Annotated in this window: 222 protein-coding genes, 6 tRNA genes and 2 pseudogenes (2 of these 230 cut by a window edge); 122 read left to right on the plus strand and 108 right to left on the minus strand. The window is 58.6% G+C overall.

Annotated features, from left to right (window positions below):
- Window positions 1–941, plus strand: the 3' portion of a protein-coding gene (locus BMY55_RS10650; protein WP_245744716.1) for a LysM peptidoglycan-binding domain-containing protein. 235 nt of this gene lie to the left of the window's left edge; 941 of the gene's 1,176 nt are visible here — the last part of the coding sequence; its start codon lies beyond the left edge, outside the window; the stop codon is at window positions 939–941.
- A gap of 59 nt (window positions 942–1,000) precedes the next feature.
- Here BMY55_RS10650 and BMY55_RS10655 read toward each other — a convergent pair whose 3' ends face one another.
- From BMY55_RS10655 to BMY55_RS10670, 4 genes are all read right to left on the minus strand, one after another.
- A complete protein-coding gene (locus BMY55_RS10655; RefSeq protein WP_091430542.1) occupies window positions 1,001–2,959 on the minus strand; it encodes a bifunctional 2',3'-cyclic-nucleotide 2'-phosphodiesterase/3'-nucleotidase in 1,959 nt (652 codons plus the stop codon).
- A 162-nt stretch (window positions 2,960–3,121) separates the two neighbouring features.
- On the minus strand, window positions 3,122–4,579 hold the full coding sequence (gene der, locus BMY55_RS10660; protein ID WP_091430544.1) for a ribosome biogenesis GTPase Der: 1,458 nt from the start codon (window positions 4,577–4,579) through the stop codon (window positions 3,122–3,124).
- A gap of 47 nt (window positions 4,580–4,626) precedes the next feature.
- Window positions 4,627–5,940, minus strand: coding sequence for a PQQ-like beta-propeller repeat protein (locus BMY55_RS10665; RefSeq protein WP_091430546.1), 1,314 nt, complete (start codon window positions 5,938–5,940; stop codon window positions 4,627–4,629).
- A 97-nt stretch (window positions 5,941–6,037) separates the two neighbouring features.
- Entirely contained in the window at window positions 6,038–6,673 is a 636-nt protein-coding gene (locus BMY55_RS10670; protein WP_091430548.1) for a hypothetical protein, read from the minus strand.
- 227 nt (window positions 6,674–6,900) lie between these two features.
- On the opposite strand from BMY55_RS10670, the gene BMY55_RS10675 reads away from it, so the two are divergent.
- Window positions 6,901–8,139: an efflux RND transporter periplasmic adaptor subunit gene (locus BMY55_RS10675; protein ID WP_091430550.1), complete on the plus strand. Its 1,239-nt coding sequence runs from the start codon at window positions 6,901–6,903 to the stop codon at window positions 8,137–8,139.
- Window positions 8,136–11,939 (plus strand): efflux RND transporter permease subunit, encoded by a 3,804-nt coding sequence (locus tag BMY55_RS10680; RefSeq protein ID WP_091430552.1) that lies wholly within the window; start codon window positions 8,136–8,138, stop codon window positions 11,937–11,939. The genes BMY55_RS10675 and BMY55_RS10680 overlap by 4 nt, the downstream gene beginning before the upstream one ends.
- Window positions 11,940–11,977: 38 nt before the next feature.
- On the opposite strand, the gene BMY55_RS10685 is transcribed toward BMY55_RS10680, so the two are convergent.
- Window positions 11,978–13,840, minus strand: a complete 1,863-nt coding sequence (locus BMY55_RS10685; protein WP_091430554.1) for an ABCB family ABC transporter ATP-binding protein/permease — start codon at window positions 13,838–13,840, stop codon at window positions 11,978–11,980.
- A 127-nt stretch (window positions 13,841–13,967) separates the two neighbouring features.
- Here BMY55_RS10685 and BMY55_RS10690 point away from each other — a divergent pair, with 127 nt between their 5' ends.
- The gene (locus tag BMY55_RS10690; protein WP_322787725.1) at window positions 13,968–14,312 is read left to right on the plus strand and encodes an ArsR/SmtB family transcription factor; all 345 of its coding nucleotides are present in this window, start codon (window positions 13,968–13,970) and stop codon (window positions 14,310–14,312) included.
- On the opposite strand, the gene BMY55_RS10695 is transcribed toward BMY55_RS10690, so the two are convergent.
- Entirely contained in the window at window positions 14,282–15,460 is a 1,179-nt protein-coding gene (locus tag BMY55_RS10695; RefSeq protein ID WP_091430559.1) for a LysM peptidoglycan-binding domain-containing protein, read from the minus strand. The two genes, BMY55_RS10690 and BMY55_RS10695, sit on opposite strands and share 31 nt — an antisense overlap.
- A 109-nt stretch (window positions 15,461–15,569) precedes the next feature.
- On the opposite strand from BMY55_RS10695, the gene BMY55_RS10700 reads away from it, so the two are divergent.
- The gene (locus BMY55_RS10700) at window positions 15,570–16,127 is read left to right on the plus strand and encodes an LOG family protein (protein WP_091430562.1); all 558 of its coding nucleotides are present in this window, start codon (window positions 15,570–15,572) and stop codon (window positions 16,125–16,127) included.
- Here BMY55_RS10700 and rarD read toward each other — a convergent pair.
- From rarD to BMY55_RS10735, 7 genes are all read right to left on the minus strand, one after another.
- Window positions 16,091–17,005: an EamA family transporter RarD gene (gene rarD / locus BMY55_RS10705; protein ID WP_091430565.1), complete on the minus strand. Its 915-nt coding sequence runs from the start codon at window positions 17,003–17,005 to the stop codon at window positions 16,091–16,093. The two genes, BMY55_RS10700 and rarD, sit on opposite strands and share 37 nt — an antisense overlap.
- A gap of 123 nt (window positions 17,006–17,128) precedes the next feature.
- A complete protein-coding gene (locus tag BMY55_RS10710; RefSeq protein ID WP_091430567.1) occupies window positions 17,129–17,728 on the minus strand; it encodes a superoxide dismutase in 600 nt (199 codons plus the stop codon).
- Window positions 17,729–17,830: 102 nt separating this feature from the next.
- Complete coding sequence (locus tag BMY55_RS10715) at window positions 17,831–18,250, minus strand: hypothetical protein (RefSeq protein ID WP_143064329.1); 420 nt, start codon at window positions 18,248–18,250, stop codon at window positions 17,831–17,833.
- Window positions 18,251–18,406: 156 nt separating this feature from the next.
- Window positions 18,407–18,964 carry a sarcosine oxidase subunit gamma gene (locus tag BMY55_RS10720; protein WP_091430571.1) on the minus strand — a complete coding sequence of 186 codons (558 nt, stop codon included), beginning with the start codon at window positions 18,962–18,964 and terminating at the stop codon, window positions 18,407–18,409.
- The gene (locus BMY55_RS10725) at window positions 18,957–21,974 is read right to left on the minus strand and encodes a sarcosine oxidase subunit alpha family protein (protein WP_091432386.1); all 3,018 of its coding nucleotides are present in this window, start codon (window positions 21,972–21,974) and stop codon (window positions 18,957–18,959) included. The genes BMY55_RS10720 and BMY55_RS10725 overlap by 8 nt, the downstream gene beginning before the upstream one ends.
- The gene (locus tag BMY55_RS10730) at window positions 21,971–22,294 is read right to left on the minus strand and encodes a sarcosine oxidase subunit delta (protein ID WP_091430572.1); all 324 of its coding nucleotides are present in this window, start codon (window positions 22,292–22,294) and stop codon (window positions 21,971–21,973) included. The genes BMY55_RS10725 and BMY55_RS10730 overlap by 4 nt, the downstream gene beginning before the upstream one ends.
- A 412-nt stretch (window positions 22,295–22,706) precedes the next feature.
- Window positions 22,707–23,954, minus strand: coding sequence for a sarcosine oxidase subunit beta family protein (locus BMY55_RS10735; RefSeq protein ID WP_091430573.1), 1,248 nt, complete (start codon window positions 23,952–23,954; stop codon window positions 22,707–22,709).
- Between the two features lie 215 nt (window positions 23,955–24,169).
- Between BMY55_RS10735 and ccmI the strand changes: the two genes are divergently transcribed.
- From ccmI to BMY55_RS10755, 4 genes are all read left to right on the plus strand, one after another.
- Window positions 24,170–25,435: a c-type cytochrome biogenesis protein CcmI gene (gene ccmI, locus BMY55_RS10740; protein ID WP_091430574.1), complete on the plus strand. Its 1,266-nt coding sequence runs from the start codon at window positions 24,170–24,172 to the stop codon at window positions 25,433–25,435.
- A 41-nt stretch (window positions 25,436–25,476) separates the two neighbouring features.
- Window positions 25,477–25,896, plus strand: coding sequence for a Holliday junction resolvase RuvX (gene ruvX / locus BMY55_RS10745; RefSeq protein WP_407639078.1), 420 nt, complete (start codon window positions 25,477–25,479; stop codon window positions 25,894–25,896).
- Window positions 25,896–26,129, plus strand: coding sequence for a DUF1289 domain-containing protein (locus BMY55_RS10750; protein WP_091430576.1), 234 nt, complete (start codon window positions 25,896–25,898; stop codon window positions 26,127–26,129). The genes ruvX and BMY55_RS10750 overlap by 1 nt, the downstream gene beginning before the upstream one ends.
- Before the next feature lie 68 nt (window positions 26,130–26,197).
- Entirely contained in the window at window positions 26,198–26,575 is a 378-nt protein-coding gene (locus tag BMY55_RS10755; protein ID WP_091430577.1) for a hypothetical protein, read from the plus strand.
- A 245-nt stretch (window positions 26,576–26,820) separates the two neighbouring features.
- Here the strand turns inward: BMY55_RS10755 and ispG are convergent, their stop codons facing one another.
- From ispG to hemA, 4 genes and pseudogenes are all read right to left on the minus strand, one after another.
- The gene (gene ispG, locus BMY55_RS10760; RefSeq protein WP_091432389.1) at window positions 26,821–27,945 is read right to left on the minus strand and encodes a flavodoxin-dependent (E)-4-hydroxy-3-methylbut-2-enyl-diphosphate synthase; all 1,125 of its coding nucleotides are present in this window, start codon (window positions 27,943–27,945) and stop codon (window positions 26,821–26,823) included.
- A gap of 99 nt (window positions 27,946–28,044) precedes the next feature.
- Window positions 28,045–29,106, minus strand: coding sequence for a DUF4115 domain-containing protein (locus BMY55_RS10765; protein ID WP_407639079.1), 1,062 nt, complete (start codon window positions 29,104–29,106; stop codon window positions 28,045–28,047).
- A pseudogene (locus BMY55_RS17200) lies at window positions 29,107–29,358 on the minus strand (helix-turn-helix domain-containing protein); the annotation flags it as partial. It lies immediately after the preceding gene.
- Between the two features lie 113 nt (window positions 29,359–29,471).
- Window positions 29,472–30,695, minus strand: coding sequence for a 5-aminolevulinate synthase (gene hemA, locus BMY55_RS10770; RefSeq protein WP_091430579.1), 1,224 nt, complete (start codon window positions 30,693–30,695; stop codon window positions 29,472–29,474).
- A gap of 268 nt (window positions 30,696–30,963) precedes the next feature.
- Between hemA and BMY55_RS10775 the strand changes: the two genes are divergently transcribed.
- Window positions 30,964–32,340, plus strand: coding sequence for a M20/M25/M40 family metallo-hydrolase (locus BMY55_RS10775; protein WP_091430580.1), 1,377 nt, complete (start codon window positions 30,964–30,966; stop codon window positions 32,338–32,340).
- Between the two features lie 37 nt (window positions 32,341–32,377).
- Here the strand turns inward: BMY55_RS10775 and BMY55_RS10780 are convergent, their stop codons facing one another.
- The 5 genes from BMY55_RS10780 to BMY55_RS10800 all read right to left on the minus strand — a co-directional run bounded on the left by BMY55_RS10780 (window position 32,378) and on the right by BMY55_RS10800 (window position 33,817).
- Complete coding sequence (locus BMY55_RS10780; protein ID WP_091430581.1) at window positions 32,378–32,611, minus strand: RND transporter; 234 nt, start codon at window positions 32,609–32,611, stop codon at window positions 32,378–32,380.
- 87 nt (window positions 32,612–32,698) lie between these two features.
- Window positions 32,699–32,775, minus strand: a tRNA-Asp gene (locus tag BMY55_RS10785).
- 139 nt (window positions 32,776–32,914) lie between these two features.
- A tRNA-Asp gene (locus BMY55_RS10790) sits at window positions 32,915–32,991 on the minus strand.
- Between the two features lie 82 nt (window positions 32,992–33,073).
- The gene (locus tag BMY55_RS10795) at window positions 33,074–33,670 is read right to left on the minus strand and encodes a histidine phosphatase family protein (protein WP_091430582.1); all 597 of its coding nucleotides are present in this window, start codon (window positions 33,668–33,670) and stop codon (window positions 33,074–33,076) included.
- Window positions 33,671–33,741: 71 nt separating this feature from the next.
- Window positions 33,742–33,817: transfer RNA gene (locus BMY55_RS10800), tRNA-Val, on the minus strand.
- A 176-nt stretch (window positions 33,818–33,993) separates the two neighbouring features.
- Between BMY55_RS10800 and BMY55_RS10805 the strand changes: the two genes are divergently transcribed.
- The gene (locus BMY55_RS10805; RefSeq protein WP_091430583.1) at window positions 33,994–34,995 is read left to right on the plus strand and encodes a GlxA family transcriptional regulator; all 1,002 of its coding nucleotides are present in this window, start codon (window positions 33,994–33,996) and stop codon (window positions 34,993–34,995) included.
- Between the two features lie 59 nt (window positions 34,996–35,054).
- On the opposite strand, the gene BMY55_RS10810 is transcribed toward BMY55_RS10805, so the two are convergent.
- The 5 genes from BMY55_RS10810 to BMY55_RS10830 all read right to left on the minus strand — a co-directional run bounded on the left by BMY55_RS10810 (window position 35,055) and on the right by BMY55_RS10830 (window position 39,716).
- Window positions 35,055–35,129 (minus strand) — tRNA-Val (locus BMY55_RS10810).
- 19 nt (window positions 35,130–35,148) lie between these two features.
- Entirely contained in the window at window positions 35,149–35,550 is a 402-nt protein-coding gene (locus tag BMY55_RS10815; protein ID WP_091430584.1) for an HU family DNA-binding protein, read from the minus strand.
- Window positions 35,551–35,675: 125 nt separating this feature from the next.
- On the minus strand, window positions 35,676–38,081 hold the full coding sequence (lon, locus tag BMY55_RS10820) for an endopeptidase La (protein WP_091430585.1): 2,406 nt from the start codon (window positions 38,079–38,081) through the stop codon (window positions 35,676–35,678).
- Between the two features lie 190 nt (window positions 38,082–38,271).
- Window positions 38,272–39,414 carry a tRNA guanosine(34) transglycosylase Tgt gene (gene tgt, locus BMY55_RS10825; RefSeq protein WP_091430586.1) on the minus strand — a complete coding sequence of 381 codons (1,143 nt, stop codon included), beginning with the start codon at window positions 39,412–39,414 and terminating at the stop codon, window positions 38,272–38,274.
- Window positions 39,415–39,491: 77 nt separating this feature from the next.
- The gene (locus BMY55_RS10830) at window positions 39,492–39,716 is read right to left on the minus strand and encodes a hypothetical protein (RefSeq protein ID WP_091430587.1); all 225 of its coding nucleotides are present in this window, start codon (window positions 39,714–39,716) and stop codon (window positions 39,492–39,494) included.
- A 341-nt stretch (window positions 39,717–40,057) separates the two neighbouring features.
- Here BMY55_RS10830 and BMY55_RS10835 point away from each other — a divergent pair, with 341 nt between their 5' ends.
- From BMY55_RS10835 to BMY55_RS10845, 3 genes are all read left to right on the plus strand, one after another.
- Window positions 40,058–40,417: an SUF system Fe-S cluster assembly protein gene (locus BMY55_RS10835; RefSeq protein WP_091430588.1), complete on the plus strand. Its 360-nt coding sequence runs from the start codon at window positions 40,058–40,060 to the stop codon at window positions 40,415–40,417.
- A gap of 67 nt (window positions 40,418–40,484) precedes the next feature.
- A complete protein-coding gene (locus BMY55_RS10840) occupies window positions 40,485–40,859 on the plus strand; it encodes a HesB/IscA family protein (RefSeq protein WP_091430589.1) in 375 nt (124 codons plus the stop codon).
- Entirely contained in the window at window positions 40,859–41,170 is a 312-nt protein-coding gene (locus tag BMY55_RS10845) for a TfoX/Sxy family protein (protein ID WP_091430590.1), read from the plus strand. The genes BMY55_RS10840 and BMY55_RS10845 overlap by 1 nt, the downstream gene beginning before the upstream one ends.
- Before the next feature lie 27 nt (window positions 41,171–41,197).
- On the opposite strand, the gene BMY55_RS10850 is transcribed toward BMY55_RS10845, so the two are convergent.
- Window positions 41,198–42,115: an isopenicillin N synthase family dioxygenase gene (locus BMY55_RS10850; protein ID WP_091430591.1), complete on the minus strand. Its 918-nt coding sequence runs from the start codon at window positions 42,113–42,115 to the stop codon at window positions 41,198–41,200.
- Between the two features lie 132 nt (window positions 42,116–42,247).
- On the opposite strand from BMY55_RS10850, the gene tpiA reads away from it, so the two are divergent.
- The 4 genes from tpiA (at window position 42,248) to BMY55_RS10870 (ending at window position 47,012) form a co-directional block, all read left to right on the plus strand.
- Complete coding sequence (gene tpiA / locus BMY55_RS10855) at window positions 42,248–42,997, plus strand: triose-phosphate isomerase (protein ID WP_091430592.1); 750 nt, start codon at window positions 42,248–42,250, stop codon at window positions 42,995–42,997.
- Between the two features lie 76 nt (window positions 42,998–43,073).
- Window positions 43,074–44,471: a pyridoxal phosphate-dependent decarboxylase family protein gene (locus tag BMY55_RS10860; protein WP_091432392.1), complete on the plus strand. Its 1,398-nt coding sequence runs from the start codon at window positions 43,074–43,076 to the stop codon at window positions 44,469–44,471.
- Between the two features lie 144 nt (window positions 44,472–44,615).
- A complete protein-coding gene (gene trhA, locus BMY55_RS10865) occupies window positions 44,616–45,257 on the plus strand; it encodes a PAQR family membrane homeostasis protein TrhA (protein WP_091430593.1) in 642 nt (213 codons plus the stop codon).
- Window positions 45,258–45,473: 216 nt separating this feature from the next.
- Complete coding sequence (locus BMY55_RS10870; protein WP_091430594.1) at window positions 45,474–47,012, plus strand: trimethylamine methyltransferase family protein; 1,539 nt, start codon at window positions 45,474–45,476, stop codon at window positions 47,010–47,012.
- A 30-nt stretch (window positions 47,013–47,042) separates the two neighbouring features.
- On the opposite strand, the gene BMY55_RS10875 is transcribed toward BMY55_RS10870, so the two are convergent.
- The 3 genes from BMY55_RS10875 to BMY55_RS10885 form a co-directional block, all read right to left on the minus strand.
- Window positions 47,043–48,869: an ABC-F family ATP-binding cassette domain-containing protein gene (locus BMY55_RS10875; RefSeq protein WP_091430595.1), complete on the minus strand. Its 1,827-nt coding sequence runs from the start codon at window positions 48,867–48,869 to the stop codon at window positions 47,043–47,045.
- A 31-nt stretch (window positions 48,870–48,900) separates the two neighbouring features.
- Window positions 48,901–49,647, minus strand: a complete 747-nt coding sequence (locus BMY55_RS10880) for a GNAT family N-acetyltransferase (protein WP_091430596.1) — start codon at window positions 49,645–49,647, stop codon at window positions 48,901–48,903.
- A gap of 157 nt (window positions 49,648–49,804) precedes the next feature.
- Window positions 49,805–50,278, minus strand: a complete 474-nt coding sequence (locus tag BMY55_RS10885; RefSeq protein ID WP_091430597.1) for an outer membrane protein assembly factor BamE — start codon at window positions 50,276–50,278, stop codon at window positions 49,805–49,807.
- A gap of 148 nt (window positions 50,279–50,426) precedes the next feature.
- Here BMY55_RS10885 and BMY55_RS10890 point away from each other — a divergent pair, with 148 nt between their 5' ends.
- From BMY55_RS10890 to BMY55_RS10925, 8 genes are all read left to right on the plus strand, one after another.
- Window positions 50,427–50,999 (plus strand): YceD family protein, encoded by a 573-nt coding sequence (locus BMY55_RS10890; RefSeq protein ID WP_091432394.1) that lies wholly within the window; start codon window positions 50,427–50,429, stop codon window positions 50,997–50,999.
- Window positions 51,000–51,258: 259 nt separating this feature from the next.
- Window positions 51,259–51,468 carry a 50S ribosomal protein L32 gene (gene rpmF, locus BMY55_RS10895; protein WP_091432397.1) on the plus strand — a complete coding sequence of 70 codons (210 nt, stop codon included), beginning with the start codon at window positions 51,259–51,261 and terminating at the stop codon, window positions 51,466–51,468.
- A gap of 56 nt (window positions 51,469–51,524) precedes the next feature.
- Window positions 51,525–52,613, plus strand: coding sequence for a phosphate acyltransferase PlsX (gene plsX, locus BMY55_RS10900; protein WP_091430598.1), 1,089 nt, complete (start codon window positions 51,525–51,527; stop codon window positions 52,611–52,613).
- Complete coding sequence (locus BMY55_RS10905) at window positions 52,610–53,584, plus strand: beta-ketoacyl-ACP synthase III (protein WP_091430599.1); 975 nt, start codon at window positions 52,610–52,612, stop codon at window positions 53,582–53,584. The genes plsX and BMY55_RS10905 overlap by 4 nt, the downstream gene beginning before the upstream one ends.
- A 99-nt stretch (window positions 53,585–53,683) precedes the next feature.
- A complete protein-coding gene (gene ihfA, locus BMY55_RS10910; protein ID WP_091432399.1) occupies window positions 53,684–53,986 on the plus strand; it encodes an integration host factor subunit alpha in 303 nt (100 codons plus the stop codon).
- A 73-nt stretch (window positions 53,987–54,059) separates the two neighbouring features.
- Window positions 54,060–55,010: a MerR family transcriptional regulator gene (locus BMY55_RS17080; protein ID WP_245744717.1), complete on the plus strand. Its 951-nt coding sequence runs from the start codon at window positions 54,060–54,062 to the stop codon at window positions 55,008–55,010.
- A 103-nt stretch (window positions 55,011–55,113) separates the two neighbouring features.
- A tRNA-Pro gene (locus BMY55_RS10920) sits at window positions 55,114–55,190 on the plus strand.
- A gap of 73 nt (window positions 55,191–55,263) precedes the next feature.
- Complete coding sequence (locus tag BMY55_RS10925; RefSeq protein ID WP_091432401.1) at window positions 55,264–56,340, plus strand: 2'-deoxycytidine 5'-triphosphate deaminase; 1,077 nt, start codon at window positions 55,264–55,266, stop codon at window positions 56,338–56,340.
- A gap of 39 nt (window positions 56,341–56,379) precedes the next feature.
- On the opposite strand, the gene BMY55_RS10930 is transcribed toward BMY55_RS10925, so the two are convergent.
- Together BMY55_RS10930 and BMY55_RS10935 are read right to left on the minus strand one after the other, a co-directional pair.
- Window positions 56,380–56,952, minus strand: coding sequence for a hypothetical protein (locus BMY55_RS10930; RefSeq protein ID WP_091430600.1), 573 nt, complete (start codon window positions 56,950–56,952; stop codon window positions 56,380–56,382).
- Entirely contained in the window at window positions 56,949–58,901 is a 1,953-nt protein-coding gene (locus BMY55_RS10935) for a peptidoglycan-binding domain-containing protein (protein ID WP_143064330.1), read from the minus strand. The genes BMY55_RS10930 and BMY55_RS10935 overlap by 4 nt, the downstream gene beginning before the upstream one ends.
- Before the next feature lie 357 nt (window positions 58,902–59,258).
- On the opposite strand from BMY55_RS10935, the gene BMY55_RS10940 reads away from it, so the two are divergent.
- The 6 genes from BMY55_RS10940 to BMY55_RS10965 are packed head-to-tail and all read left to right on the plus strand — an operon-like array spanning window position 59,259 to window position 68,014.
- Complete coding sequence (locus BMY55_RS10940; protein WP_091430602.1) at window positions 59,259–61,670, plus strand: c-type cytochrome; 2,412 nt, start codon at window positions 59,259–59,261, stop codon at window positions 61,668–61,670.
- 11 nt (window positions 61,671–61,681) lie between these two features.
- Entirely contained in the window at window positions 61,682–63,565 is a 1,884-nt protein-coding gene (locus BMY55_RS10945) for a GMC family oxidoreductase (protein ID WP_218142241.1), read from the plus strand.
- Window positions 63,555–63,998: a hypothetical protein gene (locus BMY55_RS10950; protein WP_091430605.1), complete on the plus strand. Its 444-nt coding sequence runs from the start codon at window positions 63,555–63,557 to the stop codon at window positions 63,996–63,998. The genes BMY55_RS10945 and BMY55_RS10950 overlap by 11 nt, the downstream gene beginning before the upstream one ends.
- Before the next feature lie 6 nt (window positions 63,999–64,004).
- Complete coding sequence (locus BMY55_RS10955) at window positions 64,005–65,306, plus strand: hypothetical protein (RefSeq protein ID WP_091430607.1); 1,302 nt, start codon at window positions 64,005–64,007, stop codon at window positions 65,304–65,306.
- Window positions 65,303–66,817, plus strand: coding sequence for a Dyp-type peroxidase (locus BMY55_RS10960; protein WP_091430610.1), 1,515 nt, complete (start codon window positions 65,303–65,305; stop codon window positions 66,815–66,817). Before BMY55_RS10955 ends, BMY55_RS10960 begins: the two co-directional genes overlap by 4 nt.
- Entirely contained in the window at window positions 66,818–68,014 is a 1,197-nt protein-coding gene (locus tag BMY55_RS10965; RefSeq protein ID WP_091430612.1) for a catalase family protein, read from the plus strand.
- 64 nt (window positions 68,015–68,078) lie between these two features.
- On the opposite strand, the gene BMY55_RS10970 is transcribed toward BMY55_RS10965, so the two are convergent.
- Entirely contained in the window at window positions 68,079–68,735 is a 657-nt protein-coding gene (locus tag BMY55_RS10970) for a GntR family transcriptional regulator (RefSeq protein ID WP_091430614.1), read from the minus strand.
- 167 nt (window positions 68,736–68,902) lie between these two features.
- Here BMY55_RS10970 and BMY55_RS10975 point away from each other — a divergent pair, with 167 nt between their 5' ends.
- Window positions 68,903–70,345, plus strand: a complete 1,443-nt coding sequence (locus BMY55_RS10975; protein WP_091430616.1) for an NCS1 family nucleobase:cation symporter-1 — start codon at window positions 68,903–68,905, stop codon at window positions 70,343–70,345.
- 114 nt (window positions 70,346–70,459) lie between these two features.
- On the opposite strand, the gene BMY55_RS10980 is transcribed toward BMY55_RS10975, so the two are convergent.
- From BMY55_RS10980 to BMY55_RS11010, 7 genes are all read right to left on the minus strand, one after another.
- The gene (locus BMY55_RS10980; RefSeq protein ID WP_091430617.1) at window positions 70,460–70,681 is read right to left on the minus strand and encodes a hypothetical protein; all 222 of its coding nucleotides are present in this window, start codon (window positions 70,679–70,681) and stop codon (window positions 70,460–70,462) included.
- 84 nt (window positions 70,682–70,765) lie between these two features.
- Window positions 70,766–71,452, minus strand: coding sequence for an SMC-Scp complex subunit ScpB (scpB, locus tag BMY55_RS10985; protein ID WP_091430619.1), 687 nt, complete (start codon window positions 71,450–71,452; stop codon window positions 70,766–70,768).
- A complete protein-coding gene (locus BMY55_RS10990) occupies window positions 71,442–72,236 on the minus strand; it encodes a segregation and condensation protein A (RefSeq protein ID WP_091430621.1) in 795 nt (264 codons plus the stop codon). Before BMY55_RS10990 ends, scpB begins: the two co-directional genes overlap by 11 nt.
- The gene (locus BMY55_RS10995) at window positions 72,223–73,254 is read right to left on the minus strand and encodes a glycoside hydrolase family 3 N-terminal domain-containing protein (RefSeq protein WP_091430623.1); all 1,032 of its coding nucleotides are present in this window, start codon (window positions 73,252–73,254) and stop codon (window positions 72,223–72,225) included. The genes BMY55_RS10990 and BMY55_RS10995 overlap by 14 nt, the downstream gene beginning before the upstream one ends.
- 1 nt (window position 73,255) lies before the next feature.
- Window positions 73,256–74,227 (minus strand): SPOR domain-containing protein, encoded by a 972-nt coding sequence (locus BMY55_RS11000; RefSeq protein WP_245744718.1) that lies wholly within the window; start codon window positions 74,225–74,227, stop codon window positions 73,256–73,258.
- 343 nt (window positions 74,228–74,570) lie between these two features.
- On the minus strand, window positions 74,571–76,292 hold the full coding sequence (gene argS, locus BMY55_RS11005; RefSeq protein ID WP_091430625.1) for an arginine--tRNA ligase: 1,722 nt from the start codon (window positions 76,290–76,292) through the stop codon (window positions 74,571–74,573).
- A 161-nt stretch (window positions 76,293–76,453) separates the two neighbouring features.
- Window positions 76,454–77,596 (minus strand): deoxyguanosinetriphosphate triphosphohydrolase, encoded by a 1,143-nt coding sequence (locus BMY55_RS11010; protein ID WP_091430627.1) that lies wholly within the window; start codon window positions 77,594–77,596, stop codon window positions 76,454–76,456.
- Window positions 77,597–77,731: 135 nt separating this feature from the next.
- Here BMY55_RS11010 and BMY55_RS11015 point away from each other — a divergent pair, with 135 nt between their 5' ends.
- From BMY55_RS11015 to BMY55_RS11050, 8 genes are all read left to right on the plus strand, one after another.
- Complete coding sequence (locus tag BMY55_RS11015) at window positions 77,732–78,055, plus strand: HesB/IscA family protein (protein WP_091432406.1); 324 nt, start codon at window positions 77,732–77,734, stop codon at window positions 78,053–78,055.
- Window positions 78,056–78,096: 41 nt separating this feature from the next.
- The gene (locus tag BMY55_RS11020; RefSeq protein WP_091430629.1) at window positions 78,097–79,290 is read left to right on the plus strand and encodes a BaiN/RdsA family NAD(P)/FAD-dependent oxidoreductase; all 1,194 of its coding nucleotides are present in this window, start codon (window positions 78,097–78,099) and stop codon (window positions 79,288–79,290) included.
- Between the two features lie 64 nt (window positions 79,291–79,354).
- Window positions 79,355–80,134 carry an exodeoxyribonuclease III gene (gene xth / locus BMY55_RS11025; protein WP_091430631.1) on the plus strand — a complete coding sequence of 260 codons (780 nt, stop codon included), beginning with the start codon at window positions 79,355–79,357 and terminating at the stop codon, window positions 80,132–80,134.
- A 9-nt stretch (window positions 80,135–80,143) separates the two neighbouring features.
- Window positions 80,144–81,082: a nucleoside hydrolase gene (locus BMY55_RS11030; protein WP_091430633.1), complete on the plus strand. Its 939-nt coding sequence runs from the start codon at window positions 80,144–80,146 to the stop codon at window positions 81,080–81,082.
- The gene (locus BMY55_RS11035) at window positions 81,079–81,525 is read left to right on the plus strand and encodes a GNAT family N-acetyltransferase (RefSeq protein ID WP_091430635.1); all 447 of its coding nucleotides are present in this window, start codon (window positions 81,079–81,081) and stop codon (window positions 81,523–81,525) included. The genes BMY55_RS11030 and BMY55_RS11035 overlap by 4 nt, the downstream gene beginning before the upstream one ends.
- 30 nt (window positions 81,526–81,555) lie before the next feature.
- A complete protein-coding gene (locus BMY55_RS11040) occupies window positions 81,556–82,965 on the plus strand; it encodes a protein adenylyltransferase SelO (protein ID WP_091430637.1) in 1,410 nt (469 codons plus the stop codon).
- Window positions 82,966–83,014: 49 nt separating this feature from the next.
- Window positions 83,015–83,713, plus strand: a complete 699-nt coding sequence (locus BMY55_RS11045; protein WP_091430639.1) for an endonuclease/exonuclease/phosphatase family protein — start codon at window positions 83,015–83,017, stop codon at window positions 83,711–83,713.
- 93 nt (window positions 83,714–83,806) lie between these two features.
- Window positions 83,807–85,063 carry a cation:proton antiporter gene (locus tag BMY55_RS11050; protein WP_091432409.1) on the plus strand — a complete coding sequence of 419 codons (1,257 nt, stop codon included), beginning with the start codon at window positions 83,807–83,809 and terminating at the stop codon, window positions 85,061–85,063.
- Window positions 85,064–85,107: 44 nt separating this feature from the next.
- Here the strand turns inward: BMY55_RS11050 and BMY55_RS11055 are convergent, their stop codons facing one another.
- Window positions 85,108–85,755, minus strand: coding sequence for a TetR/AcrR family transcriptional regulator (locus BMY55_RS11055; protein ID WP_177179326.1), 648 nt, complete (start codon window positions 85,753–85,755; stop codon window positions 85,108–85,110).
- 351 nt (window positions 85,756–86,106) lie between these two features.
- Here BMY55_RS11055 and BMY55_RS11060 point away from each other — a divergent pair, with 351 nt between their 5' ends.
- Together BMY55_RS11060 and eno are read left to right on the plus strand one after the other, a co-directional pair.
- Entirely contained in the window at window positions 86,107–86,997 is an 891-nt protein-coding gene (locus tag BMY55_RS11060; RefSeq protein ID WP_091430644.1) for a DMT family transporter, read from the plus strand.
- 72 nt (window positions 86,998–87,069) lie between these two features.
- Window positions 87,070–88,344: a phosphopyruvate hydratase gene (gene eno / locus BMY55_RS11065; RefSeq protein WP_091430646.1), complete on the plus strand. Its 1,275-nt coding sequence runs from the start codon at window positions 87,070–87,072 to the stop codon at window positions 88,342–88,344.
- 73 nt (window positions 88,345–88,417) lie between these two features.
- Here the strand turns inward: eno and BMY55_RS11070 are convergent, their stop codons facing one another.
- Window positions 88,418–88,750, minus strand: a complete 333-nt coding sequence (locus BMY55_RS11070) for a GYD domain-containing protein (protein WP_177179327.1) — start codon at window positions 88,748–88,750, stop codon at window positions 88,418–88,420.
- A gap of 145 nt (window positions 88,751–88,895) precedes the next feature.
- On the opposite strand from BMY55_RS11070, the pseudogene BMY55_RS11075 reads away from it, so the two are divergent.
- Window positions 88,896–89,321 (plus strand): annotated as a pseudogene (locus BMY55_RS11075) (cupin domain-containing protein).
- A gap of 5 nt (window positions 89,322–89,326) precedes the next feature.
- On the opposite strand, the gene BMY55_RS11080 reads toward BMY55_RS11075, so the two are convergent.
- The gene (locus BMY55_RS11080) at window positions 89,327–90,658 is read right to left on the minus strand and encodes a divergent polysaccharide deacetylase family protein (RefSeq protein WP_177179328.1); all 1,332 of its coding nucleotides are present in this window, start codon (window positions 90,656–90,658) and stop codon (window positions 89,327–89,329) included.
- A 131-nt stretch (window positions 90,659–90,789) separates the two neighbouring features.
- Between BMY55_RS11080 and BMY55_RS11085 the strand changes: the two genes are divergently transcribed.
- The 6 genes from BMY55_RS11085 (at window position 90,790) to lexA (ending at window position 95,753) form a co-directional block, all read left to right on the plus strand.
- Window positions 90,790–91,371 (plus strand): anthranilate synthase component II, encoded by a 582-nt coding sequence (locus tag BMY55_RS11085; protein ID WP_091432415.1) that lies wholly within the window; start codon window positions 90,790–90,792, stop codon window positions 91,369–91,371.
- The gene (gene trpD, locus BMY55_RS11090) at window positions 91,368–92,384 is read left to right on the plus strand and encodes an anthranilate phosphoribosyltransferase (protein ID WP_091430649.1); all 1,017 of its coding nucleotides are present in this window, start codon (window positions 91,368–91,370) and stop codon (window positions 92,382–92,384) included. Before BMY55_RS11085 ends, trpD begins: the two co-directional genes overlap by 4 nt.
- Window positions 92,385–92,430: 46 nt before the next feature.
- Window positions 92,431–93,231, plus strand: a complete 801-nt coding sequence (gene trpC, locus BMY55_RS11095) for an indole-3-glycerol phosphate synthase TrpC (RefSeq protein WP_091430650.1) — start codon at window positions 92,431–92,433, stop codon at window positions 93,229–93,231.
- Window positions 93,228–93,725, plus strand: coding sequence for a cyclic pyranopterin monophosphate synthase MoaC (gene moaC / locus BMY55_RS11100; RefSeq protein ID WP_091430652.1), 498 nt, complete (start codon window positions 93,228–93,230; stop codon window positions 93,723–93,725). The genes trpC and moaC overlap by 4 nt, the downstream gene beginning before the upstream one ends.
- A complete protein-coding gene (locus tag BMY55_RS11105; protein WP_091430654.1) occupies window positions 93,725–94,897 on the plus strand; it encodes a molybdopterin molybdotransferase MoeA in 1,173 nt (390 codons plus the stop codon). Before moaC ends, BMY55_RS11105 begins: the two co-directional genes overlap by 1 nt.
- 157 nt (window positions 94,898–95,054) lie before the next feature.
- The gene (lexA, locus tag BMY55_RS11110) at window positions 95,055–95,753 is read left to right on the plus strand and encodes a transcriptional repressor LexA (protein WP_091430656.1); all 699 of its coding nucleotides are present in this window, start codon (window positions 95,055–95,057) and stop codon (window positions 95,751–95,753) included.
- 84 nt (window positions 95,754–95,837) lie between these two features.
- Here the strand turns inward: lexA and phaR are convergent, their stop codons facing one another.
- The 3 genes from phaR to BMY55_RS11125 all read right to left on the minus strand — a co-directional run bounded on the left by phaR (window position 95,838) and on the right by BMY55_RS11125 (window position 98,963).
- Window positions 95,838–96,407, minus strand: coding sequence for a polyhydroxyalkanoate synthesis repressor PhaR (gene phaR / locus BMY55_RS11115; RefSeq protein ID WP_091432418.1), 570 nt, complete (start codon window positions 96,405–96,407; stop codon window positions 95,838–95,840).
- Window positions 96,408–96,592: 185 nt separating this feature from the next.
- Entirely contained in the window at window positions 96,593–97,036 is a 444-nt protein-coding gene (locus BMY55_RS11120; RefSeq protein WP_091430657.1) for a Phasin, read from the minus strand.
- 133 nt (window positions 97,037–97,169) lie between these two features.
- Window positions 97,170–98,963, minus strand: a complete 1,794-nt coding sequence (locus BMY55_RS11125; protein ID WP_091430659.1) for a PHA/PHB synthase family protein — start codon at window positions 98,961–98,963, stop codon at window positions 97,170–97,172.
- A gap of 104 nt (window positions 98,964–99,067) precedes the next feature.
- Between BMY55_RS11125 and phaZ the strand changes: the two genes are divergently transcribed.
- Window positions 99,068–100,387, plus strand: a complete 1,320-nt coding sequence (phaZ, locus tag BMY55_RS11130) for a polyhydroxyalkanoate depolymerase (protein ID WP_091430661.1) — start codon at window positions 99,068–99,070, stop codon at window positions 100,385–100,387.
- 70 nt (window positions 100,388–100,457) lie between these two features.
- Here the strand turns inward: phaZ and BMY55_RS11135 are convergent, their stop codons facing one another.
- Together BMY55_RS11135 and BMY55_RS11140 are read right to left on the minus strand one after the other, a co-directional pair.
- Entirely contained in the window at window positions 100,458–101,168 is a 711-nt protein-coding gene (locus BMY55_RS11135) for an alpha/beta fold hydrolase (protein WP_245744719.1), read from the minus strand.
- Window positions 101,169–101,257: 89 nt separating this feature from the next.
- Window positions 101,258–102,007, minus strand: a complete 750-nt coding sequence (locus tag BMY55_RS11140) for an alpha/beta fold hydrolase (protein WP_091432424.1) — start codon at window positions 102,005–102,007, stop codon at window positions 101,258–101,260.
- A gap of 169 nt (window positions 102,008–102,176) precedes the next feature.
- On the opposite strand from BMY55_RS11140, the gene thrS reads away from it, so the two are divergent.
- The gene (thrS, locus tag BMY55_RS11145) at window positions 102,177–104,123 is read left to right on the plus strand and encodes a threonine--tRNA ligase (protein WP_091430663.1); all 1,947 of its coding nucleotides are present in this window, start codon (window positions 102,177–102,179) and stop codon (window positions 104,121–104,123) included.
- 65 nt (window positions 104,124–104,188) lie between these two features.
- On the opposite strand, the gene BMY55_RS16785 is transcribed toward thrS, so the two are convergent.
- Entirely contained in the window at window positions 104,189–104,410 is a 222-nt protein-coding gene (locus BMY55_RS16785) for a hypothetical protein (protein WP_143064331.1), read from the minus strand.
- 115 nt (window positions 104,411–104,525) lie between these two features.
- Here BMY55_RS16785 and BMY55_RS11150 point away from each other — a divergent pair, with 115 nt between their 5' ends.
- The 4 genes from BMY55_RS11150 (at window position 104,526) to BMY55_RS11165 (ending at window position 107,169) form a co-directional block, all read left to right on the plus strand.
- A complete protein-coding gene (locus tag BMY55_RS11150; RefSeq protein WP_091432427.1) occupies window positions 104,526–104,831 on the plus strand; it encodes a BufA1 family periplasmic bufferin-type metallophore in 306 nt (101 codons plus the stop codon).
- 114 nt (window positions 104,832–104,945) lie between these two features.
- Window positions 104,946–105,815 (plus strand): MNIO family bufferin maturase, encoded by an 870-nt coding sequence (gene bufB / locus BMY55_RS11155; RefSeq protein WP_091432429.1) that lies wholly within the window; start codon window positions 104,946–104,948, stop codon window positions 105,813–105,815.
- Entirely contained in the window at window positions 105,812–106,600 is a 789-nt protein-coding gene (locus BMY55_RS11160; RefSeq protein WP_245744720.1) for an HvfC/BufC N-terminal domain-containing protein, read from the plus strand. The genes bufB and BMY55_RS11160 overlap by 4 nt, the downstream gene beginning before the upstream one ends.
- Before the next feature lie 20 nt (window positions 106,601–106,620).
- The gene (locus tag BMY55_RS11165) at window positions 106,621–107,169 is read left to right on the plus strand and encodes a DoxX family protein (protein WP_091430664.1); all 549 of its coding nucleotides are present in this window, start codon (window positions 106,621–106,623) and stop codon (window positions 107,167–107,169) included.
- 7 nt (window positions 107,170–107,176) lie between these two features.
- Here BMY55_RS11165 and BMY55_RS11170 read toward each other — a convergent pair whose 3' ends face one another.
- Window positions 107,177–107,533: a hypothetical protein gene (locus BMY55_RS11170; protein WP_091430666.1), complete on the minus strand. Its 357-nt coding sequence runs from the start codon at window positions 107,531–107,533 to the stop codon at window positions 107,177–107,179.
- Window positions 107,534–107,567: 34 nt separating this feature from the next.
- Window positions 107,568–107,903 (minus strand): arsenate reductase family protein, encoded by a 336-nt coding sequence (locus BMY55_RS11175; RefSeq protein ID WP_091430668.1) that lies wholly within the window; start codon window positions 107,901–107,903, stop codon window positions 107,568–107,570.
- Between the two features lie 267 nt (window positions 107,904–108,170).
- Between BMY55_RS11175 and BMY55_RS11180 the strand changes: the two genes are divergently transcribed.
- Window positions 108,171–108,389 (plus strand): cold-shock protein, encoded by a 219-nt coding sequence (locus BMY55_RS11180; RefSeq protein WP_091430669.1) that lies wholly within the window; start codon window positions 108,171–108,173, stop codon window positions 108,387–108,389.
- A gap of 213 nt (window positions 108,390–108,602) precedes the next feature.
- Here BMY55_RS11180 and BMY55_RS11185 read toward each other — a convergent pair whose 3' ends face one another.
- The gene (locus BMY55_RS11185) at window positions 108,603–109,115 is read right to left on the minus strand and encodes a hypothetical protein (RefSeq protein WP_091430670.1); all 513 of its coding nucleotides are present in this window, start codon (window positions 109,113–109,115) and stop codon (window positions 108,603–108,605) included.
- A gap of 33 nt (window positions 109,116–109,148) precedes the next feature.
- On the minus strand, window positions 109,149–110,057 hold the full coding sequence (gene thyX, locus BMY55_RS11190) for an FAD-dependent thymidylate synthase (protein WP_091430672.1): 909 nt from the start codon (window positions 110,055–110,057) through the stop codon (window positions 109,149–109,151).
- A gap of 153 nt (window positions 110,058–110,210) precedes the next feature.
- Here thyX and BMY55_RS11195 point away from each other — a divergent pair, with 153 nt between their 5' ends.
- Both BMY55_RS11195 and BMY55_RS11200 read left to right on the plus strand, forming a co-directional pair.
- Window positions 110,211–110,639: a VOC family protein gene (locus BMY55_RS11195; RefSeq protein ID WP_091430674.1), complete on the plus strand. Its 429-nt coding sequence runs from the start codon at window positions 110,211–110,213 to the stop codon at window positions 110,637–110,639.
- Entirely contained in the window at window positions 110,606–111,424 is an 819-nt protein-coding gene (locus tag BMY55_RS11200) for a DUF1194 domain-containing protein (protein WP_245744721.1), read from the plus strand. The genes BMY55_RS11195 and BMY55_RS11200 overlap by 34 nt, the downstream gene beginning before the upstream one ends.
- Here BMY55_RS11200 and BMY55_RS11205 read toward each other — a convergent pair.
- The 3 genes from BMY55_RS11205 to BMY55_RS11215 all read right to left on the minus strand — a co-directional run bounded on the left by BMY55_RS11205 (window position 111,363) and on the right by BMY55_RS11215 (window position 112,665).
- Window positions 111,363–111,860: a MarR family winged helix-turn-helix transcriptional regulator gene (locus BMY55_RS11205; RefSeq protein ID WP_091430678.1), complete on the minus strand. Its 498-nt coding sequence runs from the start codon at window positions 111,858–111,860 to the stop codon at window positions 111,363–111,365. The genes BMY55_RS11200 and BMY55_RS11205 overlap by 62 nt on opposite strands.
- Window positions 111,861–111,964: 104 nt before the next feature.
- A complete protein-coding gene (locus tag BMY55_RS11210; protein ID WP_091430680.1) occupies window positions 111,965–112,273 on the minus strand; it encodes a succinate dehydrogenase assembly factor 2 in 309 nt (102 codons plus the stop codon).
- Window positions 112,270–112,665, minus strand: coding sequence for a helix-turn-helix domain-containing protein (locus tag BMY55_RS11215; protein WP_177179384.1), 396 nt, complete (start codon window positions 112,663–112,665; stop codon window positions 112,270–112,272). The genes BMY55_RS11210 and BMY55_RS11215 overlap by 4 nt, the downstream gene beginning before the upstream one ends.
- 117 nt (window positions 112,666–112,782) lie before the next feature.
- Between BMY55_RS11215 and BMY55_RS11220 the strand changes: the two genes are divergently transcribed.
- From BMY55_RS11220 to BMY55_RS11230, 3 genes are read left to right on the plus strand one after another with little or no spacing between them, the layout of a single operon-like run.
- Window positions 112,783–113,985: a pyridoxal phosphate-dependent aminotransferase gene (locus tag BMY55_RS11220; RefSeq protein ID WP_091430683.1), complete on the plus strand. Its 1,203-nt coding sequence runs from the start codon at window positions 112,783–112,785 to the stop codon at window positions 113,983–113,985.
- On the plus strand, window positions 113,985–114,368 hold the full coding sequence (locus BMY55_RS11225; protein ID WP_091430685.1) for a bleomycin resistance protein: 384 nt from the start codon (window positions 113,985–113,987) through the stop codon (window positions 114,366–114,368). The genes BMY55_RS11220 and BMY55_RS11225 overlap by 1 nt, the downstream gene beginning before the upstream one ends.
- Window positions 114,368–114,769, plus strand: coding sequence for a hypothetical protein (locus BMY55_RS11230; RefSeq protein ID WP_091430687.1), 402 nt, complete (start codon window positions 114,368–114,370; stop codon window positions 114,767–114,769). The genes BMY55_RS11225 and BMY55_RS11230 overlap by 1 nt, the downstream gene beginning before the upstream one ends.
- Here BMY55_RS11230 and BMY55_RS11235 read toward each other — a convergent pair.
- From BMY55_RS11235 to BMY55_RS11255, 5 genes are all read right to left on the minus strand, one after another.
- The gene (locus BMY55_RS11235; protein ID WP_245744722.1) at window positions 114,766–116,109 is read right to left on the minus strand and encodes an MATE family efflux transporter; all 1,344 of its coding nucleotides are present in this window, start codon (window positions 116,107–116,109) and stop codon (window positions 114,766–114,768) included. The genes BMY55_RS11230 and BMY55_RS11235 overlap by 4 nt on opposite strands.
- Before the next feature lie 101 nt (window positions 116,110–116,210).
- Window positions 116,211–117,359: a lytic murein transglycosylase gene (locus BMY55_RS11240; RefSeq protein WP_091432434.1), complete on the minus strand. Its 1,149-nt coding sequence runs from the start codon at window positions 117,357–117,359 to the stop codon at window positions 116,211–116,213.
- Between the two features lie 148 nt (window positions 117,360–117,507).
- Window positions 117,508–118,410: a polyphosphate kinase 2 gene (ppk2, locus tag BMY55_RS11245; RefSeq protein ID WP_245744723.1), complete on the minus strand. Its 903-nt coding sequence runs from the start codon at window positions 118,408–118,410 to the stop codon at window positions 117,508–117,510.
- Between the two features lie 224 nt (window positions 118,411–118,634).
- The gene (locus BMY55_RS11250; RefSeq protein WP_091430694.1) at window positions 118,635–120,926 is read right to left on the minus strand and encodes a glycosyl hydrolase family 28-related protein; all 2,292 of its coding nucleotides are present in this window, start codon (window positions 120,924–120,926) and stop codon (window positions 118,635–118,637) included.
- A gap of 215 nt (window positions 120,927–121,141) precedes the next feature.
- On the minus strand, window positions 121,142–122,788 hold the full coding sequence (locus BMY55_RS11255; protein WP_091430696.1) for a lysine--tRNA ligase: 1,647 nt from the start codon (window positions 122,786–122,788) through the stop codon (window positions 121,142–121,144).
- A gap of 142 nt (window positions 122,789–122,930) precedes the next feature.
- On the opposite strand from BMY55_RS11255, the gene BMY55_RS11260 reads away from it, so the two are divergent.
- Together BMY55_RS11260 and BMY55_RS11265 are read left to right on the plus strand one after the other, a co-directional pair.
- Window positions 122,931–123,332 carry a tellurite resistance TerB family protein gene (locus BMY55_RS11260; protein WP_245744724.1) on the plus strand — a complete coding sequence of 134 codons (402 nt, stop codon included), beginning with the start codon at window positions 122,931–122,933 and terminating at the stop codon, window positions 123,330–123,332.
- A gap of 81 nt (window positions 123,333–123,413) precedes the next feature.
- Entirely contained in the window at window positions 123,414–124,112 is a 699-nt protein-coding gene (locus tag BMY55_RS11265) for a glutathione binding-like protein (protein ID WP_091430698.1), read from the plus strand.
- Window positions 124,113–124,156: 44 nt separating this feature from the next.
- Here the strand turns inward: BMY55_RS11265 and dacB are convergent, their stop codons facing one another.
- From dacB to mgrA, 3 genes are all read right to left on the minus strand, one after another.
- Window positions 124,157–125,647, minus strand: coding sequence for a D-alanyl-D-alanine carboxypeptidase/D-alanyl-D-alanine endopeptidase (dacB, locus tag BMY55_RS11270; protein ID WP_091430699.1), 1,491 nt, complete (start codon window positions 125,645–125,647; stop codon window positions 124,157–124,159).
- 95 nt (window positions 125,648–125,742) lie between these two features.
- On the minus strand, window positions 125,743–126,339 hold the full coding sequence (locus BMY55_RS11275) for a nicotinate-nucleotide adenylyltransferase (protein WP_091430701.1): 597 nt from the start codon (window positions 126,337–126,339) through the stop codon (window positions 125,743–125,745).
- Between the two features lie 39 nt (window positions 126,340–126,378).
- On the minus strand, window positions 126,379–127,410 hold the full coding sequence (gene mgrA, locus BMY55_RS11280) for an L-glyceraldehyde 3-phosphate reductase (protein ID WP_091430703.1): 1,032 nt from the start codon (window positions 127,408–127,410) through the stop codon (window positions 126,379–126,381).
- A 75-nt stretch (window positions 127,411–127,485) separates the two neighbouring features.
- On the opposite strand from mgrA, the gene ettA reads away from it, so the two are divergent.
- Window positions 127,486–129,141, plus strand: coding sequence for an energy-dependent translational throttle protein EttA (gene ettA / locus BMY55_RS11285; protein WP_091430705.1), 1,656 nt, complete (start codon window positions 127,486–127,488; stop codon window positions 129,139–129,141).
- 924 nt (window positions 129,142–130,065) lie between these two features.
- A complete protein-coding gene (locus tag BMY55_RS11290; RefSeq protein ID WP_091430707.1) occupies window positions 130,066–130,557 on the plus strand; it encodes a histidine phosphatase family protein in 492 nt (163 codons plus the stop codon).
- Window position 130,558: 1 nt separating this feature from the next.
- On the opposite strand, the gene yciA is transcribed toward BMY55_RS11290, so the two are convergent.
- The 8 genes from yciA to BMY55_RS11330 all read right to left on the minus strand — a co-directional run bounded on the left by yciA (window position 130,559) and on the right by BMY55_RS11330 (window position 137,828).
- Window positions 130,559–130,948, minus strand: coding sequence for an acyl-CoA thioester hydrolase YciA (gene yciA, locus BMY55_RS11295; RefSeq protein WP_177179330.1), 390 nt, complete (start codon window positions 130,946–130,948; stop codon window positions 130,559–130,561).
- A gap of 72 nt (window positions 130,949–131,020) precedes the next feature.
- On the minus strand, window positions 131,021–131,446 hold the full coding sequence (gene hpaR, locus BMY55_RS11300) for a homoprotocatechuate degradation operon regulator HpaR (RefSeq protein WP_091430708.1): 426 nt from the start codon (window positions 131,444–131,446) through the stop codon (window positions 131,021–131,023).
- Window positions 131,443–131,841 carry a 5-carboxymethyl-2-hydroxymuconate Delta-isomerase gene (locus BMY55_RS11305; protein WP_091430710.1) on the minus strand — a complete coding sequence of 133 codons (399 nt, stop codon included), beginning with the start codon at window positions 131,839–131,841 and terminating at the stop codon, window positions 131,443–131,445. Before BMY55_RS11305 ends, hpaR (BMY55_RS11300) begins: the two co-directional genes overlap by 4 nt.
- Window positions 131,842–131,915: 74 nt before the next feature.
- On the minus strand, window positions 131,916–133,148 hold the full coding sequence (locus BMY55_RS11310) for a Tm-1-like ATP-binding domain-containing protein (protein ID WP_091430712.1): 1,233 nt from the start codon (window positions 133,146–133,148) through the stop codon (window positions 131,916–131,918).
- Window positions 133,145–134,611 carry an aldehyde dehydrogenase gene (locus BMY55_RS11315; RefSeq protein ID WP_143064352.1) on the minus strand — a complete coding sequence of 489 codons (1,467 nt, stop codon included), beginning with the start codon at window positions 134,609–134,611 and terminating at the stop codon, window positions 133,145–133,147. Before BMY55_RS11315 ends, BMY55_RS11310 begins: the two co-directional genes overlap by 4 nt.
- Complete coding sequence (locus BMY55_RS11320) at window positions 134,494–136,134, minus strand: tripartite tricarboxylate transporter permease (protein WP_091430714.1); 1,641 nt, start codon at window positions 136,132–136,134, stop codon at window positions 134,494–134,496. The genes BMY55_RS11315 and BMY55_RS11320 overlap by 118 nt, the downstream gene beginning before the upstream one ends.
- A 7-nt stretch (window positions 136,135–136,141) precedes the next feature.
- Complete coding sequence (locus BMY55_RS11325) at window positions 136,142–136,831, minus strand: tripartite tricarboxylate transporter TctB family protein (RefSeq protein ID WP_091430715.1); 690 nt, start codon at window positions 136,829–136,831, stop codon at window positions 136,142–136,144.
- A gap of 55 nt (window positions 136,832–136,886) precedes the next feature.
- Window positions 136,887–137,828 (minus strand): tripartite tricarboxylate transporter substrate-binding protein, encoded by a 942-nt coding sequence (locus BMY55_RS11330; RefSeq protein WP_091430717.1) that lies wholly within the window; start codon window positions 137,826–137,828, stop codon window positions 136,887–136,889.
- 158 nt (window positions 137,829–137,986) lie between these two features.
- Between BMY55_RS11330 and BMY55_RS11335 the strand changes: the two genes are divergently transcribed.
- Together BMY55_RS11335 and BMY55_RS11340 are read left to right on the plus strand one after the other, a co-directional pair.
- Complete coding sequence (locus BMY55_RS11335) at window positions 137,987–138,799, plus strand: IclR family transcriptional regulator (protein WP_245744725.1); 813 nt, start codon at window positions 137,987–137,989, stop codon at window positions 138,797–138,799.
- Window position 138,800: 1 nt separating this feature from the next.
- Window positions 138,801–140,153, plus strand: a complete 1,353-nt coding sequence (locus tag BMY55_RS11340) for an aspartate aminotransferase family protein (protein ID WP_091432447.1) — start codon at window positions 138,801–138,803, stop codon at window positions 140,151–140,153.
- A 51-nt stretch (window positions 140,154–140,204) separates the two neighbouring features.
- Here BMY55_RS11340 and BMY55_RS11345 read toward each other — a convergent pair whose 3' ends face one another.
- The 3 genes from BMY55_RS11345 to BMY55_RS11355 all read right to left on the minus strand — a co-directional run bounded on the left by BMY55_RS11345 (window position 140,205) and on the right by BMY55_RS11355 (window position 143,260).
- Window positions 140,205–140,573: a VOC family protein gene (locus tag BMY55_RS11345; protein WP_091430719.1), complete on the minus strand. Its 369-nt coding sequence runs from the start codon at window positions 140,571–140,573 to the stop codon at window positions 140,205–140,207.
- A gap of 90 nt (window positions 140,574–140,663) precedes the next feature.
- Entirely contained in the window at window positions 140,664–141,953 is a 1,290-nt protein-coding gene (locus BMY55_RS11350) for a type I glutamate--ammonia ligase (protein ID WP_091430721.1), read from the minus strand.
- Between the two features lie 47 nt (window positions 141,954–142,000).
- Complete coding sequence (locus BMY55_RS11355) at window positions 142,001–143,260, minus strand: cytochrome P450 (protein ID WP_091430723.1); 1,260 nt, start codon at window positions 143,258–143,260, stop codon at window positions 142,001–142,003.
- Between the two features lie 87 nt (window positions 143,261–143,347).
- Here BMY55_RS11355 and BMY55_RS11360 point away from each other — a divergent pair, with 87 nt between their 5' ends.
- Complete coding sequence (locus BMY55_RS11360; RefSeq protein ID WP_091430725.1) at window positions 143,348–144,055, plus strand: type 1 glutamine amidotransferase; 708 nt, start codon at window positions 143,348–143,350, stop codon at window positions 144,053–144,055.
- A 6-nt stretch (window positions 144,056–144,061) separates the two neighbouring features.
- Here BMY55_RS11360 and BMY55_RS11365 read toward each other — a convergent pair whose 3' ends face one another.
- Window positions 144,062–144,712: a GntR family transcriptional regulator gene (locus BMY55_RS11365; RefSeq protein ID WP_091430727.1), complete on the minus strand. Its 651-nt coding sequence runs from the start codon at window positions 144,710–144,712 to the stop codon at window positions 144,062–144,064.
- A 240-nt stretch (window positions 144,713–144,952) separates the two neighbouring features.
- Here BMY55_RS11365 and BMY55_RS11370 point away from each other — a divergent pair, with 240 nt between their 5' ends.
- From BMY55_RS11370 to pta, 6 genes are all read left to right on the plus strand, one after another.
- Entirely contained in the window at window positions 144,953–146,350 is a 1,398-nt protein-coding gene (locus tag BMY55_RS11370; protein WP_091430728.1) for an aminotransferase family protein, read from the plus strand.
- Window positions 146,351–146,450: 100 nt separating this feature from the next.
- Window positions 146,451–147,041, plus strand: a complete 591-nt coding sequence (locus BMY55_RS11375) for a GNAT family N-acetyltransferase (protein ID WP_091430730.1) — start codon at window positions 146,451–146,453, stop codon at window positions 147,039–147,041.
- A gap of 98 nt (window positions 147,042–147,139) precedes the next feature.
- Complete coding sequence (locus BMY55_RS11380) at window positions 147,140–147,442, plus strand: hypothetical protein (protein WP_091430732.1); 303 nt, start codon at window positions 147,140–147,142, stop codon at window positions 147,440–147,442.
- 54 nt (window positions 147,443–147,496) lie between these two features.
- A complete protein-coding gene (gene pdxR / locus BMY55_RS11385) occupies window positions 147,497–148,975 on the plus strand; it encodes a MocR-like pyridoxine biosynthesis transcription factor PdxR (RefSeq protein ID WP_091430734.1) in 1,479 nt (492 codons plus the stop codon).
- 118 nt (window positions 148,976–149,093) lie between these two features.
- A complete protein-coding gene (gene xsc, locus BMY55_RS11390) occupies window positions 149,094–150,866 on the plus strand; it encodes a sulfoacetaldehyde acetyltransferase (RefSeq protein ID WP_091430736.1) in 1,773 nt (590 codons plus the stop codon).
- Window positions 150,867–150,974: 108 nt separating this feature from the next.
- Entirely contained in the window at window positions 150,975–151,979 is a 1,005-nt protein-coding gene (gene pta / locus BMY55_RS11395) for a phosphate acetyltransferase (RefSeq protein ID WP_091430737.1), read from the plus strand.
- Here pta and BMY55_RS11400 read toward each other — a convergent pair.
- From BMY55_RS11400 to BMY55_RS11415, 4 genes are read right to left on the minus strand one after another with little or no spacing between them, the layout of a single operon-like run.
- On the minus strand, window positions 151,976–152,848 hold the full coding sequence (locus BMY55_RS11400; RefSeq protein ID WP_091430739.1) for a phosphate acyltransferase: 873 nt from the start codon (window positions 152,846–152,848) through the stop codon (window positions 151,976–151,978). The genes pta and BMY55_RS11400 overlap by 4 nt on opposite strands.
- 19 nt (window positions 152,849–152,867) lie before the next feature.
- Window positions 152,868–153,659, minus strand: a complete 792-nt coding sequence (locus BMY55_RS11405; RefSeq protein WP_091430740.1) for a metal ABC transporter permease — start codon at window positions 153,657–153,659, stop codon at window positions 152,868–152,870.
- Entirely contained in the window at window positions 153,649–154,404 is a 756-nt protein-coding gene (locus BMY55_RS11410; protein WP_091430742.1) for a metal ABC transporter ATP-binding protein, read from the minus strand. The genes BMY55_RS11405 and BMY55_RS11410 overlap by 11 nt, the downstream gene beginning before the upstream one ends.
- Window positions 154,401–154,895 carry a transcriptional repressor gene (locus tag BMY55_RS11415; RefSeq protein ID WP_091430743.1) on the minus strand — a complete coding sequence of 165 codons (495 nt, stop codon included), beginning with the start codon at window positions 154,893–154,895 and terminating at the stop codon, window positions 154,401–154,403. Before BMY55_RS11415 ends, BMY55_RS11410 begins: the two co-directional genes overlap by 4 nt.
- Window positions 154,896–154,974: 79 nt before the next feature.
- Between BMY55_RS11415 and BMY55_RS11420 the strand changes: the two genes are divergently transcribed.
- The gene (locus tag BMY55_RS11420) at window positions 154,975–155,835 is read left to right on the plus strand and encodes a zinc ABC transporter substrate-binding protein (RefSeq protein ID WP_091430745.1); all 861 of its coding nucleotides are present in this window, start codon (window positions 154,975–154,977) and stop codon (window positions 155,833–155,835) included.
- 51 nt (window positions 155,836–155,886) lie between these two features.
- Here BMY55_RS11420 and BMY55_RS11425 read toward each other — a convergent pair whose 3' ends face one another.
- Together BMY55_RS11425 and gabT are read right to left on the minus strand one after the other, a co-directional pair.
- The gene (locus tag BMY55_RS11425) at window positions 155,887–157,098 is read right to left on the minus strand and encodes an acyl-CoA dehydrogenase (protein ID WP_091430747.1); all 1,212 of its coding nucleotides are present in this window, start codon (window positions 157,096–157,098) and stop codon (window positions 155,887–155,889) included.
- A 3-nt stretch (window positions 157,099–157,101) separates the two neighbouring features.
- Window positions 157,102–158,397, minus strand: coding sequence for a 4-aminobutyrate--2-oxoglutarate transaminase (gene gabT, locus BMY55_RS11430; RefSeq protein WP_091432450.1), 1,296 nt, complete (start codon window positions 158,395–158,397; stop codon window positions 157,102–157,104).
- A 137-nt stretch (window positions 158,398–158,534) separates the two neighbouring features.
- Between gabT and BMY55_RS11435 the strand changes: the two genes are divergently transcribed.
- Window positions 158,535–159,116, plus strand: coding sequence for a cupin domain-containing protein (locus tag BMY55_RS11435; protein ID WP_091430748.1), 582 nt, complete (start codon window positions 158,535–158,537; stop codon window positions 159,114–159,116).
- An 8-nt stretch (window positions 159,117–159,124) separates the two neighbouring features.
- Complete coding sequence (locus BMY55_RS11440) at window positions 159,125–160,228, plus strand: CaiB/BaiF CoA transferase family protein (protein WP_091430749.1); 1,104 nt, start codon at window positions 159,125–159,127, stop codon at window positions 160,226–160,228.
- Between the two features lie 52 nt (window positions 160,229–160,280).
- Here the strand turns inward: BMY55_RS11440 and BMY55_RS11445 are convergent, their stop codons facing one another.
- Both BMY55_RS11445 and hpaR (BMY55_RS11450) read right to left on the minus strand, forming a co-directional pair.
- Window positions 160,281–161,486, minus strand: a complete 1,206-nt coding sequence (locus BMY55_RS11445) for an imelysin family protein (RefSeq protein ID WP_245744726.1) — start codon at window positions 161,484–161,486, stop codon at window positions 160,281–160,283.
- A gap of 188 nt (window positions 161,487–161,674) precedes the next feature.
- On the minus strand, window positions 161,675–162,127 hold the full coding sequence (gene hpaR / locus BMY55_RS11450) for a homoprotocatechuate degradation operon regulator HpaR (protein WP_091430752.1): 453 nt from the start codon (window positions 162,125–162,127) through the stop codon (window positions 161,675–161,677).
- A 419-nt stretch (window positions 162,128–162,546) separates the two neighbouring features.
- Between hpaR (BMY55_RS11450) and BMY55_RS11455 the strand changes: the two genes are divergently transcribed.
- Both BMY55_RS11455 and BMY55_RS11460 read left to right on the plus strand, forming a co-directional pair.
- Window positions 162,547–165,459 carry an acetoacetate decarboxylase family protein gene (locus tag BMY55_RS11455; protein ID WP_177179331.1) on the plus strand — a complete coding sequence of 971 codons (2,913 nt, stop codon included), beginning with the start codon at window positions 162,547–162,549 and terminating at the stop codon, window positions 165,457–165,459.
- A 91-nt stretch (window positions 165,460–165,550) separates the two neighbouring features.
- Window positions 165,551–168,352: an ATP-binding protein gene (locus tag BMY55_RS11460; RefSeq protein ID WP_177179332.1), complete on the plus strand. Its 2,802-nt coding sequence runs from the start codon at window positions 165,551–165,553 to the stop codon at window positions 168,350–168,352.
- 313 nt (window positions 168,353–168,665) lie between these two features.
- On the opposite strand, the gene BMY55_RS11465 is transcribed toward BMY55_RS11460, so the two are convergent.
- The 7 genes from BMY55_RS11465 to BMY55_RS11495 all read right to left on the minus strand — a co-directional run bounded on the left by BMY55_RS11465 (window position 168,666) and on the right by BMY55_RS11495 (window position 175,744).
- Window positions 168,666–169,319, minus strand: a complete 654-nt coding sequence (locus BMY55_RS11465; RefSeq protein WP_091430758.1) for a Crp/Fnr family transcriptional regulator — start codon at window positions 169,317–169,319, stop codon at window positions 168,666–168,668.
- Between the two features lie 141 nt (window positions 169,320–169,460).
- Window positions 169,461–170,201 carry an ABC transporter ATP-binding protein gene (locus BMY55_RS11470; RefSeq protein WP_091430759.1) on the minus strand — a complete coding sequence of 247 codons (741 nt, stop codon included), beginning with the start codon at window positions 170,199–170,201 and terminating at the stop codon, window positions 169,461–169,463.
- Entirely contained in the window at window positions 170,198–171,055 is an 858-nt protein-coding gene (locus tag BMY55_RS11475) for an ABC transporter ATP-binding protein (protein ID WP_091430761.1), read from the minus strand. Before BMY55_RS11475 ends, BMY55_RS11470 begins: the two co-directional genes overlap by 4 nt.
- Window positions 171,055–171,963 (minus strand): ABC transporter permease, encoded by a 909-nt coding sequence (locus BMY55_RS11480; protein WP_177179333.1) that lies wholly within the window; start codon window positions 171,961–171,963, stop codon window positions 171,055–171,057. Before BMY55_RS11480 ends, BMY55_RS11475 begins: the two co-directional genes overlap by 1 nt.
- Before the next feature lie 14 nt (window positions 171,964–171,977).
- Window positions 171,978–173,051: an ABC transporter permease gene (locus BMY55_RS11485; RefSeq protein WP_091430764.1), complete on the minus strand. Its 1,074-nt coding sequence runs from the start codon at window positions 173,049–173,051 to the stop codon at window positions 171,978–171,980.
- Window positions 173,052–174,647, minus strand: a complete 1,596-nt coding sequence (locus BMY55_RS11490) for an ABC transporter substrate-binding protein (protein WP_091430766.1) — start codon at window positions 174,645–174,647, stop codon at window positions 173,052–173,054.
- A 50-nt stretch (window positions 174,648–174,697) separates the two neighbouring features.
- Complete coding sequence (locus tag BMY55_RS11495) at window positions 174,698–175,744, minus strand: dipeptidase (protein WP_091430768.1); 1,047 nt, start codon at window positions 175,742–175,744, stop codon at window positions 174,698–174,700.
- 130 nt (window positions 175,745–175,874) lie between these two features.
- Here BMY55_RS11495 and BMY55_RS11500 point away from each other — a divergent pair, with 130 nt between their 5' ends.
- The 6 genes from BMY55_RS11500 to BMY55_RS11525 all read left to right on the plus strand — a co-directional run bounded on the left by BMY55_RS11500 (window position 175,875) and on the right by BMY55_RS11525 (window position 180,430).
- Complete coding sequence (locus BMY55_RS11500) at window positions 175,875–176,783, plus strand: LysR family transcriptional regulator (protein ID WP_091430770.1); 909 nt, start codon at window positions 175,875–175,877, stop codon at window positions 176,781–176,783.
- Between the two features lie 135 nt (window positions 176,784–176,918).
- Window positions 176,919–177,689, plus strand: coding sequence for a DUF1538 domain-containing protein (locus BMY55_RS11505; RefSeq protein ID WP_218142242.1), 771 nt, complete (start codon window positions 176,919–176,921; stop codon window positions 177,687–177,689).
- Window positions 177,686–178,468 (plus strand): DUF1538 domain-containing protein, encoded by a 783-nt coding sequence (locus BMY55_RS11510; RefSeq protein WP_091430772.1) that lies wholly within the window; start codon window positions 177,686–177,688, stop codon window positions 178,466–178,468. Before BMY55_RS11505 ends, BMY55_RS11510 begins: the two co-directional genes overlap by 4 nt.
- Window positions 178,465–178,818: a P-II family nitrogen regulator gene (locus BMY55_RS11515; protein WP_091430774.1), complete on the plus strand. Its 354-nt coding sequence runs from the start codon at window positions 178,465–178,467 to the stop codon at window positions 178,816–178,818. The genes BMY55_RS11510 and BMY55_RS11515 overlap by 4 nt, the downstream gene beginning before the upstream one ends.
- Entirely contained in the window at window positions 178,815–179,234 is a 420-nt protein-coding gene (locus BMY55_RS11520) for a CBS domain-containing protein (protein ID WP_091430775.1), read from the plus strand. Before BMY55_RS11515 ends, BMY55_RS11520 begins: the two co-directional genes overlap by 4 nt.
- A 185-nt stretch (window positions 179,235–179,419) precedes the next feature.
- Window positions 179,420–180,430, plus strand: a complete 1,011-nt coding sequence (locus BMY55_RS11525) for a PAS domain-containing protein (RefSeq protein WP_091430777.1) — start codon at window positions 179,420–179,422, stop codon at window positions 180,428–180,430.
- A gap of 55 nt (window positions 180,431–180,485) precedes the next feature.
- On the opposite strand, the gene BMY55_RS11530 is transcribed toward BMY55_RS11525, so the two are convergent.
- The 6 genes from BMY55_RS11530 to BMY55_RS11555 form a co-directional block, all read right to left on the minus strand.
- The gene (locus BMY55_RS11530; RefSeq protein ID WP_177179334.1) at window positions 180,486–181,091 is read right to left on the minus strand and encodes an exopolysaccharide biosynthesis protein; all 606 of its coding nucleotides are present in this window, start codon (window positions 181,089–181,091) and stop codon (window positions 180,486–180,488) included.
- Window positions 181,088–182,293 carry a hypothetical protein gene (locus BMY55_RS11535; protein ID WP_091430780.1) on the minus strand — a complete coding sequence of 402 codons (1,206 nt, stop codon included), beginning with the start codon at window positions 182,291–182,293 and terminating at the stop codon, window positions 181,088–181,090. Before BMY55_RS11535 ends, BMY55_RS11530 begins: the two co-directional genes overlap by 4 nt.
- Window positions 182,294–182,470: 177 nt before the next feature.
- Window positions 182,471–182,629, minus strand: coding sequence for a DUF1328 domain-containing protein (locus BMY55_RS11540; RefSeq protein ID WP_091430782.1), 159 nt, complete (start codon window positions 182,627–182,629; stop codon window positions 182,471–182,473).
- Between the two features lie 100 nt (window positions 182,630–182,729).
- On the minus strand, window positions 182,730–183,542 hold the full coding sequence (locus BMY55_RS11545; protein WP_091430783.1) for a mechanosensitive ion channel family protein: 813 nt from the start codon (window positions 183,540–183,542) through the stop codon (window positions 182,730–182,732).
- A gap of 9 nt (window positions 183,543–183,551) precedes the next feature.
- Complete coding sequence (locus tag BMY55_RS11550) at window positions 183,552–184,664, minus strand: hypothetical protein (RefSeq protein ID WP_091430785.1); 1,113 nt, start codon at window positions 184,662–184,664, stop codon at window positions 183,552–183,554.
- Between the two features lie 94 nt (window positions 184,665–184,758).
- Window positions 184,759–185,214 carry a CreA family protein gene (locus BMY55_RS11555; protein WP_091430787.1) on the minus strand — a complete coding sequence of 152 codons (456 nt, stop codon included), beginning with the start codon at window positions 185,212–185,214 and terminating at the stop codon, window positions 184,759–184,761.
- Window positions 185,215–185,387: 173 nt separating this feature from the next.
- Between BMY55_RS11555 and BMY55_RS11560 the strand changes: the two genes are divergently transcribed.
- From BMY55_RS11560 to nhaA, 4 genes are all read left to right on the plus strand, one after another.
- Entirely contained in the window at window positions 185,388–186,776 is a 1,389-nt protein-coding gene (locus BMY55_RS11560) for a mechanosensitive ion channel family protein (protein ID WP_245744727.1), read from the plus strand.
- A 3-nt stretch (window positions 186,777–186,779) separates the two neighbouring features.
- Complete coding sequence (locus BMY55_RS11565; RefSeq protein ID WP_091430792.1) at window positions 186,780–187,586, plus strand: formate/nitrite transporter family protein; 807 nt, start codon at window positions 186,780–186,782, stop codon at window positions 187,584–187,586.
- 95 nt (window positions 187,587–187,681) lie between these two features.
- Window positions 187,682–187,867: a PLDc N-terminal domain-containing protein gene (locus tag BMY55_RS11570; protein WP_407639032.1), complete on the plus strand. Its 186-nt coding sequence runs from the start codon at window positions 187,682–187,684 to the stop codon at window positions 187,865–187,867.
- Between the two features lie 63 nt (window positions 187,868–187,930).
- Window positions 187,931–189,766 (plus strand): Na+/H+ antiporter NhaA, encoded by a 1,836-nt coding sequence (gene nhaA / locus BMY55_RS11575; protein WP_091430794.1) that lies wholly within the window; start codon window positions 187,931–187,933, stop codon window positions 189,764–189,766.
- Between the two features lie 22 nt (window positions 189,767–189,788).
- Here the strand turns inward: nhaA and BMY55_RS11580 are convergent, their stop codons facing one another.
- Window positions 189,789–190,568 (minus strand): response regulator, encoded by a 780-nt coding sequence (locus BMY55_RS11580; RefSeq protein WP_091430796.1) that lies wholly within the window; start codon window positions 190,566–190,568, stop codon window positions 189,789–189,791.
- Between the two features lie 116 nt (window positions 190,569–190,684).
- Between BMY55_RS11580 and BMY55_RS16790 the strand changes: the two genes are divergently transcribed.
- The 6 genes from BMY55_RS16790 to BMY55_RS11605 all read left to right on the plus strand — a co-directional run bounded on the left by BMY55_RS16790 (window position 190,685) and on the right by BMY55_RS11605 (window position 194,135).
- Window positions 190,685–190,855 (plus strand): NepR family anti-sigma factor, encoded by a 171-nt coding sequence (locus tag BMY55_RS16790; RefSeq protein ID WP_143064332.1) that lies wholly within the window; start codon window positions 190,685–190,687, stop codon window positions 190,853–190,855.
- The gene (locus tag BMY55_RS11585) at window positions 190,852–191,403 is read left to right on the plus strand and encodes an RNA polymerase sigma factor (protein ID WP_091430799.1); all 552 of its coding nucleotides are present in this window, start codon (window positions 190,852–190,854) and stop codon (window positions 191,401–191,403) included. The genes BMY55_RS16790 and BMY55_RS11585 overlap by 4 nt, the downstream gene beginning before the upstream one ends.
- Window positions 191,400–192,971, plus strand: a complete 1,572-nt coding sequence (locus BMY55_RS11590; protein ID WP_091430801.1) for a histidine kinase dimerization/phosphoacceptor domain -containing protein — start codon at window positions 191,400–191,402, stop codon at window positions 192,969–192,971. Before BMY55_RS11585 ends, BMY55_RS11590 begins: the two co-directional genes overlap by 4 nt.
- A gap of 101 nt (window positions 192,972–193,072) precedes the next feature.
- Window positions 193,073–193,267 carry a CsbD family protein gene (locus BMY55_RS11595; protein WP_091430803.1) on the plus strand — a complete coding sequence of 65 codons (195 nt, stop codon included), beginning with the start codon at window positions 193,073–193,075 and terminating at the stop codon, window positions 193,265–193,267.
- 97 nt (window positions 193,268–193,364) lie between these two features.
- A complete protein-coding gene (locus tag BMY55_RS11600) occupies window positions 193,365–193,820 on the plus strand; it encodes an MgtC/SapB family protein (protein ID WP_091430804.1) in 456 nt (151 codons plus the stop codon).
- 99 nt (window positions 193,821–193,919) lie between these two features.
- Window positions 193,920–194,135, plus strand: coding sequence for a hypothetical protein (locus BMY55_RS11605; RefSeq protein WP_091430806.1), 216 nt, complete (start codon window positions 193,920–193,922; stop codon window positions 194,133–194,135).
- A gap of 89 nt (window positions 194,136–194,224) precedes the next feature.
- Here BMY55_RS11605 and BMY55_RS11610 read toward each other — a convergent pair whose 3' ends face one another.
- The 8 genes from BMY55_RS11610 to BMY55_RS11645 all read right to left on the minus strand — a co-directional run bounded on the left by BMY55_RS11610 (window position 194,225) and on the right by BMY55_RS11645 (window position 199,346).
- Window positions 194,225–195,313 carry an AI-2E family transporter gene (locus tag BMY55_RS11610; protein WP_177179335.1) on the minus strand — a complete coding sequence of 363 codons (1,089 nt, stop codon included), beginning with the start codon at window positions 195,311–195,313 and terminating at the stop codon, window positions 194,225–194,227.
- A gap of 1 nt (window position 195,314) precedes the next feature.
- Entirely contained in the window at window positions 195,315–196,268 is a 954-nt protein-coding gene (locus BMY55_RS11615; RefSeq protein ID WP_091430810.1) for a YihY/virulence factor BrkB family protein, read from the minus strand.
- 16 nt (window positions 196,269–196,284) lie between these two features.
- On the minus strand, window positions 196,285–197,118 hold the full coding sequence (locus BMY55_RS11620; RefSeq protein WP_091430812.1) for a DUF3618 domain-containing protein: 834 nt from the start codon (window positions 197,116–197,118) through the stop codon (window positions 196,285–196,287).
- Window positions 197,108–197,500, minus strand: coding sequence for a phage holin family protein (locus BMY55_RS11625; RefSeq protein ID WP_091430814.1), 393 nt, complete (start codon window positions 197,498–197,500; stop codon window positions 197,108–197,110). The genes BMY55_RS11620 and BMY55_RS11625 overlap by 11 nt, the downstream gene beginning before the upstream one ends.
- Window positions 197,497–197,943, minus strand: coding sequence for a hypothetical protein (locus BMY55_RS11630; protein WP_091430815.1), 447 nt, complete (start codon window positions 197,941–197,943; stop codon window positions 197,497–197,499). The genes BMY55_RS11625 and BMY55_RS11630 overlap by 4 nt, the downstream gene beginning before the upstream one ends.
- Window positions 197,944–198,054: 111 nt before the next feature.
- Window positions 198,055–198,234, minus strand: coding sequence for a PLDc N-terminal domain-containing protein (locus tag BMY55_RS11635; protein WP_091430816.1), 180 nt, complete (start codon window positions 198,232–198,234; stop codon window positions 198,055–198,057).
- 96 nt (window positions 198,235–198,330) lie between these two features.
- Window positions 198,331–198,789 (minus strand): host attachment family protein, encoded by a 459-nt coding sequence (locus tag BMY55_RS11640; RefSeq protein ID WP_091430817.1) that lies wholly within the window; start codon window positions 198,787–198,789, stop codon window positions 198,331–198,333.
- 86 nt (window positions 198,790–198,875) lie between these two features.
- Window positions 198,876–199,346: a hemerythrin domain-containing protein gene (locus tag BMY55_RS11645; protein WP_091430819.1), complete on the minus strand. Its 471-nt coding sequence runs from the start codon at window positions 199,344–199,346 to the stop codon at window positions 198,876–198,878.
- A 585-nt stretch (window positions 199,347–199,931) separates the two neighbouring features.
- Between BMY55_RS11645 and BMY55_RS11650 the strand changes: the two genes are divergently transcribed.
- The 9 genes from BMY55_RS11650 to BMY55_RS11690 all read left to right on the plus strand — a co-directional run bounded on the left by BMY55_RS11650 (window position 199,932) and on the right by BMY55_RS11690 (window position 211,305).
- Entirely contained in the window at window positions 199,932–201,458 is a 1,527-nt protein-coding gene (locus BMY55_RS11650; protein WP_091430820.1) for a phospholipase D-like domain-containing protein, read from the plus strand.
- A 170-nt stretch (window positions 201,459–201,628) separates the two neighbouring features.
- Window positions 201,629–203,245, plus strand: a complete 1,617-nt coding sequence (locus tag BMY55_RS11655; protein WP_091432459.1) for a GMC family oxidoreductase — start codon at window positions 201,629–201,631, stop codon at window positions 203,243–203,245.
- A gap of 498 nt (window positions 203,246–203,743) precedes the next feature.
- Window positions 203,744–204,775, plus strand: coding sequence for a LacI family DNA-binding transcriptional regulator (locus BMY55_RS11660; protein ID WP_091430822.1), 1,032 nt, complete (start codon window positions 203,744–203,746; stop codon window positions 204,773–204,775).
- A gap of 114 nt (window positions 204,776–204,889) precedes the next feature.
- Window positions 204,890–206,194 carry an ABC transporter substrate-binding protein gene (locus BMY55_RS11665; protein WP_091430823.1) on the plus strand — a complete coding sequence of 435 codons (1,305 nt, stop codon included), beginning with the start codon at window positions 204,890–204,892 and terminating at the stop codon, window positions 206,192–206,194.
- 124 nt (window positions 206,195–206,318) lie between these two features.
- Window positions 206,319–207,185 carry a carbohydrate ABC transporter permease gene (locus BMY55_RS11670; protein ID WP_091430825.1) on the plus strand — a complete coding sequence of 289 codons (867 nt, stop codon included), beginning with the start codon at window positions 206,319–206,321 and terminating at the stop codon, window positions 207,183–207,185.
- Window positions 207,186–207,195: 10 nt separating this feature from the next.
- A complete protein-coding gene (locus tag BMY55_RS11675) occupies window positions 207,196–208,026 on the plus strand; it encodes a carbohydrate ABC transporter permease (RefSeq protein WP_091430827.1) in 831 nt (276 codons plus the stop codon).
- Window positions 208,027–208,037: 11 nt separating this feature from the next.
- Window positions 208,038–209,054 (plus strand): ABC transporter ATP-binding protein, encoded by a 1,017-nt coding sequence (locus BMY55_RS11680; RefSeq protein ID WP_091430828.1) that lies wholly within the window; start codon window positions 208,038–208,040, stop codon window positions 209,052–209,054.
- Window positions 209,051–209,824: an L-iditol 2-dehydrogenase gene (locus BMY55_RS11685; RefSeq protein WP_091430830.1), complete on the plus strand. Its 774-nt coding sequence runs from the start codon at window positions 209,051–209,053 to the stop codon at window positions 209,822–209,824. Before BMY55_RS11680 ends, BMY55_RS11685 begins: the two co-directional genes overlap by 4 nt.
- A complete protein-coding gene (locus tag BMY55_RS11690; protein ID WP_091430832.1) occupies window positions 209,812–211,305 on the plus strand; it encodes a mannitol dehydrogenase family protein in 1,494 nt (497 codons plus the stop codon). Before BMY55_RS11685 ends, BMY55_RS11690 begins: the two co-directional genes overlap by 13 nt.
- Window positions 211,306–211,482: 177 nt before the next feature.
- Here the strand turns inward: BMY55_RS11690 and BMY55_RS11695 are convergent.
- A tRNA-Ser gene (locus BMY55_RS11695) sits at window positions 211,483–211,572 on the minus strand.
- A 199-nt stretch (window positions 211,573–211,771) separates the two neighbouring features.
- On the opposite strand from BMY55_RS11695, the gene BMY55_RS11700 reads away from it, so the two are divergent.
- The 17 genes from BMY55_RS11700 to BMY55_RS11780 all read left to right on the plus strand — a co-directional run.
- Window positions 211,772–212,629, plus strand: a complete 858-nt coding sequence (locus BMY55_RS11700) for an SPOR domain-containing protein (RefSeq protein ID WP_091430833.1) — start codon at window positions 211,772–211,774, stop codon at window positions 212,627–212,629.
- 39 nt (window positions 212,630–212,668) lie between these two features.
- Window positions 212,669–213,868 carry a D-alanyl-D-alanine carboxypeptidase family protein gene (locus BMY55_RS11705; protein WP_091430835.1) on the plus strand — a complete coding sequence of 400 codons (1,200 nt, stop codon included), beginning with the start codon at window positions 212,669–212,671 and terminating at the stop codon, window positions 213,866–213,868.
- A 7-nt stretch (window positions 213,869–213,875) separates the two neighbouring features.
- Window positions 213,876–214,514 (plus strand): dTMP kinase, encoded by a 639-nt coding sequence (gene tmk / locus BMY55_RS11710; RefSeq protein WP_091430837.1) that lies wholly within the window; start codon window positions 213,876–213,878, stop codon window positions 214,512–214,514.
- On the plus strand, window positions 214,511–215,641 hold the full coding sequence (locus tag BMY55_RS11715; protein ID WP_091430839.1) for a DNA polymerase III subunit delta': 1,131 nt from the start codon (window positions 214,511–214,513) through the stop codon (window positions 215,639–215,641). The genes tmk and BMY55_RS11715 overlap by 4 nt, the downstream gene beginning before the upstream one ends.
- Window positions 215,642–215,657: 16 nt before the next feature.
- Window positions 215,658–216,461 (plus strand): TatD family hydrolase, encoded by an 804-nt coding sequence (locus tag BMY55_RS11720; protein ID WP_091430840.1) that lies wholly within the window; start codon window positions 215,658–215,660, stop codon window positions 216,459–216,461.
- Window positions 216,461–217,273 (plus strand): MBL fold metallo-hydrolase, encoded by an 813-nt coding sequence (locus BMY55_RS11725; RefSeq protein WP_091430842.1) that lies wholly within the window; start codon window positions 216,461–216,463, stop codon window positions 217,271–217,273. The genes BMY55_RS11720 and BMY55_RS11725 overlap by 1 nt, the downstream gene beginning before the upstream one ends.
- A complete protein-coding gene (locus tag BMY55_RS11730) occupies window positions 217,270–218,211 on the plus strand; it encodes an AEC family transporter (RefSeq protein ID WP_091430844.1) in 942 nt (313 codons plus the stop codon). Before BMY55_RS11725 ends, BMY55_RS11730 begins: the two co-directional genes overlap by 4 nt.
- A 157-nt stretch (window positions 218,212–218,368) precedes the next feature.
- Window positions 218,369–219,571, plus strand: a complete 1,203-nt coding sequence (gene pcaF, locus BMY55_RS11735; protein WP_091430846.1) for a 3-oxoadipyl-CoA thiolase — start codon at window positions 218,369–218,371, stop codon at window positions 219,569–219,571.
- A gap of 2 nt (window positions 219,572–219,573) precedes the next feature.
- Complete coding sequence (paaA, locus tag BMY55_RS11740; RefSeq protein ID WP_091430848.1) at window positions 219,574–220,566, plus strand: 1,2-phenylacetyl-CoA epoxidase subunit PaaA; 993 nt, start codon at window positions 219,574–219,576, stop codon at window positions 220,564–220,566.
- 11 nt (window positions 220,567–220,577) lie between these two features.
- Window positions 220,578–220,862: a 1,2-phenylacetyl-CoA epoxidase subunit PaaB gene (paaB, locus tag BMY55_RS11745; protein WP_091430849.1), complete on the plus strand. Its 285-nt coding sequence runs from the start codon at window positions 220,578–220,580 to the stop codon at window positions 220,860–220,862.
- Complete coding sequence (gene paaC, locus BMY55_RS11750; RefSeq protein WP_091430852.1) at window positions 220,862–221,623, plus strand: 1,2-phenylacetyl-CoA epoxidase subunit PaaC; 762 nt, start codon at window positions 220,862–220,864, stop codon at window positions 221,621–221,623. Before paaB ends, paaC begins: the two co-directional genes overlap by 1 nt.
- Window positions 221,623–222,084, plus strand: a complete 462-nt coding sequence (paaD, locus tag BMY55_RS11755; protein ID WP_091430853.1) for a 1,2-phenylacetyl-CoA epoxidase subunit PaaD — start codon at window positions 221,623–221,625, stop codon at window positions 222,082–222,084. Before paaC ends, paaD begins: the two co-directional genes overlap by 1 nt.
- A 20-nt stretch (window positions 222,085–222,104) precedes the next feature.
- Complete coding sequence (locus BMY55_RS11760) at window positions 222,105–223,169, plus strand: 2Fe-2S iron-sulfur cluster-binding protein (protein ID WP_091430855.1); 1,065 nt, start codon at window positions 222,105–222,107, stop codon at window positions 223,167–223,169.
- A gap of 23 nt (window positions 223,170–223,192) precedes the next feature.
- Window positions 223,193–223,951, plus strand: a complete 759-nt coding sequence (locus BMY55_RS11765) for a Phenylacetic acid catabolic protein (RefSeq protein ID WP_218142243.1) — start codon at window positions 223,193–223,195, stop codon at window positions 223,949–223,951.
- 37 nt (window positions 223,952–223,988) lie between these two features.
- Window positions 223,989–226,016 carry a phenylacetic acid degradation bifunctional protein PaaZ gene (gene paaZ / locus BMY55_RS11770; RefSeq protein ID WP_091430858.1) on the plus strand — a complete coding sequence of 676 codons (2,028 nt, stop codon included), beginning with the start codon at window positions 223,989–223,991 and terminating at the stop codon, window positions 226,014–226,016.
- Window positions 226,017–226,022: 6 nt separating this feature from the next.
- Complete coding sequence (locus tag BMY55_RS11775) at window positions 226,023–226,808, plus strand: hypothetical protein (RefSeq protein WP_091430859.1); 786 nt, start codon at window positions 226,023–226,025, stop codon at window positions 226,806–226,808.
- 87 nt (window positions 226,809–226,895) lie between these two features.
- On the plus strand, window positions 226,896–227,353 hold the 5' portion of the coding sequence (locus BMY55_RS11780) for an arsenate reductase/protein-tyrosine-phosphatase family protein (RefSeq protein ID WP_091430861.1). Its footprint extends 373 nt past the window's final position; 458 of the gene's 831 nt are visible here — the first part of the coding sequence; the start codon lies at window positions 226,896–226,898; the stop codon falls past the right edge of the window.

Consider the following 227,353-nt stretch of genomic DNA (forward strand, 5'->3'; position numbering starts at 1 on the left):
ATCAGGTGGCGGTGGCCAAGCGCGGCGACACCGTCGCGCAGGTCGCAAGCCGGATCGGCATGGCACCAGCAGAGCTGGGCCGCTACAACGGCATTGCCGTTGATGCCCGTCTGCGCGAGGGCGAAGTTCTGGCCCTGCCCCGTCGCGTGGCCGAACCCCCAACCGGGGTTATTCAACCCGACGACAACATCGACATCACGACTTTGGCCGGGGATGCCATTGACCGTGCGGATGGCACAAATGCCAAACCCGCTGCAACGGCCACGTCCGGCGAACAACCCACCCAGCACCGCGTGACGCGTGGCGAAACCGCCTATTCCATCGCGCGCAGTTATGGCGTGTCTGTTCGTGCGCTGGCCGATTGGAACGGCCTTGGTCCAAGCCTAACCGTGCGCGAAGGTCAGTTTTTGATGATCCCGGTGAAAGTGGACACGCCGGTCCAGACCGCCAGCGTCGCCCAACCGGGCCAAGGATCCGCGGCTCCCATACCGCCGTCGTCCGCCAAACCGTTACCCAAGGATGAAGCGGTGCCCGAGAAGGTGTCCGCCCCGGCCTCGCCCAAGCTCGAAGAAACCCGCACCCCCGCCAGCAACGCCCTGATGTCGCTGCCGGTTGCGGGCAAAGTCACCAGCCTGTTTGACGCCGAGAAGGCTGGTTACATTCTTGTCTCTGCCAAACAGGGCGATCCGGTCAAAGCGGCGGCCAACGGCACGGTGCGGCTGGTGTCAAAAGATGTCGAGGGCGAAGAGATCGTCGTGATCGACCACGGCAACGGCACCCAAAGCGCCTATAGTTTCATTGAAGGGATCAAGGTGAAAAAGGGCCAATCGGTGAAACGCGGCCAGCAGATCGCATCGGCGTCGAAGAACCAATACAACGCAATACAGTTCCTTGTCTTCAAAGGGACAGAACCTGTCGATCCGATGCCGTATCTGAACTAAGGCTGATCAGGAGTTCAACACCAGGGGCGGCCAACCGGTCGCCCCTGTTTCATTTCGGCTCACAACGCTATGCGGAACAGGGCGAACCCGTTGTCAGACATGCCTGCCTCTTCAATGGCGACGCCGGGCACATTCGCGACGTGCTTGGCCGCGGCAGGACCGGTTTCGAACAGAACCGTAGTGTTCTCCATCGGGGCGAAGGTCCAGTTTCCGTCTGCCTTTGGATTGATCGTGCCTTTCTCGACGATATAGCGCACGATCACGTCGCGGTTGGTATCCGGTCCTTCAAAGATCGTGGTATCGCCCCCTGCGCCGGGGAAGCTTCCCCCACCACCTGCGCGGTAGTTGTTCGTCGCGACGATGAATTGCTGTTCCTCATCTATCGGTTGTCCGTCGAACTGCAAGTTGACGATCCGGTGGGCGTCGGGCGCGATCACCTCGCCATCCTTGTTGTAGCGGGCCGGTTGGCTCAGATCTATCTGATAGGTCACACCGTCGATCACGTCGAAATTGTAGGACGGCATCTCGGGGTTCAGCAGCACAGCGTCCTGCGCACCCGGTTCGATCTGGTTGAAGATCGTCGCCGAGCGTTCCAGCCATTCGCGCACCGTGGCCCCGTTGATCCGCACCGCCCGCACCGTGTTCGGATAAAGATACAGGTCCGCCACGTTCTTAATCGCCACGTCGCCGACTTCGACATCCGTATAGTAATCCGGGCCACCACGCCCACCGGCCTTGAACGGGGCGGCGGCGGACAGGATCGGCAGCCCCTCATTCTCGGTCCCTTTCATCATCTGGTCGATATACCAGGTCTGGGCGTTCGACACGATCTGCACTGATGGGTCATCCGCGACCAGCGCGAAATAGGAATGCAGCGGCGCATCGGTCTTGCCCACCGCACGGCGCACGTATTCCAGCGTCTCGTCATGTTCTTTCTGCACCGATGCAAGCACGGCGGCATCGCTTTCCACCAGCGCGGTGATCGAACGGTCTTCGTTTCGTTTGTAGATCGGTCGCGCCTCGGAGATGTGCGAGACCACACGCCACGCACCGCCATCATGTTCCAGCATCAGGTCGATCAGACCCATATGCGACCCCCAGAATCCTCCCATGACTGCCGGAATGCCCATCAGCGTGCCCGCTTCGACATCCGCGCCGGCGAACTCGGCATAGGTCGATGACGGGAACACAAGATGCGAATGTCCGGTCAGAACGGCGTCTATCCCTTCGATCGCCGCCAAGGGGACCGAGGCGTTTTCCATCCCATCACTGTGCTCCGCTGCGCCAATCCCCGAATGGGACAGGGCAATAACAAGATCCGCGCCTTCTTCGCGCATCTGCGGGATGTAGGCGCGCGCGGCTTCAATGATATCGCGAGCCATCACATTGCCCTCCAGATGGCGACGGTCCCAGTTCATGATCTGCGGTGGCACAAAACCAATGAATCCGATCCGAATGGGCTGCACGGTGCCGCCGCCATTGGTGATCTCTCGGTCCACGATCACGTAGGGCGGCAGAAGCGTTTGATCGTCGCGCGGAGTGGCGCCCAGCTTTTTGGCGACGTTGGCACATACGATGGGAAAGCCCGCGCCAGCCACGGATTTCATCAGGAAATCAAGGCCGTAATTGAACTCGTGATTGCCCAGAGTTGACGCATCAAACCCCAACGCATTCATCGCGTTGATAACCGGGTGGGTGTCGCCCTCTTTCATGCCGCGTTCATAAGCGATGTAGTCGCCCATCGGATTACCTTGCAGAAAATCACCATTATCCAACAAAAGCGAATTCGTCGCCTCGGCCCGGATATCGGCGATCAAGGATGCTGTGCGGGCCAATCCGACAGTGTCGACCTCGCGATCCGAATAATAGTCGTAGGGGAAGACGTGAACATGCAGGTCCGTTGTTTCCATGATCCGCAAATGCGCCTGATTTTGCGATGCTTGAACGGAATAGGGATGCAGGGCAATGAACCCTGCGGTGCCGGCCAGAAAGCCGCGACGCGATAGGGTAAGAGACATGGGAACCTCCGCTATTGACAGGATTGGGAACAGGCTAAGTTGGCATCATGACAGCGAACTGACCCGTTTGGCAAATTTCACCAACCCCAGACGGCAGCGCCCCGCCGGTCATATGACACTGCGGGGCGCGTTTATCCTGTCTTTGCAAGGCCTTGGTATACTCTATTCGTCCGCCCGACCTTTGCCCAAATGCTTTCGCAGCCGCGAAGGCGTGGCTTTCTTGCGGTTCTTGTAAGGGTTCTGATCCCCCTGCCCGCGCATCGTCAGCCGGATCGGCGTGCCCGGCATGTCAAAATCCTCACGCAGCCCGTTGACCAAGTAGCGGCTATAGCTTTCCGGTAGTTTCTCGGGCAGCGAGCACATGACAACAAAGCCCGGCGGGCGGGTTTTCACCTGTGTCATATAGCGCAGCTTGATCCGCCGCCCCCCCGGCGCAGGGGGCGGGTGGGCCGAGATCATTTCGGCCAACCAGCCGTTCAACTGGGCGGTTTTGATCCGGCGGTTCCATATCTCATGGGCGCGCATGACGGCGGCTTGCAGACGCTCCAACCCCTTACCCGTCTTGGCGGAAATGGTGATCAGGGGCGCGCCGCGCAACTGCGGCAGCAGGCGGTCGAACGCCTCTTTCAACTCTTTCAGCTTGGCCTGCTTTTCTGGCTCGGCGTCCCATTTATTGACGGCAACCACCACCGCGCGGCCTTCTCGCTCGGCAAGGTCTGCGATGCGCAAGTCCTGCTGCTCGAACGGTATTGCCGCGTCCAGAAGCACCACGACCACCTCGGCAAACTTCACCGCGCGCAGCCCGTCAGAAACTGAAAGTTTCTCAAGTTTTTCCTGCACCTTGGCGCGTTTTCGCATCCCGGCCGTGTCGAATATTCGCGTTGGCACGCCGCCCCAGTCGAAGCGCAACGAAATCGCGTCACGTGTGATCCCGGCTTCCGGCCCTGTCAGCAAGCGTTCTTCGCCAATCAACTTGTTGATCAAGGTCGACTTGCCCGCGTTCGGGCGACCGATCACCGCGACTTGCAGGGGTTTTTCCTGCGTCGGAAGGCGCGGGCCATCATCCGCGTCCTCGTCAAAATCAACATCCGTTTCCGGCGCCATTTCAGCAGCGCGTTTCGCAAATTTCTCGGAAATCGGGCGCAGCACATCCATCAGCTCGCCCATGCCTTCGCCATGCTCGCCTGACAGACGGATCGGTTCGCCCAGGCCCAGCGAGAAGGCCTCCAGATACCCGGACTCACCCGCCTTGCCTTCCGATTTATTGGCGGCAAGGATCACATGCGCGTTCTTGCGGCGCAGAATATCGGCGAACACCTCGTCCGATGGCAGGATACCGGCACGGGCATCAACCAGAAACAGGCAGGCATCAGCCATTTCCACTGCCCGTTCGGTCAGACGGCGCATCCGGCCCTGAAGGCTTTCGTCGGTGGCTTCTTCCAGCCCTGCGCTGTCGATTACGATGAAACGCAGATCACCCAGCCGCGCTTCGCCTTCACGCAGGTCGCGGGTGACGCCGGGCTGGTCATCGACCAGCGCAAGGCGCTTGCCAACCAGTCGGTTGAACAGGGTGGATTTGCCTACATTCGGGCGTCCCACAATGGCAAGGGTGAAACTCATATCGGTCTCCGGGTCACGTCAAGCGCCCCGCATACACGGTTTACCGGTCAGCGCAAAGCCAGAAGTTTTCCGTCGCGCGACACAAGATAGGCGGTGCCATTCACCACCACCGGGCGGGTGGCCGCCCCGCCCGGAATGGCCGCTTGACCGACCAAGGCGCCGTTGACGGGGTTAAAGCCGCGCATCACACCGTCAGACGAGGCGACCCACAGCTTGCCACCTGCCAGAACAGGGCCAAGATTGGCATAGATTGCCTTGCGTTTGCGGGTTTTGGCCTTGGTGAAATATGGCAGCGGTACGCCCCAGATGCGTTCGCCAGTCTTGGCATCCAGACGCACAAGCTGCGCTTCGTCGGACACAAGGAAGACCGAACCACCTGTGACCCAAACAGGACTGACCGCGCCTTCTTTGGCGGTCCAAAGACGTTCGCCCGACAAGTCGATTGCAACAGTGCGCCCCACCGGGTTGCCGGTATAGATCACGCCGCCCTTCACAACCGGTTCGCCGGTGATGTCAGTGACGATGGAATATCCACGACCGGCGCGTTCACCGGCAATCAGGCTGGACCAGGTGCGTGCGCCACCTTTTTTCAGGGCGGCCACCACTTCGCCCGAGGCGAAGGGCAGAAGCACCAGGCGATCAGTGACCGCGGGCGACGAAACACCCACCACGCCATCCTGACTTGGGGTGCCCGACAGGCGCCATTTCACGCGGCCCGTGCCGGTTTCAATCGCCCAGGCGCTATTGTCGCGGCTGACCACATAGACAAGACCTCCCGATACGGCAGGTGCACCAGACCCGGAGGCGTCCATCTTTTGCTGCCACCTGACCTTGCCGGTAGCGGCGTCAAGCGCACTGACCAGACCGAAGCCCGAGGTCACATAGACCGTGCCATCGGCATAGGCCAGACCACCACCAGACGCATCGTCCGACCGATCCGACGGCGGGGTCAGATCGCGCGACCACAGCGTAGCGCCAGCGGTCGATGTGGCCACCACCTGCGCACGGCTGTCCAGCGTAAAGACACGCCCATTCGCAACCACGGGTTCGGCGGTGATCCGGTGTTTGCGATCATTGCCCTGCCCGATCGAGGCCGCGAACAGCAGCTTCGGCGCAGGCGACAATGCAGGGTGCTGCACCTGGTGGGTCAGGCTACCGCCCAGATGTGTCCAGTTGGCGTAATTGACGGCCGCAGGCAACGAAATTGGCTGTGCGCGATCAGCGCGCCCTGACCCTTCGACGGCGGCGGCCGCTTCTGACAGTTCGGCAGCGCCCATCGTTTGCGGGTTCAGGCTGCGCAGACCTTCCCGTTCGCCCGGCAGGATATACTCCTGTTGGGAACAGGCAGACAGAAGGCTCATGGAAACCAAAAAAGCGGCGCTGTGTGTGAACTTCAAAATATGCCCCCCGGGATACCAATATATCTTGCCGAACCGGGCTATTGCCCAGCACGGGTCATCAGGATGTTTCCAATGTCCCACCCAGCGCCACAATCAACTGAGACGCGCGTCGACGCAAGGCCCCAGACGCTTCGTCATCCACCAAAAGCGCTTTCAGGCGGGCGATGGCAGCATCGGTCTGACCTTCGTCAACATCAACCAATGCAAGCTGTTCTTCGGCGAGCACCCGATACGGTGCGCCCGGAACCGCCAGAGGTTCCAACCGCGCGCGTCGCTCGGTGGTGTCCAGACCCGAAGCGGTCCTCGATACCAGTTTCAACTGGGCCAGATCGCGATACAGGCCGTCGATGCTCGCATCATCGGCCAAAGCGCGCAGAGCGTCCACGCCAACTTTGCCCTCGGCTGCTGTCAACATGGCGACGACGGCAGCCGCGTCTCCGCTGACGTCCAACGACGCCAAAGCGGTTGCGCGCTGGTTCGGGTCTGCCTGTTCCTCAGCGGCCAGAATGGCGTCGCCCAAGGCTTGCGCGGCAGCCCGATCATTGGCTTTTCGCCATTCATTATAGGCCGCTCCGCCCACCAGCAAAACGACCAGCAAAACAGCAATCCAGCCGTATTTCCGCATCAGGGAATACAGCTTGTCGCGACGCACTTCTTCGCTGACTTCGTTGATGAAGGTATCGGTCTCGCTCACGGTCAGGCCTCCGGGTCAAAATCTGAACTCCTTTTGCCCGAATGACGTCCGGTTGCCAAGGGGGTGCATTGCACAGCCGTCGGTTCCGCAGGTGGGTATCAGACCGCTGGCTTTCCACGGGGCGTCGCCGTGCCCTCTGGTTGCAAGGGTCAGGCAAGCCACACTTGTTCCCACTCGAAACAAAGCATAGTCTTTCGCCAGTTTGTTTTACATCGGCAGGAAATCCTATGCGCCTTTTTCCAATTATCACGGCGATCCTTGTGGTTGCAGGTCTGTACCTGCTGGTGTTTCAACGTGATACAGTCGAAACGGCGGTGGGAACGCCTGCCGAAACTGTCAGCGAACAAGGCCCGGACACCGCGTCAAACGCCGATGCTTCGCCCAGCAATGGTGTGTCCGTGGTTGCCCTGCGCAGCACCGCGCGCGAGATCGAATTGCCGATCCTGTTGCGTGGCCGGACCGAAGCGAACCGCCGGGTCGAACTGCGTGCCGAAACGACAGGGCAGGTCGTGTCCGCCAAGATTGCCAAAGGCAGCCTTGTGGACGAAGGCGATGTCTTATGCCAGCTTGACGCCGGCACCCGCGAAGCCAGTCTGGCTGAAGCAACCGCCCGTCTGGCCGAGGCCAAAGCCCGTGCACCTGAAGCCGATGCCCGCGTGATCGAAGCTCAGGCGCGGCTGGACGAGGCAACATTCAACCTGACTGCGGCGACCAAGCTGTCGGAAGGCGGTTTTGCCTCGGATACACGAGTGGCCAACACCAAGGCATCTGTTGAAACCGCCCGCGCCGGATATATCGCGGCACAATCCGGGGCCGCCAGTTCCGCTGCCGCCATTCAGTCTGCCGAAGCCGCCGTGGCCGCCGCCGAACGCGAGATCGAGCGGCTGGACATTCGCGCGCCCTTTCCCGGGACGCTGGAAACAGACACCGCTGATATCGGCACACTGTTGCAGCCCGGCGCGGCCTGCGCAACGGTTGTGCAATACGATCCGGTGCGCGTGGTCGGCAATGTTTCGGAGCTTCAGGTCGACAAGCTGAATATCGGACTTCCCGCCGATGTGCGACTTGCCGCTGGCCCCGAACTGTCAGGCAAAGTGACGTTTGTGGCCGATACAGCCGACCCCGTCACCCGAACCTTTCGTGTCGATGTCGAAATCCAACGCCCGGACGAGGCGCCGGTAATACGCGCAGGCCAAACCGCCGAGGTGGTGATCACCGGGAACGGTTTGCTCGCTCATCTGGTGCCACAAAGCGCGTTGACGCTGGATGATGACGGGCAACTGGGCGTTCGGATCGTCACCGTTGATGGCGAAGCAGGGTTCTCTGCTGTCTCAATGGTGCGTGACAGCGTCGAAGGTGTGTGGGTCACGGGGCTGCCTGAAACCGCAGATGTGATTGTTGTCGGACACCACTATGTCACCGACGGGGTGGCCCTTGATGTCACTTACCAGGAGCCGGGCATATGATCGGCATCATCGATTGGGCCGCTGATCGGGCCCGGATGGTCATTGCCTTTGTGATCCTGTCGGTTCTGTCCGGCGCGATCGCCTATGTCAGCCTGCCAAAAGAGGGAGAGCCGGATATCGAGATCCCGGCTCTTTTTGTTTCGGTCCCCTTCCCCGGTATTTCCGCAGCCGACGCCGAACAGCTTCTTCTGCGCCCGATGGAGACGGAGCTTGCGGATATCGACGGGTTGAAAACCATGTCCGGCACGGCCGCTGAAGGCTATGCTGGTGTGGCGCTGGAGTTTGAGTTTGGGTGGAACAAGACAAATGTCATGGCGGACGTGCGCGATGCCATGAACTCGGCCGAAGGAAAGTTTCCGCAAGGGTTTGACAGCTATTCCGTCAATGAAATCAACTTCTCCGAGTTTCCGATCATCATTGTGAACCTGACCGGCAAAGTGCCCGAGCGCACGCTTGTGCGACTGGCGCGAGAATTGCAGGACGAGTTGGAAGGGCTCGATGCTGTGCTGGAAGCCTCCCTCACCGGCTATCGCGACGAGATGCTTGAGGTCGAGATCGACCCGCTTAAGCTGGAAGCCTATAACGTCACGGCGGGAGAATTGATCCAGGTCGTGCAGAACAACAACCAGTTGATCGCGGCGGGCGATATCAAGACGCCCACGGGGTCCACCGCCGTCAAAATCCCCTCATCCTTTGACGAGGTGCAGGACGTTTACGATCTTCCCGTCAAGGTCAATGATGACAGCGTGGTCACTCTGGGCGATCTGGCGACGATCCGCCTGACCTTTGAAGACCGCGAGGGCACGGCGCGGTTCAACGGCGACACCACGGTGGCGCTGCAAGTTGTCAAAAGAAAAGGATACAACCTGATCGACACAGCCGCCGAGGTGCGCGGACTTGTGGACGAGACGCGCAAGAGCTGGCCCACGGAACTGCAACAAGCCGTCAAGATCGGCACATCGAACGACCAAAGCTATGTCGTCGACAGTATGGTGCGCCAGCTGGAAGGCTCGGTCATCACCGCCATTGCGCTGGTCATGATCGTGGTGCTGGGCGCGCTTGGCACAAGGCCGGCTTTGCTGGTGGGCTTTGCCATTCCAACCTCGTTCCTGCTGACCTTCGCGCTGTTTGGCGCGCTTGGGGTGACAGTGTCGAACATCGTGATGTTCGGCCTGATCCTTGCGGTGGGGATGCTTGTGGACGGCGCGATCGTGGTCGTCGAATATGCCGATAAGAAAATCACCGAAGGCGTGGGACCGATGGCGGCGTATACCGCCGCCGCGAAACGAATGTTCTGGCCCATCGTCAGCTCAACCGCGACCACGCTCTGCGCTTTTCTGCCCATGCTGTTCTGGCCCGGCATCCCCGGCGAATTCATGGGCTGGCTTCCCAAGACACTGATCTTCGTCCTTATGGCATCGCTGCTGGTGGCACTGATTTATCTGCCGGTGGTCGGCGGCGTGTCTGGCCGGATCAGCCGCACGATAGGCTTCTTGTCCGATGCGCTGCGCGGGTTGCCCGTGTGGTTGCGTGTATTGCTGGTGCTGCCATCGCTCTATGTGCTGCTCCTGTCCGGCTTTCAGCTTTTGAACCCCGGCTATCTGTTTGGTGGCGTGCCCCCGTTTAAGGGGGCAATGGCGGTCCTGCCCGGCGCGGTGATGTTCCTGCTAGGGGCATCTGCCACGTCGATCACGCTGGGATCGCTCAGCTGGCATCGCGAGGCACGACGGATCCAGGGTGGCTATCGCCGCACGTGGTTTGGGCATCTGATCCACTTCATCTCGGGCAACCCCATCATGCCGCTGGTGTCCATCGCACTGGTCATCGGATTCGTGGTGTCGACCTTCATGATGTATGGCCGCAACAATCTTGGCGTCGAGTTCTTTGCCGACAGCGAGCCGGAACAGGCCATCGTCTATGTCCGCGCCCGTGGCAACCTGAGCCTTGAAGAACAGGATGCGATGGTCAAACAGGCCGAGGAAATCGCCTTGTCCACCAAAGGCATCGAAACCGTCTTCGCATTTGCGGGTTCGGGCGGATTGAACCAGAACACCGGCGGTGCGATGGGGCCGCGCGACAGCATCGGCCAATTGCAGATCGAGCTGGTGGCGTGGGTGGATCGCCCCTCGATCGAACAGGACGCGCCTTTATTTGGGTTGATCCCGTTCACCACGACCGAGATTGATCCTGAGTTTGATGGCGATGCGGTCATGGCCCGGTTGGAGGAGCGTCTGGCGACCCTGCCCGGCATTCGAACCGAGGTGTTGAACCTGAACCGAGGTCCCGCCTCGGCCAAACCCGTGCATCTGCGCTTGAAAGGCGATGATTGGGACGCGCTGGAGCAGGCCGCCACCATGGCCATCAATCAATTCGCTGCCACCCCCGGCCTGACTGCCATCGAAGACACTCTGCCCCTGCCCGGCATTGACTGGCAGATCGAAGTGGATGTGGAAGAAGCAGGCCGCTATGGCACGGATGTGGCCACCGTGGGCGGCATGGTTCAGCTTGTGACCAACGGTATCCTCCTGGACACGATGCGCGTCGACAGCTCGGACGAGGAAATCGAGATCCGCGTGCGCCTGCCGCAAAAAGATCGCGTCCTGTCCACACTGGACGGGTTGAAAATCCGCACCGCGACCGGCCTGGTGCCGATGTCAAACTTCGTGACACGCAAGCCCGTGCCCAGCCTTGCCCAGATCGACCGGGTGGATCAAAGCCGATATTACGACGTGAAGGCAGGTGTGCAGGACGGGTTGATCCGCCTGACCGATCCCGATGGGGCCGAAGAATACGTGACCTCGGCAGAAGCCGACCGGATCATGGCGACCGAAGACGGGGCCGATCTGACCCGCACCCCGGTTACACCCAGCGACCGGATCGCCGCCCTGACCACATGGATTGACGGGGCCGATCTGCCCGCAGGTGTCAGCTACGAATGGACCGGCGATCAGGAAGATCAGGCGGAAAGCCAGGCTTTCCTGGGACAAGCTTTCATCGGCGCGCTTGGCCTGATGTTCATCATTCTGCTGGCACAGTTCAACAGCTTCTACAACGCGGTGCTGGTGCTGCTGGCGGTGGTTCTGTCCACCACCGGCGTGCTGATCGGGATGATGGTCATGCAACAACCCTTCTCGATCATCATGACCGGCACCGGGATCGTGGCACTGGCGGGGATCGTGGTGAACAATAACATTGTTCTGATCGACACCTATCAGGATTACGCCCGCTATATGCCGAAGATCGAGGCGATCACCCGCACCGCCGAGGCGCGCATCCGCCCGGTTCTCTTGACCACGATCACCACGATGGCCGGCCTGGCGCCAATGATGCTTGGCCTGTCGCTGGATTTCTTCAACGGTGGCTATTCTTTGGATGCCCCCACGGCACTTTGGTGGAAACAGTTGGCAACGGCTGTGGTGTTCGGGCTTGGCATTGCAACGGTGCTGACGCTGGTGTTCACGCCCTCCATGCTGGCGCTGCGGATCTGGATATCGGCAGGCGCCTATCGGTCTGCCAATGGCTTGCGCGCGCTGGCGCGCCGCTCGGGGCAAACCGCCCGCGATGTTGCACTTGATAAGGCTGCGCGCAAGACGACCTTGCACGATCTGATTTGGGATCAACCGACGGATCGGGACGGCGATCTGCCAGACAGCGGGGACATGTCGCCCAATGTCGAGGACATCAAGCGAATGCATGGTCTCCAAGCCACGTCCTCGGCTGTTGCGCCCGAACCCGCTCCTTTGTCAGACCCGGACGCGGCGGAGGAAAACCGGTCAGGCGGAAAGGATGCCGCCGAATAATCGCGGTATGATCCAGTCAGGCCGTCGCTGGCTCGTTATCACTCGGCCAGTTTCAGATGGCCTGAAGCGGGCATCTGGTCAGGGGTATCTTCCTGTGCGGCCTCGCTGGCTTGACGTGCCCACATCGCGGAATAGCGTCCGTCTTTTTCCAGCAAGGCGTCATGGCCGCCACGCTCAACCACTTCGCCCGCTTCCAGCACGATGATCTCATCCGCATCGACAATCGTGGACAGGCGGTGCGCGATGGTGATCACGGTGCGCCCCTCGCCCATCTCGCGCAGGCTTTCCTGAATGTCCCGCTCGGTTTGTGTGTCCAGTGCCGATGTCGCTTCGTCCAACAGCAGGATCGGCGGATTCTTCAAAAGCGTGCGCGCGATGCCCACCCTCTGCTTTTCCCCGCCCGACAGTTTCAACCCACGTTCTCCCACCTGTGTCTTGTAGCCGTCAGGCAAGCTCATGATGAAATCATGTATTCTCGCGGCCTTCGCGGCACCTTCGACCTCTTCCCGGCTGGCGTCGGGGCGACCATAGGCGATGTTGTAGTAAACGCTGTCATTGAACAGAACCGTGTCCTGCGGCACCACGCCGATGACGCCATGCAGGCTGTCTTGCGTCACATCGCGCACATCCTGCCCGTCGATCTTCAGGCTGCCACCACTGACGTCATAAAACCGGAACAACAACCGCCCGATGGTGGACTTGCCAGACCCGGAGGGGCCGACAATCGCAACCGTCTTGCCTGCCGGAACGTCAATTGACACGCCCTTCAGGATCGGGCGCTTCGCGTCGTAGCCGAAGCGCAAATCATCAAACTTCAACGCACCGCCAGTGATCTTGATGTCCGGGGCGCCGGGTTTGTCCGTCACTTCGGCGGGCTGTTCAAGCAAGTCAAACATCTCGCCCATATCGACAAGCGATTGGCGGATTTCACGATAAACCGTGCCGAGGAAGTTCAAAGGCAAGGTGATCTGGATCATATAGGCGTTGACCATGACGAAATCGCCGACCGTCAGGTCGCCCGCCTGCACACCAATGGCGGCCAGCACCATGACGCCCACCAGACCCAGCGTGATCAAAAGAACCTGTCCAAAATTCAGAAAGGCCAGTGAATACGAAGTCTTGAGCGCGGCGACTTCATATCCCGCCATGGCCACGTCATACCGTTCGGCTTCGCGCTTCTCGGCCCCGAAATATTTGACCGTCTCGAAATTCAGCAGGCTGTCGATGGCCTTTTGGTTGGCGTCGGTGTCCTGATCGTTCATTTCCTTGCGGATACGCACACGCCATTCGGTCACTTTGAAAGTGAACCAGACATAGGCACCGATGGTCCCAACCACGACGGCCAGATACCAGACATCAAACACGAAAAAGAGGATGGCCGAGATCAGCGCAAGCTCCAGCACCAACGGTCCCATCGAAAACAGCATGAAGCGCAAAAGGAATTCGACCCCCTTCACGCCACGTTCGATGATCCGCGACAGACCACCTGTCTTGCGGGTGATGTGATAGCGCATCGACAGACGGTGAATGTGAGTGAACGTCTCCAGCGCCAGTTGACGCAGGGCGCGCTGTCCCACGCGGGCGAACACCGCGTCGCGCAACTGTTGAAACCCGCTGGTCATGATCCGTGCCATGCCATAGGCCAGCGTCAAACCGATTGCGCCCATCGCCAGCGCCCAGGCTTCCCCGGTCGCCTCGCCGCTCAGCACATCAACCGCGCCCTTGTACAGAAAGGGCGTCAGGACCGAGATCACTTTGGACGCCAGAAGCATCACCAGCGCGATCACCACGCGCCGTTTCACCCACGGTTTGTCCTCTGGCCACAAATATGGGGCGACACGTTTGATCGTGCGCCAGCCATTCTTCGGCGCTTCGGTCGAGGTGATACGGGAGGGGGCCATGCGATACCTTATCTTGGCGGGCGATGTCTTATCTGCGCGGTGGGATCAGACAGCGCTTGTATCATTTCAATATTTCACCGATATTTGAAATATGAAGCAGAGTCGAGTCCTCAGATCCCTGTCAGCCATGGCACATGACACACGTTTGGAAATCGTGCGCCTGCTTGTGCCCCTTGGCAAAGATGGGTTGGCCGCGGGCGCCATTGCCGAAGCGCTTGGTGTATCAGCATCAGGCCTGTCGTTCCACTTGTCCCAATTGGAAGCCGCAGGACTTGTAACATCACGCAAAGCATCGCGCCATGTCATCTATGCCGCGGACTGCAAGGCCCTTGGCGGTGTCATCGCCTATTTGCTGAACGATTGCTGCGCGCGCGATCCGGATATCTGTGCCTGCACTGACACCACCGAAGGAGTGTCAACGCTGTCCAAAGGCGGTACAGATCACTCCGGATCGGGGATCGCGAAAACCTGACCGGGATAGATCAGGTCCGGGTCGCGGATCTGTTCGCGATTGGCGGCAAAGACGCGCACATAAAGCGGCCCTTCCCCAAGATGTTCGCGCGCGATCGCCCAAAGTGTTGACCCGGGTTGCACCGTCACCGCCTCGACACGTGCTTTGGGGGTTTCAGGGTCCGCATTCGCCACGGCAGCCAATTGGGTGGGTTCTTCGCGTTTGAACGGTGTCTCGGTGCGCGATGTGACGGATCCGTCCTCGGCCAGTTCATCCACACGCAGAGTATAGACCCCGCTGTCCACTTCTGGCAAAGGCACGCGCCATTGGCCGCTTTCCGTTACCTCGCCGATCTCGATCGGTTTGTTGTCCAGATAGACACGCAGGTTGGCACCACTTTGCCCGCGACCCGACAAGGCAACGTCGCCGGTTTCGTCATAGGTAATTGCGTCAATGACGATATTGTCGACTGCGGGAAGACCCGCGCCATCCTGCAACACTGCGATACCCTCGTCATCCGCCAGCAGAACTTGCGGGGCGGCGACCGTGGCGTCAGGCGTTTCCGGGCTTGAGGTATCTGTTTCAGCCATGGCAGGCGTATCGCCGCCATCTGGTGTTTCAGCGACCGGCTCGGGGGTCGGGGCAGGCGTGGTTGGGGCGATCAGAACGGTCTGCGGGCTTTCGCTGTTCTCAACAACCTTGCCGCTTTCATCCAGTGTGGAAAAGCCCAGTGCACCTGGGGTTTCGACGGGAATGTCCAGCAGGGCCACAAAGTTTCCATCGCTGCCCACTTCGACATCCTCAAGCGGTGCGCCATCCAGCGTCAATTGAATGGTGCTTCCGGGTTCGGCATGGCCAGCGACCACGGCACTGCCATCCGGGTCCACGCGGACAACGTCGAAACCCGGCGCTGAACCGGGCGAGGTCGGCACCTCTGCCGCCCCGTCTGCGACATCCTCGGACGCAGGCGAAGCAACATCTGCCTTCGGGTTGTCCGCTGCCGGGGTATCCGTCGGCGGTGCAGAAGTTTCTGCAACCGGATCAGGTGAAACAGGTGACGGTTGCTGCGCCCAGAAATACCACGCCACACCAATCGCAACCGCAAGAACGGCTCCTGCCGCCACCTTAAGCCCGGTTGCCTTGTCAGCGTTGCCTGTTTCTGTTGTCATTTGCGTCCCCTGTCGGCCGATCTTTAAGCCGCACCTGCTTGTTGAACAGTAGCAATCCCGCTAACACCGGTCAAAAGATCATTCAGGCGGCAACGAATTGGGGACATCCATGACACAGCACACAGCATCGGTTTGCGTCTACTGCGGCTCGCGGTTTGGCACGGACCCGGCCTTTCGCGAAGCCGCAACGGCGCTTGGCACTGCATTGGCGGGCAACGGATGGCGGCTGGTCTATGGGGCTGGGGATGTGGGGTTGATGGGAACAGTGGCCATCGCGGCGCAGGCCGAAGGCGCGCAGACCTTTGGCGTCATCCCCCAGCATCTGATGAAATGGGAGGTGGGCAAACGCGACCTGACCACCTTCATCGTGACCGAAAATATGCACGAGCGAAAAAAGGTCATGTTCATGAACTCCGATGCCGTGGTGGTATTGCCGGGTGGTGCGGGGTCACTGGACGAATTCTTCGAGGTGTTGACATGGCGCCAACTGGGCCTACATGCCAAGCCCATCCTGCTTTTGAACGTCAACGGTTTCTGGGATCCGTTGGTCGCGCTGTTGGACCATGTAATCAATCAGGGGTTCGCCGAAGGCACCCTGCGCGACTTCGTGACCGTCGTTACCGATGTGGATCAGGCGATCACAGCCCTGCGCGACGCCCTGTCATGACGATATACCTCGGCTGAATAGATCGCGAGCGCCAGCCAGATCAGCGGAAAGGCAATCATGTGCCAGACCGTGATCGTCTCGCCCAGCACCACGACCGCGCCGGTGAACTGAAGACTGGGGTTCAGATATTGCACCAACCCCACCGTGGACAGCGCCAAACGGCGTGAGGCATAGCTGAACAACACCAGCGGTACAGCCGTGATCAGGCCCGAGACCACAAGCAGAACACTGTCCCACCAATCGGTGCCGAACACGCCACCCGTGCGCCCAACGATCCCCTGCCAACCGGCAAAATGGGTGCCCAGCAGCCAGATTATGGCAACGGGGGCCAATATCAGCACCTCGGCCGTCACAGACACAATGGGGCCAGATGTCATGGTCTTTTTGATCACACCATAGATCGCGAAGGTGCCCCCCAGCAGCAACGAGAGCCAAGGCGCGACGCCAAGACCCAGGGTCAGCGTCAACACCGCCGTCGTCGCCAAGGCCAACGCTATGGCCTTGCCTCTGGTTATCACTTCACCAAACAAGACACGACCAAGGACCACCATGGCGAGGGGAAAGATGAAATAGCCAAGACTGGCCTCTACCACCATACCGATTTGAACCGACAGGATGAACCCGCCCCAATTGACCGATATCACAAGCGCTGCGAGGGCAACCAGCAGTGCCGACTGTCCGCGAAACAACGCAGGCAGATGCCCAAGGCGCCCTTGCACAGCCAATAACAGACCGAACATCGCCAATGACCAAAGCGTTCGGTGGCTAAGCACCTCCAATGGTGGCACGTGTTCCAGAAGCTTATAATACAGCGGCGACAAGCCCCAAACGGTGCAGGCGACTATGATCGCCGCGATCCCTTTCCTGGTCTCACTCATCGCGTGTGCTCCGGCTGCTGACCGATAAGTCTTGGCACAGAAAAAGCGGCCACCCAAGGGGCGACCGCCATGATGTTTCGTGATGCGTCCGGCAACAGAAACGTTGCCGCAGACCGGTCCGGATTACAGGCGCGACGCCACGTTTTCCCAGTTCACGAGGTTGTTCAGGAAGTTGTCCAGATAGGCGGGGCGCTTGTTGCGGAAGTCGATGTAATAGGAATGCTCCCACACATCGCAGCCCAGCAGCGCGGTCTGACCGAAGCACAGCGGGTTCACGCCGTTTTCGGTCTTGGTGACTTTCAGAGCGCCATCCGTGTCTTTCACCAGCCAGGCCCAACCCGAACCGAACTGGCCCGCACCCGCGGCGGCAAATTGCGATTTGAACTCGTCAACCGAGCCGAAACTGTCATTGATCGCCTTCTCAAGCTCGCCCGGCATCGCGGTCTTGCCCGGCCCCATCATCTCCCAGAATTGGTTGTGGTTCCAAAGCTGGCTGATGTTGTTGAAAATGCCGTTTTGCGCGACGGCCGATTTGTCATAGGTGCCGGTGATGATATCTTCCAGCGACTTGCCGTCCCACTCGGTCCCGGCGATCAGCTTGTTGCCATTGTCCACATAGGCCTTGTGGTGCAGGTCGTGGTGATATTCCAGCGTTTCCGCTGACATACCGAAATCGGCCAGCGCGTCGTGTGCGTAAGGAAGATCGGGAAGTTCAAAAGCCATATCTAGCCCCCTGTTCATGCGTGTTTCCGTTACAACCTAGATGGGGTAGCGGACGGGGGAAGGTCAAGGGGCAAGGCGGAATTCCACCCAGCCCCCGGACTGTTATTTCACCGTGCATTTGCCTTTGGCGCGAAATGTGTTGCGATAGCCGACCGGCTTCATCGAAGCGATGGCAGTACCTGTTGCCTTCTGATAGGTCAGGCGAAAGACAAGTCTGGCGATCTGGCTTGCCGATCGCTGCGAAACATCACCTTTGATTTGTTCCAAAGTCCACGTGTATGTGATCCGCTTGGCATTTTCGGTTTCAACCTGCGCGGCGATGGGTTTGCCAATCGTGTTCTGGATAAGCCCGTCAATCACACTGATCTTGCCGTTGTCGTCGGTGACAATGATGTGCGGGGGAATGCCTTTGTTGTCGCCGGACCCGGCTTCGTCAACCTTACAATCATAGGTTTTCGCAAATCCCGGCGCTGCGACCCCTATTGTTGCAACGCAAGCAACAATCGCCATATACTTTGTCATATTTTCATACCCTTACACTTACTTCTTCGCGCAGCGGAATATCGGTGCAGGTCAGGGGTGACAACCTCATTGGTTGAGGCTGCGATGAGTTTTCTCTACTTATCATAACGTCACCCCGGATCGCGATCCGAAATGACGTATCCCCGACGGATCAGCCTAGCTGAACACCTCGCCCCCCGGCTTGGCCGCATCTTTCAACAGATCAAACGCGTATTGCGCAACCGAGCGGAAACAGACCAGAACCGCAGTCTCGTCATCTTCCAGATAGAACGCGGCGGGGATCTGGGCGATGCGGGTGCGACGCAGCATGCCGGGCTGCATGAGCGAGGTATCGGCGGGGGTCAGTTTGGCGATCACTTCGCGACAAGCGGTCCCCTTCACGCGAAACACCGCGCGGGCGTCTGAGACATTGACCACCAGAGCATGCTCTTTTGCCAGCGCCCTGGTCGCGGCCTCAACCACTTTCGGGGCCTCAATGTGGTCGGTGATCAGCAAAAGCTCATCGGGAGACATCCAGCCAACACGGCCCTTTACGCCGTCGGTGATCTTGCCCTGCCCCGGAATGGCCGCGCCCGTGGCGGCTTTCACCGCCTTGGCAACACCTGTCGATGACAGGTCGCCACGCAGCGTGATCATGCCGACCAATCCGGCCTCTTCAACCTTACAGTAGCCGTCAAAGGACGCGCCTTGAAGTGCCGACACAGCATCAGACATTTTGCTTCTCCCCGTCCTTGTCATAGAAGACCGGATCGCAGATCCGCGCCTTGATCACCGTGTTCGACCCATCCACCGTCGGAAAGTCCACCACTTCGCCCATCCGGTCCGGTCCATGCTTCACAAGCCCCATCGCAATGCCTTTCTTGAGCGTCGGCGAATAATAGGTCGAGGTCACACGCCCGATCATGTTGCGCTGGCCATATTCGTTATTGCCATCGGCCACCGCATAGGCCCCGTCCGGCAGAACCGATCCGTCCAGCGTTTCAAGCCCGACCAGTTTCCAGCGATCGGGGTCGGTCATGTGGCTGCGCTGTTGGGCGCGTTTGCCAAGAAAATCCTCTTTCTTCTTGGAAATCGCCCAGTTCAGCCCCAGATCCTGCGGGATCACGGTGCCGTCGGTTTCGTCCCCGATCATGATGAACCCCTTTTCGGCCCGCATGATGTGCAGACATTCGGTGCCATACGGCATGACGCCGAACTCTTCCCCCGCCTCAAGCAGCGTATCCCAGAAGGCGCGGCCCTGGCTGGCGGGCACGGCGATCTCGTATGACAGCTCGCCCGAGAACGAGATGCGATAGACGCGCGCGTCGAACTCACCGATCTTGCCGTCTTTCCACTGCATGAAGGGCAGAGTTTCCTTGGACACATCCATCCCGCCCAGTTTCTCAAGCAGCTTGCGCGCGTTGGGGCCGACCACGGCGACCTGCGCCAGTTGCTCGGTCACGTTGGCAACATAAACTTTCCAGTCCCACCATTCGGTTTGCAGCCATTCCTCCATCCACGCGTGGATGCGGTCGGCGCCGCCCGAGGTGGTGTGGCAGAGCCACGTGTCGTCATCTATGCGGGCCACAACACCGTCATCGGACAGGAAACCGTTTTCCGAGCACATCAGACCATAGCGGCATTTGCCGACGGCCAGGTTCGACATCATGTTGGTATACATCATGTCCAGAAACTTGCCCGCATCCGGCCCCTTGACGATCAGCTTGCCCAGCGTCGAGGCATCCAGCAGCCCCAGCTTTTCGCGGGTATTCAGGACCTCGCGATGCACGGCTTGCTCGTTGGTCTCGCCCGGCTTGGCATAGCAATAGGGCCGACGCCAATGGCCGACGGGTTCCATATAGGCACCCGCGTCTTCGTGCCACTGGTGCATCGGCGTGCGCCGGATCGGCTGGAAGATTTCGTGGCGCGCTTCGCCAGCAATCGCCCCGAAGCTGATCGGGGTATAGGGTGGGCGGAAGGTTGTCGTGCCGGTCGCCGGGATCGGTTGACCCAATGCGTCAGAAAGCACCGCCAATCCATTGATATTGGACAATTTACCTTGGTCTGTCGCCATACCCAACGTGGTATAGCGCTTGGTGTGTTCAACGCTTTCATAGCCCTCGCGCGCGGCCAACTGCACGTCCGACACCTTCACGTCATTCTGATAATCCAGCCACATTTTCATGCGTTTCTGATGACCAGCGCCCTGCGGCATGATCCAGACGGGGGCCATGGGCTGCGTGCTTTCGGCCTCCGCCTTTGGCCCCGCCTTGCGCACGGCTTTGCCGCCTGCCGCCTTGGCGGCCCGCTTGCCTGCCTCATAGGCATTCGACAAGACCCCCGCCAACCCCATCGGACCCGAGGCTGAGCCTGCGGTGACAACAAAGGGCTGACCGTCATGCCCGGTGGGTGCACGGTCCGGATCGGGGCGGAAATGCGCCTGCTCCTCGTCCCAGATCAGCTTGCCTCCACAATGCGACCACAGGTGCACGACAGGCGACCAACCGCCCGACATGGCGACTGCGTCGCAGGCAATTTCCTCGACCGCGGCACCCTCGCCCGCTTGGGCGCAGATCGACACGCCCGTCACGCGCTTGCCGCCGTTCACCTTGGCAATCGCCTTGCCAACCTCGACCCGGATGCCGGCGGCGCGAGCGGCTTCTGCCAACGGGCCGTTGGAATGATCTCGCGCGTCCAGAATAACCGGAACGTCTAGCCCGGCTTCGTTCATCACAAGTGCAGTGCGGTAAGCGTCATCATTGTTGGTCACAACCACGGTGCGGTCGCCCACGGACACGCCCCAGTTCACCGCATAATCGCGCACGGCCGAGGCCAGCATCACGCCGGGGATATCATTGCCCGCAAAGGACAAGGGACGTTCAATCGCACCGGTCGCGGTGACGATCTGCTGCGCACGGATGCGCCACAGGCGATGGCGCGGGCGGTCATCGCCCGGCGTATGATCGGCCACACGTTCATAGCCCAGCGCATAGCCGTGGTCGTAGACGCCCGATCCCATCATGCGGGTGCGCAGGGTCACATTGTCCATTGCTTCCAACTCGGCCAACGTGGCGGCAATCCAGTCATCGGGCGACTGCCCGTCGATCTCGCCCCCGTCAACCGGCGCACGTCCGCCCCAATGGTGGGTCTGCTCCATCACCAGCGTTTTCACGCCCGAACGACCAGCGGCCAGAGCAGCCGCCAGACCGGCAACACCGCCACCGATCACCACGACATCGGTGTGGTGATAGAAATGCTCATAGCGATCCACGTCCGCCTCGGTCGGCACATTGCCCAGACCAGCGGATTTGCGGATGATCGGCTCGAACACATGTTTCCAAGCGGGCGCGGGTGCCATGAAGGTCTTGTAATAGAACCCCGCTGGCAGGAAGCGCGCGGCATAGTTGTTCACCACGCCCACATCGAACTCAAGGCTCGGCCAGTGGTTTTGCGAGGTGCAGGTCAGACCGTCAAACAGCTCGGTCGTGGTGACGCGTTGGTTGGGTTCAAAACGCCCGCCCTGCCCCATGTTTACAAGCGCGTTGGGTTCTTCCGCGCCGGATGCGACGATGCCACGCGGGCGGTGGTATTTGAACGACCGACCCACCAGCATCTGGTCTTCGCCCAGAAGGGCCGCGGCCAGCGTGTCGCCCTCATACCCCTTCATACGTTTGCCGTTGAAGGTGAAGTTTTTCGGTTTGGTGCGGTCGATCAGGCGACCGCCTTGTGCCAGACGGGTGCTCATTTCCAGCCCCCCCATTCAGGATGTTTCTTCTTGATCGCGGCGACCAGTGCTTTCGGCGGCTCATAGGTCTGGGCCGGATAGGTGCCGTAGACCTCGAGCGTCATGGTGTTGCGCGCCGCGTGGAACCACTTGCCGCAACCCGAGACATGCCGCCAGCGTTCAAAATGAACGCCTTTGGGGTTCGCGCGGTGGAACAGATAGGTCTCGAAATCATCATCGGACGAGCCGGGCCCGAAACGCTTCAGATGCGCCTCGCCGCCGCCATGCAGGTCCGTTTCATCGGCCATCACGCCGCAATAGGGGCATTCAAGGATCAGCATGGCTGCACTCCTTTCAAGAAAAACAGAGGATCGCGCCCGGCCCGTGGGTGGGCGTGTTCACGCCCGCCCTGGGGGGCGGGTCGGGCGTGATCCGTCGCGGCAAGCGCGACGGAAGATGAGGGATTCGCACTCGGGAAACCGCCAGAGGACTTCGTGCATCGGGAAAAACTAAGAACTGCGCGACGCTGGAACAAACCAGCGCGGTCTGCGCTTTTTCTTAGGAGAATCCTCAATGTGGATTGACCAACGTGATGTAGAATCTTGGGCAGTTGAGCATTCATGTGATCAGGTGCGAAGATGGTTCTATCTGCACGAACGGTGTCACAATCGCGAAGCCTACCAAGCGCTTTGCGATCAATATGCCTACGAAACTGATCCTCAAAACATTGGAAAATGGATAGATGAGCAACCATCAGTGAGCCACCCCCGCAGCCACGCTCTCATCAATAAAGCGTCCTTCGGTGAAGCGGTTCAGGCCGAACGCGCCAGCAAGCGATCCGGGTTCGCCTTTGGCAACGGTTTCGGCCATGGCCCAGCCCGATCCGGGGATCGATTTGAAGCCGCCTGTGCCCCAGCCGCAGTTGATGAAGCAGTTGCCCAAGGGCGTTTTGCCGATGATGGGGGAACGGTCTCCGGTCACGTCCACGATGCCGCCCCATTGGCGCAGCATTTTCAGGCGCGAGATGATGGGGAAGGTCTCGACCAAGGCGCGCACGGTTTCTTCCACGTGGTGGAACGATCCGCGCTGGGTATAGTTGTTGAACCCGTCAGTGCCGCCGCCAATGACCAGCTCGCCCTTATCGGACTGAGACATATAGCCGTGCACGGTGTTGGCCATCACGACCACGTCGATGCAGGGTTTGATCGGCTCGGACACCAGCGCTTGCAGCGCGACGCTTTCCATCGGCAGACGGAAGCCCGCCATATCCGCCAGCGCCCCCGCATTGCCCGCGACAACCATCGCCAGCTTGTCACAATCAATCTGACCGTGGGTGGTATCAACCCCGGTGACGTTGCCGCCCGACTGACGCACCCCGGTCACTTCGCATTTCTGGATGATGTCCATGCCCATGTCGGAACACGCACGGGCATAGCCCCACGCGACCGCATCGTGCCGCGCCGTGCCGCCGCGGGCCTGCCACAGCGCGCCCAGAACGGGATAGCGCGGACCGTTGATGTTCATGATCGGCACCAGTTCCTTGACGCGCTGGGGCGAGATGAACTCGGTCTTCACACCTTGCAGCGCATTGGCATGCGCCGTGCGCTCATATCCGCGCACCTCGCTTTCGGTCTGGGCCAGCATCATGACGCCACGCGGGCTGAACATGACGTTGTAGTTCAGGTCCTGGCTCATCGTCTCGTAAAGCGAGCGGGCCTTTTCATAGATCGCCGCAGAAGGGTCTTGCAGATAGTTCGACCTGATGATCGTGGTGTTACGACCGGTGTTACCGCCGCCCAGCCAACCCTTTTCGATGATCGCCACATTGGTGATCCCGAAGTTTTTACCCAGATAGAAGGCCGTGGCCAACCCGTGCCCACCCGCGCCCACGATGACCACATCGTATTTCTTCTTCGGCTTCGGTGAAGCCCAGGCGCGTTCCCACCCCTGGTGATAGCGCGCAGCCTCACGCGCAATGGCAAATGCAGAATAGCGTCGCATGCGAATCCCCTTGGTTGGGCGCTCTGTTTCATGTCGGTTCTAGACTCTAGCGACGTTTTCTCACGACAATCCAGCGTCATATGAAATGAAAAAGGCGACATGAACCGTCATTTGCGGCTCTACGCGGCTTCGTGATTGTCGCACCTGATCATTAAGGGTTTTGCCCGTCCCCTTTGCACATTAGATGAAGGGAAACGTAAACACGCGGAGGAACCATGGTTTTCTGGCTGCTCATCGGGGCACTGACCCTCGCCACCATTCTGGTTCTGGCGCGACAAATGCTGCGCCTGCGCGATACCGCAACCTCGAATGACGACGACACATCGAAGCTGAGTTCTGACATGAAGGTCTATCGCGACCAGCTCAGCGAATTGGATCGCGATGTTGCACGTGGCACGGTGACAGCCCAGGACGCAGAACGCGCGCGCATCGAGATCTCGCGTCGCTTGCTTGAGGCCGACAAGGCAGCTCAAGCCAAAACCCGACCAACCGACGCGCCTCGAACCCTCAGCCGACTGGCGCTCGGTCTGTGTGCAATCCTGCTGGCAGGCGGCGCATTCGGTCTTTACTGGCTTCTCGGCTCACCGGGCTTTCAGGATTTGGGCCGTGAAAAGCGCATCGCCAAGAGCCAGGAAATGCGTGAGAGCCGCCCCAGCCAGGCCGAGGTCGAAGCGGACATGCCGCCGTGGCCCGGCCCCCCCGCCGAAGCGCCCGCGGATTATCTTGAGCTGATTGAGGGCTTGCGTGACGCCGTCACCAAAAACCCCGATGATCCGCACGGGTTGGACCTGCTGGTCCAGCACGAAGCCGCCATCGGCAATATGGTCGCGGCGCACAAGGCGATGGGACATCTGATTGAGGTAAAAGGCGCCGCTGCAACAGCAGACGATTTTGTCCGGCAGGCCGACCTGTTGGTCAATGCGGCTGGTGGATTCATCTCGCCCGAGGCGGAAGACATGCTCAGAAAGGCGCTTGAGCGTGACCCCAATCACCAATTGGCGCGCTATTATTCCGGGCTGATGTTCGCCCAGAACGGCCGCCCCGACATGGGCTTCAACTTGTGGCGCGGTTTGTTGGAAGAAGGACCGGACACGGCCATCTGGTGGTCCTCGGTGCGTTCGCAGATCGGCAGCCTCGCAACCTTTGCGGGCGTGGACTACACACCGCCTGACGCGCCCACACGCCCGGCCGTGCCCAACCTGACGGGTCCCAGTGCCGATGACATCGAAGCTGCACAAGAGATGAGCGGAGAAGATCGCGCCGCGATGATTCAGGGGATGATCGACCGGCTTTCCGAACGACTGGCGACCGAAGGTGGCACACCCGAAGAATGGGCGCGCCTGATCAACGTGTTGGGCGTTGTCGGCAACACCGGGCGCGCCAGCACGATCTGGGACGAGGCCCAAACCCTGTTTCAGAACAATCCCGATGCGTTGGCAACCGTTCGCATAGCCGCCGAACAGGCCGGGGTCGCCCCGTGATCTTCGAAACGGTCCAGGAGTTTGCCGCCGCGCTGCCCCCGATGTCGGCGCTTGCCGGGCTGGACCTTGGCACCAAGACCATCGGGGTTGCGGTCTCTGACCGGATGCGACAGGTCTCGACCCCGCTGGAAACCATCAAACGCACCAAATTCACTGCTGACGCTGCCCGGTTGCAGACAATTATCACGGATCGTGAATTGGGCGGGTTGATCCTTGGCCTGCCGCGCAACATGGACGGCAGCGAAGGTCCACGCGCTCAATCCACCCGCGGTTTCGCCCGCAATCTGGAGAAACTGACCGATATCCCCATCACCTTTTGGGATGAACGCCTGTCCACCGTTGCCGCCGAACGCGCCCTGCTAGAGGCGGATACCTCCCGAAAGCGTCGCGCCGAGGTGATCGACCATGTCGCCGCAGGCTATATCCTGCAAGGTGTGTTGGATCGAATGAGGCATCTGTAATGTCAGACGACATCTGGAAACGGGACGAGGTCGAAAGCCCCTGTATAAACATCTGTGTGGTCCACCCGGCCGCGCGCATCTGCACCGGATGTTACCGCTCGATTGACGAGATCGCCCATTGGTCCCGACTATCGCCCGACGCACGCCGCGCGGTGTTAAGTGAATTGCCGGGCCGCAAAACGCAATTGTCAAAACGACGCGGCGGGCGCAAATCGCGGCTCAGCCAGACCTGAAACCGCTCTCCACAACGTGACCCGGCGCGGCGGAAATTGCGGATAGGATCAGGGCAAAAGGACCCCCGATGACCATATTTCTCCGCTATGTCTTTGGCGCAATTGCGCTGCTTGTTGCGTCACCTTCGCTTGCGGAAGGCTGGAAAACCAGACCCGGTGACACCAGAATGGAGCAGGCCGACCTGAGCAGCACTGTGTCGGGCCAAACGCTGACATTCTACGATGGCGCCACCGCCGTCTTCAATCGGGACGGGACATATTCCTATACCTATGGCGGCAGCGGAACATGGCTGGGCGAATACAAGATCGGCACTGACAGCACTGCCTGCGTGGTGTTCGTAACGGGGGTGTCGCGCTGCGACCTTTATGTCATGAACAACGACCAACTGGTTCTGATCACGAAAAACGATCTACGATTTCCGATCCAGTCAATCACCGAACATTGACGCCAATGGCCAACTCAAACCGTCAACGAAGGGGCTTCGCCGCTCATGCCTTTGGTGCTCATCCAAGGATGTTTGGGGCCAGAGGAAGGACAGCAGATCCTACCTCGCAGCCCGAGCGCACACTGATCGGCATTAAGCACCGCGTGACTTATCAACGACCATGGAAATGCGAGGATTTGCGTTTCTTCTGGCCAAAAATATCCTGGGGGTGAGAGCCGTCGGCTCGAGGGGGCAACGCCCCCACATTACTCCGCCGCCTCTTCGGACTGCTTCTCGAGTTCCGCGGCGCGCTTCTCGACCAGTTCTACGATATGGTCGACCATTTTTTCGTTGTCGAGCTTGTGATCCTGCTTGCCCGCCACATACACCATGCCTGACCCGGCACCACCGCCAGTAAAGCCGACATCGGTCATCAGCGCCTCGCCCGGGCCGTTTACCACGCAGCCGATGATCGACAGGCTCATGGGGGTATGAATATGCGCAAGGCGTTCTTCCAACGTCGCGACGGTCTTGATCACATCAAACCCCTGCCGCGCACAGGAAGGGCAGGAGATGATGTTGACCCCCCGGTGCCGCAGCCCGAGGCTTTTCAGAATTTCAAAGCCCACCTTGACCTCTTCCACCGGGTCGGCAGACAGGCTGACACGGATCGTGTCCCCGATCCCGGCCCAAAGCAGATTGCCCAGTCCGACGGCGCTCTTGATGGTGCCGGACACAAACCCGCCCGCCTCGGTGATCCCAAGATGGATCGGCGCGTCCGTTGCCTCGGCGATGCCGTGATAGGCAGCCGCGGACAGGAACACATCGGAGGCTTTCACGCTGATCTTGTAGTCCCGGAAATCGTTGTCTTCGAGGATCCGAATGTGGTCCAGACCGCTTTCCACCATCGCTTCGGGGCAAGGTTCGCCATATTTTTCAAGCAGGTGGCGTTCAAGGGATCCAGCGTTCACTCCAATGCGGATCGAGCAGCCGTGATCTTTTGCGGCCTTGATCACTTCACGTACTCGGCTTTCATCACCGATATTGCCGGGGTTGATGCGCAGGCAGGCCGCGCCTGCCTCGGCAGCTTCGATGGCGCGTTTGTAGTGAAAATGGATATCCGCCACAATCGGCACCGGGCTTTCAGCGGTGATCTCTTTCAGCGCGGTTGTCGCTGCAACATCCGGGCAGGAGATGCGCACGATATCGGCTCCGGCCTCGGCGGCCGCCATAACCTGTGCCAATGTCGCCTTCACATCAGAGCTGTCGGTGTTCGTCATCGTTTGCACGGCAATCGGTGCCCCGCCGCCCACCGGTACGTTGCCGACCATAACCTGCCGCGACTGACGCCGTTCGATGTCACGCCATGGACGGATTGGATTGTGAGACATGGGGATCACTCTTTCGCCGATATGTTCGCGGCCAGGGATAGCGCGCGCGGGACGCGGCGACAAGCACGCACCGCCACTGCGCGATTGCAATGTATGATGTTACTGAGCCGGGTTCAGTTCAGCCACATAGGTCGCCAGATCGGCGTCATTCGCCAGATCAGCGATGGCGAAGACCTCGGTCAAGGCCTCTTGTGACAAGGCCACGTTTTTCACGACAGACGGACCATCACCCGATGGGCCATAGGCGGTGCCGTTCACGGCGAAGTAAACCGATCCCGCATTGCCGGTGCGCATCACAGGTGCCTGTTCGGTTTTGGGCAACACGTAATGCTCTCCCGCATCCAGTATCTTTTCGAAGATGACGGTTCCATCCGCAGATTGGATACGAACCCAAGACGGGCGTACGGCAAATATGGCGACTTCCGCTGCTTCAGCACCCAGAACTTGCACTGCACGGGTGGCAGATTCGGCATTTCCTTCAGCGGTCGGGGAAATTCCATCAGCGGTCGGGGAAATTGCATTTGCTGCAATCCGTTGCGTGTCACGCGAAGCAATCGCATCGCTGTTCGGGCGTGATCCAAACAACGCGGGTGCGGCCCCCAGATCAGGCGCAGTCACACCGGCCAGCACACCAACGCTGGCAGGGTCGAGCGTCGAGATTGGTGCATCCCGATGGGTCAGAACCGGCACTTCCAGCGCCTGCGGACGATAAAGCCGATCCAGTGCTTCCGCCGACGGGGGCTGGGACAGTCCCGCACCGGCTTCGGCCATGATTTCAGTGTCGTCATCCGCGGCAAAGCTGGCAGGTCCACCGCCAACATCCGGCAACTCGGCCAGCACACCGGGCGTTTGTTCAATCGGCGCGAAATCGACACGTTGAATTTCCTGCAACACGGACCAACCGCCATAGCCAAGCAACCCGATCAGCGCCGCAAGCACGGCCACCGAGCCGACAGCGCCGGGCTCGATCCCTGCAAAAATGCTTTCGGTCTGGGGCACCCAGTTGGCATTGGGATTGGCCAGCGGATCGCCACTGTGATCAGCCCGTTTCGTAACTTTTTTGGTCTTGTCAGACTGGCTGGAGGCACTTGCGGAAAGTCCATGCGCGGTGGTGAACCCACTTTCCTTGCAGAAGGTCTTATAGGCCCATTCCGGGTCCATCCCCAAATACCGGGCATAGGACCGGACATAGCCTGCTATGAAGCCCTGTGTTTCAAACGCGGACACATCGGCGTTTTCAATGGCGGCAATATAGGTGGCTTTGATCTTGAGTTCGCGCTGGACATCCAACAGCGATTTACCAAGCGTCGCACGTTCGCCACGCATGACATCGCCAAGTCGCAGATCGAAAGAATCAAAGCCGGTTGGCTTCTCTTCTTCCTCGACCCGAGACGTGTTCCAACGCCCGATCATCCAGCTGCTCCTCGTGCCTCATGTGTCCCAAATGAAGCCAACGATTCGCGGTCGTTGCCTTCGCTAACGGAAAGGTAACACATTCTCACAAAATGTGCAGTCCGTGATTGGAGTTAAGCAGAAAGCTCGGCGCGATTTAGCTCACAATGCGACCAGAGCTGATCAAGGGCGTTGATCAGGGCATCCATTTCCTTGGGTCCATGCACCGGCGACGGGGTAAACCGCAGCCGTTCCGTACCGCGTGGGACCGTAGGAAAATTGATCGGCTGAACGTAAATACCGAAGTTTTCCAATAACATATCTGACAGTTGCTTGGTATGGACGGGGTCGCCGACAATCAGCGGAACGATGTGCGAATCATGGTCGATGATTGGAAGTCCAAGCGCTTTCAAGCGGGTTTTTAGAATCTTGGCCTGGGTCTGGTGCGCCTCGCGCAAAGCCTGATCTTCTTTCAGGTGTCTGACCGACGCCGCTGCCCCTGCCGCCACGGCCGGGGGGAGCGATGTGGTGAAGATAAAGCCCGGTGCATAAGAGCGCACGGCGTCACACATTTTCGCGGATGCGGCGATATAGCCGCCCATCACGCCATAGGCTTTTGCCAGGGTGCCGTTGATGATGTCGATCCGGTGCGCAAGGTTGTCACGCTCTGACACCCCTGCCCCGCGCGGGCCATACATGCCCACCGCATGCACTTCGTCGATATAGGTCAGGGCGCCGAACTCGTCCGCCAGATCACAAAGGGCTTCGATCGGGCCGAAATCGCCATCCATCGAATAGACGCTTTCAAACGCGATCAGCTTCGGGGCGGCCGGGTCGTCGGCTTCCAGAAGCTCGCGCAGATGGGCAACGTCATTATGGCGGAAGATTCGTTTCGCACCGCCATTGCGGCGCACGCCTTCGATCATCGAGGCATGGTTCAACGCATCGGAATAGATGATCAGGCCGGGGAACAGTTTCGGCAGAGTAGACAGGGTCGCATCATTCGCGATGTAGGCCGAGGTGAAGATCAGCGCGTCTTCCTTCCGGTGAAGGTCGGCAATCTCGGCTTCCAGCCGTTTGTGATAGATGGTCGTGCCCGAGATGTTGCGGGTTCCACCCGACCCTGCGCCGGTCGCCTCGATCGCTTCGTGCATGGCGTCACGCACTTTGGGGTGCTGCCCCATGCCCAGATAGTCGTTGCCGCACCAGACGGTCACCGGCATCTCGGAGCCATCGGGCTTTTTCCACGTGGCGTGGGGGAACTGGCCTTGATGACGCTCGATTTCGATGAACGTGCGATAGCGGCCTTCGTCATGCAGACGCTGCAGCGCCACATCAAGCTCGTGATTATAATCCAAGGTTCCCTCCTGGCCGGTCTGATCCTGTTCGTTCGTTCAACATACAGGGTATCACCTCACAAACATATTCGAAAACTCGATATGTTTTTCCCTGAACGTCGCTGCTTGCCGAGTTAACGGTTTGCAGGCGGGTTTTACATTGATCCATCTCAAACGGAACCCTTTTTGGGTTTTCCGCGACACTACGTCCCCCTTTTCTGCGCAGGGTGGACAGTGCCGGTCGGCCTGTTAGGGTCTGCGCCGATAACACCTGATATGGGAGCTTTCCATGACGCTCGGCCCTGTTCTGGACCGCATTGATGCGGACCTTCCCGACGCAATCGACCGCCTGCTTGCGCTGCTGCGGATCCCGTCCATTTCGACCGATCCGGCTTATGCGGTGGAGTGTCAGAAGGCCGCAGATTGGCTGGTGGATGATCTGAAAACGGTTGGTTTTCAAGCCGATAAGCGACAAACGCCGGGTCATCCCATGGTCGTCGCACACGCCGATGGACCCGCGGATACGCCGCATTTGATGTTCTATGGCCATTATGACGTGCAGCCGGTGGACCCCTTGGATTTGTGGGACACGCCGCCCTTTGAACCCGCCCTTGAGGACACGCCAGCGGGCAAGGTGATCCGGGGCCGCGGGTCGTCAGATGACAAGGGTCAGCTGATGACTTTTGTCGAGGCCTGTCGGGCGTGGACTGCGGTCCACGGCAGCCTGCCGGCCCGCATTTCACTGTTTTTTGAAGGCGAAGAAGAATCGGGGTCTCCGTCGCTGATCCCCTTCATGGAAGAAAACAAGGATGAGCTGACCACCGACATTGCGCTGATCTGCGACACCGGTTTGTTCGAATCAAAGACCCCCGCGATCATCACCCAACTGCGCGGTATGACCTGCGAGGATTTCACCATCACCGGCCCCGACCGCGACCTGCATTCGGGCATGTATGGTGGTGTGGCGATGAACCCAATCCGCATCCTGACCCGTGCGCTGGCAGACCTGCATGACGACACGGGGCGCATCACCCTGCCCGGCTTTTATGACGGGGTCGAGGAGTTGTCAGACGAGATTCGCGCCCAATGGCAGGGGCTGGGCTTTGATCATGTAAAATTCCTTGCCGATGTCGGATTGAAACATCCGGCAGGCGAACAGGACCGCATGCCGATTGAAATGCTGTGGTCGCGGCCCACCTGTGATGTGAACGGCATCTGGGGTGGCTATACCGGCGACGGGTTCAAGACCGTGCTGCCCAGCAAGGCGTCCGCCAAGGTCAGTTTCAGACTGGTGGGCAAGCAAGACCCGGACGCGATCCGCAAGACCTTCCGCGCCTATTTGGAAGACCGTCTGCCCGACGGGTTCACCATCGAATACCGCACCGAAAAAGGCGCGCCTGCCGCGCAGGTCTCAACAGATAACCCGATGTTTGAACAAGCCCGAAAGGCGCTGACCGACGAGTGGGGCATCCCGGCGGCTTTTGCTGGCTGTGGCGGCTCGATTCCGATTGCGGGCTATTTCAAGGATATTCTGGGCGTCGATGCGATGCTGATCGGATTTGGCAAGGATGACGACAACATCCACAGCCCGAACGAGAAATACGATCTGGAGAGCTTCCATAAAGGCATCCGCAGCTGGGCACGTATTCTGGCAGAACTGTCCTGAACAATCTGGTCCGGTGCCGTGTGTGCCGGGCCGGTCTTTAACCTTCGCGAGATGTCGGCCCCGACCGATAATAACGCACGATCTTGATCAACAAGATCACCCACGGCCCGCCATGCATCACCAGATCCAGCATATCGAGCGGACGCACCACGCTGCCTGAAAACAACAGCCCCAGCTTTTCCCAGACATGCGGCGGCGTAAACGGGGCCAGGCCGATGGTTGCGCAGAAAATCACAACGGTGAAAAACGGAATGTCGTCAAAGATCGACATCTTGCGTACCTTCTTTGCAAGCCTTATTCCCGCGCGCTCGACACAGGCAGTTTACCGTTTGAACTTCTGGCTGAATATGTGGTGAAGTGGCGCGGTTGACGGGGCTCGAACCCGCGACCCCCGGCGTGACAGGCCGGTACTCTAACCAACTGAGCTACAACCGCGCGTGGCGGCGTGAATACAGCGGCGGTGATGGGCCGTCAATGGGGAAATGGCACGCTTTGGCGGGCTGGTTTGCGCGTATGACAAGAGGCCCGAAAACGAAGAAACCCCGCCAATGGCGGGGTCGCTTTCGGGCAGTGGTGGCGCGGTTGACGGGGCTCGAACCCGCGACCCCCGGCGTGACAGGCCGGTACTCTAACCAACTGAGCTACAACCGCTCACTGCCAAGCCTTGCGGCTTGTTCGGGCGTTCTAGGCCGCAGGCCCAAGGGCGTCAAGCGGCCATTTCCCATTTTCCGGATTATTTTTCGATGGTCCGGTGCCCATGCCGGGGCGACAGGTGAAAGATGATCCCCTGACCGCCGGGAAGGTCCAGCATGTCATCCGCGGTCAGCCCCATCCAGCGTGTGCGCAGCACCCTTGACAGGATGCCATGGGTGAAGATGACTGCCGGGCCTGCCAAATCCCCAAGAAACGCATCCGCCCTCAGCTCGAGATCACGGTAGCGCTCGCCCCCCGGAGACCTGAAATGCCAGTTGATCGGATCCTCTTCAGACATCGCGGCAAGCGCGGGCCAACCGGCTTTGATCCGGGCTTGGGTCAGCCCTTCCCACGCACCGAACGCTACTTCACAAAGTCGCGCATCTTCGGTCACGGGCCAGCCGAACGGTGCCAGCGACAGGGCCGCGGTCTGAAGCGCCCGCCCCTGCGGTGAACTGAAGGCTTTTATATCCTCGCGTTCGCCGACGACGCGTTGCAACATCTCGCCCATGTCACGGGCTTGCTGACACCCCAACTCGGTCAGGGGTGAATCCAGGCGCCCTTGTTGGCGCCGCGCCAGGTTCCATTCGGTCTGTCCGTGACGGATGACGAAGATTTCGGGATAGAGCTTGGTCATGCTGATCCACGGCTATGGCTTAACATGCACCAATATTACCGCAGCCAACATGAAATACCACTGAAGGGGAGTGGTGGGTCGTGAGAGGCTCGAACTCCCGACATCTTCGGTGTAAACGAAGCGCTCTACCAACTGAGCTAACGACCCGTTGCGCAGCTAATAGCCTTGGCAAACCGGGGATTGCAAGAGTGGTTTGCACCAAGGGGTGAAAAAATCTGCGACACTCCGCCGTCCAACCCTCACCCGGCCCGGCCACCTCAAATGGTTGCACTTTGCATTACGTGACGTATGGTGCCTGCATTCCACCAGTGAGGACCAAGAACATGTCGGCCCCTGTCGTTCCCAAAGGCGTTGCCCATGTCGCGATTGACGCACAAGACAGCCCCGAGCCGATTGTTTTTGTTCTGCTGCCCAACCTGTCGATGCTGGCCTTCACCTCTGCCATCGAACCGTTGCGCATAGCAAACCAACTGACGGGGCAGAGCCTCTACACCTGGACGACCATGTCCGAAGATGGCGCGAATGTGCGCTGTTCCAACGGGATCGAAATCGGCATTGACCGCGCGTTGGGGGACACGCCCAGCGACAGCCGGATCTTCATCTGTTCCGGTGTGCAGCCTGAGCTTTCGACAAGCAACAAGGTCGCGGATTGGACCCGCAAGCAATGGCGCATGGGGCGCACTGTCGGGGCGTTGTGCACAGGTACGTATACATTGGCCAAGGCGGGAATATTGGCCGGGCACAAGTTCACCCTGCATTGGGAAAACATCGCGCCGTTTCGCGAACATTTTCCGGATCTGGACCCGGTCGAGCAACTCTATACCATGGACAACCGCGTTCTGACCTGCGGCGGCGGATCGGCCGCCACGGACCTGTTCTTCAAGCTGATCTATGACACCCACGGACCGGTGCTGGCACAGGCCGTCCTGAACATGTGCCTGCACACCGTCCAGCGGTCCGAAACGGATCGCCAGCAAAGCTCGACCTCGGCGTCAATCGGTGTGCGCAACGAAAAATTGGTGCGCATCATCAACCATTTCGAAGAACATCTGGATGATCATATCAACCTGGACATCGTCACCGAGGAGCTTGGCATCTCGCGCCGCCAGATGGAGAGGCTTTTTCGGCATTATTTGGACATTACCCCCAAGAAATACCTGCAAAACCTGCGCCTTCAACGCGCCCGCATCCTGCTGGCGGAAACCAATCTGGCGGTGGTCGATGTGGCGGTGGCTTGCGGATTTGAATCTGCGGCTTATTTCTCGAAACGGTTTCGCGAAGCGTTCGGCATGTCGCCGCACAAGTTTTCCACCGGCCACGTCTAGTAGCGTTGCGATGCCGGGCGGCACAAAGGCTGCACCCAGTCCATGCCAAAGGGATAACTTGGTGGGTGATAAGAGATTTGAACTCCTGACATCTTCGATGTGAACGAAGCGCTCTACCACTGAGCTAATCACCCAACGGGGCAGGTTCTAGCGTCAGTCGTCAGTGGGCGCAAGAGGGTCTTTGACCTTGTCCGACGCCTTGTTGCGACGGATTTTGCAGATCAGGACATCCGCATCGGGCAAGGTTTTCTGCCGGTTGACTTTTATCATGCCAAGCGGTGGAAGGCGCAACTTTTCACCGCGCATCAAGGCGGTACCCAGCTCTTCCAAAACAGCCTCGTATACATCGCGGACCTGATTGGGACGAAGGTCAGTACGGGCAGCCACCCGCGCCAGCATGTCTTTCGTCTTCACCACCGGGTCTGACGGCGTGGTGGGTCTGCCCTCAATCGGCTTGGTGGCCTTCGCCTTTGGTGCGGCCGTTGTCGCCGCCGCTTTACTTGCCGCAGCCGGGCTGCGTGTGGCTTTGGACTTTGATTTCGAGCTTACGGCCATAGGATACCCCTTGGGTTGAGTGGTGGTGCCAGCTTGCGTCGCGTCAAGGAAGATACAGCACCATAAGCCACCTTCAATGTGCAACGTGCGGACACTTGGCCCGCACGTTCTTTGTTATCTGCCAATCAGTGCGCGACCGGGGGGGCGCTTGCGGGGTTCTTCGCCAGAGCAGCCGCTGCCGCCTCTTCTGCCGCTTCATCCCATTCGACCGCGACCGGCTTGCGCACCAAGGCGTGCTTCAAAACCTCTGACACGTGGCTCACAGGGATGATTTCCAACCCTTGCTTCACGTTGTCCGGTATTTCGCGCAGGTCTTTTTCATTCTCCTGCGGGATCAGCACGGTTTTGATGCCACCACGCAACGCCGCCAGCAGCTTTTCCTTCAAACCGCCAATAGCCAGCGCGTTGCCGCGCAGCGTAACCTCGCCGGTCATGGCAAGGTCTTTCTTCACCGGAATACCCGTCAGCACCGACACGATGGACGTGACCATCGCCAGACCAGCAGAAGGTCCATCTTTCGGTGTCGCACCTTCCGGCACGTGGACGTGAATGTCCCACTTTTCAAATTGGGGCGGCTTCACACCGATTTCGGGCGCAATCGAGCGGACATACGAGCTGGCCGCATCAATCGATTCCTTCATGACATCGCCCAGTTTCCCGGTGGTCTTCATCCGGCCCTTGCCCGGCAGGCGCAGTGCTTCGATGGACAGAAGATCGCCACCGACACTTGTCCAGGCCAGACCGGTGACAACACCAATCTGATCTTCTTGCTCCGCCAGACCAAAGCGATGTTTCCGCACCCCCAGATATTCGTCCAGAAGGTCGGGAGTCACCTCGATGGCTTCAACCTCTTTCTTGACCAGCTTGGTCACGGCCTTGCGCGCCAGCTTGGCCAGTTCGCGTTTCAGGTTCCGCACGCCGGCCTCGCGGGTATAATAGCGGATAATGTCGGTCAGCGTTTGCTCAGGCACCAAGAATTCACCCTTTTTCAACCCGTGATCCTTGATCACTTCCGGCAGAAGGTGACGCGTGGCAATCTCGCGCTTCTCGTCTTCGGTGTAACCGGCCAGCGGAATGATCTCCATCCGGTCCAGAAGCGGACCCGGCATGTTGTAGGAGTTCGCGGTGGTCAGAAACATCACGTTCGACAGGTCGTATTCGACCTCAAGATAGTGATCCACGAAGGTCGAGTTCTGCTCCGGGTCAAGCACTTCCAGCATCGCCGATGCAGGGTCGCCACGGAAATCCTGCCCCATTTTGTCGATTTCATCGAGCAATATGAGCGGGTTCGTGGTTTTCGCCTTTTTCAGCGCCTGAATGATCTTACCGGGCATCGAGCCGATATAGGTCCGGCGGTGGCCGCGAATCTCGCTTTCGTCACGCACGCCACCCAGCGAGATGCGGATGAACTCGCGTCCCGTGGCCTTGGCAACCGACTTCCCAAGCGAGGTTTTACCCACACCCGGGGGGCCAACCAAGCACATGATCGGGCCTTTCAGCTTTTTCGAGCGTTGCTGAACGGCCAGATATTCCACGATGCGTTCCTTGACCTTCTCAAGTCCATAGTGATCGGCGTCGAGCACTTTCTGAGCGTTGTTCAGGTCTTTTTTCACGCGGCTCTTGGTGCCCCACGGCAGGCCCAGCATCCAATCCAGATAGTTGCGCACAACAGTGGCTTCCGCCGACATGGGCGACATGCTCTTGAGCTTTTTCAGCTCGGCATCCGCCTTTTCGCGTGCCTCTTTCGACAGCTTGGTGGCTTCGATCTTCTCTTCCAGCTCGGTCAGCTCGTTCTGGCCTTCTTCGCCGTCGCCAAGCTCCTTCTGAATGGCCTTCATTTGCTCATTCAGGTAATACTCGCGCTGGGTGCGCTCCATCTGGCTTTTGACGCGGGTCTTGATCTTCTTCTCGACCCGCAGAACGGACATTTCGCCCTGCATCAGGCCATAGACCTTCTCAAGCCGTTCGCTGACGGTGAAGGTTTCAAGAAGCTCTTGCTTCTGATCGACCTCGACACCCAGATGACCGGCCACAAGATCGGCCAGCTTGTCCGGCGCGCGGGTTTCCGACACGGCGGCAAGGGCTTCCTCGGGAATGTTTTTCTTGATCTTGGCGTAGCGTTCGAACTCTTCACCGACTGAACGCAACAGCGCCTCAATCTCGTTCGGGTCGCCGGGGCGTTCTTCGATCACTTCGGCAAAGGCTTCGAAATACTCGGCATTGTCCACATAGTCGGTGATCCGAACACGCGACTGTCCTTCGACCAGCACCTTCACGGTGCCGTCGGGCAGCTTCAAGAGTTGCAGCACATTGGCCAGAACACCGACGTCATAGATGCCTTCCACGTCCGGCTCATCGATCGAGGGGTCGATCTGACTGGACAGAAGGATTTGTTTGTCATCTGCCATCACTTCTTCCAGAGCGCGGACGGATTTTTCGCGTCCGACAAACAGCGGCACGATCATGTGGGGGAAGACCACGATGTCGCGCAGCGGCAGGACCGGGAAGGATTGGCTCAGTTGCTCACTCATAATATTTCCTTGTTTTTGGCAAAGCGCCCTACCCCTGTGTTTCGGCAGTTCGGGCGCCTCCTGTTCGGATATTCAGATGGGGGTCGCACCGCCCAACGTCAACCCGCTTTGCCCCTACACTCTGCCCCTGCCGCGTGCCGACAACAAGGGCAAACCAGGGCATATTTTGCATCAACAGGTTTCCGTTCCCTTAAAGCGGGTCGATATCGCCCTGTGCGCGGCCTGCATGGAACGCGGTCTCCCATTCGGCAAAGGCCTGCTTGGCAATCGCATCGCGCATTCCCTGCATGATGTCCTGAAAATAATGCAGATTGTGCCATGTCAACAGCATCCCCGAAATCATCTCCTGCGCGCGGAAAACATGGTGCAGATAGGCGCGGGAATAATTGCGGCAAGCGGGACAGCCACAGCTTTCATCCAAGGGACGCGGGTCATCCTGATGACGGGCGTTCTTGATATTCAAAACTCCGTGACGGGTGAACACCTGCCCGGTGCGTCCCGATCGCGACGGCAAAACACAGTCCATCATGTCGATACCGCGTTTGACCGCGCCCACGATGTCATCGGGCTTGCCGACACCCATCAGATAGCGCGGCTTGTCGTCGGGCAGAAAACCGGGCGCGAAGTCGAGGCAATCGAACATGGACGCCTGCCCTTCACCAACGGCCAGACCGCCGACCGCATAACCGTCAAAGCCGATCTTCTTCAATGCCTCGGCGCTTTCTTCGCGGAAGTCCCGTTCCAACCCACCCTGCATGATGCCGAACAGGGCATGGCCGGGACGATCGCCGAACGCCTCTTTCGACCGGGCCGCCCAGCGCATCGACAGGCGCATGCTTTCGGCAATCCGGCCGCGGTCAGCAGGAAGCGCGGGACATTCATCGAAACACATGACAATGTCCGATCCCAGAAGCCGCTGGATGTCCATCGAGCGTTCTGGCGTCAACTCGTGTTTCGAGCCATCAATATGGGATTTGAACGTCACGCCCTTTTCAGTCAGCTTGCGCAATCCGGCAAGGCTCATCACCTGAAACCCACCGCTGTCGGTCAGGATTGGCTTATCCCAGTTCATGAACTTGTGCAGCCCGCCCAACCGATCAATTCTTTCGGCGGTCGGGCGCAGCATCAGGTGATAGGTGTTGCCAAGCAGAATGTCGGCGCCTGTCGCCGCCACGCTTTCGGGCATCATGGCCTTGACGGTGGCGGCGGTGCCAACGGGCATGAAGGCTGGGGTGCGAATATCGCCACGCGGGGTGGAAATCACACCCGTGCGGGCCTTGCCGTCCGTGGCATTCAGGGAAAAGGTGATGCGGTTCTGGCTCTGATCTTGCATGCGGCTCATGTGGCGCAAGACGTCCTCAATGCCAAGGGTTTTCTGTCACCCAGACCGTGTTTTGGCGCGCCTGCCGATCAGCTGTCGTCGTCGTGGCTGATCTTGACGGCCCCAAGATTGGCGGCGTTCACCCGCTCAGACAGTCGTTCGAGCTTGCGACTGGTCAGCATCAGCTCTGTCAGCGTCGTGTTATCCACACGGTTTGCCAGCGCATAAGCAATGTCCTGCACCATCCGTGCCGCCTGATCCAGCTGCTCGGTACATGTCACCGTTTTCGTCTCACCGTTTTTCGTCGAAATCACCGCCTAGGCTCCTCGTGTCGCACCTGTTTACGCAAAAGAGCGCTTTCCGTCATAGATTCAAGTCGAACACGTCCATTTTATGGCGAATTATAGGCGTTTGCGCATCATGCGGTTGTGATTTTCGACACAATGCAGAGAATTTCCAGGGTTTTGGCTCAAATCTCGAAACATGCAACATATTCAACACTCTAAATGCACCCTCTCCAGCATCAATGGACAGTTCACCAACCCACAATCCCTGCACCATACCACAGTCTCCGTCTTGTTCCGACCTGGCTCTGGACCTTGCCGGCATCAATCCTTATATGATCAGTCAGGATTAGAATGATGGCGCAATTACTATGAACACAACCGACAAGATAGAAGGCGAGCCGCTGATCAAGCCATCAACGGTTGATCATCCGCTGTATGACAGCGTGGTCGAAGCCTGCCGTACGGTCTATGACCCTGAAATTCCAGTCAATATATTTGACCTTGGTCTGGTGTATACAATCGAGATCAACGACCGGAACGAGGTTGATCTGATCATGACCCTGACGGCTCCGGGTTGCCCGGTGGCGGGCGAAATGCCCGGCTGGCTGGTCGAAGCGATCGAGCCGGTCGCGGGCGTGAAACAGGTGAATGTCGACATGACATGGGATCCGCCCTGGGGGATGGAGATGATGTCGGATGAAGCGCGTCTTGAACTGGGTTTCATGTAACCCCAGAGGCACCCTGCTCTTGAGCGACGCTACGTGAGCGCCTAGCTTAAGGCTGAAGGAGAAGCAGATGTTTGGTATTCCCGGCAAATCGCCGATCACCATGACACAGGCCGCAGAAGCCCAGATCGCCAAGCTGATGGCGTCTGGCGGGCATAAGGGTTTGCGCATCGGGGTCAAGAAAGGCGGCTGTGCGGGCATGGAATACACCATGGATTACGTTGATGAAGTTGACCCCCATGAAGAAGTGGTCGAACAGGGCGATGCCCGCGTGATCATCGCCCCCATGGCGCAGATGTTCCTGTTCGGGACCGAGATCGACTATGAAATCTCGCTGCTGGAGTCCGGTTTCAAATTCCGCAATCCCAATGTCAGCGAGGCCTGCGGTTGCGGAGAATCGATCAAGTTCGATGAGGCTCTGACCGAGGGGTCGTCGCAAAGCTGATGGCCGTCACCGACGCCGATATCGCCTTTGTGAAAGAACTGTTCGACGGGCTTGGCCCCGTAACCCATCGCAAGATGATGGGCGGGGCCACTTTCTATTCCGACGGGCAGGTCTTCGCGATCCTCTCCAGCAGCGGCGAAGTCTATCTGAAAGCCAAAGGCCCGTTTGCCGAAGCATTGGAGGCAGAAGGCAGCCATATCTTTGGCATGGACGGCAAAACGATGGGCTACTGGACCCTGCCCGACGCCGCGCTGGACGACCCCGATCGTGCCTGCGACTGGGCGCGGCGGGCGCTGTCGGCCCTGTCCTGATCTATCCTCAAGCCGGTCGCACGAGCTTCAACCTGGCGGCGCTTCTTTCAGGTGCAGATAGGTTTCATCGAACCGTTTCTTAAGGTGATCGCCGGCTAGGATCGGCTTGTCCGCCCCCACCGGCGCGACATTCGTGTCATGGTTGGGGTTGAAAAACATCGGGACCGAGATCCGCTCTTCTTTTGACCCGATCACCCGATGCATCGTCGCCTTGACCCAACCGCCGGTCCACATTTCCAGCATCTCGCCGAAATTGATCACGAACTCGCCGACCGGTGCATCGACAGGCAGCCACTGCCCGTCCGCCCCCAGAACTTCAAGCCCGGCCACGCCATCGGATGCCAGAAGCGTCAGGCAGCCGTAATCGGTGTGCGGGGCAATGCCGAAATCCCTGTCGCTTGCCCAATCCGGACGCGGCGGATAGTAATTGCCCCGCAACAGCGCCATTGGGCGGGAAAAGGCATTGTCAAAGAAGTGCTCGTCTTCACCAATCGCCACCGAAATCGCGCGCAACAGGTCCAGAGAAATGGTCAAGGCCTGCGCATAATAGCTTTGGATGGTTTCGCGAAATCCAGGCAGGTCGGGCCATTGGTTATCACCATAGACCAACAGGCCCTGAGCCCGCAGTGGATCGCCCTTGTCGAGTTCAAATCCGCAATCAAAGACCTGTTTGAAATCGGGATTGGCTGCCGGATCGACCTGTTCAGACCCCGCCGCACCCCATCCGCGATTCGAACCGGTCCGCGCCATATCAACCACCCGTTTCCGAGCGTCCGGTAGCCGGAAAAATTCGCGGTAACTTTCCAGCACGCCGTTCATCTGGGGACGTGAAATCGGTGTATTGTGAATGATCAGAACGCCGACGTCTTCCACACCAAGTTTCAGCGCAGCCATCGTTTCGGGATCACGGGCCGCAATCTTTGCGGCGTCCAGTCTTGGGATCATCGCGCCTGTCCTTCTGCAAGAGCCGCTTTGACGGATTTGTAGCAAGCCATGTTTTCGGTGCAAGCCCCCCGGCAGGGCTTGACGCCTTGGGTTTTGCGTCGGACAACACATCAACCAACGAGGAGATAAGCGATGACCCGGCGCAGATTGGCAGCAGGCAATTGGAAGATGAACGGAACCGGTGCGAATCTTTCCGAGCTGGATGCGCTGGCCAAGGCGCACCCGACGCCGGGTTGTGACATCCTGATCTGCCCGCCTGCAACATTGATTTCGCGAGCTTCTGCCGCAACTCCCGCCCAAATCTCAATCGGCGGTCAGGATTGCCATCAAAACGAAACCGGTGCTCATACCGGCGACATCTCGGCACAGATGCTGGTCGATGCCGGGGCCAGCTATGTCATTCTGGGCCATTCCGAACGGCGCGAAGATTACGAGGAAAGTGACACAGATGTCCGCAACAAGGTCATGGCCGCCCTGTCAGCTGGATTGAAAACCATTGTCTGCGTGGGTGAAAGCCTGTCCGAGCGCGAGGCCAACAATACGCTCGACATTATCGGCGGTCAGATGGCCGGGTCGATCCCGGATGTGGTGACAGGCGACAGCCTTGTCGTCGCTTATGAACCGATCTGGGCCATCGGCACCGGTAAAGTGCCGACGCTGGATCAAATCGGTGAAGTGCATGATTTCATCCGGTCACGTCTGGAACGCCGGTTTGGGGCGGGTGTCGGACGCTCGACCCGCATTCTCTATGGTGGTTCGGTCAAACCCACGAATGCTGCCGACATCTTTGCCGTCTCGAATGTGGATGGAGCCTTGGTGGGCGGGGCCAGCCTGTCGGTCGCCGATTTCTCGCCGATCATCGCGGCGCTGGAAAACGCCTGATCCCCGTTGGGCCACCGATGACTTGACGCCGCTCCACGGTTCGTTAACGGGTTAACAAAATATTGCGGAGCAGATGATGGATTATTCAGACCTCGCTGATTGGCAGAAACGTGCGGCGGACTGGGCGAGCGGTTATCATACCGGACTGCGTGACCGCCCGGTGCGCCCCGACCTCGCACCTGGCGAGTTTCTGGACAAGATCGAAGCTCCTGTCCCTGAAACGCCAGAACCGATTGAAACGATTTTCGACGATTTCACTCGGCTCGTGCCTGACGCGATGACACACTGGCAGCACCCGCGTTTCTTTGCCTATTTTCCGGCCAATGCCGCCCCGGCCTCGATGCTGGCCGAGCAATTGGCCAACGCCATGTCCGCACAAGCCATGCTATGGCAGACCGCCCCCGCCGCCAACGAGATGGAAGAACTGGTGATCCGCTGGCTGCGCGACGCGTTGGGCCTGCCGACTGCGTTCACCGGCACGATCCATGACAGCGCGACCACCGCAACTTTCGCGGCCGTGACCACGATGCGCGAACTTGCCTTGGGACACGAAGGCATCACCAGAGGGCTGTCCGGCGCACCCACCCTGCGCATCTATGCCAGCGCCCAAACTCATTCCAGCGTGGACAAGGCGGTGCGCCTGTCCGGCATCGGGCAGGACAACCTTGTGAAAGTGCGCACCATCCCCAACCATCCAACGTGGTCGATGGATCCGGAAGCGCTGGACCAGTTGATCCGCGACGACATTGCGGCAGGGTTGAAACCGGCAGGCGTCGTGCTGTGCGTTGGGGGCACCTCCATCGGGGCTTGTGACGACATCGCAGCCTGTATCGAAGTTGCGCACGCCCATGGTTTGACTGTCCATGTGGATGCCGCATGGGCAGGTTCTGCCATGATTTGCGAAGAATTCCGCACCCTTTGGGCCGGGATCGAGGCCGCCGACAGCATTATCTTCAACCCGCACAAATGGCTGGGTGCACAGTTCGACTGTGCCGTCCAGTTCCTGCGCGACCCTGCCCCGCAGATCGGAGCGATGGGCTTGCGCCCCGAATACCTCAAGACCCAGGGCGCAGATGAGGTCGTCAATTACAACGAATGGACCCTGCCCCTTGGCCGACGTTTTCGGGCGCTGAAGCTGTGGTTCCTGCTGCGCTCGGAAGGCCTGACCGGATTGCGCGCGCGCATCCGCAATCATGTCGCCTGGGCGGCAGAGGCCGCCGAGGTGATCGCCGCCCTGCCCGGCTTTGAGATCACCACACCCCCGATTCTGTCTTTGTTTTCATTCCGCTTCAAAGGTGATGCGAAGACCGCAGAGCTGCTGGAACGGGTAAACCGCGACGGGCGCCTCTATCTGACCCAGACCAACCATGCGGGGCAATTCGTGATCCGTGTGGCTGTCGGGCAGTTCGCGTGCACGCGCGAAGATGTGATGATGATCCCCCAAGTGCTGGGCGATCTGGCGCAAGACCTGTAAGAGCAAGAAATCTTTACATTTCCGTGTCAACGTATACACTGGATGCGGGTCGTGCCCTATGCGGCGGACATTAAACTTACCGCATAACGGCATGCCGGCACCCGCTTTGGTTCTTATCTATTTGATAGGCGAAAGGGGAATCCAATGGAGTTCGGGAAGGACTTTACATATCACGAGTACGTCGCCGATGGCGTCGTACACGGTTTGGGGGTGATCGCCGCTATTATCGGTTCTGTCGCCCTGATCTACTGGGCAATGGGTGACGCACCGTTGGGCCGATTGCCGCCGATGTTGGTCTATGGGGCCGGATTGATCGCAAGTTTCACATTGTCTGCGGCGTATAACATGACGCTGCACCGGTCCGCACGCCAAGTATTGCGCAAGTTCGATCACGCCGCGATCTATCTGATGATTGCGGGCACCTATACACCGATTGCGCTGATCGGAGTTGGTGGCACCAATGGGTATGCTCTGGTTGCGGCAGCATGGACATTGGCCATCGTCGGTATTGCCATAAAGCTGTTTTTCTTTGGTCGGTTTGAACGGTTTGGCTTGATGTTGACCTTGATGCAGGGATGGATGGCGGTATTGATGATCGGGCCGCTGATCGCCTCGTTCAGCCCTGTTGTTCTGGTGCTGCTGGTCGGAGGTGGATTGCTGTTCACGTTGGGGATTTTCTTCCATCTGGGTGAACACCTGCCCTTCAATCGCGCGATCTGGCATGTCCATGTGCTGTTGGGCGCTGCGGCTCACTATGCCGCCGTTGTGATGGTTGTGGGCACATAAAGCTGAATTTAACCGCCCGGCATGACGCGAACAGAACAGACCTGTCGTTTCCTGACCCGCTACGCTTGGGGTAAGGAGGACGGAAATGGATCGGCTGGACTGGCTCATTTCAATTGTTGTGCGGACCATTGGGGCCGAACGCGGACGTGCGGCGCGCGGGCGGCCTTGACGGCCCTTTACCGTCACCCAAACGCCACAACAACTCAGGTTTATGCAATGACAAAGACTTTTGCCCGCCGCTCCGGTGGACGCGCTGCCCGCCAAGCCCTGCGTGCAGCCCCCCTTGCCCAAGATGTTCGCCCCGTCCGCCCGGGAATGGAGGGCGGCACCTTCAAGCCCCTCACCCCGGACGGCATCAATCGCATTCACCTTGCGGCGCTGGACGCTTTGGAACAGATCGGTCTGGCAGACGCGCCGCCATCCGGTATCGACATCATGACACGGGCGGGCGCGATCCTTGGCGACGATGGGCGCCTGCGTTTTCCGCGCGCATTGGTCGAAGATATGCTGGACAAGGCAGCCAAGGGCATCACCCTGTGCGGGCGTGACCCAAAGCATGACCTGACCCTCAGCGGCAAGCGTGTGCATTACGGCACCGCAGGCGCGGCGGTTCACATGGTCGACCCGCATGGGCGGGAATACCGCGAAAGCACGGTTCAGGACCTGCATGATGCCGCGCGCATCGTCGATCAACTGGACAACATCCATTTCCTTCAACGCCCGATGGTCTGTCGTGACATTCCCGACAACCGGGAGATGGACCTGAACTCGATCTACGCCTGCACATCAGGAACAAAAAAGCATGTCGGCGTCTCGTTTTCAGAGCCTGACTTCGTCGAAGACGGTATCGAGCTGTTGCACTTGATCGCGGGCGGCGAAGACGCATGGCGTGCGCGCCCCTTCGTGTCAAACTCCAACTGTTTTGTCGTGCCGCCGATGAAATTCGCCACAGAAAGCTGTCAGGTGATGGAGAAGGCGATCGCGGCAGGCATGCCCGTATTGCTGCTGTCGGCTGGCATGGCCACAGCCACAGCGCCCCCAACGCTGGCAGGTGCCATCGTTCAGGCGGTAGCGGAATGTCTGGCAGGCGTCGTCTATGTCAATGCAATCGCACCGGGGCACCCGGCGATCTTCGGCACATGGCCCTTCCTTGTTGATCTGCGGTCAGGTGCCATGTCGGGCGGATCGGGTGAACAGGCGTTGATGACAGCGGGCTGTGCCCAGATGCACCAGTTTTATGGCCTGCCCGGTGGGGCGGCGGCCGGGTTCTCGGATTCGAAACTGCCGGATATGCAGGCGGGGTGGGAACAGATGTGTTCCAATGTGCTGGCCGGTCTGTCGGGTCTGAACATGGTCTATGAGGCTGCGGGCATGCACGCATCGCTTCTGGGCTTCTGCCATGAAAGCCTGATCTTAGGCGACGACATCATCGGGCAAGCCCTGCGCTGCGTGCGCGGGATCGAGATCACTGAGGATTCGGTCAGCATCGAGATGATGAAGTCAGTCTGTCTTGAGGGGCCGGGTCACTACCTTGGGGAAGATCAGACGCTCAGCCGGATGCAGACCGATTTCGTCTATCCGACCCTTGGTGATCGGACGTCCCCGAAAGAATGGGCCGAGGTTGGCAAACCCGATCTGATCGCCGCGGCCACTGCGCGGAAAGAGGATATTCTGGCGCAGCGGGGCAGTGCGCGCTTTGACCCGCAAGTTGACGCGGCGATCCGGGCGCGGTTCAACATTCACCTTCCCGTGTAAAAGATAAGATGCGGGGCCTGCGGCCCCGCCTCACCCGCGCGCGGCCTCTGCCTTTTCTTCGAGCGCCAGCCATTCCTCTTCGGCGGCGGCCAAGGCATGTTGCCGCTGGGCCAAACCTTCAGATGCTTTCTTGAACTTCACCGGTTCTTTGGTGAACAGGTCCGGGTCCATCAGGAACTCTTCCAGCTTGGCAATCTCGGCCGACAGGCGATCCATCTCGGCAGGAAGGGCGTCAAGACGGTGACGTTCGGTAAAGGACAGCCCGTCGGGTTCAGACTTCATGTCCTGCTTTATGTTATCCACTTTAGGCTTTGATTTATCTTTCTTTTTTTCGGGCAACGCACCATGACCCCCACGCTGCGCCTGATAGTCAGACCAGCCGCCGGGATAGATTGTGGCGCGTCCGTCACCTTCCATCGCGATGGTGCGTTCGGCCACACGGTCAAGGAAATCGCGATCGTGGCTGACCACCAGAACGGTCCCGTCATAGGCGGTGATCAGCTCTTGCAGCAGGTCCAGCGTTTCCACGTCCAGATCGTTGGTGGGTTCGTCCATCACCAAAAGGTTTGATTGTCGCGCCATGATCTTTGCCAGAATCAACCGCGCCTTTTCACCGCCCGACAAAGACCGCACGGGCGCGCGCGCCTGCGCGTCAGAGAACAGGAATTCTTTCAGATAGCCGACGACGTGTTTCGGATTGCCGCGCACCATCACCTGATCGGCCTTGCCCGACACCCGCATTTCAGGGTCGCCCGTCAGGTTTTCCCACAGGCTGTCATCTTCAACCAACCCGGTGCGGTTCTGGTCAAACACGGCAATTTCCAGCCCGGTGCCGTGTTGCACGCTGCCGGTGTCAGGCGTTTCATGCCCGATCAGCATCTTCAGAAGCGTGGTTTTGCCGGCCCCGTTCGGGCCGACAAAGGCAATGGTTTCACCGCGCATCACACGCAGGTCAAAATCGCTCAGGATCACCCGACCGTCATAGGATTTCGAGATGCCACGCGCCTCGATCACCTTGCGACCCGACTTCGGCCCGGCCTCCAGCGCCATTTCGGCCGCCCCCTGCCGGTTGATCTGAGCCGCGCGCTCAGCCTTCAACTCGCCCAGCGCCCGCAGTCGACCCTGATTGCGTTTGCGCCGCGCGCTAATACCTTCGACGGCCCAGCGCGCCTCGGCCTTGATCTTGCGGTTCAGCTTGTGGCGGCTTTGGTCTTCTTCGTCCCAAACCCTGTCGCGCCACGCCTCGAAGCCCTCGAACCCCTTTTCCTGCCGCCGCACCTGTCCGCGATCGACCCAGAGCGTGGCACGGGTCAACGCCCGCAGAAAGGCCCGGTCGTGGCTGATCAGGACAAACCCGGCGCGGGTTTGTGACAACTCGGCCTCCAGCCACTCAATCGCGTGAATGTCCAGATGGTTGGTGGGTTCGTCCAGCAGCATCAGGTCTGGCGCTTCAGCCAGCAGCTTGGCCAGCGCCGCGCGTCGCCTCTCGCCCCCCGAAGCGGTGCCGACCGGCGCATCCAGACGCATTTTCAGACCTTCGGCCACCCGTTCGACCAAGTAATCCTGCCCCGGCTCCAACCCCGAGGTCGCGAAATCGCCCAGCGTGGCAAACTGCGACAAGTCAGGGTGTTGCTCCATATATCCAACCGAAACTCCGGGCGACAGAATGCGCGTTCCATGATCAGGTTCTACCAGACCCGCCATGACCTTCATCAGTGTCGATTTGCCCGATCCGTTGCGCCCCACCAGCGCCACGCGATCGCCCGGTTGGATCACCAGATCAAGCGCATCGAACACAGGATCGCCGCCAAAAGTCAGCGAGATATCGGACATCTGAAGAAGGGGTATACGAGCCATATCGCCGAGTTAGGCAATCCGCCCTGTAACGTCAACCGAAGGCTTGACCCGATACCGCACGCAACAGACGCAAACGCGCGGGCGGCACGGCAGACACCTCAAGCCCCATGAACACATGCAGCGTGTTCAGATCGTGATCCACCACCGCATGATCTGACACCCATCCCCCCATCACAAGATAACTGCGCAGCAGCGGAGGCATCGACCGCAAAGCCAGTTTTGCATTTGGCTTTCGGCGCAGCCGTTGTGTAAAGCGGAAGACCTTGGGGGCCTTCACCCGGGGCAGCCATCGGTTCGGGGCAAGATGGCGATCACGCAGCATGGCAAACGTATCAAGATAGCGGGCCGCGTCGGTGCCTTGAAATGATGCGCAGCCAAATAGCATCCCAATGCCTTCGGCTTCTACATGTCTCGTCATCATGCTCCACGCGATGCGCAGAATATCGGCCCTGTCCGGTGCCTCGGGCGCAATGCAAAAGCGCCCTATCTCGATCATCGGCGCGTCATAGGCTTGCAGGGCAGATAGCTCGTAGAACTGGGCGGCATAGCTGCCCCCGATCCCCGCGCCATTGGCAAGCGGCATAAGGCGGCAGCACCCGAGCAGTGTTCGTGTCACGCGATCTTCGATCAGCAGGTGTCGACAGCGTGAATCAAACGCATCTGCGTCCAAACCATCACCACCGCGAAAGCAACGATAACGCAGGGATTGCGCGGCGCGAAGGTCAGCGTCGGTGCTTGCGAACCGGGCGGCATAGCGACCTGTGGTCAATATCGGCATATCGGACCTCCGCCCTGAAGCCGGGCTAACTGCTGCAATATATGCGCCCCGGAAGGGATACGGGCAAGATGCGACAGAAATACGAGGCCGCATCAGAGAACGAAAAAAGCGCGGCGACCTTTCGGCCCCGCGCTGCTTCATTTCATGTCGTCGCGGGCTAGTTTCCGCGGATTTGTTCGGCCACGTCGATCCGGCCGATTGATCCGAACAACTGACGCAGGAACCCCACACCTTTGATGTTGCTGTCTGTCACACGGCGTTCCAACACAACGATACGCCCATCCTCAAGCCCGAAGCGTTCGATGTTTTCGACCACACCGTTTTCGGTGAATGTGATGGCCAGCACTTCGCGGTCGATCTCTTGCGGTGCGTTGTAAAGATAATACTTGAAACGCGAACGAACATAGTAATATCCGCTGCCCGCCAACAAGCCCGACGTGCCGGGTTTGCCAATTGACGCCGATACGGTTTCGCGCGTGTCTTTGCCGACCTCGATCAGGTCAACGTCTTCTTTCGGCGGCAAATATCCGTGATTGCGGTATGTTGCCGAACAGCCTGCAACAAGTGCCAGAAGCAACAATGCCCCGACCATCTTGCCCATATTCCTGCCCATTTGGCGCAGATAAGACATACCGCCCCCCTTGCGTTCGCCACTCTGTCTTGGGTATCGGCTTAGCGTAGGATCGCGCGTGGTTCAAGAAACGATCACGGGCATTCTTCGCTTGGCATATGTATATGCTCGACCAAACGCGACACCGAACAATCAGCGGAGACGCAATATGACCGACACGACCCCATCAGGCGATGCCCTGCCGTTCACCCATCCCATTCGCGTGGCCGATCTTCCGACCGGACGCCCAACCCAGTTTGAACTTGTGCCAGATCAGGCCGCATGTGACGCGATCGCTGACGATCTTGGGATCACCGGCGTGCGCAAGCTGCGATTTACAGGCCAGTTAAAACCGCTGGGCAAGCACGATTGGCAAATGGCAGCCGATCTTGGTGCGACCGTGGTTCAGGACTGCGTTGTGACACTGAACCCGGTGACGACCAGAATTGATGACACGGTCGAACGCCGGTGGCTTAGCCATTTTAACGAGCCTGCCGGTGGTGAAGAGGTCGAGATGCCGGAAGATGACAGTGTCGACGCGCTGCGTGACGTGATCGATCTGGGTCAGGTGATGATCGAGGCACTCGCCCTTGCCCTGCCGCTCTACCCCCGTGTGGAAGGTGCCGAGATTCAGGCAAGCGTTTTTGCCGAACCGGGCACCAAGCCCATGACGGATGATGATGCAAAGCCCTTTGCGGGGCTTTCTGAACTGCGCGACAGGCTTTCGGGGAAGGACAAATAGGCTTGAGGGTCGGGCAATGGTCTTGCCTCAGCCGATAATTTTCATCTGAAATGCGATATTCGTCCACACACGGCGCAATTCATCCTTGCAAGAATCAAGAAAGACAGTATTTTCCCGCCTTCTTCCAAAAGATGGGTTGGACAGCGCACCGCAAACCGCGTATGAGGCGCCGAGACTCAGGAATGACTTGAGAACATCGGGCGATTGCGCCCCAGAATGACACCGGGCAACAATGCCCCCGAAACCGAAGGTTGAGACCATGGCTGTCCAACAGAACAAAGTATCGAAGTCGCGCCGCAACAACCGCCGTGCGCATGACGCGCTGGTTGCCGCGAACCCGAACGAATGTTCGAATTGCGGCGAGCTGAAGCGCCCCCACCACGTGTGTCCCTCGTGCGGGCATTATGACGATCGCGAAGTGGTCGCCATTGCTGACGAAGTCGAATTCGACGACGAAGACGCGGCGTAAGCCTCTTGCCCGACGCGGGCGGGCGTGTCAGAAAATCCCCGAGCATGGGATGAAGAATGACAATGGACGCCCCCAAACGCACTATCGTATCGGTCGACGCCATGGGCGGAGATCTCGGACCGGCAGCCGTGGTTGCCGGTCTTGCGCTGTCTGCGGACAAAAACCCCGAAATCGGGTTCATCCTGCACGGCAACAAATCCGAGCTTGAACAACTGGTCGCCCGCACCGAGGGATTGTCCGACGTGTGCGAGATTCGTCATGCCGACGAGGTCGTCACGATGGACGACAAGCCCAGCCAGGTGATGCGCAACGGTCAGAAAACCTCGATGTGGTCAGCGATTGACGCGGTGCGTGATGGTGACGCCGAGGTGGTGGTCAGTTGCGGCAACACCGGCGCGCTGATGCTTCTGTCGATGGTGCGGCTGCGCAAGCTGCCCGGTGTGAACCGCCCCGCCATCGCCTGCCTGTGGCCGTCGCACAATCCGTCCGGCTTCAACGTGATGCTGGATGTGGGCGCGGATGTGCGCGCAGACGAAGACGATCTGCTGCAATACGCGATGATGGGTGCCTCCTATGCGCGCAACGGGCTGGGCATCGCGCGTCCCCGTGTTGGCCTTCTGAATGTCGGGACTGAAGAACATAAAGGCCGCAGCGAACTGAAGGCCGCACATGAGCTGATCACCAATGCCGCTGACGGCGCACAGATCGACTTTGTCGGTTTCATCGAAGGTGTGGACCTGCCCTCGGACCGCGTTGACGTGATTGTCACCGACGGGTTTACGGGCAATGTTGCGCTGAAAACGGGTGAAGGCACCGCCAAGTTGATTTCCGGCCTGCTGCGCGAGGCATTCGGTGCCACGTTCCTGTCCAAGCTTGCCGCTGTTCTTGCGATGGGACCGCTGAAACGGATGGGCCAACGCGTCGACCCCAGCCGCAATAATGGCGGCGTGTTCCTGGGCCTGAACGGAACCGTTGTCAAAAGCCACGGATCGGCGGATGCCACCGGAATCTCCGCCGCCGTCCGGCTGGCGTTTCAACTGGCCAAGGGTGGCTTCAATCAGAAGCTCGCAGCGCGGGTTGCATCCGGCGACGCATCGCGCCAAGATGTCGCAACCGAATGCCGGCAGGGTGAGCAGCAAGAATGACAAGACGCGCCGTGGTCAAGGGCGTCGGGCACTATCTGCCCGAACGCGTTGTCCCGAACTCTTATTTCGAAGACATTGTGGACACCTCGGACGAGTGGATTCGCACCCGCTCGGGCATTGAACGACGCCATTTTGCCGCCGAAGGGGAAACCACGTCGCAGATGGCTGCTCATGCGGCCCGAGAAGCTCTGAAAAACGCCAGTCTGGACGTGGATGATATCGACGCCATCATCGTGGCCACATCGACACCCGACCTGACCTTTCCGTCCGTTGCCACCATGGTTCAGAGCGAACTGGGCATGACGCGCGGCTTCGGCTTTGACGTGCAGGCCGTCTGTGCTGGGTTCGTCTTTGCGCTGACAAATGCCAACGCTTTGATCATGTCAGGACAGGTCGACCGGGTGCTGGTGATCGGTTCGGAAACCTTCTCGCGCATCCTGGACATGACAGACCGTGCGACCTGCGTCCTGTTTGGCGATGGTGCCGGGGCACTGGTTCTGGAAGCGCAGGACGGCAGCGGCGAGAATACCGATCGCGGCATCCTGTCGGCCGATCTGAACTCGGACGGTCGTATGCGCGACATGCTCTATGTCGATGGTGGGGTGTCAACGACACAGACATCTGGCCATTTGCGGATGCAGGGAAACCCGCTGTTCCGCCAAGCGGTTGGCAAGCTGACCGAGACTGCGGAAACCGCTCTTGGCAAGGTTGGCCTGACCGATGATGATCTTGACTGGATCGTTCCCCACCAAGCCAATATCCGCATCATTCAGGGCACCGCCAAAAAGATGGGCGTGCCGATGGATCGTGTGATCCTGACGGTGCAGGACCACGGCAACACCTCGGCCGCATCGATTCCTTTGGCCCTGTCGGTGGGTTGCACCGAGGGCAAGATCAAACAAGGTGATCTGGTCGTGACCGAAGCCATTGGCGGGGGATTGGCCTGGGGCGCGGTCGTCATCCGCTGGTAAATCCCTTAAACCCCTATGCGAACGGCTTTTCCCAAGCCGTTGATATTGACTCGGAAATTCAAACCACCCATGCTTCCTGAAAATAATCAGGGGGACGACATGAGTGAAAAGACTTTGACCCGCATGGACCTGAGCGAGGCCGTATTTCGCGAAGTCGGCCTGTCGCGCAACGAAAGCGCGCAATTGGTCGAGACTGTATTGGGTCATGTTTCCGACGCCTTGGTGGCCGGTGAAAGCGTGAAAATATCATCTTTCGGAACGTTTTCGGTGCGCGACAAAGCCGCCCGCGTGGGCCGAAACCCGAAAACAGGCGAAGAAGCGCCGATCCCGCCGCGTCGGGTTCTGACATTTCGCCCGTCGCATCTTATGAAAGACCGGGTCGACGAAGGGAACAAGCGCTGACCCTTTCGCGGCACGCCACGGACGGGCGCTTGCGCCCTAATGAATAAAAGAAGCAGAACAGACAGGTCTGGACATGGAAAAGAAGTCACCCGACGCCTTCCGCACCATCAGCGAGGTGGCAGAATGGCTTGGTGTGCCGACCCATGTGCTGCGGTTCTGGGAAAGCCGGTTCAGTCAGGTCAAACCCGTGAAGCGCGCCGGTGGGCGACGCTATTACAGACCCAACGACATGGAACTTCTGGGCGGCATCCGAAAGCTCTTGCATCAAGACGGAATGACCATTCGCGGCGTTCAAAAGCTGCTGCGCGAAGAAGGTGTGAAACACGTGGCTGCGATGTCGCCACCGCTGGACAGCGACGAGATGCGCGATATTACACCGTCCAATGTTGTCCCGCTGGCTGGCAAATCCGCCCCGGAAGACCAACCGGATGACAGCCGCCACCAAGATGAAATCGCTGATACATCAGCTGCCGAGGACGCCGCCGCCGCCAAACCACAGCCTGAGCTTGACCAGCCAGACGCCGCTTCCGCCCAGCCAGCGCAAACTGAAGACGTGGCTTCAGCGACACAAAGCGAGGCGGAGCCGCATTTTACCCGCAGCGATGTCGACACGCCATCTGGAACACCCGCGTCCAACGAACGCCCCCAGCCCGCTGACGACCCCACGGAAGATCCGGCACCGCAACAGGTCTTTGGCTCGTCTCGCGTGGCAGCGGAGGCTTCATCAGACAACGCAAAAGACACAGCTGACGAACCCAGTTCGGCCACGCCAGAGCTTCCGGGGCTTCACGGCGCGTCCGAATCGTCGGATGTGGCGTCTGCTCCTGCCCCGCTGATTGATATCTCCCATATTCCTGCCGATCCCGGCGATGGTGACGCGACACCCACACCATCGCTGACCAACACTCTGCGGCGCGCGCGTCAGACCGGGACCGGTGCACGTATTGCCGCCCTTCAGGCCCTTGCCGATCGGCTGGAATCGCTGGCAGCGCAGATGGGTCGCGATCCCGGACAAACACCGTAAGCAGGCGGATGTTTGATCGAACTCTGCCCGAACGCGGATTGATGAAATTCCTGCCGTTTCCCGCTTGCCCTGCCTGCGAAAATCACTATGTAAGGTCTCCAGTCGGGCTATGGCGCAGCCTGGTAGCGCGTCCGTCTGGGGGACGGAAGGTCGCAGGTTCGAGTCCTGCTAGCCCGACCAACTTCAAAACCGCCCGCCCGTTTTTCGGGCGGGTGTTTTTGTATCCGGGAGGCGAAGCCAAAGGGGAATGCAGATGAAAACCGGCGTATTGGCAGACCGGCAGATCCGGCAGATGATCACCGATGGCGGGATCGCGGCGTCCTCGCCGATCCTGAATGAACAGATTCAACCTGCATCACTGGACCTGCGGCTGGGGGATACAGCCTATCGCGTGCGCGCCTCGTTTCTGCCCGGCAATACCTCGACCGTGGCCGAACGGCTGGACGAGTTGACCATGCACGAGGTGTCGCTGACCGGCGGCGCGGTGCTGGAAAAGGGTTGCGTTTATGTCGTGCCCTTGATGGAGCGCCTGCGCTTGCCCGAAGGCATGACGGCGGCGGCCAGTGCCAAATCGTCAATCGGTCGTGTCGATCTGATGACCCGCGTGATCACCGATCACGGGATCGAGTTTGATCGCGTGCCCGAAGGATATGACGGCCCTCTCTATGCCGAACTGTGCCCGCAGAGTTTCTCGGTCGTGGCTCAGCCCGGCCAGTTGTTGAACCAGATTATCTTCCGGCAGGGCAAAACGATCCTGACCGACGACGAGTTGCGCGCGGTCCATGCCCGCACCCCAATCGTGTCCGGCGACCCTGTGATCTCTGACGGGTTGGGATTTTCGGTCGATCTGAAACCGGCCAAGGGCGATCTGGTGGGATATCGCGCCAAACGCCACACCGGCGTTGTCGACCTGTCAAGGCTCGCCCATTACGATCCAGCGGAATACTGGGAAGAGGTGCATACCACCGACGGACGCATTATTCTGGACCCCGGTGCCTTCTATATCCTTGTCAGCCGTGAGGCGATCGCGATTCCACCCGATTGCGCCGCCGAGATGGCCCCCTATCTGGCGATGGTCGGCGAGTTTCGCGTGCATTACGCAGGCTTCTTCGACCCCGGCTTCGGCTTCGATGCAGCCGGTGGCACCGGATCACGCGGGGTGCTTGAGGTGCGGTGCCACGAAGCGCCCTTCGTGTTGGAACACGGGCAGGTCGTGGGTCGATTGGTCTATGAACGGATGAGCGAAGTGCCCGAAGTGCTATATGGCGCTGACATCAAGTCGAACTATCAGGGACAAGGGCTGAAACTGTCGAAGCATTTTCGATCATGATCGCCCCATGGCCCGCTCGATAGCGAAGGATAGGCTTGCTTAGCCCTGCTGTTCAGGTCGAGGAATATTGATCGCAACGGTGTTCGAAAGGTCGATCCGACGCAGTTTCGTCTCGACCACCGTCACTTTTTCCACCTTGATCTTGACTGACGGGTGCAGATATCCCGCCGCAACTCCAACGATCTGGCGATCCCTGACGGTCAGGGAAACACCCGCGACCTCGACCGTCAAGGCAATCGGGATGCGCACTTTTCGCACGTCAACTGACTCACCTAGGGTCAGACGAACCTCTGGGGTGTGCGTCGCTTTGAGTTTGTGCTTCAACAACGCCGCCACCCGCGTCCTGCCATCCATCGGACCTTTTTCACCCGTCAGGGCTTGCACCGACTTCATGCCCTCCCACGCCTTCAGAAGCGTATCAATCAGCGAGATCGACAGGGCCTCTTCGACCGCAGCCGCCACAGTTTTGTGCAGGGTTCCGGCGTCCAGCCCTATCCCGGCAAGGCGAACCCCCGGATCGCCTTCGTCCAACGCGGATTTGACGGCTTCGACAACTGTGCTGAAATCGGCAGGCGGAATGGCAGATTCGAGCGTTTCGGTGCGTTCGGTCATGACTCGTCGCTCCCGTCTTGTTCACGGATGATGGTGATGTCGGTCGGCCCACCCCGGTCAACTGTCAGGACGATCTGCGGCATCTGATCTGGTTTGACCGACATCGTGGGCGTGGTGTCGGGCACGGCATCCACGTGGGGAATGATCGTTGGCGCAGATGGTTTTTGCTCCTGCATTTTCTTGAAAAATCTGAAGCCCTTGATGGGCCATATGACGCTGCCCAGAAGCAACAAACCGACCGCACCGGGCAATAGCCAAGCGGGAGGGCCAGCAGCAAGACGGCGCAGCGCAATGGTGCGCAGGTCGTGTTCTGCGCCGGACCGATCACGCGCGCGGATCAATATCGGGCGGCTCTGTCCGGGCGGCGGCATCGCAACCGATATGGCACGAGGTTCACCGCCATAGGTCCAGATTTCGGTCATGCCATCGCCCATCTCGATGCTGAGTTCAGCATCGGGCCAGGCATTCACAAGATCGACGAAAACTGTCGTGTCAGGGGTTGTCGCCTCGATCATATCCTCCTCAAGGTCATCGGCCCTTATTTGCAATCGCATCTCCTGCAATCGGAAAAGCGTCAGCGATTTGCGTGCGCGGATCGTGCCCTCCCTATCGACCGCAAGAAAGATGGCGACGCTGCTTTCATTGGGGCTGGGCATCGGCAGATCGATCGCGATCGGCGCACCGGCATAGCGCTGCCGGTCGCCCACATCAGAGTTGCCGATCTGCCAGTCCACGCTGGCACCGGGCCACGGATCGCGTAATGTCATGACCACCTGCACAGCGTCAGTGCTTGCCTCAATGCGCCCGCCTCGCAACTGCTCTGATGCGAGGATCAGTGCCATATCGGGCAATCGCCTAAGGGTCAGATCTGTCTGGGCAAGGCTGCGCGCACGACCGTCCAATGCCTCGATACGAACGCTCTGCACCTCGCCGGGGGCGAGCACAACGCGATAAGTTGTTTCACCGCGCTGAACCCGGCGGTCCGGCTCGGGGTCGCGGCGATCTGCGGACATGCGGATCCACTCGACCGCTCCGGTATTGCGCGGATCGCTGATGGCGACAGCAACCAACTGTTCAGCCTGTGTCGGATCGCTGAGCACCTGCGCGGTGATTCCAATCCGCGCACGCGCCAAAGCCGTTAGCAACGCTGGCCAATTGTTAAATGGCGTCTGATCGAACCGCCGGATGGCCGCACAGCTTCGGGCCCCGATAAGTCCGTCGACACTGCCGACATTCAAACCAAGAGCATTCAAGTCAAACTGGATCTCCCGCGCCATGGCGATGTCCAGCCCTGTGGGGGATCCGCAGGCCGGAATGCGGCGAACGGCAACGCGGCGCGCACTGGCATTGCCTATTCGGTCTTCAGCAGAAATTGTCACCGGTATCGGCGCATAATCATTCGGCAACCTGATCTTGAACTCATACCGGTCCCCATTGCGCTGAACCGATGTTGCCCCATTTGCCACGGCATTCGCCACGCCGCTTGGGTCTTTGATATCGGCGATGATGGCAACTGACCCGGAGGATGCGGTAAATTCGTCGGCAGCAGGCTGGATCGTCGGGCCATCACGGTCTGTGGGTGTCGGACCGGGATCGGGTCGCGCTGAACTCAAAGCTGCCCTCACCCACCTGACCGCCGCCCCTTCGATCAGAAGATCGCATCGACCGGCGCGCAGTGCCAACGGGCCGGACCGGGCGGTGATCAACAGGGTTCTGATGCCACGTTCATTCAGGAACCGCGCAAAAGTCCGATCATCTGTGCAGATAACCTGCCTTTGCAAAAAACTTTGAAGGTTGAGGTTTGACTGCCCTGCCAACATGTCGATGAACAAAGATCGCATCCGGTCATCACCAAGCGTCAGCCCGTCCGGCAGGTTTTGCGCAAACGCATCGGCCAGAAATACCAGGCAGACAAACGCGGCAGAAATACCGCGGCGAATCCAGCGCATCTTGTTATCCATTCAATCAATGATCGGCGGAAGGCGCCCAGAAACAGCGATAATACTAGCACAACTTTACAGAGAACCCAAAATGCAGCCCGTGACCCGCATCGCACAGAATGCATTCCCTTGGGCGCGAACGCTCGGCACAGGATGACGTGATGTCGGATGGGGCAGGAGTTCAGATCGCAGAAAATCTGCTTTCAGGAACATCGAAAATAGATGAGGCAGATTGTCCAAACCACATGATCAATTACCCCGGATTTGTCCCACTGTTGCAAAAAAACCGACCTGAGGCGAGAATAGGAGCATTATTTAAAACCTAAAATTGATTCTATTTCGAATATCTTACCGAGGAGTTTAGCCATGATGCTCCGTGTTATTTCGTGTGTTTTGGCCGGTCTGTTGATGCCACACTCAGCACTGGCCCAGCTTTTCTCAGGCCCTCTGGACGAAGCGCTTTTGGTTGGGCGGGACGAAACCACCTTCCCCCCGGCAGACGAAAACTACTTTGCCGATATGGACAACGGCATTGCGCTAACCGCTGACGAGGTCAAGGGGCGCAACATGTGGATGGTCTGGACCGGCGGCAATGACCTGTTGTGGGACACGCTGACGGTGGACACGTTCGGGCAGTTCGATCTGCTGAAGACTCTGTCCTCGCACCCCAGCCTTGCCGCCAAGCGCAGCAACAGGTTCGAGCAGTTGGGCTTGATCAACGAGCCGTGCTTTGACGAGGCGACCGGTCCGGTCGCAGATCGTTACGGGCTGTGGCTGGACATCCGGCGCGACGATTGCGCCCCCGACCCCTTCGCCAACGCCGAGAAATATCCTGGCGTCGAGATTGGCGCGCGCGGGCGCAACATGCCCGTCTGGTCTTACTACGGAGAGCCGACCGGCGTGCTTGGCCTGCGCCTGTTTCCAAACCCCGAATTTGATGAACGTGCCGAAAACCTTTGGGATGCCGAACGTTTTTACAATGATCCCGACTACTATAACGACGATGATCTTGTGCGGCCCTATCGCGTCGGCATGTCCTGTGCGTTCTGCCATGTCGGACCCAGTCCGATTGACCCGCCCGCCGACCCGGAAAACCCCGAGATGCGCAATCTGAACGCCACCGTAGGCGCGCAGTATTTCTGGTTCGACCGGATCTTTGCGTGGAAGCCCGACAAGCGGCAATACATGGTGCAGCTGATCCACACCGCGCGACCCGGCACGCTGGATACCTCGCTTGTGTCGCCCGACTACATCAACAACCCGCGCACGATGAACGCGATCTATCTGCTGGAAGAACGGCTGGCCGTCGCCCGTCGTTTTGGCGAAGAACGGCTTCAGGGCGGCGAGTTGGACAACAAGCAGTTTCAGGACTACGTCCCCGACGGTCCCCTGACCGAATACTTCGAAGACCCGGACCTGAGCTTCAGCCCCCGTGTCCTGAAGGACGGGGCGGATTCGGTGGGGGCGCTGGGGGCGCTCAACCGGGTTTACATGAACATCGGGCTGTTCAGCGAGGAATGGACGCGCCATTTCAACCCCATCGTGGGCGGGCGCGACATAACGCCGATCAAGATCGAGACTGCGCAGAAAAACTCGGCCTATTGGCGCGCGACCGAAGATCAGACCCCGCTGACTGCGCTTTATTTCCTGAAAGCCGGGCGGCCAGATCGGCTGGTGGACGCGCCGGGCGGGGGGGATTTTCTGACCGAGGATGCCGCACAGGTGGATCGTGGCAAGACAGTTTTTGCCGAGAATTGCGCCGGGTGCCATTCCTCCAAGCTGCCGGAAAGCGCCTATGAGGCAATGCCGGGCGGCTGTTCCGGCGCCGGTTATCTGGAGTGTTTCAACCGCTATGGCGCGTTGACCCGAACCGAGGATTTCAAGGCCCAGATGCGCGAGATCGTGCTTGCCGAGGATTTTCTGGAGGGCAACTACCTGTCCAGTGAGTTGCGCATTCCGGTGACTCTGCTGGAAACCAACGCGTGCAGCCCGCTGGCGACCAACGCGATTGAGGGCAACATCTGGGATAACTTCTCGTCCTCGACCTACAAGGCGCTGCCGTCGGTGGGCACGATCAAGGTGCATCACCCGAAGACCGGCGAGGAGTATGACTATGAGATGCCGGCTGGCGGACGGGGCTATACCCGTGTGCCGTCGCTGATCAGCCTGTGGTCCTCGGCGCCTTATCTGCTGAACAACACGGTCGGTTATTACAATCACGACCCGTCCGTCGCCGGGCGGATGGCAGCGTTCGAGGATGGAATCACCAAAATGCTCTGGCCCGAAAAGCGCCTGCGCGACACGGTGCTGGGCGACAAGGTCCCCGGCCTGATAGACCGCACGACCGAGCAGAGCTATCTTATCGTGCCACGCGGTTTTCAGCCCGATTTTCTGGTGAAACTGCTGACGCCCTTGCGCGACGATCTGCCGTGGCTGTTCGATTTGGATGGCAATATCGAACTTGGCCCGATCCCGGCGGGCACGCCCATCGGGCTGCTGGCGAACCTGAATGTCCGGCTGGATCAAGCCGATCTTCTGGAGCGGTTGAGCCATGATTTCGAGTTGGCCAAACTGATCATCAAGATCAAGCGCAACCTGAAGGAACTGCCCGACGACGCGAGCGACGAGCAGGCCCGCGCGATCTTTGCGGATCTGATCGAGCCACTCTTGGAACTGAGCAAATGCCCCGATTTCGTGGTCAATCGCGGGCATTATTTCGGGACCAAGCTGGAAGACGACGACAAGAACGCACTGATCGCCTTTCTCAAACGCTTCTGAGGAGCGGACAATTGGAGCCAGAACATGACTATATCGTCGTCGGCTCCGGGGCTGGCGGAGGGACCGTGGCCGCACGGTTGGCCGAGAACGGGATGCGTGTGCTGCTTTTGGAGGCGGGTGGCGACCCCCGCACCTTGTCCGGTGGCGTGCGCGGAATGGACGAGGCCGCGAACCGGTTGCCGGAAGACTACGATGTGCCCGCCTTTCACCCTTTCGCGACCGAGAATGCGGCGATCCGGTGGGATTTCATGGTCAACCACTATCACGACAAGAATACACAGGCACGTGACCCGAAGGCCGGGCCGGATGGCGTTTTGTATCCGCGCGCAGGCACTTTGGGCGGCTGCACAGCGCACAACGCGATGATTTTCTTGTATCCGCACAATGCCGACTGGCAGGGGATTGCGGATCTGACCGGCGATGACGGCTGGGCGCCCGCGGCCATGCGCAAGGTCTTCCAGCGGTTGGAAAACTGTCGTCACCGGCCGGTGCAGCGCGTGTTGAACACGTTCGGCATCGACCGCACCGGCCACGGTTTCGATGGCTGGTTGTCAACCGAAAAAGCGATCCCGCGTGCGGCGATGCGGGATGACGATATCATGGATATGGTGCGTAACTCGCTGCGCGAAAGCTGGGGTTCGGCACAGGATTTCCTGAAAAGGCTGCGTTGGCTGGCCAACAGCGCCGCCGACCCCAATGACCGCGACCGGATCGACGATGACGCTGTCGGCATGGTCTATACACCCTTGACCACGCGCAAAGGCGTGCGGGTGGGTGCGCGCGAACGCGTGCTGGACGTGGCACAGCGTCACCCGGATCGGCTGACGGTCGAACTCGACGCGCTGGCGACGCGTGTTTTGCTGGACGATTGCAACCGCGCCATCGGGGTCGAATACCTGAAAGGTGCGCGGCTTTACCGCGCACATGCAGCCCCGTGCAACGCGCCGGGAGAAACGAAACAGGCCATGGCCGCACGCGAGGTCATTCTGGCAGGGGGGGCCTTCAACACGCCGCAGCTTTTGATGTTGTCTGGCATCGGCGACCCGAAGACATTGGCGCCGCATGGCATCACGCCAAAGGTCACACTGCCCGGTGTCGGGCGGTCGTTGCAGGACCGATACGAGGTCTGTGTGGTCAATCGGATGGCGTTTGACAGCTGGGACAGCATGATCCAGTGCAGATATGAAAAAGATGACGGGCTTTGGCGGCAGTGGCGGGCGCGCGGCGACGGTCTGTATGCCACCAATGGCGCAGCCCTTGCCGTGATCCGCAAATCGTCAGAGACGCAGCCCCTGCCCGACTTGTTCTGCATGGCGCTTCTGGGACGGTTCAGCGGCTATTACCCCGGCTATGCCGCCGATCTGGCGCAAAGCCGCAACCATCTGAGCTGGGCGGTGTTGAAAGCGCACACGCAGAACCGCGCGGGTCGGGTGACGTTGGCCTCGGCCGATCCGCGCGACAGGCCGGTGATCGACTTCAACTATTTCGCGGAAGGCGGCGAAGAAGACCTGTCGGCTGTCGTTGAAGGGGTCAAATTTGTGCGTAAGCTCTGCCAGCCGCTGCACGAAGCCGGGCGCATCAAAGCCGAGGAAATCCCCGGCCCGGAGGTGCAGACCGACGCCGAGATTGCGCAATTCGTGCGCGACCATTGCTGGGGTCATCACGCGTCCTGTTCCTGCCCTATAGGGCCAGCGGACAAAGGCGGGGTCCTCGACAGCCGTTTGCGGGTTCACGGCACCAAAGGCTTGCGGATCGCAGATGCGTCCGTCTTTCCGCACATCCCCGGATTTTTCATCGCGTCCGCCGTTTACATGATCGGCGAGAAAGCCGCCGAGATGCTGCTTTCCGACACGCAATCCCTCACTCAGCACGCGGAGGTGCAATATGGCACATGATATCGAGAGTTTGATGGACATGGAACAAGAGGAGCTGGACGAGCTGTTCTCAAGCGTTGCCGCCGGCCCCATCCCGGATGGCGAGGCCGAAGGCACCGCGATCATCGCGCCGGGCACACGGTTCACGCCGCTGATCTCGCGGTTCATCAACGGTTTTGCCTGGCAAGGGAAGGTTTTCGACAGCGAAAAAAGCGTGCTGAAAAACCGCATCCTGCCCTTCGGGCTGAACGCCATTCTGGCCAAGGTTTACAAGGATAAAAGCTGGCTGGATGGCAACGAATGTATCGTGCTGGATTATTCCGACACGTCGATTGTGGCGCAATGGATCCGCGACGAGATCCGCCTGATCGAGCCGGGCTTGTATCTGGGCAAGGTCTATTGGGACGACACGCGACTGATTGACTTCGCCCTTGATTTCAACGCGGAAAGCTAGATCCTGATGACACCGCAAGACACATTCTTCATTCTTGCCCCGGTCGCCGAAGGCCGGGCCGAAGATTTGGTGGCCTTGCTCAACACGATGACGGTGAAGCCAGGTTTCGCTGATCCCCAAAACCGGCTGCTTCCCTTTGGCCGGTTTGACCAGTTGCACGTCGCGCGGTTTTTTCTGGTCGAGGCTCAGACCTGGCGCGACATCGAGGCTTATGGCGAGCCCCCGCAACCCTATCCCCTCCAGATTGCGTTTCTTGGCGATGTGGACGGAGATCGGCACGCGTTTCTAAGGGAACTGGTCGCCCATTGTGCCGACGGCCTGTCCGAAATTTTCAGCCATTGCAACGGGTTCGGTCAGGGCGCCGATCTGTTGCGCTGGATGGAAGATCACAATGTCGACGAGGCCGCCAACTACGTAAACACACGCGGTCGAACCGTGCGTCAGGTGCACGAAGAAGCGACGCTTGCCACGACCTTGCGAACCAAGCTGGACGCCATCGTTGAAGAGCGAGGGACAGCTGATCCATTCGGACTTCACAAGCAATTGGTCGAACATGTCCGGCGGCAACAGGCCAACGGGTCGCTTCACCTGACGCCACCCGCGCGACTGAGTCTGCGCCAACGTGTTACCGGTTGGGTCGATCTGCTGAGCGTGCCAGTGATCCTGCTGGTGATCTCGCCCCTTCTGCTGATGGCCTTGCCGTTTTTTCTGGTATGGCTGCGCACCCTTGAACGCTCTGACCCCGAGATCTTGCCCCGCCCGGACGACGCACGCTTGGCCGAACTGAGCCGCTATGAGGATCACGATGTGACCAACCCGTTTTCCGCCTTTGGCGATGTGAAGCCCGGCCCGTTGCGCCGCATGATCACGACTGTCGCGCTTTACCTGCTGAACTACTCGGCCCGGCATATCTATGGGCGTGGCTACCTGACCCGTGTCCAGACCATCCACTTCGCGCGATGGGTCTTTGTCGATGACAAGCGCCGGGTCATGTTTTGCAGCAATTATGACGGCGCCGTCGAAAGCTATATGGATGATTTCGTGAACAAGGTCGCCTGGGGCCTGAACCTCGTTTTTTCAAACGGTGTCGGCTATCCATCGACGCGTTTTCTGATCAAGGGCGGGGCCGAACAAGAGGATAAATTCAAGCGTTTCCTGCGCAACCGCCAACTGCCCACGCAGGTCTGGTACAAAGCCTATCCCGGCCTGACCGCGCGGGACCTGGCCCGCAACAGTGAAATCCGATTTGGGCTGGAAAAGCGCCCGAATGGCGCCAAGGCCCTGCGCAACTGGGTGTCAAAGATATGAGCAACGCGCCCGACATACCCACCGACGCCGTGGAATTCGACGACATGCAAGGGCTGATCCGGTTCGGTCATGGTGCCCTGATCGAGGCTGAGTTCATTTTATGCACCGTGAAGGATCGCACGACAGCAGGGACCTGGCTGCGGAACGCACCGGTTACTTCGGCAAAGACGCTGGATGCCCCTCCTGACACCGCGCTGCAAGTTGCCTTCACCGCGACTGGTTTAACAGCCCTCGGCCTGACTGACGACGCCACCGACGGGTTTGCTTATCCATACCTGTCGGGGATGGCTGGTGAAGAAAGCAGGTCCCGCCGTTTGGGCGATACTGGGGCGAACGCGCCGGACAAATGGGGCTGGAACGATCAGGCGACGCATGTGCTGATCATGCTCTATGCCCGCAAGGGCGGATTGAGCGGATGGAAAGACACTGTTCTAAACGCCACCTTCGACACCGCGTTTGCACGGGTTCACAGCTTCCCCACCCGCCCGAATGACGGGACCGAGCCGTTTGGATTTCGCGATGGCATCTCTGAGCCGAAGATCGACTGGAAAAATGCACACCCACCCTCGAAACACGGGCGGGAAGAGTTCAGCAATCAGATCTCGCCAGGCGAAGTCGTGCTGGGGCATCGCAACGAATACAACGCGCGCTCGGCTTCCCCGTCGCTGAGTCCATCTGTTCCGGGCAGCGAGGTTTTGGCCGACGCGCCGGACACAGACGGCCTGCGTGATCTCGGGCGCAACGGCAGTTATCTTGTGTTTCGCCAGTTGAACCAGGATGTGCCAGGGTTCTGGCGCTACCTGGACACCGCCACGCAAGGCGACCCAAACCGCCGCAACGCCCTTGCCGCCAAGATGGTGGGGCGGCAGATGGATGGCACCCCGCTTGTGCACAACACACGCGATGTCGCCGGATCACCGCACAGCAACGATTTCACCTATGAAGATGATGTCGACGGCCTGTCCTGCCCGCTTGGCGCCCATATCCGACGCGCAAATCCGCGCACCGGGGATCATCCGCATCACATCGAAGGACGATTTGCTTGGTTGCTTAGCACTTTGGGGTTCCGGCGACGACGTGACAAACTGCCGGGGCGGCATGATCTGGTCGCGTCGACCCGGTTTCACCGACTGGTGCGGCGGGGGCGGGTCTATGGCTCCAGAATATCGCCGGAGGATGCGCTGAAAGACGGTGCCGCAATGGGCGAACGCGGCCTTTTGTTCGTCTGCCTTTGTGCGGATATTGTGCGGCAGTTTGAATTCGTTCAGAACGCGTGGATCGCATCGCCCAAGTTCGACGGGTTGACCGGCGAGGCTGACCCGCTGCTTGGCAGTCGCGCGCCGATCAGTGGCGTGCCAAGTGACGGGTTCTCGATCCAGAAGGCAGATGGCGTGCCGGACCGGCACCCCCACCTGCCCCGGTTTGTGACCGTAAAAGGCGGCGGCTATTTCTTCCTGCCCGGCCTGCGCGCCCTGAAATTCATTGCCAGCCGTGGCAGTAAGGAGGTCTGAATGCACAGGATCCTGATCCCAATTCGCCGCCTGATCCATCGCGCAACGCAGGTCGGACTGCATGTCGAGCGGCGGTTGGAGCCATTCTTTCGTCAGCGCCTGAACGCCTGGCTTCGCCCGCCGCTGGCAAAGTGGATCCAGCGAACGAAGAACAAAAAGCGCGAGGATCTTGGGTTGGCATTGGCGGAAGAAAAAATCTTCGATTGGGAAGAAGAGGCGCTTCAAACCATCATTGATGAGATGCGCGAGCAGATGAACCTGCATTTTCAACCTGGCGCCTATGAGCGCGGCGGAAACACCAAGACGCACGGCCTGGTGCGCGCGACCCTTACTGTGTTGCCCGACCTGCCCGATCATCTGCGCCACGGGGTGTTTGCGACCCAACGGGATTATCCGGCCTATATCCGCTTTGCCGGCCCCGGCCCCGACGTGCCCGAGGATATTCGCGATGTGGGCTTCGGGTCGATGTCGGTGAAGTTGATGGACGTGCCCGGCCCGAAGCTGATGGAGGAAGAGAAGTTCACGCAGGACTGGCCCGCCGTCGTGACACCCACCTTTGTCACACCCGACGCCCGCGAAAATGCCAAGCTGCAATATTGGAGCACCATTGACGAGCCGCTTTGGTATTTCCTCAACCCGAAAGATAGCCATTTGCTGGATTTCCTGATGCAGGGGCTGTGGAACGAGACGCAATTTAACCCGCTGGGGCAGCGTTACTACAGTTGCGTGCCCTACCTGTTGGGCGAAGGGCGGGCGATGCTCTATTCCTATGTGCCGCGCACGGACGTGCCGATGGACATCCCCGGCGTACCTTTTGGCCGCGTGCCGCCGAATTACCTGCGCGACAACATGGCCCGGACGCTGCGTGACAAGCCGGTCGAGTTCGACATGGTGGTGCAGATACAGACTGACCCGCACCTGATGCCGATCGAGGATGCGTCAGTCCTCTGGCCCGAAGATCTGTCGCCATGGATCCCTGTCGCGCGCATTCATGTCCCGATGCAGGATTTCGACACACCCGCCCAGATGGCCTTTGCGCGCAATCTGCGGATCAATCCCTGGCATTGCCTGCCCGCGCACCGCCCGTTAGGCAATCAGAGCCGCGCGCGGCGGCGGATGTATCAGGAACTGGCAGCGTATCGGCAACACATGAACCTGGCGGACCATGTCGAGCCGACCGGAGATGAGCAGTTTTAGCTGCCCATGGGTGCCGGTCAAAGCGGCGAAGCCAGACGGTCAACCGGATGGCAGACGACTGCATTCAAGCAACGCCCCACCAACGCAGCGTTTGTGCGCAGTGATGGTCAATAGCCTGCAACGCGCGCTCGATATCTCTGTTGTGCATGGCATCTATGATTGCCAGATGTTCGTCCATCGCCGAAACGATACGATCCTGAAGAAACGGGCGCACATTCTGGATGATCGCGATGCGCATTCGGTTGGCATCATAAGCGGCCACCAGTTGAGAGTTTTCCAGCCCTCCGGCTAGATAATTATGCAGTGACAGATCGACAGCGATGGCCTTTGGCGGAAGCTCCGGCCCTGCATCGGCCTGTGCGGCCTTGCGCATCGCGTCGTGTTGCTGGCGCAGGGCGTTCAAACCCGACAAGGCGTTGCGCGATATCCGTCGCCGTGCGCCCTCCTGGTCCAGCACCATACGGAAATCGAGACACTCGCGAATGGTGTCGGGAAGGGCTTCCATCACCTGCACACCGCGCTTTGGAAATGTGGCGACCAGACCTTGCGAACTGGCCTGCTTCACGGCCTCACGCACCGCTGCAATCGGAAAGTCCAGCAGGGCAACCAGTTGCGAGATGGAAATGAACTGACCACCGCGCAGCTTGCCGGTTCGCAACGCGGACCACAATTCTTCCTGCGCCTTATCGGCCAGAAGTTGAACGTCGCGTGATTGGGTCACGGCTTCCCCGCTTTCTGCATTCTCAATTAAAACCTCAAAGTGCTACGTGATTTTCTTGATAGCTGCAAACTAGAATATCTACTAAAATGTTAGTTGCAAGTTCAATTTTCAAGATGTTCAGCAGAACGTCAAACTGCCGCCCACTGGGCGGTCGCAGGGAGGAAAGCATGGCTTCTATCGAAGAAACACACGTCGTCCACGGCGGCACGATGGATCCGGAGGGCAACACACTTAACCCGGTCGGTGCCGACGAAAAAACCTGGGGATGGTTCGCCATTTTCAACATTTGGGCCAATGACGTTCAATCGCTGTTTGGATATTCGCTGGTTGCGTCGCTGTTTATTTCATACGGTGTAGGAGGTTGGACGGCCTTTGCGGCGCTGATCGCCGCCGGACTGTTTGTCATGTGGATGGTCAATCTGTCCGGCGCTGCCGGTGAAAAATACGGCATCCCCTATCCAGTCCTTGCCCGCGCCAGTCTGGGCACACAGGGCGCAAAACTTCCAGCAATTCTCCGCGCAACGGTCGCGGTGTTCTGGTACGGGGTTCAGGTCTATTTCGCCTCGACCGCCGTGGCTCTTTTGATCCGCTCGATCACCGGGGCAAGCGGAGGGGCGGAAATCCTTGGCCTGACTGGCATTGACTGGTTTTCATTCATAATCGTTTGGGCGTTTCACATTGTGATCTTCTGGCGTGGCATGAACTGGGTCGAAACATTCCTGAATATCGCTGGCCCGTTTGTCTACATCGTGATGATCGGTCTGGTGATCGTCCTTTGGCAACGGTCCGACGGTCAGCTTCTGTCCGCTACAGCGACGATCTTCGCCAACCCCGAAGGCACGTTCTGGACCGAGCTTAAAGGGTTCGTTGCCATTGTTGGAACAATGGTGGCCTATTTTGCCGCCGTGATGATCAACTTCAGCGATTTCTCGCGCTATGCCAAAGACAAGCGGACCATGGTTCTGGGCAACCTTGCGGGATTGCCGTTCAACATGATCCTGTTCTCGGCGCTTGCATTGTTGACCACAGGCGGTGCCGCCGTTGTCTTCGGTGAAGAAATCATCAATCCAACCGAGATTGTCGAACGGACCGACAGCGTGCTTTTGGGCGTTATCGCCGCGATCACATTCTTCGCGGCAACCGTCGGCATCAATCTTGTGGCCAACTTTATTCCCGCCGTTAACGGCATCGCCAACCTGTCACCCGAGAAGATCAGCTTCCGCAAGGCAGGCTTGATCACATCGCTTTTCGCGCTGGTGATTGGCGGGTTCTGGAACAGCTTCATCAGCCAGTTCGGGATCAGCGGCTTCGTCAACACTTTGGGAGCCGTTCTTGCGCCGATCTTCGGGATCATGATCGTCGACTACTATCTGCACCGCAAAGAGGTTCTGAGAGAAGACGACCTGTATAACATGGGCGAAGGCATCTATCACTACAACAATGGCTGGAACAGTGCGGCAGTCAAAGCGTTCGGCATCGCAGCCATCTTCTCGGTCGCGACGGTCTGGGTGCCGTGGTTCGCGATCTTGTCCGGCTTCAACTGGGTGGTTGGCGCGATCCTGGGCGGCGTCATCTACAACGTAATGGCGAAGGATAACGTGACGGTCTGACAGTCGGAAATGTGAAGGTTGGTGAGGCTTGTGGCTCACCAACCTTTCGTGCCTTCCGATGCACCTCACGCTACCTACACAAAGGATCTGACCGGCATCACGCCCAGTCAGACATCAAAACAGCCGACGGGTCAGCTTGCGAGATTGACGGGCACGTTTTGCCATATCCTTGGCCTGACCGGCCTGATTGTCCGCGCGGGCGCGTTCTTCGTCGGTCATCTGGTCACGCGCCTTGCCCCGACGGGATGCAAGGTCGATCCCGACATCGACGCCCTTGTTGACCAAACGGCGTGTCACCTGTCGGACGATCATGTTGATGATTTGATTGACGTTCATGTCACTTCTCCTGCCCATTGCGCGGATATTAACCGCAAACTCAGGCAATTTCACGGCGAACCGCAAACCTGATGCGGGTTTGCATCAATCTTCGAACAGTTCAGACTGACCTTCGGGGCTTTCGTCTTCGTCCTCGGTTTCTGGGCCTGGCATCGCACCGGGGGGCGGACGGCTTTCCAAAAGCCCGGCCGAGCGCAGTTCTTTCAGACCCGGCAGATCGCGGGCGCTTTCCAGCCCGAAATGGTCCAGGAACCCGGACGTTACAACAAATGTCACCGGGCGACCCGGAGTCATCCTGCGGCGGCCGAACCGGATCCACTCCATCTCGATCAGTTGGTCGATGGTGCCACGGCTGACGGATACACCCCGGATTTCCTCGATCTCGGCGCGGGTGACGGGCTGGTGATAGGCGATGATCGCCAGCGTTTCGATCGCGGCGCGCGACAGTTTGCGGGTTTCGACCGTTTCCTTCTGCATCAGATAGCCAAGGTCCGGCGCGGTACGGATTGCCCAGGCATCGCCCACCTTGACCACGGACACGCCGCGCCCCTCGTATCGCTTACGAAGGTAAACCAAAGCCTCGGCCGCATCCGATCCGTGCGGCATCCGCGCCTCAAGCTCTTTCACCGTGACCGGCTCGGCCGAGGCGAACAGAATGGCCTCAACCATGCGTTCCTGTTCGCCCATCGGCGGGGCTTCGAACAGACTGTCATTGGCCGTATCCAAGCGGCCTTCGGTCGTGGCATCGTTAGGCGTTACATCAGCCGTCATTCGGTTTCCTGCGGATTTGAATGGGGGCGAACACGTCGCCTTGTCGAAGTTCAACCGCACCACGTTTGGCCAGTTCCAGTGTAGCCGCGAAATTTGCAGCGGTGGCCGACCGGCGGCGGACGGGATCGGTTTCCCAACCTTCAGGCAGGTACGAGGTCAAATCGGTCCAGTCGCCTGCAAAACCGATCAGGCCGCGCATGCGGTCCAGCGCCTGCTCCATCGTCATCACCGCGTCACGGTCCATGACAAAGGGGCGAAATTCGTCCTTGGTGCGGATGCGGGCATAGCCCTGCATCAGGTCCAGAAGGTTCGCCGTATAGGTTACACGACGCACGCGTGCAACGTCTTCGGGAATGCCCCGCGCAAAGAAATCACGCCCCAACTGGTCACGCGCCATCAGCTTGGCGGCCACATCGCGCATTCCCTGCAAGCGCTCAAGCTGAAAGGCAAGGTGGGCGGCCAGTTCTTCGCCAGATGGGCCATCTTCAGTCGGATCAGGCGGTAACAGCAAACGGGATTTAAGAAACGCCAACCATGCGGCCATCACCAGATAATCCGCCGCAAGTTCAATGCGCAGATGACGTGCTTTCTCGACAAAGCCCAAATATTGCTCGGCCAATTCCAGAACCGAGATTTTGCGAAGATCGACTTTCTGCGTGCGGCTCAGGGTCAATAGCAGGTCAAGCGGTCCCTCGAACCCCTCGACATCCACGATCAGCGCCTCGGCCGCCAACCGCGCCGAGACCGACATCGCGTCGCTTTCAAATTCCTCAGTCTCGCTCATCCGCAGCCCGTTCAGACCCCTGACCTGTCATCAGGCTCTGAAACTCTGCGTCAAGCGCGGAAATGTCAACAGGATCGGGGGTGCGCCGCCAGTCCAGCGCGGCATTGGCGCGGTTCAATGCCTGCCCCGTCAGTTCCCCGACGGCCTCAGCGACCTCTTCCATCCGCTCCAACACACCGTTGCAGTGCAGAACCATGTCGCACCCGGCCTGAAGCGATCTGCGCGCCCGAAGCGAGAGCGGCCCGGACAACGCTTCCATTGACAGATCGTCCGTCATCAGAAGCCCCTCAAACCCGATCTGATCCCGGATCAGCCTGATGACCTTCGGACTTTGTGTCGCGGGGTTATCCGCGTCGATATCTTCGTAAACCACATGCGCCGTCATACCGATCGGCAGACCCGCCAATGGCTCGAACGCCATGAAGTCGGTGCGGCTCAATTCCTTGGCCTTGGTCTTGACGCGCGGCAGTTCCTGGTGACTGTCTAGATTGGCACGCCCCTGACCGGGGATGTGTTTGACAACGGGCAAGATGCCGCCTTCCAGAAGCGCCTGTGCCACCATGCCCGCGCGTTCAGCGACGCGCACCACATCTTCGCCATAACAGCGATTGCGCAGGATCGGGTGCGTATCGGCATTTGCAATATCGGCCACCGGGGCGCAGTTGCCATCGATTCCAACCGCAAGAAGCTCGTCCGCGATCAAGCGATAGCGAATGTAGAGCGTGCGCAGCGCATTGCCCTTGTTAAATTTCACCTGATCAAGCGCGGGCAGCCACTCGCGCCAGTAAGGCCCGGTCATCCGGGCCACGCGCCCGCCTTCCTGATCTATGAAAACAGGCACATCGCGCCCGACTGCGCCGCGAAGATCCGCAGTCAGCGCTCGGATCTGATCAGGGCTTTCAATGTTACGGGCGAACAGGATGAAGCCCCAAGGCTGGGCGCGCTCGTAGAAATCACGCTCGGATAGCGAAAGCCGCGGCCCATTACATCCGAAGATATACGCGCCCGGGCTTTGCATATCAGCGGTTCACAACCGGGATACAGGCGGCTTTCGAGGCCATCAGAACCGAACAGAACCGGCGCGCATCGGCGAGATCCTCGAACCCAACAGCGCGCAGGCGATAGAACGTCTTTCCGCCAGACTGGGCTTTTTGGACGACACGCGACTTGCCCGCGAAGTAATCTTCAAACCGAGAGCTCAGCCTGTCCCATTCGGAGCGTGCAACCTGGTCGCTGTCGAAAGCGCCAAGCTGAACCAATCGTGTGCCGGCCGCGAGCTGGTCTGGAGCCACTTCCGTTGCGACCACCGCGGGTGCAACCGGAGTGGCTGCGACGCGCGTTGTCAGGTCAGCCGGCCGATTTGACGGGCGCGGCGACTGGCTCACACCCGGAACCGAGGCGGGGATGATCTTCACAGCAACGACCTCGGTCAGGTCTTCGGCAGTGTCAGAAAGCGACGCCAACGTCGTTTCGTCCGCCGCATCGTCTGACAGCGTTTCGACATCGGCGGCAATCCGTTCGGCTATGGCAAGTGCCGCTGCAACGGGGTCTACCGGCGCAGGGTCTGCGTCCGGCAAGATTGCGGCGGCTTCATGCAGCGGCAAATCCGTTCCTGGCGCCGTCTCGGCGCGGGTCGCAACGTCGGACATCATATCCTCGTCCGCCAGATCTTCAGGCGCGGGGGCCAATACCAGCCGGTCAGCGGGGGCGGCGGCCTGACCTTCTGATTGTACGTCATTCACGGCAAAGCCCTGATGGTCGGCAGCTTCGCCGCCGGGGTTGTCCGGCTGCACGCGCATTGGCCCTTCCAGCGCGCGCACCACTGGGATGCCCGTGACATCCCGCACCGCCAGCTTGTATCCCCAAACGCCCAGCCCCACGATCAGGGCCAGCGACAGGGCTGCGCCTGCATAGTTGAATGCAGTGCCGAACCTACCGGGCGCAGAAGGTGCGGCGGCGGACAGTGTTTCGTCGTCGGCCATGTCTGCCATCGGGGCATCATAATCACCATACTGGCCATGTTGGCTGACGCTCTGCGGGTGTGAGGGATACCCTTGGTGAAGATGCTGTGATCGCGGCCCGCCATGCGTCGGATGCACATATTGCGGCAAGGCTTGATGTGTGGGCGCCACCAAAGGCGGCTCTGCCCGATGTGGGGACGCATAGCCCTGATCATATTGATTGTTAAACGTCGCCTGACGGGTCCCGGGACCCCAATTCGCTTCTGCCATATTGCCTCACTCCGGATGCGAACGCGCCGGCCATTCTTGGCTCTTCCTGCGTCCCGTTCCGGTTACTGCGTCAACCTCTCTCCACGCCAGGCAGCACTTGTGATCAGCGCATTTCCTCGGCAGGAGTGACACCCAAAATACCCAAGCCTGACGAAATGACAACGGCTACCGCACGCGGCAGGGCGATTTTCGCCGCTGATGATGCGTTATTACCATCCTGGAGGAAGCGCAGTTCGGGCTTGTCATTGCCACGGTTCCACAAGGCGTGGAAATCCGACGCCAGTTCATAAAGATAGAACGCAATCCGGTGCGGCTCATGCGTGCGCGCCGCAATCTCTATCAGTCGCGGCCATTCGGCCAACTTCCGGGCCACGGCAAACTCGGCCTCATCCTCGATCCTGGGCGTGCCGGTCAGGACGATCCCCTGATCGTCTGCCTTGCGCAGAACCGACCGCACGCGTGCGTGGGCATATTGCACATAGAACACGGGGTTGTCGCGGCTTTGCTCCAACACCTTGTCGAAATCGAAATCCAACGGCGCGTCGTTCTTGCGCGTCAGCATGACGAACCGGGTCACGTCCGACCCGACTTGTTCGACCACATCGCGCAAGGTGACAAAAGTGCCTGCCCGTTTCGACATTTTGAACGGCGCGCCATTCTTGTACAGTTTCACAAGCTGGGTCAGCTTCACATCCAGCGGCACACGTCCATCCGACAACGCCGACACGGCTGCCTTCATCCGCTTCACATAGCCACCATGATCCGCGCCAAACACGTCGATCAGCGCGTCAAAGCCGCGTTCGATCTTGTCGAAATGATAAGCGATGTCAGGCGCAAAATAGGTCCAGCTGCCATCCGATTTCTTCACCGGACGATCCACATCGTCACCGTGATCGGTGGATTTGAACAAGGTCTGCTCGCGCGGTTCCCAATCTTCGGGCTTTTTGCCCTTGGGCGGCTCCAGCACGCCTTCATAGATCAGACCCTTGTCTTTCAACGCCGCCAAGGCCTCTTCGATGCGGCCCGTGCCATACAGCGATTTTTCCGAGAAGAAGACATCCATCTTCACCCCCAGCATCGCCAGATCCTCGCGGATCAGGTCCAGCATCTTCTCGGTGGCAAACTTGCGAATCTCGGCCAGCCAATACTGCTCGCCCTTTCCGACGAACGCATCGCCAACCTGATCTTTCAGTGCCTGCCCTACCGGCACCAGATAGTCACCCGGATAAGTGCCATCCGCGAACGCCACCTCCTGCCCGTGGGCCTCCAGATAGCGCAGATAGACCGAGCGCGCCAACACATCGACCTGTGCGCCGCCGTCGTTGATGTAATACTCCCGCGTCACGTCATGACCGGCATATTCCAGAAGACTTGCCAACGCGTCGCCAAAGACCGCACCGCGTGTGTGACCCACATGCAAAGGACCTGTCGGGTTTGCCGACACATATTCCACATTGACCTTCTGGCCTGCCCCCATGGACGACCGACCATAGCCCGCATTGCCCAGAACACCCTCGACCAAACCGGCCCAAACCGCCGCATTCAGCCGCAGGTTCAAAAACCCCGGCCCCGCCACTTCGGCCACGTCGATGCGGTCATCAGTGGTCAGCTTGCCCGCCAAAGCCTCTGCAATATCGCGCGGTTTCATCCCCGCTGGCTTTGCCAGGACCATAGCCGCATTGGTCGCCATATCGCCATGGGCCGCATCACGCGGCGGCTCGACCGTCACGTTGTCAAAGCTCAGACGTTCGGGCAGCGCGCCCTCGGCCACCATCGCATTCAGCGCATCGATCACAAGGCTGCGAATATCGGCAAACAGGTTCATGTCTATGGTCCCTTTCTCTCAGCCGCACTCCTAGCACCCCGGCCTCAAAGGTCAAGCGACGCAGGCAACTGAACACAGGCAACAGAACACAGACGCGCCCGCTTCTTCTGGCTAAAAATATCCCGGGGGTGAGGGACACGGTCCCGAGGGGGCAGCGCCCCCTAATCATCCAACCCAAACCGCTTGTGTTCCTGCAAGGCAAAACGGTCCGTCATTCCGGCGATATAATCCGCCACCAAACGCGCCAGTCGGCGGTCGCTGGTGGCCGCCTCAATCTCGACTCGCCATTCGCCAGGCAGGTCGGACGGAACAGCGCGATAATGGGCAAACAGGTCTTCCACGACCCGTGTGACACGCGCGCGCATCGTCACAACCGACGGAGCACGATACATGCGGGTGAACAGGAATTCCCGGATCACCTTCAGATCCGACCAAAGTGCGGGCGAGAACCGGATCACCGCGTGATCCAGCGCGCGGATGTCCTCGACCGATTGCGGGGCGGCCTCGGCCAACACCGCCTGCGAGGTGGTCAAAACATCTTCCACCATCACGCCGAACACCCGGCGCAACGCCTCATGTCGGCGGCGGCCTGCATCCAGACCGGGATAAAGCGCGTCGACCTCGGCTATTGCCGGCCCGATGATTGGCAAAGCCGCGATCTCGTCCAGGGTGAACAGACCCGCGCGCAGCCCATCATGCAGGTCATGGTTGTTATAGGCGATGTCGTCGGCCAGCGCGGCGGCTTGTGCCTCGGCCCCCGCATGGGTGTGCAGTTCCAGATCGTGACGGGTGTTATACTCCGCCAGCGCAGGTGGCAGTTCTCCTGTCACAGGTCCGTTATGTTTCGCAATTCCTTCAAGGGTTTCCCAGGTCAGGTTCAACCCGTCCCATTCGGCATAGTGGCGTTCCAGCGAGGTCACGATCTTTAACGCCTGCGCGTTGTGGTCAAAGCCGCCAAAGGGCTTCATCATCGCGTCCAGCGCATCCTCGCCCGTGTGACCAAACGGCGTGTGCCCCAGATCATGGGCCAGCGCCACCGCTTCGGTCAGGTGACTGTTCAACCCCAGCGCGCCCGCGATGGTGCGTGCCACCTGTGCCACCTCGATCGAGTGGGTCAGCCGCGTGCGGAAGTAATCGCCCTCATGCTCCACGAACACCTGAGTCTTGTGCTTCAGTCTGCGAAAAGCCGAGCTGTGGATGATCCGGTCGCGATCGCGCTGAAACGGTTCGCGAAAGGCGCTTTCGCCTTCGTCATAAAGCCGCCCCCGGCTGCCACCGGGATGGGTTGCATAAATGGCGAGCATACGGCCCCCTTCCGCCTGTCAACGTCGGCGCGCAGGGATGTCCCGTCCCGTCTCCGCCGTCCGGACGTCTTGTCGCGCCCGCATGGCATCCCTATATTCCCTTTGGCGTGAACATGAAATGGATTTCCAATGGACCTGACCCTGCCCCCTACCGTCACAGACCGCGCCTTCGCGCGCCTGTCCGAAATTGGTGCGGGCGCTCAGGGCAAGGCGCTGCGCGTGGCCGTTGAAGGTGGCGGGTGTTCGGGGTTTCAGTATGACATTTCTCTGGATGACCCGGCCGAGGGCGATCTGGTGCTGGAAGGCGCGGGCGAACGCGTCGTGGTGGACGAAGTGTCCCTGCCCTTCCTGACCAATGCGACCATTGATTTCAGCGAAGAGCTGATCGGCGCGCGGTTCATCGTGGACAACCCGAACGCCTCGGCCTCCTGCGGGTGCGGCACATCCTTTTCGATGTAATCCCCCTTTTCTTGCCCCATCCAACCCGCTAGGTGCAGCCCATGCACACCGACTGGGACACCATCATCATTGGCGCAGGCGCTGCGGGATTGTTTTGCGCACCCTTCGCGGCGGCAGGCGGCAAGCGCGTGCTGGTCATTGACCACGCCGCCAAACCCGGCGAGAAAATCCGTATCTCCGGCGGTGGGCGCTGCAATTTCACCAATATGCACGCGGAACCCGCGAACTTCACCGGCCAGAACCGGCATTTCCACAAATCCGCGCTCGCACGATACACCCAATGGGATTTCATCGAGTTGATCGACCGCGCCAGCATTGCATGGCATGAAAAGACGCTCGGGCAGTTGTTTTGTGACGGAAAGTCCACGCAAATCGTTGACCTGCTGGTCCGAAATCTACTCGACGCCGGGGCCGAATTGCGTCTGTCGACCACCGTTCAAATTGTCGCCCGAACGGATGCAGGATTCGCGCTTGAAACCACGGTGGGCACGCTGACATGCAAAAACCTCGTCCTTGCCACGGGCGGCAAGTCGATCCCCAAGATGGGTGCGACAGGTTTTGCCTATGACATCGCCCGCCAGTTTGGGCACGAGGTCATCGAACCCCGCCCCGCACTCGTTCCCCTGACCTTCCCCGAAGGCCGCTTTGCCTCCCTGTCCGGCGTGTCCCTGCCGGTCCGCGTCTGGACCGACCGGGCGCGCTTTGACGAAGCGATGCTGTTCACCCATCGCGGCCTGTCCGGGCCTGCGATCCTGCAAATCTCATCCTTCTGGCGCGAGGGTGAACCAATCCATATTGACCTGGCCGGCGGGCGCGACCTGTTCACCACGCTCCGCAATCAACGTCAGGCCGAGGGGCGGCGGCAAATCTCGACCGAGCTGGCGCGTCATCTGCCTGCGCGTCTGGTGGAGTTTCTGACGGCGGACTTGGCCGACCGGTTCGACCTGACCGCGCGTCTGGCAGACCAGTCGGACACAGCATTGCGCGCGCTGACCGATCAACTGTCTGACTGGACGCTGACCCCGTCCGGGTCAGAGGGCTATCGCACCGCCGAAGTTACCTTGGGCGGGATCGACACCGGCGGGATCGACAGCAGGTCCATGATGTCGAAAACCGTCCACGGGCTCTACTTCATCGGCGAATGCGTGGATGTGACGGGCTGGCTTGGCGGGTTCAACTTTCAATGGGCGTGGTCCAGCGCTCACGCCGCCGGGCAGCATATCGCCGAAGCCTGAAACCCATCGCTTGCACCCCCGCCCGTTTGCGCCCACATTGACCGCCAAACACAGGAGGGGCCGCATGAAAATCGCCAGTTTCAACATCAACGGGATCAAGGCGCGTCTGCCCGCGCTGATGGATTGGCTGGACGAGGCGCAACCTGATGTGGCGATCTTGCAGGAAATCAAGTCGATCGACGAAAACTTCCCGCGCGAAGCTTTTGAAGACAAAGGATATAACGTCGAAACCCATGGCCAGAAAAGCTTCAACGGCGTGGCGCTTTTGTCCAAACTGCCGCTTGAGGATGTGACCCACGGGCTGCCCGGTGACGCCGACGATGAACAGGCCCGCTATATCGAGGCAACCGTGGTTGGCGATCACGCCGTGCGGATCTGCGGGCTCTACCTGCCGAACGGCAACCCGGTGCCGGGGCCGAAATATGACTATAAGCTTGCGTGGATGGATCGACTGCGCACCCGTGCCGAGGAATTGCTGGCAGATGAGATGCCGTTCCTGATGGCGGGCGACTACAACATCATCCCGCAACCCGAAGATGCCGCCCGCCCGCAAGATTGGGTCGACGACGCCCTGTTCCGTCCTGAAAGCCGCGAGGCATGGCGCAAGATCGTGAACCTTGGTCTGACCGAAGCGTTTCGCGCCCGCAATCAGGCATCCGAGCACTACACCTTCTGGGACTTTCAACGCGGCGCGTGGCAGCGCAATGACGGCATTCGGATTGACCATTTCCTGTTGTCGCCGGAATGCGCTGACCTTCTGACCGACTGTCAGATCGACAAGGATGTGCGCGGGCGCGAAAAGCCGTCTGATCATGTCCCGATTTGGGTTGAGTTGGCGGCGTAAGGGTTTGATATGACGCGAAAAATCATCATTGACACTGACCCCGGACAGGACGACGCCGTGGCCATCCTGCTGGCCTTGGCCAGCCCCGAGAAGATCGAGGTTCTGGGCATCACAACCGTTGCCGGAAACGTGCCTTTGGCACTGACGTCAAAGAATGCCCGGATCGTCTGCGAACTGGCGGGAAAGCCGGATACCAAGGTGTTCGCGGGCTGTGACCGCCCCTTGCGGCGCGATCTGGTCACGGCGGAATATGTGCATGGCAAGACGGGGCTGAACGGCCCGGTTCTGCCGGACCCGACCATGCCGCTGCAAGACCAGCACGCCGTTGATTTCATCATAGACACCCTGCGCGCCCATGATGAGGGCACCGTGACCCTGTGCCCGCTCGGCCCGCTGACCAACATCGCCACCGCCTTTGAACGTGCGCCCGATATCATTGACCGCGTGCAGGAGATCATTCTGATGGGCGGGGCCTATTTTGAGGTTGGAAATGTCACCCCCGCGGCCGAATTCAATATCTATGTTGACCCGCAAGCAGCTGATATTGTGTTCAGATCTGGCGTTCCGCTGGTCGTGATGCCCTTGGATGTCACCCACAAGGCGCTGGTGACGAAAGCGCGCAACGACGCCTTTCGCGCCCTGCCCGGCGACGTGGGTCATGCGGTGGCCGAGATGACGGATTTCTTCGAACGGTTCGACAAGGAAAAATACGGATCAGACGGCGCACCGCTGCACGACCCGACCGTGATCGCCTATCTGATCCAGCCCGACCTGTTTCACGGACGCCACGTCAACGTGCAGATCGAAACGCGGTCGGAGCTGACGATGGGCATGACCGTTGCCGATTGGTGGGGCGTCACCGATCATGCGCCCAACGCGCTGTTCGTCGGAGATCTGGACAGCGACGCGTTCTTCACCCTTCTGACAGAAAGGATTGCCCGGTTATGAGCAGCCTGCGCCTTGCCACCCCGGAAGATCTTGACCGGTTGATGCCGCTTGTCGCCGGGTTTCACGCCCAGAACGGCATCGAGCAGGATGACGAAACACGGCGCGGCGCTCTGCAACCTCTGCTCGATGGCTCGCCCCATGGGGCGATCTGGATGATTGGCCCGCGCGTGGCGCCCGTCGGCTATATCGCCGTCAGCTTTGGCTGGTCGATTAAATTTGGCGGGCTGGATGCGTTTCTGGATGAAATCTATGTGCGCGAACGGGTGCGTGGGCGCGGGATGGGCGGCGAAGCGCTGGCGTCCCTTGTGCGGGCCCTGGCCGAACAGGGCGTGGGTGCCATGCATCTGGAAGTCGACGCCGACAATGACCGTGCGCGCCTTCTGTATGAACGGATCGGGTTTCAATCGCGCGATCGCTATCACTTGATGACGCGGGAGATGTAGAGACCCAAAAACTCTGCTAAGGTTCAGGCGATGCGCGAAATCTTTGACAATTCCTATGCCCGCCTGCCCGACAGGTTTTATACGAAATTGCCACCCGTGACGGTGGCCGATCCGCAGGTGCTGCGGGTCAATGATGCCCTTGCGCGGGAGCTTGGGATAGACCCCGACACCCTGACGGCCGAAGTTCTGACCGGCAACACGCTTCTGCCGGGGTCCGAGCCGCTGGCGCAGGTTTATGCGGGCCACCAGTTTGGCGGATGGGTGCCGCGTCTGGGCGACGGGCGGGCGATCCTGCTGGGTGAGGTCACGGGCGATTTTGGACGCCGCGACATCCAATTGAAAGGCTCCGGCGTCACCCCCTACAGCCGCAATGGCGACGGGCGGGCCTGGGTCGGGCCGGTGATGCGCGAATATATCGTGTCCGAAGCGATGCACGCCCTTGGCGTTCCCACGACCCGCGCCCTTGGAGCCGCCCTGACCGGCGAGGGCGTGCAACGCGAACGCCGCTATCCCGGTGCAGTCCTGATGCGCGTGGCCGCCAGCCATATTCGCGTCGGCACCTTCCAGTATTTCGCGGCGCGCGGGGATCGCCCTGCCCTGCGCCTGCTTCTGGATCACTGTATTGCACGCCATTATCCTCAGGCAGACGGACCCTTGTCTTTCTTTGCCGAAGTCGTGGCGGCACAAGCGCGGCTGATCGCGAATTGGATGAGCTTGGGCTTCATCCACGGTGTGATGAACACCGATAATATGGCCGTGTCCGGGGAAACCATCGACTATGGCCCCTGCGCCTTCATGGATGCCTATCACCCGCACACGGTCTTCTCATCCATCGATCAACAAGGGCGCTATGCGTTTCAGTCGCAGGCCAATATGGCCGTCTGGAACCTTGCGCAGCTCGCAACTTCGCTGTTGCCGCTGATGGATGGCGACCCGGATCACGCGGCCGAGGAAGCAACGCGGGTTCTGGAAAGCTTTGTCGAGTATTTCAGCCCCGAATGGATGCGGCTGTTCCGCGCCAAGATCGGGCTGGTGACAGAGGAAGATGGGGATGAGGCGCTGATCACGGGCCTTTTGTCCCGGATGGCCAGTTCGCAGGCCGATTTTACCGCCACGTTCACCGCCCTGACCCAGGGCGATGCAAGCCAGCACATCACCGATGACGGGGCCTGGGACAGCTGGGCCCCGGACTGGACAGGCCGGTTGGAGCAGGAGCCGGGCGACCCCAAGAGGACGATGCGCGCCGCCAATCCCGTTCTGATCCCCCGCAATCACCGCGTGGAGGAGGCCATTCGGGCCGGGATCGACGGGGATTATGCCCCGTTCCACCGGCTGGTCGATGCGTTGGCTCAGCCCTTCGATCCGCGATCAGATGATCTGGACCTCGCCACGCCACCAAAGCCGGATGAGCGCGTCTTGCGCACGTTTTGCGGCACCTGAGACGGTGTGGCTTCTGGAATTGCCGCCGCGACTTTAATAGGTTGAAGCCATGGAACCCCATGCTCTGGACCTGAAGCTGGTCACATACAACATGCGCAAGGCCATCGGGCTGGACCGACGGCGCGACCCGCACCGCATACTGGATGTGATCAATCATCTGGACGCGGATGTTGTGGTGTTGCAGGAAGCAGACCGGCGCCTTGGTCCACGCCCGACCGCCCTGCCCCATCGCCTGTTGTTCGATGAAACCGATTTCGTCGCGGTGCCGTTTGATCACAAAGGTGTTTCGCTGGGAAGCCATGGCAATGCGATCCTTGTGCGCAAGGGGCTGACCTTTCATAGCGCCGAACAGCTTGAATTGCCGGGGCTAGAGCCGCGCGGCGCTGTTTCGATCGAGATCGAAGGACAGTTAAAGCTTGTCGGCACCCATCTGGGCTTACTGCGCCCCTATCGTCATCAGCAAATGCGACAATTGGCGAAGAAGTTGGCGCATTCCCCCTTGCCCACGGTGATTATGGGAGATTTCAACGAATGGTCGCCGAAGCGTGGATTTGAACCGCTGGAACACCGGTTCGATGTGATCTCGCCCGGTCGATCCTTTCACGCCGCGCGGCCCGTTGCGGCGCTGGATCGGCTGGCACTCAGTGAGGGCGTCGAACTGCGCGACGCCGGTGTGGACCAGTCTCCGCTGGCGAAAGTGGCGTCGGATCACTTACCGGTTTGGGCACATGTTCGCGTGAAAGGTTGAGGTCAACCGAACCGCGCCTCAGCGCCGGTGGCTTCGGCATTTGTCAATGGCGAACAGCGTGCTATGACAGCCGGAAACCGCTGGGACACCCGTATGAATATCCTGCAAATTACCTCGCTTCTGATCGTTTTGGCCGGAGCCTTCGGGTCGATCAACTATCTGTTCCTGAAGCTGCCATCACCGATCGGCATATTGTTGGTGTCTCTGATGGCGTCTCTTGCGCTGATGGGGCTGGATTTCCTGATCCCGGCGATGGGTGTCGCCGATCAGGTCCGCAGCATCGTCGCCGATCTGGATTTTTCCGACACGTTGCTGGAAGGCATGTTAGGACTGTTGCTTTTCGCCGGCGCATTGCATGTCAAAATTCAGGATTTGAGAGCGCAATGGGGGGTCGTTTTTCTAATGGCGACCATGGGCGTCGCCCTGTCCACGATTGTTGTAGGTGTCGGTTTCAGTTGGCTGACTGGCGCGCCCCTGCTGATCGCGCTGGTCTTTGGGGCGTTGATCTCGCCCACTGATCCCGTCGCGGTTCTGGGCGTCTTGCGCGAAGCAAATCTGCAAAAATCACTGGAAACAAAGATCGCCGGGGAGAGCCTTTTCAACGATGGGGTTGGCTACGTCGTTTTTTTGGTGCTGGTGGGGCTTGCCTTTACGTCCGGGCAAGGCGAACACGCCCCCGACCCCAGCGTCGAGGCTGCCCTTAAGCTGTTTTTTCAAGAGGCTGTCGGCGGTGCCCTTCTGGGGGTCGTCCTGGGCTGGCTGACCTTTCGCGTCATGCGCCACATCGACGATTATTCACTAGAGGTTTTGTTGACGCTTGGGCTGGCATTTGGCGGCTACGAGCTGGCCGTCGCGCTGCATGTCTCCGGCCCGATCATGGCCGTCTGCGCCGGGTTGTTGATTGGTGATGTGGGCACCAAACATGGGATGAGCGAAGAAACGCGGCGCTATGTCGATGCGTTCTGGAAGCTGATCGACGAAATTCTGAATGCGGTTCTGTTCCTTATGATCGGGTTCGAAGTCTTCGCCGTTGCCTTTACCATGGATGCCGTCACCGCCGGGGTGCTGTCGATAATTCTGGCCCTGATTGCTCGGCTGACGGCTGTGGCCGTGCCAGTCATCTTGCTCAGGCCTTTCCGCAGTTTCTCGCGCGGTGTTGTCCCGATCATGACCTGGGGGGGCTTGAAAGGCGGTATCTCGGTTGCCTTGGCGCTGAGCTTGCCCGACAACGAATGGAAACCCCTGATCCTGACCGCAACCTATATCATCGTCGTTTTCTCGATCATCGTGCAGGGCTTGACGGTCGCGCCGCTTGCGTCGCGGTTGGGGCGCGAACCGGAGTTGATGTAGGGACGACGCCCTTCTCAGGCAGTCCAAGCCCATCTCTGGTCGGCTCAATCCGAGGCCACTGCCCCAAGGATCAGTTCAACCGCCGGGCGGAAATTTCGGGTGAATTCATTGATGGCGAAGGCTTCGCGCATGTCATCCGGCAAGCCTTCGGGGTCGCGATTCGCGGTCAGATCAAATTGCGCGGCGCCTTGCAAAACATTCATCAAGGTGCGCGCAACCAGCCCGGCCCGATCGGGATCCAGATGCATGAGTTTGGCAAGGTGAACAGCGAAGCGTTCAAATTTTGCCAGCATACTTCGTTTGGCGGTAAACAACGGCTCATCCGCCACGTTCGTCTCGATCACCGCGACCAAGCGCGCAAACAGGGGCAGGAACAGCGGTGTATTTTGCGACAGATCGGTCAGATAATCAGCCAAATCCGCCGGATGTGCACTTAGCTCGTGTTCGTTTTCAAAGCGGCCGACAAGATCCTCCAACGCTTCGACGAACAAAAGCAAGAACAGCTCTTCTTTGGAACGGACGTAAAGATACAGCGTTCCCTTGGCGAGATTGGCACGGCGTGCCAGGGCGTTCATGGTCACACCGTCAAAGCCCAATTCTTCGATCAGATCACGCGCGGCGGCCAGAATCTCTGCCTGCCGCTTGACCTTCTGATCCTCGGATCGGGCTCTTTTACTTGAATGTATCGTCAACGATCTCCGCCATTCCCGCCTGTCGCAAGTCAAGCCCGCGCGTTGATCTGACTATCGGACGATCATTGCCTGCTTGGCAAGAGCGGCTGTAGTGCGATGGCGGTATTCGCCGCTACGTCAGATCGGCCAGTCACTTCTCGCGGGTGACTGTTTATCGCTTGGTGAAGCTGCATGAAAACGACGGAACCCGTGGCAAAACGAACTTGGCGACGGGCGGGTGCGGTATGAAAGTGCGGACCAGGATCCATCGCGTCAGGTGATCATATTCATCACTGATGTCGACTTGCCTTGCCTGCGAAAACCGGGTCTTGTCGCCGGGTTGCTTTCCTGAACCTGTGAAGTGTCGCGACCATGCAAAACATCCGTGGAATTTTCTTGATCATCTTCGCCATGGCTGCGTTCGCGTTGGAAGATGTCTTCATCAAGTCGATGACGCAGGGGATGCCTACCTCGCAAACCTTGTTTCTTCTTGGGGTTGGCGGCGCGGTGGCCTTTGCCATTATCACCTATGCCCAACGTGGCACGCTTGCCCCGCTTGTGCATCGTGACATGAAATCAAGGGCCATGCTGTGGCGCAATGCGTCCGAAGCCGTTTCGGCAATGTTTTTCGTGACCGCCCTGTCGCTCGTCCCCCTGTCCACGGTTTTGGCGGTGTTTCAGGCGATGCCGCTGGCCACGACGGCAGGTGCCGCGCTGTTTCTGGGTGAACAGGTCGGCTGGCGTCGGTGGACCGCCATTGGCATCGGTTTTCTTGGTGTTCTTCTGATTATTCGTCCGGGCGCAGACGGCTTCCAGATGGCCGCCCTGCTGCCGATTGCTGCCGTGTTTGGCATCGCCCTTCGCGATCTGCTGACCCGCCAGCTTGACCCGACGATCCCGTCCACCAGCGTGGCATTCTATGCGTTTCTAACTTGCATTCCGGCGGGTGTCATTTTGATCCCGGTCAGTGGATCGTTCGTCGTCCCTGAGCAGACTGGTTGGCTGCTGATGCTGGGGGCAACAGTTTTCGGCGTGTCTGGTTATTATGCCATCGTCATTGCCCTGCGTGTGGCCGAGACGTCGATCATCATGCCGTTCAGATACAGTCGTTTGATCTTCTCGATCTTTTTGGGGATCGTCGTGTTCGGCGAAGATCCCGACCGCTTGACCTATCTTGGGGCAAGCGTCGTGATCGGCACCGGCATCTATACCTTCCTGCGCGAACGGCGTGTAATGCGCGGAGACATCACTGACCCCGCGTAAGGCTGTTGTCGGATGACGCAAGACGCGCTAAAGAGCCTCAACTGAAGTTTTCTTCTTATTGGGAGCGCTAACATGACCATCATCGTCGATATTTTTGCCCGCGAGATTCTGGACAGCCGAGGCAACCCGACCGTTGAGGTAGACGTGATCCTGGACGATGGCACGCTGGGCCGCGCTGCCGTGCCGTCCGGGGCATCGACCGGGGCGCATGAAGCCGTTGAAAAGCGCGATGGCGACAAGGCGCGTTATATGGGCAAAGGCGTTCTGGAAGCGGTCGAGGCCGTAAATGGCGAGATTGCCGATACTCTGGTCGGCTTTGACGCCACCGAACAGGAAGCCATCGACGCAGCCATGTGCGAACTGGATGGCACGCCGAACAAGGCCCGTCTGGGTGCCAACGCCATTCTTGGTGTCTCGCTGGCCGTGGCGAAAGCCGCCGCCGATGCCTCTGCCCTGCCCCTTTACCGTTATGTCGGCGGGGCGTCTGCGCGCGTGTTGCCGGTGCCGATGATGAACATAATCAACGGCGGTGAACATGCCGACAACCCGATCGACATTCAGGAATTCATGATCATGCCCGTGTCTGCGAAAAACATTCGCGAAGCCGTGCGGATGGGATCGGAAGTGTTCCACACCCTGAAAAAAGAGCTGTCGGCCGCTGGCCTGTCCACCGGCATCGGCGACGAGGGCGGCTTCGCCCCAAATATCGGCTCGACCCGCGACGCGCTCGACTTCATCATGAGCTCGATCAAGAAAGCGGGCTACACACCGGGCGAAGACATCTATCTGGCGCTCGATTGCGCCGCGACCGAGTATTACAAGGACGGAAAATATGTCCTTTCAGGCGAAGGTAAATCGCTGACCAGCGAGGAGAATGCCCAATATCTGAAAGCACTCTGCGACGACTATCCGATCATCTCGATCGAAGACGGCATGTCGGAAGACGACTGGGACGGCTGGGTCGCCTTGACCGAACTGCTGGGCGACAAGATCCAGCTTGTGGGCGATGACCTGTTCGTGACCAACCCCGAACGTCTGGCCGAGGGGATCGCGAAAGGCGCGGCCAACTCGATGCTGGTGAAGGTCAACCAGATCGGCACCTTGTCCGAGACGCTGAAAGCCGTCGACATGGCCCACCGCGCACGAATGACCAACGTCATGTCGCACCGCTCGGGCGAGACTGAGGATGCGACCATCGCCGACCTTGCCGTCGCCACCAATTGCGGCCAGATCAAAACCGGGTCGCTCGCACGCTCGGACCGGCTCGCGAAATACAACCAACTGATCCGGATCGAGGAAATGCTGGGGGTGACGGCGGAATATGCCGGGCGGTCGATTTTGAAGTAAGCGATTTGCCGATTATCAGGGTAAAGGCCGGTGCAATGCTCCGGCCTTTTTCTTTGCATGGCGATCAAGAGCCCTAACTGGCCACCGGCTGATACGACTTTTGGCCTTCCTGCGCCCGCTTCATTGCGGACATGGCCTCTTTACTGGTCATGAGCTTGGTTGTTGATCCACCCGCCATGGTTCCGGAGGCGCCAACCACCAAGGCACACGCAGCCATTACTTCATCGCTCGGCGCTTCGATTAGCGCCATGACATCATCCTCTCCGAAGCAGAAAAACAGGTGATGCAACTTACCACCCAACGCCGCAATCAACTTCCCTGCGGCAGCTTCGCGATCTTGCGGCTTTTCCACGAGGGACCGCAAGGAATCGGTACTGTATTGACCTTTGAACATATAAAACGACATCTGATCTTCCTTTCTTGTTGAAAGGTTCCGTGCCGCAGACACCTGCCCCATCGCGCAGTATTGTGACCGAACCCTATCACGGATGTACGCTTGTGTCATTTTTCGCAGGCACGAAAGAATGTGCCCAACCAGAAAACGATAAGACATGACCCCCGAGCAAATCATCATCCACCTCGACCTCGCCCCGCACCCCGAAGGCGGGCATTAACGTCAGACATGGGTGGATGTGGCCAGCGATGGTCGCCCATCCGGCACCTGCATCTGTTTCCTGTTGAAAGACAGCGAGCGCAGCCGTTGGCACCGGGTCGATGCGACCGAGATCTGGCTGTATCACGCGGGGGCGCCGCTGATCCTGTCAATGGCGGCGACCGATGCAGGGTCTGCGTTGGATCAGGAGCTCGGCGCGGACCTTGCGGCGGGTCAATCGCCGCAAATGATCGTGCCACACCACCACTGGCAGGCCGCTCGATCCACCGGTGCCTATTCGTTGGTCAGTTGTGTCGTGTCACCGAGGTTTCAGTTCGACGGTTTCACGCTGACGCCCGAAGGGTTCGACATCCCCCGCGCCTGATGGGCTTAGCCACCCAGCAAAAGCGCCGAGACCGGGGCCATTGCCACTGTTTTCGCCCGGTTTCCAAGGTTCCATTCGATCAGGGCTTGCAGGGTCTCCGCCTGCGCGCGGCCCAGCATGATCACACCATCTTCCTGACCGGCCTTGAAGGCGGCATTGTCCAGAAAACGGCGCATGACCTTGCCATCCTGCCCTTCGCCATCCAGTTCACGGAACACGACGCCCGCAGCAACACCGTTTTTCAGCGCGGTTTTGTGGCCAGTGTTCAGGCCTTGCGGTTCAGACACCAGCCCGTGCCCGCTGGCAATCAAAATCTCGGAAATCTGCGCCGCAAGCTGGCTATTGCTTTGAAACCCGCTGTCTTCAGCCATGAAAACTCCAACAGCAAGGTCCAGAAGCGGTGCCTGAGCCTGAAAGATCACTTCGGCATCTGTCGGGGTCGCATTCACGGGCAAGGCGGGCACAATCAACACCTCGGCGCCGACATCTCGATAAAAGGAAATGGCCTGGGCTGCATCCGGGGCACTGGCATCCACGATGAAGCTGACCGGGAACGGCAAATTGTTCAGATCTCCCAACGATTGACGCGCTGCGCCCTGATCCACCAACACGACGGACATCAGTGGACGACCTTCCGGATTGGCAAAGACGGCGGCATTTTGTTCGATGGCCAGCAGCGGCGTGTCCGTCAGGACCGGGTCGTCACCTGTCGCCTCGGCGTCTCCGTCCGTTGTTGACTGCTCAATCGTGGGCAAGCGGTTGGTCGTCACACCATCTGCCAGATCACCGATGGGGGCGACGGGGTCGCTTTTGATCTGCGGGGTGTTGGCAAGGTCGGGTATGGATTGCGGCAGGTTGCGGTCAGCCGATTCCCCGGCCGCGTTGGGATCTGTATCGGTGTCTTCATTCGCCTCACCGGTATCCTGTTCCGAGGCGTCCTGTTCCAAGGCGTCTTGCTCTGCTGGCTGTGGCGCGTCATCAGACGGGGCCGCGGGTGGCGCGTCGGTTTCACCCGGTGCATCACTGTCCGGCACGGCAGGTTCGGGCGGAGGGGCTGGCGCATCTGCCACGGGAACATCTGCATCTGGCGCCACATCTGCCGTTTCCATGTCGGCCGGCGCATCCGGTGCACTGATCGCGTCTGGCGGTGTATCATTGGCAACCGGCGGGTCTTCGGTTGGCGGCACTGCGTCTTCGGTGATCGTTATGTCCTGATCAACCGCCGGCGGATCGACCCGCCCCGGTTGCACCGGTGCCAATTGCAGCGACACAACCGCAAGACCAAGACCCGACACGACCGTCCCGGCCAAAACACCTGACAAGAAGCCCTTTGCCATGGCTTTCTCTCCCCGAAACCTCATCCTTTGCACGTGCCGCTCTTGACCGTCGGCACCTGCGTGGATCATGTATAGCCCGACAATCGCAGGACGTAACCCCTGCTGAGACATTCTTGGCGAAAGGCCGCACCATGATCCTGCTGATCGATAATTATGACAGCTTTACTTACAATCTCGTCCATTATTTCGGCGAGTTGGGGGCAGATGTTGTGGTCAAACGCAACGACGCGCTGGATGTGCAAGAGGCGATGGGCATGGGCGCGGATGGAATCGTTTTGTCCCCCGGTCCCTGTGATCCGGCGCAGGCGGGCATCTGTCTGGCCTTGACCGCCGCTGCGGCTGACGCGAAAGTTCCCCTGTTTGGCGTCTGTCTTGGCCATCAAGCGATTGGCGAGGCGTTTGGCGGCAAGGTCGTGCGCGCACCCGAGATCGTGCATGGCAAGATGGGAGAGATCAGGCACCAGGGTAAAGGCGTGTTCGAAGGTCTGCCCTCGCCGCTTCTGGCCACACGCTATCATTCGCTGGTCGTAGATCGCGACAGCCTGCCCGATTGTCTGGAAATCACCGCCGAGCTGGACAACGGATTGATCATGGGTCTGCGCCACAAAGAGCTTGAGGTGGAAGGCGTGCAGTTCCACCCGGAAAGCATCCGGTCCGAGCATGGCCACGCAATGCTTCAAAATTTCCTGAACAAGACGAAAGTAACCGCATGAGCGACGCAATGAAACCGCTGATCTATGCCGCGACCGAGGGGCCACTGTCCCGCGCTCAGGCCGAGCTTGCCTTTGAAGAACTGTTCGAAGGGCGCGCAACCCCCGCCCAGATCGGTGCGCTTCTGGCTGCGATGCGGGCGCGTGGCGAAAGTGTTTCCGAATACGCGGCGGCGGCGGCCGTGATGCGCGCCAAATGCGCCAAGGTCAGCGCCCCGGACGGCGCGATGGATATTGTTGGCACGGGAGGTGATGGGATGGGCACGTTGAACATCTCGACCGCGACGGCCTTTGTCGTGGCGGGCGCAGGCGTGACCGTGGCCAAACATGGCAACCGCAACCTGTCATCGAAATCAGGCGCGGCGGACGCGCTGACCGAAATGGGCGTGAACGTCATGGTCGGCGCTGATGTGGCAGAACGCGCCATCAACAAGGTCGGCATCGGCTTCATGATGGCCCCGATGCACCACCCGGCGATGAAGCATGTGATGCCCGTGCGTCAGGAAATGGGGTGCAAGACGATCTTCAATATCCTTGGCCCCCTGACCAACCCGGCAGGTGTCAAACGTCAGTTGACCGGGGCGTTTGCTGCCGACCTGATCTTTCCGATGGCCGAAACCCTGCAATCGCTGGGGTCGGAAAAAGCGTGGCTGGTGCATGGAGCGGACGGGATGGACGAGATCTCGATCACCGGAGTGACATCAGTTGCTGCGCTTGAGGATGGTAAAATCCATTCCCGCGAAATTCACCCCGAAGATGCGGGGCTTCCAGTGCACCGGCTTGCGTCGATCCTCGGGGGCGAGCCTGCCGAGAATGCCGTCGCCTTCCGCGCGCTGCTGGAAGGCGAGGCATCTGCCTTCCGCGATGCCGTTCTTTTGAACGCCGCTGCTGCACTTGTGGTGGCCGACAAGGCAAGCGATCTGAAAGAAGGCGTTGGATTGGCGGCTGAAAGCATCGACAGCGGAGCGGCGAAAGCCAAGATCGAAGCGTTGGCAAAGCTGACGTCGGTCGCGTGACATACCGCGCCTTGCCCCTTAACACACGAAGGCATAAACCACGCCCATGAGCACCGTTTTAGACAAGATCAAAGCCTACAAGCTGGACCATGTGGCCGCATGCAAAGCGGCCCGCCCCCTGTCCGCGGTCGAGGCCGCCGCCCGTGAGGCAAGCCCCACGCGGGACTTTGCGCGATCGCTGATGAAGGCCGCTGAAACCGGCTATGGCCTGATCGCCGAGGTCAAGAAGGCCAGCCCGTCCAAAGGTCTGATCCGCGCCGATTTCGACCCATCGGCGCTTGCAAAAGCCTATGAGGCCGGCGGCGCGACCTGCCTGTCGGTGCTGACCGACACACCGTCCTTCCAGGGCGCGGACGACTATTTGGTCGCTGCGCGCGACGCGGTCTTGCTTCCAGCCCTGCGCAAAGACTTCATGTATGACGCCTATCAGGTCGCTGAAGCCCGCGCCTTGGGGGCTGACTGCATCCTCATCATCATGGCCTCGGTAGAGGACACTCAAGCGCAAGAGCTTGAAGATGCAGCCTTTTCATGGGGCATGGATGTGCTGATCGAGGTGCATGACGAGGCCGAACTGGAGCGCGCCCTTGCGTTGAAATCGCCGCTTCTGGGCGTGAACAACCGCAACCTGAAGACTTTCGAGACGACACTGGACACCACCCGCCGCCTGTCAAAACTTGCGCCCGCTGATCGTCACCTTGTGTGCGAAAGCGGATTGTCTACTCCGCAAGATCTGGCCGATATGGCTGAATATGGCGCGCGGTCGTTCCTGATCGGCGAAAGCCTGATGCGTCAGGACCACGTCGAGGCCGCAACCCGCGCCCTGCTTGCCAATCCGGTGCCCGCATGAGCGACAAATCCCCCCTCACCCATTTCGACGCAGATGGACAGGCTCATATGGTCGACGTGTCCGACAAGGCCGTGACAGACCGCGTCGCGCTGGCCGAGGGGTTCGTGAAGATGACGCCCGAGACATTGGCCCTTGTCACTTCCGGCTCGGCGAAAAAAGGTGACGTTCTGGGTGTGGCGCGGCTGGCCGGGATCATGGGGGCAAAACGCACCTCGGACCTGATCCCTTTGTGTCATCCCCTGTCCATCACCAAGGTCGCGCTGGAGCTGGCCCCACAGCCCGACCTGCCCGGCGTGCGCATCACCGCGACCGTCAAGACCGGCGGCCAAACAGGGGTCGAGATGGAAGCGTTGACCGCTGTGTCTGTTGCCTGTCTGACCGTTTATGACATGCTCAAAGCCGCCGAAAAAGGCATGCAGATCACCGGCATCCGCCTTCTGCGTAAAGAAGGCGGAAAATCCGGGGTCTACGCACGAGAATCCGGGGATACCTGATGATCACCGTAGCTAAGGCGCTGGACGCGATATTCGATCTGGTGCGGCCTCTGGGCACGGAAGAGGTGCCACTGGCCGACGCGGCGAACCGCACCCTTGCCGCCCCCATCACAGCCTCCCGCCTGCAACCGCCCTTCGCGGCCTCGGCCATGGACGGTTATGCGCTGAACGGGGTGGAGGCCGACCCCGAAGCAATGTTTCGCGTCATCGGCGAAAGTGCGGCAGGGCATGGATTTCATGGCCACGTTGGCCCCGGCGAATGTGTGCGGATCTTCACCGGTGCGCCGATGCCTGACGGTGCGGATCGCGTGATCATTCAGGAAGATGTAGAGCGTAAGGGCGATCTGATCACGCTTGCGCGCAAATTGGACACAGTCCCACATGTGCGTCCGGCGGGTGCCGATTTCGCACCCGGTGACACAATCCCGGCACCCCGCGTGCTGTCACCTGCCGACCTCGCGCTGGCGGCGGCGATGAACGTGCCCACCTTGACCGTCACCCGCAAACCCATCATCGCGCTTATGGCCACCGGAGACGAATTGGTTATGCCGGGCGAAACCCCCGGCCCGGATCAGATCATCGCGTCCAATGCCTTTGGCCTGAAAGCCTTGATCGAGGCAAATGGTGGCCACGCCCGCATGTTGCCGATTGCACGAGACAATGCCGACAGCTTGCGCACCGCGTTTGATCTGGCCGCGGATGCCGATCTGATCGTGACCATAGGCGGCGCATCTGTTGGCGACCATGATCTGGTCGGCGACGTGGCCGCCGAATTGGGGATGGAACAGAGCTTCTATAAGGTGCTGATGCGCCCCGGAAAGCCTTTGATGGCTGGGCGGATGGGAAATGCTGTTATGATCGGCCTACCCGGAAATCCGGTGTCCTCGATGGTCTGCGGCCATGTGTTTCTGGTGCCTGCCATGCGCGCGATGCTCGGGTTGGGGACAGCGGCAGCGCCGCGCAAAACAGCGATCTTGGCTGCCCCGCTCAAGGCGAACGGCCCGCGCGAACATTACATGCGGGCACGGGTTGATGGTGACGAGATAACGATATTCGACAGCCAGGACAGCGCGCTCTTGAGCGTATTGTCTCAGGCCAATGCGCTGGCCATTCGCCCCGCGTCCGATCCAGCGCGCGAAGCAGGCGAAAGGCTTGACTACCTCCCGATCTGACACGATCTGCTGACCCTGCGTTCCCGCCTGACGTGCGCTGTTGACACAAAAAGGGAACAGGGATAGAACATTCACTGAACGCCCCGCAACGAGGGCCCTTTCTAACCCGTCGCTTAGGCTGCGGTATCGGAATGCAGAAAGACGGAGGTGTGAGAGCATGTTGACACGCAAACAGTTGGAACTTTTGGATTTTATTCACAAACGGATCCAACGTGACGGTGTGCCCCCGTCTTTTGACGAAATGAAGGAAGCGCTGGACCTGCGCTCGAAATCCGGGATTCACCGGCTGATCACTGCTTTGGAAGAACGCGGCTTTATCCGCCGCCTTGCCCACCGCGCCCGCGCCATTGAAATCGTGAAACTGCCTGAGCCGTTGGAGAATGCCGGACGCGCTGGGTTCGAACCGCGCGTGATCAAGGGCGACCGCCCCGAACGCACCCCGCCAAGCGCCATCGCCCTTGAAGGATTAGGCGTCAGCGACTTGCCTCTGATGGGTCGCATCGCGGCTGGTGAACCGATCGAAGCCATCACCGACGGCGCGCAGCACGTGTCTGTGCCCGAAAACATGCTGGCCACCGGCGGGCGTCACTATGCGCTTGAGGTTAAGGGCGATTCAATGATCGACGCCGGGATCAACAATGGCGATGTGGTTGTCATTCGCGAAACCAGTCAGGCGCAGAACGGCGATATCGTCGTGGCGCAGGTGGATGGCTACGAAGCCACGCTGAAGCGGTTTCGCAAAACCGACGGCATGATCGCTTTGGAAGCGGCCAACCCGGCCTATGAGACACGCCTGCTGCCAGAAGGTCAGGTCAAGGTTCAGGGCAAGCTGGTCGGTTTGATCCGCACCTACTGACCCGCATCGGACAACTCGTTGGAAACAGAAAAAGGGACGCGGCCATTGCGCGTCCCTTTTATTGTACTCGGTTGGCGTATTGTGTCAGCCAAGCCCCGACAGTTTTCTCTGCAATTCGGCCAGCTGTTTCTTTATGGCGTCCAGTTCGTCCCTGGATCCATTTTCCGTTTTGTCGGATGCATCGTCATCGTCGTCTGACGACCCGGTGCTGCCGGGAAATCCGCTCATCATCGCTTTCATGAAGGCTTCTTGCTGCGCTTGCATCGCCTCGAACCCCGGCATCTGCGCCATAGGATTGCCCATCGCCCCGAAGTTTTCCATCATCTTGGACTGACCATCGCGCAGCATTTCAAAACTTGCGGCCAGAAACTGTGGCACAACGCTGTGTGCCTGCGTGGTATAGGACCGTACAAGATCCGTCAGCACATCCACCGGCAAGACACTTTCGCCCCGGCTTTCGTGTTCTGCAACGATCTGAAGCAGATATTGGCGCGTCAGATCATCACCCGATTTCAAGTCGATAATCTGCACTTCCCGTCCATCGCGAATAAACCCGGCGATATCGTCCAATGTCACGTAATCAGACGTCTCGGTGTTATATAGGCGCCGACTGGCGTAGCGCTTGATCAGCAGCGGTTCTTGTTTCTGAGCCATATTATCTCCCCGCAGCATTTTTTTGCTGCACTGCAAAAGCCTACCAAAGCCCACATCAAAGGCAAGCTTTTTGACCAACTATTACGTGAGGGGTCGGAACCTGGCGCACATGGAAAAAGGGCGAGCACAAGGCTCGCCCTTCTGGAATAGGCCGGATCGGGAGGTTGGTATCCGGCGAAATTCGCTTACTTGGCAGTCGCTTTTTTAGCGGCTTTCTGAACTTCGTCAGTTGCTTTTTTGACAGCAGCTTGAGCATCGTCGCCCAGCTCTTTGCCAGCAGCCATCATCAGTTCAACTGTTTCAGCTTGAACTTTTTTGGCAACTTCAGCGAAAGCAGCCAGGTTTTCAGCAGCCAGCTCAGCTTGGGCCGAAGCGAAGTCTGTTACGGCTTTGCCATAATCAGCAGCTTCTTCTTTAGCTGTGGTGACGTCGCCCATCTTGGCCAGTGTTTCCTTGGTCCATTTGGTCGAGATCTCAGCCGATTTGTCTGCAGCTTGCAGAGCAACTTTCGACATTTTCTCAGCCAGAGCGGCTTGGTTTTTGAAAGCGTCTTGAGCGACCGACATGTCAACGGGGAAGTTGCCCATCATGTCTTGGAACATCTTGGTGAAGTCTTGTGTCTTAGTCATTGTCATATCTCCGTGGTTTGGCGCCGGGAGGAGGTCGGTGCCTGAATTGCTATGAGGAGAATATGTATGCTGCGGTGCAGAAAATCAAGCTTTTTCTGCACCGCAGCATTTGACTATTTTAAGTTGTTGAAAATCAGGTATTTGGTTTTGCCACAACATAGGTGCCGGGCGCCGGGGCAAGAGGTTTGTGCGACGAATCACCGACCTCGCGCGCCTCGATCTGCTTGCCTGACCGCTCGGACAGCCAAGCATCCCATCGGCCCCACCAGGACCCATCGTTGAAGGTCGCCCCTTCCATCCAGTCATCCGATGCAGCGGGCCAATCTTCGTTTGTGTAGTGGCCATACTTCTTTTTCGAAGGAGGGTTCACGATCCCGGCAATATGCCCGCTTTGCGATACGATGAAGGTCTTGTCCTTCGATCCCATCTGCCGGATGCCGTCATAAGATGACTTCCATGCGGCGATGTGATCTGTCTCGCAAGCAATGGCGCAAAGCGGGACGTCGACATCAGCAATCGACAGATGCTCATCCAGCAGCTCGAAATCACCTTTGGCAAAACGGTTGCCCTGACACAGACCGCGTAAATACTCGACGGTCATCTTGGCAGGCAGGTTCGTGCTGTCTCCATTCCAGAACAGAAGATCGAAGGCGGGCGGCGTCTTGCCCAGCATATAGCTGTTGATCGCCGGTCCATAGATCAGATCATTGGGCCGCAAATACGAGAACGTCCGCGACATGAAGAAGCTGTCCAGATAGCCACGCTCGGCGACTTCTTCTTCGATACCGGTGACGAAATCATCATCCAGAAAGACGCCGACTTCACCCTGATCCGAGAAATCTGTCAGGGTGGTGAAGAATGTGGCGGAATTGACGGATTTGTCGCCACGCTTCTTCATCAAAGACAAGGTTAGCGACAGTGTTGTTCCGGCAATGCAATACCCGACCACATTGACCTTCTTCTGGTTTGTGATCGCTTTCACCTCGCGCATGGCAGCCAGATATCCATCTTCGATATAGTCGCCCAGCCCCACATCGGCATAGGACGCGTCCGGGTTTACCCAGCTGACCACAAACAGCGTGTAACCCTGATCGACGATCCATTTGATCAGGCTGTTCTGTTCCTTCAGGTCCATGATGTAGAACTTGTTGATCCAGGGCGGAAAGATGATCAGCGGGGTGGCGTGCACCTTCTCGGTCGTCGGGGCATATTGGATCAACTCCATCATCCGGTTGCGATAGACAACCTGCCCCGGCGTTGTCGCGATGTTCTTGCCCACCTCGAACGCACTTTCGTCCACCAGCTTGACCAGAAGTTCGCCGTCATTTGCTTCAAGATCAGCGACCAGGTTTTCCAGCCCCTGCACCAGCGACTGCCCGTTTGTTTCCACCGCTCGCTCCATCGCGTCCGGGTTGGTTGCCAGAAAGTTGGTGGGACTCATCATGTCGATGATCTGATGGGTGAAGAACTCCATCCGCTTGGTGTCTTCCGGGTCAAGCCCTTCCACATCTTTCAGCGCGTCTTCCATCGCCTGCGAACTGATCAGATACTGTTGTTTGACATAGTTGTAATAAGGATGGGAATCCCACAAAGGATTCGAAAATCGGCGGTCCTTCGGGCCGGGATCCTCAGGTGCCTTGAAGTCGCCGGCTGCCAGTGCCGCTTGTGCTTCAATCGCATGTTCCAGCGTTTTGCCCCAATATGCCACCTGATGTTCGAACATTTTGGACGGGTTTGCCATCATGTCCGCCCAGATCGTCCCGGCGGCCTTCACATAGAACTCCTGCCCCGGCGCCTGCAAGCTGGGGCGCACAGGCTTTCGATGTGCCATGATATTGGCCAGACGTTTTGACAATTCCTCGATGCGGGCGAGGTTGTTGTTCAGTTCACTCAGCTCCTGGCCTTTATTAACTTGGTCAGTTGTCATGAAACAATTTCCCCCCTATGGTTTCTGCAAGTGCAGCATCGTAAAAACTGCATATGAAACCAACTATGCGAATGCAGAGTGTAAAAATCAAAGGCTAATATCAAATGCGGTACATGGCGACTTACGATCTGATGGAGACGATCCGCAATACGAATCAGTGGTTGGGTGCAACGGCCGCCGCCATGGGCTCGTATCCCGCAACAGCCTTGGTTCCGAACCCTTTCTTTCAGATCATGGCGGCTTGGGGCGAAGTAACAGAACGCAGCTTTGACCGCATGGTCACCAAACCCGACTGGGGCATCCTGAGCGTCGTCGGAGAAGATGGGCGTGACCACGTGGTCCAGATCGAGAAGCGGGTCGAACGGCCGTTTGGCGACCTGATCCAGTTCAAAGTCACTGGACGCCCCGAGAAGAAACGACGCATTCTGCTGGTGGCCCCAATGTCCGGACACTATGCGACCCTTCTGCGCTCGACCGTTGCCAGTCTTCTTCCCGATGCCGAAATCTACATCACCGATTGGCACAATGCGCGGGATATCCCCGTCAGTGCCGGGAAGTTCGACATTGAGGATTACACCCTGTATCTGGTGGATTTCATGCGCCATCTGGGCCCCGACATCAATGTCGTCGCGGTCTGTCAACCCGCCCCCCTGACACTGGCGGCCACGGCCTATCTGGCCGAACTGGACCCCGACGCGCAGCCGCAAACCCTGACCCTGATCGGCGGGCCGATTGATCCTGACGCCGCGGCAACGGATGTGACCGATTTCGGGCGTCGCGTGACCATGGGTCAGCTGGAAGAAACCGCCATTCAGCGGGTCGGCTTCAAATACAAAGGGGCAGGTCGGATGGTCTATCCCGGTCTGCTGCAATTGGCGGGCTTCATGTCCATGAATGGAGAGAAGCATTCGAAAGCGTTTTCAAACCAGATCATGCGAGTGGCCAAGGGTGAAGCATCGGAACGGGATAAACACAACCGTTTCTATGACGAATACCTTGCTGTCATGGACATGACCGCCGAGTTTTACCTGAGCACAGTTGAACGTGTTTTCAAAAACAGCGAAATCGCCAAAAACGCATTTGTCGTTAACGGTCATACCGTGAATATCGGTGCGATCACGGACGTTGCCGTGAAGACGGTCGAAGGCACCAAGGACGACATCACCGCCCCCGGTCAATGTATCGCTGCACTGGACCTGCTGACCGGCTTGTCCGCGGACAAAAAGGCCAGCCATGTCGAAGATGGAGCGGGCCACTACGGCATTTTTGCTGGCAAAAGCTGGCGGAACAATATCCGCCCTCTGGTTCTGGACTTCATTGACCAGAACGACGGACGCCACGCGGCACAAGCTGCCAAGAAACGCGCCAGGAAAGCTGCCGCAAAACCCGCCAAGCTGAACGTCGTGAAGGCCGCTGGCAAGTAGGTTCAGCGACCTCTGACACATCAAGGCGCGCATTGCAGCTGCGCCTTTTTAGTCTACTGACGTAGCTTGATCAGCGCAGCTCAAGCGGCATATCCAGCCAGGCTCGCATTCCGATATTGACCTGTTGCGGCACCTCGACGGTTGGCAAATGCCCGGCCGCGGTCAAGATCACAAGTTCGGCCCCCGGAATAAGGGCCGCCATGTTTTCGTGCCGTTTGGGTGGGGTCAGCCCATCATGCGCACCGCACATCACCATAGTCGGCACCTTCAACCGCTGCAAACTGCGCTGCGCATCAGGGCGCCGTTGAAGGGCGCGTGACTGGCGGACGAACATCTCGCCTCCCAGCCGATGCGCCATATCGTGCACCAGTGCCACCACCGCCTCCCGTCCGGGACCGGGGGCAAGATGGTTGGGGGGCAGGGTTTCCGTCATTGCCTCCTCCAACCGCCCGGCACTGGCGCGCACGATCTGCGGCTCGCGCCATGCGGCCTGGGCGGGCGTGTCCGGCAAGGGCGTGGTGGAAATCAGCGCCAGACGGGAAACACGATCCGGCGCGCGGCGGGCGATCTCCATCGCGACGATGCCACCCATGCTCAGCCCGGCCAGCGCAAAGCGCGAGGGCAAATGCTCAAGAATATGAGCGGCCATGTCGCGGATCGTGTCCCCACAGACCGGAGGGGCAACCACAACCATATGATCCCGCGACAAATCCTCAATCTGCGGCCCAAACACCCGCGCGTCACACATCATTCCGGGGATCAGAACCACAGGTTCCTGCATCTTCTGCTCGCTTGTTTCTGTTTTGCCTCTGCTGTGACCTTGGCCCGCCCATGATACCGGTGCAAGCGCTATTGCCCGTCCGACTGTGGTCAGATCCGCGCCAGAACAACTTTGACCATCTTCTGTATGGTGCGCAGACACTCATCGTCCGAGAACCGATGATCGGCCCCTTTGACCAGCGTCAACCGGATGTCGTTGCCGTCGACGTGTTCCAGCAACTTCAGCGCCTGCGCAGTGGACACCGCCGTATCTTCGGTGCCTTGCAAAAAGCGCACAGGCATATTGAGCGGCAGCGGGCTGCGCAAAACCAAATGATCGCGACCATCTTCGATCAGCAGCTTGGTGATAACATAATCTTCATCATAATCGGACGGGATCGACAGGAACCCCTCGCGCTCCAGCTCTGCTTTCTGATCGTCGTTGAACCCGGTCCAATATCCATCTTCGGTAAAATCAGGCGCCGCCGCGATGGTGACAAGGCCAACCAACCGGCCCGGTCGCGCACGCGCCAAAAGCAGCGACTGCCAGCCGCCCATCGAACTGCCAACCGCCAGCACAGGCCCGTCAATCAACTGGTCCACCACAGCCAGCGTGTCCTCGTGCCAGTCTCCGATGCAACCGTCGGTAAATTCCTCCGAGCTTTGCCCGTGGCCCGAGTAATCAAACCGCATGAATGCCCGCCCTTCGGCTTTAGCCCAAGCTTCCAGAGCAACCGCCTTGGTGCCTTCCATGTCCGACTTCAGGCCGGACAGAAACAGGATCGTCGGCCCCTGCCCATCGGTTTTCACGTAAGCGATGCGCCGACCATTTGCGGTCTCAAGAAACTGGATGTCGGTCATGATCTTCCCTGTCTGTTGTGGCGCGCAAACCATACCGGGCACGAAATGCTCTGCAATCCCCAACTTTGCCCGCCCCCCGTTGACAGTCGCAGAAACAAGGTTCAAAAGTCGCCCACACATAACCCGCAACCGGGCGTTCCGTGGGCGCCAAAACGACGAGGAGACGGCTATGAGCCAGATATCCCTTACATTTCCTGACGGCAATTCACGCGAGTATGACGCGGGTATCACCCCTGCCGAGGTCGCCGCGAGCATCTCGAATTCGCTGGCGAAAAAGGCCATTTCTGCCACCGTGGACGGTGTCCATTGGGACATGCAGTGGCCGATCAAGGGAAATGCCGCAATCTCCATTCACACGATGAAGGACGAAACGCAGGCGCTGGAACTGATCCGGCACGACTTTGCCCACGTCATGGCGCGCGCGGTGCAGGAAATCTGGCCCGACGTGAAAGTCACCATCGGCCCGGTGATCGAGAATGGCTGGTATTACGACTTTGATCGTGAAGAACCATTCACGCCCGAAGATCTGGGTGCGATCGAAGCGAAGATGAAGGAAATCATCAACAAGCGTGAACCGGTGACGACCGAGATCTGGGAACGTGACCGCGCGGTCAAGTTCTATGAGGCCAACAACGAATCTTACAAGGTCGAACTGATCGAGGCCATTCCGGGCGATGAGCCCTTGCGCATGTATTGGCACGGACATTGGCAGGACCTTTGCCGTGGTCCACACCTGCAACATACAGGCCAACTGCCCGCCGACGCGTTCAAGCTAATGAACGTGGCTGGTGCCTATTGGCGTGGCGACAGTGATCGCGCCATGCTGCAACGTATCTATGGCGTGGGTTTTCAAAACAAAGAGCAGCTGAAAAAACACCTGCACATGTTGGAAGAAGCCGCCAAACGCGACCACCGCAAGTTGGGACGCGAGATGAACTTGTTCCACATGCAGGAAGAAGCCCCGGGGCAGATCTTCTGGCACCCGAATGGCTGGACCATCTATACCGAGTTGCAAAACTACATGCGTCGCAAACAGCGCACAGGCGGTTATGTCGAGGTCAACACGCCTCAAGTGGTGGATCGCAAGCTCTGGGAAGCCTCGGGCCATTGGGACAAGTATCAGGAGCATATGTTCATCGTCGAAGTGGACGAGGAGCACGCACGCGAAAAGTCGATCAACGCGCTTAAGCCGATGAATTGCCCATGCCACGTGCAGGTCTATAATCAAGGTTTGAAAAGCTACCGGGAATTGCCGCTGCGCATGGCCGAATTCGGTTCCTGCAATCGCTATGAACCGAGCGGAGCCTTGCACGGGATCATGCGTGTGCGCGGCTTCACACAGGACGACGCGCATATTTTCTGCACCGAAGAGCAGATCGAAGAGGAATGCGCCCGATTCATCGACTTCCTGTCCTCTGTCTATAAGGATCTGGGGTTCGAGGAGTTCGAGATCATGTTCGCCACTCGGCCCGAAAAGCGGGTGGGAAGCGAGGAGTCGTGGGATCATGTCGAAGCCGCGTTGGAGAATGCGATCAAGAAAACCGGGCATAAATACACGCTCGACCCCGGCGAAGGGGCGTTTTACGGACCCAAACTGGATTTCAAACTGACCGACGCCATTGGCCGGGTCTGGCAATGCGGCACCTTTCAGGTCGATCCCAACCTGCCCGAACGCCTTGGTGCCGTCTATATCGGCGAAGATGGCGCGAAACATCTTCCCTATATGTTGCACCGGGCTTGCCTTGGGTCATTCGAACGATTCATCGGTATCCTGATCGAGAACTGGGCTGGAAAGCTGCCGTTCTGGCTGGCCCCGCGTCAGGTCGTGGTGGCATCCATCGTGTCCGATGCGGATGACTATGTGCAGCAGGTGGCTGATGCGCTGAACGCCAAAGGGATCCGTGCCGAGGCGGACATTCGCAACGAAAAGATCAACTATAAGGTCCGCGAGCATTCAGTCGGCAAAGTGCCGGTCATCCTGGCTTGCGGCATGAAAGAAATCGAAGACGGCACGGTTTCGATGCGCCGACTGGGCGACAAGCATTCCAAAGTGCTGCCGCTGGACGAGGTTGTAACCACGCTGGCGAAAGAAGCCACGCCCCCCGACCTGGCCTAAGCAGATAGTATATTGAGCACCCCCGCCACGAGCGGGGGTTTTCATTGGTCAAGCGTTACAGACCCTCACATTGCCCGTGACCGGAACGCCTTTTTGGCCGCCAACCCTGTAACAAAAGCTACATCGGCGGCATTTCTGTTGTAATTTTCGGCACGAAGCCTGACCGAAAAAAGAACGATAATTCCTGTATCGACGAAATCCGCAGCCAAGAAACCCTTCAAAAACAGGGCTTCGAGGGGCTGAGTATCTTGATTTGCTGCATCTGTAACCCGATCGGCTGCCCTCACTACTGCTAACGGACCCGTGATTTACGCTTTCGTGAGTGGAGCGTGCGGCACCCTGCCCTCTACCCTTCTCTCACCGCCTCAGAGCGGTGTGAATAAAAACCCGAAAGGAAACTCGATGTCCAACAACATGAAATCTATCGCCGTTCTTGGCGCCGTCTCTGCCGCGGTTGCTGCAACCGCAGTCCCCGCATTCGCCGATGGTGATCAAGAAAAATGCTACGGTGTTGCCCTTGCCGGTCAAAACGATTGTGCCGCTGGCCCCGGCACCACTTGCGCTGGCACCTCGACCGTCGATTATCAAGGCAATTCCTTTAAACTGGTGCCGAAAGGTTCGTGTGAAACCATGGAAGTCACTGATGCCGGAGGTATGATGCTGAAAGGCTCGCTGGAGCCTCTGGAAACCAACCTTCCTGCCAGTTGAATCCGGTTGCACTTTACTCTGGCCGGACCCTCCGGCCAGAGCGTCGACCGCGCCTGCAAGGGGCGCATACCTTTCCAAGCGAACCTCTTGAGCCGACATTCGATGGAGCTTTCCATGCTTGATATCGCCCATGACAACACACTGCCCAATGGGGCGGGAGTCGGCTATAAATCACAGCATTTCGCCGCCCTCATGGATGATCCTGGCACGGTCAGTTGGCTGGAAATTCACGCGGAAAACTACATGGGCGATGGCGGACGCCCCTTGGCCCAACTGCGCCACCTTGCCGAACGCTTTCCGATCTCGGTGCACGGGGTGGGCCTTTCTATTGGTGGAGAGACCCGCTTGGACCCGGAACATCTGGCGCGCCTGAAGACGTTGATCGACTGGCTGAACCCCGCGATGTTCTCCGAGCATCTGGCTTGGTCCACCCACGACGGTGCGTTCCTGAATGATCTGTTGCCGCTACCTTATACAATTTCCACGCTTAACCGCATCGCGACGCATATCAACCAGGTGCAGGACCATCTTGGGCGCAAGATGCTTCTGGAAAACCCGTCCTCCTATCTGGCTTTCGCTGAAAGCACGTGGTCAGAACCGGAGTTCCTGCGCGAAGTTGCCCAGCGCACCGGGTGCGGGCTGTTGTTGGATGTGAACAATGTCTTTGTCTCTGCCACCAACCTTGAGTTTGACCCGCGTGCCTATATCGACACCTTCCCGCTTGATCAGGTCGAGGAGTTCCACCTGGCCGGCCATGACGAAGATGCCGATGAATTGGGGCGCAAACTTCTGATCGACAGTCATGGAAAGCCGGTGGACGAACCGGTCTGGACCCTGTTTGATCATGTAATCGCACATGCAGGTGCGCACCCCGTCCTTGTTGAATGGGACAACGACGTGCCGGAGTGGGAGGTGTTAGAGGCCGAGGCCGCGCGTGCCACGCGCCATATGGAACCCGCACTGTCCGAACGGGTGCAGGCATGAGCGACAGTGTGACCCTTCGCCACGCAGGCGATGTGACCGTGACCCAGGCGGCATTTTGCAAGGCGCTTCTTGATCCACGACAAAAGGTGCCCGACGGGCTGACCAACCCAGACGGGCACCAAGCCTTAAAACGTTTTTCGGTCTATCGAAACAACGTGGCGCACAGCCTATCCGAGGCGATGCTGACCGGATTTCCGGTGCTGGCCAAGCTGGTGGGCGATGAATTCTTCCGCGAAATGGCGAAAGTTTACCTGCGCATTCACCCACCAGCCTCGCCTTTGATGATGCATTACGGCGCGGCCCTTCCCGGATTTCTGGAAAGCTTTCCGGGCACGCTGCATCTGAAATACCTGCCCGATGTTGCTCGGCTGGAACTGGCCCTGCGGCGCGCCTATCATGCCGCCGACGCCCAACCCATTGACCCAACGGCGCTGACCAAATTGGACCAGCCCGCCTTGATGCGGTCGCGGTTGCATATGTCGCCTGCCTGCGAAGTGCTCGTGACCAAGTGGCCCGCGAAGGCAATTTGGGATTTCAACATGAAAGATGGGCCACAACCAACGGGTGGTGCAGAGAATATCCTGATCAGCCGAGTGGGGTTTGACCCCGTGGCCGAGGTGCTGCCAAACGGCGCGGCGCCCTTCGTCCGGTCCTTGATCAAAGGGCGAAGCTTTGGCACGGCGCTTGGGCTGGCCACCGCAGACACGCCTGATATCGACCTGACCGCCACCGTGGCTGTCCTGATCGCAACGCAAGCCATAACCGGCATCGACAAACCAGACTAGATACTCGGAAGGATACCGCCATGCACGCCCTGGCAACACTTTACAACCCGTTGGTCAATCTGGCCGAGCGGCTGGCCCCGGCCACCCTGCCCTCGCTCGCCCGGTTCACCTTCGCCGCAACCTTGCTTGGATATTTCTGGGCCTCGGCGCTGACCAAGCACGGCGACGGGGTGTTGGGTATCATCCAGCCCTCACTTGGGGCCTATGCGCAGATTTTCCCGAAAGCCATGGAGGCCGCATCTTATAATGTCAGCCAACTTGGCATGTTTCACTGGGCCGTGGTCGTCGCCGGCACGTTGGCCGAGTTCATTTTGCCGCTTTTGATCACCATCGGGTTGCTGACGCGTCTGGCCGCGCTGGGGATGATCGGTTTTGTGATCGTGCAAAGCCTGACCGACCTGTATGGCCATGGCGGCATTGACCAACCCGAAACGCTGGGCGCGTGGTTTGACCGCATCCCCGACAGTGTGATCCTGGATCAACGACTGTTCTGGATGGTCGTGCTGGTAACACTTGTGTTGAAAGGTGCGGGACCGCTGTCCATCGACAGGCTGCTGAAGGTCCGCTGACGCCCGATCAATGCGGGTCGGGTTTCACGGCAACCAACGCCAGCAATCCACCCAACCCGGCCAAAGCGATCGGGAACATGGTGAACACGCCATAACCGAAGGCGAAATACATGCCTGCTGCGGACAACAGCAACAAAATGCCGCCCACTTGCGCAACAGACCGCGCCATTGCCCCACCGGCCAGCGCCAGTACCGGCGCGATCAGGGCAAACGCACGAATACGGCCCGGATGGTCGACCTGCTCGGCCAGATCGGGCAATTCACCCATCCGTGCGATCACCTCGGTATAGCCATAGCCGAAAAACCCGACGATCATGCCCCAGATCCCGGCGATGATCCCCAAAACCAATGCAGCGTTGCGCATGCAGATACCTCCTGCTTTCCGTACAGATAGGCGCTCAAGCGGCGCGCTCCAACCATGTGTCGCGCGTTTTTGCGTCCCAACCCAACGTCAACCGATCACCATCCCCGATCACCGGGCGTTTCATCAAAGTCGGATGTTGTGTAAGTAAATCAAGGGGATCCCCCGCACGTTCCGTGTCCGACAATCCGCGCCACGTGGTCGAGCGTTTGTTGACCAAAGCATCCCCGAACGCCGTATGGAACCGCGCCAGATCATCCGCATCCACCCCATCGGCGCGCACATCGACATAATCGAGCGGATACCCCGCGCCCTCAAGCGCCTTCACCGCCTTGCGGCACGTGTCACAATTCTTCAGCCCCCAAACGCGCATAGGTTCATCTGCCCCCGATCAAATAACGGCGGTTCATTGCCCCGCCCCGCGCTGTTTATGCCCCGATCCCACACGAAACGGAAGATCGCAAAACCATGCCGACGGCTGCGCGGCCCAACGAAACCCTTGATTTTTTCTGGCTCTTGTCCAATCTGAAAGGGCGTAAGCAGACCTATCTACCGTCTCGTTTCATGCAGCCGGACGATACCTGACTGTACGAAGAAGGCACCGCACAGTGCGGCCGCCCACCACGAAGGAGAGACGGAAATGGCCGACAAACAAACCGGCACCGTAAAATGGTTCAACACCACCAAAGGCTATGGCTTTATCGCCCCCGAAGCGGGCGGCAACGATGTGTTTGTGCACATCTCGGCGGTCGAACGCTCGGGCCTCACGGGCCTCGCCGACAACCAAAAGGTCCGCTATGACCTGCAAGAGGGCCGCGACGGCCGCGCCTCTGCCGTGGACCTTGAACTGGTCAGCTGATCGGCTGGATGGTTAGGAATTGTGACCCCGCGGAGTGGATGCTCGGCGGGGTTTTTGTTTGGGGCTGTTGGTTAGGACGCGCTTCGTTTGCCAAGGGCAGCGCCCGAGCCTGGGCGGGCGTGAAGCGCCCTGTTACGCCGAAGGCGTGCCTCCGGCACGACGGGGAGGGTCGGGCGCTGCCCGTACGCGGGCGCGGGCTACAACAAACGATATTCATTCTTCTTCGATGCTATCAAAGACACTTTTCATTTTGTTGAATAGAATCTCCAAGAATACACCACGCGTATCAACGATGCTTTCAACCTCGCTAACATCACCTTCATCGAAGAAATGTTCACCTTCACTTTTAACTGCGAACCAAAGTCCGTTCTCTTTTCTCAGTTCATCTAAGCTACGACCCTCACCGTGTTTTAAGACATTATTGAGTAACCTAATTGCACGAACAGATTTTGATAAATCTGCCTGTTTCTTGTCTTCGAAGACCCTTTCGAGGTGTGTGAAAATGTGTTTCTGTTCAGGGAAATGGCTCTGTAAAAGAAATTCACATCGATTAATAAACCCCAACGCGATAACTTCTTTTTGCACGGACGCCCGCTGGAGAGAACATACTAGATAATTACTAGCTGCTCCCTTTTGAAGTTGATCGATTGCTGCATCCTCTACCTCTAAAGCATTCTTCTCCATTGCTTTGGACGCAGCCAGCAACTCTTCAAAACTCCAGTGCATTTCTTTAACTTTGTGAACTCGTTGAGTTTAGCATCACCCTTTCAACTCACTCTCAAACTCTCGCCATTCCCCCTTCGACATGCCGGAATTCTCCTGCGTGACCTCTTCGCCTTTCAGCATGCGGCGCACGCAGTCCATGGCGCGGCCTGACAGGTTGGCGCCGCCCAGACGGTAATCCTCGAACGCGCCGTAGGCGGCGGGGACCCAGTCGGCGACGATGTTGCAGATCGCATCGGCATAGACGCGGATTTCGTATTGGGCGTGGTGGTCGGCGCGCAGGCGCAGGAAGTGGAATAGGTTATGCAAATCCACCTTCCAATACCACTGGGTATAGATGTTGGCGGGCAGGTTCATCCGCGCGAGTTCCCGCGCCAGTCCCTGTTGACCGTCATCCGAGATCATCTGTTCATAGTGATCATAGGCGCGATTGCTGTCGGCCTTCAGGATGTCCAGTACGCGCGCGGCTTCCTCGCCTTCCAGCGCTGCGCCGCGGCCCTGATTGTTCACCACCGACTGCGCGGCGACGTGTTCGGGCGCGGGGATATAGAATTCACGGTCCAGAATCGAATAGCGCGCCGAGTATTCGTTCACATTTGCAGTCCGGTGGCGGATCCACTGGCGGGCCACGAAGACGGGCAGTTTGACGTGCAGCTTGATCTCGCACATCTCGAACGGGGTCGAATGCCAGTGACGCATCAGGTAACGGATCAATCCTTCGTCGTTCTGCACGCTCTTGGTGCCCTTGCCATAGCTGACCCGCGCGGCCTGACAAATCGCGGCGTCGTCGCCCATATAGTCGATGACGCGGACAAAGCCGTGGTCCAGCACTTCATGTGCGGTATAGAGGTGCTTTTCCATGCCGGGGCTGACCGCCCGCAAGGTCGGTTGCGAGGTCAGGCGTTGCTCTTCGATTTCTTTGATCTGCTCGGGGTTCAGGGGCATGTCGAATCTCTCGTCTCATGGTTGCCCGGCCACTATATATAGTTGGGGCCTCTGGCAAAACACCCAGATGGCGTGGATACTGCGTTTCTGCTTTTCTCGCCCGCTTGACCTGATAGGCTGGTCGCAGATCCACCAGACTACGGAGAGTTTGCGATGAAACTTCGGTACCTGCACACGATGGTGCGCGTGAAGAACCTTGAAGACAGCATGCGGTTTTACGGGCTTCTGGGGCTTGAGAAAATCCGCCAGATGGATTCGGAACAAGGGCGGTTTTCGCTGATCTTCATGGCACCTCCCGGCCAACCGGAATGCCCGGTCGAGCTGACATATAACTGGGATGGCGATGACGGGTTGCCCTCCGACAGCCGCCATTTCGGACATCTGGCCTATGAGGTCGAGGATATTTATAAGATGTGTCAGCACCTTATGGACAATGGCGTGACGATCAACCGCCCGCCGCGTGACGGGCATATGGCCTTTATCCGCTCACCCGACAATATCTCGGTCGAATTGTTGCAGGCCGGTGACGCCCTGCCCCCGCAAGAGCCATGGGCCAGCATGGAAAACACTGGCCACTGGTGATGCAAAAGGGGCGGTTTGGATACCTTCTGGCTCTTCTGGCTGCGCTTTGGGTCGGGGATGCGGTGGCACAGTCCGATACTCCCTGTCGTCAAGCACTGGCGCTGGGGCTGGACGTGTCCGGGTCCGTAGATGAGGGGGAATACCGTCTGCAACTGGACGGGTTGGCCGCAGCTCTGGAACAGCCAGATGTGCAGCGCGCTCTGTTGTCCCAACCGGACCGTCCGATCCAGATCGCCGTTTACGAGTGGAGCGGTCCGGCCCATCAGCGTCTGTTGCAGGATTGGGTCGCGATCACTGATCAGACGGTTGTTTTCTCGGTTGCGGATCGTCTGCGCCGCACCGCGCGCATCAAGGCGGACCCGTCCACAGGGATCGGGGCTGCCATGATCTATGGTCAGCGTCTTCTGGCGGGGCGCGATTGTCTGACAAGGACGTTGGATATTTCCGGTGATGGACCGGCCAATACCGGACCAAGACCGCAGGATGTGCGCTATCTCTCGGGCTTCGATGGGATCACCATCAACGGGTTGGTGATCGGCGCGGGCGATGCAGACACGGATCTTGTGACGTATTACAAAGAACTGGTCATCCACGGTTTCGGACGGTTCGTCGAACAGGCCGCTGACTTCCGGGATTACGAAGATGCCATGGCCCGCAAATTGTTGCGAGAGCTTATGGGCGTCGTGGTGTCTGACCTGCAACAACTCCGTCAGACCAAGCCGCCTAGTAGATATATCGGATCTGATCCGTCCAATACCGTTCCACCCGCTTCAACGCGATATTGATGTCCTCGATCCCCGAGGATGACAGCACGTCACGCGATTGCAGCCCATCGGCATGACGTTCAAACAACCCGGCCACCGTATCACGGATGCCGCGCCCTTTTTCCGTCAGCCGCACACGGACGCTGCGGCGGTCAATCTCGCACCGCTGATGGTGCATATATCCCATTTCGACGAGCTTCTTGAGGTTGTAGGAAACATTCGAACCCTGATAGTAGCCACGCGTCTTCAATTCGCCCGCCGTCACCTCGTTGTCGCCGATGTTGAACAGCAACAGGGCCTGAACGGCGTTCACTTCCAACACACCGACCCGTTCGAATTCATCCTTGATCACGTCCAGCAGCAAACGGTGCAGCCGTTCGACCAACGCCAATGCTTCAAGATACTGATACACAAATGTCTGGTTGCTTGTCTGCCCAATGGGGGAGTGCATGCTCATCCGTCTCTCCGACCTAGTTACCAAGGTGACTATTCGGCGTGAAAAACGAACATTCAGTTAAATGCGATCAGCAGTTACAGAAAATTATTTTCAAACCGGACGGATTAGCGCGCCGCAGTATGGTGGATGATATGCTGGATCACCTCGGCCAGATGCTCAGGCGGTTCTTGCTGCCCTGACACCCACTGATACAGATCCTGATCGTTTTCACCCAGCAACGCCTCATACAGATCCAGTTCGCCATCATCCATCTGGGTCAGCCTGTCCGAGGCATAGCGGTGCAGGATGATGTCCATCTCTTTGATACCGCGCCGCATCGACCGCATCCCCAACCGCTTGACCCGCACATCCCGCGTTTCCCCCGGACGCGCGCCGGGGGTTTCCTTCAACTGATCCAAGGGCACGCCGGTCATACAGCAGCACCTTCAAGCCGCTTGCGCATACGTTTTTCAAGTCGCCCCAGTTGATCGGCGGACCGGGCCATCTGTGACTTGATGTCTCGGATTTCAAGAAGCAGGTCGCGCACTTCGGGCAGGTCGTCCAGGCTTACAACGGGTTCGGCCACACCTTCCCCCTCGCCGGTTAAAAGCCAGCGCAAGGATACATTCAGCAGTCCCGACAGCATCTGTAGTTTGTTTGCACGCGGTTCGTTCAGGTCATCTTCCCAACCGCGCAAGGTCTTGAGCTTGACGCCGATACGTCGGGCCAGATCATCTTGTGACAGGCCCACCGCCTCGCGGGCGCCTGCCAGTCGGTCGCCAAAGGTTGCGGCCTCTTCCGAGAACCAATTTTCATCCTGTGCTATGTCGTCCATTTGCTTTTCCTAACATTTCAAGCACCACGCTGGGCACCGGGTTCTGGCTTGATTGGTTTCGCGGCTGACCCTAGAAGAACTGGGACCAACTTACAAATCGGGGACACCATGTCTTTCCTTTCTGCGACACTTGATCGCGTAAAACCATCACCGACCATTGCGGTTTCCACACTTGCCGCCGAGTTAAAAGCCGCCGGGCGCGACGTGATCGGGCTTGGCGCGGGCGAGCCGGATTTCGACACGCCGGAAAACATCAAGACGGCGGGCAAGGCGGCGATTGATGCGGGAAAGACGAAATACACAGCGCCTGACGGCATGCCCGAGTTGAAGCAGGCGATATGCGACAAGTTCAAACGCGAAAACGGTTTGGATTACGCGCCGAACCAGATCTCGGTTGGGACGGGTGGCAAGCAGATATTGTACAACGCCTTGATGGCGACCCTGAACCCCGGTGACGAGGTCGTCATCCCCGCCCCCTATTGGGTCAGCTATCCCGATATGGTGTTGTTGGCGGGCGGTGAGCCGGTGATTGTGGAATGTCCGATCGAGACCGGGTTTCGCATGACGGCCGAACAGCTTGAGGCTGCGATCACCCCCAAGACGAAATGGCTGATTTTCAACTCGCCCTCGAACCCGACCGGGGCCGGATACACGCGCAATCAGCTTAAGGCGCTGACCGATGTGTTGATGCGCCATCCGCATGTCTGGGTGATGACCGACGATATGTATGAACACCTTGCCTATGACGGGTTCGAATTCTGCACCCCGGCCGAGGTGGAGCCGCGCCTTTATGATCGCACACTGACCTGCAACGGCGTTTCCAAGGCCTATGCGATGACCGGCTGGCGGATCGGCTATGCGGGCGGTCCGGTTGAATTGATCTCGGCCATGCGGAAAATCCAGTCGCAATCGACCTCGAACCCCTGTTCGATCAGCCAATGGGCTGCGGTCGAGGCGTTGAACGGTCCACAGGACTTCATCGCCGAAAACAACAAAGCCTTCGTGCGTCGCCGCAATCTTGTGGTCGACATGCTGAACGCCGCCGAAGGGCTGGAATGCCCGGTGCCGGACGGGGCGTTCTATGTCTATCCCTCGATCAGAGGCTGTATCGGCAAGACCACGCCTGGGGGAGTCGAAATTACCGACGACGAGGTATTCGCCAAGGCGTTGCTGGAAGAAACCGGCGTGGCTGTCGTATTTGGAGCGGCTTTCGGTCTTAGCCCGAATTTCAGGGTCAGCTATGCCACGTCGGACGGCGCACTGAAAGAAGCCTGCACGCGCATTCAGGCGTTTTGTCAGAGACTTCGCTGATGCACGCCCCATTTCAAGGACAGATCACGGCCAACCTGCCCAGTCGGAGCTTTGACGCCACCCTGACTTTTTACGAAGGTCTTGGGTTTCGTCTGGTGTGGCGCAGCGATGGCTGGATGATCCTTGAAAAAGCTGGAATGAAAGTGGAGTTCTTTCCACATTCCGATCTTGATCCGAAGGCAAGCTGGTTTTCGGCCTGTCTGCGTTTGCCGGACGTTGACGCGCTGCATGATGAGTGGAGCAAGCTGGATATTTCCACCGATGCCGCCGCGATCCCGCGCCTGACCGCCATTGCTGACGTCACTGACATATTGCCTCGAATGTTCTATTTGGTTGATCCCGATGGCAGCCTGTGGCGCGTGATCGAAGACAAGGACATCTGATGAGCATATCCCTGCCCGACTACTACTTTCGAGTGCGCGAGAATGGCGCGTTCGTCTTTCGTGTGAACACCGAAAACCGGCAGCGTCCGCTGGAGCTGGACCAGATTGCCGCGGTGAACATCAAAAATGGCGAGGTCAAACCCCAAGGCGGCTATCAGTTGACCAAGGCGGATCATGCGGCGATTGCCGAATGGATGGCCGATCGGCGGGCCGCACTTGAGGCACGCGAACTGGATGACATTCTGCGCAGCGTGGATCACCTGAACCTGACGGCGCATTGGGCGCAGACCCGAGCCACTCCCGAGGCATTGGAACAGGTGACAGACGCGCTTTTGCTGGCGATGCACGATTTGCGGTCGGTGCTGGTGCGCAAGAAAGCGGACCGCCTGAAACAGGACTAAGCGGCCCGTCCCGACAGCGCACCGCCAATCCGGGACGAGCTTTTCCAAAACCGCCAAGACATGAAAATTCCGGCGCAAACAAGCCCCAGCAGCAGCCCGACCCAGACGCCCACTGCGCCCAAGCCCAACGTGATCCCCAGCACATAGGACATGGTCATCCCCACACCCCAATAGCTGAGCGTGGCGATAATCATCGGCACGCGCGTGTCCTGCACACCCCGCAAAAGCCCCATCGCGATGGCCTGTGCCCCATCAGCGAACTGGAACAGGGCGGCCACGATCAAAAGAACCGTTCCCAGGGCGACAATCTCGTCCCGGCGGACCTCGGCCGGGTTCAGGAACAGCTTGATCATCGGCTCCGGCGCACCAAAGAACAGGATCACGGTCAGGCCGCCAAACACAACCGATGCCAAAGTCACGGCCAGCGCCCCGCGTCGCAGCCCCTGCTCATCCCTGCGGCCCAGCGCCCGCCCGGCTCGGACCGTCGCGGTGTTTGACAGGCCAAGATGCACCATGAAGAACGTCGCGGTGATTTGCAGGGCAATCCCGTGGGCCGCCAGTTCCAGTGTGCCGATCAACCCGACCACGACGGTCGAGGCCGAGAACATCCCAACCTCGGCAAGGGTTGTCAGCCCAATCGGGATGCCAAGTTTCAGAAGGTGACTCAATGCCTCCCAATCCGGTTTCCAAAGCCGCCGGAACAAACTGCTTTCCGCATTCAGTCGCGCGGCATAGACGACCAGCACCAGCCCCGATGCGATCTGGATAACAACCGAGGCAATGGCAGCCCCGCGCACGCCAAGCTCTGGTGCGCCCCAATTGCCGAAGATCAGGGCATAGTTGATAACCCCGTTCATCACGGCGGCCAGCACCGTTGCCCACAGCACGATCCGGGTGTGTTCGAGCGCCGCAAGATAGCTTTTCAGCGCCATCACCAGCAAAGCGGGCACCAGCCCCACCCCGGCAATGCGCAGGTAGTTCTGCGCGATCAGGCTCAGATCAGGATCCTGGCCTATGGCGCGCAAAATAGGCGCAGACATCCACATCAACGGCAACACCAGCAGCGCAAACCCGACCGAGAACCACATGGACATCCGGGTCAGCCTGCGCACGCGCACATCGTCGCGGGCCTCGGACGCCTCGGCAACCATTGGCATCAAGGCCCAAGCCGGCCCCGACCCCATGATCAAGAACATGAAAAAGAAGGTGCCTGCCAGCGTGACGGCGGCCAGTTCTTCGACCCCGTACCAACCCAGCATGATCGTGTCGATGATCTGCACAGCAAACTGCGCAAGATGCGACGCGACAAGCGGAAGGCCCAGAACAAGGACGGCGCGCATGTGCTGTGAAAGGGTGAGGGTTTGCAACATCACCCAGACCTATGCCGGAAAATGTGGCGGGGCAAGACACCGAATACCCCGTGCGTGCGTCCGGTATCAGACTATGTCAACAAGATCAAAAGCGACCGGGAAGGTGTGCCTGTGACGGGAAGCCCGCGCGCGCGCTGGAACGCCTCGATCGCTTGCACGGTCTTGGTGCCGATCACGCCATCGGCTTCCCCCACGTCAAACCCCGCGCGGGTCAGGCCGCGTTGCAGCGCCTTGCGATCATCCAGCGTCAGGCCGTTTTCATCCGGGCCGAACGTGCCGCGCAAAGCCGGGCCGCCCGCCAACCGATCCGACAAATGCCCCACACCGATGATATATTTCTGCGCGTTGTTGTATCGACCCAGCACGGTGTAGTTTTGGTAGACCTCGAACACCGGGCCATTCGCGCCGGCGGGGGTCACGACCTTCCCGCGTCCTGACGGTGCGCGCCCGGTAATTTCGTCCCCCCACCGCTGACCGGTTCGCCAGCCAGACCGACTGAGATAGGCTGCGGTTGAAGCCAGAGCATCCGTCGGATCATCCGACCAGATATCCCTGCGACCATCGCCCCGAAAATCGACGGCATAAGCCAGATACGACGTGGGAATGAACTGGGTGTGACCCATTGCGCCCGCCCAGCTTCCGGTCATGCGCTCGGGTGTTACATCGCCACGTTCCAGAATTTTCAGGGCGGCCATCAACTGCCCTTCGAAGAACTTGCCGCGTCTGCCGTCAAAAGCGAGCGTCGACAGGGCCGAGATCACCGGCACGTCTCCGCGCCGTTCGCCATAACGGCTTTCCAGCCCCCAGACGGCCACGATCACCTCTTTCTCGACGCCATATTTCGCTTCGAGCTGAGACAGTAATCCGGCGTGACGCCGAAGCATATCGCGCCCTTTGGCTATGCGATCATCGGAAGCCGCGATGGCCATATAGTCTTCGAACGAGCGGACAAACTCTGTCTGGTTCCGATCACGCTCAACCACCCCGGGCAGATAGCCGACATTGCGAAAGGCACGGGTGATCGTGGCGCCACCGATACCGTTGGCCATTGCGCGGGCCTTGGCCCCTTGAACCCACGTTTCGAACGCCGGGTTTGGCGTCGATCGTAAAGCTGACCCGGATGCAGGCCGTTGTGTCGACTGCGTCGCTGCGCCAGACTGACACCCGGCGAGGTAAAGACCCGCCAAGCCAAAAGTGAAGAAGCGTCGGGAATGGGTCATTGGACTGTCCTGCTCTTGTTTTGAACCAAGCTTATAGGGCTGCCAAGCGAAGGCAAGCACCGCTTTCGTGATGCGGCAAGAACGGCGGCAAGACGCGAAAAGGGGGCCGCTATCCGGCCCCCTTGGCTGTTCGGTCCAGATGTCCAGCTCAGCTGCTGCGCCGCTGATCCGGATGCAGGCTGGACCCCAAAATATGATCCGCCTTGTGAATCACCTGGCTTGCGTGACCGACGATCAACGGGTCGGGCTCGCCCACCAACTCGTGATCCTTGTCGGGATAATCCAGCGTTGACAGGAAGTGTCGCATACATTCAAGCCGGGCACGTTTCTTGTCGTTTGACTTGATGATCGTCCACGGCGCATCCGCTGTGTGGGTATAGAAGAACATCGCCTCTTTCGCTTCAGTGTAGTCGTCCCATTTCGACAAGGACGCCACATCCACCGGGCTGAGCTTCCACCGCTTCAGGGGATCATCCTTGCGGCTGTCAAAGCGGCGTTTCTGTTCTGGCTGCGTGACCGAGAACCAATATTTGTAAAGCTGGATGCCGGACCGTGTCAGCATCCGTTCAAATTCCGGCGTCTGGCGCATGAATTCAAGGTATTCGTTGGCGTTGCAAAACCCCATGACCCGTTCCACACCGGCGCGATTATACCAAGAGCGGTCATAGAACACCATTTCACCCGAGGTTGGCAGGTGCGAAACATATCGCTGATAGAACCATTCCCCGCGCTCTTTATCTGTTGGCTTGTTCAGCGCGACCACGCGCGCTTCGCGAGGGTTCAAATGCTCCATGAACCGCTTGATCGTTCCACCTTTGCCCGCCGCGTCACGCCCTTCGAACAGCAGCACGAATTTCTGACCGGTCTCACCGACCCAACGCTGCACTTTCAGCAACTCCGCCTGCATCTTCGCTTTGGTCGCTTCGTATTCCCGACGTCCCAGTTTGACCCTGTAGGGATACTTGCCGTTCTCAAACGTCTGACGGATCTTGTCTTCGGTTACGGTCGGAAAACCGCTCTTGCCATTGCGCACTTCTGTCGCAGGTTCCACAGGTGTCCCTGCGGACGGCTGAGCGTTACTGCTCGTAGACTTCGGGGGGGTTTTCGATACAGGGGTTTGCCTTGCTGTCATACGCCAATCTCCTTTTCGGGGTCCGGGAGATTGGTAGCACGTCACCGCGCCAAACGCTTTGATCCGAATCAACGGAATTCGCGGTTTCTCATAGAGAAAGGCCCGCGACGACGCGAGCCTTTCCAGATTAAATGTCCGTTATCCTATACCGGACGATCGACACGCATGGTCACATGGGCCGTGCCCCGCACAGCGCGCGACCATTTCAGTTGCACCTGCTTGAAAGTCGCCCCCTGGTTCACCAGCACATGCGGATTGTCCCAAACCTGATTGTTCGACACATCGCGCAAATCCCCCTCAATCGTAACGCTGGGCACCGTGCGTGCATTGCCCCCAAACGGGAAATAGGCGGACCCGTCCATCGTCCAGGTCGCGGCGGCAGTGTTCTGGTTAAACTCCAACGTCACAGGGGACACGGTCGCTTGCGTCACACCCGTGAAGGCGTTGTTCTCGAACGTCACGTCCTTCATGCTCCAGTAATCCAGACCCGCATGGGTGGTCGAAACACCTTCAACCCGATCAATCGCCCCGGACAGTGTTCGGAATGTATTGTTGGTCACATGCAGGCCTGAGACATAGTGCCCGTCGCCGAAGGGTTTGATCAGGATCCACTTGAACCACGAGGCGACATCATTAGCGGTAAAGATGTTGCCAGTGATCGTCATTCCGCCGAACGAGTATTCAGACCCGTGGTCGGGAAAAGCGTCGTGTTCATTGTTCCATTCGACAAAGCAATTATCGACATAATTACCATTCAGAACAGTCTTGTTGTTCTCGTAGGTGAACACCATACCTGCAACGCGCGGACCGTCTGTGACCTCGTCGCCCTGAAACAGGTGATTGCCCTGAATGATGTGCCCCGATCCATGCAGCACCATCGAGGTGCCCATTCGCTGGAACCGATTGTCGCGAATCTTCGCATCATTGGCGTTCACGTTGAACGCGACGGATTGGCGGGTGGTGGCGGGATCGTTCTGTTCGGACGACACGAACTGGCACCGATCAAGGTGCAAATCCTGACACCCACGCCCGATCGAACTGATGCCGCGATTCTTGGGCTTGATGAAGAAACAATCCTGAAAGACGAAGTTTTCACCGTCCCGCGGCAGCAGCACCGCCGAGGCGTGGGAATTGCACTGAAATTCAACCTCGGTCAGGTTCATGCGGTTCACCTGTGCAAATCCACTGAAATCCAGCACGTATTTATGCCGGGTGAACGTATAGGTCTGGTTGGCGGCCGGTCCCCAAAGCGGTTGGCTCAACTCAACTTCGGATGCACCGATATTCACCTCTTTGACATAGACCTCGCGCCCCACGCCCGCACCTGTCACGACCGATCCCGCCTGAATCGCCGCAATATTGGCGACATTGGTCAGTTTGTAGGGGTTGGCGGGGTTGTATTTGGCCGCCGAACTGGTGCTTTCGCTGTCCCAGGCTGACCCACCAATCACATAGAACTGGCCATTTTTGATCACACGCCGGATCAGGAACGTGTCACCTGCTTCATATGCCGCCTGCATGTCAATCGGCGCGGTCACATCAACGCGCCGACCGCACATGTCCAGAATCTCATGGTCCGCATAGTGCAGCAGCGCCTGAAAGGCCTTGCGAAACCCCAATTCCTCGTCTCCGAAAGCGTCAATATAGGTGGGAAGATCGAAATTGCGGGTCAGCGACAGATAAACATCATCGGCCATTGTCACCGTGCCTTCAAACCGGATGTCGGCGTGAAGCGTCAGGTTTGATCCGATGCGAAAACTGCCGTCCGGCACCAACACCGTGCGCCCGTTGGCCGCCGCATCGGCAGCTTCAAAGGCGGGTTTGTCATCGGTAAGACCATCGCCCGCAGCACCGAAATCGCGCACGTCAACCCAATCCATCATGTCGCGCAGATAGGCCCCGGTCACATCCTCGACCACCAGGTCGTCAATCCGCACCACGCCGCCGTTTGACCCGATCAGATCAAGCCCGACATGGGCATAGGCCACATCGCCCCCCCAAATGATATCGACACCGTTGCGGCTGCCTGATCCGATGATGGCTGACACTTCGACAACTTCGCCATATGTGCTCAACGCTGTCACCGGTCCAGTTTCCAGATTGCCCACGGCATATGACCCACCAGATTGCGCAGGCCATGCCGCCACGCGTATCGACGGCAACGGACCAGAGATCGCCTTTACCTTTGCAGACACCCGCAGATAGCAGCCTTGCTCATAGGGTGTCTGCCCCATATAGCGCAGCTTTTGAGTGGTCTCGTTTTTCAGAAGCTCCAGACACCCATCGAAATCCTGATCCGCCGGAACCAAGGCAGCATTGCCCGCGCCTGCATATGTCTGCGAACCCGGTGTCCCGTCCTCGTTCGACCAGACCGTCAATCCATCTTCGAATGCGGGGGGCATGAAAACCACCCCATCGGTAAGTGCCTTGTTCATTGATTTCCCTTTCAGGTCCAGACATGCAAACCCCTTCGGCCATGCGTCATGATCGCATGCACCATTGCGTCAGGCGCGACGGGGCAGAAAACGCCGAAAGAGCTATCAACCAGCAGTTAACGAAACAGAACAGCAGCGTGCGCTGTTTTGGTTGCGCAACGCAAAACGGCGCACCGATCAGGCGCGCCGCTTGAAGGTTTCGAATCTGAAAAACCCTACTTCATCAACTCACCCGCAAGCCCCTGATCAATCAAGGTTGCAGTTTCTTCCGCGCCGTAAAGGGCTGCAAAACTGCCAAACCGAGGGCCTTGGCTTGCCCCCAGCAACACCTCGTACAGCGCCTTGAACCAGTCGCGCAGATTTTCGAACCCGTGCAGCTTGCCGACAGCAAAGACAATGGATTGCAGAAACTCTTCCGAGGTGAAGTCAACATCGGGCGCAGGATCGTCATTGCCCATCTGGGCATTCTTGCGGGCAATCACATCCAGCGCGGTCTGTCCATCGCGGAAAGCTGCGGCCAGTTCCTCCATTGCGACGCGTTCCTGATCGGTTGGCGTGCGGAAAGTCCGCGCCGGGGCCACGAAATCCTGGAAGTATTTCACGGCGTAACCGGCGGCAGCGTCCAGATCGGGATGTGTTTCCGCGGACGCGTCTGGCGCATATCGCTTGATAAAGCCCCACAACTGATCCTTGTCATCCGCCGATGCAACCGACGCGAGGTTCAGCAGCATCGAGAACGAAACAACCATGTTGGATTGCGGCACGTCGCCGCCATGGATGTGCCAAACGGGGTTGTTCAACTGCCCCTTCAGGTCTTGCTGGTGATAGGCGTTCAGTTGCTGGTGATATTCATCCATTGCCTTGGGAATCACGTCAAAATGCATCCGCTTCGCCGTTTTCGGCTTGAGATACATGAAATACGCAAGACTCTCGGTCGAGGCATAGGTCAGCCATTCGTCGATTGACACGCCATTGCCGCTTGTCTTTGAAATCTTCTGACCGCTCTCATCCAGAAACAGCTCATAGGTGAAATGCTCGGGCGCTGGCCAGCCAAGGATCCGGCAAATCTTGTCATAGATCGGCGTGTTGGTGCTGTGATCCTTGCCATACATCTCGAAATCAACTTCCAGCGCGGCCCAACGCGCGCCGAAATCAGGTTTCCATTGCAACTTCACATTGCCGCCAGTCACCGGCAGCGTCCATTCGCGCCCGTCTTCGTCATCGAAGGTGATCGTGTGATCGCTCGCGTTGACCTCCTTCATCGGCACATACAGCACCCGCCCCGTTTCCGGGTGTATTGGCAGGAAAATGGAATAGGTCTGACGGCGTTCTTCACGCAGGGATTTCAGCATCACCTCCATGATCTCGTCGTATTTCTCGACCGCCCGCTTCAACACCTCGTCAAACTGGCCAGAGCCATAGAAATCCGTGGCCGAATAGAACTCGTACTCAAAGCCGAAGGTGTCAAGGAACCGGCGCAGCATGGCGTTGTTGTGATGGCCAAAGCTCTCATACTCGCCAAACGGATCGGGGACTGAGGTCAGCGGTTTTTGCAGATGCGCCTGCAACCCGTCTGCATTGGGCACATTGCCGGGAATTTTGCGCATCCCATCCAGATCGTCAGAGAAGCAGATCAGCTTGGTAGGGATGTCGGAAATCACCTCGAATGCTCGCTGGATCATGGTGGTTCGCGCGACCTCGCCAAAGGTGCCGATATGGGGCAGACCGGACGGCCCGTAACCCGTTTCGAACAGCACAAACCCCTTCTTGGGCGGCGCCTTCTGATAGCGTTTGAGCACCCGGCGCGCCTCTTCAAAGGGCCAGGCTTTCGAACTCATCGCGGCGTCTCGCATCTCGGACATGTGCTTTTTCCTTATGTGGCGCGGACATCCGGTCTGCGCTGCTTTGTCGCTAGGTGTTCTCCCTATTGCGATGGGCGCGCCGGGTCAATATTCTGCACCGCAACAGACAGGAGCATGTCCATTGCAACAGACCCCCCATTCCATGACCGCCGAAGACAGCCTGATCGCTGTAATGGTCGCCGTATCGGCGTCGGACGAAAAGATCACTTCAGCCGAGTTGGTCACGATCGAAAGCATCGTGAACCATTTGCCGGTGTTTGCGAAATACGATCCGGATCGCATCAAGACCGTATCGCAGACGGTGTTTGACCTGTTCGGGGTTGAAGATGGTTTGGACGCCCTGTTCGGGCTTGTTCGGGAAAACCTGCCTGAACCTCTTTGGGAAACCGCCTACGCGCTGGCCTGCGACGTGGCTGCGGCGGACGGCGAACTTCAGGGTCCCGAACTGCGCATACTGGAAGAAATACGTTACGAACTGAACATCGAGCGTTTGCACGCAGCGGCCATTGAACGTGGCGCCCGCGCACGGCATATGACACTCTGAACAGCCGATCTGAGCGGTGTCTCGTGTCCGAGTCGCACCCGTTCTCGCTCTGAACCAACTCGCCGTCCTGAAAGGATCGAAATGCTCGACCAGTTCGACATCACCAATCGCTGGCCTGCGAAGGACTCCAGCGTCATTCAACTTTATTCGCAGACAACTCCGAATGGCATCAAGGCTTCAGCCATGCTGGAAGAAACCGGACTTCCCTATGAAGCGCATTTGGTCAGGTTTGAAACCGAAGATCAGTTTACGCCAGAGTTTCTGTCGTTGAACCCCAACAACAAGATCCCGGCGATCATCGACCCCAACGGACCGGACGGCAAACCCCTGCCGTTGTGGGAAAGTGGTGCAATCCTTATTTATCTGGCTGAAAAGTCGGGAAAACTTCTTCCAACGGACATGGCAAAGCGCACAGAAGTGCTTCAGTGGCTGATGTGGCAAATGGGCGGTTTCGGGCCGATGCTTGGGCAGTTTGGCTTTTTCTATGCGTATGGCGGCAAAGAGATCGAAGACCCCCGCCCGCTGGACCGATATAGAACCGAAGCGAAACGCCTGTTATCCGTTCTGGACAATCGTCTTGAAGGCCGCTCAGTCGTTGCAGGCGACGACTATTCGATTGCCGATATTGCAATCTGGCCTTGGGTGCGCACATTGTTTACCAGCTACAAAGCCGCCGACGCTTTGGGGCTTGAGCATTATGCGAATGTTTTGCGCTGGCATACGGACTGTGCTGACCGCCCGGCCTCGCAAGCAGCCATCAATATCCCACCACGTCCTTAGAATCTGTCGTAACTCTGTTATCGCCAAGGGGGCGATCCGCCCCCTTAGGTGCCATATTCCAATGCCCAGCGCGACAAGAGTTGATGCTGCAAGACACGCGATCGCCGGCTCCATCCTTTAGCCCCTTTGGGTCGTTCGCGTTCTGCCTTGGGGATCGCCGCGCGCCGCTCCATATCCGCGGTAAAGATCGCAAAGATCAGCGGTCTTCCGTCAGGGGCGGTCAGGTATCCCGCCAGCGTGCTGACAAAGTTCAGCGTGCCGGTTTTCGCTTTGATGGAATAGGCTGCGTCATTGATCGGGCGCCCCATCTCGTCCAATGGTGTCACATCCTTCATCAACTCTCGCAGATAACCATTCGGTCCAGCGCTTGCCAGGGCTTTCACCATATCATTTGCGGACACACGCGACTGATCGCTCAGCCCGCTATGGTCTTGAAAGAATGCACGCCTCGCCCCAAGCTCTGAGTTCATCCAATCGGCCATAGCCGCACCTGATTCCATCAGACTGCCCGGCACGCTGCCGCGCGACGCACTGGCAGATAGCCCGATCAACTCGGCGGTCAGGTTGGTTGAGTATTTCAACATCCCCTGCGCCACGTCCCTGAGCGGTCGCGAGCGATGCGAGGCCAGAATCGTCCCCTCCAGCCTGTCAGATCGCGCTTTCGGGCTTGGCAGTCGGATGCCTTCGCCGCGGGCCAAAATCTGAAAAACTTCGCCCGTATAGATGTCTGGGCGACGCACAGGGAGCCACCGCGATCCACCCTTCCCCAGCGCCCCGCGCGCCACCGTCCAATAGTCGATGCCCTTGGCATCTTCATAGGTATAGATCGGGACTTTGCGGTCAATGATCTGCATCTGCGCCATTTTCACGGCCGGACGTAACTGATCGGATCGCGCCTCCATGGACACATCGAAATCCTCACCTGCGCGTTTCCATTCGAAATGCACACGGTTGTAATTCAGGTTCAAGCCCGAAACGGCGGGGTTGTATCCCAGATGATCCGGTTGCCCCGGATCAATCATCCTTTGATAGGGTAGTCCGTGGCCATCAACGATGAAATCACCCTTGATCGTCATGACATTTTTCTGCTTCAGCGACTTCACCAACGCCGCCAGTGCATTGGTATCCAGCGTCGGATCACCGCCGCCAACCAAGACAAGATCACCTTGCACGACTCCAGCCTCAACCGGGCCGGTGGCAATCACCCGCGTCTCAAAGCTGTGTTCAAGACCCAGCGACGAGATACCGTAAACTGCGGTGATTGCCTTCGCGACACTTGCAGGGGGCAAAGGCAATACCGGGCTGTGCGCTTCAAGGATCAAGCCTGTCTTGGCTTCAGCCACCACAAAGCCGATCTTGCCCCCAAGATTTGCATCGGCGATCAGCGCATCCGCCGACGGGATCAGCCGTTCTGAGAAATCGAGGAGCTTGGGGGCTGGCCGGATCGAACGTTCGGGGGCGTTTGCAAAGACAGGGCTGGCCAGACTTGCGCCCAGCCCTCCCAATAATGCACGCCTCGAAATTGCTTTGACCATAGGCGAATTAAATCGCGTGGGCGATCACAGGGCAACCCGATTTATCGTGATCGCCGATTCGGGGCGACAGTCTCTCAACCGTGAAACGTGCCGCGTCACCAATCGCCACGCGCACGGATTTGCGATGATGAGATGTCGACCATCGGCACGTTGATCAGGGACCATGCAGGTGCCTCGGCCCAAGCCAGACACCGCGCCAATCGCCCTGGTATTTTTGCGTGCTCAAACCGTTTGGCCGCGGGCGATGTTCGTGCAGCCACCCGGTCGCCTGGCCGGGCGATCACGCCGATGGGTACATTGGCCATGATCCACTCCCAACGCTCCCACCGATGAAAGGTCGCGAGATTGTCTGCCCCCATCAGCCAGACAAATCGAACGCCCGGATACATATGTTGCAACGTTTGCAGTGTTTCAGCGGTATAGCGCGTTTGGGTGTGGCGTTCGATATCTGTTACCTCGACACGTGGATGCTGCATGACGAGGCGTGCGCGCTCCAACCGCGACGCGATGGGTGCTGGCCCGTTCTTCTTAAGCGGATTGCCAGGCGTCACCAGCCACCAGACCCGATCCAGTCCAAAACGTTTCAACGCCTCGCGCGTGATATGGGCATGACCACGATGGGCCGGATCGAAAGACCCGCCCAGCAGACCGATGACCTGACCAGGTCGCGCATATGGCAAATCGTAACGCATAAGAATGCCTGTATTCGTCGCAACCAAAACGATGCGCCCTCAGTCGATCTCGGCGGAGCGTGCCCACAGGTTTACGGTCTCTTCGCTGATACTTGCATCGATCTCATCCAGCTCTGCTTGGCTAAAATCCAAACGACCAATCGCGCCGACACAGTCCAAAACCTGTTCCGGCCGCGACGCCCCGATCAGGGCGGTGGTGATCCCGCCATCGCGAAGCACCCATGCCAGCGCCATCTGCGCCAGCGTCTGGCCCCGGCGTTCGGCAATATCGGCAAGTGCGCGTAGGCTGTTGACGACATTTTCCGACACCAGTTCGGGTGCCAGTGACTTGCCTTGGCTGGCGCGGCTATCTGCCGGTATCCCTTTCAGATACTTGCCCGTCAGCAACCCCTGCGCCAAGGGAGTGAATGCGATGGATCCAACGCCAAGCTCGGCCAATGTCTCCTTCAACCCGTCCCGTTCGACCCAACGGTTCAGCATGTTGTAGCTGGGCTGGTGGATCAGGCACGGCGTGCCCAGATCATTCAGGATCGCCACAGCCTCGCGCGTGCGCTGACTGTTGTAACTTGAAATACCCGCGTAAAGCGCACGACCCGAGCGCACGATGTGATCCAGCGCGCCCATGGTTTCTTCCAGTGGCGTATCGGGATCAAACCGGTGGCTGTAGAAAATATCGACGTAGTCCACCCCCATCCGCTTCAGGCTTTGATCACATGACGCAACAAGATACTTCCGGCTGCCCCATTCACCATACGGCCCGGGCCACATGTCATATCCGGCCTTCGAACTGATGATCAGTTCGTCACGCAAGCCCGCAAAGTCCGTCCGCAAAATCTCACCAAACGCCTGTTCCGCGCTACCGTAGGGTGGGCCATAGTTGTTCGCCAAATCGAAATGCGTGATGCCGTTGTCGAACGCCGCCCGGCATATCGCCTGCTTGGTCGCGTGTGGAAAGTCATGCCCGAAATTGTGCCACAGCCCCAGACTGATCGCGGGCAGCTTCATACCCGACCGACCACAGCGCCGATATTCCATCTTTTCATAGCGATCTTCGGCCGGGTGATAAGTCATGATAGCTCCTTCGGGATTGCCCTGCCCCCTTTGTCTGGCTAAGACAACCGGAAGTCAAACGCGAGGACACATCCCATGGCCGCTTATCAATATGTTTACCACATGGACGGGGTTTCAAAGACCTATCCGGGTGGCAAGAAATGCTTTGAAAACATCCGCCTGAGCTTCCTGCCCGGCGTGAAAATCGGCGTGGTCGGCGTGAACGGCACCGGTAAATCGACGCTGATGCGGATCATGGCGGGCATCGACAAGGATTTTCAGGGCGAGGCGTGGGCGGCCGAAGGCGCGAAAGTCGGTTATCTGCCACAGGAACCCGAACTGGACCCGTCGCTGGACGTGCGCGGCAATGTCATGCAGGGCGTGGCCGAAAAGAAAGCGATCCTTGAACGCTATAACGAACTCGCCATGAACTACTCGGACGAAACAGCCGAGGAAATGGCCAAGCTGCAAGACGAGATCGACGCCCAGAACCTGTGGGATCTGGACGCACAGATCGATGTGTCGATGGAGGCGCTGCGCTGCCCCCCCGATGACGCAGACGTCACCAAGCTGTCAGGCGGTGAAAAACGCCGCGTGGCGTTGTGCAAGCTGCTGCTTGAAGCCCCCGACATGCTGCTGCTTGACGAACCGACCAACCACCTGGACGCCGAAACCATCGCGTGGCTGCAACAGCACCTCATTGACTACAAGGGCACCATCCTGATCGTCACCCACGACCGCTATTTCCTTGACGATATCACCGGCTGGATTCTGGAACTCGACCGCGGGTCAGGCATTCCTTACGAAGGCAACTACTCGGCGTGGCTTGAACAGAAGGCCAAACGGCTGGCGCAGGAAGCGCGTGAAGACAAATCCAAGCAGAAAACGCTTGAACGCGAGTTGGAATGGATGCGTCAGGGTGCGAAAGCCCGTCAGGCGAAATCCAAGGCCCGGATCAACGCCTATAACGAAATGGCCAGCCAGTCCGAGCGTGACAAGGTGGGCCGCGCCCAGATCGTCATCCCCAACGGCCCCCGCCTTGGGTCAAAGGTGATCGAGGTCGAAGGCCTGAAAAAACACATGGGCGACAAGCTGTTGATCGAAAACCTGTCCTTCAGCATTCCCCCCGGCGGCATTGTCGGCGTGATCGGCCCCAACGGCGCGGGTAAATCGACCCTGTTCAAAATGATCACCGGGCAAGAGACACCGGACGACGGCACGATTGAACTGGGCGATACGGTGAAGCTGTCCTATGTCGACCAGTCGCGCGACGACCTGAACCCGAATGAAACCGTGTGGGAAGCCATTTCCGGCGGCGCCGAGCTGATCGAACTGGGTGACGCGCAAGTCAATTCAAGAGCTTATTGTTCGTCCTTCAACTTCAAGGGCGGTGATCAGCAGAAGAAACTGTCGCTGTTGTCGGGTGGGGAGCGCAACCGGGTCCACATGGCGCGGCTTCTGAAAGAGGGAGGCAACGTCCTGCTGCTCGACGAACCGACCAACGACCTTGACGTCGAGACCCTCCGCGCGCTGGAAGACGCGCTGGTCGACTTCGCCGGCTGCGCCGTCGTCATCTCGCACGACCGCTTCTTCCTTGACCGTATCTGCACCCACATCCTGGCCTTCGAAGGCGAGGCGCATGTGGAGTGGTTCGAAGGCAATTTCAAGGATTACGAAGAGGACAAGAAACGGCGGTTGGGACCGGACGCGCTGGAGCCCAAGCGGTTGAAGCATAAGAAGTTTACGAGGTGAAAGAGCGGCCCCTTCGGGGCCGTTTTTTAATGGTGTAATCACTCAGCGTATCAGCTTATGAACATATCAATTCAGCAAATTCAGAACCGTCTGAACGATCACCTTTTCAAGGACAGAATCCTCGATAATAGTTTTCGAGGATTCTGGTGCGAAGCGATGGTCGCACAAGCTTTGGGACAAAGGTGCGCAATTGTTGGAGATGGTTGGTTCCCATGGGACCTTCAAATCGGCCCGCTTACAGCTAATTTTCCAGATCGAGTTCGAGTACAGGTAAAGAACACTGCTCGCCTTCAGCCTTGGAACCTTCACGATGGAATTCAATCCAAAGCCAGCTTTAACCTAACTTACCGAAATCTACCAAAGTCTCTTAGGTTCGAGGAGCGTGGCATTCCATGCGAGTCGCGCGGGTTTCTTTGTGATGCATTCATCCTATGCGAGCATCCAGAAAACGATCCAAGACGAGCTAATCAGAAAGACCCAAGCCAGTGGCGGTTCTATGTCCTTCCGGTTCGCGGACCAAATAGCGCCGTAACGGAAACGGAAATGCAGTATCTCGAAGGAAGGCTCGCGGCTGGCAGCACAAGCGCGAGCACTCAACGGCATCCAAGAACGCTTGCAAAGGGAATTCGTGGACGTCCTCAAATTCATTCGATTGGTATCGCTGAACTAACACTTCGCAATCTGAAACAGGCGCTTGAATTGGCCTGAGGTCGGAAGCTTTTAGATGTAGGACAACGCCTGACCCTGGGTGGGCGGAACGCCCTCCCGTGAGGAGGGTCGGGCGCAGTCCAGTCTATCGACCGGACGGAGACTCACAGATAAAGTCCACCAGTCTTTCGCCATACACACCTGACCTTTCCGTCAAGTAGACCACCCTCCCCCCGACCTCCTAAAATTCCCCCATTAAGAAGAGGGGGAAACATTATGAAAAGACGGGTTTTTCTGGCGCTGACGGGCGCTGGCATTGTCACCGCGTGCGCACGTCAGGGGCGTCAGAGATTGGCGCCAAACACGACACTGATCATCGTTCGGCACGGGGATCGAACCGGGTCTGACCTGAACGACACAGGCCGCGCGCGGGCAAAGGCTTTGGTCGGCGCGTTGGATGGGATCAAAATCGACGCGATCTATGCGCCAAGTGTAGAGCGCAATCTGGACACGGCTCAGCCGCTTGCCACCAACCGCAATCTGCCCATCGACCGCCTGCCCGCAGATGGGATGGCCACACGGTTGATCACCCAGTCCGCAGGAAAAACCGTGCTCTGGGTCGGCAACAAGGGCAACCTGCGCGAGATTTGGGAAGCGTTGGGCGCGGGAGGCGAACCACCGCTCAATTACGGCGACCTGTTTATCGTGACGTCCGACAAGTTCGGGGGGGTGCACATCGACCGGCGACAACATGGTCCGGCTGTTTAGGTCAATCTTTCCCCACCGCCACCGGCTGCCCATCCTCATCCAGCGCCACAAACACGAATACACCTTCTGTCACCTTGTGACGCTCGCCAAGGCGGTCGCGTTTGACCCAGGCTTCCAACTCGATTGACATCGACGTGGTTCCGACCCGGCCAACGCGACCATAGATGCATAAGACATCGCCCACTTTCACTGGCTGGATGAATTTCATTGCGTTCACGGCCACCGTGGCCACGCGGCCCTGGGCGCGTTCGCCCGCGATGATGCCACCGGCGATGTCCATCTGGCTCATCACCCAGCCGCCGAAAATATCGCCCGCCGTATTGGTGTCTTTGGGCATCGCCAGCGTGCGCAGGATAATCTCGCCTTCGGGGGCGGCGTGTTGATCGCTCATGGGAACCTCGTTCAGGATTGGACCTTCCCATGGGTAAGGCGCAGGCAATCACGACGCAAGCGGATCACTGCATCATTCCGCCGTGGCCACCATGCGAAGCTCGTTCAACAGGTCCAGCAGCGTTTCCATCTTCTCATGCCCGAACCGGTTCTCAAGATCCTCATAGATCTTCGCAGCCTTACCCGACATCTGAGTGTATTTCGCGCTGCCCGCGGGCGCGATCTGTACCTTGCGGCGACGCCCATCACTGTCGTCCACCCGTTCTATCAACTCTCGTTCCGTCAGGTTTTTCAGGATGCGGCTCAGGCTGGGGGGCATCAGCACGCAGCGTTCCGCCAATTCCGTCGCACAACAGGCTTTGCCCTCGGCCAGCACCCGGATCACGCGCCATTGCTGCACCGTCAGGTCGATCTGGTCCAGCTCGTGACGAAAGGGTTTCAAGGTGGCTTCACGCGCGTGAAGCAGTGCGATGGGAAGGGCGCGTTCAAGTTTTCTCATTCCGGTTCCTTTTCGCGGAGGGCCGCGTGGATACTGCTCCAGCTTTTGCGGCTGAAGCGGGTTTCGATGTCCTGAACCTCAAGACTTAAGATGAACGGCGTATCGCCCATCTGCGGGCGCAAGGCAGCCTCAACCGCCGCATAAAGCAGGTCAGCGATGGCGTCGCGCGTCGCCTCGTCCCGACCCTGGCCAAGCCTGAGGATCATGTCGAGGAAGTGATACCCGCCTGCCCCGTCGCCGATGGCGTCAACATCCGCTTCGAACCCGCGCACGCGGATGCCGCCAACCGGGCAATGCCCGGTGGCGACGAGGGTCGCGCGCATGGTTTCGGCAAGGGTTTGCAGGTCCGCCTGCTGGCCCAGCCCGGTGCTGTATTCGAACGACAGGTGTGGCATGGTCACTCCTTAACACTGGCAGTAAATACCTGCGACACTGGAAAAGCAATTCATTGTGGGTGCAACAAGTTGCCTCAGGGCTTGACCACTCCCGTCGCCATCCACTCATCGAAATCGGCCAGAACCCGGTCTGAAAATTCCGGGTCGTTGATATGGGCGTCCAGTTCAACAAGCGTGACGTTATCCGGACACTGGGCGCGAACTTCATCACAGAAGGCGGCCAGCCCGTCGGCATCATGCAGCGGACCACCGGCGCGGTCCCACTCGTTGCCCCCTTGCAAGGGCAGAAACAGCGTGACCGGTCCCCGGGCGCCCGAAAGCTGGCGGCACATGGCGCGCGCCATCTCGCGCCGCTGGACCGGCGTCATCATCACCGAGGACAATAGCCGATTATGGGCATGGACCTCCTGCCCCGCCAGCTTCGGTGGAACCTGCTGCCAACCGATGAAATCCACCAGATCATAGCACCCGATCGACACCATCTGCGGTGTGCCCGACGCGCCTGCATGGGTCATCCGGTCCGAGCCGGCCGAGATCGTGGACCCCATGATGTGATTGCCCAACTCTTGTGGCGCGAAATCCAAGACGGCGGCAAAGGCCCCCTCGGCAGCAAGGCTTTCAAACGCCCGCCCGCCCATACCTGTGGCGTGGAAGACCGCCACCTCGAACCCGCGCGCCTCTAGCGCCGGTTTCAGGCTGACCATATAGCGCAGCACCGTCTTGCCAAAGCTCGTCATCCCGATCAGCGGCTTCGAGAAATCCGGCGGCTCGACCGCGCGGGCCGCCCCCAGCACTGCCCCCGCAGCTTGCGACAGAGACGCCTTGCAGATTGAGTTCAGCCCGTAAAGCCCCCCGGCCCACAGGATCATCTGAACGTCCGCCGGCAGGCGTTCCGGCGGGATCAGGGGCGAGAAGCTGACCGTCGAGACCACGTATTTTGGCACCCCGATCGGCAAGGCCTGACACAAGTCCAGCGCCACATCCGTGCCCATCGTGCCGCCCAGAACGATCAGCCCGTCAAACACACCCTCGCGGTAAAGCTTCAATGCCAGCGCCGACGCCCCCTGCGCCATGATCTGCATCGCCGCGTTCTCATCTCCGCTGTCGATAGCTGCCTGAATGGATGACCCACCCGCCTCGGCCACCTCATGCTTGGAATAGTCGCAAGATGCGCCGGGATCGCCCAGCACCGAGATGTCCATCGTTCTGACTGCACCGCCCTGCCCACGGATCACGTCCGCGATATAGTTCAACTCGTCATCCTTGGTGTCATAGGTCCCGACGACCAGAATAGTCTTGTCGCTCATAGCTGCACCCATGCCGTCTTGAGGTCGAAATACTTGTCGAACGCATGCATTGATTTGTCATGCCCATTGCCAGATTGTTTGACGCCGCCCAACGGCACGGTGCCGTCAGCCCCGCCATAGGTGTTGACATGAACGACGCCCGCCTGAATGTCGCGCACCATGCGATGGGCGCGGCCAAAGTTCGACGTCCAAACCCCTGCGGCCAAACCGAATTTTGTCGAGTTGGCGATCTGCACAGCCTCTTCGTCAGATTTGAATGGGGTCACAGCCAGCACCGGGCCGAACACCTCGTTCTGGGCCACGTGATCCTCGGGTTTCACGCCAGTCAGAACGGTCGGTTCCATGTAATAACCGCCGGTGTCCTCAAGGATCCGCGATCCACCAAGAACGAGCGTCGCTCCCTGCTCAATCGCTTGGCTGACGAAACCCAGATTACCTTCCAACTGAGGGATGTTGTTCACCGCGCCGATATTCGTGGTCAGGTCCAGTGGATCGCCGACCTTCATCGCGGCCGCGTGGCGTGACAACGCTTCAACGAATTCATCATGCACGCTTTCCTCGACCAACAGCCGAGACCCCGCAACGCAAACCTGCCCCGCATTGCGGAAGATGCCCGCCGCCGAAACCTTGGCTGCCTGCTCCAGTTCCGGCGCATCGGCAAACACTATGTTGGGCGACTTGCCCCCAAGTTCCAGATAACACCGTTTCAGGTTGGACCGCGCTGAATATTCCAGCAGCCGGCGCCCCACACCACCCGAACCAGTGAAGACCAACACATCCACATCCATCGACATGGCAAGAGCCTCGCCTGTGATAGAGCCTGCGCCCGTCACGACGTTCAGAACGCCATCCGGCAGGCCCGCTTCAGACGCCAGTTCTGCCAGTTTGAGCAAGCTCAATGATGCAGTCTCAGCAGGCTTCAGAACCACAGAGTTTCCCGCCGCCAAGGCAGGTGCCAGCTTCCATGCTCCGATCATCAAAGGGAAGTTCCACGGCACGATGGCACCCACAACGCCCACCGGTTCCTTGTGCACAAGACCCAGAACGTCGCCCCCTGTTGGGGCAATCTCGCCATACACCTTGTCCAGTGCTTCGGCGTAATAGCGAAACGTGCCAGCCGCTGATCCGGGTTCAGCCTTCAGCGCCATGCCAATCTCGGTCCCATTATCGCGCACGCCCAGCACGGCCAGTTCGAGTGCATTCGCCTGGATCAAATCGGCCAACCTGTGAAGCACTTTCTTTCGATGCGCAGGCGCGACCCTGCTCCACCGTCCGTCGTCAAATGCGCTCCGTGCGGCGGCCACGGCCCGATCGACATCCGAAGTCGACGCCCGGATGATCGTTGTCAGCGTCGATCCGTCAATCGGCGAGAGAACGTCTTGCGTTTCCCCCGAACCTTCTTGCCACGCTCCGTCAATATATAGTTTCTGCGGCGCGACAGGATGGCGGCGAAGCTCGTTGATGCGTGACTGGTCTGCCATTCGTCCGTCTTTCTTTCCTTGTAGTCCAGCCAGACCCGGCGGAAGTGCAGGATCAGAACCAGAACGATCATTCCAAACAGGATCGCCGCAATGGGGCGATCAATGAAGTCGAGCGGGGTTTTCACCCGCGCCATGGCACTGCGCAGTTTCACCTCCATGATACCGCCCAGCACCATGCCCAACACGATGGGCACGACGGGAAGTTGCATACGTTTCATAACAAATCCGAAGATGCCAAAACCCGCCGCCAGAATGCAGTCGGTGAACGAGTTGCGCAGGCTGTAGACACCCACAAAGCTCAGGATCAGAACGCAGACGCCAAGGAACCGATTGGGGATTTTTACTACCTTGATCAGCTGGTTCGTCGCCACCAACAAGAAGATCACAACCAGCACATTCAGGATCAGCAACGCGAGGTAAAGCGCCACGACGAAGTCCATCTCGTTCTGGAACAGTTGCGGGCCGGGGATCACGTTGTGGACGTAGAAAACCGACAACATCATCGCCGTCAGCGCCTCGCCCGGTATGCCCAGCGCGAGCAACGGCACCATTGCCGCCGCAGGGACGGCGTTATTGGCGGTTTCAGCGGCGATCAGCCCCTCGCTTGATCCATGTCCGAAATCTTCGGGCCGTTTCGAGCTTTTCTGCGCATAGGTGTAGGACATGAACTGCGCGGTAAACTCGCCCACGCCGGGGATCATCCCCATGATCACACCGAACGATGCGGACACTCCGGCAATCCGCGGGTGGCGGGCAAGTTCGCGGAACCCCTGAAAAAAGCTGCCCTTCAGCTTGGTCAGGCGGACCTTGTCGTCGTCGCCATGAAGCAGTGTAAAGGCTTGGCTTAAGGCAAACAGCCCCAGCACGACGACGATCAGGTTCACGCCGCCCGACAGCCAGCTTTGGTCAAATGTATAACGCTTGGAATAGCTGGCCGAATGCAGCCCGATGGTGTTCAGCCATATGCCAAAACACGCCATGGCGGCAGCTATCAACGTGTGCCTGCGATGTGCTGTCACCACAAGAACGATGCCCAGCAGCGCGGCCAGAAAGATTTCCCGGCTGCCGAACATCGGGGCAACTTTTGCCAATACCGGCGCGAAAAAGATCAGACACATCACCGAAAAGACGCCGCCAAAGAACGACGAACTATAGGCCAGCGATAACGCGCGGCGCGCCTCGCCGCGTGTGGTCATCGGAAAGCCGTCATAGGTGGTCAAAGCGTTCACCGCCGTGCCTGGGGTGTTGATCAGGATCGCCGGAATCGACCCGCCGTACATCGAGCTCCCATAGATGCCCAACAGCACCGTCAGCCCAACGATCGGGTCCATCGAGAAGGTCGCGGGCAGCAGGATCGCAATCGCAACTGCCGGTCCCACGCCGGGGATCGCGCCGATGATCACGCCGCCAACCGACCCGACCAGAAGCGCCAGCACAACATCCCAACGGGCCAGATAGTTCGAACTGGCCTGAACCTGTACAAGGAAGTCGAAAATCAGGTCCATCTGCGCCTCAGAAGTTCAGGATGAAGAATGAGCGCAGCGCACCCGGCAAGTATTCGTACAGCGCGCTGCCGGGGATCTTTACTTGCAGAAAGCTCTTGAAAACCAGCACGACGGCAATCGCGAACAGAACCGCGCTCCACATCATGATGTGGTCGCGATAGCCCACTCGCCAGGTCAGGAGCACAGTGAAGGCGACAGTCACTGGCAGATACCCGATGATTGGCACCAAAAGGACATAGGCCAGAAACCACCCGGCCCATTCCACCACGGACGCCCAGACCTTCGCCTCACGCCGGTCGGTCCAGTGTTGATACAGCCACGTCACGCGGATCGTCGCCACAAGGAACACATAGGGCGCGGCCTTGATCGGCCCCAGCCACAGCGACAGGGCCAGCGCCAGCACGCCCCAGAACAGGCTTTCCGCCCATTGCAGCCAGTCCGCCTCGCGCATCCAGCGCGGCAGACGTCGGGGTTTGCGCGGCAGATACCAGAAATGGAGCGCGGTAAAGACCACCATGCCGCCAACGCCAATCGCGGGCCAGAACCGGGGTTGGGCAAAGAAGTCTTTGCCGTCCAGCCACTTGGTCTGGCTACCCAAGGCCGCGATCAACAACGTCGCGCAGATCAGGAGCAAGGCTGCGAACAGCACTTGGCCGCGCTGCGGTCGGTCCGGGTGTTCGGAAATGTCGTCGCTCATGCCTGCCCCTCATCGGAGAACAGGACCAGACGATGCCGGCCCTGTTCAGGGAGTATTATTCGAGGATCTTGCCAATCCGCGCTCCGGTTTCCTGATCGGCCGCGATACGCGCCGCAGAGGCATCCGCATCCATCCAATACACAAGCGCGCCGGTTTCCTTGGCAACGGCCTGCGCCCGTTCGCTCATCACGGTCTTGGATGCGACGGCCGCAATCTTTTCGCGCACGTCAGCAGGTGTATCCTTGGTCACGAACAGACCGTTCCACAGCGCGATGTTCAGGCTTTCGTCCAATTCGCCGATGGTGGGCACGTCAGGGATCAGGCTGATACGTTCATCCGTCACGGCCATCAGAACCTTCACACTGTCAAGGCAAGGCAGGATCAACTGTAGCGTTGTGTTGATGACATCCGCATCGCCGGACGCCAACGTGTTACAATCCAGCGCATCAAAGGCCGCATCCGATCCCCAGCCGAAACCGGCATTGATCGCATAAGCTTTCGTGACCTGTGTGGGCGTCAGAACGTCGCCGAAATGGCCAAGCGCCACGTCGTTTTCCTTGGCATAGGCCGCAAGCTCTTCCATCGAGCTATAGGGCGCGTCCATGCTGGTCGCGATCACAAACGGATAGGTCAGGAAAATGCCAATCGGGTCAAACTTGGCCGGGGTCAGTTCGTCGATGCCGATCTCGTGGCCGATCACCGGCACGGCGGGGACGAAACTGCCGATGGTGTAACCATCCGCCGGGGCGGTTGCCACGTCGATCGCGCCGGGGAACGGACCACCGCCGCCGCCGGGCTTGTTCACCACAGCCGCCGACACGCCATATTCCGCCTGAAAGTCCTCGGCAATCATCCGCGTCAGCACATCCTCAAGATCGCCCGGAGGCCACGGCACGATGAAGCTGACAGGTTTTTCCGGGTATTCGGCCAGCGCCGGGCCAGCAAGTGCAGCAGCGGTTAGCGCGACGGCCCCTGCCAGAATGGATTTGGTGTTCATGACGATCTCCCTATTGCGTCGTGGTCTCATATGTCGGTTCATTATTTGAACCATTGGTTTTAATTTAGATTGACAGAGGCCGAACAATCCTGTCAAGAAAACAATGAACATGCGAAGTAATTTTACGGACCGCGCCTGCTCTCGCGCCGGGCAAGAACATGGGATCATCAATGGGGACGGCATCCAAAGCCCTGTCATTGCTGAATTATTTCAGCCGCGCCACACCGCAGATCGGGCTGAGCGAATTGGCCCGCCTGTCCGGGTTGAACAAGGCAACAGTCCATCGCCTGTTGGCTGAACTCGCCGCACATGGATTCGTGGAACAGGTCGGCACCGGGCGTGAATACCGGCTGGGACCAGCCTTTTTGCGCCTTGCCGCACTGCGGGAAAATCAGGTTCCAATGCGCGAGGTCGCCTTGCAACAACTGACCGAACTCAGCGACGCGACGGGCGAAACCGCGCATATGTCGCTCTTGAACGGTGACGTTCTGTCCAACCTCGCCTATGCCTATTCCAACCGCCACGGCACGATGGTGATGATGGAGGATGCCGAGGTGCTGGAACTCCATTCCACCGGATCGGGGTTGGCTGTGCTGGCTTATTCGCCGGCATCTTTCGTCGATGAAACCCTGGCGCGACCACTAAGCGCACGAACCTCGCAGACCATCACCGATCCAGCCGAAATTCGCGCTCTGCTCCCGTCGATCCGGGCCGAGGGCATCGCCACCTCAACTGGTGGGTTTGAAGAGGACGTGATATCGCACGCGGTTCCGATCTTCGACACGCGGTCGGCCTGCATCGGCGCGATGGCCGTTGCCGCCCCCGTTTCGCGAATGACGGACACGCTGCGCATGATGATCCGAGACAAGTTGATGGCCCATGCCCGCCAGACAACCCGCATTCTGGGTGGCTTTCCACCCGGCAGCTTTCCATCATACGAACCGCAGAACCTACTGCAAAATGAGGCTTGAAATGAAAGACTCCAACTTTCTGAAAGAAAAGAACGCCCGGTCGCTTTGGCATCCCATGACGCACCCAGCGGATAGCTTGGCCAATCCGCCTACCATTGTCACAGGCGCGCAAGGTGTGCGGATAACAGATGTGGACGGGCACGAGGTTGTGGACGGCGTCGGCGGTCTTTGGAATGTGAACCTGGGGTTTTCCTGCCAGCCGATTAAAGACGCGATCGCGGCGCAGCTTGACCAACTGCCCTATTATTCGACCTTCCGGGGCACCACGAATGACAAGGTGATAGAGCTGTCCGAGATGCTGCGCGACTTCTTTGCGCCCGACGGGCTTACGCGCGCGTTCTATACGTCGGGCGGGTCGGACAGCGTGGAAACCGCGCTGCGGCTGGCGCGACAGTTTCACAAAATCAGGGGCGAACAGGGCCGCACCAAGTTCCTGAGCCTGAAGAAAGGCTATCACGGCACCCATATGGGCGGCGCCTCGGTGAACGGAAACGCCAATTTCCGCACCCAGTATGAACCTCTTCTGCCGGGCTGCTTTCACATCCCCGCCCCTTATACTTATCGCAACCCGTTCAACGTAACTGATCCGGAAAAACTGGCGCAGCTGTGCCTGCAATCGCTTGAGGATGAAATCGCCTTTCAGGGCGCAGGCACCATCGCAGCCTTCATAATGGAACCTGTTTTGGGCGCAGGCGGCGTGATCCCGCCGCATGAAAGCTTCATGCCCGGCGCGCGCGAGATTTGCACCAAACACGGCATCCTACTGATCGCGGACGAGGTTATCACCGCCTTTGGCCGCACCGGCGGGTGGAGCGGCAGCCGCTATTGGAGCGTGAAGCCCGATTTTACGTGCACCGCTAAAGCCATCACCAATGGCTATTTCCCATTTGGCGCGGTGATGATCGCCGACCATGTGGTGGAAACGTTCGAGAAAGACACGACAAACAAGGCCGCCATCGGGCACGGCTATACCTATTCGGGTCATCCGGTGGGGGCCGCCGCCGCCATCGCTTGTCTCGAGGAAACTCTGCGTCTGAAAGTAAATGAAAACGCCGCCGCACGCGGGGCCGAATTGTTCGCGGGGCTGCAAAAGATCGGCGCGGCGAATGATATCGTGGGCGACGTGCGCGGCGGGCACGGGTTGATGTGCGCGATGGAGCTGGTGTCGGATGCCGCCACCAAAGCCCCTATCGACAAGCAAACGGTCAACACCATTCAGGAGGTCACGTATCAGAACGGCGCCATGATCCGCGTGTCCGGCCCTAACATCATCCTGTCGCCGCCACTGGTGCTGACCACCGAGGATGTGCAAACGATCCTGACCGCGTTGGAAGCAGGGTTCGCGGCGGTCTGATCCACGCCACGCCAAATGCAAAGCCTGCCCCTTTCCGGGCGGCTTTTCTCATTATCGGTGCTGATCAATCAAAACCGGCACTCCGTCGGGGTCGATCACCACAAAACTGGCGGGGCCGTCTTCGCCGCCTTGTTCCTGCGTCACCTCCAGCCCCGCGTCTTTCAAGCGCGCTTTGATGTCACGCACATCTTCGAAAGGGTCCACGTTGCCCGCCGATTGATCCCATCCGGGATTGAAGGTCAGCATCGCGCCTTCGAACATACCGTGAAACAGCCCGATCAGCGTGTCTCCGTTCTTCATGATCAGGTAGTTATGCTCTTCAGTTCCGGCATAGGCAGTGAACCCAAGCGCCTCGTAAAAGGTGCGGGATTTCACCAGATCCTTGACGGCAAGACTGACTGAAAATGCCCCAAGCTGCATGATGTGATCCTCCGTTTTATGCGCCCAGTGTAGCACAAATCAGACGGGGCTTCGGACCACCTCAATTGTGGTTAATAGGTTTTCCGTGCTTCAAACGAAATGCACGTAAAAATCCCGAAGTCCGTCGCCTTCCAGATCACGGGTTTTGATGACCTCTTTGCGCTTCATGAAAATGTGGTTGTCGACCAGAAGCCGCCCCACCGCGTCACCCAGGACCCGGTCGGCCTCCAGATCATTCATCGCGCGTTTCAGGTCTACGGCGGTGCCGTCACTGGCGTCGGTGCGGTCAAACCCATCACCCGTTTCCATCGGGCCAAGGTCATAGCCCTGCTCTACCCCTAGCAACGCCGCCTGAAGCACAGCCGCCACCGCCGTATAGGGGTTGGCAGTTGCGTCTGCCATGCGGTGTTCCAGCCGCGTTTTCGCCCCACCCTCGCCCGAAATACGCGTGGTGACGTTGCGGTGATCCCCGCCCCAGTTGCGCCAATAGCCGGACAGCGATCCGGGTTGCAGACGTTGGTATGAATTCGAGGTCGGCGCCACCAGACCCGACAGACCCTTGTGGTGATGCATCAGCCCCGCGATGCAGCCCCGCGCCAGATCGTTCATGTTTCCGGGCCCGCCCACAGGACCATTGTCCAGCGCATTGCGCCCGTCCTGATCCTGAAAGCTGAAATTGATGTGCATGCCCGAACCACCTGCCTCGGCAATCGGTTTGGGCATGAAGGTCAGGACCAGCCCGTGCTCCAACGCAACCTCACGCGCCATTTGGCGAAACAGAACGATGTCATCCATCTGCTTCAAGGCTTCATCGAAGGTCAGGGTAAATTCGAACTGGGGGCTGTCATACTCCGCCGTGATCATATCGACATTGAAGCCCAGGTTGTCAGCGCGTTCCCAGATGTCATCGGTAAACCTGAGCGGGTCGGAAAAAGGCCCCGTCCCGTAAACCACACCGCCCGGTGCGTCATAGGGCACAAGGCGGCCGATCTCGTTGGCCATCAACGCATAGCATTCCAGCTCGATCCCGATCATCGGCTTCAGGCCGCGTGCTTCCCAACCCGCAATCGCGCGCTTCAACGCTTGTCGTCCGCACAGTTCCAGCGGCACCCCGTCCTGATCGTAAAGGTCGCCAATGACAATCTGGGTTGAACTTTCCCAACTGTCGCGGATATCCGCCTCGCGCCAGCGCAGCTCCATATCCGGCAGGCCTTCCTTCATCATCGCGCCGGGGGCGTCCAGAAGGTCTTTGTCGTAATGAACGCCGAAGGTGGACCGGCAGAAGCGCGTACTCCCATCCTCGATCTTGTGATTGGGCAGGTATTTGCCGCGCAGAATGCTCAGGTGATCGCACCAAAGGGCGCGCAAACGGTCTTTCATCTAACCTCCCTGCCCGGCCATTGCCGGGTCAACCCCGATTGCCGGAGTTATTTGGCCTGCATCATGACAGGCAGTTCTTTTATCCCACCGACAAAGTTGGACCGCAGGAACTTGTGATCCCCCGCCGGTTCCACCAGTTTGACGCGTTTTGCGAGTTCTTCAAACAAAACCCGCACCTCCAGCCGCGCCAAATGCATGCCCAGACACACATGCGGCCCGCCTTGACCAAATGACATGTGTCTGTTGGGACTGCGATGAAGGTCAACGCGGTTCGGGTCGTCAAACACCTCTTCATCGCGGTTTGCCGAAATCCACCAGTAAAGCACTTTATCGCCTTCGCGGATGGTTTTGCCGTGGATATCGTGGTCACAGGTCGCCGTGCGTCTGAAATAGAGCGCAGGTGTGGCCCAGCGGATGATTTCATCGGGCGCGGTGCCCCACACGTCTCCGCCGTCCTGCATCTGACCCAGAAGTTCAGGCTGATGGCACATTGCCTGAATGCCCGCCGCAATCGAATAACGCGTGGTATCATTGCCTGCGGCCACGAGCAGGCAGAAAAAGTTGCGAAACTCCTGTTCCGGCATGAGGTTGCCGTCCTTGTCGGGTTGCAGGATCATGTGCAGCACGCCGTCCGTGTCGCCCTTGCGGGTCTTCTCTTCAATCAGGCGCTTGGCGTAGTCGAACAACTCGGCCCCGGCAGGGCTGTTGAATGGCATCATCCGGTATTCATCGGTCTGCATTTTGTCCAGGACATGATCGGTGAAATCCGGGTCCGTATTGGCAATCAACGCATCGCCCTTTTCGACCAGCCACGGCAGGTCCTCGTCTGGTGTGCCAAGGATCCGGCCCAGCATCATCATCGGCAATTGCCGCGCAATCTCCTTGGTGGCGTCAAACGTGCCCTTTTCCAGCGCCGCATCCAGAATGGGGTGGCACAAGTCGCGGATCTGTTGCTCAAACCCGGCCACAACAGGACGCGAGAACGCCTTGCCCACCTTCACGCGTGTTTTCATATGTTCCGGTGGATCGGTTTCCTGAAAGGTCCGTCTCGCCAGATACTCTTCATAGCTCTGATCCTCCATACGAATGCCACGGGCCGAGGACATGACCTGATAGTTGCGATTCAGTTCGGTGATGTCGGCATGGCGCACGATGCTCCAGAAGCCTTCACCCCCATCCCAATCGCTCCAGCTGACCGGATCGTCCCGTCGCAGACGTGCGAAGGTGTTGTGCGGCGCACCGTTGACAAATGTGTCGTGGCTGGACAGATCGGCAAATCCGTCGTCATTAGGGGTCCAGACCGTCATGCGCGCCTCCTTGGCTGTAATGCGGTTGTCTGTTGCGCGTCTTAAAATATATTATATAACATGTTAAATATGTAAAGCGGAGAAATCATGCGTATCGCGATCTTGATGGCCAACACCGATGAAAGCGAGTTTTCTCGGCTACATCCAAGGGATGGTGAAAAGTGGCACGCACTTCTTGCCCCCAAGCGCCCGGATTGGACCTTCACCGTCTATTCCGTGAAAGATGGTAAGTTTCCGAAAAACGAGTCGATCCATGATGGCTGGATCGTCACTGGAAGCCCGGCATCCGTGCATGATGACGCACCGTGGATTGCGCGCTTGCTTGACCTGATCACCCGCATTGAAGCGTCGAAGAAACCGCTGTTCGGGGCTTGCTTCGGCCATCAAGCCATAGCGCTTGCACTGGGTGGCGAGGTCAGCCAGAACCCCGAGGGCTGGGTCATTGGCTCGGTCGAAATCGAAGCCACCGCCCGCCCGCCCTGGATGGAGGCCCGCAGGTTTTGGCAATACGGCGCCCATATCGAACAGGTTTCCAAGTTGCCCGACGGTGCCGAAGTCATCCTGCGCCACGACGGCTGCGCGGTGGGTGGGTTCGTGATCGGGGACCACGTCTTCACGACACAGAACCACCCGGAAATGACCCATGAGTTCATCGCCGCCCTGATCGAAGAACTGGCCCCAAACAAACCCGCAGATGTGATCGAAAAAGCCCGCGCGTCATTGCCGATGTCCGCAGATAACGGATTGTTCTCGGATTGCATCATCCGGTTTTTCGAACACGACCGCGCGCCCTGAAGCAGGTCAGGCCAAAGCCGCCAGCAGGTCCATTACAGTCACCCGGTCAAACTGGACATGCCGCACCATCAATGCTTCGGCTTCGTCCGCTTGGTGCGCAAGAATCAATTCAGCGATCTGCCGATGCTCCTGCGCGCTTTGCGCTATCATACCCGGATAGGCATAGCGCGCCCGGTAGTAGGCCAGAAGTTTGCGCGCGTTCATCTTGATCATGTCCAGTAGGAACGGATTGCCCGACGCCTCGCCAACCTGCTTGTGAAACTCAAGGTTCAGAGCGTAATACCCATCTGGATCACCATCGCCTTGCTCGCGCGCATGCGCTTCGCAAGCTTCAACGATCTGCATCAGGCGATCCGCCGCTTGGGCAGACATGCGTCGCGCGGCAAGCCCGGCTGCTTGCCCTTCCAGGCGTGCATGGACTTCCAGGATGGCCAGAAACTCCTCAAGCGTTGGCCTGAAAAGAACCGCGCCCTTGCGCGGCTGACGTAGGATCAGACCCATCGCTTCCAACCGCAACAGCGCTTCGCGCAGCGGCGTTCGCGACACTGCGTATCTTTCGATCAGCGCGTTTTCGTCGATCGGATCACCGGGGTTCAGCTCCCCCCGGTCAATCCCCGTCAGGATCGCGTTCAAGACTGTATCTGTTTGTCCTGCCATAAAGCGAGTTAAGCAAAGCTGACGGCAAAATCCACCCCTTGCCTGATCCGACCATAAATCGAACGAACCGTCATCACACGCGAGCAAGTCGCAGACCCGGTATCTCGGACCAAACTGGATGTAAAACAAGATCGCGCTGGACCTATTTTTCAGCGCCAGAAATGTCATCCTGTTTTTTGATCAAAGATACTGAGTCCCGCCTGCCCTGTGCACCGGGACAACCAAGCGTTGGAGGATAGGATGGACGGCGCACTCAAGGAAAATGACATCTCGCATGTGGTCGAAGCAGACAAGGCCCATGTCTGGCACCACCTGACGCAGCACAAGCCGTTTGAAACGGCTGATCCCCGGATCATCGTAGAGGGCAAAGGGATGCGGGTCTGGGATCAGAACGGCAAGGAATATATCGACGCCGTGTCCGGTGGCGTCTGGACGGTCAATGTCGGCTATGGGCGGGAAAGCATCGCCGATGTTGTCCGAGACCAGTTGGTGAAGTTGAACTATTTCGCAGGCTCGGCTGGGTCCATTCCGGGCGCGATGTTCTCGGAAAAACTGATCTCGAAAATGCCGGGTATGACGCGCGTTTACGTGACGAATTCGGGATCCGAGGCGAACGAGAAAGCCTTCAAGATGATCCGTCAAATTGCCCATAAGCGCTATGGTGGGAAGAAAACCAAGATCCTGTATCGCGACCGCGACTATCACGGTTCGACGCTGGCAGCGATGTCGGCAGGCGGACAGGACGAACGCAACATGCAGTATGGTCCGTTTGCCCCCGATTTCGTGCGCGTGCCCCATTGCATGGAGTATCGCAAGGATGAAATCGGGTTGGGCCACCTGTCCGGTGCCGAATTTGGCCGCGCGGCGGCTGATCTGATCGAAGAGGTCATTCTGCGCGAAGGCCCCGACACCGTCGGTGCGCTGTGTCTTGAACCCATCACTGCGGGTGGCGGTGTGATCGAAGCCCCCGAAGGTTATTGGGATCGCGTGCGCGAGATTTGCGACAAGCACGACATTCTTCTGCATATCGACGAGGTTGTTTGCGGCCTTGGGCGCACCGGCACCTGGTTCGGTTATCAACACTATGGCATTCAGCCTGATTTCGTCACCATGGCCAAAGGGGTCGCGTCTGGCTATGCCGCCATCGCTTGCTGCGTAACGACAGAAAAAGTGTTCGCGATGTTCAAGGACAACTCGGACGATGTGCTGAACCACTTCCGCGACATCTCGACTTTCGGGGGCTGCACCGCTGGCCCCGCCGCCGCACTGGAAAATATGCGCATCATCGAAGATGAAGGCCTGCTGGAAAACACCACCAAGATGGGTGAACGGATGCTTGGCAACCTGAAGGCTCTGATGGACAAGCACGAGGTGATTGGTGACGTGCGCGGCAAGGGCCTGTTCCTTGGGGCCGAGCTTGTGACCGATCGCGAGACCAAAGAGCCGGTGTCGGAAAAGGAAATCGCCGCCGTCGTTGGCGATTGCGGGGCACAGGGCGTCATCATCGGAGCAAGCAATCGGTCCATCCCCGGTCGCAACAATGTGTTGTGCTTCAGCCCAGCCCTGATCGTGACCGCCGAGGACGTGGATCGGATCACCGATGCGGTTGATAAGGCCCTGACCAAAATCTTCGGCTAACCGTCACCTGAAACTTTGAAAAAGCGGGTCTTTTCGTTGGCCCGCTTTTTTGAGTTCTGGGCCAGACCCAGACCCTATCCAATCGAAGTAAGGACATCCCATGTGGCCCGCCCCTGTGACACTGACCGGCGAACATGTCATTCTTACCCCGCTGTCACACGACCATGCCGCCGCCTTGCGCATGGCGTGTGCGGATGGAGACCTCTACCGGCTTTGGTATACCGCCATTCCGACCCCCGAGGGGATGGTGGCCGAAATCGACCGACGGCTCGGTTTGCAGACGGCAGGTTCCATGCTGCCCTTCTGTGTGATGACGCCTGATGGCACCCCTGTCGGTATGACCACCTATATGAACATTGATGCAGCCAATCGGCGGGTCGAAATCGGCTCGACATGGTATCGGAGGTCGGTCCAACGCGGCCCCTTGAACACCGAGGCCAAGCGCCTGCTGTTGTCACATGCTTTCGATACAGTGAACTGCATCGCCGTCGAATTCCGCACCCATTTCATGAACCAGCAAAGCCGCCGCGCGATTGAACGGCTGGGCGCAAAACTGGATGGCATATTGCGCAGCCACCAACGCGGACCCGGCGATACGATCCGCGACACGGCGGTCTATTCGATCATCGCGTCCGAATGGCCCGCAGTGCACGCAAATCTGACCTGGAGGCTGGAGCAGCCCCGCAGGTAACAGAGATTGCAGCGTGCAGACTGGACTTTTCCTCAAAATGTTCTATATTTGTTCTCAAGTAACGGTCGTGAAACAGATCAGGAACAGGAGGACCAAACATGCACGCTGCCCGCACTTTGCCACCGACTCCGAAACAGGTCGATTATGCCCGCCATATTGCTGCCCGCCTGGGGGCCAGCATCCCCGCGGACAAGATCAGCGATCGCGCCGCGCTTTCCGGTTGGATCGGTGAACATCAGAACCGTCTGAAATCCGGCACCTTCCGATCACATGACAGCCGGGCCACGTCCCGACAGGTCGCGTTTGCCGAACGTATCGCACGGGCGAAACGCCGCGCCATCCCGGATGAATGCTTCCGGGATGCAGGCCTGATGTCGGCGTGGATTTCCTCCAATCGCTGACCGCTGGTTTATGTCCAGATTGCTTTGAGCCTAAGTCCACGTTAGGGTCGCCGCATGGCAGCCCCGGTGGAAACCTTTTTTCTGGACCAAGACGCCCAAGGCACGCTTCAGGCGCAGATCCAGCAGATGATCGCCGAAGCGATTTTGTCCGGGCGATTGCCGCGAGGCGAGAAACTGCCCTCGACCCGGCGACTGTCTACCCATCTGGGCGTCAGCCGGATTACAGTTACGCTTGCCTATACGGAACTGCAAGCGAATGACTATCTGACCTCGAAAGGGCGCAGCGGGTTCTATGTGTCTGAAAACGCGCCGGAACCTCCATCTTTCAAACTCCGGTCGCGAGGTGAGGACAAGGTCGATTGGGGCCGCACCATCGGCACGAATTTCACCGGGGGAAGCACACCAACCAAACCGCCGGACTGGCGGCGAATGAAATACCCGTTCATCTACGGCCAAGCTGACCCGACGCTGTTCGACCACAATTCGTGGCGACTATGTGCCTTGCGGGCTTTGGGGCAGAAAGACCACCCGGCGATGATGCGTGACTATTACGATCAGGACGATCCGCAACTTATCGAATTCATCACGCGCCATATCCTGCCCCGGCGCGGCATCCTGGCCCGTCCGGAAGAGATCCTGATCACGCTTGGCGCCCAGAATGCGCTTTGGCTGACCGCGCAGGTCTTACTCACTCAGCGACGGACGGCAGCCATCGAAGACCCGTGCTATTACTCTTTGCGCGATATCCTGACGCAAAGCCGCTGTCACCTTGTGAAAATTCCGGTGGATCGGGGCGGGCTGGCACCGGACGCCCTGCCCGAAGGCACCGATGTCATCTATACCACCCCAAGCCACCAAAGCCCCACCACTGCCACTATGCCGCTGGAGCGGCGCAAGGTGTTGTTGAAACGCGCGCGCGAGCTGGAAGCAGTGGTGGTCGAGGATGATTACGATTTCGAAATGTCATTCCTCAACCCGCCCTCGCCCGCATTGAAGTCGCTGGACCGCGAGGGGCGCGTGATCTATGTCGGCAGTTTTTCGAAGTCCCTGTTTCCCGGGCTGCGCCTTGGATATCTGGTTGGATCGGAACCGTTTATCCGCGAGGCGCGCGCCTTGCGCTCTGTTGTGTTGCGCCATCCCCCCGGCCTGATCCAGCGCACTGTCGCTTATTTCCTGTCGCTTGGCCATTATGACGCCCTGATCCGCAGAATCGGCGCGGCGTATCACCAACGACGCGACGTGATGAACACTGCAATCGAAGACACTGGCCTGACCATTGCGGGGCGGGGTGTCTTTGGCGGTTCTGCTTTCTGGATGCGCGCGCCTGACGACATCGACACTCGTGAACTGGCGGATCGCTTGATGGCGAAAGATGTGGTGATCGAACCCGGCGCACCCTTTTTCGGTAGCTCCACCCCACCACGCAATTTCTATCGGATTGCCTACAGTTCAATCCCGGCAGTCCGTATTCCCAAGGGAATATCCCTGATCGGGGAAGAGATCGCCGCGATGCGTCAGACTGGCGCCAAATAGCCCAGTCAACTGGCCCTATAGCCTCCCCTTTCTGCTGCCTAAGAATATTCACGACACCACGTCTGTCCGGACCCCTAACAGCACCGTGACACGCGTTACTTCTAAGGGAGAGCACCAGATGAAGATGACCACGGAAGAAGCCTTTGTTAAAACGCTGCAATTGCACGGCATCGAACACGCGTTTGGCATCATCGGCTCGGCCTTCATGCCCATTTCCGATAACTTCCCAGCCGCCGGCATCTCCTTTTGGGACTGCGCGCACGAAGGGTCGGGCGGCATGATGGCCGATGGCTACACCCGTGCGACTGGCAAGATGAGCATGATGATCGCGCAGAACGGCCCCGGCATCGCCAATTTCGTGACCGCCGTCAAAACCGCCTACTGGAACCACACGCCGTTGCTTCTGGTTACGCCACAGGCGGCAAACAAGACCATCGGTCAGGGTGGTTTTCAGGAAATCGAGCAGATGAACATGTTTGCCGACTGCGTGGCCTACCAAGAGGAGGTCCGCGATCCCTCGCGTGTGGCCGAAGTGTTGAACCGTGTCATCATCAACGCGAAGCGCGCAAGCGCACCTGCGCAAATCAACATGCCCCGCGATTATTGGACGCAGGTGATCGACATCGAACTGCCCGCCATTGTTGAATTTGAGCGCCCCGCGGGCGGGGAACAGGCTTTGTCCGAGGCAGCAGATCTTCTGTCTCACGCCAAGTTTCCTGTCATTCTGAATGGTGCGGGGGTGGTGCTGGGCGGTGCCATACAGGAATCCATGGAGTTGGCCGAGCGGCTCGATGCGCCCGTCTGCGTGGGCTATCAGCACAATGACGCCTTTCCGGGCAGCCATCCCCTGTTCGCTGGGCCGCTGGGCTACAATGGCAACAAGGCCGGGATGGAACTGATCCAGAAAGCTGACGTGGTTCTGGCGCTTGGCACACGGCTCAACCCTTTCTCGACCCTGCCCGGATATGGGCTGGATTACTGGCCGAAAGACGCCAAGATCATTCAGGTGGACATCAATCCCGACCGGATCGGTCTGACCAAGAAGATCAGCGTCGGGATCGTCGGCGACGCAAAAAAGGTGGCTTCCACCCTGCTTCACAAACTGACCGCAGATGCCGGCGACGCTGGCCGCGAAGACCGCAAGTCGATCATCGCCCAAACCAAATCCGCTTGGGCACAGCAATTGTCCTCGATGGATCATGAAGAGGACGATCCGGGCACCACATGGAACGAACGCGCACGCGGTGCGAAACCCGATTGGATGAGCCCACGCATGGCGTGGCGCGCCATTCAGGCCGCCCTTCCGAAAGAAGCGATCATTTCCTCCGACATCGGTAACAACTGTGCCATTGGCAACGCCTACCCAACCTTCGAGGCGGGTCGGAAATATCTGGCACCTGGTCTGTTTGGCCCTTGCGGTTATGGTTTGCCCGCGGTGATCGGTGCCAAGATTGGATGCCCCGATACACCTGTGGTGGGTTTCTCGGGCGATGGGGCGTTCGGCATCGCCGTGACCGAACTGACCGCCATTGGGCGCGAGGAATGGCCCGCCGTCACGCAGATTGTGTTTCGCAACTATCAATGGGGCGCAGAGAAGCGCAATTCGACCCTGTGGTATGATGACAATTTCGTCGGCACCGAACTGGATACACAGGTTAGCTATGCTGGAATTGCGAAGGCCTGTGGCCTGCAAGGCGTGGTCGCCCGCACGATGGACGAACTGACCGCTGCGCTGGATCAGGCAATCAAGGACCAGAAGGACGGCAAGACGACGATCATAGAAGCGATGATCAACCAGGAACTTGGCGAGCCGTTCCGCCGCGACGCGATGAAGAAACCGGTGGTCGTAGCAGGCATCAGCAAGGACGACATGCGGCCCCAAAAAGTCTGAAGTCTGGATCGGGCGTCGAGTTGACGCCCGGCCAATCCGATCGGAATGTTTCGCGTTTGTCTGTCGATAATCGCGTCATCGCCGGTTCTCCACGGGAGCGAGACATCAATGAAACCGCTGGAAACCCTGCTGCGCAACGCCGCACGGTCGCACCACAGGATCATTCTGCCCGAAGGCAGCGCGCTGCGGGTGGTTCAAGCCGCGTTTGACGCCGCATCACAAGGGATTGCGCAGATTGACCTTGTTGGTAAACAGGATGAAATCATAACCACGTTCAAGACCCTTGGTCTGGAGATCATCGACGGTATTACGCTGCACGACCCCGCAACGTCACCGCATCTGCCGGAGTTGATCACGCTTTACCGCGATCTGCGCAAGCACAAGGGGGTGACACGCGCAGATGCCGAAGTGGCGGCCGTGAACCCCTATGTCTTTGCCGCCCTCATGGTGAAGGCGGGATATGCGGATGGCACCGTCGGCGGCGCGATAACCACCACCGCCGAGATTGTGCGCACGGCCCTTCAGGTGATCGGCCCGAAGCCCGGCAGTGCGCTGGTGTCCAGCTTCTTTCTGATGTTGTTTTGCGAGGTGCACCACGCCCGAAAAGGCGCGATGATCTTTGCGGATAGCGGATTGGTTGTTGATCCCACAGCCGACGAAATGGCCCAGATCGCGCTGTCATCGGCAGATTCCTTCGTCACGCTGACGGGCGAGACACCGCGCGTCGCGATGCTGTCCTTCTCGACCCGGGGCAGTTCGGAACATCATTCGGTGTCAAAGGTGGTCACGGCCACCAGAATTGCCAAAGAACATGCGCCCGATCTTCTGATCGACGGTGAATTGCAGTTTGACGCCGCCTTCGTGCCCGATGTGGCCGCCCGAAAGGCCGAAGGCAGTCCGCTGGAAGGCATCGCCAACGTGTTCATCTTCCCAAATCTGGAAAGCGGCAACATCGCCTATAAGATCGCCCAGCGTGTGGGGGGCGCAACGGCGATTGGCCCGGTGCTTCAGGGATTGTCGAAACCAGCCAATGACCTGTCGCGCGGGTGCACGGCTGAAGATATTCTGCATATGATCGCCGTCACCGCCGCCCAAGCCAGCGCGGCCAGCTAACTGGATCGCGCCATCTGATCAGCAGCGATCGCCAACACGGTGCTGGCGACGATGTCATCAACTGTTGCGCCGCGCGACAGGTCACAGACCGGGCGTTTGAACCCTTGCAGAATTGGTCCATAGGCCCGCGCGCCTGCCAATTCCACCAACAGCTTATAGGCAATGTTGCCCGCGTCCAGATTGGGAAACACCAACACATTCGCGTCGCCCAGCCCGGTGCTTCCCTTTTGAGCGGCAACAGCGCGGTTCAGCGCCGCATCGCCTTGCACCGGACCGGGAAATCCCGACAGTTCCGCCGCGTGTGCAACCTTGTCGACCGAAACCCCAATGCCGGAGCGGCCCGTCGAATACGACAACAAGGCGACGCTTGCAGCGCCCAGAAGCCGTTGTGCCGAGATCTGTGAGACCTGCGCGATATCCGTCAGTTGTGCGGCGTCCGGGTCTACGTTTACCGCGCAATCGGCAAATATCATCTCGCGCCCGTCGGCCGTGACCATCAGAAAGAAACTGGACGGCGTGGTGGTGCCCTCTTCCAGCCCGATCACGATCGACACCGCTTCGATCACGCGGCGCGATGGGGCGATGGCGCCTGCGACCAGAATGTCGGCCTCTCCGCTTGCCACCATAGCGGCCGCGCGCATCAAGGGGCGCTCCAACATCCGGGCCGCAATACTCTCGCGCATCGGGCGTGAGGTCATCAAAGCCTCGATGTGATGATCCCCACGCTCTGCCAGGGGCACCGGCACCGCCAGCCCTTCGCGCCGCAACCTGTCGCCAACGGCAACAATACGCGGGTCGTCAAGCTCCGGCAGGATGACACGGGCTTGGGCGGTCCGGGCGATTTGGGTGGCGCGTTCAAGGGCGGACATGCAAGCTCCTTCAGCCAAGTCAGGTGGTCTTCAGGGTGCTGTACCCCGTCAGCACCAGATAAATCAACGCAGCCGCCACGATGATGGATGGGCCCGCCGGCGTGTCATAATGGAGCGATCCCCAAAGTCCAGCCAGACTGGCAACCCAGCCAATCAAAACTGCCGTTACCGCCATGGCAATCGGCTTTGTCGACACCAGTCGAGCCGCCGCGGCAGGAATGATCAGCAAGGCCGATATCAACAGCGCCCCGACGACTTTCAGCGACACCGCGACCACCACTGCGAGCGACAGTGTCAACACCATGCCTTCGCGGGTCGGATTAATGTCCGAGGCCGCCGCCAAATCGGGACTGAGCGTGGATAGCAGAAGTCGCGACCAGCGCCACGCGATCAACCCGGCAATTGCGACGGCTCCACCCCACACCAGCACAAGATCGGCACGCGTCACCGCCAGAATGTCACCAAACAGAAAAGACGCCAGGTCCACCCGCACACCGGGAGCAAAGGAAATCGCCACAAGCCCCGCCGACAGCGCCGAATAGGACAACACCCCAAGTCCGGTATCGGACGATTGTCCCCGCGCGGACATCCAACTGATCGTCAGTGCCATCGCAAGTGCAATGACCAGCGTGCCCAACCAGATGGGAAGGGCCATGAGCAACGCCATAGCCACGCCCAGGATGGCCGCATGTGCGGTCGCATCCCCGAAATATGCCATCCGGCGCCAGACGACAAACGATCCAAGCGGCCCTGTGGCGATGGACAAGCCGATCCCGGCCAACGCCGCGCGCACCAGAAAATCATCCAGCATTCGCTGTGTCCTTGTCCGTGGAATGATCATGCGTGCAGCCGTGATGCTCGTGATCATGTTCGTGCTGATACAAGGCCAGAGCACCCCGTGTGCCTTGCCCAAACAGCGCCCGGTATTCAGGCGCATCGCGCACCACATGCGGCGTGCCTTCGCAGCATACGTGACCGTTCAAGCATATCACGCGGTCCGACGCGCTCATCACCACGTGCAAATCATGAGACACCATCAGGACCGCGACACCCGTTTCGGTGCGAACAGCCTCAATCAGCTGATAAAATGCGGCTTCACCATTCTGGTCCAACCCTTGCGTGGGTTCGTCCAGCACCAGAATATCCGGTTTCGACAGCAACGCCCGCGCCAGAAGAACGCGTTGCAATTGCCCGCCTGATAACTCCGACACTTGTTGGTCGGCCACATTCCGCACGCCAACACGCCGCAACACTTCAGCCTGCTCTGCAAGGCTATGCGGTTTGGGTAGGTTCAGGAAGCTGGTTACGGGCATCGGCAAACTGGGATCAAGTGCAAGTTTCTGCGGGACATAGCCAACGACCAGACCCGGTTTTTTCGTAACCTCTCCTGAGACGCGCAACATCCCCAACAAGGCACGCAACAAGGTGGACTTGCCGGACCCGTTGGGACCGACGATGGTCACGATCTCGCCGGGTTCAATGGTGAGATTCACATCGCTCAGAACCAGCCGCCGCCCGTGCGAGACGGATAGGTTCCGGGCCGTGATCAAACTCATGCGGCCGCCTCGGCCGAACACGTCGGGCACAGGCCAAGCGCTTCGATATTGGTGCGTTCGACGGCAAACCCAAGGGCGCTTGCGATGCGATCCACCTCGTCCCGAACAGATTGCCCCGGCACCTCGGCCACCGCCTTGCACGCCTTGCAGATAAAGAAAACCGGCGCATGACTGTCACCGGGGGAGGTGCAAGCCGCAAAGGCGTTCAGCCGTCGAATGCGATGCACAAAACCTTGCTCCACAAGAAATTCCAGCGCCCGATAAGCGACCGGGGGTTGGCTTCCGAACCCTTCGACGGACAGACGATCCAGAACGTCGTAAGCCCCCATCGCGCGGTGCTCCTCCAGCAGGATTTCCAACACGCGTTTGCGTACAGGCGTCAACCGCGCCCCGCTTTCTCGGCACAGATTTTCGGCGCGGGTCAAAACGTCGTGGGTACACGCCGCGTGGTCATGGGAGTGAAAGGCACAGGACGGATCTTGATCATTCATTTGGATTTGACATCCCAGTTTTGTAATATTATCACTTTATAAATGGTATAACATCACACCCCCAACCACAAGGCCCAACATGAACCGCTTCATCCTGCCCGCGCTCATTTTTTTTGCCACGCCGCTTGCTGCAGACCCGCTGCGAGTTGTGACCGACATCGCCCCCGTGCATTCGCTCGTCTCAACGGTGATGGGCGATCTGGCAGAGCCCGATCTATTACTGCCCCAAGGGGCAGAGCCGCATGATTTCCAGTTGCGCCCTTCACAGATGCGCGCGCTGTCGCAAGCCGATCTGGTGTTCTGGGTCGGGCCAGACCTGACGCCCTGGTTGGAACGCGCCTTGACCGGCGTCAGCCCCGCCGACCGGGTCGCGCTGCTGGACGCGCCCGGAACAGTTCTGCGCCAGATGGACCGCGCACAAGATCCACACGCATGGCTATCGCCCGAAAATGGGACCGCCTGGCTAAACGAAATTGCCGAAACGCTCGCTCGGCATGATCCCGAGAATGCCGACCTTTATCGCGCTAATGCGGCTGACGCACTGTTGCGCCTGCAAAAGACGGAAACCGAGATCGAGGCGCAGCTCGCCCCTATCCGCGATCACGGCTTCATCGTGTTTCATGATGCTTACGGCTATTTCACAAGTCACTTTGCCTTGTCGCCGCTTGGGGCCGTGCGCGAAAGTGACAGCGCGCCACCTTCCGCTGCACGTATGACCGAGATCAACAAGCTTTTGGCCAGCGGCAAGGTCCGATGCGCCTTCGCGGAGGCAACCGAGGATCAGGATATGATGCGTGACCTCGTGGATGGGACCGACGTCGGGTTCGGCGTGCTGGACCCAAACGGCGCCAGCCTGTCCCCCGGCCCCAATCTTTACTTTCAGCTTCTGCGTTCGCAAGCCAACGCATTGTCGGATTGTCTAAGCGGGACACAAGATTGATTACCGGGAAAAAGGGCGCCATCTGGCACCCTTTCGTGATCGTTCCGGGTCTTAGAAAAACGCTTGCAGCCCTGTCTGTGCACGTCCAAGGATCAGCGCGTGCACGTCATGTGTGCCTTCATAGGTGTTCACGGTTTCAAGGTTCACCATGTGGCGGATCACGTGAAACTCCTGACTGATCCCATTGCCGCCATGCATATCACGAGCGTGGCGCGCGATCTCCAGCGCCTTGCCGCAATTGTTGCGTTTGATCAGGGATACCATCTCTGGCGCGGCTTTTGCTTCGTCCATCAAACGTCCCACGCGCAGCGCGGCTTGCAACCCCAGGGTGATCTCGGTCTGCATATTGGCCAGTTTCAGTTGGAACAACTGCATCTGAGCCAGCGGCTTGCCGAATTGCTTGCGGTCCAACCCATATTGACGGGCGGCATGCCAGCAGGCCTCTGCTGCGCCCATCACACCCCAAGCGATGCCATACCGCGCCCGGTTCAGACAGCCGAACGGACCTTTCAGCCCCTCGACATTGGGCAAAAGCGCATCCTCGGACACCTCGACATTCTCCATCACAATTTCGCCCGTGATGGACGCGCGCAAGGACAGCTTGCCTTCGATCTTCGGGGCAGACAGACCTTTCGCGCCCTTGTCCAGCACAAAGCCCTTGATCTTGCCGCCATGCGCATCGGATTTGGCCCAGACCACAAACACATCCGCAATCGGTGCATTCGATATCCACATTTTTGAGCCGTTCAGCACATAACCGCCATCGACCTTCCTGGCCGTGGTTTTCATGCTGCCAGGGTCTGACCCCGCATCAGGTTCGGTCAGTCCAAAACAGCCAATCCATTCGCCGGCCGCCAACTTGGGGAGGTATTGCTTGCGCTGCGCATCCGTGCCGTAGGCATAGATCGGATACATGACGAGCGACGATTGCACCGACATCATCGAGCGGTAGCCACTGTCCACCCGCTCGACCTCGCGCGCCACAAGGCCATAGGCGACATAGCCCGCACCTAGCCCGCCATATTCTTCAGGGATGGTGGTGCCCAACAATCCCATCCCGCCCATCTCGGCGAAGATCGCGGGATCGGTTTCTTCCTTCTCGAACGCTTTCGTCACGCGCGGCAACAGCTTCTCCTGTGCATAGGCATAGGCGCTGTCGCGGATCATCCGTTCGTCTTCTTCAAGCTGAGCTTCCAGCAGGAAAGGGTCATCCCAATTGAAGCTGGACAGGTCCGGGCGGGATTGCGGGGCGAGATCGGCCATGTCTCACGCTCCTTTCGCGTTGACGGCAGCCTCGATCGAGGCTTCAAGGATATCAAGGGCTTCGTCCAGTTGATCCATCGGAACGGTCAACGGGGGCAGTAGCCGCACAACATTGGCGCGCGTGCCGCAGGGCAGAATGATCAGCCCACGCGCCTCGGCCTCGGCCACGATGGCTTGGGTCAACGCGGCGTCGGGTGCGTTCGTGTCACGATCTGTGACCAGTTCAAACGCGACCATCGCACCCAGACCGCGCACATCGCCGATGGCCTCCATGCCCTGACGGGACGCAATATCGTTCAGGCGGGCCATGATCTTGTCGCCAATCTCGGCAGCTCGCTCGCAAAGGTTTTCTTCCTCGATCACGTCCAGCACAGCGTGCGAGGCCGCAACAGCCAACGGGTTGCCACCATAGGTGCCGCCAATGCCACCGACGGGGGCGGCATCCACAATCTCTTTTCGGCCCGTAACGGCGGACAGCGGGAAGCCCCCAGCCAACCCTTTGGCCATGGTTACAAGGTCGGCTGCCACGCCCGAGTGTTCAAAGCCGAACATCTTGCCGGTCCGCGCCATGCCTGCCTGCACCTCGTCTGCGATCAGAACGATGCCATACTCATCACAGATCTTCCGCAGCGCACGCAGGAATTCTGGCGGCGCAATGTTGAAGCCCCCTTCCCCTTGCACAGGCTCGATGATCATCGCAGCAACCCGTTCCGGATCAATCGAGCTTTTGAATATGTTGTCGAGCACCGACAGAGAGACTTCGACCGAGGTGCCGTGAAACGCGTTCGGAAACGGAATGTGCACGACTTCGGGCGGCATCGCACCGAACGCTTTCTTGTAAGGCGTCACCTTGCCACAAAGTGCCATCCCCAACAGCGTCCGCCCGTGAAAGGCACCAGTGAATGCGATCACTCCTGACCGTCCGGTATGCGCGCGCGCCATTTTTACAGCGTTCTCAACGGCTTCGGCGCCGGTTGTGACCAGCATGGTCTTCTTGGCAAAGTCACCGGGCGTGGCGGCATTCAGACGCTCGGCAAGCTTAACGTAGCCCTCATAGGGTGCGACGTGGAAACAGGTGTGAGTGAAGGCTTCGGCCTGCTTGGCCACCGCTGCCATCACCTTGGGGTGGCGGTGCCCGGTGTTGTTTACCGCGATGCCTACGGCAAAGTCGATGAACCGCTTGCCATCGACATCCCACAGCTCGGCATTCTCCGCGCGCGCGGCATAGATGCCACGCGTGGCAACCCCATTGGCGACAGCTTCATTGCGCCGTGCCTTCAATTGTTCGGTGTTCGACATGCGATCCCCCATTTCGAAATTTGATTCCGCACCATATTGCGCAAAATTCTGAGCAATGCTATCAAAATTTTGCGCAAGATTTACGAAGGCGGAGGTTTGCGCAGACTGCACAATCGCAGCAAGACAGAGGAGAGCACATGCAGGATGAGTTCGATGTCGGCGGGCGACTGAAATCGCTCAGACAGCAATTTGGCTTGTCTCAAAGACAGTTGGCCGAGGCCGCGAATGTCCCGCATGGTCAGATCTCGATGATCGAACGGAACCACTCGTCCCCGTCCGTCGCCTCTCTGCGCAAGATATTGGGCGGATTGAACATGTCCATGTCCGAGTTTTTTGAACCCGAAGCGCCCACGACTCATCAAGTATTCTTTACACCCGTCGAACTGCGCGACCTGACATCGGCGCTGTATCAGGACAATGACGCCGCGCTGCGGATGATTACCATCAAGCAGGTGGGCGACGCCAAGGCGCACGGACTTCAGGTGCTGCACGAGCTTTACGAACCGGGCGCGGACACCGGTGAAACCATGATCGAACATGAAGCCAATGAAGGCGGGATCGTCATTGAAGGCGAGTTGGAGATTACGGTGGGCGACGCCACCCGCGTTCTGAAAGCGGGTGATGCCTATCTGTTCAACTCGCGCGAACCGCACCGCTTTCGCAACATTTCGGACCGCCCTGCGCGTATCGTGTCCGCCTGCACCCCGCCATACCTCTAGGAGCCGCCATGCACCCGCTTGAAGGACTGAAAGTCGTCGAACTTGCCCGTATTCTGGCCGGGCCTTGGATCGGTCAGTCACTTGCCGATCTGGGCGCCAATGTGGTGAAGGTCGAAAGCCCCGATGGCGATGACACCCGCAAATGGGGGCCGCCGTTTATCGAGCGTGATGGCGACCGGACCGCCGCTTATTATTACTGTGCGAACCGGGGCAAGGACTGCGTGACGGCCGATTTTCGCACACCCGCGGGTCAGCAGATCGTGCGTGATCTGGTCAAGGACGCCGACATCCTGATCGAGAATTTCAAGGTTGGCGGGTTGGCCAAATACGGGTTGGACTATGGTTGCCTGTCCGCACTGAACCCGCGGCTCATCTATTGCTCGGTCACGGGGTTCGGTCAGGATGGACCCTGGGCGAAGCGGGCAGGATATGACTTCCTTCTGCAAGGGCTTTCGGGACTGATGTCCGTCACGGGCGACCCGCAAGGGCATCCCCAGAAGGTAGGCGTTGCCATCACCGATATCGTGACCGGTCTTTATGGCACAATCGGCATTCTGGCCGCTGTCGAACAACGCCACCGCACCGGGCACGGGCAGCATGTGGACATGAGCCTTCTGGATTGTGCCACCGCCATGATGGCCAATCAGGCGATGAACTTCCTTGCGACCGGCACCAGCCCGAACCGTATGGGCAACGAGCATCCGAATATCGCCCCCTATCAGGCATGTCCGGTAAGGGATGGCTACATCATTCTGGCCGTGGGCAACGACGGGCAATTCCAGCGTTTCTGTGAGGTGATCGGGCGGAACGATCTGGCGAAGGATGCCCGCTTCGCCACAAATCAGGACCGCGTGGCGAACCGCGCGGACCTGACGCCGCAGATTGAGGCGGCGCTTGCAAACCGGTCCATGGCCGACATCCTGATCGCCCTTGAAGACGCCACCGTCCCGGCTGGCCCGATCAACACAATGGAACAGACCTTCGCCAACCCACAGATTCAGCATCGCAATATGCAGATTGCCCCGGACGGTGTACCCGGGGTGCGAGGTCCTTGGGTGTTCTCGGATGCGGAACTGAACCTTGAGCGATCGGCTCCCATTCTTCCGAAATAGCAAAGGGCAAGCTTAATGTGCTGCCCTTTTCATTGCTGTCAGCCTCGACGGATCATTCGAAAACTGCCGACGGATTGTCCAAGCTCTCAGATCCCTCGATCGACACGCTATCGGCCCCGACCAGCGCCACTGCACGCTCGATATTGCGGGTTTGCGCCACCAGATGGTCAATCGCGTTCTGAACCAGTGCACCACCCGGATGCCCCGCCCCCAGCATCTGGTCATAAGACGTGCCAGCGTCGGCGACGGTGCGGATGTCACCCAACGCAATCATGGTTCTATCCATGTCACCCAAAAGATTGTTGGCCAGTGTTTCGTCTTTCTCTTTCACCAGGTCATACAGCGACGGACCTTCGATGACCGAACCATTGACCCGCACATAACGCCCGGTGTAGACGTTGCGAATGCCGAGCCCGTCAAAATAATGCGAGTTATGGGTGTTGTCCGAGAAACAATCCTGTTCTTCTTCCGGATCGTTCAGAAGCAGGCCAAGTTTCATTCGTTCGCCCGCCAGTTCGCCATAGGACAGGCTGCCCAACCCGGTGAAGGCCATAACGATGCCCCGGTTGGCATCCGCGATCGCGTCAGAACGCCCCTGCCCGCCTTCGGACCAATTGGCGACCGCATCCCGAAGGTCCAAGACCAACAGGTCCGTGGCTGCCTTCAGATAAGCCGCACGGCGATCACAATTGCCGCCGGTGCAATTTTCCGTATCGAAATCCGTGACTGGTCGCTGACCTGCACCATGATCCGTGCCCGACAAATCCTGACCCCACAACAGGAATTCGATAGCGTGATAGCCCGTCGCCACATTGGCCTCGATCCCTTCAATCTCGTGCAGGTTTTCCAACAGTTCAGGGGTAATTTCTGAGGCATCAATGCTTGCACCAGCAACGGTCAATTCAGGGTTCGCAATGATATTTGCTGTCGAAAACGGGTTTTCGTCATTGGCCCCCAGATCGGTTGAAACATAGTCGATCAGCCCTTCGTCCAGCGGCCACGCATTTACCTTGCCTTCCCATTCATCGACCGAGGGGTTGCCAAAGCGAAACGCTTCGGTCTGTTGATAAGGCACACGGGCGGCCAGCCAAGCGGCTTTGGCGGCGGCCAGACTGGTGTCAGTCGGTGCGGCCAGAAGCGCATCGACCGCTGTATTCAATTTCTGTGCCAGAGCAAGGCTGTCTTCATACCCCGCCCGGGCAATATCGGCATAGTTGTTCAGGATATCTTCCGGCGTAGATGCCTGTGCAAAGGCCATGCTGCAAAAAAATGCGGTGGTTGTGTAAAGCGACGTTCGGAACATGGAACCCTCGTTGTTGGTGTTTCGAACCCGCTATAGATGAGTTATTTTGTCAGGTAAAGCAATCTTGATTATTTTTGTCGGATATATTCTGACCGGTTTTTCCGCCGAAAACGTTTCACACGCACGTGATGCTTATCAGGGTGCTACAGGCGCTCCAGCTTTTCCAATGCATCAAGCAACGCCTCGAATTGTTCCTGCCCAAGATGGCGCACGTAGCCGTCTGCGATCTGCCCAGCCCGGTCGCGATTGTCGTCAATGATTTGTTGCCCGGCTGCGGTGATCTCAAGCATTTGCCGCCGCCGATCTGCCTTGTCTCGGGTGCGCGTCACCAGACCGTTCGCGACCATCGCCTGAATGATCCGCGTCAAACTGGGCAAAAGCAGGCTTGTCCTTTCACCCAGATGGGTCGCATCCAGCGCACCGTGCTCTGACAACACGCGAAGAATGCGCCACTGCTGTTCTGTGATGCCAATGGGTGCAAGCATCTCGCGCACAGGTCCCATGACCTTTTCGCGGGCGCGCATCAATGCAATTGGCAGGGATCGCCTGGTGGATGGCAACTTGGCCCGCGTCGGTCCTGTTTGTGATCTGGGCATCAATGCTCCTCGAATTTCGATGACGGTTTCATAAGAAAAGCGACGGCGGTCGGGATCAACCGCTAACTTTCATTTGGCAACGACGAGGCTGGCGCACCGACATCAGACAGGCCTTCAGTGCTACACGCTTGGCCGTTCGCCTCAACGGAGGCTCGCGCTTAATGATAAAGCTCATATCCTTCTCAACTTTTACTAGATTTAGCCCAAACAGTGCCGCGATTGCATCGCATCAGACCAGACAAGACAAGAAGGGCAAGCAGCCCACCCTGTCATCGGCCTTTCTATCCGCTATTGACGAAATCGTTAACGTAGAAATTAACCAAGTGTTAAGATAAAGATAAACTTGAAGGAGAACCGCCCGGCAAAAAAGCTAGAGCCTTGGAACAACGGGTTTTCCAATAAATAACAAGGACATGGGGATGGCCAAACAGAAAGTTGCCGTGATTGGCGGGGGCGTAGGTGCAATTACGGCAGTTTATGCCATCACGCAAACGCCAGATTGGGACAAAAAATACGACATCACGATTTATCAATTGGGCTGGCGCAATGGTGGCAAAGGGGCCAGCGGGCGCAACGCGGAATATGGTCAGCGTATCGAAGAGCACGGATTGCATGTTTGGGCCGGATTCTATGACAACGCATTTCGCAATATGCGACGCTGCTATGAACAATTGGTCGAATTGGGGTTGCGTAAGGAAAGTGATCCTTTGGGGACGATGGACAAGGCGTTCAAACCCCTGTCCCATCTATTTCTCGCCGAGCGGGTGCCGACAACCTCACTGGACGAAAACCAATGGCGCCCTTGGGTGATTGATCTGCCCGGTAATGACAAACAGCCGGGATCGGAAACACAAGTCCCCGACCCGTTTCAAATGATGATGCGCATTCTTGAGATCGTTATCGAATTTATGAAGAAGGGTGAGTTGGAAGACGGCCCGCATCACCAGTTGGGCATCGCGCTGCCATCAGGACTGCTGGGCCACCATCAGTCCATCCATCGCCACGTGGCTTCGATGCCTGCTGATCCGGCAAAGCACACCGCCCGCGATACGAATATCCTGCTGGACTTCATCGACGCCGCCCAAGCCGCTGTCCACGCGATGGAAACGCCTGAAAACATTCAGGACGACGCGAAGCGACGTGGCCTCTATCTGGTGGATATCGGGCTGGCCTATATGCGTGGAGTCGTCGGGTCTGACACCTTCACCAGCGGATATGATGTTCTTGATCAGTGGGAGTTCACCGACTGGCTGCGAATGAACAACGCAAGCGATCAGGCGCTGGATTGGGTTGCCATTCGCGGATGTTACGACTTCGTTTTCGGCTTTCCACAGGGCAACACAGACCGGCAGGGCGACACCGGCGCAGGCACCGCGATCCGCGCGATGTCGCGTCTGATCTTCACCTATTCGACCGCGATCTTTCACAAGATGCAGGCCGGGATGGGCGACACGATTTTCGGTCCTTACTATCAGGTCCTGGCTGCAATAGGTGTGAAATTCGAATTCTTCTGCGCCGCCCGCGATCTTCATCTGAACGATATCGGCACACGCGTTGATCGCCTTTCAATGGTCCGTCAGGCCAAGGTCAAATCAGGAAACTACGAACCCTTGGTTGACGTGGGCGGCCTGCCCTGCTGGCCGTCCGAGCCGCTGTGGTCGCAACTTGTAGATGGCACCGAACTGAAAAAACAGGGTATTGATTTCGAATGCGAAAAATCCCCGCCGACCGGCACACCATTTGAACTGAAGCGTGGCAAGGATTTCGATATCGTGCTTCTGGGGGCCTCGTTGGGATCGCTGCCCTATATGACGCGGGAGCTGTCGGCCACGTCAGACCGGTGGCGCCTGATGCTGGACCGGGTAAAGACCGTCGGCACCCACGCGGCCCAGCTTTGGCTGAACAAATCCGTCAAAGATATGGGGTGGGAGGATCGGGTGGAAGTCCACAACAGCCCAACGGCCATCCCTTCATCGCCCATGCGGACGATCATCACCGGATTTGCCGAACCGCTGGACACTTGGGCGGACATGTCCCACCTGATCCCGCACGAGGCTTGGCCCGATCCTGGCCCGGCTTCAATTTCATACTTCTGCGCGCCTGCGCCGGACGGCGAAACATTGGATGAGTTCAACACCAATGTCGCATCGTGGATGGACAAAGACCTGCCGGAGCTTTGGCCCAAAGCAAGAAAACGCGGCAAATTCGACAAAGCGCTTTTTCACGACAACCCCGAGTCCGCCGTCTATTCGCGCGTCAATATGTACGGGTCAGAGCGCTATGTCCTGTCCGTCACCAACAGCGTTTATCATCGCCTCGCCCCGTCCGAGAGCGGGTTTTCAAACCTCTACCTCGCCGGAGACTGGACCCGTTGCGGGCTGAATGCGGGATGCGTTGAAGGGGCAACGATGTCGGGGATTGCCTGCGCATCTGCCATCACCGGGGTCGATCTTCTGAATGTCGGAGCCGAAGATATTCCCCGCGAAAACACCCTGCCCGAAAAGGCGATGTTCCAGACGAACTCGATCTCCGGCACCTCATGGCCGTTGACGCCGTTCTTTGCACGTGGCGAGATGACGGGCGTTTTCTTCTTTTATGAAAGGCCCCGCGACGAGGTGCAGACCATGCTGCCCGACGGTATCTATCTGGGTCACTGCCCGATGGTGCGACCGGGATACCACCCTGTGGGCATGTCCTTTTGTAGCTATCACAATGTGCGCGGGTCCTTCATTCCAAACTTTCTGGCAATGCGCCCATACGGAGAAGCGACCTTTGCCATCCCCTACACGCATACGGATGAAGGACACGCGGCACCGTTCTTGTATCCGCGCCGTCTTTACGTCAACAATTCGTCGGCCATCTTTGCGGGCAAATTCTTTTATGCGATGCCCAAGTCGAAGGCGGAAATCAACGTCGAAAACACCCGTTTCACCGCCTCGAATGCGGATGCGTTGTCGATTGATTTCTGCGCCGAGCAGCATCGCGATCCGGTCGCCTTGTCGGGGCACGCGGCACACGGGGCCATATCGGACCTGCTGGACATGACATTCGTCACCCGAAATACGCGTGGGCAAATGTTCTATAACGCGTTCGATCTTCAACTTGACCGGTCCTATGTTGCACCGATATCGGGCGAGGTTTCGGTCACAGATCCCAGTGCAGATGGCTTTCCGGATACGCAGATGGAAGTCGGACCGCTCTTAAATCATCGCGATATGAGGCTTCCGGGTGCCTTCCGAATTTGGTGCTCTTGGTCGATGACAAACCCGTTGGATAGCCGACGCGTCAGACACGCTGCACAAGCACGGTCCTGGGTGCGACGTAACGATTGAGGATATAATGCAGGTTATAAACTGTTTGGCATGTTCCGAGCCGCTGGCGCAGGGGGCGAAGTTCTGCGGGAACTGCGGGGCGGAAGCTGTCTTGGACGCTCAAAACCCTGAACTCCGCGTTCTGACCATCCAGTTTGTCGATCTGGTCGGCTCGACAGCCTATGCCAACTCGACCGAGTTGGAGGCCTATGACGACACAATCGCAGCCTTCCACGAACTGGTCAGCAATGTTGTCCTGACCTATCGCGGCACCGTTTTGCAACGATACGGCGATGGTGTCTTGTCCTGTTTCGGCTTGGGTCATGACGGCGAAGATTCAGCGCTTTCAGCCATCGCGGCTGGCCTGTCCATCGCAAAAAACGCACCCGAAACACTTAATGGCCAGAATGTCCGCGTCGGGATCGACAGCGGTCAGGTCATGTGCCGGGTCGGGCAGACCGGAACTCTATTCCCTCAGCTGGCGGGGTTACATGTCAACAGAGCCGCCCGCTTGCAGGAGCAAGCACCGACAGGCGGCGTCGTGATCTCGGGTGAAACGCAATCGTTCCTGTCTCGACTGGCAGAACTGGACATCACATCGCACAAACCACTCGCGCTGAAGGGCATTGACGTTCCCGTCGACGTTATAGGGGTCTCGGGCTTCACATTCCTTGAGCAATCGGATACCGGCCGAAAGCTGCTTGAACGAGAGAGCGAGTTGTCGACCCTGTTGGGCGAGACGGCGACGACATTTGCGCTGATCGGGCCTGCGGGGATCGGCAAGTCGGCGGTGTTAAGCGAATTGATCCGCCGCGCCGATCCATCGCCCGTCATATGCCTGGACGCACGGGCAAATCTCAGCCAAACGGCGCTGTTTCCGGTCATAGAGGCCGTGCGGAGCGAGTTTTCACTGACCGATGCGTCGCCATCGACCGCATTGCAGGCGGGTTTGTCGGACATCGGCGTCGCCTTGAATGACCAAGACCTGAATTTGATGGCAACCGTTTTGGGGCTTCGCGACGCAACGCCCGTGCCACTACCGCCGGAACAGCAAAAGTCGCGTCGGATCGAATTGACGACTGAGGCTTTGCGCAAAATTGCGGTCCGTAAGATGGCGGCTTTAGCGTTCGATGATTTCCATTGGGCCGACGAAGAAAGCGCGACTGTTCTGCGCAACCTCATTGACGATCCGGGTTTCACCAACCGATTGATCATCACCAGCCGGCGGACCGACCAAATCAACACATTGATAGATGAAACGGGGATCCAGACCGTTGTCCTTCAGCCATTATCGGATGAAGCAGCGAAGGATGCCCTCGCGGCTTATCCCGCACTGACAGAGGACATGCGGCACAGCATCATTTCCGGTGCGGAAGGCAACCCTTTGTTTCTGTTGGCTCTGGCTGAACGCGCCCGTCAACTGGGCAACCAAGCCGGCGATCTGCCCCTGCCCCAAAGCATCGAAGCGACATTTCAAGCCATCATCAACGGGCTTGGCCCGTTGAAGGATGTCGTGCAATGCCTGTCGGTTCTGGGGCGCGTGGTTGACCCAGCCCATGCGAGGCTCCTGCTACCTGACCGCAGCAACATCGAGGATGAACTGCGTGTGCTGACCATCAACGGCATCCTGCACAAGCGGCGGGACGGTTTGACCTTTGACCACATTCTTCTGCGTGACGCCGCCTATGAGATGTTGCCCGGCAAACGCCGCCGGGCGCTTCATCTGCAATTTGCCGACCAGTTGCGACTGCACGATCCAGATCTTGTCGCGAAGCTGCCGGAAATCCTGGCCGACCATGTTTTGGCCGCCAAAGCGCATGATCAGATCCCGTCAGCCTGTATTGCGGCAGGGGTCCGAATGCTGATGGCGGCCAACTTTGATCCGGCCATCAAGTATCTGGACAGCGCACAGGTGGATATGGAGAAGCAGGCGAAGGGGAACACCGTCACGCGCGAGGAATACCTTCCGGTTCTGTCCTTGCTTGCCAGTGCCTTGGTGCAACGGTTGGGGTTCTCTCATCCGACCGTGTTGGACAGTTATAAGAAGCTTGAAAGCGCGGTAAGCTATGCCGAGGGCACCGATCGCCAGCGGATGATCACTCTCTACGGTCTGTTTGCGCACCGCATCATCAGCGGTGAGGTCCGCGCCAGCCGTGAATTGGTTGACCAAATGGAAAAGCTGGCAGCAAACGGGTCTGATGAACTTGCCGTCCTGTGGCTTGTCAACAAGACTGCGCAGGAACTCTATTCCGGGGATTTCGAAGCCGCGGAAAACAGCAGCAATGCGCTGAAACGCCTGTATCGCACCGAAGATCATGGGATTCTGTTTGTCGAAATCGGTGCGGATCCACTGGCATCGGTCCTGTCGGCAGACGCACATATCCTTATTCGCAAGGGTGACAAGGATGGAGCTGTGGGAGCTATCGAGGCCGCCAAGAGCCATTTGAACGCGATCGGGGCAACGACTCAGTTGCCATGGATTCATATCTTTGGGGCACAGGCCTTTTTTGAAGGCGGCCACTTACCGCTCGCCTTGACCGAAATTCAGACCGGCATAGACATTGCCGATGAACAGAACGCGGGGTTCTGGTCCCTGATCGGGCGGCTATGGCAGTCGCTGCTCAGGGTTTATGACGGCGATCTGGATACCGCGCCCACGTTCGAAGGCTATATCAGCCATGCCAGCGCAATCGGTGCCCAGTTGAACCTTCCGTTTTACAATGCTGTGTTGGCCAAGGTGAAAGCCGCGCGCGGCGATATGGATGACGCACGGGATTTGATCCGACAGGCGGTAGAGATGATCGAAGCACGGGGCGAACGAGAATGGGCGTCCCGTTTCGAAGCGATCCGTGCGGATATAGAAAAAGATGAGACGGTCGGCGCCTCCGGGTCGGACAACCCGGAGCTGACGTAGCGCCTTCACCACTCACGGCCACCATAATTGATGTAGCCCTACCTGACCGTCATTTGTCAGGCGGAAGCACCCCAGAAATGTCCGGCAGAAGCCGGGACGTAATGTCGCTCCAACGCCGCGATGCGGCCACCCAAAGCGATACCTTGCTAAGTTATCGTGCTAAAAAGACCTTTTGTGTTAGGGCCTTCAGCGCTTCCACTTCTGTGTATATGCGTAGATTGCGTCAAAACTTGTGACGCAGGTCACACATGCAAGCATGTTTGCAGCAAATGTGTGATTTTTTCGTGAAAACCGCTGCAATCTGCCCCTTTTTTCAATCGCCATCGTTCAACGCAATGTCTTCCAGCGCATTCAGATTCGTGATGACGACTGCCCCCTTTTCAAACCGCGCAATTCCATCCCTGGCCCATATCCGCAACTGTCTGTTCACGTTCTCACGGGTAAGGCCGGCATAGGCCCCCAACCAGCTTTGGCTAACCTGAACGCGGTCGGCGCTGGCATCGCCATTCTGATCCTTCAACAACCGCAGAATGCAACTGGCCAGTCGCGACCGCCCACTGGCCAGCGCTTTGAGTTCGAACATTTCAGACGCATTTCTGGCCTTCTGGCACAAGGCAACGATGACAAGTATGGCGCTGTCGCCGTCTTCTTTCAGGATTTGCAACACATCCCGGCGGGCCACTTCCAGACCTGTAACAGGCTCCAACGCAACCACGTCGGCGCTGCGCGGTCCGCCATCCAGACAGGCAATGTCACCGATGACATCTCCGGCACCGACCAGACCCAAGATTGATTTTTGGCCCGTTGCGGTGGTGATACTGACTTCAGCCCGTCCCGTTTCCACGATCAGCAACGATGTCCCCCGCTCGCCATGTCTGAAAATCTGAGTGCCTTTCTTGAAGTCACGCGGCCGCCCCCTTTCTGCAAGAAGCTCAAGCGTTTGACGTTCAAGCGCTTCGATGACCATGCTGTCCCCACCCTGCAATGTCCCGAGCAGTCCGCGTTCAGCGTCGCCGAACTGCCATACCTGATGCTTAAATCAGATGGTTACGAAGGGAAACAATTTAGAGCCAGTCGTGCTGTTCATCAAAAAACGCACAGGCACGTGTCAAAGCGATGCTTCGAGCAACTGCCTTGAATACGGATGCTCGGCATTCATATGTCTCAGGACATCAACATCCAGCACCTCGACGATCTCGCCATCCTTCATCACTGCCAGCCGGTCGCACATGTGACCCACGACGGACAGGTCATGGGACACCATCACATAGGTCAGATTATGTTCGGTGCGTAAATCCGCCAAAAGGTTCAGAATTTCCGCCTGCACAGACACATCCAACGCCGAGGTGGGTTCATCCAGCAACAGCAGGTCAGGCTCCGGCGCCAGCGCGCGCGCAATCGCCACCCGCTGACGTTGCCCGCCAGACAGCTGGTGCGGATAGCGGAAGCGAAACTTTTGTCCCAGCCCCACATCGTCCAACAACCGGACAACCCGCGCGTCGATGTCCTTGAAGCCATGCAAATGCAGCGTCTCGCCCAGCACCTGATCAACTGAATGACGCGGGTGAAGCGAGGCATAGGGGTCCTGAAACACCATCTGCACCGTCTTGAAGAAGGACTTGGGCCGTTTGTGCCCGATGACCTGCCCCTCGACCATGATATTGCCTGACCAATCTGGCGCCAGCCCGGTGATGGCGCGCAGGATCGTGGATTTCCCCGACCCACTTTCCCCGACCAGGCCAAAACTTTCGCCCTGTGCCACGTCAAACGTGGCGTGCTTGACCGCATCCACCCGGTCGCGGTGGCTGCCGAACCAGACGTTCAGGTCTTGAACTTCCAACATCTTCATACGCGTCCACTCACACTTGGGGCCTCGGACCAGGCCGGATCACGTTTCAGAACCTCAAGGCGCTCGCGAGGTGCATCCAGCCGGGGAAGAGAATTCAGAAGTCCCCGCGTATAAGGGTGTTTGGCATCGTGCAGCTTGTCCGCGTCGCAGACCTCGACAATGCGGCCCGCATACATGATCAGCACGCGATCACAGAAATCGGCAACAAGGTTCAGGTCGTGGCTGATGAAGATCAGGCCCATCCCGCGTTCTTTAACCAGCTTGTCCATGATATCCAGCACTTGTCGCTGCACCGATACGTCCAGCGCCGAGGTCGGTTCGTCCGCGATCAGGATCTCGGGGTTCGGGATCAACATCATTGCAATCATAATTCGCTGACCCATCCCGCCCGACATTTCGTGCGGATAGGCACGCATCACCCGTTCGGAATCGCGAATCGAGACGGCTTCGAGCATCTCAAGCGACTTGTTATAGGCCGCCGACTTGGATACCGAATTGTGTAACCGATAGGCCTCGATGATCTGATCACCAATAGTCATCACCGGATTGAGCGAGAATTTTGGATCCTGCATTACCATGCTGATCCGCTGGCCGCGCACCTCGCGCATCTCTTTCTCGGTCTTGTCCAGCAGGTTGACGCCTTCAAGGTTGATGTGATCCGCCTCGACGATCCCCGGCGGGCGGATCAGCCGCAAGATGGCGCGGCCGGTCATGGATTTGCCCGAGCCACTTTCGCCCACGATCCCCAACCGCTCGCGCCCCAGCGCGAAGGACACACCGCGCACGGCGTCAAAAACGCCCTGACGGGTTGGAAATTTCACCCAGAGATTTTCAACGTCGAGAAGCACAGTCATTATTCACCTGCCTTTGGATCAAGAACATCCCGCAGACCGTCGCCCAAAAGGTTGAAGGCCAGTGACACGGTGAAGATGGCAAGGCCGGGCATGGTGGCAACCCACCAATGATCCAGAATAAACCGGCGCCCTTCGGAAATCATCGCGCCCCATTCCGGGCTGGGCGGCTGGGCACCAAGGCCAAGGAACCCAAGGCCAGCGGCTGCCAGAATGATCCCGGCCATGTCCAGCGTCACCCGCACTATCAGCGACGAGATACAAAGCGGCCAGATGTGCTTGGTAATGATCCTCAGAGCGCCTGCCCCCTGCAACTTGATCGCGCTGATATAGTCCGATGATCGGATCGTCAGCGTCTCGGCCCGGGCAATCCGTGCGTAAGGTGGCCACGCAGTGAGCGAGATCGCCAAGACCGCGTTTTCGATCCCTGCGCCCAGCGCGGCCACGAAGGCGAGCGCCAAGACCAAGCGCGGGAAGGCCAGGAAAATGTCAGTGATGCGCATAAGGATCGTATCAGTCCAGCCGCCCGCATAGCCCGAGATTGTACCGACCAACAGCCCGGCAACAGGGGCGATCAGCGCCACCAGCGCCACGATATAAAGCGTGATCCGTGCGCCATAGATCAGCCGTGACAGGATATCACGCCCCAGACTGTCAGTGCCGAAGATATGCCCCTCGGTGCCCAGGGGGGCGAGCCGGTTGCCCAGATCCTGCACATAGGGGTCATGAGGCGAGAGCCACGGCGCGGCGGCAGCAATAACCACCAGCGCCACCAGAATGCCCAACCCGATCATCGCCATCGTATTGCTGCGAAAGGACAGCCAGCCTTGATAGAAATTCGAGATTTTCGCGTGACGGCGCGACGTTGGCGTGTCCGTCAGCAGCCATTGTTTCAGCGTTTGTTCGGTCATCGACAGTGTCCCGCCTATTTCGCGCGTGGATCAAAGACCTTGTAGAGCAGGTCTGAGAAGATATTGAGCAGGATGAAGATCAGCCCGACCACGACAGTGCCCCCCAGCACGGCGTTCATGTCAGCGGACAGAAGGGCCGTGGTGATGTAGCTGCCGATACCGGGCCACGAGAAGATGATCTCGGTCAGCACGGACCCTTCCAAAAGGCCCGCGTAACTCAGCGCGATCACGGTAATCAGTTGCACGCGGATGTTCTTGAAGGCGTGTTTCCAGACCACGTCCCATTCCGACATGCCTTTGACGCGTGCCGTGGTGACGTATTCGGCGCTGAGTTGTTCCAGCATAAATGATCGTGTCATGCGGCTGATATAGGCCAGCGAGTAATAGCCCAGCAGCGATGCCGGCAGGATGATGTGCGAAAACGCATTTCGGAACACATCCCAATTGCCATCCAGGGCGGCGTCCACAAGGATCAGGCCCGTGACGCTGGGCACAACGTCGACATAGAAGATGCCCACTCTGCCAGGCCCGCCCACCCAGCCAAGAATACCATAAAAAATCAACAGCCCCATGAGGCCCAGCCAGAAGATCGGCATGGAGTAACCGACAAGGGCCAGCACGCGGGCAACCTGGTCAATCCAGGACCCCTTGCGCACAGCTGCCAGCACACCCAACGGCACCCCCAGGACAATCCCGAAAATGATGCCCAGCGTTGCCAGTTCCAGCGTGGCGGGGAAGACGCGGACGATATCCTCGGACACCGGGCGCGCGTTTAGCAGCGAGGTGCCGAAATCCAGATGCAGCACATCCCAGATGTAATAGAAGAACTGCACGATCAGTGGCTTGTCCAATCCAAGCTGCTGATAAACAGCGTCATAGGTTGACTGCGAAGCGCGTTCACCAACGATGGCCAGCACCGGATCAATCGGCATAACCCGTCCGATGATGAAGGTCACGAACAGCAGCCCCAACAGCGTTACCGCAATTGACCCCAGTGTTCGAACCGTGGTGCGTGCCACCGGCCAAATACTGGCGGAAAGAGGCGCCCTTGGCGGGCGCCTCTCGTGATTGTCTTCGGTCAGGGCCATTTACTTTGTGACCTGCCAATAGGCGGCAGAGGTCACAGCCTGGCCGGTGGACCAGTTCATCACGTTGTCACGCAATGCAGACTGTTCGATCTGCTGGAACATGATCGCAAAGGGCGAAATCTCGCGGAACTCGGCCTGAATGTCCTGATACATCTGGATCCGCTTGTCGCGATCCCCCTCGGTCACGGCTGCCTCGACTTTCGGTGTCAGCCCGCCGGTATCCCAGGCGTTCCGCCAGGCCAGAAGGCCGGTGGCTTGCGCTTCGTCACTGTTGTCGGGATTATAGGCAAAGGTGCCCGCGTTGGTTTGCGGGTCAGGATAGTCCGGCCCCCAAGCCCCCAGATACATGTCCAATTCGCGCGCGCGATACCGTGCAAGGATCTGTTTCGCCGTGCCGACAGTGATATTCAGCGTAATCCCGGCTTGAGCCAATGTGTTTTGCAGGGATTGTGCGATCTCGATCCGTTCCTGCGCCTCGCGCACGCCAGTTTCGATTTCCAGCCCTTCCACGCCAGCCGCCGCCAGCAACTCCTTGGCCTTCTCGAGATTCAGCGAGAAGGGATTTTCCTCGGAAGCGCCCAGATAGGTTGCCGGCAAGAAGTTCTGATGGATCGTATATTGCCCCTTCAGAAAGCTGTTCTTCATTCCTTCATAGTCGATCAGGTATTTGAACGCCTGACGAACTTCGGGCTTGGACAGCTCCGGGTGTTTCTGGTTCAGCGACAGATACATCAGACGGCCCTTCAGCTCGTCTTCGACTTTGATACCACCCGCTTCCATCACACCTGCAATGTCCTCCGGGTTCAGGTTGCGGGCGATGTCGATATCACCGCGTTCCAGCAGAAGGCGCTGAGAAGCACTTTCCAGAACGTGGCGCACGATCACCCGTTCCATCGCCGGCGCTCCGCCATAGTAATCGGGGTTCGAGGTCAGCGTCACGCTTTCATTCGGCTTCCAGCTATCGAGCTTATACGGCCCGGACCCTGCGGAATTGGTTTTCAGCCAGGTGTTGCCCATGTCGCCATCGACTTCGTTGGCCATCACAGTTTCCTTGTCGACAATCCCACCAATAGTGGCTGTCAGACAGTTCAACACAAACGATGTCGCGTATTGCTTGTCGGTCGTGATGATCAATTTGTTGCCTTCGGCCCGGATTGTCTCGGTTGCGTTTTCCGGGGTGAAGCCGAATTGGGTCAGGATGAACGCAGGCGTCTTGTTCAGAATAACAGCCCGTTGCAGTGAAAACGCCGCATCTTCGGCGCGCACCGGGTTGCCGGAATGGAAGGTGACACCTTCGCGCATCGTGAAGGTGATGGTCTTGCCGTCTTCACTGACCTCCCAGCTTTCGGCCAGGTCAGGTTTATAGCCCGCAGCAAGATCGAGCGGATCGAGAGTGACCAGTCGGCCATAGACATTGCGGCTGATGTCCGAGCCTGCGAATTCAAAGCTTTCTGCCGGATCCAGCGTGGTCACATCGTCAATACGGTTGGCGATGACCAGCATATTGGCGGGCGTTTCGGCATAGGCTGCGAAGGACGACACCCCCACAGCAAGTCCTATCGCGGCACTTGTCAGCAATCTGTTGATGGTATTCATGTTTGAACCTCTCCTGTTCAGTTATCGTTTGGGCTGCATGCAGGTTGGGGCTATTCCCCCCATGTTATTTCCAGCACACGCAGCCAGTTTTCATGGCAAAGCTTGGCAATCAACGCCTCGCCATATCCGTGTTGCGCCATGGCCTGCCGAAGCTTCGGCAGACCGGCACAAGTTGTTATATCTTGCGGCACGACCGCCCCATCATAGTCCGACCCCAAACCGACGCGATCCTCGCCCAGTTGTTCGATCAGATGATCAAGGTGACGCAGCATCTGTGTCAGCGGCACATCAGGTAGCATCCGCCCGTCATCGCGCAGAAAGGCCACTGCAAAGTTCAGCCCGACCATGCCATCGCTTTCGCGGATTGCAGCCAGTTGTTTGTCCGTCAGATTGCGACTGTGCGGACAGATCGCATGAGCGTTCGAGTGGGTCGCCACCAACGGCTTGGCCGAATGACGTGCGACATCCCAGAACCCCGCCTCGTTCAGGTGAGACAAGTCTATCATGATCCCAAGCTCATTGCACCGACGGATCAGGCGAAGGCCATGATCGGTCAACCCGTCCCCAATATCTGGGGTGCTGGGATACCGAAACGGGACACCATATCCGAAAATGGTTGACCGGCTCCATACCGGGCCGATCGAGCGCAACCCTGCCTGATACAAAACCTCAAGCGTGTTCAGTTCCGCGTCAATCGCTTCGGCCCCTTCGATATGCAAAATGGCAGCGATGTGACCAGCTTCGAGCGTCTTGCGAATTTGCGCCGCTGTCCGGCAGACGGTCAGCGCGCCACGATCCTGAAGGTCAAACAGGATCGCAATCTGAGACATTGCAACTGGCAACGCGTCTTCCCAGTCAATGGGGTCAGGCAATGGCAGGTCATATTTCGCCTTCGCCATTTCCTGCATCTTGAAATCCATGTCGACGGACGATGGAATGTAGACGGCGAAGAAGCCACCCCCGAAACCACCCGCCCGCGCGCGCAGCACATCTATCGCGCCATCACGTCCGGTCAGAAAGGTTGGCGCAGCCGCTTTACCGCCAGCCCGATAGAGCTTCAACAAGACGTCATTGTGCCCATCGAATACCAAAGGCATGGTTTGGCCGGTCACGTGTGATCTCCCCCAAGGCAACACCGCGCCAGCTTATGTCAGGTTTCCTCATAGACGAGAGAAATATTCATGATATTTTCTCATAGAGTGATTACACTTATGAAGAGAGAGCACAATGCCGACCAAATCCTGGCACAGTTTGCCTGAATACCAGGCCCTCCGCGCCTTGATGGAAAGCGGCACAACGTCGAAAGCGGCGGTCAGGCTGGGCTTGTCGCAATCTGCCATCAGCCGCTCCATTGCCAGTCTGGAAGCCCGCACCGGTCGGATCCTGTTTGAACGTGAGGGCGGGCGCCTGCGCCCCACCAGCGAGGCGGTGCAGATGAATCGACGGCTGGATCCATTGTTCGAAGCGCTGGACCGGATCGACGGCCCGCCTGAAATGGCGCGCGAGACCTTGCGCCTTATTGCGCCGCCCACCTATGCCCACCGTTTCCTGGTGCATCACATTGCCACCTTCTTGAAAACAAACCCGCATTTTTATGTCAGCCTTGAAGTTGCCCCGTCCGAAGACGTCATTCGCGGCATCCTGGATCGACGGTTTGATTTGGGGGTCAGCGGTGTCGAGCTGTCGCGCAACGGTGTCAAACTGACCCCCTATCGGTCTGCAACCGCGGTCTGCGCCATGCCGCATGATCACCCGTTGGCAGACAGGTCGATCATCCATCCCACCGACCTGCATGAACAGGCGTTGGTGGCCCTGACGCATCGCCACGCCCGGCGCGCACAACTTGACAAAGTGCTGCAAGCCCACCGCAGCACGCCGCGCATTGTTGCCGAGGCATCGACCTCGTTCGCGGCGGTGGATTTGGCGAAGGAAGGGCTGGGGTTGACCATCGTGAACCCCTTCCCCATCGTGCAATACCGTGCCGACGATGTCGTCTTTCGCCCCTTTGACTCGCAGATCGAGTATCGCAGCTATTTCGTGTCGTCAGACGACAGGCCCACCTCAGGCGTCACACGTGCCTTCATGCGGCACCTCAGATTGCACACGGCAAAAGACCCATTTTCGCAAAAGGCTTAGATACCGGCATCAAGCAATGCCAGATTGTCAAACCGCAATCAGGGCGAGAACAGAATTGTATGCTGCCGGGCTTGCTTCTAGTATCGGGCTGACATGACACGGTGACAGAGGTCGCGGCCTGACAGGTCCGCCTGTTTGAACCATCCAAATGGCAGGAACCCGTTGCTGGACGAGATTAAATCACTAGCACTTCTGACGCTTGGAACGGCACGTGACCTGGCCCCGATAGTCGGGGTTGTGGCCGTGTTTCAGTTTCTGATCCTCAGACAACCCATGGATGATGTCGGTGAAAAGCTGATCGGACTTCTGTTTGTCATGGCAGGGCTGGCAATCTTCATCCGGGGGTTAGAGCTTGCCTTGTTTCCCATCGGGGAATCCCTAGCCGACGCCTTCGCCAACAAGGGCAGTCTGTTCTGGCTTTTGACCTTCGCCTTCGCGTTGGGATTTGGCACGACCGTGGCAGAACCTGCCTTGATAGCCGTCAGTCGCGAAGCCGCGCGGGTCATGTCCGACATTGGTGCCGTTGGCGCCAGCAAGGCCGAACAGGTCAGCTATGCCAATGCGTTGCGATATACCGTCGCGGCGGCGGTGGGGTCGTCCCTTGTCATCGGTGTCATGCGGATATTGCTGGGCTGGCCAATTCATTACCTGATCATCGGGGGCTATGTTCTTGTCGTGATCATGACCGCCTTCGCCCCGGCCGAGATCATCGGCATCGCCTATGACAGCGGCGGGGTGACAACCTCGACCGTGACTGTGCCACTGACCACCGCGCTGGGTGTGGGGCTGGCCAGCGTCATCAAGGGCCGCAACCCGATGATTGACGGGTTCGGGCTGGTCGCGTTCGCCAGCCTGCTGCCAATCGTCTTTGTGCTTGGCTTTGGGATCGTGGGGGCGATGCAATGATTGAAGAACTGCTGGCCACCTTCATCGCGACCATCAAGGATGTGCTGCCCATCCTGGCCGTGTTGATCTTTTTTCAGGCGGTCGTTCTGCGAAAACCGGTGCCACATCTGCGCAGCGTGTTGGTGGGCGGGGTCTATGTGGTTCTGGGACTGGGCCTGTTCCTGTTCGGCCTGAAAGAAGCCCTGTTCCCGCTGGGCGAAGCGATGGCCCGCCAACTGACCGACCCGGCCTTTCTGGGCGATCCCACAGACTGGACCGCGCATGGCTGGACCTATTTGTTCGCCTTCGCCATCGGCTTTTCCACGACCATAGCCGAGCCGTCTTTAATCGCGGTGGCCATCAAAGCACGCGAAGTATCGGGGGGAACGGTCAAGGAATGGGGGCTTCGCATTGCAGTTGCTGTCGGCGTCGCGCTCAGCCTGGTGTTCGGCACCTACCGGATCGTTACGGGAACGCCGCTCTATATGTATATGATCGTGGGGTATGCGGTTGTTATCGTTCAGACTATCTTTGCCCCAAAGAATATCGTGCCACTGGCCTATGACAGCGGCGGGGTCACAACCTCGACGGTAACTGTGCCGTTGGTGGCAGCCCTTGGGCTTGGGCTGGCCTCGACCGTTCCGGGCCGCAGCCCGGCGCTGGACGGGTTCGGTTTGATTGCCTTGGCCAGCCTGTTTCCCATGATCACGGTCATGGGCTATGCGCAATTGGTGCAGTGGAAAGACGCAAGGCGGGACCGACCGCGCGCGCCAAAATCTAGAACGGAGGACATCGAATGAAGTTCAAACTGATTATCTCGCTGGCGCAGGATGCCTATACGGACGTCATTGTTGACGCGGCCCGCAGCGCAGGAGCCACCGGGGCCACGGTGATCACCAGCGTCCGCGGCGAAGGGCTGGAAAAGAAGAAAACTTTTCTGGGCCTGACGGTCGCGGGACAGCGGGATATGGCGCTTTTCCTGGTGGAAGAACACCTTGCTGCCAACATTCTTGAAACCATCTGCACAGCGGGCGAGTTTTTGCAGGAACCGGGGCGCGGCGTCGTCTTCCAGATCGACATCGAAGACGCAATCGGCCTTGAAACACAGGTCAAAGCCCTGAAAACATCGTTGGAAAAGGACGAGTTATGAATCAGCCGGAAGAAACCCGTGTTCGCGACGCCGTGCGGCAGGACCCCCATATCATCAATGGTTTGGCATCGGTTGCCGAAGCGTTGCAAATTTTCGAAACCTCCGGGCAAGACACGATGGTGATTGAAAAACGATCGCCTGATGACGAGTTTGGCGTTCTGACGATCAGCATGATCGCACGACAGGTCTTTGCCAGGAACCGCGCACCCGCCCGGGTCAGTGTATACGAGGTGATGGAAAAGCCAGCGATCAACATTTCGGGGAATATGCAAGCGCGCTATGCGATCCGCTTGTTGACCCGGCTGAACCTTGATGTTGCACTGGTGGTGGAGGATGATGTTTTGATCGGAACGGTGGGTTTACGTGAGCTAACCTTGGCCGAGGCGTCTTCCGTCACGTCAGATCACGCCGACTAACCCAACCACGCGCTTGACGCTGCAACGGGTTCCGGGGCAACTTCCATGTCGGGCATCGCCCATCAACCCGCCAACCATGAACAACGCGCTTCAGCTTCAGGCGCACCACCTGTCCGTCATCAATTTCTGCTCTCAGCGACCCCACTCGGAGCTGTTGAGCGACAGCAACAAGAGCAGGCCGTTAGATGTCCGAAACCTATGACGATTCCTGGCTGCGCGAAAACCTGTCGGAGCTGCCTTACGCCGCGTGCATGACGGACCCTAATTTGCCCGACAACCCGCTGGTCTTCGTGAATGATCTGTTTTGTGATCTGACTGGATACCCGCAGGACCAGTTGATCGGCAAAAACTGCCGCCTGTTGCAAACCCCCGCAACCGATCAGACTGAAGTCGCGCGCATCCACGACGCACTTGAAAAAGGCCGTGAGATTGCGGCTGATGTTCTGAACACCCGTGCAGACGGCACAACCTTCTGGAACCGGCTTTCGATTAAACCCATCCACGACGATGCCGGCACCCTACAGCGGTTCACCGGCGTCCTGATGCAGATCGACGACAGCCCCATTGAATCGCTGCTGGAAGCGCGGCGCCAATCCGAAACCGCCATCAACGAACTGCACCACCGGTTGAAGAACCACCTGTCGCTTATCCACTCGTCCGCGCGGCTTCAGATCCGGGAGAGCGGCGAGAATGAAGGGCTGCTGGCCGTGATGAACCGCATCCAGTCCCTGCAAACATTATATGCCTCGATGGAACAGGGGACCGAGGCTCCGACCGACATCAACCGGGTTGACCTGTTTGCCCATCTCGCCACAATCTGCAAGGCCGTTACCGATCTTGAGGATCGCATCGACTTCGAAAGTGATATTCCTGCCGACCCGATTGAGGTGGGTATCGACACGGCCACGCAGTTGGGCATGATGGTGGCAGAGCTTGTCACCAACGCCATGCAACATGCTTTTGGCGAGAACAGGGGAACCATCACATTGCAGGGTCGGGTTACGGCAGATGGCGTCACTATTACCGTCACCGATGATGGTCGCGGAATAACCGATGGGCAAACCGATGCGCTTGGTTCAGGTCTGGGCGGTAAAATATTGCGCCAAATGGCTAAAACTCTGTCAGCAGACCTGAAAACCGAGCAGCGCAATCCCGGAACGGCCGTCCGGTTGAGCCTTTCGTTGGACCGAAAATAACGCGGTCCTGGTTTGCGAAAGAAGCCGGACTTGGGGCAGTTTCATGCGACCCGTTCTAGCCAAGCAGCTGCCCGATAGTGGCCACCATGGCCACTGTAGTTGCCAGACCGGTCAACCCCAGCAGGGCAAACACACCATCCTTGCTGATCAGCGATATGGACAGCAACGCGACGACGGCCGCCAACAGCGACGACGTCATGGGCACCAGTTCAAGAAACGGCATCGCGGCACCGCACAGTAAGCAGATTGTGTAAAGCAGATAGGAAAAAGGCGGGGTCGCCAGCACCGCCAGCCGACGCGTGGTGACGTCCTGCACCCATTTTAATGGCCCCTCAAGGCGGGACAATGCTGTGTCAAGTTTGCGGCGCGGCAAATGGCGACGCAGGATGAAGGCGGGCAACCAAAGCCTTTCGCGCCCCATTAACAATTGTGCCGATACCATCGCAATCAGCATTCCACTGATCGACGACAACCCCGGCACGCCACTGAGCGGCGTGACAATGACAAGGCTGACAAAAAGCAGGATCGGCGTGAACGATGCCACGCCCAAGTGATCAATCATTGCTTCGATCGACGTTTCCTTCTGATCTCGTATCTCATGGATGGTCTCCACGATATCGGCGATCTGGTTGTCCGGGTCTTTATCCTGGTTGCCGGTCATTGCGGCACCCCATCGCATTCTGTCCGTGCCAGACGCGTGGCGAACCCAGCACCGATAGCCGCCATCACCGCGCACAGCAAAAGCGCGTGCGCTGCACCAGCAAAATGGGCCACGCCCCCCAGCCCCAGACCTGCCAGAAGGACGATGCCAATCACGGTATTGCTCAGGGCGGTGTATCGCAGACGCATATCGTTCTGTGTCATATCGGTCAGGAAAATGCTTCGGCCCGACCGCACACCTTGATAAGCGACCTGCGCCACGAACATCAGACTCGTCGCATACCACATGTTCAACGCCCCGCTGCCCCACAGGACCACACCCGCCGTCAATGCGTAAACACCCGATGCGATCAGGCCTGCCAAAATCAACGACAAACGGCTGGATTTATCAGACAGGCGACCCCAGAGAAACGCAGATGCTGACGCCGCCAAGGCTGACGCCACCACCATTGGACCCAGTCGTGTCAGGCTGCTTTCAGACGCACCCACCGTCACCATGACAATGAACGGCGGCGCGAAGGCCGTCGCGGTCAGAAAACTGCGGGCAAGAATAAAGAACTGAAAGGAACGATCTGTGAAAAGCGGCTGAAAGAACTCCGACCAGGCTTGCGCGTTTTCCTTGGCGTCTGTTGTCGCATCTTCTTGAAGCTGCATGAACATCAAAGCTGCGGCGATGAATAGAAGCCCGGCCAGAAACACAAAGCCCGCGACAGCTTCGACCGAAACGCCGCCAAACACCCCAAACGACATCGACGCCCCATAGGCAAACCCGAAAGTCGCCGCGATACTTCCCGCAGCACCAATCACAGCACCACGCTTCCCTTGCGGAACGGACCGTGCCAACGCATCCTTATATGTTGTCGACGCAACCGAGCGACTGATGGCGAGCACCGCCACAGCCGCCAAAATCAACCATCCTGCCCATGCGCCCTCCAACTTGAGGGCGACCATCGCGATCCCGACCGCCATTACGCCCTGCACGGCCGCCCCGATGGCCCAAAATCGTTTTCGGATGGACTGCGTCTGCACCCATCGGGCCACCCATAACTGCGGCAGCAATGCCCCGGCTTCGCGCACCGGAACAAGTGCGCCGATCAGAAACACCGGCGCGCCGATAGCACCCATAAGCCAGCTTAGCACCAGCTTGGGATCAATCAGGGCATCTGCGGTCTTGGACGCACTGAGGGACAGGACATGAACCAACCCGTTTCCGTTGTGGCATTGATCAGTTCGGCCCCCTGCTCCCGCAGTACCTATAGACTGGCCCCTCATCTTCCGAAGGGAATTGGCAATCATCAAGTGTGTCTCGGACATGCGCGCCCCGCCTGGCGTGGGAGTTACCATCGGGCCATGCGGGGCGCGTTTCTCCATCCGGTCAACCTAGCTGGCCGCGCGGCGGAACAGCGTGATCACAAACAGGATCAGGAAAACGAAGAACAGGATTTTGGCAATACCCGCAGCCGTACCGGCAATGCCGCCAAAACCAAGGAACGCGGCAATCAGCGCGACGACGAGAAACGTGATGGACCAACCAAGCATGGTATGTCTCCTTTGTTGCTTTCACTTGAAAGAAGAACGTGTGGAAGCTTGTTTGGTTCCCGATTAATCCTTTCGGAGCCCGAGTTTGGGTAAGACGCCCTTACTGCGTTGCCCCAAATTCCGGTGTCGAAACGATTTTGATATCGGCATTGATCAACGCATCTCGCCCGCGCGCGGTCAGGTCAGTTGTAAAGTTGAACTGGTCCCGCAATTCGAACGGATAGGCTTTCAGCCGCACGCGCGTGGCATAAACCTCGTTGTGCATGATCACCTTCACGGGCCGCGCCCAATCAAGATAGGGGCTGGTGTGCGCCACATCCGTCAGAATGTCGATAATTCCAGCCGTGGGCTTGTCGGGTGCGACCATAAATTCAGCGATACACATCAGGGTTTTCGCCCCGTCATTGGCGTTAGAGATATTTTCAGACCAAATGCGGGAATGCGGAATGGTGACAACGTCGTCGTCGGCGGTGCGAATTTTGACGGACCGCGTGTGGATATCAATCACTTCGCCGTAATCATCACCGATGCGAATCCAGTCACCCGAGCGATAAGGACGTTCGAAAATAGCAACGATGCCCGCCACCGCGCTGGTGGCCCAATCCTTGATGGCAAACCCCAGCGCCACACCGACGGTGCCCAACACCAGCACGAAATTCTTCAGCGTGACATTGAAAACCATCGGAATGATCAAGACCACCGCGACGACGAACAAAGTAAGCCGCGCCAGCGGGATCAGGTTCAGGGCCGGCAGACGGAACCGTGCGGGCAAATGCTCGGCCACACGCGGCACGACAAAGCGCAACAGCTGGTAAAGCAGCGAAGTTAGCACAATGACCAGCCCGATCTGCACGAAGGTCCAACTGGACACTTCGTTGAACAATTTGGTCAGATCATAATTCTCGGAATTCATCGCGACATCCTATATCTGATCAAGTGGCAGGCCGGCTTCGGACACGATACGGCGCACATGCGGATAAGCGGCTTGCCGAATTGACAGCTTCCCCGCGTCGTCATCAACCAGACCAAGCCGTCCCAACGCTGCTGCAAGCCCGACGGGCAATGTCATCGGAAGCACGGTGGCCAAGTCTTTTGCGACAAGTGGGCCATGGATCAGCAACGCATGTAACATGAAATGGCCGATGCGCTCGATCCGCGCGGGCAGTTGCGGCAAGGCTGGATCCTGCAACCAGGTGGTCGTGTTACCTGGATTGCGGTCATCTTCGCCACCTTCCCCGCCTGCTTCCGCTTCCCTGTTCACCGCGGCATCCAACAGTCTGATCGCAGCCCAAGGGCAGCCATAGGCCCGCGCGGCAAGGGTTTTAAGATACGGATCCTTGATTTCGCCGTCGCCCCCTTCGGGCAAAATCTCATCGCCAGATTCGGTGGATTTGAACACCTCGTCGCCCATGTAGGCGCGGATAAGTTCCGCCAGGGCTTTGTCTTTGAACGGCGCAAAACAACGCGCATCTGACACGACAGCCTCGATGGCGGAGGTCTGCGCGAGATAGGTCCAGGTCCAGCTCGACACCCCCAACAGCACGTTGCGCGACGCGCCATCAAGCTCGGCCAAATAGGACCGCATCGCCGCGCGCCCTTCCAGCGTACGCCGGACCAGAGATGAAATGTCGGGGACGATCAAAGCACCTTTCCCTGCTGGCACCGCAGCCGCATCGACCAGATCCAGCCCGCGATCAGCCGCCCAATCGGCAAGAAAACCTTGTGGCACGCTGGGCATCGTCACAAAGGCGCAAACGGAATGTGGCCCGTCAGTGCGCCGTGTCCAATCCAAATAGACGCTGTCCAAACGGTCGAACTGATGCACGCGCAATGCGGCCCATAACTCATCGGGGACCACTGATCCTGACACCCGCTCCAGATCATCTGGGAGCAATTCGGCTTTCCGCTCATCCAGCACCCGCAACTTTTCCCACATCCGCCGATAACCATCCTTCAACGAACTGGTCGCTGGCGCGCGCGGCCAATCATACCCGCGAACGGGCACAAGGTCTGTGGGAAACGAGGATGATGTCATTCGGCTACCTGTGAGACTGGCAAAGGGACACTGCTGATCAGTGTGCGATATGAACCGGGAAATGCAAAGGTGTTCCTAAACCTGTCTGGCGTCATTACGGATTGTAGAGCGGCACGGTCGAGATCGACATTTTCGCCGATCCGCTTTCCACCTCGCGGGCGTGAGCGATGTAGATCAACACCTGATTGGCCTCGTCGAAGATGCGTTTTACCCGCAGGCTTTTCAGGATGATCGACATGCGCTGGCTGAACACGTCCTCGCCTTCGTCACTGCGATCAATGTCACCGATCACGATTGGGCCGGTCTGACGGCAAGATATTGCACTGTTTGACGGGTCCTCGAACCAATTTCCGTTGGACAGTCGATCGACCAACCCACGTTCAAAATAGGCGACATGACAAGTTACACCCTCAACTTCAGGGTCTCTGATCGCTTCAATAATGATATCGTTGCCCAGCCAGTCGACATCGACGTTGCCCACCTGTTCGGCGCGCGCGGGAGCGAGGCTTGTCAGGAATAGGCAGGATAGAACGTATTTGAATGATTTCATAATCTTGGCCACTTTCCTTGATGTATATCATTCGACGCAGTTCGGAGGAGTCCACCTCAACAGCGACCCGGACCTTACGTCGTTGCCCTCACAAACAACAAAAAAAGACATCGCCCTTTGGAACCATTCGGGTCATCCTGCGTTTTCAATCGAAGGTAACTTTGGGACACGCCATGGGGAAGAACATTTTTCGAGTTATGGCCTTTGCCCTGTTGCTGGCCACATCATTGCCCGTCGGGACAGCGCTGGCCCAATCCAGCAACGACGGGATAGATGTCGGGGTCGAAACCGAAATCGTTGATACGGATCAGACCATCTCTGTCACCGAAAGCGTGCGGGATGACCAGATTGCCACCCGCATTCAGGCCATCCTGAAGGCAACCGGGTGGTATGAAGGGGTTCAGGTCGACGTGCAGGATGGGATTGTCTTTCTGGATGGTACAGCGGCATCGTCCAAGCGGCAGGACTGGGCGCGCGATCTTGCGGCGAAAACCGATGGCGTGGTTGCGGTCGTCAATCGGCTGACCGTAGCGCAAGATGCCGACTTCTCGATTGATCCGGCAATTTCAGAGCTGCGCAGCCTTTGGGATAAAACGGTCGCAGCCGCCCCACTGATCCTGTTGGCGCTTCTGATCCTGCCCTTGGCGCTGTTCCTATCAGCAGGTGTTGCGCGACTGGCCCGGTGGGCATTGAAAGAACGGCTGGGGTCCCCTTTCCTGCGCGACGTGACCGCGCGGTTCATCGCTTTGCCGGTGTTTCTTGTGGGGCTGTATATCGTGCTACAGATCGCCGGGCTGACGCAGCTTGCGATTTCGGTCCTTGGCGGTGCCGGCGTGATCGGGATCGTCATCGGTTTTGCATTTCGCGACATTGCCGAAAATTTTCTGGCCAGCCTTCTGCTCAGCCTGCGCCAACCCTTCCGACGCGGCGACTTTGTCGATGTGGCCGGGCACCAAGGCGTCGTGCATAGTATGAACACCCGTAGCACGGTTCTGGTTTCACCCGAAGGAAACCACATTCAGATCCCCAACGCCGCCGTTTTCAAGGCGACAATCGAAAACTTCTCGGCCAGCCCCAGCCGCCGCGGTTCGTTCGAGGTGGGCATTGGCTATGACGCTTCGATCAGCGATGTCCAGAAGATCATTCTGCGAGTGCTGTCAGAACATGACGCGATTTCGACCGACCCGGAGCCGATGGTTCTGGCCGATACGCTGGGCGCGTCCACGGTAATCATAAAGATCTACTATTGGTTTGACGGGGAAGCCATTTCACCTCTGAAACTGAAATCGGTCCTTATCCGGCGCGTGATGAAGGCCCTGATCGACGCTGGCATCAGTATGCCCGATGAAGCCCGAGAGATCATCTTCCCGGAGGGCATTCCGCTGGCATCTGCGTCAACCCCCGACACCGACAAGCCGAACATCGCCTCGAAACCAGAGCCCAAACGCGAACCTGAACGCACGGTGATGGACGAAGATCTGTCGAACGAGGTGGACAACCTGGAACCGCAGATGCAGGTGCAGGTCGAAGGCGACAAAGACAGCAACCTATTGGACAGCTAACACATGACCGAAGAAGAAATCCAAGAAGAACAGGCCATCGAGGATGCCAGCAAGCTGACGGCCAAAACTGTTTACGAGGTGATCCGGCGCGACGGAGAAGAAGAACTGGACCGCAGCAATGGATCGCTGTTCTGGTCTGGCGTGTCCGCCGGGATCGTCATCAGTTTTTCTGTTTTGGGCGAGGCGGTTTTGCGGACCTATCTGCCCGACACAACTTACAGCTATCTGATCGAGAACCTTGGCTACTCTCTGGGATTCGTGATGGTGATCATCGGGCGGATGCAATTGTTCACGGAAAACACCATTACGACGGTTCTGCCCTTTCTGCACAGCCCCAGTTGGTCCGTGTTCAACCGCATCATTGTTTTGTGGTCGATCGTTCTGTTTGCCAACACCGTTGGTGCCTTTGCAATCGCAACATTCTACGCTTACAGTGGCGCCGTCTCAGCCGAGATCCTGCCTGCAATCGAACAGCTTTCACGCCACGCCACCGGTATGCCGGCCGCCGAAAGTTTTGCCCGGGCAATTCCGGCAGGGATTCTAGTGGCCGCTATCGTCTGGATGTTGCCCGAGGCTGGCGCATCCTCGGTGTCGATCATCGTTCTGTTCACGTGGTTGATCGCGGCGGGGGATTTCACCCACATCGTCGCCGGTTCGGTGGAAATGGCGTATCTGATCGTTACCGGCGGGCTCGAACTGCGACAGGCCGTGTTTGGCTTCTTCTTGCCGGTCTTGGCGGGCAATGTGGTGGGGGGCACCGCTATCTTCGCGATGCTGGCATGGGGTCAGGTTCATCGTGAAATCGACTGACTTGGACTGACTTGGACTGACAAAATCATCGACGCGATCATGCCACCACAGGGTGGCAGTCAAAAACCATCGCATCGACATGGAAAGGCGGACAGATGAACAACATGACCATGAGCCTGGGCGGAGCAATCGTCTTAGCCCTTGATATATATGCCATATACAGTATCCTGAGCTCTCGTTCGTCGTCGCTTTCCAAGGTGCTTTGGACGGTCATTATCCTGTTGCTGCCGATCCTTGGCTTCCTCGTCTGGTTGCTGTTTGGCCCTCGCAGCGTGGATTAACGCACCTGGCCGATTGGATTTTCGCAAATAGGTGTTTCACCATTTTAGGATGCAGGCAAAGCGATGGTGCTGAACAAGGATTACGACCCCAACCACGATTTCGTCATCGGCAATGAAACCGCCGCCCGCAGACTGGTCTGGTTTGTCGACTTTACCGACAAACCCACACGGCGCCTTCGGGACATCATTCTGCGGCTGGCCGACCGATTGTCCCCTGATCAGGTCACGGTTGCCGTCCGCTTCACCTACCCTGAAGGGGACAAGCGGGCCGACATTGCAGCGCGGGCTGCCATCGCTGCCGGGCAACAGGACCGATTCTTCGACATGGTCACTGCGTTGTTTGAAGCGCCTCCGAAATACACACGCGCGTCCGTCGGAAAACTGGCCGACAAACTGGGGTTGGACCTGGCCCGGTTCGAGGCTGACCTTGATGCACCAGACGTCGCCGAACGCATCCAACATGACCGCAACTCGTTGTCGAAAGAGGTTCCACCCTCGGCGCCCTATCTGTTTATCGACGGAACCCTGTATCAAGGTGTTTGGGACGAAGTAGCCCTGCTGGAAGCGATCGAGCGTCCGCTGGGTGTCCGGCTTGAGGTTGCTGCATTTCGTTTTATTGATTGGGCCGCGTCCGCCGGGATGACGTTGATCGTCGCGACGGTCGCAGCGTTGCTTTTCGTCAACGTCGGATTCTTTGACTTTTTCGATGCGCTCAGAAACACCACGATCGGCCTGTTTGCGGGAAGTTGGCGGTTGGAACTCAGCTTGTTGAGTTGGATCAATGACGCGCTGATGGCGTTGTTTTTCCTGTTGGTCGGGATCGAAATCAAGCACGAGTTTGTTGAAGGCGAGCTGTCAAACCGTTCGGCGGCTGCAATGCCCATCATTGCCGCATTGGGCGGCATGGTGGTGCCTGCCGGGATATATGCCGCGTTGAATTGGGGCACCCCAGAGGTACGTGGCTGGGGGGTCCCGATGGCAACTGACATCGCATTTACTCTTGGTATATTGGCCCTGCTGGGCAACCGGGTGCCAACATCGCTGAAAATATTTGTGTCGGCACTTGCCATCGTAGATGACCTTGGCGCAATCCTGGTGATCGCTGCCTTCTATGGACACGGCTTCCAACTTGCAGCATTCATCGCGGCATGTGTCATCTTCGCTGCAATGATGGCGATGAACATCGGCAAGATCTATTGGCGTGCACCTTATCTGATCCTTGGCGTTGTTCTGTGGTATTTCATCCATGAAAGCGGTCTGCATGCAACACTGGCCGGTGTGCTGACGGCCGTTGCCTTGCCCAGTCGCGCAAAAGCCAACCGGGCCGCGGTGGCAGCGCAGACCGCAAAGCTGTTCGAACGTGACAAACAGATCGGATCGGAAAACATCGTCGCCGCCCCGACTTTCATGCAATTGCAGACGATTATGGACCGGCTTGGTGCGCCAGGCGTTCATGTGCGCCATGCACTGGAGAACTGGATCAATTTCCTTGTCCTGCCGCTGTTTGCGTTCTTCAACACCGGGCTTTTGATCACTGCCAGCAGCGTGAATTTCACGGCTCCCGAAAGTCTTGGTGCGATCCTCGGACTGGTTGTGGGCAAACCGTTGGGTATCTTCCTGTTCGTCTATGTCGCCGCAAAACTCGGCATCGGTCGCCTGTCGTCGGAAATCAACATGGCACAAGTTCTGGGCGCCGGTTGTCTGGCCGGGGTTGGCTTTACCATGTCGATTTTCATCGCAAATTCGGCCTTCGCGGGATCCCAACTGGAATCGGTCAAACTTGCGGTCCTGCTGGCCTCGTTGATTGCAGCGGTGCTGGGCAGCGTCATCCTGATCTATGCCCACCGCGCGGTACAGAAATCCTCAGGAAACGAGCCGGCCGGGGCCGAAGCGCCCTGACCCGGTGGCCGCCCGCGAACCGCTATGTCAGCGTTTCGGTCGAGGAAAAGAACATCGCCTGTGAAATGGCGGACAACACTTGCTCGGCCCGGAACGGTTTGGTGATCAGGAACGCAGGTTCGGGCCGCTCTCCGGTCAGCAGCCGTTCCGGAAACGCGGTGATGAAGATCACTGGAACATCTCCGTGTGCAGCAAGCAAGTCGTTCACAGCATCAATGCCCGAACTTTCGTCGGCCAGCTGAATATCCGCAAGGATCAGATCAGGGCGCCCGTCTGTGCCGATCTCGACCGCTTCATCGCGTGTTTGCGCCACACCAAAGACACGGTGACCAGCGTCGGACACGATCCCTTCAAGGTCCATCGAGATGATAGGTTCGTCCTCGATAATCATCACGGCACCACGTGCGGCCTTGGCCAGCTCGGTCTGGCCGATGCGGATCAAAGCCTCGGCTTCAGCGGGTTCAACGCCAATGATCCTGGCGACATCCTCCGCCGAGAAATCTTCCAACGCGTTCAGCAACACGGCCTCGCGGGAATTTTCGGTCAGCTTTGCCAGACGTTTCTGGGCTTGCGCAGCTGCACCGCGATCCGCATCAGAAACGGGCGCACCCGAGCTTTGCCAGATGGCGTGAAACAGCCGATACAGCGCCACCCGCGTGTCCTTTTGATCCGGGATGGTATCCGGGTCTGCAATCATCGCCTCCAGGACGGCAGCCGCGTAAGCGTCGCCTGTCGGTTGGCTGCCGGTCAATGCACGGGCATAGCGGCGCAGATAAGGAATATGTGTCGCGATGTGATCCATTTGTTCACCTTTGCCTGTCTTTTCGAACTTTATTTCCCCGGATCGGGAACCCGTTGGTGTTTTGATCGTTGTGCCTATGTTAAGCCGGTATAAACCGAGATAACAGAGTGAAAACAATGTCCGCTGACAACGCCAACAAAAAACGATCACAGGATCTGATCGACGAGAACCTCAAGAAGGCGTTCAGCGAAACGCTGGACGAAGGCGTGCCGGATCGGTTCAGGGATTTGCTGGCGAAGTTAAAGGAAACAGCCCCCGATAGATCCTCGGAGGAGTCAGAGAAATGACATCCCCTGATCCCCGTGATGCTGTGCTGGAGCATATTCCCGCATTGCGCGCTTTTGCCCGCAGCCTGACCAAAGATGCCGTCCGCGCGGACGACCTTGTTCAGGAATGCCTGGTCAAAGCTATCGGCAATTTCGACAAGTTCAGAACCGGCACCAACCTGCGGGCCTGGATGTTTACCATCCTGCGCAACACGTTCTATTCGGAACGCCGAAAAGCGGTGCGCGAAGCTGAAGACCCGGAAGGCGAAATTGTCGGCGCCCTGTCAGTGAAGCCCGATCACGACGGCCACATGCAGATGACCGAGTTCAAGGCAGCGTTTCAACAACTGAAAGCCGAGCATCGTGAAGCGCTGACACTGATCGGCGCGTTGGGCCTGTCGTATGAAGAAGCGGCCGATGCCTGCGAAGTCGCCATCGGGACAATGAAGTCGCGCACCAATCGCGCCCGAAAAGAGCTGGCCCGGCTTATGGATCTGGATGACGACAAACCAACGGAGCTGACTGACAGCCAAACCCTTTCAATCGTCAATCAATCAGGACACATGTGACCCGCGACCGCAGCATCTTGCTAAGCTCACTTCAAAGCCGCTTCGTTGCGGTTTATCTGATCGTCATGGCACCGATTGCGGTGCTGGCCAGCTACTATCAATATACCATCCAGTCAGACCGCCACCAAGCGCGCGAGATTGCCGCGCTCGATGCTGTGGAAAGCGCCTTTGCGCCCGTGACGTCGACCCTGATTCAGGCCGATCTTCTTCTTGACCTTCTCAGCGAATTGACCAGTCGCGGTCTGCCCGGTGGTGGCGAGTGCGACAGGGTGATCGACGCCATCCTACAGGCAAATTTTCCGATCGAGGCTGTGGGGATTTATAACATGGACGGGCAACCGCTGTGTGCACAAGCCATGCAGCGGTCTGGTGTAGCGACGGATGTTGCGTCACCTCCGGTTGCACAATCCCCACGGGTCACGATGACCGACAGCGATATTCTTGCCACAAATATGGTTGCGGACCACATCGTTGCCATCAGGGCCAAGATTCCGAAAGTGGACCTGCCCGATGTGGCGACGGGGTACATGTTCGTCAGCAGAACCCCGGATACTGCAATGGGGTCTGACCGGGCCGTGTATCAGGACCTTGGCAACCTTCTTGCCCCCAATGCCCGCGACATCTTGAGCGGCAGATCAGACCGCGATGTGGCCGTTCTTCCGGTCTCTGCCTTCGATCTGCGTTTGATTGCCACGCTGGCCCCAGGTGTTGCTGCGCCGCCGTTCTGGCTAACCGTCGTCTATGCAGGCTTTGTCCCACTGTTGTTTCTTACTCTCAGCCTGTTGTTGGCCGATCTGCTGATCCGCAAAATGGCATTGAACGACATCACGCGTCTGACCCGCGATATGCGTGCCTTCCGGCAAGATCGCAATCTTCCAAAGGTTGGGCTTAGTCGCTGGGCCACGGACGAAACGACAGCCATGCAGGCCGAGTTTTCTGTATTATCAGATCAACTGCTGCACGAAGAGGCGGAAGCGCAGAACCGGCTACACAATGCCAACACCCTTCAGCGCGAGATTTTTCATCGCGTCGGAAACAACCTTCAAATCATCCAGTCGATCTTGCGCCTTTACGAAAGTGACGCCAACACACCAGAAGAACGACAACTGGTTCACCGGTTGGCGGCCCGTATCCGCGTGATAAATCTTGTGCACAACGCCATGCACCGTTCGGTCGACGCACCTGTATTGCCGGTTGGTCAGGTTGTCAGCAAACTGATCCAGGGCATGCGACACGAAGGCATTGTCTCTGCCAACATCGAATTCGAAGAAACTTACCAAAACGTCGAGCTTCGCCTCAACCGTGCCTATGCGCTGTGCTATCTGCTCGTCGAGAAGCTGACGCGCCTGTCGCGTTCCGGTGCCCGGCACATTCAGATCAGCCTTCTTGAAGACGGCGACCAGGCCAATCTGTCGATTTCAGCGGATGTTGGGCATTTGGCGCAACCCGATCCCGTCAGCGCAAGGCTGCGCCAAGTCTATACCCACGATCTTCATGCAATCGCGCAGTGGCATGAAGACACCAACAGTGTGACCTACAAGGCGGTTATGCCGCGGCAGGTGAAATAGGCGGCTCTGTCATCTGGTGCAAGATTCATGCAAGATATCGGAACCAATCCATCCGTGCCGCGTTGACCTGTCAGAAACCGCAACACGCAAGGAGGCACCTCATGAATTGGGACGAAATCCAAGGTAAGTGGAAGCAGATCAAAGGCCAGTTGAAAGAACAGTGGGGCGAATTGACCGACGACGAAATCGACCAGATCGACGGCAATCGCGAACAGCTTGAGGGCAAGCTGCAAGAAAAATACGGCAAGACCAAAGAAGAAGCCCGCGACGAGGTCAACAAGTGGTTGGCGGACTGACCCCTTCCGCGATATCACCGCATATCAATGCTTAAGCTAAGGGCGCGGTTCAGGCCGCGCCCTTTTCAATTGTTGCACGACCAGTAAGGACATTTCGATGATCGACTATGAAACATTTGTTGTTCGCAGCCTGGTCGCGATGGGGCTGGGTCTGGTCGTGGGTCTGGATCGCGAGTTCAAACACAAACCGTTGGGTATGCGCGCCTATATGCTGGTCAGTCTTGGTGCGGCAGCGGTCTGCATGGTATCGCTGAACATCGCCTCGGAAGCAGACGCGAAGGGCGTCGCCTTCGACCTGTCACGCGTGGTCAGCGGGATCGTCGGCGGCATCGGTTTTCTGGGCGCTGGCGCGATCATGTCCAACAGGAGCAACGGAAAATTGCGTGGTGTGGGAAGCGGGTCGCTGATCTGGGTGGTCGGCATCATCGGTCTTGCCGTCGGATTTGGATTTGTGATCGAAGCCGCGACTGTCACCCTGCTGTCCTTTCTGATCCTGACGATGGTTGGATTGCTGCGCAGCCGGTTTGACCTGCAAAACACAGAGGACAGCTGACTGCGGAACAATTTGGCCCGTCGTGCGTTGAATATATACAAACGCCAACGACAAGCCGCATCGACCAGCGCCGTTGGCGACAACGCAAAGGACTGAGACATGGCCAAGATTAAACCGTCATACAAACCTCTCGACCTGAAAGGGTCCGAGCAACATCATGATCTGAAGGATCAGCCTGGTGAAAAAGGCGACAAGGATCATCAGAACAAGTCCGCAACATCATCTGAAGACCCTGAAACCGCTGACGACGACAAGCACCCCGAGACAACGAGCAGCGGCGCACTGCACCAGAGTATTGAAGAAGATAAAGACTGAAATTCCCTCGTTGATCACCATAACCACCACACAAAGGCCCGTGTCATCTTCGCGGGCCTTTTTTTGAAGTATGTGTAGACAACTTGCGCTCAGCTGTCAGGGTCGTCGCCGCGCAGATAGTTGCCCCCGGCGCCCTCACCGCCAAGAAACAAGCCAACCGAGCGGGTCGACGACGTCTGATCAAGGATCACCTTCACCGTGATCAGGATCGGCACCGCGATGACCATCCCGACCACCGACCAGATCCACGCGAAAAACGCCACTGCCACAAACACGACGGTCGGGTTGAGTTTAAGTCGATTTGAAATCACATGGGGCGTAACAAATTGTCCTTCGATCGACGTCAACGCCATATAGGTTGCAAAGATCAGGATGGCCGTCCACGCGTCATCGTAGACATTGAAACCCACGATTGATGCAAGAAGCGCACCAAACACCGCGCCGATATAGGGTATGAAGTTCAGTGAGAACGCGATGACTGCGAACATGATGGGGTTTGGCAGCCCCCAGGCCGCCATCGCGGCACCGATGACTATGCCAAGGCAAAGATTGATCAGGGTGATGCCGCCCAGATACTGGCCCAGCTTTTGCTCGACCTGTTGAACCATCGCGACCGCCGCACGTTTATCTGAGAACCGGGGCAGGCTTTCCACCAGTTTACGCACGAAGGATGACCCCGATGAAATCAGGAAGAACATCAACACAATGGTCAGGACAATCTGCCCCAACACCACCGGGGCGGAAGCGATCAACGAGCTGACAAAGTTCGTGCTTTCGACCACTTTCACCGCCATTGCCGGTTCGTCCTTTGCGCTGGCAACGGCGTCCTCGGCTGCTTTCGCGGCTTCGCCCAGTTTATCCAACGTCTCAGCCGCCGCACTCGGCATTCGACGCAGATCGTTAATCATGTTTGGCAAGTCTTCTGCCAACTGCGCAATCGGGTGGCTGAAGTTCCAGGCCGCAAAGGTCAGCCCCGCGCCTGCCACTGCGCAGATCAAAAAAGCTGTGATGGCGCTGGGGATACCCAGTTTGGACATGCTGCGTTCAACCGGGCGCATGATCAGAAATCCCAGTATGGCGGCCACAATCGGGATCAGGAAATCGCTGGCCCAGTCAAGAACGAACAGCGCAAGGCTCAGAAAGATGCCAATCTGCGCCCAGTTCGGTTTTTGTCTCACCTCATTCCCCTTCACTGTCCGCGCGCGTCTGGCCAAGTGTATCGGCCATCACCGCGCCGCGCTCGCCCATCGGCTTGTCCGGCCCCGTCGTGGTGTCGACGCGAGTCTGGTGTTCCATCTCAGCGTTCACCTTACCACCGACCAGCACAACCATCGCGGAAATCCACAACCACATCAGCAAAATGATCACCCCGGCGATTGCGCCGAAGCTTTCGTTGTAGCTGGCGAAATTCGAGACGTAGACCGTGAACGCAAAGGACGCGGCCATCCAGCACAGGCAGGCAAGCACAGCACCCGGAGAGATCCACGTCCAGCGCGCGTCCTTGCGGCTGGGTCCGAAGCGATAGAGCACTGAAATACCCGCGATCGTCATTAGGATCAGTAAACCCCATGTGCCGATCCGGGTTGCCAGATCGGCGATCGGATCAAGTGACAGAAACCCAAGCAACAAAGGCAGCGCAACGATCACCATGATCGCCAGCAGGATGCCCAGCATCAACAAGGCTGTCAGCGCCAGAAAGGTTGCGTTTCTTTTGAAGAAACCCCGCTTCTCATCCTCGGCATAAACAATATTCAACCCGTCACACAGGGTCGCCACCCCGCGCGAACTGGACCAAAGCGCAAGCCCCACACTGAGGATCAAGGTCAGTTCCAACCCGTCTGCCTGCGCAACCGAAGTCGCCTGATCGCGAATGATCGACAAGGCATCGGCCGGGACCACCCCTTGGAAACGATCCATCTGAGAAACGATCAGGCCGGGGTCCAGAACCAGACCACCGACGGCCAGAAGCGCCGTGATGGCCGGAAACAGGGCAAGAATCCCGAAGAACGCCACACCGGCCGCAATCAGGTTGATGCGATCGCGACCGAAACGACGCGCGATCCGCGCCGCAATATCAAGCCATCCCTGACCAGGGATGTCGGTTGGGGTTCGTGCGTCGCGACCTCGAGCCATCTATTGTCTCCTGATATCAGCTGTCGGGGATGCCCTGCGCGGCGGTGTTCTGCACGGCGCGGGCGCGGGCAAGCTCTTCTTCAAAGACGCGGTCGGCCTCGGAAAACGCGTCACTATCGTCTGCGACTGCGTTGTCATCAGTCTGGGCCGAATGGCGCATATAGAGAGCACCAGCAACAGCTGCACCCAAAGCAAGGGCGATGCCGCCAACAACCAACGGGTTGTCCTTCGCAAAATCGGCACCGGCTTGGCTGGCATACCGCATTTTGCGACCGGATGCTTGCGCGACCTCCAAAGCCTTCTCGCGCGCGGCAATAACGCGTGCGCGTGCCTCGGCGGACAGTTCTTCGGTGCCTTCAGCAATGCGGCTGCGCATGTCATTTGCCTGTTGGCGAATATCCGACAACTGGTCTTGTGCCGCGCCCAGTGCGTCACTGGCGCGATCATGCACCCGTTCCAACATTTCGGGCGGGCGCTTGGTCGAATGCGTCGCCACCATGACAGGCGTGTCGCGATCAGGGTCGCCCTCGGCTGGCTTGGGGCCATTATAGGCACCCATTGATCGACGCATAACCGGTTCGGGATCTGACGATCTTGCCCCTGCTCCGGACAAAAGCCAGCTGACACCAGCGCCCACGGCTGCGACTGCCAGTGGATGCGACTGCGCGTTCCGACCAAAGCGCTCCAGCAGTTTCTGGACGACATCGCCGCTTGCGGCACGCAGGTGCTGTCCTGCTTCTGCGGTCAGCGCTTCGACGGAAACATGGTCGTTCAGCGCCGACAGCTTTTGCTCCAACTCAGCGCGTTCGGCTTCAATTCCATCTTGAATGTGGTCGATGTCATTTTTCATGTGCGGCCTCCTTCAAAGCGTTTGCGTCTCGTCGAATGCGGGCAGCTGTGCGCGACGGTGCGCGGCTGGCCATCTTCAAATCGCTTTGCGCTTTCAGAACCATGATCAGCGCGATCACGGCAAAGAAGCTGGCCACGATCAGCGTGGCCCAAACGACCGAAATGCCCGCAGAGGTCAAAGCAGCAACAAGCGTGCCAGCAATCAAGTTCAATGCGATCATCGCCAGGATCGCCGCACCGACCAACAGGCCGATGGCCACCCCTGCGCGGTTGATGTTTTCGCCAAGCTCGGCCTTGGCCAGCGCTATCTCTTTCTGGATCAGACCTGAACTGAGACGCAGAACATCCGAGATCAGCGACAAAGTTGATTGTTCGGATCTCATGACTTGTCTCCTGGTTTGGTCATCATGCGCGCAATCGCGAACCCGACCAACGCAGCCCCGCCGGCAAACAACAGCGGGTTTCGTTTCGCAAAATCTGATACATCGCGCGACAGCTGACCCAGATCCTTGTCGCGGATTGCGTCCGAGGCATCCGCCAAACTGGCAGCCAATTGCCCGAAGCTGCGTTCCTGAAACGAGCCGTCGCGCAAGGACGCGGCGGCTCCACGCAAAGTGTCAGACGCGCGCGATGCGCTGTTTGCAACCGTGTTGGCTGTGGCTTCGGCGGTATCGCGGGCCGAACTTGCGATATCCTCGGCACCCGATTTCAGACCCTCGACCGAGGTTTTGACCGCAGATGTCGTATCGTCCACGGCCTTGTCGATCTTTTTGGCAGCTTGCTTTTTCTTCGTGGTCGATTTGGCAGGTGTGGTTGATTTGGCCATCCTCTCCTCCTTCTTTGCTTGTGTGATAGGGGCTTCCATCCCGTTTGGAACGCGCCGCGTTCGGCCCCGAAGGCGCCTGTCAGATACGAGGGGACGGAAGACAAACGCTGCTTAGGCGCCTTTCGGACCTGCAACGAACCAGATGATAAAGCCGATCAGTGGCAGGACCAAAATCAACAGAATCCAAAGCACCTTGTTCAATGCGGGCACGCCTGATTGCAGCACCGATACAATTGCCCAGATGTCGAGGATCAAAATAATCAGGCCACCTATACCAGACACGAAATCCATTCTGCTTTCCTTTCATTTCCATGCAGCCTGAAAGGCTGCTTTCGCCAAACCAACGCCTGGCTGACCGATTGGTTCCCAAAACAGATTTCGGTGTGTTCAGGACTGTGCTTCCAGATCGGCACATATGATCTTCGCAACCTCGTCAAGCGGATGATTTGTCAGCGTTTTCGGCACCTCGGCGATCACGCGTCTGCGGACCTCTTGATGGATTTCATCACGCAAAACCGCCAATATGTCCGGTGCTGCACATATGACCAGATGCGAAAACTGGTCCTTATGGGCCTTGCGATATAGATGTTCGGCGAGATCCTGAGCGAAGCGTTCTTTGCCCAGTTGGTGCCAATCGGTGTCTTCATAGGCCGATTTTCCCTGATTGGCGCTTTGGTGCACCCGCCCGCGCCGATTGGCGGCCTGTTCACGGATCGCTGGATTGTCCTGTTCTTCCTTCCGCAGCACCTGCAATTTAGGGTGCAGCGCGCTGCCTTCATTGACAAGAAACAGCGCTTTCTCGCCATCCGCGATCAAGACCCAGGTTCCTTTTTGCAGTTTCCTCATGGGGCTTTCCTTTTCTGGTCAAAGATACGTTGATTTAGGCGCGATGCGTCAGAGCGGCCACTGTGCTCGAATAACGCTGCGCGGGTCTAATCCTCAAGGCTGTCCTCGCGCTTGTCGTTGATCAGTTCGCGTTCTTTTTTCTTGCGCGCTTCAAACTTGGCGCCAAACCCTTCGATCTCTTCTTGATCTATGGTTTCCTTTGCGCGTTCAAAAACTTCGTTTTCTTCTTCATCCATGTGGTGCTCATAGTCGTGCGCCAGTTGGTCGAATTTCTTCATCCACAGATCCGACGTCAGTGTCATGGCGTTGATTTCTTCCATCATATCGTCAAGCTGCTGATGCTCGTGCACCGAATGTCGGGCTGCATCCTGTCCCCAAGTTTTTGAAATCAGTTTCGAATAAAAGGTTTCTTCTTCCGCAGCTGCGTGGCTTTTCACATCTTCATAGAAGACGCGCCAAAGCCTGCCTCGGTCTTGTGCGCTGCTCTGCTTGATCTTGTTCAGCAGCTCGCGGTGATTGTCGTGATCGTTCTCGATGGCATCATAAATATTACGCATTTTCAGATAGTTCCTTTGATCGTCGTTCGATTAAGGTCAAGAAAGTGGAGTTAGCCGGCAATCTAGAAAACGCTTCTCTGCATCACGACGGACAAGCACTCACAGGGTCCGCATGATACGCTGGATTCTGATGCTGGGCCGTCGTGGCATCCAGCCGCGACAAGCCGTCCGAGATTGCGCAAATCGTTTCGGCACGCGCCTGTACGGGGCGATTATCCATGTGTGACAGCAATCTTTGGTAAATCTCCAAAGCTTTTGTCAGGCTTTGCTCAGGGTGCAGAGCATCTTGATGTCTGCCCGCCTGCCCTTTCGATGGGGAATGAAGTGTTCTCATGTCCACCTTCCATGTATTGTCAACATAGTGCCGCGCCACACGCGCCTGATTTCAAAACGTCACTACACCGTCATTGGTTCCAAACTTTTTGAACAAAATGCCGCGCGGGTTTGGTGTCAGATGGCTTGAACGTCACCGAACAACGGTCCGTCTCGGGGGAACGTTTTGCAGGCCGATGGCGTTGAAGGCCCGCGTATGAATTGTTGGCGTGACGCCTTTGAAACATGCCCAAGCAAGGAGACTGGTCAACTATGCCAGATCATCAAGCAGACCCTGACCGTAGCAGTTTGTTCAATCCGGGACGAAACTGCTGGAGGGTCAACACGGCCCTGAAATTTGAACTGGTGATTGATGGTGCCGCATATTTCCGTGCATTGCGCGAGGCGTTGATCACGGCAGAGCGGCAAGTGCTTCTGATCGGCTGGGATTTCGATCTGGAGATCGAAATGCTGCCAGGGGAAAGCAATGAAGATGGTAACGCTCCGGACGGATATCCCAACAAGGTTGCCGATTTTATCGCGGCCGTGGTCGAGCGTGCTCCAGACCTTAACATCTATCTCTTGCGCTGGAGCGGATCAGCAGTGGTCGCGCCGGGCCGTCTGGTGCCTGCGGTGCGCCTGAACATGGCTGGACCGGATCGAATCAAACTGGCACTGGACGGGCGTCATCCTGTCGGCGCATGTCATCATCAAAAGATCGTTGTCGTGGATGACCGACTGGCCTTTTGCGGTGGCATCGACGTCACCGATGCACGTTGGGACACGCCGGATCACACGCCCGATGATCCCCGGCGTGTGCTGCGCGATGGGTCGCCCGCCGCCCCCTGGCATGACGTGACAACCGCCGTGGCAGGCCCAGCCGCGCGCGATTTGGCAGAATTGGCCCGCATACGATGGTTGCGGGCAACCGGAGAGGCGCTAGAGGCACCTGACTTGCCCGATCGCGACATATGGCCCGCTTCGCTGGACGTCAGTTGCCGTGATGTCCCTGTGGCGATTTCGCGAACCGAGCCACCCGACGAAGATCGTCCCCTGATCAACGAAATCGAAGAAATGGTCTTGGATGGAATTGCGTCCGCTCGATCGTCGATTTACATTGAGAGTCAATACTTTGCATCAGACGTCGTCACTGATGCGCTGTTTCGACGTTTGCGAGAGCCAACCGGACCCGATATCATCGTGATAAACCCGGTGCAGGCCGAAAATATTGTTGAAGACAACGCCATGCATGTCACCAGAACGCGCATGGTCAACGAGCTTCAGGAAGCCGATCATGACAATCGGTTCTGCATTCTATCGCCCGTCAATGCTGCGGCTCAACCGATCTATGTCCATGCCAAAGTGTGCGTGATCGATGATCGGGTGTTGCGCGTGGGGTCCAGCAACATCGACCGACGCTCAATGGGGTTCGACACCGAATGCGACCTGAGCATAGAAGCGCGAAATGACAACACCCGCGAGATCATTGCAGGGCTGCGCAATCGTCTCTTGGCCGAGCACTTGGGATGCAGTCCGGACACCCTGAAAGAAAACATCGCCAAGTCCGGCAGTCTCCTTGCCGCTGCGAACGAAATGAACGCCTTGGATGGGCGCGGCTTGCGGCCACTCGATCTGAAAGAAGATACAGGAGCCGGGGCGATCCTTGCCGATACCCGTCTGCTTGACCCACGATATGAGCGCGGCACCCCCAAGCGACGCGTCGTGACCTCACGCCACATTGCGGTGGGTGTGGCGGTGGCGGCGGTTATTGGAACAGCCTATCGCTATCTGCTTGGCTGATCAGTGGTCGAACCACGCATCAAGCTTAGCCAATCATGACCTGTATTACAAAGCAGGATAACATTGCGTTCAGTAGGACCATCAGAGAGGGTAAGCCGCACACAATCCGGCCCGAAGGGCGCCCGTGACCCGTCATGGGGAAGACATATCTGTTTGTGGGAGAGATCCGAATGACGCAGGTTGAAACGCTGGACGGCAACTTTGACTACATCATCATTGGCGCTGGAACCGCAGGCTGTGTTCTGGCCAACCGTCTGAGCGAAGACCCTAAGACACGGGTTCTGTTGTTGGAAGCGGGCGGCCGAGACAACTACCATTGGGTGAAGATTCCCGTTGGGTATCTCTATTGCATCGGCAATCCGCGCACCGATTGGATGATGAAGACCGCGCCTGAACCGGGCTTGAACGGTCGCGCGCTGGTGTATCCGCGTGGCAAGGTTCTTGGCGGCTGCACCTCAGTAAACGGCATGATCTACATGCGCGGACAGTCTTCTGACTATGACAACTGGCGGCAATTGGGAAATATCGGTTGGGGGTGGGACGATGTCCTGCCTTATTTCCTGAAATCCGAAGACCACCATGGCGGTCATACAGACCTGCACGGCGCAGGCGGCGAATGGAAAGTTTCGAAGCAGCGGCTGCGGTGGGATATTCTATCTGCCATTCAGGACGCTGCGAAAGAGTTCGGGATCCAGCCACGCGATGATTTCAATGACGGCAACAATGAAGGCTCGGGCTTTTTCGAGGTGAACCAGAAAAATGGCGTCCGGTGGAGCACGGCCACGGGGTTTCTTCGCCCTGCCATGGGTCGTGCCAACCTTCGGGTTCTGACGCGGGCGCATACCCAACACTTGATCCTTGACGGCAAAGTCGCCAAGGGCGTCCGTTTTCAGTGGAAGGGCAAACCATTCGAGGCACGTTGCACGGCCGAAATTGTGCTGGCGGCGGGCGCGATCAACTCGCCCAAGACACTCGAACTGTCAGGGGTCGGTCAGCCGGACAGGATCTCCGATTTGGGCGTCACACCGGTCCATGAAAGTCCGGGCGTTGGCGAAAATCTTCAGGATCACCTTCAAATTCGTACAGTGTTCAAAGTGCAGAATGCAAAAACCCTGAACACGATGACCAATTCTTTCTGGGGCAAAGCCCGCATGGGGCTGCAATACATGCTGACCCAAAGCGGGCCCCTTTCGATGGCGCCCAGCCAGTTTGGAATGTTCACCAGATCCGATCCCTCACTGGACACTCCAGATCTGGAATATCATGTTCAGCCGTTGTCAACCGACCGGCTTGGCGACCCGTTGCATCCTTTTCCGGCGATTACCGTGTCGGTCTGCAACCTGAGGCCTGAGAGTATCGGGAACTGCCACGCTCAGTCGAAAGATCTGAAGATACAACCGGATATCCGGCTGAACTATCTTTCCGCAGAGAACGACAAGCGGGTGGCGGTTAGTTCCATACGGCAGGCACGCAGCATCATGTCGGCCGCTTCACTCAAGGACTATCACCCCGAAGAAATCCTGCCCGGCCCCGCCCACCAGGACGATGCCGCCCTTCTGCAAAAAGCCGGTGAGATCGCCACGACCATATTTCACCCCGTCGGAACCTGTAAGATGGGCAATGATCCTGCCGCAGTGGTCGGGGCTGATTTGCGAGTCCACGGCCTGCAAGGATTAAGGGTGGTTGACGCGTCCATCATGCCCAGGATCGTATCCGGCAACACCGCATCACCCGTCGTGATGATCGCCGAGAAAGCCGCCGATATGATAAAGCACGGCACCACGTGACTGACCTTTGGCTTATCGTAGCGACGGTTTCCGGTGCTGATCTTGTGTTGCAAGGATGCGTTGATGGAAAATCATTTCAACACATTCCAGATCACCGCCGTCGACCGACCGGCGGCGGTGGTTTTCGTTCGCCTGTAAAGCGGACATGCGACATATTCGCTTTTGAAGAGCACTCTGCGGAAAGATGCTCAACATCCACGATCTGTTCGAAGTGGTCAAAGATGTATTGTTGTTCAATTTCGCCGCGATGAGTTGCGTGGTCTAGCCCGGCGCCAACACATAGGTCACGATGCTTGAACGTTGGGGCAAGACACGCAGGGCCATCCCGCCCGGCGCGCCTCACTGTTGCGCGGGCCGGGCGCGTATCGTTTCTGTTCGTGGCACCTCCTCGTCAAAGTTTAGAATTTACGAAATCGACATATTTTCTTGACGTTTTGCCAAGGGCGCTCTTATCTTTATATTTATCGCGCGTCGCGTTCATAGGCTTCAGGTGTCAAAATGGGTCAACTAAAAATTCGCAATATGGAAGAATTCGCGTCGATAAGCGGCATTTCCCGCCCGACCGTGTCCAAATATTTCAATGATCCTGACAGCGTGCGCACCTCAACCCGGGCGAAAATTGAGGCCGCTCTCAAGAAGTATGATTACCAGCCCAACGTGTTTGCGATGAACCAGAACAGGCGCACGACCAAAAACATTGGTATCGTGGTTCCAAATCTTGCTGACCCATTTTTTTCCGAAATTGGACGCCGCGTCGAGTTGGCCTGTATAAAGGCGGGTTATAGCCCAATCCTGCTCAGCTCGCACGGCAGCCCGGACATGGAGCGGGAAAACCTGCATTCTCTGAGGTCTCTTAAACCGGCGGGGGTGCTGCTCGCACCGTTCGGAAGGATGTCAGACAAGGATGCCGTTCAAGCCTTTGACGAAGATTTCCCGCTCGTTCTGTTTGACGCCAATATGAACGATATCGGTCAGGCTTTCGTAGGGACAGACAATTCCCAAAGTGTTGGTCTCATCGTTGAATACCTTTGCCGAAGCGGTGAAGCACCCTGCTTCTTCGAGATGAAATCCCCAACGAACCCCAATGCCAACAAACGCCACCAAGCCTATGTTGACAGTATGGAACGACATGGCTTCGAGCCTCGAATATTTCAGGCTGACGGCGACGGTTGGGACTTCGAGGAGATCGGCTGCATCGAAGGCGGACGGTTGCTTTCGTCCAAGGCGTTTAACACCAACACAATCCTGTGCAGCAACGACCGTTTGGCGATCGGCATGCTTTCGGCGGCATATGGTCTGGGCTTGCAGGTGGGGCATGGCGCTGGTTGCGACCTTCGGATTGCCGGTCATGATGATCACCCGTTTTCCAGATTTACCTGCCCCCCGCTGACGACGATCGCGCAAGATTACGAAGCCATTGCGAATCGAGCCGTGGATGAATTGTTCGGTATGCTAGAGAAAGAAGAACGCCTCTCCGATCGAACAGAGACGACATTTGAAGGGCGGCTGGTGATGAGAGACTCTGCCTAAGCTATTGCTTTCGCACCCGTGTTTATTATTTTTTACGCGCGCAAAAATTTAATTGACTTCGCGTCATCAGCTTGAGTATTCTGATCTCATCATCCAACCAGGAGGAGATTTCGGATGTCATATAAAAGAACACTCTATGCTGCGACGGCGATTGCGCTCGTTACAGCTGGCGGTGCAACTGCCGAGAATTTGGTGATTGCGACCGTGAACAACGGCGACATGATCCGCATGCAGGGTCTGACACAGGACTTCACAGACAAGACCGGTCACACGGTTGAGTGGGTCACTCTGGAAGAAAACGTACTTCGTCAGCGCGTCACAACAGATATCGCAGCCAAGGGTGGCTCGTTCGATATCATGACGATCGGTATGTACGAGACACCGATCTGGGCTGCCAACGGCTGGCTTATCCCCATGGATGACCTTTCCGCCGAATACGACGCCGACGACATCCTGCCCGCAATGCGGGGCGGCCTGTCCTATGAAGGGACGCTCTATGCGGCACCGTTCTACGGCGAAAGCTCGATGATCATGTATCGCACCGATCTGATGGAAAAAGCCGGCCTGGAAATGCCCAAGGACCCGACTTGGACCTTCATTCGCGAAGCCGCTGCTGCAATGACCGACCGCGACAACGACATCAACGGCATCTGCCTGCGCGGCAAGGCTGGTTGGGGTGAAGGCGGTGCCTTCATCACGGCGATGTCGAACTCGTTCGGCGCACGCTGGTTCGACGAAGACTGGAACGCCCAGTTCGACACGCAGCCCTGGGCTGACACTCTGAACTTCTATGTCGGCATGATGAATGAATCCGGACCGAACGGTTATGCGACCAACGGGTTCAACGAAAACCTGAACCTGTTCCAGCAGGGCAAATGCGGCATGTGGATCGACGCCACGGTGGCGGCGTCCTTCGTAACCAACCCCGAAGATTCCGAAGTTGCTGACAAAGTTGGCTTCGCTTTGGCACCCGACAATGGTTTGGGCAAGCGCTCGAACTGGTTGTGGGCATGGGCTCTGGCGGTTCCCGCCGGGACGCAAAAAGAAGCAGCTGCGAAATCATTCATCGAATGGGCCACTTCGAAAGACTACATTGAACTGGTTGCTGCAAACGAAGGTTGGGCAAACGTGCCTCCGGGTGCCCGCACATCGCTGTACGAGAACCCCAACTACCAAGAAGTTCCTTTCGCTGCGATGACGCTGGAATCGATCCTGTCGGCTGATCCGAACAACCCAACCGTGGACCCAGTTCCTTACGTTGGTGTTCAGTTCGCAGCGATCCCGGAATTTGCAGGTATCGCAACTGAGGTAAGTCAAGAGTTCTCGGCTGTTTATGCCGGTCAGCAGTCTGTGGAAGAGGCGCTTGCCAAAGCACAAGCTCTGACAAATGACGCAATGGAAGCCGCTGGCTACCGCTAAACGCGTCCTTGATCCGGGGGGCAACGCACTCTCCCTTTGTGCTCCCCGGATCTCACACAAGTCTTTCAAAAACACGGCTCCGTTCATGATAGGCTAAAGTCTATCAACAGAGGAGGTATGCCCAATGGCAACCCAACATTCCCGATCAGCAGCCCGCATCATGATGGCCCCAGCAGTTATTCTGCTTCTTGGCTGGATGCTCGTGCCCCTGATCATGACGCTGGTCTTCTCATTCAAGAAATACCTTCCGCTGCGCGGCGGCGACCTTGGGTGGGTTGGCTTCGAAAACTATGTGCGCTTTGTCAGTTCCAGTGCTTTTTGGCCGTCAGTGCTTGCAACATTGACGATCGTCGGTGGCGTGCTGGTGATTACACTCGTATTGGGCGTAGTGCTGGCGATCCTGCTTAACCAGCCAATGTGGGGTCAAGGGGTCGTCCGTATTCTGGTGATCGCGCCGTTTTTCGTCATGCCGACCGTTTCCGCGCTGGTCTGGAAGAACATGTTCCTGGACCCGACCAATGGGCTGTTTGCTCATCTATGGCGCTTCTTTGGTGCCGAGCCGGTGTCGTGGCTGTCGGAAGCATCGCTATCGTCCATCGTTCTGATCGTGTCCTGGCAGTGGTTGCCCTTTGCGACGCTGATCCTGCTGACCGCGATCCAGTCACTTGACAGCGAGCAGTTGGAGGCCGCCGAAATGGATGGTGCCCCACCGCTCAAGCGTTTTGCTTTCATCACGCTCCCACACCTGAGCCGTGCGATCACAATCGTGCTGCTTATCCAGACGATCTTTCTGCTGGCAATCTTCGCTGAGATTTTCGTGACAACCGGTGGTGCATTCGGCACTCGGACGCTCACGTATCTTATCTTCCAGCGTGTGCTCGAAAGTCAGAACGTCGGCTTAGGCTCGGCCGGTGGCGTATATGCAATCATTCTCGCCAACATCGTTGCCATCTTCCTGATGCGCATCGTCGGCAAGAACCTGGACGCGTGAGGAACACATAATGGCTCGCTCAGTAACTCAACAACGCAAGATCATCAATACGACCGCCGCTTGGGCTGTCGGTCTGCTGATCTTCTTCCCAATCCTCTGGACCATCCTGACAAGCTTCAAAACCGAAGCCACGGCTATTGCGGATCCCCCTGTGTTCCTTGCCTTCAACTGGACACTGGAAAACTACACCGCAGTCATGGAGCGTTCAAACTACGCCAAGTTCCTGTGGAACTCGATCATCATCGCGGGCGGCTCGACCATCCTTGGCATCATGATTGCAGTTCCCGCAGCTTGGTCCATGGCGTTCGTGCCCGGAAAGCGGACAAAGGACATCCTGCTCTGGATGCTGTCGACCAAGATGCTACCGGCGGTGGGTGTGCTATACCCTATCTATCTGATCTGCATCAAACTGGGGATACTGGACAGTCGCATCGCGCTGGTCATCATCCTGATGCTGATGAACCTGCCGATCATCGTCTGGATGCTTTATACCTACTTCCGCGAGATCCCCGGCGAAATCCTTGAAGCGGCACGCATGGATGGCGCGTCGCTGCGGGAAGAGATCCTTTATATTCTCACGCCAATGGCGATCCCCGGAATTGCCTCAACCTTGCTGTTGAACTTCATCCTGGCATGGAACGAGGCCTTCTGGACCCTGAACCTGACCGCAGCAAACGCGGCACCACTGACAGCGTTCATCGCAAGCTACTCCAGCCCCGAAGGCCTGTTCTTCGCCAAACTCAGTGCAGCCTCGACCATGGCCATCGCACCGATCCTCATTCTCGGCTGGTTCAGCCAGAAACAACTCGTTAGCGGCCTGACTTTCGGCGCTGTGAAATAAGGAACTGACCAATGGGACAAATCAAACTCAACCAAGTGACCAAAAGCTTCGGTGAAGTCGAAGTCATTCCACCGCTTGATCTCACAATCGAAGACGGAGAGTTCACGGTGTTCGTCGGCCCCTCGGGCTGCGGCAAGTCAACACTGCTCCGCCTCATCGCGGGCCTTGAGGACATCACATCAGGGCATATCGAGATCGACGGCGCAGATGCGACCAACGTGCCCCCCGCAAAACGCGGTCTGGCAATGGTGTTCCAATCCTACGCGCTTTACCCGCATATGTCGGTGCGCAAGAACATTGCGTTCCCGATGAAAATGGCGGGCGTGCCCGAGGACGAACAGAAACGTCGGATCGAGAACGCGGCCAAAGCGTTGAACCTGACCGATTATCTTGACCGCAAACCCGGTCAACTGTCGGGTGGCCAGCGTCAGCGGGTCGCCATCGGCCGGTCGATCGTGCGAGAGCCTGCGGCGTTCCTGTTTGACGAACCATTGTCGAACCTCGACGCCGCCCTTCGGGTCGGGATGCGCCTTGAAATCAGCGAGCTTCACAAGCGGCTTGAGACAACGATGATCTATGTGACCCACGATCAGGTCGAAGCCATGACCATGGCTGACAAGATCGTCGTGTTGCGCGCCGGGTTCATTGAACAGGTCGGATCCCCGCTGGAACTGTATCACGAGCCACGCAACGAATTTGTCGCAGGCTTTATCGGCTCACCCAAGATGAACCTGATGAAGGGGGCAGAGGCGGAAAAACATGGTGCCGCAACGATCGGCATCCGGCCCGAGCATACCGACGTCAGCACCACCGAAGGCACCTGGAAAGGCATCGTCGGCGTGGCCGAGCATCTGGGGTCGGACACGTTCATCCACGTCCATGAAACCGGACTGGACACAGGCCCCGGCGATATGTTCACGGTGCGGATCACCGGCGACATCCAGGTCAAGCATGGTGACGAGATCTACCTCACACCACAGCTCGACAAGCTGCACAAATTTGACGCTCAGGGCCTGAGAATCAACTGATGCAGTTGGCTGGCAAAACAGCACTGATAACAGGGGCCGCCCGGGGTATCGGGCGGGCCTTTGCCGAGGCCTATGTCAACGAGGGCGCTAAGGTTGCCATTGCCGACATCGACCTGGACCGTGCGAAAGCCACAGCCAACCAGATTGGCGACAGCGCATTCTCTGTCCATATGGATGTTACGGATCAGGCCAGTATCGAAAAGGCCATGGCCAAAACTATCAACCATTTTGGGCAGATCGACATCCTGATCAACAACGCGGCGCTCTTTACCGCAGCACCCATCGTCGAGATTGAGCGTGATGATTACCAACGCGTCTTCGATATCAATGTCGGGGGCACGCTTTTCACCATGCAGGCCGCCGCGCGCCACATGATCGAACGCGGCCAAGGTGGCAAGATCATCAATATGGCAAGTCAGGCCGGTCGGCGCGGCGAGGCGCTTGTTGCGGTTTATTGCGCCACAAAGGCCGCCGTGATCAGCCTGACCCAGTCGGCCGGACTTGATCTGATCAAGCACGGTATCAACGTCAACGCGATCTCACCGGGTGTGGTCGATGGCGAACACTGGGACGGCGTGGATGCGTTTTTTGCCAAGTATGAGAACAAGGCACCCGGACAAAAGAAACAGGAAGTTGGCGATGCCGTGCCCTTTGGGCGCATGGGCACGCCAGAAGATTTAACCGGCATGGCCGTCTTTCTGGCCAGCGACGCGGCGGATTATATCGTCGCGCAAACCTACAACGTGGATGGTGGACAATGGATGAGCTGATCTCCCTTTCGAATGCGACCCTTGACCAACTGAACGTCGAACGCCCCCTCTATGACCGTGCGGCGTTGAAGCCCGGCATCGTGCATATCGGCGTCGGCAATTTCCACCGCGCCCATCAGGCATGGTATCTGCACCGTCTGATGCAGGCTGGCAAAGCCTTGGATTGGGCGATTATCGGTGCTGGCGTGCGCCCCTATGATGCCGCGATGCGGGACAAACTATTGGCGCAGGATTGCTTGACCACGTTGATCGAGCTTGACCCGGAGAACGTCTCTGCCGAAGTTGTCGGTTCGATGATCGACTACCTCCCGATCGAGGACGGCAACGCATCGCTTATCCGCCAAATGGCAGACCCCGCCATTCGCATTGTCGCCATGACCGTTACCGAAAGCGGTTACTATGTTGATCCCGTCACTAAAGGGTTCAACGCCGCGCATCCTGATCTTGTGCACGACGCCGCCCACCCTGACGCGCCCCGCACCGCGTTTGGTGCCATGGTTGCCGCGCTTCGGCTGCGTCGTGACGCAGGCCTTGGGCCCTTTACCGGCCTCAGCTGCGACAACCTGCAAGGCAACGGCAACATCCTGCGCCAGACGGTTGTGTCACTTGCGGCCATGTCCGACCCCAACCTTGCAAGCTGGATCGACACCAACGCCACGTTCCCCAATTCCATGGTCGATTGCATCGCACCGGCCACCGGCCCAAAAGAACTGGCCCTTGCGGCGGACTTTGGCATCAAAGATGCCGCCGTTGTCACCCACGAAGCCTATCGCCAATGGGTGATCGAGGACAACTTCTGCGCCGGACGGCCGGATTGGGATGAAGTTGGCGCAACCTTTTCGGATGATGTCCACGCCTTTGAGACCATGAAAATCCGCATCCTGAACGCGGGGCACCAGGTCATCGCAAATGTCGGCGAAATCCTCGGCATGGAAACCATTGCCGAATGCATGGCACATCCCGGCATCTTGGCGTTTTTCGACAAAGTTCAAAGGACCGAAATCGCTGTGACCGTTGACCCGGTTCCCGGTCGCACCCCCGCTCAATATGTTGACTTGATCGTCAAGCGGTTCTCGAACCCACGGATTATCGACACGACACGCCGTGTGGCGTTCGACGGCTCCGCGCGTCATACGGGCTTTGTCTTGCCGATCGTGCGCGATCAGCTTGCAGCCGGGCGCAGTGTGGACGGCCTTGCGCTGGTCGAAGCACTTTGGGCCCGCATGTGCGCCGGAACCCGCGAAGATGGCACCGACATCGAGGCCAACGATCCAATCTGGGCTGAACTCACATTAGTTGCGCATGCAGCAAAAGAGCGCCCTCGGGCATGGCTGGAGCAAAGTAAAATCTACGGCGACTTGGCAAGTTCAGAAACATTTTCTGATACTTTCCACAAATGGCTTTCGATGATCTGGGTCCAAGGCTGCGAAGCTGCCCTGAGCGAGTATGCAGAGGTGGCGCGTGAAGAGGCGTCTGCCTAGCTGGTAATGTGGCTCGAAGAAAAGGGCTTCCTTGGCCCCGGTTGACTTTTGAGATTAAAGGCAACGATCCAGATATCCGCGAAGAGAGACCGTAACGATCACTACCGGCCACTCTCAGGTGCCATAGGGCTTTTGTTTTCGCCTCTGAGATTATTATTATTGTTTGCAAGAAAAGAGTGGCGGAGGAGGTGGGATTCGAACCCACGGTAGACTTTCACCTACGTCGGTTTTCAAGACCGGTGCATTCAACCACTCTGCCACTCCTCCGACGAGCGAAGGGATAGCGGTGGTTGTGCGATTCTGAAAGCAGGTTTTCGCGGGCTGGTTTCTGCCCACCGCAAGATCGCGTTGCGCGAGAGCCTTTTCACGCGTGCGATGTATCGTTAGACTACCGCATAATCGGGATCGATACCCGGCAGCAGAGCAGTTCCGGGCGCAAGGCCCGCATGACAATTAGGGGCGAGACATGGCAAGCAAGACCACTCTGAAAGTGGCCATTGTGTTGGGCAGCGCACTGTTTCTTTCGGGTTGCGAAGACACCAAGCTTCCTGAATTTCTGAAAAAGAACGATACGGGTTCAGCATCCGCAGCAACTGGCAAAAGCGGGCGCGCCCAAAGCCGTGAACGGGATGTAGAAGCACCCGAGATCTTTCAGCTGGCGGAAAAAGGGTTGTGGGACGGTCGTCCCAGCCTTGGTGGTGTTTGGGTGGCGCACCCGGACGCCAAAGACCCCGAACGAGTGATTATCCGCAACCAGTCCAATGGCAAATCCGTCGTTGGTGCTTTGTTTCGGCGAGAACGCGAGGTGCCGGGTCCGCGCTTTCAGGTGTCGTCAGATGCGGCTGAAGCCCTTGGCATGTTGGCTGGTGCCCCTGCCGAGCTGAGCGTGACCGCCTTGCGTAAAGAGGTCATCAGGGAAGCACCTGCCGCGCCGTCCGAGGACCTGGATGATCCCGCCGATATCGAGCAATCTTCGCTGGACGATCCGATTGCGGCGGCGTCGGCGGCACTTGCGAAAACCGAAGCGGCCTCGGCGCAATCTGCACCTCCGCCCAAACCCGCTGTGCCACAGGCCGCCGCTGCCAGCGCCCTGCCGAAACCCTATGTTCAGGTTGGCATATTCTCGTTTGAGGCTAATGCCGAACAAACTGCGGCCGAGTTGCGAAAGGCCGGTATGACCGTGACAATCAAACCGGGATCATCGAATGGTAAATCGTTCTGGCGCGTGCTGGTCGGCCCGGTCGGCACGCAGGCAGAACGCTCGGCAGCGCTGAAGAAAACAAGCGCGATGGGCTTTACCGATGCCTATCCTGTCTCGAACTAATGCCCTTCCGGGTAAATCAATAAAGGCCACCAACCTCCTATGCTATTCCGTCTCACTTTGCTCATCTCCGCCCTGCTATCCATATTGGCTGTCGCCACCCTGCCGGCCCGCGCGTTCGAAACGCGGGCGAATTCGGCATATGTGCTGGACATCAACACCGGAACAGTTTTGATGGAGAAGAACGCCGACGTCCCACTGCCTCCTGCGTCGATGTCAAAGCTGATGACGGTGAACCTGCTGTTCGAGGCGCTGGCAGATGGGCGCGTCACGATGGGCACCCAGTTTGGCGTGTCGGAACGGGCTGCGTCCATTGGTGGGTCGACCATGTTTCTGGAACAAACCGACCGCCCAACGGTCGAGGACCTTATTCAAGGCATCATCGTTCAGTCCGGAAACGACGCCAGCGTCGTGATCGCCGAAGGGCTGGCCGGGACGGAAGACGCCTTTGCCCGTATGATGACCGAACGTGCGCGTGACCTTGGCATGGAAAATTCCAGTTTTGGAAATTCTTCTGGCTGGCCACATCCATTGCAGCGCATGTCGATGAAGGACTTGGCCATTCTTGCACGTCATATCATTGTCGAGTTTCCGGACTATTATCGTTATTTCAGGCAATCCGAATACTACTACAAGGGTCGCGCACCCGATAACCGCTTTAACCGCAATCCGCTGCTGGATCTTGGAATTGGTGCCGACGGCCTGAAAACCGGCCACACGCAGGAAGCCGGATACGGCATTGTCGGTTCAGCCCTGCAAGGCGACCGTCGGATCGTCTTTGTGATTTCAGGGATGGCCTCTGAAAAAGAGCGCGCTGAAGAGGCCGAGGCAATCGTCAACTGGGCGTTTCGACAGTTTACCATGGAGACGACCGTGAAAGCAGGCGAAAAGATTGCCGAAGCGGATGTCTGGTTGGGCGCAGTCGATACGGTCGGTCTTGTTCCTGCACAGGATGTCAATCTTCTGATCCCGGCAGGGCAACGCGAGGGTGTTTCGGCAACGATCAACTGGAACGGCCCGATTGCGGCCCCGATTGCACAGGGTCAGGAACTTGCTGAAATGGTGATCAGCCGCGACGGTCTCAGCGACACGGTGGTGCCGCTGTTCGCTGACGAAGGCGTGGGGAACGCCGGGTTTGGAAAGCGACTGACGGTGGCCGCCGAACGCGTTCTGGCGCTGGTAATGGGCAATGACGCGCCACCAGCCGCGATCCAGCCAGAAGCCGCGACCATAAGCAACTGACGCAGGAATGGCCGGACTTTTCATCAGTTTTGAAGGCATTGACGGCTCGGGGAAATCCACCCAAGCCAAGCAGTTGGCCAGGGCGCTGGAGCAGGCCGGGCACGAGGTTGTCCTGACCCGCGAACCGGGCGGCAGTCAGGGGGCCGAGGAAATCCGGTCGCTGGTTCTGGAAGGCGACCCGGATCGCTGGTCAGCCGAGACCGAGTTGCTGTTGTTTACCGCCGCCCGGCGCGACCATCTGGAGCGATTGATCCACCCTGCATTGGCTGCGGACAAGATCGTTATCTGCGACCGCTTTGCCGACAGCACGCGCATTTATCAGGGCACCCGATCCGGTGATCTTCGCAACATGGTGGATCAGTTGCATGACCTTGTCATCGGGCGCGAGCCTGACCTGACATTCCTGATCGACATGGATCCCGACACAGGTTTGTCACGCGCCAAGGGGCGCGGCGGCACCGAAGAACGATTTGAGGATTTCGGCGCAGATTTGCAGCACAAGATGCGCGCCGGGTTTCTGGAACTCGCCCAGCAGTTTTCCGACCGCATCCGCGTCATCGACGGAACGCGTGACATCGACACCGTCGCCGCGGATGTTCTGAGGATCGCCCGCGAGGCCGTAGGCGTTGCCAAGTCAGACGCATGAGCACAGATATCGACAACATTCCTGAATCCGACCGGATCGACGGCGCCCCGCACCCGCGCGAAGCCGCTCGACTGATCGGCCAAGACGCGGCCCAGGCGGATTTTCTGGACGCATATACATCCGATCGCTTGCATCACGGGTGGTTGATCACCGGACCGCGCGGCGTGGGGAAGGCGACGCTGGCCTGGCGCATTGCCCGGTTCCTTCTGGCCACCCCGGCGGACGATGGCGGCATGTTTGCAGCCCCTGCCCCCACCAGCCTTGATATCCCCGACGATCACCCGGTCGCGCGGCGCATCCGGGTGCTGTCGGACCCCGGCCTGTTTCTTTTGCGCCGCCCTTGGGACGAAAAAAACAAGCGCCTGAAAAGCGACATCACCGTGGACGAGGTGCGCAAACTCAAGCATTTCTTCGCCATGTCATCGGCCGGGGGCGGGCGTCGCGTGGTGATCGTCGATGCGGCAGACGAAATGAACACATCGGCGGCCAATGCGCTCTTGAAGCTGTTGGAAGAGCCACCGATAGGGGCGGTTTTGATGCTGATCAGCCATCAACCCTCTCGCCTGCTGCCGACGATCCGTTCGCGGTGTCGCGAATTGCGGCTTGCCCCCTTGTCCCCCAGCGATCTGGCTCAGGTGATGGCGGAACTGGATGAAACCCCATCAGCCGAGGACACGATGCGACTGGGAGAACTGGCAGCGGGGTCAGCGGGGGATGCGCTTCGGCTTCGGCATCTTGATGGTCTGGCGATCTATGCTGCTCTGATTGACATCTTTTCGGCAGGGCGAGAATTTGACCGACCGCGCGCCCTTCGATTGGCAAACAGCGCCGTGGGCAAGGCCAATGCCGAAAAGTTCGAATTGATCTTGCGCCTGTTTGATCTTTTTCTGGCCCGATTGGCTCGTCACGGGGCCGGCTTTGCACCGTCCACCGAGGCCGCACCGGGTGAGGCCGCCTGCCTGGCACGCCTTTCCCCCGGTCCGGATGCGGCCCGTGCTTGGGCGAGCTTGCAGCAAGAGTTGTCGGCGCGCGCGGTACATGGGCGGGCTGTTAACCTTGACCCCGCCGCGCTCATCCTTGATATGGTTTTCAGGATCAACGACACGGCGGCGCGCCAAGCCGCCTGAGGCAAGGACGCCACCGATGAGCACGCCCCAGATTACCGACAGTCATTGCCATCTTGATTTTCCGGATTTCGACGGCGAGTTGGATCAGGTCATCGCCCGTGCCGCCGAGTCGGGTGTAACCCGGATGGTGACGATCTGCACGAAGATGGCCAATCTTGACCAAGTCCGCACCATTGCCGAAGCCCATGACCCCGTGTTCTTCGCCGCCGCCACCCATCCGATGAGCGTGGCCCGCGAACCGATGGTCACGGTCGATCAACTGGTCGCGCTTGCTGACCATCCGAAATTTGTCGGCATCGGCGAAAGCGGGCTGGATTATCACTATACGGTTGACAGCCGTGACGCCCAGATCAAAAGCCTGCGCATCCACATCGAAGCTGCGCGCCAGACAGGTCTGCCCCTGATCATCCATTCGCGCGATGCGGATGAGGATATGATGCGCATTCTGACCGAAGAACATCGGAACGGTGCCTATAGCTGCGTCATGCACTGCTTCAGTTCCGGGATCGAGCTTGCGAAAGCTGCGCTGGGTCTTGGCTTCTATCTGTCGATGTCCGGCATCGCCGCTTTTCCTCGCAGTCAAGAGTTGCGCGACATTTTCGCAACCGCTCCGGTTGACCGCATTCTGGTCGAAACCGACGCGCCCTATCTTGCACCGCCGCCGCACCGCGGTCGGCGCAACGAACCGGCCTATACCGCCCATACCGCCAAGGTCGGGGCTGATATATTTGGCCTGCCCTACGAAGCGTTCGCCGCGCAAACGCAAGCCAATTTCGACCGGCTGTTTGTAAAGGTCGCCGCCTATCAGGCGGATGCGTGATGGCGAAGATCGACTTCACCATTCTCGGGTGTGGTTCGTCCGGGGGGGTGCCCCGGCTGGGCGGTCATTGGGGCGATTGCGACCCTGACAATCCCAAGAACACCCGCACCCGCTGTTCAGCCCTAGTGACCCGCACCGGTGAAGATGGTGGCGTCACCCGCGTCCTGATCGACACCTCACCCGATATGCGCCACCAGCTTTTGGCGGCAGGGGTTGGCACGCTGGACGGGGTTGTGTTCACCCACAGCCACGCGGACCACACCCATGGCATTGATGACCTGCGCATGGTGGTCTTCAACATGAAACAGCGTCTGCCTGTGTGGGCGGATGGCCCGACGCAAGAAGCCCTGCTGGCCCGGTTCAGTTATGCGTTTGTGCAGCCCGAAGGGTCCAGCTATCCACCGATCCTCGATCTGCACTCGATCACAGTTGGCAAAGGCGATGTGGTCATCGGTGGCGCGGGCGGCGATATCCGAATGACGCCCTTCGAAGTGCGCCACGGCATGATGGATTCACTGGGATTTCGCATCGGGGGGTTGGTCTATCTGCCGGATGTGAACGAAATTCCTGATGACGTGCTGCCCCTGCTTGAAGATCTGGATGTGTTCGTGCTGGATGCGCTGCGCCGATCGCCGCATCCCACGCATTTTCATCTGGATGAAGCGCTTGAATGGATCGACCGCGTCGGTGCAAAACAAGGTGTCCTGACCAATATGCATATCGATCTTGACCATGCCGCGGTCAATGCTGAAACCCCGCCTCATATCACCCCGGCCTATGACGGAATGACCATCAACGTTCGGGTTGAATGAGCACGCTTGTCAATATTGTCCTGCCGGTCTTCCTGGTGATCGGGTTTGGCTATTTTGTGCGTTGGCGGCGGATACTCGACGACGGGGCAGTTGATGGTTTGATGCGCTTTGCGCAATCTGTTGCGATCCCTTGCCTTCTGTTTCTGGCGATTGCCCGGCTGGACCTGAGCGCCGAGTTTGATCTGGCGTTGCTCAGCAGTTTCTATACGGGTGCCGTGTCGGGGTTCTTTGCGGGCCTGTTGGGCGCGCGGCTGTTGTTTGGACGTCCATGGCCAGATGCGGTGGCGTTTGGTTTCGTGACATTGTTTTCAAACTCACTCCTCCTTGGCTTGGTAATCACTGAACGCGCGTTCGGGCCAGACGCGCTGGCCGGCAACTACGCCATTATCTCGATCCACGCACCGATCTGCTATGGTATCGGGATTTCGGCGATGGAGATCGCCCGCGCCCAAGGCGCCGGACCGCGAGAAACCATTCGTCAGATCGTGCGGGCAATGACTCGCAACATACTTGTGCTGGCGATTGCCGCTGGTTTTGTGGTGAACCTTCTTCAAGTTCCGATGCCCGTTGTGCTGGATGATGCCCTGAGCCTGATTGGTCGTGCAGCTTTGCCGACCGCCCTCTTTGCGCTTGGCGGTGTTCTTTATCGTTACCGGCCCGAAGGGGACCTGCGGATCGTCAGCTATCTCTGCCTGATTTCGCTTGTCGTGCATCCCGCGATTACTTGGGGTCTGGGCCGCGCACTCGGCCTGAACGTGGATCAGTTCCGATCGGCGATCATAACGGCGGCATCTGCGCCGGGTATCAATGCCTATATCTTCGCCAATCTCTATGGCGTGGGCAAACGCGTGGCGGCGACCACCGTATTGGTGGCGACCGGATTGTCGGTGCTGACAGTCTGGGCCTGGTTGGCGTTATTGGCTGCCGCGGGGTTCTGAGGTCGGGCTGCGCCATGCGCATCCCGAACACGTTACAGTATCAATCAGGCGATCCACGATCTCGTAACATATCCTCTTGCTCCGAATCGTCGTCACTCGTATTATCGACCACACGGTCAGCTTTAGTTGAGCGTGCTTTCGGGTCAGGGAGGACCACATGGACGCATTGATTTGCGACGCCGTTCGCACCCCCATCGGGCGCTACGGTGGTGCTTTGTCGCAAGTGCGGGCCGATGATCTGGCCGCGCTGCCCATCGCGGCCCTGTTGGAACGCAACCCTGATGTGAACTGGGCAACCGTGGACGACGTGATCTTCGGATCGGCAAACCAGGCGGGGGAAGACAACCGCAACGTGGCGCGCATGGCGGCCCTTTTGGCGGGACTTCCAGTTGACGTTCCCGGCACGACGATCAACCGCCTGTGTGCTTCGGGCATGGATGCGGTCGGTATGGCCGCACGCGGGATCAGGGCGGGCGACTATGAACTGTGCATCGCCGGCGGCGTTGAAAGCATGAGCCGCGCACCCTTCGTGATGCCGAAGGCCACATCGGCCTTCACCCGCGCCAACGCAGTTTATGACACCACCATCGGCTGGCGTTTCGTGAACCCGAAGATGGACAAGATGCACGGCACCCATTCAATGCCGCAAACGGCTGACAATGTGGCTGAAGACTATGCTGTAAGCCGCGAGGATCAGGATATTTTTGCCGCGCGCAGCCAAGCCCGTTGGGCGGCCGCACACAAGGCTGGAACCTTCGCTGATGAAATCATTCCCGTAACAATCCCGCAGCGCAAGGGCGACCCCGTCGTGGTCGATACAGACGAACACCCGCGACCCGGCACAACTGCCGAAAAGCTGTCGCAGTTAAGCGGCGTGAATGGCCCAGACCTGACGGTGACGGCGGGCAATGCCTCGGGCGTGAATGATGGCGCGGCGGCGATGTTGATCGCATCGGAAGCTGCCGCTGCAACGAACAATCTGACCCCGATGGCGCGCGTTGTCGGAATGGCTGCTGCCGGTGTCGCTCCACGCGTGATGGGTATCGGCCCTGTGCCCGCCTGCCGCAAGGTGTTGGCGAAAGCAGGGCTCACCATCGACGAGATGGATGTGATAGAATTGAACGAAGCCTTCGCAGCCCAAGGTCTTGCCACCTTGCGCGAATTGGGCGTTGCGGATGATGACCCGCGCGTGAACCCCAACGGTGGTGCCATCGCACTTGGCCACCCGCTTGGCATGTCTGGTGCGCGCCTCGTCCTGACAGCCGCTTACCAACTGAAACGCACAAGCGGGCGCTATGCGCTGTGCACCATGTGCGTGGGCGTGGGCCAAGGTGTCGCCCTTATTCTGGAAAGGATCTGACGATGTATGCTCAATTGGTGAAAACCGCAGGCACAGGCGTGAAGAGCCGCGCGGAAATGTCTGACGAAGAACGGAACTTTCAGGATCGCGTTGACCGGGATGAGAAGATCGAACCAAAGGATTGGATGCCGGATGACTACCGCGCGACGCTGATCCGCCAAATCGGACAGCATGCCCATTCCGAGATCGTCGGTCAGCTGCCCGAAGGCAACTGGATCACCCGCGCACCGACCCTGGAGCGCAAAGCCATCCTTCTGGCGAAAGTGCAGGACGAGGCTGGGCATGGCCTGTATCTTTACTGCGCGGCTGAAACACTGGGGGTCACACGTGACGAACTGACCCAGGAGCTTTTGTCAGGCCGCATGAAATATTCCTCGATCTTCAACTACCCCACCTTGAACTGGGCTGATATTGGTGCGGTGGGCTGGTTGGTGGATGGTGCTGCGATCATGAACCAGGTGCCGCTGCAACGCACATCCTATGGCCCTTATTCACGTGCTATGATCCGCATTTGCAAGGAAGAAAGTTTCCACCAACGCCAAGGCTACGACATCATGATGAAGATGGCGCAAGGCACCGAAGCCCAGCGCCGTATGGCGCAGGACGCGCTGAACCGCTTCTGGTATCCGTCCCTGATGATGTTCGGCCCGTCCGACAAGGACAGCGTGCATTCAACGCAATCGCTGGCATGGAAAATCAAGATCGACACCAATGACGAGTTGCGTCAGCGTTTTGTCGATCAGACCGTTCCGCAGGCAAATTACCTTGGCCTGACAATCCCGGACGAAAACCTGAAATGGAACGAGGAACGCGGCGCGCACGATTTTTCGGAACCCGACTGGACCGAGTTTTTCAACGTCATCAAGGGCAAAGGCCCCTGCAATGTTGAACGGATGGAGGCCCGCGTCAAAGCTTGGGAAGACGGTGCATGGGTGCGCGACGGGCTGATGGCCCACGCCCGCAAGAAAACCGCTGCCCGAACAGCTGCTGAATAAGGAAAGATCAGATGTCCAAAGAATGGCCCCTCTGGGAAGTATTCATCCGTGGTCAACACGGGCTGAGCCACCGTCACGTGGGCAGTCTGCACGCCCCGGACGAAGAAATGGCAATCAGGAACGCGCGCGACGTCTATACCCGCCGCAACGAAGGCGTGTCGATCTGGGTGGTCGAGGCGCGCCACATCGCGGCCTCTAGCCCCGAAGAAAAAGGCCCGCTTTACGAGCCGTCGAACGCGAAAGTTTACCGCCACCCGACCTTCTTCGACATCCCAGATGACGTGGGGCATATGTAATGGAAGACCAGAACGCTCGCTTCGAATTTCTGCTCAGGATGGGTGACAACAGCCTGATCCTTGGCCACCGGATCAGCGAATGGTGCGGCCATGCGCCCGTGCTGGAAGAAGATATTGCGCTGGCCAACACCGCACTGGATCTGATCGGCCAGACGCAGATGTGGCTGGAGCTTGCCGGCGAGGTTGAAGGCAAGGGGCGCTCGGCCGATGATCTCGCTTTTTTGCGCGACGCCTGGGACTTCCGCAATGTTCTGTTGGTTGAACTGCCGAACGGAGACTTCGGCCAGACCTTGTTGCGCCAATTTCTTTATGATGCGTGGTCGTCGATCACGCTGGGGCGTCTGACGGCAAGCGCGGATGCACGTGTCGCTGAAATTGCGGCGAAAGCCGCGAAAGAGGTCGCCTATCACGTCGAACGGTCGGGCGACACGGTGGTTGGCCTTGGTGACGGCACCGAGGAAAGCCATGCCCGGATGCAGGCTGCGCTGGATTACCTCTGGCCCTATGTGGGCGAGATGTTTGACGGTGACGACGTGGATGCGGCCATGGTCGACGCGGGCATTGCCCCCGACCCCGCATCCTTGCGCACCGAGTATGACGTGTTTGTCAGCAAGGTCTTGACCCATGCCACGCTGACCATCCCCACGGATGTGTTCCACCACAAAGGCGGACGCACAGGCTACATGCACACCGAGCATCTGGGGCACCTGTTGACCAGCATGCAATGGCTGCAACGTGCTTATCCAGGTGCGACCTGGTAATGGGACAGCCGTCGGTTGATACGATCTGGGACTGGCTGGACCAAGTGCCTGATCCCGAGATTCCCGTGATCTCACTGGTCGATCTAGGCATCATTCGGGACGTCAAGTGGGAGGGCGACGTGCTGAACATCGCTGTCACTCCGACTTACTCCGGCTGTCCGGCAACCACGATCATCAACCTCGATATCGAAACCGCCCTGCGCGCACACGGGATCGAAAAGTTGGCATTGCATAAACAATTGTCCCCTCCGTGGACCACCGACTGGCTGACCGACAAGGGTAAGGCGGCGCTTGAGAAATTCGGCATCGCCCCCCCGTCCGTCAAAGGCGAACCTGATCGCTGCCCCAACTGCGGCGGCCACGATCTGGAACGCACAAGCCAGTTCGGTTCGACCCCCTGCAAGGCGCTGTGGCGATGCCGCGACTGCCTGGAACCATTCGATTATTTCAAGTGCATCTGACTGCATCGAGGAGACCCAACATGGCGCGCTTCCACAGCCTGACCGTGACCGACATCCAGAAAACCATCCGCGACGCGGTAGTGGTGACGCTGACCCCGGACGATCCTGAGGCCTTCAACTATACCCAAGGGCAATACCTGACCTTTCGCCGCGACTTCGACGGGCAGGAATTGCGCCGGTCCTATTCGATCTGTTCAGGGCTGGACGATGGCAAGCTGCAAGTTGGCATCAAGCGGGTCGATGGCGGCGCGTTCTCAACCTGGGCGAACGAGGACTTGAAGCCGGGCGACACCGTTGAGGCCATGTCCCCCATGGGCAATTTCTTTGTGTCTTTGGCACCCGATCAGGACCGTCATTATCTGGGTTTTGCAGGCGGGTCAGGCATCACACCGGTGCTGTCGATCATCAGGACGACACTTTCCCGCGAACCGAATGCCCAGTTCACGCTGGTCTATGCCAACAAGGCGATCACCACCATCATGTTCCGCGAAGAACTGGAAGACCTCAAGAACCGCTATATGGGGCGCTTCAACGTGATCCATATTCTTGAAAGCGACGCACAGGACATTGACCTGTTCACCGGGCTGGTGGACGAAGCGAAATGCGCGCAGTTGTTCAAGCATTGGATCGACATCAGGGCCGTCGACACGGCCTTCATCTGCGGTCCCGAACCGATGATGTTGGGCATCGCCCGCGCACTTCGCGACCACGGGCTGGATGACGCGCAGATCAAATTCGAGCTGTTCGCCTCTGGCCAACCCGGTCGGGCGGCCAGGAAGGCTGCCAGCAAGACCGCCGTCAAAGGCGACGGGATCGAAGCGGTGATTGCCTTGGATGGCTCCAGTCGGACCTTCACGATGGACTCCGAAACCTCGATCCTTGACGCGGCCTTGGCCAACGACATCGACGCACCTTATGCTTGCAAGGCCGGGGTCTGTTCGACCTGTCGCTGCAAGGTCATCGAAGGCGAGGTCGAAATGCTGACCAACCACGCTCTTGAAGATTACGAGGTCGAGAAGGGCTATGTCCTGTCCTGCCAATCCTACGCCAAATCGGCGCGCGTCGTCATCGACTACGACCAGTAACCCCCAATGGAACGGAGACCGCTATGTCTGAGATGAGCATCACCGATTATCTGGCCCAAGGGGGCGTATTGACCGCACCGGGCAACGTGCCCGCGCGCTATCGGGCCGAACTTATGCGCCTGATGGCCACCTTCGTGGACAGCGCGCTGGCGGGGGCAGCGGGCTTTGCCGATATCGTCAATCAAGGACCCGGCATCAAGGAACGCATCGCAGCCTCAAAAATCGTGCTGGAAAAGACCGACAATGCCGACAAGGTGCTGTCGATCATGGGCGAATTTGGCGCTGATACTGCCCGCTATGCCAACCACCACCCTTGGACGGATCGCTTGGCCCGCGACGCCGACATCGGCACCTCGCGCACGGATACGGACATGCGGCTGGCTGTCTTCAACTACCCGCTGGAAGGCTGGTCGGATGCAGTGGTGATGAACCTTCTGATGGGGCTGGCCGTCGGTGTGCAAATGGGTGAATTCAAGCGGGTGTCCTATGCGCCGTTGGCTGATGTTTTCCGCGCCATCGCCCCCATCGAGGCGCGCCACGCTGAATTGGCCGCCGAAGGAATTGCCCGACTGATCGAGAGCGGCACCGACATCGCGACACTGCAAGCGAGCGTCGATTACTGGTGGCCCCGTGTGGCGGCCAGTTTCGGCAAGGACATCTCGACCCGCGCGACGCAATTGCAGGCTTTTGGATTGCGCAATTCGACCAATGCAGAACTGCGCGAAGAATGGGAAGCAACAGCCGCGACAGAGCTTTCAAAACTTGGCCTAAGCGCGCCCTGAGCCGCCCGCCCCTGACATTTCCGACGAAGGACAGAGCATGACCCTGATGAAAGTCTCCAGCTTCGCGGCTGGCAAATGGATTGCCCCCGGCACCAATGCGCGCCCGATCGCCTCGGCCATCACCGGCGCGAAAATCGCCGAGGCCGGTGGGGCGGATATCAACAAGCAGGCGATGCTGGATTATGGGCGCAATGTGGGTGGCCCGGCCCTGCGTGCAATGGGATTTCACGACCGCGCCAAGATGTTAAAAGCGCTGGCCGCCCATCTGGGCGAGCACAAGCAGGCGCTTTATGACCTGAGCTTCGACACCGGCGCGACGCAGTCCGATCACATGATCGACATTGATGGCGGCGTCGGCACGATGTTTGTGTTCGCCTCCAAGGGCCGTCGCGAAATGCCGGACGGCCAGATCTATCTGGACGGCGAGATCGAACAACTTAGCCGCAATGGCACCTTCCTTGGCATGCACATTGCAACGCCTCTGCAAGGCGTGGCCGTGCACATCAACGCGTTCAATTTTCCGGTCTGGGGGATGCTTGAAAAACTCGCCCCGACCCTGTTGGCGGGCGTGCCTGCCATCGTGAAGCCTGCGACCTCGACGTGCTACGTAACCGAAGCCGCCGTGCGCATCATACTGGACAGTGGCATTCTGCCCGATGGCGCGTTGCAGTTGATTTCCGGTGGCACGGGCGATTTGCTGGATCGGCTTGGCCCGCAAGATATCGTCAGCTTCACCGGCTCGGCGAAAACTGCCAGCATGTTGCGATCAAACCCGAATATCCTGAAGAACTCTGTGCGGTTCGTGGCAGAGCAAGACAGCTTGAACGCCTCGATCCTTGGCCCGGATGTCACGCCGGACACCCCGGAATTTGACCTTTTCATCAAAGAGGTGCACCGCGAGATGACCACGAAGGCGGGTCAGAAATGCACTGCCATCCGCCGGATCATTGCCCCCGGCGCACAGGTTCAAAACGTAATCGAAGCGTTGTCGGCCCGGTTGGACAAGACCGTGATCGGCGACCCCCGCGATGAAACGACCCGCATGGGCGCGCTGGTCTCGGCTGGACAAAAAACCGACGTGTTGGAAAAAGCCGCGGCCATCGGATCAGAGTGCAAACTGGTCTATGGCGACCCGGACGACAATAACTTTGCGGGCGATGTGGATGCAAGCGCCTTCGTCAAGCCGATGCTGTTCCACTGCGAAGCCCCCGACACCGCGACGGTGGTGCACGAGACCGAAGCGTTCGGCCCTGTCTCGACCATCATGGGCTATCGGGATATTGCCCATGCCATCGCACTTGCCAACAGGGGCGAAGGATCGCTCGTGGCTTCGGTCATCACAGCCTCCGGCGACGTGGCGCGCGATGTGGCGATGGGTGCAGGCGCGTTCCACGGACGCCTTTATTTCAACAATGCGACCTCGATGAAGGAAAGCACCGGCCACGGCTCTCCCCTGCCCCATATGGTCCACGGCGGTCCCGGCCGCGCGGGCGGCGGCGAGGAAATGGGCGGCGTGCGTGGCGTTCTGCATTACATGCAACGCACCGCCATTCAGGGCAGCCCCGACATCCTGACCGCCATTGGCGGCAAATGGGTGCCCGGCGCGACCGAAATCAAAGGCCCCGCCCACCCCTTCACCCGCACGTTCGGCGCGCTTTCGATCGGAGAGACGTTACATTCCAAGTCGCGCGAAATCTCGACCGATGACATCGAGCATTTCGCGCACTTCACCGGCGACACCTTCTATGCCCATATGGACAGCGACGCGGCGAAGCGGAACCCGTTTTTCCCGGATCGCGTAGCGCATGGCTATCTGCTCCTGAGTTTTGCAGCGGGTCTGTTCGTCGAACCCAACGAAGGCCCGGTTCTGGCCAACACGGGGCTGGACAACCTGCGCTTCATGAAACCGGTCGAGGCGGGCGACAGCATCAAGGTGCGGCTGACGGTCAAGGCCAAGACCCGTCGCACGGATAAGTATGGCGAAGTGCGCTGGCACGTCACGCTTACCAATCAGAATGACGAGTTGGTGGCGGAATACGAACTTCTGACCATGAACGCCTATTGACGCCCCATGGACCCGCCCACGATCCCTGATGATGTCCAAAGCGTCCTGTCCCATATCCGGGGCGATGGAGACTTACGCGTCTGGTCAGTGATCGTGTCCATTATGGGGGACATGGCACGTGGTCCCGGTGACGTTGTTTCCGGCACCACATTGGGCGTGTTGATGGGTGCGCTCGGCATTCGGCCAGAGGCGACACGGGTCGCACTTCACCGGCTGAGGAAAGATGGCTGGATCACCAGCCAGCGCGCTGGTCGCGGATCGCTTTATTCGCTGACAGACCACGGGCGCACGCAGACCAATGCTGTCGCTGACCGGATATATGGGCCCGGTCTGCCCGGTCCTGTCCAGTTGCACATGGCAGTGTCGCTGCTGGCACCAGACCGACAGGGCTGCGAACAAGCGCTGATGGCGCAAGGGTTTACGGAACTCACGCCGGGTGTCTTTCTTGGCCCCAACCATCCGATCAACACTGAGGGGTTGGTGCTTTTTTCAGACAGCGCCCCCACTCTGCCCGACAATATCCTCCAACTGTTGCTACCAGACGCTGTTCGAATGGAAGCGCGTTGCCTTGCAAAAGCTTTGGATGGTGCGCGAAATCTGGTTCACGCCGATCTGGCACCTCTTTCACGCGCTGCGCTGCGTCTTCTTATCCTCCACCGCTGGCGCCGTATCGCCTTGCGTCTGCCCCCCCTGCCACTGACAGCCCTTTGGCCAAATGCGCAATTGCGAACCGAAGTGCAAATGCAGTTGAAAAAGCTCGGCCCAATTGATGTGAACGCTCTGCCTGTTTAGCAAACGCCACGGACTGCACAGTCCAATATTGCCGCCAGATGGGTAAATGGGTTGTGCTGGCATCATTAATTCATTAATTCTCGAATTATGGAAATACTGATTCCCCATCGCTTATCCACTCTCGGCCATCCTCAGCGACTGGCCGTATTCCGGCTTCTCATGCGTCGCTATCCCGACCGGGTTCCGGCGACCGAAATCGCACAATCGCTCGATCTGAAACCGAACACGCTGTCGGCCTATGTCAACGCGCTCATGCAGGCCGGTCTGGTCACGCAAACACGCGTTGGCACCTCGCTGCGCTATGCTGTCGATACCGAGGCTGTACGCGAGACCTTCGATTATCTGCTGCTGGATTGTTGCCGTGGCCGCCCGGATATCTGCTTGCCCGACCGTGATCCCGACCGCCAACGGGAACCTGCTGTCGCTGACCGCAAATACAACGTCCTGTTCATCTGCACCGGCAATTCCGCCCGTTCGGTCTTTGCCGAAACGATACTGACTTCGTTGGCTGGTGATCGCTTTGTCGCTTACTCCGCAGGCACTGC

The sequence above is a fragment of the Aliiroseovarius sediminilitoris genome (assembly GCF_900109955.1).
Taxonomy (GTDB): domain Bacteria; phylum Pseudomonadota; class Alphaproteobacteria; order Rhodobacterales; family Rhodobacteraceae; genus Aliiroseovarius; species Aliiroseovarius sediminilitoris.

Excerpts from the sequence above, each read along its gene's own strand:
- BMY55_RS11200 (WP_245744721.1), top strand. The coding sequence starts at position 110,606 with ATGGGCCAGCATGGAAAACACTGGCCACTGGTGATGCAAAAGGGGCGG.
- BMY55_RS11420 (WP_091430745.1), top strand. The coding sequence starts at position 154,975 with ATGAACCGCTTCATCCTGCCCGCGCTCATTTTTTTTGCCACGCCGCTT.
- BMY55_RS10805 (WP_091430583.1), top strand. The coding sequence starts at position 33,994 with ATGTCGGCCCCTGTCGTTCCCAAAGGCGTTGCCCATGTCGCGATTGAC.
- BMY55_RS11425 (WP_091430747.1), bottom strand. The coding sequence starts at position 157,098 with ATGGCCGATCTCGCCCCGCAATCCCGCCCGGACCTGTCCAGCTTCAAT.
- BMY55_RS10930 (WP_091430600.1), bottom strand. The coding sequence starts at position 56,952 with ATGACCGAACGCACCGAAACGCTCGAATCTGCCATTCCGCCTGCCGAT.
- BMY55_RS11410 (WP_091430742.1), bottom strand. The coding sequence starts at position 154,404 with ATGAGTTTGATCACGGCCCGGAACCTATCCGTCTCGCACGGGCGGCGG.
- BMY55_RS11465 (WP_091430758.1), bottom strand. The coding sequence starts at position 169,319 with ATGGTCATCGAAGCGCTTGAACGTCAAACGCTTGAGCTTCTTGCAGAA.
- BMY55_RS11275 (WP_091430701.1), bottom strand. The coding sequence starts at position 126,339 with ATGCGTTACGATTTGCCATATGCGCGACCTGGTCAGGTCATCGGTCTG.
- BMY55_RS10885 (WP_091430597.1), bottom strand. The coding sequence starts at position 50,278 with ATGTCTTATCTGCGCCAAATGGGCAGGAATATGGGCAAGATGGTCGGG.
- eno (WP_091430646.1), top strand. The coding sequence starts at position 87,070 with ATGACCATCATCGTCGATATTTTTGCCCGCGAGATTCTGGACAGCCGA.
- BMY55_RS11010 (WP_091430627.1), bottom strand. The coding sequence starts at position 77,596 with ATGCTCGCCATTTATGCAACCCATCCCGGTGGCAGCCGGGGGCGGCTT.
- BMY55_RS11320 (WP_091430714.1), bottom strand. The coding sequence starts at position 136,134 with ATGGACCTGATTTTCGACTTCCTTGTACAGGTTCAGGCCAGTTCGAAC.
- BMY55_RS10815 (WP_091430584.1), bottom strand. The coding sequence starts at position 35,550 with ATGGCCGTAAGCTCGAAATCAAAGTCCAAAGCCACACGCAGCCCGGCT.
- BMY55_RS10765 (WP_407639079.1), bottom strand. The coding sequence starts at position 29,106 with ATGGACCCGGAATGGGCCTATAAGACCTTCTGCAAGGAAAGTGGGTTC.
- BMY55_RS10995 (WP_091430623.1), bottom strand. The coding sequence starts at position 73,254 with ATGCAAAGCCCGGGCGCGTATATCTTCGGATGTAATGGGCCGCGGCTT.
- hpaR (WP_091430708.1), bottom strand. The coding sequence starts at position 131,446 with ATGAGAAAACTTGAACGCGCCCTTCCCATCGCACTGCTTCACGCGCGT.
- BMY55_RS11350 (WP_091430721.1), bottom strand. The coding sequence starts at position 141,953 with ATGAAAGACCGTTTGCGCGCCCTTTGGTGCGATCACCTGAGCATTCTG.
- BMY55_RS10795 (WP_091430582.1), bottom strand. The coding sequence starts at position 33,670 with ATGACCAAGCTCTATCCCGAAATCTTCGTCATCCGTCACGGACAGACC.
- BMY55_RS11515 (WP_091430774.1), top strand. The coding sequence starts at position 178,465 with ATGAAGTTCAAACTGATTATCTCGCTGGCGCAGGATGCCTATACGGAC.
- BMY55_RS10720 (WP_091430571.1), bottom strand. The coding sequence starts at position 18,964 with ATGTCTGATGCTGTGTCGGCACTTCAAGGCGCGTCCTTTGACGGCTAC.
- BMY55_RS11435 (WP_091430748.1), top strand. The coding sequence starts at position 158,535 with ATGCAGGATGAGTTCGATGTCGGCGGGCGACTGAAATCGCTCAGACAG.
- BMY55_RS11135 (WP_245744719.1), bottom strand. The coding sequence starts at position 101,168 with ATGCAGGAACCTGTGGTTCTGATCCCCGGAATGATGTGTGACGCGCGG.
- BMY55_RS10655 (WP_091430542.1), bottom strand. The coding sequence starts at position 2,959 with ATGTCTCTTACCCTATCGCGTCGCGGCTTTCTGGCCGGCACCGCAGGG.
- BMY55_RS10735 (WP_091430573.1), bottom strand. The coding sequence starts at position 23,954 with ATGCGACGCTATTCTGCATTTGCCATTGCGCGTGAGGCTGCGCGCTAT.
- BMY55_RS11545 (WP_091430783.1), bottom strand. The coding sequence starts at position 183,542 with ATGAATTCCGAGAATTATGATCTGACCAAATTGTTCAACGAAGTGTCC.
- BMY55_RS11630 (WP_091430815.1), bottom strand. The coding sequence starts at position 197,943 with ATGGCCAAATCAACCACACCTGCCAAATCGACCACGAAGAAAAAGCAA.
- BMY55_RS11250 (WP_091430694.1), bottom strand. The coding sequence starts at position 120,926 with ATGAACAAGGCACTTACCGATGGGGTGGTTTTCATGCCCCCCGCATTC.
- BMY55_RS10675 (WP_091430550.1), top strand. The coding sequence starts at position 6,901 with ATGCGCCTTTTTCCAATTATCACGGCGATCCTTGTGGTTGCAGGTCTG.
- BMY55_RS11340 (WP_091432447.1), top strand. The coding sequence starts at position 138,801 with ATGAAAGACTCCAACTTTCTGAAAGAAAAGAACGCCCGGTCGCTTTGG.
- BMY55_RS11565 (WP_091430792.1), top strand. The coding sequence starts at position 186,780 with ATGACCGAAGAAGAAATCCAAGAAGAACAGGCCATCGAGGATGCCAGC.
- trpC (WP_091430650.1), top strand. The coding sequence starts at position 92,431 with ATGAGCACCGTTTTAGACAAGATCAAAGCCTACAAGCTGGACCATGTG.
- BMY55_RS11225 (WP_091430685.1), top strand. The coding sequence starts at position 113,985 with ATGCACGCCCCATTTCAAGGACAGATCACGGCCAACCTGCCCAGTCGG.
- BMY55_RS11720 (WP_091430840.1), top strand. The coding sequence starts at position 215,658 with ATGAGCACGCCCCAGATTACCGACAGTCATTGCCATCTTGATTTTCCG.
- BMY55_RS10980 (WP_091430617.1), bottom strand. The coding sequence starts at position 70,681 with ATGAACGTCAATCAAATCATCAACATGATCGTCCGACAGGTGACACGC.
- BMY55_RS11675 (WP_091430827.1), top strand. The coding sequence starts at position 207,196 with ATGGCTCGCTCAGTAACTCAACAACGCAAGATCATCAATACGACCGCC.
- trpD (WP_091430649.1), top strand. The coding sequence starts at position 91,368 with ATGAGCGACGCAATGAAACCGCTGATCTATGCCGCGACCGAGGGGCCA.
- BMY55_RS11415 (WP_091430743.1), bottom strand. The coding sequence starts at position 154,895 with ATGAATGATCAAGATCCGTCCTGTGCCTTTCACTCCCATGACCACGCG.
- BMY55_RS11490 (WP_091430766.1), bottom strand. The coding sequence starts at position 174,647 with ATGAATACCATCAACAGATTGCTGACAAGTGCCGCGATAGGACTTGCT.
- BMY55_RS11125 (WP_091430659.1), bottom strand. The coding sequence starts at position 98,963 with ATGACAACTGACCAAGTTAATAAAGGCCAGGAGCTGAGTGAACTGAAC.
- thyX (WP_091430672.1), bottom strand. The coding sequence starts at position 110,057 with ATGCCCCTGAACCCCGAGCAGATCAAAGAAATCGAAGAGCAACGCCTG.
- BMY55_RS11220 (WP_091430683.1), top strand. The coding sequence starts at position 112,783 with ATGTCTTTCCTTTCTGCGACACTTGATCGCGTAAAACCATCACCGACC.
- BMY55_RS11380 (WP_091430732.1), top strand. The coding sequence starts at position 147,140 with ATGCACGCTGCCCGCACTTTGCCACCGACTCCGAAACAGGTCGATTAT.
- BMY55_RS11170 (WP_091430666.1), bottom strand. The coding sequence starts at position 107,533 with ATGCGCAACGCTGCATTGGTTTTGGGGATCATCGCCGGGATCTGGGGC.
- BMY55_RS11595 (WP_091430803.1), top strand. The coding sequence starts at position 193,073 with ATGAATTGGGACGAAATCCAAGGTAAGTGGAAGCAGATCAAAGGCCAG.
- BMY55_RS11760 (WP_091430855.1), top strand. The coding sequence starts at position 222,105 with ATGGCGCGCTTCCACAGCCTGACCGTGACCGACATCCAGAAAACCATC.
- BMY55_RS10955 (WP_091430607.1), top strand. The coding sequence starts at position 64,005 with ATGACACCGCAAGACACATTCTTCATTCTTGCCCCGGTCGCCGAAGGC.
- BMY55_RS11405 (WP_091430740.1), bottom strand. The coding sequence starts at position 153,659 with ATGCTGGATGATTTTCTGGTGCGCGCGGCGTTGGCCGGGATCGGCTTG.
- BMY55_RS11230 (WP_091430687.1), top strand. The coding sequence starts at position 114,368 with ATGAGCATATCCCTGCCCGACTACTACTTTCGAGTGCGCGAGAATGGC.
- BMY55_RS11175 (WP_091430668.1), bottom strand. The coding sequence starts at position 107,903 with ATGCGCGTTTGGGGGCTGAAGAATTGTGACACGTGCCGCAAGGCGGTG.
- BMY55_RS11375 (WP_091430730.1), top strand. The coding sequence starts at position 146,451 with ATGTGGCCCGCCCCTGTGACACTGACCGGCGAACATGTCATTCTTACC.
- BMY55_RS11635 (WP_091430816.1), bottom strand. The coding sequence starts at position 198,234 with ATGGATTTCGTGTCTGGTATAGGTGGCCTGATTATTTTGATCCTCGAC.
- BMY55_RS11730 (WP_091430844.1), top strand. The coding sequence starts at position 217,270 with ATGAGCACGCTTGTCAATATTGTCCTGCCGGTCTTCCTGGTGATCGGG.
- BMY55_RS11455 (WP_177179331.1), top strand. The coding sequence starts at position 162,547 with ATGGCCAAACAGAAAGTTGCCGTGATTGGCGGGGGCGTAGGTGCAATT.
- BMY55_RS10690 (WP_322787725.1), top strand. The coding sequence starts at position 13,968 with ATGGCACATGACACACGTTTGGAAATCGTGCGCCTGCTTGTGCCCCTT.
- BMY55_RS10940 (WP_091430602.1), top strand. The coding sequence starts at position 59,259 with ATGATGCTCCGTGTTATTTCGTGTGTTTTGGCCGGTCTGTTGATGCCA.
- pdxR (WP_091430734.1), top strand. The coding sequence starts at position 147,497 with ATGGCAGCCCCGGTGGAAACCTTTTTTCTGGACCAAGACGCCCAAGGC.
- ettA (WP_091430705.1), top strand. The coding sequence starts at position 127,486 with ATGGCCGCTTATCAATATGTTTACCACATGGACGGGGTTTCAAAGACC.
- BMY55_RS10775 (WP_091430580.1), top strand. The coding sequence starts at position 30,964 with ATGACGCTCGGCCCTGTTCTGGACCGCATTGATGCGGACCTTCCCGAC.
- scpB (WP_091430619.1), bottom strand. The coding sequence starts at position 71,452 with ATGACGGCTGATGTAACGCCTAACGATGCCACGACCGAAGGCCGCTTG.
- lon (WP_091430585.1), bottom strand. The coding sequence starts at position 38,081 with ATGAGTGAGCAACTGAGCCAATCCTTCCCGGTCCTGCCGCTGCGCGAC.
- BMY55_RS10965 (WP_091430612.1), top strand. The coding sequence starts at position 66,818 with ATGCACAGGATCCTGATCCCAATTCGCCGCCTGATCCATCGCGCAACG.
- BMY55_RS11540 (WP_091430782.1), bottom strand. The coding sequence starts at position 182,629 with ATGCTTGGTTGGTCCATCACGTTTCTCGTCGTCGCGCTGATTGCCGCG.
- BMY55_RS11060 (WP_091430644.1), top strand. The coding sequence starts at position 86,107 with ATGCAAAACATCCGTGGAATTTTCTTGATCATCTTCGCCATGGCTGCG.
- BMY55_RS11310 (WP_091430712.1), bottom strand. The coding sequence starts at position 133,148 with ATGAGCGACAAGACTATTCTGGTCGTCGGGACCTATGACACCAAGGAT.
- xsc (WP_091430736.1), top strand. The coding sequence starts at position 149,094 with ATGAAGATGACCACGGAAGAAGCCTTTGTTAAAACGCTGCAATTGCAC.
- BMY55_RS11605 (WP_091430806.1), top strand. The coding sequence starts at position 193,920 with ATGGCCAAGATTAAACCGTCATACAAACCTCTCGACCTGAAAGGGTCC.
- BMY55_RS11640 (WP_091430817.1), bottom strand. The coding sequence starts at position 198,789 with ATGAGGAAACTGCAAAAAGGAACCTGGGTCTTGATCGCGGATGGCGAG.
- hpaR (WP_091430752.1), bottom strand. The coding sequence starts at position 162,127 with ATGCCCAGATCACAAACAGGACCGACGCGGGCCAAGTTGCCATCCACC.
- mgrA (WP_091430703.1), bottom strand. The coding sequence starts at position 127,410 with ATGACTTATCACCCGGCCGAAGATCGCTATGAAAAGATGGAATATCGG.
- dacB (WP_091430699.1), bottom strand. The coding sequence starts at position 125,647 with ATGGTCAAAGCAATTTCGAGGCGTGCATTATTGGGAGGGCTGGGCGCA.
- rarD (WP_091430565.1), bottom strand. The coding sequence starts at position 17,005 with ATGAGTGAGACCAGGAAAGGGATCGCGGCGATCATAGTCGCCTGCACC.
- BMY55_RS11030 (WP_091430633.1), top strand. The coding sequence starts at position 80,144 with ATGACGCGAAAAATCATCATTGACACTGACCCCGGACAGGACGACGCC.
- BMY55_RS11560 (WP_245744727.1), top strand. The coding sequence starts at position 185,388 with ATGGGGAAGAACATTTTTCGAGTTATGGCCTTTGCCCTGTTGCTGGCC.
- lexA (WP_091430656.1), top strand. The coding sequence starts at position 95,055 with ATGTTGACACGCAAACAGTTGGAACTTTTGGATTTTATTCACAAACGG.
- BMY55_RS11040 (WP_091430637.1), top strand. The coding sequence starts at position 81,556 with ATGCGCGAAATCTTTGACAATTCCTATGCCCGCCTGCCCGACAGGTTT.
- ispG (WP_091432389.1), bottom strand. The coding sequence starts at position 27,945 with ATGTCTCACAATCCAATCCGTCCATGGCGTGACATCGAACGGCGTCAG.
- BMY55_RS10725 (WP_091432386.1), bottom strand. The coding sequence starts at position 21,974 with ATGAGCACCCGTCTGGCACAAGGCGGTCGCCTGATCGACCGCACCAAA.
- BMY55_RS11020 (WP_091430629.1), top strand. The coding sequence starts at position 78,097 with ATGCACACCGACTGGGACACCATCATCATTGGCGCAGGCGCTGCGGGA.
- ruvX (WP_407639078.1), top strand. The coding sequence starts at position 25,477 with ATGTCGGCGCTTGCCGGGCTGGACCTTGGCACCAAGACCATCGGGGTT.
- BMY55_RS11600 (WP_091430804.1), top strand. The coding sequence starts at position 193,365 with ATGATCGACTATGAAACATTTGTTGTTCGCAGCCTGGTCGCGATGGGG.
- BMY55_RS11165 (WP_091430664.1), top strand. The coding sequence starts at position 106,621 with ATGCACGCCCTGGCAACACTTTACAACCCGTTGGTCAATCTGGCCGAG.
- BMY55_RS10715 (WP_143064329.1), bottom strand. The coding sequence starts at position 18,250 with ATGACAAAGTATATGGCGATTGTTGCTTGCGTTGCAACAATAGGGGTC.
- BMY55_RS11265 (WP_091430698.1), top strand. The coding sequence starts at position 123,414 with ATGCTCGACCAGTTCGACATCACCAATCGCTGGCCTGCGAAGGACTCC.
- BMY55_RS11650 (WP_091430820.1), top strand. The coding sequence starts at position 199,932 with ATGCCAGATCATCAAGCAGACCCTGACCGTAGCAGTTTGTTCAATCCG.
- BMY55_RS11070 (WP_177179327.1), bottom strand. The coding sequence starts at position 88,750 with ATGTCGTTTTATATGTTCAAAGGTCAATACAGTACCGATTCCTTGCGG.
- BMY55_RS10780 (WP_091430581.1), bottom strand. The coding sequence starts at position 32,611 with ATGTCGATCTTTGACGACATTCCGTTTTTCACCGTTGTGATTTTCTGC.
- BMY55_RS11210 (WP_091430680.1), bottom strand. The coding sequence starts at position 112,273 with ATGACCGGCGTGCCCTTGGATCAGTTGAAGGAAACCCCCGGCGCGCGT.
- BMY55_RS11195 (WP_091430674.1), top strand. The coding sequence starts at position 110,211 with ATGAAACTTCGGTACCTGCACACGATGGTGCGCGTGAAGAACCTTGAA.
- paaC (WP_091430852.1), top strand. The coding sequence starts at position 220,862 with ATGGAAGACCAGAACGCTCGCTTCGAATTTCTGCTCAGGATGGGTGAC.
- BMY55_RS10890 (WP_091432394.1), top strand. The coding sequence starts at position 50,427 with ATGACCGACACGACCCCATCAGGCGATGCCCTGCCGTTCACCCATCCC.
- BMY55_RS11035 (WP_091430635.1), top strand. The coding sequence starts at position 81,079 with ATGAGCAGCCTGCGCCTTGCCACCCCGGAAGATCTTGACCGGTTGATG.
- BMY55_RS11440 (WP_091430749.1), top strand. The coding sequence starts at position 159,125 with ATGCACCCGCTTGAAGGACTGAAAGTCGTCGAACTTGCCCGTATTCTG.
- tmk (WP_091430837.1), top strand. The coding sequence starts at position 213,876 with ATGGCCGGACTTTTCATCAGTTTTGAAGGCATTGACGGCTCGGGGAAA.
- BMY55_RS10695 (WP_091430559.1), bottom strand. The coding sequence starts at position 15,460 with ATGACAACAGAAACAGGCAACGCTGACAAGGCAACCGGGCTTAAGGTG.
- BMY55_RS11520 (WP_091430775.1), top strand. The coding sequence starts at position 178,815 with ATGAATCAGCCGGAAGAAACCCGTGTTCGCGACGCCGTGCGGCAGGAC.
- BMY55_RS11620 (WP_091430812.1), bottom strand. The coding sequence starts at position 197,118 with ATGAAAAATGACATCGACCACATTCAAGATGGAATTGAAGCCGAACGC.
- BMY55_RS10710 (WP_091430567.1), bottom strand. The coding sequence starts at position 17,728 with ATGGCTTTTGAACTTCCCGATCTTCCTTACGCACACGACGCGCTGGCC.
- BMY55_RS10870 (WP_091430594.1), top strand. The coding sequence starts at position 45,474 with ATGACAAAGACTTTTGCCCGCCGCTCCGGTGGACGCGCTGCCCGCCAA.
- BMY55_RS10730 (WP_091430572.1), bottom strand. The coding sequence starts at position 22,294 with ATGCTGATCCTTGAATGCCCCTATTGCGGCGTGATGGCCGATGAAACG.
- BMY55_RS11365 (WP_091430727.1), bottom strand. The coding sequence starts at position 144,712 with ATGGCAGGACAAACAGATACAGTCTTGAACGCGATCCTGACGGGGATT.
- BMY55_RS10905 (WP_091430599.1), top strand. The coding sequence starts at position 52,610 with ATGACAAGACGCGCCGTGGTCAAGGGCGTCGGGCACTATCTGCCCGAA.
- BMY55_RS11355 (WP_091430723.1), bottom strand. The coding sequence starts at position 143,260 with ATGACGGTCTGGACCCCTAATGACGACGGATTTGCCGATCTGTCCAGC.
- BMY55_RS11680 (WP_091430828.1), top strand. The coding sequence starts at position 208,038 with ATGGGACAAATCAAACTCAACCAAGTGACCAAAAGCTTCGGTGAAGTC.
- BMY55_RS11775 (WP_091430859.1), top strand. The coding sequence starts at position 226,023 with ATGGACCCGCCCACGATCCCTGATGATGTCCAAAGCGTCCTGTCCCAT.
- BMY55_RS11400 (WP_091430739.1), bottom strand. The coding sequence starts at position 152,848 with ATGTCCGCCCTTGAACGCGCCACCCAAATCGCCCGGACCGCCCAAGCC.
- BMY55_RS11305 (WP_091430710.1), bottom strand. The coding sequence starts at position 131,841 with ATGCCACACCTGTCGTTCGAATACAGCACCGGGCTGGGCCAGCAGGCG.
- BMY55_RS11255 (WP_091430696.1), bottom strand. The coding sequence starts at position 122,788 with ATGTCCGAGATGCGAGACGCCGCGATGAGTTCGAAAGCCTGGCCCTTT.
- paaB (WP_091430849.1), top strand. The coding sequence starts at position 220,578 with ATGTCCAAAGAATGGCCCCTCTGGGAAGTATTCATCCGTGGTCAACAC.
- BMY55_RS10975 (WP_091430616.1), top strand. The coding sequence starts at position 68,903 with ATGGCTTCTATCGAAGAAACACACGTCGTCCACGGCGGCACGATGGAT.
- BMY55_RS11725 (WP_091430842.1), top strand. The coding sequence starts at position 216,461 with ATGGCGAAGATCGACTTCACCATTCTCGGGTGTGGTTCGTCCGGGGGG.
- BMY55_RS11205 (WP_091430678.1), bottom strand. The coding sequence starts at position 111,860 with ATGAGCATGCACTCCCCCATTGGGCAGACAAGCAACCAGACATTTGTG.
- tpiA (WP_091430592.1), top strand. The coding sequence starts at position 42,248 with ATGACCCGGCGCAGATTGGCAGCAGGCAATTGGAAGATGAACGGAACC.
- BMY55_RS11510 (WP_091430772.1), top strand. The coding sequence starts at position 177,686 with ATGATTGAAGAACTGCTGGCCACCTTCATCGCGACCATCAAGGATGTG.
- BMY55_RS11715 (WP_091430839.1), top strand. The coding sequence starts at position 214,511 with ATGAGCACAGATATCGACAACATTCCTGAATCCGACCGGATCGACGGC.
- phaR (WP_091432418.1), bottom strand. The coding sequence starts at position 96,407 with ATGGCTCAGAAACAAGAACCGCTGCTGATCAAGCGCTACGCCAGTCGG.
- pta (WP_091430737.1), top strand. The coding sequence starts at position 150,975 with ATGAAACCGCTGGAAACCCTGCTGCGCAACGCCGCACGGTCGCACCAC.
- ihfA (WP_091432399.1), top strand. The coding sequence starts at position 53,684 with ATGAGTGAAAAGACTTTGACCCGCATGGACCTGAGCGAGGCCGTATTT.
- BMY55_RS11000 (WP_245744718.1), bottom strand. The coding sequence starts at position 74,227 with ATGGCAGACATGGCCGACGACGAAACACTGTCCGCCGCCGCACCTTCT.
- BMY55_RS11235 (WP_245744722.1), bottom strand. The coding sequence starts at position 116,109 with ATGCGCGCCGTCCTTGTTCTGGGCCTTCCGCTTGTCGCGTCGCATCTT.
- BMY55_RS10680 (WP_091430552.1), top strand. The coding sequence starts at position 8,136 with ATGATCGGCATCATCGATTGGGCCGCTGATCGGGCCCGGATGGTCATT.
- BMY55_RS11150 (WP_091432427.1), top strand. The coding sequence starts at position 104,526 with ATGTCCAACAACATGAAATCTATCGCCGTTCTTGGCGCCGTCTCTGCC.
- BMY55_RS11700 (WP_091430833.1), top strand. The coding sequence starts at position 211,772 with ATGGCAAGCAAGACCACTCTGAAAGTGGCCATTGTGTTGGGCAGCGCA.
- BMY55_RS11240 (WP_091432434.1), bottom strand. The coding sequence starts at position 117,359 with ATGACCCATTCCCGACGCTTCTTCACTTTTGGCTTGGCGGGTCTTTAC.
- BMY55_RS11570 (WP_407639032.1), top strand. The coding sequence starts at position 187,682 with ATGAACAACATGACCATGAGCCTGGGCGGAGCAATCGTCTTAGCCCTT.
- BMY55_RS11045 (WP_091430639.1), top strand. The coding sequence starts at position 83,015 with ATGGAACCCCATGCTCTGGACCTGAAGCTGGTCACATACAACATGCGC.
- BMY55_RS11665 (WP_091430823.1), top strand. The coding sequence starts at position 204,890 with ATGTCATATAAAAGAACACTCTATGCTGCGACGGCGATTGCGCTCGTT.
- BMY55_RS10840 (WP_091430589.1), top strand. The coding sequence starts at position 40,485 with ATGTTTGGTATTCCCGGCAAATCGCCGATCACCATGACACAGGCCGCA.
- BMY55_RS10845 (WP_091430590.1), top strand. The coding sequence starts at position 40,859 with ATGGCCGTCACCGACGCCGATATCGCCTTTGTGAAAGAACTGTTCGAC.
- BMY55_RS10835 (WP_091430588.1), top strand. The coding sequence starts at position 40,058 with ATGAACACAACCGACAAGATAGAAGGCGAGCCGCTGATCAAGCCATCA.
- BMY55_RS11670 (WP_091430825.1), top strand. The coding sequence starts at position 206,319 with ATGGCAACCCAACATTCCCGATCAGCAGCCCGCATCATGATGGCCCCA.
- plsX (WP_091430598.1), top strand. The coding sequence starts at position 51,525 with ATGACAATGGACGCCCCCAAACGCACTATCGTATCGGTCGACGCCATG.
- BMY55_RS11690 (WP_091430832.1), top strand. The coding sequence starts at position 209,812 with ATGGATGAGCTGATCTCCCTTTCGAATGCGACCCTTGACCAACTGAAC.
- rpmF (WP_091432397.1), top strand. The coding sequence starts at position 51,259 with ATGGCTGTCCAACAGAACAAAGTATCGAAGTCGCGCCGCAACAACCGC.
- paaZ (WP_091430858.1), top strand. The coding sequence starts at position 223,989 with ATGACCCTGATGAAAGTCTCCAGCTTCGCGGCTGGCAAATGGATTGCC.
- BMY55_RS11580 (WP_091430796.1), bottom strand. The coding sequence starts at position 190,568 with ATGGATCACATCGCGACACATATTCCTTATCTGCGCCGCTATGCCCGT.
- BMY55_RS11160 (WP_245744720.1), top strand. The coding sequence starts at position 105,812 with ATGAGCGACAGTGTGACCCTTCGCCACGCAGGCGATGTGACCGTGACC.
- BMY55_RS10850 (WP_091430591.1), bottom strand. The coding sequence starts at position 42,115 with ATGATCCCAAGACTGGACGCCGCAAAGATTGCGGCCCGTGATCCCGAA.
- argS (WP_091430625.1), bottom strand. The coding sequence starts at position 76,292 with ATGAACCTGTTTGCCGATATTCGCAGCCTTGTGATCGATGCGCTGAAT.
- BMY55_RS11625 (WP_091430814.1), bottom strand. The coding sequence starts at position 197,500 with ATGAGATCCGAACAATCAACTTTGTCGCTGATCTCGGATGTTCTGCGT.
- BMY55_RS10685 (WP_091430554.1), bottom strand. The coding sequence starts at position 13,840 with ATGGCCCCCTCCCGTATCACCTCGACCGAAGCGCCGAAGAATGGCTGG.
- BMY55_RS11080 (WP_177179328.1), bottom strand. The coding sequence starts at position 90,658 with ATGGCAAAGGGCTTCTTGTCAGGTGTTTTGGCCGGGACGGTCGTGTCG.
- BMY55_RS10935 (WP_143064330.1), bottom strand. The coding sequence starts at position 58,901 with ATGCGCTGGATTCGCCGCGGTATTTCTGCCGCGTTTGTCTGCCTGGTA.
- bufB (WP_091432429.1), top strand. The coding sequence starts at position 104,946 with ATGCTTGATATCGCCCATGACAACACACTGCCCAATGGGGCGGGAGTC.
- BMY55_RS10755 (WP_091430577.1), top strand. The coding sequence starts at position 26,198 with ATGACCATATTTCTCCGCTATGTCTTTGGCGCAATTGCGCTGCTTGTT.
- BMY55_RS11290 (WP_091430707.1), top strand. The coding sequence starts at position 130,066 with ATGAAAAGACGGGTTTTTCTGGCGCTGACGGGCGCTGGCATTGTCACC.
- BMY55_RS10665 (WP_091430546.1), bottom strand. The coding sequence starts at position 5,940 with ATGAGCCTTCTGTCTGCCTGTTCCCAACAGGAGTATATCCTGCCGGGC.
- moaC (WP_091430652.1), top strand. The coding sequence starts at position 93,228 with ATGAGCGACAAATCCCCCCTCACCCATTTCGACGCAGATGGACAGGCT.
- BMY55_RS11480 (WP_177179333.1), bottom strand. The coding sequence starts at position 171,963 with ATGACCGAACAAACGCTGAAACAATGGCTGCTGACGGACACGCCAACG.
- BMY55_RS11525 (WP_091430777.1), top strand. The coding sequence starts at position 179,420 with ATGTCCGAAACCTATGACGATTCCTGGCTGCGCGAAAACCTGTCGGAG.
- ccmI (WP_091430574.1), top strand. The coding sequence starts at position 24,170 with ATGGTTTTCTGGCTGCTCATCGGGGCACTGACCCTCGCCACCATTCTG.
- BMY55_RS11120 (WP_091430657.1), bottom strand. The coding sequence starts at position 97,036 with ATGACTAAGACACAAGACTTCACCAAGATGTTCCAAGACATGATGGGC.
- BMY55_RS11645 (WP_091430819.1), bottom strand. The coding sequence starts at position 199,346 with ATGCGTAATATTTATGATGCCATCGAGAACGATCACGACAATCACCGC.
- BMY55_RS11185 (WP_091430670.1), bottom strand. The coding sequence starts at position 109,115 with ATGCACTGGAGTTTTGAAGAGTTGCTGGCTGCGTCCAAAGCAATGGAG.
- BMY55_RS11360 (WP_091430725.1), top strand. The coding sequence starts at position 143,348 with ATGCGTATCGCGATCTTGATGGCCAACACCGATGAAAGCGAGTTTTCT.
- BMY55_RS17080 (WP_245744717.1), top strand. The coding sequence starts at position 54,060 with ATGGAAAAGAAGTCACCCGACGCCTTCCGCACCATCAGCGAGGTGGCA.
- BMY55_RS11615 (WP_091430810.1), bottom strand. The coding sequence starts at position 196,268 with ATGGCTCGAGGTCGCGACGCACGAACCCCAACCGACATCCCTGGTCAG.
- BMY55_RS11705 (WP_091430835.1), top strand. The coding sequence starts at position 212,669 with ATGCTATTCCGTCTCACTTTGCTCATCTCCGCCCTGCTATCCATATTG.
- BMY55_RS11495 (WP_091430768.1), bottom strand. The coding sequence starts at position 175,744 with ATGCCTTTGGTATTCGATGGGCACAATGACGTCTTGTTGAAGCTCTAT.
- BMY55_RS11345 (WP_091430719.1), bottom strand. The coding sequence starts at position 140,573 with ATGCAGCTTGGGGCATTTTCAGTCAGTCTTGCCGTCAAGGATCTGGTG.
- BMY55_RS11550 (WP_091430785.1), bottom strand. The coding sequence starts at position 184,664 with ATGACATCATCCTCGTTTCCCACAGACCTTGTGCCCGTTCGCGGGTAT.
- BMY55_RS11370 (WP_091430728.1), top strand. The coding sequence starts at position 144,953 with ATGGACGGCGCACTCAAGGAAAATGACATCTCGCATGTGGTCGAAGCA.
- BMY55_RS16790 (WP_143064332.1), top strand. The coding sequence starts at position 190,685 with ATGTCCGCTGACAACGCCAACAAAAAACGATCACAGGATCTGATCGAC.
- trhA (WP_091430593.1), top strand. The coding sequence starts at position 44,616 with ATGGAGTTCGGGAAGGACTTTACATATCACGAGTACGTCGCCGATGGC.
- BMY55_RS11105 (WP_091430654.1), top strand. The coding sequence starts at position 93,725 with ATGATCACCGTAGCTAAGGCGCTGGACGCGATATTCGATCTGGTGCGG.
- BMY55_RS10950 (WP_091430605.1), top strand. The coding sequence starts at position 63,555 with ATGGCACATGATATCGAGAGTTTGATGGACATGGAACAAGAGGAGCTG.
- BMY55_RS11260 (WP_245744724.1), top strand. The coding sequence starts at position 122,931 with ATGACCGCCGAAGACAGCCTGATCGCTGTAATGGTCGCCGTATCGGCG.
- BMY55_RS10700 (WP_091430562.1), top strand. The coding sequence starts at position 15,570 with ATGACACAGCACACAGCATCGGTTTGCGTCTACTGCGGCTCGCGGTTT.
- BMY55_RS11555 (WP_091430787.1), bottom strand. The coding sequence starts at position 185,214 with ATGAAATCATTCAAATACGTTCTATCCTGCCTATTCCTGACAAGCCTC.
- BMY55_RS10960 (WP_091430610.1), top strand. The coding sequence starts at position 65,303 with ATGAGCAACGCGCCCGACATACCCACCGACGCCGTGGAATTCGACGAC.
- BMY55_RS11140 (WP_091432424.1), bottom strand. The coding sequence starts at position 102,007 with ATGACCGACATCCAGTTTCTTGAGACCGCAAATGGTCGGCGCATCGCT.
- BMY55_RS10750 (WP_091430576.1), top strand. The coding sequence starts at position 25,896 with ATGTCAGACGACATCTGGAAACGGGACGAGGTCGAAAGCCCCTGTATA.
- pcaF (WP_091430846.1), top strand. The coding sequence starts at position 218,369 with ATGGACGCATTGATTTGCGACGCCGTTCGCACCCCCATCGGGCGCTAC.
- BMY55_RS11530 (WP_177179334.1), bottom strand. The coding sequence starts at position 181,091 with ATGACCGGCAACCAGGATAAAGACCCGGACAACCAGATCGCCGATATC.
- BMY55_RS11085 (WP_091432415.1), top strand. The coding sequence starts at position 90,790 with ATGATCCTGCTGATCGATAATTATGACAGCTTTACTTACAATCTCGTC.
- yciA (WP_177179330.1), bottom strand. The coding sequence starts at position 130,948 with ATGAGCGATCAACACGCCGCCCCCGAAGGCGAGATTATCCTGCGCACG.
- BMY55_RS11445 (WP_245744726.1), bottom strand. The coding sequence starts at position 161,486 with ATGGCCTTTGCACAGGCATCTACGCCGGAAGATATCCTGAACAACTAT.
- phaZ (WP_091430661.1), top strand. The coding sequence starts at position 99,068 with ATGCGGTACATGGCGACTTACGATCTGATGGAGACGATCCGCAATACG.
- BMY55_RS10990 (WP_091430621.1), bottom strand. The coding sequence starts at position 72,236 with ATGAGCGAGACTGAGGAATTTGAAAGCGACGCGATGTCGGTCTCGGCG.
- BMY55_RS11330 (WP_091430717.1), bottom strand. The coding sequence starts at position 137,828 with ATGAACACCAAATCCATTCTGGCAGGGGCCGTCGCGCTAACCGCTGCT.
- xth (WP_091430631.1), top strand. The coding sequence starts at position 79,355 with ATGAAAATCGCCAGTTTCAACATCAACGGGATCAAGGCGCGTCTGCCC.
- tgt (WP_091430586.1), bottom strand. The coding sequence starts at position 39,414 with ATGCAAGATCAGAGCCAGAACCGCATCACCTTTTCCCTGAATGCCACG.
- BMY55_RS11335 (WP_245744725.1), top strand. The coding sequence starts at position 137,987 with ATGGGATCATCAATGGGGACGGCATCCAAAGCCCTGTCATTGCTGAAT.
- BMY55_RS11470 (WP_091430759.1), bottom strand. The coding sequence starts at position 170,201 with ATGAAGATGTTGGAAGTTCAAGACCTGAACGTCTGGTTCGGCAGCCAC.
- BMY55_RS11180 (WP_091430669.1), top strand. The coding sequence starts at position 108,171 with ATGGCCGACAAACAAACCGGCACCGTAAAATGGTTCAACACCACCAAA.
- BMY55_RS11585 (WP_091430799.1), top strand. The coding sequence starts at position 190,852 with ATGACATCCCCTGATCCCCGTGATGCTGTGCTGGAGCATATTCCCGCA.
- BMY55_RS11475 (WP_091430761.1), bottom strand. The coding sequence starts at position 171,055 with ATGACTGTGCTTCTCGACGTTGAAAATCTCTGGGTGAAATTTCCAACC.
- paaA (WP_091430848.1), top strand. The coding sequence starts at position 219,574 with ATGTATGCTCAATTGGTGAAAACCGCAGGCACAGGCGTGAAGAGCCGC.
- BMY55_RS10875 (WP_091430595.1), bottom strand. The coding sequence starts at position 48,869 with ATGGCTCGTATACCCCTTCTTCAGATGTCCGATATCTCGCTGACTTTT.
- BMY55_RS11500 (WP_091430770.1), top strand. The coding sequence starts at position 175,875 with ATGCCGACCAAATCCTGGCACAGTTTGCCTGAATACCAGGCCCTCCGC.
- BMY55_RS11485 (WP_091430764.1), bottom strand. The coding sequence starts at position 173,051 with ATGGCCCTGACCGAAGACAATCACGAGAGGCGCCCGCCAAGGGCGCCT.
- BMY55_RS11325 (WP_091430715.1), bottom strand. The coding sequence starts at position 136,831 with ATGAGCGACGACATTTCCGAACACCCGGACCGACCGCAGCGCGGCCAA.
- nhaA (WP_091430794.1), top strand. The coding sequence starts at position 187,931 with ATGGTGCTGAACAAGGATTACGACCCCAACCACGATTTCGTCATCGGC.
- BMY55_RS11050 (WP_091432409.1), top strand. The coding sequence starts at position 83,807 with ATGAATATCCTGCAAATTACCTCGCTTCTGATCGTTTTGGCCGGAGCC.
- BMY55_RS11765 (WP_218142243.1), top strand. The coding sequence starts at position 223,193 with ATGTCTGAGATGAGCATCACCGATTATCTGGCCCAAGGGGGCGTATTG.
- der (WP_091430544.1), bottom strand. The coding sequence starts at position 4,579 with ATGAGTTTCACCCTTGCCATTGTGGGACGCCCGAATGTAGGCAAATCC.
- BMY55_RS10860 (WP_091432392.1), top strand. The coding sequence starts at position 43,074 with ATGGATTATTCAGACCTCGCTGATTGGCAGAAACGTGCGGCGGACTGG.
- BMY55_RS10880 (WP_091430596.1), bottom strand. The coding sequence starts at position 49,647 with ATGCCGATATTGACCACAGGTCGCTATGCCGCCCGGTTCGCAAGCACC.
- BMY55_RS11655 (WP_091432459.1), top strand. The coding sequence starts at position 201,629 with ATGACGCAGGTTGAAACGCTGGACGGCAACTTTGACTACATCATCATT.
- paaD (WP_091430853.1), top strand. The coding sequence starts at position 221,623 with ATGGGACAGCCGTCGGTTGATACGATCTGGGACTGGCTGGACCAAGTG.
- thrS (WP_091430663.1), top strand. The coding sequence starts at position 102,177 with ATGAGCCAGATATCCCTTACATTTCCTGACGGCAATTCACGCGAGTAT.
- BMY55_RS10925 (WP_091432401.1), top strand. The coding sequence starts at position 55,264 with ATGAAAACCGGCGTATTGGCAGACCGGCAGATCCGGCAGATGATCACC.
- BMY55_RS11660 (WP_091430822.1), top strand. The coding sequence starts at position 203,744 with ATGGGTCAACTAAAAATTCGCAATATGGAAGAATTCGCGTCGATAAGC.
- gabT (WP_091432450.1), bottom strand. The coding sequence starts at position 158,397 with ATGTCGAACACCGAACAATTGAAGGCACGGCGCAATGAAGCTGTCGCC.